At 69.0% G+C, this 230686-nt stretch carries 205 protein-coding genes, 8 tRNA genes, 2 pseudogenes and 1 riboswitch (2 of these 216 only partly in view); of the genes and pseudogenes, 74 read left to right on the top strand and 141 right to left on the bottom strand.

Features of this window, described 5'->3' with window-relative positions; genetic code table 11:
• The 9 genes from pglZ to IM25_RS16915 all read right to left on the bottom strand — a co-directional run.
• Positions 1 to 2437, bottom strand: partial view of a BREX-2 system phosphatase PglZ gene (gene pglZ, locus IM25_RS16955; protein WP_033096656.1) — the 5' portion only. 221 nt of this gene lie to the left of the window's left edge; 2437 of the gene's 2658 nt are visible here — the first part of the coding sequence; its start codon is at positions 2435 to 2437; its stop codon lies beyond the left edge, outside the window.
• Positions 2434 to 6135, bottom strand: a complete 3702-nt coding sequence (locus IM25_RS16950; RefSeq protein WP_033096655.1) for a DUF6079 family protein — start codon at positions 6133 to 6135, stop codon at positions 2434 to 2436. The genes pglZ and IM25_RS16950 overlap by 4 nt, the downstream gene beginning before the upstream one ends.
• Positions 6136 to 7318: 1183 nt before the next feature.
• Complete coding sequence (gene pglX / locus IM25_RS16945; protein WP_033096654.1) at positions 7319 to 10924, bottom strand: BREX-2 system adenine-specific DNA-methyltransferase PglX; 3606 nt, start codon at positions 10922 to 10924, stop codon at positions 7319 to 7321.
• On the bottom strand, positions 10924 to 15156 hold the full coding sequence (gene pglW / locus IM25_RS16940) for a BREX system serine/threonine kinase PglW (protein WP_065996544.1): 4233 nt from the start codon (positions 15154 to 15156) through the stop codon (positions 10924 to 10926). Before pglW ends, pglX begins: the two co-directional genes overlap by 1 nt.
• Positions 15157 to 15270: 114 nt before the next feature.
• On the bottom strand, positions 15271 to 16512 hold the full coding sequence (gene mshC, locus IM25_RS16935) for a cysteine--1-D-myo-inosityl 2-amino-2-deoxy-alpha-D-glucopyranoside ligase (RefSeq protein WP_033096653.1): 1242 nt from the start codon (positions 16510 to 16512) through the stop codon (positions 15271 to 15273).
• Positions 16513 to 16587: 75 nt separating this feature from the next.
• Positions 16588 to 17394, bottom strand: a complete 807-nt coding sequence (locus IM25_RS16930) for an SCO1664 family protein (RefSeq protein WP_033096652.1) — start codon at positions 17392 to 17394, stop codon at positions 16588 to 16590.
• A 4-nt stretch (positions 17395 to 17398) separates the two neighbouring features.
• Entirely contained in the window at positions 17399 to 17989 is a 591-nt protein-coding gene (locus tag IM25_RS16925; protein WP_006551966.1) for a DUF3090 domain-containing protein, read from the bottom strand.
• Between the two features lie 45 nt (positions 17990 to 18034).
• Entirely contained in the window at positions 18035 to 18763 is a 729-nt protein-coding gene (locus IM25_RS16920) for a histidine phosphatase family protein (RefSeq protein ID WP_033096651.1), read from the bottom strand.
• Between the two features lie 36 nt (positions 18764 to 18799).
• Positions 18800 to 19645: an undecaprenyl-diphosphate phosphatase gene (locus IM25_RS16915; protein ID WP_174556291.1), complete on the bottom strand. Its 846-nt coding sequence runs from the start codon at positions 19643 to 19645 to the stop codon at positions 18800 to 18802.
• A gap of 211 nt (positions 19646 to 19856) precedes the next feature.
• On the opposite strand from IM25_RS16915, the gene IM25_RS16910 reads away from it, so the two are divergent.
• The 8 genes from IM25_RS16910 to IM25_RS16875 all read left to right on the top strand — a co-directional run bounded on the left by IM25_RS16910 (position 19857) and on the right by IM25_RS16875 (position 27086).
• Positions 19857 to 20795, top strand: a complete 939-nt coding sequence (locus tag IM25_RS16910; protein WP_006551962.1) for an aldo/keto reductase — start codon at positions 19857 to 19859, stop codon at positions 20793 to 20795.
• A 95-nt stretch (positions 20796 to 20890) separates the two neighbouring features.
• Positions 20891 to 21556, top strand: coding sequence for a biliverdin-producing heme oxygenase (locus IM25_RS16905; protein ID WP_006551961.1), 666 nt, complete (start codon positions 20891 to 20893; stop codon positions 21554 to 21556).
• A 3-nt stretch (positions 21557 to 21559) separates the two neighbouring features.
• The gene (locus IM25_RS16900) at positions 21560 to 22585 is read left to right on the top strand and encodes a heme/hemin ABC transporter substrate-binding protein (protein ID WP_033096650.1); all 1026 of its coding nucleotides are present in this window, start codon (positions 21560 to 21562) and stop codon (positions 22583 to 22585) included.
• Positions 22586 to 22592: 7 nt separating this feature from the next.
• A complete protein-coding gene (locus IM25_RS16895) occupies positions 22593 to 23690 on the top strand; it encodes a FecCD family ABC transporter permease (protein ID WP_033096649.1) in 1098 nt (365 codons plus the stop codon).
• On the top strand, positions 23681 to 24553 hold the full coding sequence (locus IM25_RS16890; RefSeq protein ID WP_033096648.1) for a heme ABC transporter ATP-binding protein: 873 nt from the start codon (positions 23681 to 23683) through the stop codon (positions 24551 to 24553). Before IM25_RS16895 ends, IM25_RS16890 begins: the two co-directional genes overlap by 10 nt.
• A gap of 139 nt (positions 24554 to 24692) precedes the next feature.
• The gene (locus tag IM25_RS16885) at positions 24693 to 25715 is read left to right on the top strand and encodes a hypothetical protein (protein WP_065996182.1); all 1023 of its coding nucleotides are present in this window, start codon (positions 24693 to 24695) and stop codon (positions 25713 to 25715) included.
• Positions 25715 to 25969: a DUF5703 family protein gene (locus tag IM25_RS16880; protein ID WP_006551956.1), complete on the top strand. Its 255-nt coding sequence runs from the start codon at positions 25715 to 25717 to the stop codon at positions 25967 to 25969. The genes IM25_RS16885 and IM25_RS16880 overlap by 1 nt, the downstream gene beginning before the upstream one ends.
• Before the next feature lie 46 nt (positions 25970 to 26015).
• Positions 26016 to 27086, top strand: a complete 1071-nt coding sequence (locus tag IM25_RS16875; RefSeq protein WP_033096646.1) for a quinone-dependent dihydroorotate dehydrogenase — start codon at positions 26016 to 26018, stop codon at positions 27084 to 27086.
• A 57-nt stretch (positions 27087 to 27143) separates the two neighbouring features.
• Here the strand turns inward: IM25_RS16875 and IM25_RS16870 are convergent, their stop codons facing one another.
• Together IM25_RS16870 and IM25_RS16865 are read right to left on the bottom strand one after the other, a co-directional pair.
• Positions 27144 to 27686 carry a YbhB/YbcL family Raf kinase inhibitor-like protein gene (locus tag IM25_RS16870; protein WP_006551954.1) on the bottom strand — a complete coding sequence of 181 codons (543 nt, stop codon included), beginning with the start codon at positions 27684 to 27686 and terminating at the stop codon, positions 27144 to 27146.
• Positions 27687 to 27716: 30 nt separating this feature from the next.
• Positions 27717 to 29069: a M20/M25/M40 family metallo-hydrolase gene (locus IM25_RS16865; protein ID WP_033096645.1), complete on the bottom strand. Its 1353-nt coding sequence runs from the start codon at positions 29067 to 29069 to the stop codon at positions 27717 to 27719.
• 133 nt (positions 29070 to 29202) lie between these two features.
• Here IM25_RS16865 and IM25_RS16860 point away from each other — a divergent pair.
• Together IM25_RS16860 and IM25_RS16855 are read left to right on the top strand one after the other, a co-directional pair.
• Positions 29203 to 29288: transfer RNA gene (locus IM25_RS16860), tRNA-Leu, on the top strand.
• Positions 29289 to 29567: 279 nt separating this feature from the next.
• Positions 29568 to 29653: transfer RNA gene (locus tag IM25_RS16855), tRNA-Leu, on the top strand.
• Positions 29654 to 29728: 75 nt separating this feature from the next.
• On the opposite strand, the gene IM25_RS16850 is transcribed toward IM25_RS16855, so the two are convergent.
• The gene (locus IM25_RS16850; RefSeq protein WP_033096644.1) at positions 29729 to 29962 is read right to left on the bottom strand and encodes a PLDc N-terminal domain-containing protein; all 234 of its coding nucleotides are present in this window, start codon (positions 29960 to 29962) and stop codon (positions 29729 to 29731) included.
• Positions 29963 to 30048: 86 nt separating this feature from the next.
• Between IM25_RS16850 and IM25_RS16845 the strand changes: the two genes are divergently transcribed.
• From IM25_RS16845 to IM25_RS26950, 7 genes are all read left to right on the top strand, one after another.
• Positions 30049 to 31518, top strand: coding sequence for an SDR family oxidoreductase (locus tag IM25_RS16845; protein WP_006551546.1), 1470 nt, complete (start codon positions 30049 to 30051; stop codon positions 31516 to 31518).
• 109 nt (positions 31519 to 31627) lie between these two features.
• Positions 31628 to 31996, top strand: a complete 369-nt coding sequence (locus IM25_RS16840; RefSeq protein WP_006551545.1) for a universal stress protein — start codon at positions 31628 to 31630, stop codon at positions 31994 to 31996.
• 61 nt (positions 31997 to 32057) lie between these two features.
• On the top strand, positions 32058 to 32438 hold the full coding sequence (locus tag IM25_RS16835; protein WP_006551544.1) for a DUF2784 domain-containing protein: 381 nt from the start codon (positions 32058 to 32060) through the stop codon (positions 32436 to 32438).
• Positions 32439 to 32452: 14 nt separating this feature from the next.
• Entirely contained in the window at positions 32453 to 33688 is a 1236-nt protein-coding gene (locus IM25_RS16830) for a saccharopine dehydrogenase family protein (protein WP_033096643.1), read from the top strand.
• Positions 33689 to 33981: 293 nt separating this feature from the next.
• Complete coding sequence (locus IM25_RS16825) at positions 33982 to 35019, top strand: sulfite exporter TauE/SafE family protein (protein WP_006551542.1); 1038 nt, start codon at positions 33982 to 33984, stop codon at positions 35017 to 35019.
• A gap of 296 nt (positions 35020 to 35315) precedes the next feature.
• Positions 35316 to 35537: a hypothetical protein gene (locus tag IM25_RS26955; RefSeq protein WP_006551541.1), complete on the top strand. Its 222-nt coding sequence runs from the start codon at positions 35316 to 35318 to the stop codon at positions 35535 to 35537.
• 20 nt (positions 35538 to 35557) lie between these two features.
• Positions 35558 to 35869, top strand: coding sequence for a hypothetical protein (locus tag IM25_RS26950; protein WP_232333342.1), 312 nt, complete (start codon positions 35558 to 35560; stop codon positions 35867 to 35869).
• Between the two features lie 235 nt (positions 35870 to 36104).
• Here IM25_RS26950 and meaB read toward each other — a convergent pair whose 3' ends face one another.
• From meaB to IM25_RS16805, 3 genes are read right to left on the bottom strand one after another with little or no spacing between them, the layout of a single operon-like run.
• Positions 36105 to 37154, bottom strand: coding sequence for a methylmalonyl Co-A mutase-associated GTPase MeaB (gene meaB / locus IM25_RS16815; RefSeq protein ID WP_006551539.1), 1050 nt, complete (start codon positions 37152 to 37154; stop codon positions 36105 to 36107).
• Positions 37155 to 37161: 7 nt separating this feature from the next.
• Positions 37162 to 39408: a methylmalonyl-CoA mutase gene (gene scpA / locus IM25_RS16810; protein WP_065996181.1), complete on the bottom strand. Its 2247-nt coding sequence runs from the start codon at positions 39406 to 39408 to the stop codon at positions 37162 to 37164.
• Positions 39409 to 41274: a methylmalonyl-CoA mutase family protein gene (locus IM25_RS16805; RefSeq protein ID WP_065996180.1), complete on the bottom strand. Its 1866-nt coding sequence runs from the start codon at positions 41272 to 41274 to the stop codon at positions 39409 to 39411.
• A 278-nt stretch (positions 41275 to 41552) separates the two neighbouring features.
• On the opposite strand from IM25_RS16805, the gene IM25_RS16800 reads away from it, so the two are divergent.
• Positions 41553 to 42224: a TVP38/TMEM64 family protein gene (locus IM25_RS16800; RefSeq protein ID WP_006551536.1), complete on the top strand. Its 672-nt coding sequence runs from the start codon at positions 41553 to 41555 to the stop codon at positions 42222 to 42224.
• On the opposite strand, the gene IM25_RS16795 is transcribed toward IM25_RS16800, so the two are convergent.
• Positions 42203 to 42967, bottom strand: coding sequence for a thioesterase domain-containing protein (locus IM25_RS16795; RefSeq protein WP_039587176.1), 765 nt, complete (start codon positions 42965 to 42967; stop codon positions 42203 to 42205). The genes IM25_RS16800 and IM25_RS16795 overlap by 22 nt on opposite strands.
• A gap of 81 nt (positions 42968 to 43048) precedes the next feature.
• Between IM25_RS16795 and IM25_RS26945 the strand changes: the two genes are divergently transcribed.
• The 3 genes from IM25_RS26945 to IM25_RS16780 all read left to right on the top strand — a co-directional run bounded on the left by IM25_RS26945 (position 43049) and on the right by IM25_RS16780 (position 44436).
• Positions 43049 to 43261, top strand: coding sequence for a DUF6875 domain-containing protein (locus IM25_RS26945; RefSeq protein ID WP_335739971.1), 213 nt, complete (start codon positions 43049 to 43051; stop codon positions 43259 to 43261).
• A gap of 81 nt (positions 43262 to 43342) precedes the next feature.
• Positions 43343 to 43924 carry a SatD family protein gene (locus IM25_RS16785; RefSeq protein WP_033096639.1) on the top strand — a complete coding sequence of 194 codons (582 nt, stop codon included), beginning with the start codon at positions 43343 to 43345 and terminating at the stop codon, positions 43922 to 43924.
• The gene (locus tag IM25_RS16780) at positions 43921 to 44436 is read left to right on the top strand and encodes a hypothetical protein (RefSeq protein WP_033096638.1); all 516 of its coding nucleotides are present in this window, start codon (positions 43921 to 43923) and stop codon (positions 44434 to 44436) included. The genes IM25_RS16785 and IM25_RS16780 overlap by 4 nt, the downstream gene beginning before the upstream one ends.
• A gap of 17 nt (positions 44437 to 44453) precedes the next feature.
• Here the strand turns inward: IM25_RS16780 and IM25_RS16775 are convergent, their stop codons facing one another.
• Both IM25_RS16775 and IM25_RS16770 read right to left on the bottom strand, forming a co-directional pair.
• Complete coding sequence (locus tag IM25_RS16775; protein WP_006551530.1) at positions 44454 to 44663, bottom strand: DUF2945 domain-containing protein; 210 nt, start codon at positions 44661 to 44663, stop codon at positions 44454 to 44456.
• A gap of 77 nt (positions 44664 to 44740) precedes the next feature.
• Positions 44741 to 46066, bottom strand: coding sequence for a DUF2254 domain-containing protein (locus IM25_RS16770; RefSeq protein ID WP_198162498.1), 1326 nt, complete (start codon positions 46064 to 46066; stop codon positions 44741 to 44743).
• 132 nt (positions 46067 to 46198) lie between these two features.
• A riboswitch (glycine riboswitch) is annotated at positions 46199 to 46289 on the top strand.
• Between the two features lie 142 nt (positions 46290 to 46431).
• Here IM25_RS16770 and IM25_RS16765 point away from each other — a divergent pair.
• Entirely contained in the window at positions 46432 to 47439 is a 1008-nt protein-coding gene (locus IM25_RS16765; protein WP_065996179.1) for a DMT family transporter, read from the top strand.
• A 53-nt stretch (positions 47440 to 47492) separates the two neighbouring features.
• Here the strand turns inward: IM25_RS16765 and IM25_RS16760 are convergent, their stop codons facing one another.
• From IM25_RS16760 to IM25_RS16745, 3 genes are all read right to left on the bottom strand, one after another.
• Positions 47493 to 48734 carry an SPFH domain-containing protein gene (locus tag IM25_RS16760; protein WP_006551527.1) on the bottom strand — a complete coding sequence of 414 codons (1242 nt, stop codon included), beginning with the start codon at positions 48732 to 48734 and terminating at the stop codon, positions 47493 to 47495.
• A 2-nt stretch (positions 48735 to 48736) separates the two neighbouring features.
• Positions 48737 to 49177 carry an NfeD family protein gene (locus IM25_RS16755; RefSeq protein WP_033096636.1) on the bottom strand — a complete coding sequence of 147 codons (441 nt, stop codon included), beginning with the start codon at positions 49175 to 49177 and terminating at the stop codon, positions 48737 to 48739.
• A 631-nt stretch (positions 49178 to 49808) separates the two neighbouring features.
• Positions 49809 to 50642, bottom strand: a complete 834-nt coding sequence (locus tag IM25_RS16745; RefSeq protein ID WP_006551524.1) for a DUF3097 domain-containing protein — start codon at positions 50640 to 50642, stop codon at positions 49809 to 49811.
• An 82-nt stretch (positions 50643 to 50724) separates the two neighbouring features.
• Between IM25_RS16745 and IM25_RS16740 the strand changes: the two genes are divergently transcribed.
• On the top strand, positions 50725 to 51534 hold the full coding sequence (locus tag IM25_RS16740) for a hypothetical protein (protein WP_033096634.1): 810 nt from the start codon (positions 50725 to 50727) through the stop codon (positions 51532 to 51534).
• Positions 51535 to 51617: 83 nt separating this feature from the next.
• On the opposite strand, the gene IM25_RS16735 is transcribed toward IM25_RS16740, so the two are convergent.
• Positions 51618 to 52448 (bottom strand): class I SAM-dependent methyltransferase, encoded by an 831-nt coding sequence (locus IM25_RS16735; RefSeq protein WP_019289307.1) that lies wholly within the window; start codon positions 52446 to 52448, stop codon positions 51618 to 51620.
• 169 nt (positions 52449 to 52617) lie between these two features.
• On the opposite strand from IM25_RS16735, the gene IM25_RS16730 reads away from it, so the two are divergent.
• The gene (locus IM25_RS16730; protein ID WP_024100829.1) at positions 52618 to 53298 is read left to right on the top strand and encodes a winged helix-turn-helix transcriptional regulator; all 681 of its coding nucleotides are present in this window, start codon (positions 52618 to 52620) and stop codon (positions 53296 to 53298) included.
• A 13-nt stretch (positions 53299 to 53311) separates the two neighbouring features.
• Here the strand turns inward: IM25_RS16730 and IM25_RS16725 are convergent, their stop codons facing one another.
• From IM25_RS16725 to IM25_RS16690, 8 genes are all read right to left on the bottom strand, one after another.
• Positions 53312 to 54388: a ferrochelatase gene (locus tag IM25_RS16725; RefSeq protein WP_006551520.1), complete on the bottom strand. Its 1077-nt coding sequence runs from the start codon at positions 54386 to 54388 to the stop codon at positions 53312 to 53314.
• A 22-nt stretch (positions 54389 to 54410) separates the two neighbouring features.
• On the bottom strand, positions 54411 to 55217 hold the full coding sequence (inhA, locus tag IM25_RS16720; protein WP_006551519.1) for an NADH-dependent enoyl-ACP reductase InhA: 807 nt from the start codon (positions 55215 to 55217) through the stop codon (positions 54411 to 54413).
• A gap of 46 nt (positions 55218 to 55263) precedes the next feature.
• On the bottom strand, positions 55264 to 56013 hold the full coding sequence (fabG1, locus tag IM25_RS16715) for a 3-oxoacyl-ACP reductase FabG1 (RefSeq protein ID WP_006551518.1): 750 nt from the start codon (positions 56011 to 56013) through the stop codon (positions 55264 to 55266).
• 65 nt (positions 56014 to 56078) lie between these two features.
• On the bottom strand, positions 56079 to 57059 hold the full coding sequence (locus tag IM25_RS16710; protein WP_006551517.1) for a VWA domain-containing protein: 981 nt from the start codon (positions 57057 to 57059) through the stop codon (positions 56079 to 56081).
• Positions 57056 to 58015 carry a DUF58 domain-containing protein gene (locus IM25_RS16705; protein WP_033096633.1) on the bottom strand — a complete coding sequence of 320 codons (960 nt, stop codon included), beginning with the start codon at positions 58013 to 58015 and terminating at the stop codon, positions 57056 to 57058. The genes IM25_RS16710 and IM25_RS16705 overlap by 4 nt, the downstream gene beginning before the upstream one ends.
• Positions 58012 to 59292: an AAA family ATPase gene (locus IM25_RS16700; RefSeq protein ID WP_033096632.1), complete on the bottom strand. Its 1281-nt coding sequence runs from the start codon at positions 59290 to 59292 to the stop codon at positions 58012 to 58014. Before IM25_RS16700 ends, IM25_RS16705 begins: the two co-directional genes overlap by 4 nt.
• A 171-nt stretch (positions 59293 to 59463) precedes the next feature.
• Entirely contained in the window at positions 59464 to 61383 is a 1920-nt protein-coding gene (locus IM25_RS16695) for an NlpC/P60 family protein (protein WP_232333340.1), read from the bottom strand.
• A gap of 358 nt (positions 61384 to 61741) precedes the next feature.
• Positions 61742 to 62290: an Rv1476 family membrane protein gene (locus IM25_RS16690; RefSeq protein ID WP_024100824.1), complete on the bottom strand. Its 549-nt coding sequence runs from the start codon at positions 62288 to 62290 to the stop codon at positions 61742 to 61744.
• Positions 62291 to 62631: 341 nt separating this feature from the next.
• On the opposite strand from IM25_RS16690, the gene acnA reads away from it, so the two are divergent.
• Entirely contained in the window at positions 62632 to 65436 is a 2805-nt protein-coding gene (gene acnA / locus IM25_RS16685) for an aconitate hydratase AcnA (protein WP_033096630.1), read from the top strand.
• Positions 65437 to 65541: 105 nt separating this feature from the next.
• Positions 65542 to 66108, top strand: coding sequence for a TetR/AcrR family transcriptional regulator (locus tag IM25_RS16680; protein ID WP_006551512.1), 567 nt, complete (start codon positions 65542 to 65544; stop codon positions 66106 to 66108).
• A gap of 17 nt (positions 66109 to 66125) precedes the next feature.
• Here the strand turns inward: IM25_RS16680 and IM25_RS16675 are convergent, their stop codons facing one another.
• Positions 66126 to 66377 carry a helix-turn-helix domain-containing protein gene (locus IM25_RS16675; protein WP_026061044.1) on the bottom strand — a complete coding sequence of 84 codons (252 nt, stop codon included), beginning with the start codon at positions 66375 to 66377 and terminating at the stop codon, positions 66126 to 66128.
• Between the two features lie 120 nt (positions 66378 to 66497).
• Complete coding sequence (locus IM25_RS16670; protein WP_033096629.1) at positions 66498 to 68129, bottom strand: ABC-F family ATP-binding cassette domain-containing protein; 1632 nt, start codon at positions 68127 to 68129, stop codon at positions 66498 to 66500.
• Between the two features lie 167 nt (positions 68130 to 68296).
• Here IM25_RS16670 and IM25_RS16665 point away from each other — a divergent pair, with 167 nt between their 5' ends.
• Positions 68297 to 69412: a lycopene cyclase family protein gene (locus IM25_RS16665; protein ID WP_065996178.1), complete on the top strand. Its 1116-nt coding sequence runs from the start codon at positions 68297 to 68299 to the stop codon at positions 69410 to 69412.
• 97 nt (positions 69413 to 69509) lie between these two features.
• On the top strand, positions 69510 to 70502 hold the full coding sequence (gene ku, locus IM25_RS16660; RefSeq protein ID WP_033096627.1) for a non-homologous end joining protein Ku: 993 nt from the start codon (positions 69510 to 69512) through the stop codon (positions 70500 to 70502).
• A gap of 56 nt (positions 70503 to 70558) precedes the next feature.
• On the opposite strand, the gene IM25_RS16655 is transcribed toward ku, so the two are convergent.
• The 7 genes from IM25_RS16655 to IM25_RS16625 form a co-directional block, all read right to left on the bottom strand.
• Positions 70559 to 70978, bottom strand: a complete 420-nt coding sequence (locus IM25_RS16655; protein WP_006551506.1) for a metal-sulfur cluster assembly factor — start codon at positions 70976 to 70978, stop codon at positions 70559 to 70561.
• Complete coding sequence (gene sufU / locus IM25_RS16650; protein ID WP_033096626.1) at positions 70978 to 71469, bottom strand: Fe-S cluster assembly sulfur transfer protein SufU; 492 nt, start codon at positions 71467 to 71469, stop codon at positions 70978 to 70980. The genes IM25_RS16655 and sufU overlap by 1 nt, the downstream gene beginning before the upstream one ends.
• Positions 71470 to 71473: 4 nt before the next feature.
• A complete protein-coding gene (locus tag IM25_RS16645) occupies positions 71474 to 72727 on the bottom strand; it encodes a cysteine desulfurase (protein ID WP_033096625.1) in 1254 nt (417 codons plus the stop codon).
• A 4-nt stretch (positions 72728 to 72731) separates the two neighbouring features.
• Positions 72732 to 73520, bottom strand: a complete 789-nt coding sequence (sufC, locus tag IM25_RS16640; protein ID WP_016691727.1) for a Fe-S cluster assembly ATPase SufC — start codon at positions 73518 to 73520, stop codon at positions 72732 to 72734.
• Between the two features lie 51 nt (positions 73521 to 73571).
• A complete protein-coding gene (sufD, locus tag IM25_RS16635; RefSeq protein ID WP_033096624.1) occupies positions 73572 to 74783 on the bottom strand; it encodes a Fe-S cluster assembly protein SufD in 1212 nt (403 codons plus the stop codon).
• Entirely contained in the window at positions 74784 to 76229 is a 1446-nt protein-coding gene (gene sufB / locus IM25_RS16630; protein WP_024100815.1) for a Fe-S cluster assembly protein SufB, read from the bottom strand.
• A 115-nt stretch (positions 76230 to 76344) separates the two neighbouring features.
• Positions 76345 to 77163 (bottom strand): helix-turn-helix transcriptional regulator, encoded by an 819-nt coding sequence (locus tag IM25_RS16625; RefSeq protein ID WP_033096623.1) that lies wholly within the window; start codon positions 77161 to 77163, stop codon positions 76345 to 76347.
• Between the two features lie 73 nt (positions 77164 to 77236).
• On the opposite strand from IM25_RS16625, the gene mptB reads away from it, so the two are divergent.
• The 4 genes from mptB (at position 77237) to IM25_RS16605 (ending at position 81748) form a co-directional block, all read left to right on the top strand.
• The gene (gene mptB, locus IM25_RS16620; protein ID WP_373922191.1) at positions 77237 to 78964 is read left to right on the top strand and encodes a polyprenol phosphomannose-dependent alpha 1,6 mannosyltransferase MptB; all 1728 of its coding nucleotides are present in this window, start codon (positions 77237 to 77239) and stop codon (positions 78962 to 78964) included.
• Between the two features lie 11 nt (positions 78965 to 78975).
• Positions 78976 to 79920 carry an ABC transporter ATP-binding protein gene (locus tag IM25_RS16615; protein WP_065996543.1) on the top strand — a complete coding sequence of 315 codons (945 nt, stop codon included), beginning with the start codon at positions 78976 to 78978 and terminating at the stop codon, positions 79918 to 79920.
• Positions 79917 to 80714, top strand: a complete 798-nt coding sequence (locus IM25_RS16610) for an ABC transporter permease (RefSeq protein WP_006551497.1) — start codon at positions 79917 to 79919, stop codon at positions 80712 to 80714. The genes IM25_RS16615 and IM25_RS16610 overlap by 4 nt, the downstream gene beginning before the upstream one ends.
• 68 nt (positions 80715 to 80782) lie before the next feature.
• Positions 80783 to 81748 carry a COX15/CtaA family protein gene (locus tag IM25_RS16605; RefSeq protein WP_024100811.1) on the top strand — a complete coding sequence of 322 codons (966 nt, stop codon included), beginning with the start codon at positions 80783 to 80785 and terminating at the stop codon, positions 81746 to 81748.
• Positions 81749 to 81819: 71 nt separating this feature from the next.
• Here IM25_RS16605 and IM25_RS16600 read toward each other — a convergent pair whose 3' ends face one another.
• A complete protein-coding gene (locus IM25_RS16600; protein ID WP_006551494.1) occupies positions 81820 to 82161 on the bottom strand; it encodes a hypothetical protein in 342 nt (113 codons plus the stop codon).
• 23 nt (positions 82162 to 82184) lie between these two features.
• Here IM25_RS16600 and IM25_RS16595 point away from each other — a divergent pair, with 23 nt between their 5' ends.
• Positions 82185 to 83150 (top strand): quinone oxidoreductase family protein, encoded by a 966-nt coding sequence (locus IM25_RS16595; RefSeq protein ID WP_006551493.1) that lies wholly within the window; start codon positions 82185 to 82187, stop codon positions 83148 to 83150.
• 64 nt (positions 83151 to 83214) lie between these two features.
• Here the strand turns inward: IM25_RS16595 and IM25_RS16590 are convergent, their stop codons facing one another.
• Positions 83215 to 84192 (bottom strand): heme o synthase, encoded by a 978-nt coding sequence (locus IM25_RS16590; RefSeq protein ID WP_006551492.1) that lies wholly within the window; start codon positions 84190 to 84192, stop codon positions 83215 to 83217.
• A 212-nt stretch (positions 84193 to 84404) separates the two neighbouring features.
• Here IM25_RS16590 and tkt point away from each other — a divergent pair, with 212 nt between their 5' ends.
• Genes tkt through pgl form a run of 5 tightly spaced genes read left to right on the top strand, consistent with a single transcriptional unit; the run spans position 84405 to position 90860 of the window.
• Positions 84405 to 86507: a transketolase gene (gene tkt, locus IM25_RS16585; protein WP_006551491.1), complete on the top strand. Its 2103-nt coding sequence runs from the start codon at positions 84405 to 84407 to the stop codon at positions 86505 to 86507.
• 4 nt (positions 86508 to 86511) lie between these two features.
• Entirely contained in the window at positions 86512 to 87657 is a 1146-nt protein-coding gene (gene tal, locus IM25_RS16580; RefSeq protein WP_006551490.1) for a transaldolase, read from the top strand.
• Between the two features lie 2 nt (positions 87658 to 87659).
• Positions 87660 to 89201: a glucose-6-phosphate dehydrogenase gene (gene zwf / locus IM25_RS16575; protein ID WP_006551489.1), complete on the top strand. Its 1542-nt coding sequence runs from the start codon at positions 87660 to 87662 to the stop codon at positions 89199 to 89201.
• The gene (gene opcA / locus IM25_RS16570) at positions 89198 to 90106 is read left to right on the top strand and encodes a glucose-6-phosphate dehydrogenase assembly protein OpcA (RefSeq protein WP_024100808.1); all 909 of its coding nucleotides are present in this window, start codon (positions 89198 to 89200) and stop codon (positions 90104 to 90106) included. Before zwf ends, opcA begins: the two co-directional genes overlap by 4 nt.
• Complete coding sequence (gene pgl, locus IM25_RS16565) at positions 90099 to 90860, top strand: 6-phosphogluconolactonase (RefSeq protein WP_019289290.1); 762 nt, start codon at positions 90099 to 90101, stop codon at positions 90858 to 90860. The genes opcA and pgl overlap by 8 nt, the downstream gene beginning before the upstream one ends.
• A gap of 370 nt (positions 90861 to 91230) precedes the next feature.
• Here the strand turns inward: pgl and IM25_RS16560 are convergent, their stop codons facing one another.
• Both IM25_RS16560 and IM25_RS16555 read right to left on the bottom strand, forming a co-directional pair.
• Positions 91231 to 93000 carry a GMC family oxidoreductase N-terminal domain-containing protein gene (locus IM25_RS16560; RefSeq protein WP_033096622.1) on the bottom strand — a complete coding sequence of 590 codons (1770 nt, stop codon included), beginning with the start codon at positions 92998 to 93000 and terminating at the stop codon, positions 91231 to 91233.
• Complete coding sequence (locus tag IM25_RS16555) at positions 93001 to 93789, bottom strand: hypothetical protein (protein WP_231780697.1); 789 nt, start codon at positions 93787 to 93789, stop codon at positions 93001 to 93003.
• A gap of 780 nt (positions 93790 to 94569) precedes the next feature.
• Between IM25_RS16555 and IM25_RS16550 the strand changes: the two genes are divergently transcribed.
• Together IM25_RS16550 and IM25_RS27640 are read left to right on the top strand one after the other, a co-directional pair.
• Positions 94570 to 95058, top strand: a complete 489-nt coding sequence (locus IM25_RS16550; protein ID WP_019289288.1) for an SRPBCC domain-containing protein — start codon at positions 94570 to 94572, stop codon at positions 95056 to 95058.
• A 46-nt stretch (positions 95059 to 95104) separates the two neighbouring features.
• Entirely contained in the window at positions 95105 to 95260 is a 156-nt protein-coding gene (locus IM25_RS27640; protein ID WP_094980519.1) for a phospholipase effector Tle1 domain-containing protein, read from the top strand.
• A gap of 250 nt (positions 95261 to 95510) precedes the next feature.
• Here IM25_RS27640 and IM25_RS16545 read toward each other — a convergent pair whose 3' ends face one another.
• The 17 genes from IM25_RS16545 to rpe form a co-directional block, all read right to left on the bottom strand.
• On the bottom strand, positions 95511 to 96761 hold the full coding sequence (locus IM25_RS16545; RefSeq protein ID WP_033096620.1) for an RNA polymerase sigma factor: 1251 nt from the start codon (positions 96759 to 96761) through the stop codon (positions 95511 to 95513).
• 3 nt (positions 96762 to 96764) lie between these two features.
• On the bottom strand, positions 96765 to 97103 hold the full coding sequence (locus IM25_RS16540; protein ID WP_019289286.1) for a YciI family protein: 339 nt from the start codon (positions 97101 to 97103) through the stop codon (positions 96765 to 96767).
• An 88-nt stretch (positions 97104 to 97191) separates the two neighbouring features.
• Positions 97192 to 99954: a phosphoenolpyruvate carboxylase gene (ppc, locus tag IM25_RS16535; protein ID WP_065996177.1), complete on the bottom strand. Its 2763-nt coding sequence runs from the start codon at positions 99952 to 99954 to the stop codon at positions 97192 to 97194.
• Positions 99955 to 100018: 64 nt separating this feature from the next.
• Positions 100019 to 100252, bottom strand: a complete 234-nt coding sequence (gene secG, locus IM25_RS16530) for a preprotein translocase subunit SecG (protein ID WP_006551479.1) — start codon at positions 100250 to 100252, stop codon at positions 100019 to 100021.
• A 161-nt stretch (positions 100253 to 100413) separates the two neighbouring features.
• Positions 100414 to 101199: a triose-phosphate isomerase gene (gene tpiA / locus IM25_RS16525; protein WP_033096619.1), complete on the bottom strand. Its 786-nt coding sequence runs from the start codon at positions 101197 to 101199 to the stop codon at positions 100414 to 100416.
• Between the two features lie 5 nt (positions 101200 to 101204).
• A complete protein-coding gene (locus IM25_RS16520) occupies positions 101205 to 102416 on the bottom strand; it encodes a phosphoglycerate kinase (protein ID WP_006551477.1) in 1212 nt (403 codons plus the stop codon).
• A gap of 26 nt (positions 102417 to 102442) precedes the next feature.
• Positions 102443 to 103459, bottom strand: coding sequence for a type I glyceraldehyde-3-phosphate dehydrogenase (gap, locus tag IM25_RS16515; RefSeq protein WP_006551476.1), 1017 nt, complete (start codon positions 103457 to 103459; stop codon positions 102443 to 102445).
• A 123-nt stretch (positions 103460 to 103582) separates the two neighbouring features.
• A complete protein-coding gene (gene whiA, locus IM25_RS16510; protein WP_006551475.1) occupies positions 103583 to 104566 on the bottom strand; it encodes a DNA-binding protein WhiA in 984 nt (327 codons plus the stop codon).
• Positions 104557 to 105624 carry a gluconeogenesis factor YvcK family protein gene (locus IM25_RS16505; protein WP_065996176.1) on the bottom strand — a complete coding sequence of 356 codons (1068 nt, stop codon included), beginning with the start codon at positions 105622 to 105624 and terminating at the stop codon, positions 104557 to 104559. Before IM25_RS16505 ends, whiA begins: the two co-directional genes overlap by 10 nt.
• Positions 105621 to 106535 carry an RNase adapter RapZ gene (rapZ, locus tag IM25_RS16500; protein ID WP_006551473.1) on the bottom strand — a complete coding sequence of 305 codons (915 nt, stop codon included), beginning with the start codon at positions 106533 to 106535 and terminating at the stop codon, positions 105621 to 105623. Before rapZ ends, IM25_RS16505 begins: the two co-directional genes overlap by 4 nt.
• A 23-nt stretch (positions 106536 to 106558) precedes the next feature.
• Positions 106559 to 108772 (bottom strand): excinuclease ABC subunit UvrC, encoded by a 2214-nt coding sequence (gene uvrC / locus IM25_RS16495; RefSeq protein ID WP_033096617.1) that lies wholly within the window; start codon positions 108770 to 108772, stop codon positions 106559 to 106561.
• A gap of 9 nt (positions 108773 to 108781) precedes the next feature.
• A complete protein-coding gene (locus IM25_RS16490) occupies positions 108782 to 109309 on the bottom strand; it encodes a PH domain-containing protein (protein ID WP_033096616.1) in 528 nt (175 codons plus the stop codon).
• Positions 109306 to 109788 (bottom strand): 6,7-dimethyl-8-ribityllumazine synthase, encoded by a 483-nt coding sequence (gene ribH / locus IM25_RS16485; RefSeq protein WP_033096615.1) that lies wholly within the window; start codon positions 109786 to 109788, stop codon positions 109306 to 109308. Before ribH ends, IM25_RS16490 begins: the two co-directional genes overlap by 4 nt.
• Positions 109788 to 111038 carry a bifunctional 3,4-dihydroxy-2-butanone-4-phosphate synthase/GTP cyclohydrolase II gene (locus IM25_RS16480; protein WP_033096614.1) on the bottom strand — a complete coding sequence of 417 codons (1251 nt, stop codon included), beginning with the start codon at positions 111036 to 111038 and terminating at the stop codon, positions 109788 to 109790. The genes ribH and IM25_RS16480 overlap by 1 nt, the downstream gene beginning before the upstream one ends.
• Before the next feature lie 74 nt (positions 111039 to 111112).
• Positions 111113 to 111718 carry a riboflavin synthase gene (locus tag IM25_RS16475; RefSeq protein ID WP_024100797.1) on the bottom strand — a complete coding sequence of 202 codons (606 nt, stop codon included), beginning with the start codon at positions 111716 to 111718 and terminating at the stop codon, positions 111113 to 111115.
• The gene (gene ribD / locus IM25_RS16470; protein ID WP_230809443.1) at positions 111703 to 112803 is read right to left on the bottom strand and encodes a bifunctional diaminohydroxyphosphoribosylaminopyrimidine deaminase/5-amino-6-(5-phosphoribosylamino)uracil reductase RibD; all 1101 of its coding nucleotides are present in this window, start codon (positions 112801 to 112803) and stop codon (positions 111703 to 111705) included. Before ribD ends, IM25_RS16475 begins: the two co-directional genes overlap by 16 nt.
• Positions 112800 to 113483 (bottom strand): ribulose-phosphate 3-epimerase, encoded by a 684-nt coding sequence (gene rpe, locus IM25_RS16465; protein ID WP_006551466.1) that lies wholly within the window; start codon positions 113481 to 113483, stop codon positions 112800 to 112802. The genes ribD and rpe overlap by 4 nt, the downstream gene beginning before the upstream one ends.
• 162 nt (positions 113484 to 113645) lie before the next feature.
• On the opposite strand from rpe, the gene IM25_RS16460 reads away from it, so the two are divergent.
• Entirely contained in the window at positions 113646 to 114203 is a 558-nt protein-coding gene (locus tag IM25_RS16460; protein ID WP_033096613.1) for a VOC family protein, read from the top strand.
• Positions 114204 to 114234: 31 nt separating this feature from the next.
• Here the strand turns inward: IM25_RS16460 and IM25_RS16455 are convergent, their stop codons facing one another.
• The 9 genes from IM25_RS16455 to IM25_RS16415 form a co-directional block, all read right to left on the bottom strand.
• Positions 114235 to 115164 (bottom strand): 1-phosphofructokinase family hexose kinase, encoded by a 930-nt coding sequence (locus IM25_RS16455; protein ID WP_033096612.1) that lies wholly within the window; start codon positions 115162 to 115164, stop codon positions 114235 to 114237.
• Between the two features lie 45 nt (positions 115165 to 115209).
• Complete coding sequence (locus tag IM25_RS16450) at positions 115210 to 116445, bottom strand: glycerate kinase family protein (RefSeq protein ID WP_033096611.1); 1236 nt, start codon at positions 116443 to 116445, stop codon at positions 115210 to 115212.
• 62 nt (positions 116446 to 116507) lie between these two features.
• A complete protein-coding gene (locus IM25_RS16445; protein WP_033096610.1) occupies positions 116508 to 118010 on the bottom strand; it encodes an SLC13 family permease in 1503 nt (500 codons plus the stop codon).
• Positions 118007 to 118669, bottom strand: coding sequence for a response regulator transcription factor (locus tag IM25_RS16440; RefSeq protein WP_006551461.1), 663 nt, complete (start codon positions 118667 to 118669; stop codon positions 118007 to 118009). The genes IM25_RS16445 and IM25_RS16440 overlap by 4 nt, the downstream gene beginning before the upstream one ends.
• Positions 118666 to 120264, bottom strand: a complete 1599-nt coding sequence (locus tag IM25_RS16435) for a sensor histidine kinase (RefSeq protein ID WP_052039974.1) — start codon at positions 120262 to 120264, stop codon at positions 118666 to 118668. The genes IM25_RS16440 and IM25_RS16435 overlap by 4 nt, the downstream gene beginning before the upstream one ends.
• Positions 120254 to 120658, bottom strand: coding sequence for a hypothetical protein (locus IM25_RS16430; protein ID WP_232333339.1), 405 nt, complete (start codon positions 120656 to 120658; stop codon positions 120254 to 120256). Before IM25_RS16430 ends, IM25_RS16435 begins: the two co-directional genes overlap by 11 nt.
• A 104-nt stretch (positions 120659 to 120762) precedes the next feature.
• Positions 120763 to 122244, bottom strand: coding sequence for an RsmB/NOP family class I SAM-dependent RNA methyltransferase (locus IM25_RS16425; protein WP_033096608.1), 1482 nt, complete (start codon positions 122242 to 122244; stop codon positions 120763 to 120765).
• Positions 122241 to 123161 carry a methionyl-tRNA formyltransferase gene (gene fmt / locus IM25_RS16420; protein ID WP_065996175.1) on the bottom strand — a complete coding sequence of 307 codons (921 nt, stop codon included), beginning with the start codon at positions 123159 to 123161 and terminating at the stop codon, positions 122241 to 122243. The genes IM25_RS16425 and fmt overlap by 4 nt, the downstream gene beginning before the upstream one ends.
• A gap of 210 nt (positions 123162 to 123371) precedes the next feature.
• Positions 123372 to 124403 carry an esterase/lipase family protein gene (locus IM25_RS16415; RefSeq protein ID WP_006551456.1) on the bottom strand — a complete coding sequence of 344 codons (1032 nt, stop codon included), beginning with the start codon at positions 124401 to 124403 and terminating at the stop codon, positions 123372 to 123374.
• Positions 124404 to 124789: 386 nt separating this feature from the next.
• Between IM25_RS16415 and IM25_RS16410 the strand changes: the two genes are divergently transcribed.
• The gene (locus IM25_RS16410) at positions 124790 to 125296 is read left to right on the top strand and encodes a hemerythrin domain-containing protein (RefSeq protein ID WP_232333338.1); all 507 of its coding nucleotides are present in this window, start codon (positions 124790 to 124792) and stop codon (positions 125294 to 125296) included.
• A gap of 37 nt (positions 125297 to 125333) precedes the next feature.
• On the opposite strand, the gene IM25_RS16405 is transcribed toward IM25_RS16410, so the two are convergent.
• The 16 genes from IM25_RS16405 to IM25_RS16330 form a co-directional block, all read right to left on the bottom strand.
• On the bottom strand, positions 125334 to 127352 hold the full coding sequence (locus tag IM25_RS16405) for a primosomal protein N' (protein ID WP_033096606.1): 2019 nt from the start codon (positions 127350 to 127352) through the stop codon (positions 125334 to 125336).
• 17 nt (positions 127353 to 127369) lie between these two features.
• Positions 127370 to 128584, bottom strand: a complete 1215-nt coding sequence (gene metK / locus IM25_RS16400) for a methionine adenosyltransferase (protein ID WP_016691682.1) — start codon at positions 128582 to 128584, stop codon at positions 127370 to 127372.
• A 134-nt stretch (positions 128585 to 128718) separates the two neighbouring features.
• Positions 128719 to 130002: a bifunctional phosphopantothenoylcysteine decarboxylase/phosphopantothenate--cysteine ligase CoaBC gene (coaBC, locus tag IM25_RS16395; RefSeq protein WP_033096605.1), complete on the bottom strand. Its 1284-nt coding sequence runs from the start codon at positions 130000 to 130002 to the stop codon at positions 128719 to 128721.
• Complete coding sequence (gene rpoZ, locus IM25_RS16390) at positions 129999 to 130301, bottom strand: DNA-directed RNA polymerase subunit omega (RefSeq protein ID WP_006551452.1); 303 nt, start codon at positions 130299 to 130301, stop codon at positions 129999 to 130001. Before rpoZ ends, coaBC begins: the two co-directional genes overlap by 4 nt.
• 76 nt (positions 130302 to 130377) lie before the next feature.
• On the bottom strand, positions 130378 to 130929 hold the full coding sequence (gene gmk, locus IM25_RS16385; protein ID WP_033096604.1) for a guanylate kinase: 552 nt from the start codon (positions 130927 to 130929) through the stop codon (positions 130378 to 130380).
• 64 nt (positions 130930 to 130993) lie between these two features.
• The gene (mihF, locus tag IM25_RS16380) at positions 130994 to 131314 is read right to left on the bottom strand and encodes an integration host factor, actinobacterial type (RefSeq protein WP_006551450.1); all 321 of its coding nucleotides are present in this window, start codon (positions 131312 to 131314) and stop codon (positions 130994 to 130996) included.
• A gap of 429 nt (positions 131315 to 131743) precedes the next feature.
• Positions 131744 to 132586, bottom strand: coding sequence for an orotidine-5'-phosphate decarboxylase (pyrF, locus tag IM25_RS16375; protein ID WP_033096603.1), 843 nt, complete (start codon positions 132584 to 132586; stop codon positions 131744 to 131746).
• Positions 132583 to 135927, bottom strand: a complete 3345-nt coding sequence (carB, locus tag IM25_RS16370; protein WP_033096602.1) for a carbamoyl-phosphate synthase large subunit — start codon at positions 135925 to 135927, stop codon at positions 132583 to 132585. Before carB ends, pyrF begins: the two co-directional genes overlap by 4 nt.
• On the bottom strand, positions 135927 to 137111 hold the full coding sequence (carA, locus tag IM25_RS16365) for a glutamine-hydrolyzing carbamoyl-phosphate synthase small subunit (protein WP_033096601.1): 1185 nt from the start codon (positions 137109 to 137111) through the stop codon (positions 135927 to 135929). Before carA ends, carB begins: the two co-directional genes overlap by 1 nt.
• Before the next feature lie 117 nt (positions 137112 to 137228).
• Entirely contained in the window at positions 137229 to 137720 is a 492-nt protein-coding gene (locus IM25_RS16360) for a PH-like domain-containing protein (protein ID WP_033096600.1), read from the bottom strand.
• An 8-nt stretch (positions 137721 to 137728) separates the two neighbouring features.
• Complete coding sequence (locus IM25_RS16355; protein WP_033096599.1) at positions 137729 to 139042, bottom strand: dihydroorotase; 1314 nt, start codon at positions 139040 to 139042, stop codon at positions 137729 to 137731.
• A 44-nt stretch (positions 139043 to 139086) separates the two neighbouring features.
• Positions 139087 to 140028 (bottom strand): aspartate carbamoyltransferase catalytic subunit, encoded by a 942-nt coding sequence (locus IM25_RS16350; RefSeq protein ID WP_065996174.1) that lies wholly within the window; start codon positions 140026 to 140028, stop codon positions 139087 to 139089.
• Complete coding sequence (gene pyrR, locus IM25_RS16345; RefSeq protein ID WP_033096597.1) at positions 140025 to 140642, bottom strand: bifunctional pyr operon transcriptional regulator/uracil phosphoribosyltransferase PyrR; 618 nt, start codon at positions 140640 to 140642, stop codon at positions 140025 to 140027. Before pyrR ends, IM25_RS16350 begins: the two co-directional genes overlap by 4 nt.
• Positions 140643 to 140850: 208 nt before the next feature.
• Positions 140851 to 141360 (bottom strand): transcription antitermination factor NusB, encoded by a 510-nt coding sequence (gene nusB / locus IM25_RS16340; protein WP_033096596.1) that lies wholly within the window; start codon positions 141358 to 141360, stop codon positions 140851 to 140853.
• Positions 141361 to 141924, bottom strand: a complete 564-nt coding sequence (gene efp / locus IM25_RS16335) for an elongation factor P (protein WP_006551441.1) — start codon at positions 141922 to 141924, stop codon at positions 141361 to 141363.
• Positions 141925 to 141958: 34 nt separating this feature from the next.
• Positions 141959 to 143056, bottom strand: a complete 1098-nt coding sequence (locus IM25_RS16330; RefSeq protein ID WP_033096595.1) for a M24 family metallopeptidase — start codon at positions 143054 to 143056, stop codon at positions 141959 to 141961.
• Between the two features lie 75 nt (positions 143057 to 143131).
• Here IM25_RS16330 and IM25_RS16325 point away from each other — a divergent pair, with 75 nt between their 5' ends.
• Together IM25_RS16325 and IM25_RS16320 are read left to right on the top strand one after the other, a co-directional pair.
• Positions 143132 to 143728 (top strand): B-4DMT family transporter, encoded by a 597-nt coding sequence (locus IM25_RS16325; RefSeq protein WP_033096594.1) that lies wholly within the window; start codon positions 143132 to 143134, stop codon positions 143726 to 143728.
• Between the two features lie 118 nt (positions 143729 to 143846).
• On the top strand, positions 143847 to 144449 hold the full coding sequence (locus IM25_RS16320) for a TIGR03086 family metal-binding protein (protein ID WP_084295028.1): 603 nt from the start codon (positions 143847 to 143849) through the stop codon (positions 144447 to 144449).
• A 25-nt stretch (positions 144450 to 144474) separates the two neighbouring features.
• Here the strand turns inward: IM25_RS16320 and aroB are convergent, their stop codons facing one another.
• From aroB to IM25_RS16300, 4 genes are read right to left on the bottom strand one after another with little or no spacing between them, the layout of a single operon-like run.
• Entirely contained in the window at positions 144475 to 145584 is a 1110-nt protein-coding gene (gene aroB / locus IM25_RS16315; RefSeq protein WP_065996173.1) for a 3-dehydroquinate synthase, read from the bottom strand.
• The gene (locus IM25_RS16310; protein WP_033096592.1) at positions 145581 to 146147 is read right to left on the bottom strand and encodes a shikimate kinase; all 567 of its coding nucleotides are present in this window, start codon (positions 146145 to 146147) and stop codon (positions 145581 to 145583) included. The genes aroB and IM25_RS16310 overlap by 4 nt, the downstream gene beginning before the upstream one ends.
• A 4-nt stretch (positions 146148 to 146151) precedes the next feature.
• A complete protein-coding gene (gene aroC / locus IM25_RS16305; RefSeq protein WP_026061033.1) occupies positions 146152 to 147339 on the bottom strand; it encodes a chorismate synthase in 1188 nt (395 codons plus the stop codon).
• Between the two features lie 48 nt (positions 147340 to 147387).
• Positions 147388 to 148017, bottom strand: coding sequence for a prepilin peptidase (locus IM25_RS16300; RefSeq protein WP_033096591.1), 630 nt, complete (start codon positions 148015 to 148017; stop codon positions 147388 to 147390).
• Between the two features lie 152 nt (positions 148018 to 148169).
• Here IM25_RS16300 and IM25_RS16295 point away from each other — a divergent pair, with 152 nt between their 5' ends.
• Complete coding sequence (locus IM25_RS16295; RefSeq protein ID WP_019289268.1) at positions 148170 to 148550, top strand: DUF1622 domain-containing protein; 381 nt, start codon at positions 148170 to 148172, stop codon at positions 148548 to 148550.
• Here the strand turns inward: IM25_RS16295 and IM25_RS16290 are convergent.
• The 8 genes and pseudogenes from IM25_RS16290 to IM25_RS16255 form a co-directional block, all read right to left on the bottom strand.
• Complete coding sequence (locus IM25_RS16290; RefSeq protein WP_019289267.1) at positions 148543 to 149790, bottom strand: RNA polymerase sigma factor; 1248 nt, start codon at positions 149788 to 149790, stop codon at positions 148543 to 148545. The two genes, IM25_RS16295 and IM25_RS16290, sit on opposite strands and share 8 nt — an antisense overlap.
• Positions 149791 to 149803: 13 nt before the next feature.
• Positions 149804 to 150160: a YciI family protein gene (locus tag IM25_RS16285; RefSeq protein WP_033096590.1), complete on the bottom strand. Its 357-nt coding sequence runs from the start codon at positions 150158 to 150160 to the stop codon at positions 149804 to 149806.
• Positions 150161 to 150308: 148 nt separating this feature from the next.
• A pseudogene (locus tag IM25_RS16280) lies at positions 150309 to 150569 on the bottom strand (acetyl-CoA C-acetyltransferase); the annotation flags it as partial.
• Between the two features lie 32 nt (positions 150570 to 150601).
• Positions 150602 to 151456, bottom strand: a complete 855-nt coding sequence (locus IM25_RS16275) for a shikimate dehydrogenase (RefSeq protein ID WP_033096588.1) — start codon at positions 151454 to 151456, stop codon at positions 150602 to 150604.
• Positions 151446 to 153314 carry an endolytic transglycosylase MltG gene (locus tag IM25_RS16270; RefSeq protein ID WP_033096587.1) on the bottom strand — a complete coding sequence of 623 codons (1869 nt, stop codon included), beginning with the start codon at positions 153312 to 153314 and terminating at the stop codon, positions 151446 to 151448. The genes IM25_RS16275 and IM25_RS16270 overlap by 11 nt, the downstream gene beginning before the upstream one ends.
• Positions 153311 to 153829, bottom strand: a complete 519-nt coding sequence (gene ruvX / locus IM25_RS16265) for a Holliday junction resolvase RuvX (protein ID WP_006551427.1) — start codon at positions 153827 to 153829, stop codon at positions 153311 to 153313. Before ruvX ends, IM25_RS16270 begins: the two co-directional genes overlap by 4 nt.
• Positions 153830 to 153831: 2 nt before the next feature.
• Complete coding sequence (gene alaS, locus IM25_RS16260; RefSeq protein WP_033096586.1) at positions 153832 to 156498, bottom strand: alanine--tRNA ligase; 2667 nt, start codon at positions 156496 to 156498, stop codon at positions 153832 to 153834.
• 138 nt (positions 156499 to 156636) lie between these two features.
• Positions 156637 to 158049 carry a replication-associated recombination protein A gene (locus IM25_RS16255; RefSeq protein WP_033096585.1) on the bottom strand — a complete coding sequence of 471 codons (1413 nt, stop codon included), beginning with the start codon at positions 158047 to 158049 and terminating at the stop codon, positions 156637 to 156639.
• Between the two features lie 95 nt (positions 158050 to 158144).
• Between IM25_RS16255 and IM25_RS16250 the strand changes: the two genes are divergently transcribed.
• Positions 158145 to 159782 (top strand): alkaline phosphatase D family protein, encoded by a 1638-nt coding sequence (locus IM25_RS16250; RefSeq protein WP_033096584.1) that lies wholly within the window; start codon positions 158145 to 158147, stop codon positions 159780 to 159782.
• Positions 159783 to 159813: 31 nt separating this feature from the next.
• Here the strand turns inward: IM25_RS16250 and IM25_RS16245 are convergent, their stop codons facing one another.
• The 3 genes from IM25_RS16245 to aspS form a co-directional block, all read right to left on the bottom strand.
• A complete protein-coding gene (locus IM25_RS16245; protein ID WP_033096583.1) occupies positions 159814 to 160977 on the bottom strand; it encodes a kinase in 1164 nt (387 codons plus the stop codon).
• Positions 160978 to 161181: 204 nt separating this feature from the next.
• On the bottom strand, positions 161182 to 161451 hold the full coding sequence (locus tag IM25_RS16240; protein ID WP_006551422.1) for a DUF4235 domain-containing protein: 270 nt from the start codon (positions 161449 to 161451) through the stop codon (positions 161182 to 161184).
• Between the two features lie 181 nt (positions 161452 to 161632).
• Positions 161633 to 163420, bottom strand: coding sequence for an aspartate--tRNA ligase (gene aspS / locus IM25_RS16235; protein ID WP_065996172.1), 1788 nt, complete (start codon positions 163418 to 163420; stop codon positions 161633 to 161635).
• A gap of 139 nt (positions 163421 to 163559) precedes the next feature.
• On the opposite strand from aspS, the gene ypfJ reads away from it, so the two are divergent.
• Positions 163560 to 164477 (top strand): KPN_02809 family neutral zinc metallopeptidase, encoded by a 918-nt coding sequence (ypfJ, locus tag IM25_RS16230; protein WP_024100766.1) that lies wholly within the window; start codon positions 163560 to 163562, stop codon positions 164475 to 164477.
• Between the two features lie 43 nt (positions 164478 to 164520).
• Here the strand turns inward: ypfJ and IM25_RS16225 are convergent, their stop codons facing one another.
• Complete coding sequence (locus tag IM25_RS16225) at positions 164521 to 164820, bottom strand: protease inhibitor I42 family protein (RefSeq protein ID WP_006551419.1); 300 nt, start codon at positions 164818 to 164820, stop codon at positions 164521 to 164523.
• Positions 164821 to 164932: 112 nt separating this feature from the next.
• Here IM25_RS16225 and IM25_RS16220 point away from each other — a divergent pair, with 112 nt between their 5' ends.
• The gene (locus IM25_RS16220) at positions 164933 to 165436 is read left to right on the top strand and encodes a hypothetical protein (RefSeq protein ID WP_033096582.1); all 504 of its coding nucleotides are present in this window, start codon (positions 164933 to 164935) and stop codon (positions 165434 to 165436) included.
• 33 nt (positions 165437 to 165469) lie between these two features.
• A complete protein-coding gene (locus tag IM25_RS16215; protein WP_033096581.1) occupies positions 165470 to 166111 on the top strand; it encodes a hypothetical protein in 642 nt (213 codons plus the stop codon).
• A gap of 19 nt (positions 166112 to 166130) precedes the next feature.
• Here IM25_RS16215 and IM25_RS16210 read toward each other — a convergent pair whose 3' ends face one another.
• Positions 166131 to 166922, bottom strand: coding sequence for an SDR family NAD(P)-dependent oxidoreductase (locus tag IM25_RS16210; protein WP_033096580.1), 792 nt, complete (start codon positions 166920 to 166922; stop codon positions 166131 to 166133).
• 162 nt (positions 166923 to 167084) lie between these two features.
• On the opposite strand from IM25_RS16210, the gene IM25_RS16205 reads away from it, so the two are divergent.
• Positions 167085 to 168818, top strand: a complete 1734-nt coding sequence (locus tag IM25_RS16205; RefSeq protein WP_052039973.1) for a RecQ family ATP-dependent DNA helicase — start codon at positions 167085 to 167087, stop codon at positions 168816 to 168818.
• Between the two features lie 48 nt (positions 168819 to 168866).
• On the opposite strand, the gene IM25_RS16200 is transcribed toward IM25_RS16205, so the two are convergent.
• Both IM25_RS16200 and IM25_RS27380 read right to left on the bottom strand, forming a co-directional pair.
• Positions 168867 to 169301 carry a DUF4383 domain-containing protein gene (locus tag IM25_RS16200; protein WP_033096579.1) on the bottom strand — a complete coding sequence of 145 codons (435 nt, stop codon included), beginning with the start codon at positions 169299 to 169301 and terminating at the stop codon, positions 168867 to 168869.
• A 268-nt stretch (positions 169302 to 169569) separates the two neighbouring features.
• Positions 169570 to 169692 carry a hypothetical protein gene (locus IM25_RS27380; protein ID WP_016933989.1) on the bottom strand — a complete coding sequence of 41 codons (123 nt, stop codon included), beginning with the start codon at positions 169690 to 169692 and terminating at the stop codon, positions 169570 to 169572.
• Positions 169693 to 170115: 423 nt separating this feature from the next.
• Here IM25_RS27380 and IM25_RS16195 point away from each other — a divergent pair, with 423 nt between their 5' ends.
• The gene (locus tag IM25_RS16195; protein ID WP_065996171.1) at positions 170116 to 171483 is read left to right on the top strand and encodes a hemolysin family protein; all 1368 of its coding nucleotides are present in this window, start codon (positions 170116 to 170118) and stop codon (positions 171481 to 171483) included.
• On the top strand, positions 171476 to 172489 hold the full coding sequence (locus IM25_RS16190; RefSeq protein WP_170318499.1) for a hemolysin family protein: 1014 nt from the start codon (positions 171476 to 171478) through the stop codon (positions 172487 to 172489). Before IM25_RS16195 ends, IM25_RS16190 begins: the two co-directional genes overlap by 8 nt.
• 72 nt (positions 172490 to 172561) lie before the next feature.
• Here the strand turns inward: IM25_RS16190 and IM25_RS16185 are convergent, their stop codons facing one another.
• A complete protein-coding gene (locus IM25_RS16185; RefSeq protein ID WP_006551410.1) occupies positions 172562 to 173341 on the bottom strand; it encodes a pirin family protein in 780 nt (259 codons plus the stop codon).
• A complete protein-coding gene (locus IM25_RS16180) occupies positions 173338 to 174363 on the bottom strand; it encodes a pirin family protein (protein WP_033096578.1) in 1026 nt (341 codons plus the stop codon). The genes IM25_RS16185 and IM25_RS16180 overlap by 4 nt, the downstream gene beginning before the upstream one ends.
• A 93-nt stretch (positions 174364 to 174456) precedes the next feature.
• Here IM25_RS16180 and IM25_RS16175 point away from each other — a divergent pair, with 93 nt between their 5' ends.
• Together IM25_RS16175 and IM25_RS16170 are read left to right on the top strand one after the other, a co-directional pair.
• Entirely contained in the window at positions 174457 to 174921 is a 465-nt protein-coding gene (locus IM25_RS16175; protein ID WP_033096577.1) for a MarR family winged helix-turn-helix transcriptional regulator, read from the top strand.
• A gap of 108 nt (positions 174922 to 175029) precedes the next feature.
• Complete coding sequence (locus IM25_RS16170; protein ID WP_006551407.1) at positions 175030 to 175473, top strand: acyl-CoA thioesterase; 444 nt, start codon at positions 175030 to 175032, stop codon at positions 175471 to 175473.
• A gap of 20 nt (positions 175474 to 175493) precedes the next feature.
• Here IM25_RS16170 and IM25_RS16165 read toward each other — a convergent pair whose 3' ends face one another.
• Complete coding sequence (locus tag IM25_RS16165; protein WP_065996170.1) at positions 175494 to 176522, bottom strand: Rv2578c family radical SAM protein; 1029 nt, start codon at positions 176520 to 176522, stop codon at positions 175494 to 175496.
• Between the two features lie 197 nt (positions 176523 to 176719).
• On the opposite strand from IM25_RS16165, the gene IM25_RS16160 reads away from it, so the two are divergent.
• A complete protein-coding gene (locus tag IM25_RS16160) occupies positions 176720 to 177055 on the top strand; it encodes a type VII secretion target (RefSeq protein ID WP_006551405.1) in 336 nt (111 codons plus the stop codon).
• Complete coding sequence (locus tag IM25_RS16155) at positions 177055 to 178272, top strand: hypothetical protein (RefSeq protein ID WP_019289249.1); 1218 nt, start codon at positions 177055 to 177057, stop codon at positions 178270 to 178272. Before IM25_RS16160 ends, IM25_RS16155 begins: the two co-directional genes overlap by 1 nt.
• 27 nt (positions 178273 to 178299) lie before the next feature.
• Here the strand turns inward: IM25_RS16155 and IM25_RS16150 are convergent, their stop codons facing one another.
• The 3 genes from IM25_RS16150 to IM25_RS16140 form a co-directional block, all read right to left on the bottom strand.
• A complete protein-coding gene (locus IM25_RS16150) occupies positions 178300 to 178944 on the bottom strand; it encodes a hypothetical protein (protein ID WP_170318498.1) in 645 nt (214 codons plus the stop codon).
• Complete coding sequence (gene hisS / locus IM25_RS16145; RefSeq protein WP_006551401.1) at positions 178931 to 180205, bottom strand: histidine--tRNA ligase; 1275 nt, start codon at positions 180203 to 180205, stop codon at positions 178931 to 178933. The genes IM25_RS16150 and hisS overlap by 14 nt, the downstream gene beginning before the upstream one ends.
• A 63-nt stretch (positions 180206 to 180268) precedes the next feature.
• Complete coding sequence (locus IM25_RS16140; protein ID WP_198162581.1) at positions 180269 to 180952, bottom strand: MBL fold metallo-hydrolase; 684 nt, start codon at positions 180950 to 180952, stop codon at positions 180269 to 180271.
• A 149-nt stretch (positions 180953 to 181101) separates the two neighbouring features.
• Between IM25_RS16140 and IM25_RS16135 the strand changes: the two genes are divergently transcribed.
• Both IM25_RS16135 and IM25_RS16130 read left to right on the top strand, forming a co-directional pair.
• Positions 181102 to 181977 carry a peptidylprolyl isomerase gene (locus IM25_RS16135; RefSeq protein WP_006551399.1) on the top strand — a complete coding sequence of 292 codons (876 nt, stop codon included), beginning with the start codon at positions 181102 to 181104 and terminating at the stop codon, positions 181975 to 181977.
• Positions 181977 to 182759 carry a peptidylprolyl isomerase gene (locus IM25_RS16130; protein ID WP_033096575.1) on the top strand — a complete coding sequence of 261 codons (783 nt, stop codon included), beginning with the start codon at positions 181977 to 181979 and terminating at the stop codon, positions 182757 to 182759. Before IM25_RS16135 ends, IM25_RS16130 begins: the two co-directional genes overlap by 1 nt.
• A 91-nt stretch (positions 182760 to 182850) precedes the next feature.
• On the opposite strand, the gene IM25_RS16125 is transcribed toward IM25_RS16130, so the two are convergent.
• The 12 genes from IM25_RS16125 to IM25_RS16070 all read right to left on the bottom strand — a co-directional run bounded on the left by IM25_RS16125 (position 182851) and on the right by IM25_RS16070 (position 196129).
• Positions 182851 to 185163 carry a RelA/SpoT family protein gene (locus tag IM25_RS16125; protein ID WP_065996169.1) on the bottom strand — a complete coding sequence of 771 codons (2313 nt, stop codon included), beginning with the start codon at positions 185161 to 185163 and terminating at the stop codon, positions 182851 to 182853.
• A gap of 104 nt (positions 185164 to 185267) precedes the next feature.
• Positions 185268 to 185825, bottom strand: a complete 558-nt coding sequence (locus tag IM25_RS16120; RefSeq protein ID WP_006551396.1) for an adenine phosphoribosyltransferase — start codon at positions 185823 to 185825, stop codon at positions 185268 to 185270.
• Entirely contained in the window at positions 185822 to 187573 is a 1752-nt protein-coding gene (locus tag IM25_RS16115; protein ID WP_006551395.1) for an ABC transporter substrate-binding protein, read from the bottom strand. Before IM25_RS16115 ends, IM25_RS16120 begins: the two co-directional genes overlap by 4 nt.
• Before the next feature lies 1 nt (position 187574).
• Positions 187575 to 188777, bottom strand: a complete 1203-nt coding sequence (gene secF, locus IM25_RS16110) for a protein translocase subunit SecF (RefSeq protein WP_230809464.1) — start codon at positions 188775 to 188777, stop codon at positions 187575 to 187577.
• Positions 188778 to 188779: 2 nt separating this feature from the next.
• On the bottom strand, positions 188780 to 190576 hold the full coding sequence (secD, locus tag IM25_RS16105; RefSeq protein ID WP_024100747.1) for a protein translocase subunit SecD: 1797 nt from the start codon (positions 190574 to 190576) through the stop codon (positions 188780 to 188782).
• Positions 190577 to 190686: 110 nt separating this feature from the next.
• Positions 190687 to 191016, bottom strand: a complete 330-nt coding sequence (gene yajC / locus IM25_RS16100; protein WP_006551392.1) for a preprotein translocase subunit YajC — start codon at positions 191014 to 191016, stop codon at positions 190687 to 190689.
• 147 nt (positions 191017 to 191163) lie between these two features.
• Positions 191164 to 192261, bottom strand: a complete 1098-nt coding sequence (ruvB, locus tag IM25_RS16095) for a Holliday junction branch migration DNA helicase RuvB (RefSeq protein WP_230809613.1) — start codon at positions 192259 to 192261, stop codon at positions 191164 to 191166.
• A gap of 95 nt (positions 192262 to 192356) precedes the next feature.
• Positions 192357 to 192953, bottom strand: a complete 597-nt coding sequence (gene ruvA, locus IM25_RS16090) for a Holliday junction branch migration protein RuvA (RefSeq protein WP_006551390.1) — start codon at positions 192951 to 192953, stop codon at positions 192357 to 192359.
• Positions 192950 to 193528 (bottom strand): crossover junction endodeoxyribonuclease RuvC, encoded by a 579-nt coding sequence (ruvC, locus tag IM25_RS16085; protein WP_033096573.1) that lies wholly within the window; start codon positions 193526 to 193528, stop codon positions 192950 to 192952. Before ruvC ends, ruvA begins: the two co-directional genes overlap by 4 nt.
• Before the next feature lie 197 nt (positions 193529 to 193725).
• A complete protein-coding gene (locus tag IM25_RS16080) occupies positions 193726 to 194478 on the bottom strand; it encodes a YebC/PmpR family DNA-binding transcriptional regulator (RefSeq protein ID WP_006551388.1) in 753 nt (250 codons plus the stop codon).
• A gap of 105 nt (positions 194479 to 194583) precedes the next feature.
• The gene (gene pdxT / locus IM25_RS16075; RefSeq protein ID WP_051121558.1) at positions 194584 to 195222 is read right to left on the bottom strand and encodes a pyridoxal 5'-phosphate synthase glutaminase subunit PdxT; all 639 of its coding nucleotides are present in this window, start codon (positions 195220 to 195222) and stop codon (positions 194584 to 194586) included.
• 82 nt (positions 195223 to 195304) lie between these two features.
• On the bottom strand, positions 195305 to 196129 hold the full coding sequence (locus IM25_RS16070; protein WP_006551386.1) for an acyl-CoA thioesterase: 825 nt from the start codon (positions 196127 to 196129) through the stop codon (positions 195305 to 195307).
• A gap of 142 nt (positions 196130 to 196271) precedes the next feature.
• Between IM25_RS16070 and IM25_RS16065 the strand changes: the two genes are divergently transcribed.
• Positions 196272 to 197093: an alpha/beta fold hydrolase gene (locus IM25_RS16065; RefSeq protein WP_033096572.1), complete on the top strand. Its 822-nt coding sequence runs from the start codon at positions 196272 to 196274 to the stop codon at positions 197091 to 197093.
• Positions 197090 to 198286, top strand: coding sequence for a SpoIIE family protein phosphatase (locus tag IM25_RS16060; RefSeq protein ID WP_065996168.1), 1197 nt, complete (start codon positions 197090 to 197092; stop codon positions 198284 to 198286). The genes IM25_RS16065 and IM25_RS16060 overlap by 4 nt, the downstream gene beginning before the upstream one ends.
• A 5-nt stretch (positions 198287 to 198291) precedes the next feature.
• Here the strand turns inward: IM25_RS16060 and pdxS are convergent, their stop codons facing one another.
• From pdxS to IM25_RS16015, 9 genes are all read right to left on the bottom strand, one after another.
• Complete coding sequence (pdxS, locus tag IM25_RS16055; RefSeq protein ID WP_006551383.1) at positions 198292 to 199194, bottom strand: pyridoxal 5'-phosphate synthase lyase subunit PdxS; 903 nt, start codon at positions 199192 to 199194, stop codon at positions 198292 to 198294.
• Positions 199195 to 199444: 250 nt separating this feature from the next.
• Entirely contained in the window at positions 199445 to 200527 is a 1083-nt protein-coding gene (locus IM25_RS16050) for an NUDIX hydrolase (RefSeq protein WP_065996167.1), read from the bottom strand.
• Complete coding sequence (locus IM25_RS16045; protein ID WP_033096569.1) at positions 200524 to 201651, bottom strand: glycosyltransferase family 4 protein; 1128 nt, start codon at positions 201649 to 201651, stop codon at positions 200524 to 200526. Before IM25_RS16045 ends, IM25_RS16050 begins: the two co-directional genes overlap by 4 nt.
• Complete coding sequence (locus IM25_RS16040; RefSeq protein WP_006551380.1) at positions 201652 to 202554, bottom strand: phosphatidylinositol mannoside acyltransferase; 903 nt, start codon at positions 202552 to 202554, stop codon at positions 201652 to 201654. It lies immediately after the preceding gene.
• Positions 202551 to 203222, bottom strand: coding sequence for a phosphatidylinositol phosphate synthase (pgsA, locus tag IM25_RS16035; protein WP_006551379.1), 672 nt, complete (start codon positions 203220 to 203222; stop codon positions 202551 to 202553). The genes IM25_RS16040 and pgsA overlap by 4 nt, the downstream gene beginning before the upstream one ends.
• Before the next feature lie 151 nt (positions 203223 to 203373).
• Positions 203374 to 203895: an HIT family protein gene (locus IM25_RS16030; RefSeq protein WP_051121556.1), complete on the bottom strand. Its 522-nt coding sequence runs from the start codon at positions 203893 to 203895 to the stop codon at positions 203374 to 203376.
• Between the two features lie 59 nt (positions 203896 to 203954).
• Positions 203955 to 206033 (bottom strand): threonine--tRNA ligase, encoded by a 2079-nt coding sequence (gene thrS, locus IM25_RS16025; RefSeq protein WP_033096568.1) that lies wholly within the window; start codon positions 206031 to 206033, stop codon positions 203955 to 203957.
• A gap of 142 nt (positions 206034 to 206175) precedes the next feature.
• A complete protein-coding gene (locus IM25_RS16020) occupies positions 206176 to 206844 on the bottom strand; it encodes a DUF742 domain-containing protein (protein WP_033096567.1) in 669 nt (222 codons plus the stop codon).
• Positions 206845 to 207082: 238 nt separating this feature from the next.
• Positions 207083 to 207154: transfer RNA gene (locus IM25_RS16015), tRNA-Val, on the bottom strand.
• Between the two features lie 433 nt (positions 207155 to 207587).
• On the opposite strand from IM25_RS16015, the gene IM25_RS16010 reads away from it, so the two are divergent.
• The 5 genes from IM25_RS16010 (at position 207588) to IM25_RS15990 (ending at position 208050) form a co-directional block, all read left to right on the top strand.
• Positions 207588 to 207660: transfer RNA gene (locus tag IM25_RS16010), tRNA-Gly, on the top strand.
• Between the two features lie 25 nt (positions 207661 to 207685).
• Positions 207686 to 207756 (top strand) — tRNA-Cys (locus IM25_RS16005).
• 1 nt (position 207757) lies between these two features.
• Positions 207758 to 207832: transfer RNA gene (locus IM25_RS16000), tRNA-Val, on the top strand.
• 50 nt (positions 207833 to 207882) lie between these two features.
• Positions 207883 to 207958 (top strand) — tRNA-Gly (locus tag IM25_RS15995).
• 20 nt (positions 207959 to 207978) lie between these two features.
• Positions 207979 to 208050: transfer RNA gene (locus tag IM25_RS15990), tRNA-Val, on the top strand.
• A gap of 157 nt (positions 208051 to 208207) precedes the next feature.
• Here the strand turns inward: IM25_RS15990 and IM25_RS15985 are convergent.
• A complete protein-coding gene (locus IM25_RS15985; RefSeq protein WP_006551375.1) occupies positions 208208 to 208702 on the bottom strand; it encodes a 2-isopropylmalate synthase in 495 nt (164 codons plus the stop codon).
• Between the two features lie 400 nt (positions 208703 to 209102).
• Here IM25_RS15985 and IM25_RS15980 point away from each other — a divergent pair, with 400 nt between their 5' ends.
• Positions 209103 to 209672: a GNAT family N-acetyltransferase gene (locus IM25_RS15980; RefSeq protein ID WP_006551374.1), complete on the top strand. Its 570-nt coding sequence runs from the start codon at positions 209103 to 209105 to the stop codon at positions 209670 to 209672.
• A 52-nt stretch (positions 209673 to 209724) separates the two neighbouring features.
• Here the strand turns inward: IM25_RS15980 and zapE are convergent, their stop codons facing one another.
• Positions 209725 to 210738, bottom strand: coding sequence for a cell division protein ZapE (zapE, locus tag IM25_RS15975; RefSeq protein ID WP_006551373.1), 1014 nt, complete (start codon positions 210736 to 210738; stop codon positions 209725 to 209727).
• 165 nt (positions 210739 to 210903) lie between these two features.
• Here zapE and IM25_RS15970 point away from each other — a divergent pair, with 165 nt between their 5' ends.
• From IM25_RS15970 to msrB, 3 genes are all read left to right on the top strand, one after another.
• The gene (locus IM25_RS15970; RefSeq protein WP_033096718.1) at positions 210904 to 212463 is read left to right on the top strand and encodes an alpha/beta fold hydrolase; all 1560 of its coding nucleotides are present in this window, start codon (positions 210904 to 210906) and stop codon (positions 212461 to 212463) included.
• Positions 212464 to 212526: 63 nt separating this feature from the next.
• Complete coding sequence (locus IM25_RS15965; protein ID WP_019289230.1) at positions 212527 to 213762, top strand: glycosyltransferase family 87 protein; 1236 nt, start codon at positions 212527 to 212529, stop codon at positions 213760 to 213762.
• A gap of 56 nt (positions 213763 to 213818) precedes the next feature.
• The gene (gene msrB / locus IM25_RS15960; protein ID WP_033096717.1) at positions 213819 to 214247 is read left to right on the top strand and encodes a peptide-methionine (R)-S-oxide reductase MsrB; all 429 of its coding nucleotides are present in this window, start codon (positions 213819 to 213821) and stop codon (positions 214245 to 214247) included.
• On the opposite strand, the gene IM25_RS15955 is transcribed toward msrB, so the two are convergent.
• A complete protein-coding gene (locus tag IM25_RS15955; RefSeq protein WP_033096565.1) occupies positions 214210 to 214935 on the bottom strand; it encodes an HAD family hydrolase in 726 nt (241 codons plus the stop codon). The genes msrB and IM25_RS15955 overlap by 38 nt on opposite strands.
• Before the next feature lie 174 nt (positions 214936 to 215109).
• Between IM25_RS15955 and IM25_RS15950 the strand changes: the two genes are divergently transcribed.
• Complete coding sequence (locus IM25_RS15950) at positions 215110 to 216078, top strand: L-lactate dehydrogenase (protein ID WP_033096564.1); 969 nt, start codon at positions 215110 to 215112, stop codon at positions 216076 to 216078.
• Between the two features lie 4 nt (positions 216079 to 216082).
• On the opposite strand, the gene IM25_RS15945 is transcribed toward IM25_RS15950, so the two are convergent.
• From IM25_RS15945 to hemE, 4 genes are read right to left on the bottom strand one after another with little or no spacing between them, the layout of a single operon-like run.
• Positions 216083 to 218368 (bottom strand): molybdopterin-dependent oxidoreductase, encoded by a 2286-nt coding sequence (locus IM25_RS15945; RefSeq protein ID WP_033096716.1) that lies wholly within the window; start codon positions 218366 to 218368, stop codon positions 216083 to 216085.
• A 55-nt stretch (positions 218369 to 218423) separates the two neighbouring features.
• A complete protein-coding gene (gene hemQ / locus IM25_RS15940; RefSeq protein ID WP_024100734.1) occupies positions 218424 to 219119 on the bottom strand; it encodes a hydrogen peroxide-dependent heme synthase in 696 nt (231 codons plus the stop codon).
• A gap of 5 nt (positions 219120 to 219124) precedes the next feature.
• Complete coding sequence (locus IM25_RS15935; RefSeq protein WP_019289226.1) at positions 219125 to 220483, bottom strand: protoporphyrinogen oxidase; 1359 nt, start codon at positions 220481 to 220483, stop codon at positions 219125 to 219127.
• Entirely contained in the window at positions 220480 to 221577 is a 1098-nt protein-coding gene (hemE, locus tag IM25_RS15930; RefSeq protein WP_033096563.1) for a uroporphyrinogen decarboxylase, read from the bottom strand. The genes IM25_RS15935 and hemE overlap by 4 nt, the downstream gene beginning before the upstream one ends.
• A gap of 168 nt (positions 221578 to 221745) precedes the next feature.
• On the opposite strand from hemE, the gene IM25_RS15925 reads away from it, so the two are divergent.
• The 3 genes from IM25_RS15925 to IM25_RS15915 all read left to right on the top strand — a co-directional run bounded on the left by IM25_RS15925 (position 221746) and on the right by IM25_RS15915 (position 225184).
• Positions 221746 to 222321, top strand: coding sequence for a DUF3000 domain-containing protein (locus tag IM25_RS15925; protein ID WP_065996541.1), 576 nt, complete (start codon positions 221746 to 221748; stop codon positions 222319 to 222321).
• 51 nt (positions 222322 to 222372) lie between these two features.
• A complete protein-coding gene (locus IM25_RS15920; protein WP_033096562.1) occupies positions 222373 to 223815 on the top strand; it encodes a WS/DGAT/MGAT family O-acyltransferase in 1443 nt (480 codons plus the stop codon).
• A gap of 115 nt (positions 223816 to 223930) precedes the next feature.
• Positions 223931 to 225184, top strand: coding sequence for an HRDC domain-containing protein (locus tag IM25_RS15915; RefSeq protein WP_033096561.1), 1254 nt, complete (start codon positions 223931 to 223933; stop codon positions 225182 to 225184).
• Between the two features lie 123 nt (positions 225185 to 225307).
• Here the strand turns inward: IM25_RS15915 and IM25_RS26940 are convergent.
• Positions 225308 to 225523 (bottom strand): annotated as a pseudogene (locus IM25_RS26940) (oxygenase MpaB family protein); the annotation flags it as partial.
• 367 nt (positions 225524 to 225890) lie between these two features.
• Between IM25_RS26940 and IM25_RS15910 the strand changes: the two are divergent.
• Positions 225891 to 227288 (top strand): sugar porter family MFS transporter, encoded by a 1398-nt coding sequence (locus IM25_RS15910; RefSeq protein WP_024100730.1) that lies wholly within the window; start codon positions 225891 to 225893, stop codon positions 227286 to 227288.
• A 76-nt stretch (positions 227289 to 227364) separates the two neighbouring features.
• Here IM25_RS15910 and dxs read toward each other — a convergent pair whose 3' ends face one another.
• Complete coding sequence (dxs, locus tag IM25_RS15905; protein WP_084295027.1) at positions 227365 to 229308, bottom strand: 1-deoxy-D-xylulose-5-phosphate synthase; 1944 nt, start codon at positions 229306 to 229308, stop codon at positions 227365 to 227367.
• Positions 229309 to 229467: 159 nt separating this feature from the next.
• On the bottom strand, positions 229468 to 230686 hold the 3' portion of the coding sequence (locus tag IM25_RS15900) for an MDR family MFS transporter (protein WP_006551358.1). Its footprint extends 377 nt past the window's final position; only the last 1219 of its 1596 coding nucleotides appear in the window; its start codon lies off the right edge, out of view; the stop codon is at positions 229468 to 229470.

The following is a 230686-nucleotide window of genomic DNA, read 5'->3' as shown; positions in this document are numbered from 1 at the left end:
TCTGGTCGGGACGCACCACGATCCGGCCTGCCAGCCGGATCTGATCGGCAAAGACCGTGGTGGCGAGCACCTGATCCGCCACATCCCCACCGGCGTCTGCAACGACGGGTTCTTCGCTGTCGAAGAGGGTGGGTGCCGCATGCTTCGCTGCCGGTGTGGGGTGCACCTGGGGCGCATCGACCTGGACGGGACTGTGCCACCAGTGTGGCTCGACCGGACCGAGTGCGGTGAGCGTGTCGGGACGCACTCCGGTGTGCAGAGCGAGCACGGGCACCACCACCTCCGCGGGACTGGCCCCGCCGTGGTAACCGGCGTTGACGGGTCCGTAGCGGATGGTGTCGTCGACGGCGAGCACCACCGAACGACTGTCGGTGAGCACCCGCGGCCCTCGCACCACGATCTCGCCCTCGTCCACCCGGTCGAGGTCACCGTGCGCGCGCTGCCCGTACACGGTGACACGGTTGCGTTTGACGGAGGTGCGCCGCTCGATGATGTGCCCGTGGTCGGAGGTGATGATCACCGCGCGACCTGCTCGCTGCGCGGCCTGCAGCAGTGGGCGCAGGTGGGTGATGGTGTCGATGCCCCAGTCGGTTCCACCGGGGTCGGTGTGGTGGAGGGTGTCGTCGACGAAGTTCAGCACCGTAGCCACCAGCGGACGTCCGGTGGTGTCGGCGATGGCATTGGCGACGTCGGTGGCCAGATCCGCGCCGGCGGGCACGGTGTCGAGTGCCTTCTTGTGGAAGATCGGGTCGATGCGCCCCGGTGCCGCTTCCAGCTTCGCGTCCCGCAGGAGCTTGAGGAATCCGGTGCGTTCGGCAGCGTCGTCTCCTTCCCGCAGGTCACCGGCCAACAGTGAACAGCGGCTCCGTTGCGTGAGAGTGGGCAGGACAGCAAGTGCGCCCGTTCGCCGGGAGGATCCGAGGACACCCGCCTCCATCCAGCCGGATTCTGCTGCGGCCGCGGCAAGGTCCGTTGCGGCCGCGACCGACAACGCATCGACCACGATCAGCAGCGTGGGCGTCGACTTGGCCAGGGGCAGCACCACGGTGGGCAGTAACTGTTCGACGAGTACGCCGGTGGGGTGCGGCGTGTCGGCGAGGGCCGCTGCAAACCGACGATCGTGACCGCGGCGATGCGCGGCGACCAAGGCGATGACCTGGGTGATCGCCTCGGCGAGACGCCGATGATCCGAACCGCGATGCGCGGTCACGAGGGCGGCATCGACCCAGCCGTCGACGTCGACATATCGGCGGGTCAACGTGTCGAGCCCACCGTCGGTCGGGGTGTCCACGGCGAGCCACCGCAGCAACCGCACGGCGGCTTCGGCCGCTCGGCAGGAGGTGGAGGTGCGGGCGGACAGGTGTTGCAGCACCCGCTCCCATGCGCGTTCGACACCGTCGATGCCCTCATGTTTCGGTCCGCGGGCGGCGTCGCCGGGCAGGGCGTTCTCGATGGCCTTTGCCAGCTCGTCGAGGCGCGCGACGAGGCCCTGGGGAAGCAGTTCGGACCGCTCGGCGAGATGCTCGATGTTCAGCTCGCGCACATGTGCGGCGGCGGATTCGAGAACCGCGCGGCGTTCCCGTTCGACGAGGCTGCCGACGACCAGGCCCGAGGTGTCGTCGTACCACGCGGCGAGATCGTCGGCGCTGAGACTGTCGAGGCCGAAGCGCCCGAGAAATACTCCGAGCTTGAGATGAGTGGTGGGGTCGGAGAACAACCCCGCAATGAGACCGAGTGGCACAAGCTCGGTGATCCGCTGGGCTTTCAGTAGCGCCGCCACGGGTTTGCTGAGTCGCCCTGCTCGTTCGGCGAGCCATGCGGCGACCGCCTGCGTGACCTCGGTGCCTCCATCTGCGCGGAGCCGAGCGAGGTTGTCGGTCACGTCGGGACGACGGCTCCATTCGAGGATCGCCAGGGTGTCGATCTCGGTGGCGGGATCGTCGGTGATCGCGAGTACGCCGCGCGCGAGGGTGGACATCATGTGTGTGCGGGTGAGCACACCACCCGGCGCGGGGGTGATCGCGGCGGCGGGAATCGCCGCGAGCAATCCGAGAGCCAAGGCCCGGTCGTTGGGTACTCGGTAGAGGGCGGGTTCGATGGTGGTGGCCGCGAACGTCGAGCGCAGCGCGTCCCACGGGTCGGGACTGAGGAGCCGGCCGTCGATGAGGTGGGACAGCACCCCGTCACCGAGATCCTTGTCGTCGACGGGGGTGAGGATGACGAGCCACTGGTCGTCGACGCGGGATTCGAGGGCCTCCCACACGGCGAGAGTGGATGGGCACGGCACGACCGTCACCGGGGTTCCGCCGTGCTGGAAGGTACTGCCATCCCACGCAGGCGCGGCACGGAGACCGAGAACACCGCTCTTGTAGCGCTTTTCGACGGCTTTCGCGAGCTTGGCAGTGATGATCGGACGGGTGGCGGTAAGAGTGTTCATTCCACCCACCACTTCACATACAGGCGTTTTCCGTGCTCCGTGAAAGCGGCCTGCAACTGGGACGTAAGGGAGTTGAGGTCGTCGATGCCTTCGAGAGTCACTTCGTCAGGGTTGGTGCGAGAAGGCGTGATGCGATGCTTGGGAGGCTTCGGGGGAAGCGGCGGCTTGGGGGGTTGAGGCGTATTGTCCACCACCCACTCGACCACGCGGGTTTCCGTGCTGTTGAGCTGGTCGGCCAGGGAAACTCCCTGAGTGGTGATCAGCTCCTTCAGCTTCTTCACGATCACCCGCGCGGATTCGCCTCGCTCACCGTCGGCTTCGGCACCGGCGAGCAATGCTCCGACGAGTTTCCATTGGAAGCCTCGCAACGCTGCTGCGTCGTGCGCCGCTTCCGTCCGCATCCGACCGGCGGATTCCGCCGAGCCCGGCACAGGTTCGGTGGCGAGCAGGTCGATGAGCGCGACGTTACCGGGGGTGCCGGCCAGGGTGTCGAGGTAGTCGACGAGCGCCCGAGCGACGCTGATCCGGTCGGTGTCGGTGACGTCCAGTTTGAGGACTCGGTGGGCGTCGGCCAGCCGGTCGGCAAGCTGCCGGAGATCGGCGGTCTTCTCCCCCGCCCTGGCGCGTACCTGTTGCGCGAAGTCGGCGACGTTCGCACCCGTGAGGAAGGTGCGCGGCATCGTGTAACCGAGTAGGTAGCTGACCGTGGTGCGGGCGGCGTCCCACGCCGCCTGTTCGGGCAGTTCCTCGGCGCGCAGTTCGATGCTCTCGCGCATCCGTCCGAGCGGCGGCGCCGGGACGGGCGCGCCCGCCTCGAACCAGGCACGTTTCCGGAGCAGCGCCCACGCAGCCACGATCAGGTCGCGCGCTTCGGGCCGCAGTCCCCAGGCGGGACTTATCGAGTCGATGCGATGCTGCAGCACGCCGACGGTGACGCGGTCGGTGTCTGCGGCCGCTCGGTCGAGTTCGCCGGCCCAGTACGCGAAGGTGTCTTCACCGAACAGGAAGTGGTCTTCGGTGGCTTTGCCCACCTTCAGTGGCGCTGCGATGCGCTGCGCGACCTTGCGTTCGGCGCCGGCTGTGGGTACCCGGCCCTGGCGATCCGCGACGGCCTCTTCAACGAAACCGCGCACGATCTCGTAGTGACGAGTGGTGACCTCGTCGTCCGGGCTCGGGTATTGCGGATGGTTCGGATACAGCGCCGTGAATGCTTGGTCGATGACCTTGTCGAAGGCGTCCCGCAGGTTCACTGCGGTGGGTAGTTTCGGGCTGAAGTCCTTGCTGAGGGAGGTGAGGATCTCGGTGTGACCGGGGTCGTCGACGAAGTACTTCGGGTCGGCGGCTTCGATGCCGTAGGCCTGCTCGAGAAGCCGCTCGAAGGCATTCAGTGTTCCGCGGTAAAGGTTCTCGAGGATGCCTCGGGCCTGCGCCCGGTCGGCAGGCGAGAGGTGGTCGGTGTTCTCCTGCCAGCGATCCCCGGTGCCGCCGAACAGCCAGTCGAGCTTGACGAGCAGTGCGAGGTCTTGCCTGGCCTCGTCGGAGAAGAACTTCGGCAACCACACGATGGTGTGCCGGTCGCCGCCGGACAGGAGTCGGTCGATGCGGGCGATGTCGTCGGCCGCCGAGAATTCGCCCTCGTCGAAGGGGTAGTCGATGACGAGCCGCCAGGTGCCCGGCCGGTTGTCGAAGTTCTGTTCCGGCACGGACGAGGCGTCGCGGACGTTTCCGAACACCACATCGACCTCTCGACGGGAACCGCGCCAGATGACGGTGCGCGTGGCGCCGCCGGCGAGATCGTCCTGCCTGGTGTCGACGCCGAGCGCCTTGTGCACGAGAGTGCGGATGAGCACCTTGCGCTTGCCGGAGTTGTCTTCGCCGCGGATACGTTCGAGGACGGAGTTGTAGTCGACGTTGGAGAGTTGAACCCGAATGATCGGGTTGGCGCCCTCGGAGACGGTGATCTCGGGGATGTCCTTGGCCCATTCACGGACCACGCCCAGAACGACGCGGGCTTCGCCGCCCTTCATGCGGGTCTTGATCGAACCGTGGTTGAGGGCCGCGAGCCGGGAGGCGGTGATGTCGCGCAGCGCCGGGACCTTCGGGGCGATGGCCGACAGCAACAGGGTCTTGGCGATCCGGTCGTGAGCGCGGAATCCGGCGGGCACCGAGTCGGGGTCGGTGTCGAGTTGCTCCTGGGTCACTTGATGGCGGGTGAGCAGCAGGGGAAGCATCTTGTCGCGGTAGAGGGATTCTGCCGCCTTGAACAGGGTGGATGCCACACCATCGATCGGTTCTTCACCGTCGACGATAGGCCCGAAGGCGTCGCCGACAGGGATGAGGTCGGCGGTGGTGAGGGTGTCGCGGCGTTCGACGAGCATGCGCTGCATCACCTTCAGCGCGGTGCGGTCGCGCTGCATCACGGAGGCCAGTTCGCGCAGCGTGGACACCAGCGCGGGCGAGAACGGGTAGGTGAGCCGGAATTCCTGCTCGGAGGATCCGCGATGCTCCTCGGTGGTGTTCATCGAATCACGCAGCACGTCCCACACTTCGGGGCTGCGCGTGACGGTACGGAATGCCTCGTCGAGAGCCTGTTTGGCTTCGTCGTTCTTCGGTTGCAGCAGGCGGATGTTCGCGACTTCGGCGAGATTGTCGTTGCCGAGTTCGATGGTGCGGAACCGGCCCTGCTGGTATTGCAGTACACGATCGGATGCGTCCTGCTCGGCACCGGAGGCGCCGGCATCGGCGAGCCATTTGCGCAGGTCCATCTGCCGCGAGATAAAGGAGACCAGGGGAATCGGCCGCGGGTTTCCGGAGCCTTCGACGAGCTTGGTGATCTTCTGCGACTCGCGGCTGAAGATCTCGTTGTTGCGCACGTAGAAGATCAACCAGAGGATCAGTTCGTCGAGGAACAACACCACTGCGTCGTAGCCGAGTCCTCGGGCGTGCTCGGAAATGACGCTCAGGCCCCGATCCAGGTCGAGGTACTCGGCTTGCTCGAGGAACGACGAGAAGTAGTTGCGCACCAGCGCAGAGACGAGTTCCTTGCGCGACTCGCTCTCGGCACTTGCAGCAAGTCCGGCTTGGTAACGCTCGAGCGTCCAACTGTCGGAGACCAGTCCACCCCACGCGTCGTCTCCGCCTGCGCTGTCGCCACCGAGTCCGGCGAGGAACGGGCCGTCACCCATCTTCTCTCGCAGGTGCTCGGCATCGGCGAGAAGCGTGTCGGAGACGTGCAGCGCGGGCAGCGGCGCCTCTGGATGGAGACGTCGGATCTGGTCGATGTAGCCGCGGAAGATCGCCTCTTCCATCGACTTGGTGCCGAGGAAGTGATAGGTGAGGCTGAGGATCTTCTTACCGGCGATGTCGGCGTCGTATCGGTCGGTGAGGTCACGGAACCGTTCGGTGCGCAAGGCCGGGTGGTTGCCGAGCAGGGCATAGAGCACGGCCATGAAGTGCGATTTACCGGAGCCGAACGAACCGGCGAGGTAGGCGCCGCGCGAGGTCTTCCTGCGTATCGCGTCGGAGATCAGGGAAATCGCGGACGCGAAGTTGTCTTTGAGCGACTCGGTGAGCACGTACGCCTCGACCGTCGCGCGAATGTGCGCGTCGTTGTCGGTGCTGTCGGTCAAGCGCAGCACGTAGTCGTCGGCGCCGACGCGTTCAGGAATGTCGATGACGTCCCGCAGCAGAATGCTCACGCTTGCTCCGCCCCTCCTCATGGTCCTCGAAACAGCGACCGCGGTGAGGTCGCTGTGCAGTTCATCCTGCCAAAGGACGTCAACGTTACCGGTCACCCCCTACGCCGCGGAGCATCCCGGGACGATCCCCGCATTCTCGGAGAAGTGTGTGTAAGTCGAGCCTCGAGATCCGACATCTCACTGCTCCACGACACGAACGTGCGTTCGAGGTTGACGCTCTACACCGCGCGTGGGACCATCCCTGCACCGGCCTGGATACAGGTCGACCCCGGTTGGTGCGGGAACACCGAACCGGGGTCTGGGCACACGACAGATGGGACTGTCATGCACCGTAGGGTGGAGTCTATCCACACGCCCCCTGGGCGCAATTCTCGTGGTTCGGCCTTCGAGGCCGATCTCCTTCTTCTCTCCCCGCCGGGACCCTCACCGACGTCCTGACCCACGGAGCCTCTCGACCAATAGTCGAGAGGCTCGAGGTGTTTCGCTGCGACGTGTGCGTGGGCCGTTCCGGTAGCCGCGGCATGTCGGGCATTCGTCGCTCATCTCCCGAGGTCCGACGTCAGCGCAGATGACGCTGCGCGCAGGGGTGCCGTTCCCGTGCGTGAAACCGACTGGGCGCCAGTATCCTTCGTCTCCATTCTGGCGGTGGAGCACCCGATCGTGAGGGTCGACACGAACGACCGGGTCCAGCGTAAGCCGCACGTCATCTGCGACGTGGGGCCAGAAGCGTTGGCCGAGATGGTCTATCGGGGCATGGTGACCGGGCAGCGTTGGGGAAGGGGCCGAAGGCAATACAGGGACCCGTAGGGTCTCCGATCGGTCAGGCGCAGTCGCCCGCAGGGCGTCCGATTGTCGATCCCTTTTTCTCCTCATCGAGAACATCGGAAGAAGAATCGTTCGCGTGCCCACCGCTTCCGGTGACGTCGAGTTGACAACGGACGCGCCGACCCGTCGCCCGCCACACTGCAGTGGACTACCTGCATCGACGCAGCGAGTTGCCGAGCACACCCGACCGAACGTGCGCGTCTCCTTGAACGCCGCCTCCTTGCGCCCGACTCGCACGCCCACCAGGTCGGATACCTCCTACACGGCGCACACCGTACGTATCGCCGAACCGGACGTGTGCGGGCTATATGGAAGTCGGCGACCTGGTGGTCGAGTCGGACGCGCATCCCTGATCGGCTTACGCCGGGTCGGTCCCCTTCGCCGACTTCGCGGCTGTGCGACGACCTCGGGTAGGAGCTGGGGGCCGCCACGCGGCAAGATCCTCGGTTGTGACTCCGAGGTCTGCGCTGTGGGCGCGCAGAACTTCCTCGATGGTGTCGGCGACCGACTCACCATATTCAGGGTCGATCTCGCCGTGCCACTGTCGCACCCACGGCAACAGCTCGGCCAGGCCGGCCAGCATCGGAGTCAGCTTGTCGGGATTCGTCTGGTCCCAGCCGTCGGTCGCGATGCGTTCATCGATGAGGCCGGCGAGCGCGAGGGCCTGCTCGGCGTGATCCCACCCCGCCCAGCCGAGCAGCATCGACGGGTCAGTGTCGCGGTTCGCGTTCGGATACGCGATGAACCGTTCCTTCGGCACATCGAGCTTGCCGCGCCGCGACCAATACGAGGTCTTCAGGAAATCGGCGGGCTTGTACTTCGGCGGCACCGGAATGGGGGCGTCGAGCTTCTCCCCTGTATCCTCTCGCCGCTGCAGGTCCCACGTGTGTTCCCACGCTTCGCGCTTGATGAGACCGGATGGCTTGTACCGCAGCGCTGCCAGGTACGGGACACCCTCTTCATCGAGAAGCTTGGCCAAAGCCGCAGAGGTGGACACCTCATTGCTGCCGGCCCACAACCGCAGTACCTGACGGAAATCCTCGTCGCGGTCAAGCCGGTCGGCGAGTTGCGCAATGCTACGCGGAGTCGGATGGTCGCCTTCGAACCACAGATCGCGGTTCTCGACGCGATCCAACAGCCAGTCGCGCAACGCTTCGGTGACACGCTTGTCCCACGGCTCGGAAGCCCAGCGCCGCTTGTGCTCCGGCTTCTCCAACAAACGGATGCCCAGATTCGATTCGATCACGTCGAGGCGGCGCTGAATCAGGTCCCGGTAGTCGGAAGGCAGATGCGACGGAACTTCGGTGATCGGGGCGGAGCGGTGGCGCTCGAACCAGGCCGTGTGCTCGCCGGATTCGACGGCGCGCGCGAGAGCAATCTCGAACGCCCGCTCCCCCAGAGCAATTCCGGGCAGTTCCCCAGAATAGGTGAGGTCATCGTCGATGAGGCCGTACAGGCGGTAGCACTCCCAGTCGAGTTCCTCCTGGTGGGCGATCATCAGCGCGCGAATCCGCTCAGACTCGGTGCGCGCGTGTTCCAATGTGTCGGCATCTGGCGCCTCATCCGCGGCGATGGCATCCGGGGTATGCGCGGCAAGTTTCTGCGCAAGAGCATCGAGAGTGCGAGCCCGTTCCAAGGGGTAAGACGGCGGGAGCGGGAAGTCTTTGAGTGTAGTCCCAGTGAACTCAAAGAAGTTCTCCCACTGGTCCAGAGTCGTTCGGGCTCCACTGTTGTCGACCGTGCTGCCCTTGTTGTGGCTGTTCTGCTTGAGCCAGAAGCACGCCACCGAACTGTTCAACACCCCGAGCAGTCGCAGGTGGTCGTCCTCGCTCGCCCCCTCCGGCAATTTGATCACCGGCGCGGACTGCTTGAACACCTTGCCGCCGCGGTCCAGAACGAAATGGTTGTGCGTTGCGACGAAGGCGAAGGTGATGGAGAGGGGGGTGCTGAGTTTCGAGGCGTAGAGCTCCTGCCACTCGTACCACTTGAAGCCTCGCTCCACCATCGGGACTCCGAAGCGTTTTCGCTTGTTGATGACTACCCGAAACTGCTTAAGCCACAGCCCGAAAACGCCTAGGTCGTCGATCTCAACGACGTCAAGGCCCTCGTCATAGGTCCACCCTGCGGCTTGCGTGTCGCTGCCGATGGACCACTCGCGAACCTTGTCGCCTTCAACAAGCGTTCGCATTGACGACCATCCGAGGCGATGCCCGTCGCGCGCGCTAGGCATGATGAAGAGGTCATCTTCACCGGTTACGCCGGTTATCCCCACGCTCGTCGCGAGACCGCCAAGTACCGTTTTCCGTGCCTTTTCGACTGCTTCCAATAGCTCGACCGCACCACCGCCCGACAGACTCCACGGATGTTCGCGCAGCGCAGATCGCGGCAGATCTGCCACACTGATCCATCCGTTGTCGAAACCTGGGTCGTCGATGTGATCCACAATGGCTGACCACACGATTCCCCTGGCGGGATCATCGGGCCGACCAGGCTCGCCACGCACCCCAAGCACAGCCCGTACCGTCGGCGCCGCATTCTCGGTGCTCTTGTTGCGTCCTACCAGAATCACTGTCGGTGTGCCGTGTCCGGGAATGTACGCACCGGATGTGTCGATAACCTTCCTCAAGTCTTTGAACGCGAGGAATTTCTCGACGAGCTTTGTTCCAAACTCGCGTTTCATGAACGAGTTTGACGTGATCTGTCCGACCCAACCGGCAGGAACGGCGCCGTCCCTCTTGGCAAGTCGGAAGAACAGCTCCATGAACGGGACGGTGAGCACGTATTTTCCGTGGCAGGTGTCGTAGTGGAGCCGGTACAGGTCGCGCAATGCCGCATCCTTGATGCTGATGTAGGGCGGATTACCCACTACGACGTCATGCTCTCGGCGCAGAATCCGCTTGAGCGCGTCTGTGTCTTCGATCGACAGCGCGAACTCGGTCTGCCCGATGGAGAGAAGGTCGTCGCCCAAGGCTTCCTTGTCCGAACCCCACAATAACGAGTCGCCCGCCGCAAGGTTGAGTTCGATGTCGATGAGCTTCTCGATCGACTTGTCCCCACTCGCATCCAAGGCTGCAACCATCAGCCGGAACCGCGCGATCGCCACCGCGAACGGATTGATGTCCACCCCGAATACAGAGGCCAGTGCCTTCTGCACCAGCACGCGACGACCGAGTGCGGGAGCCTCGTTCTCCCAGCGCTCCAGCAACCGGTGGAACGCACCGAGCAGGAAGTGGCCGGACCCGCAGGTCGGGTCGATCACCGTGAACCCCTCTAACGGCCGCTCTTTCAGCGCCGGTTCGAGGGTCTGGTCGAGGATGAACTTCTCCACGAACTCCGGGGTCTGCAAAAGCGCATAGGTCTTCTTCGCGAACTCCGACAGATCCTGATAGACGTCGCCCAGGAAGCGGGTGTCGACACCGGCGAAGCTCCACAGCGGCTCACCGGATGTGTCCTTGTCCCACCAGAATTCGAGAAGACCGCGCGCCGCGTCACCCGAGGGCGCCACCTGGTGCATCGGCGAGTAGCTGTCGACCAGCCCGCGGGTGGCTTCCATCTTGGCGAAATGCGCGCTGATCGTTTCGAGCCACTCGCGGTCGGTGTGCTCGGGGAACTCCATGAAGTAGGCGCGCCGTGCGTCAAGGGCCTGCTGGCGCGCATCCGCGTCCGGGCCGCCGATCCACGCCTTCGAGACCAGTGCGTGGTCTTCGCAGTACCGCGCGAACACCGTCAGCAGCACCCACGCGACCGCGGCCTGCGTGATCCGTTCGTCGCGCCACGCCTGCCACGACGCGGCCGTCCGCTGGGCCTGCAGCGCGGCGGTGTACTCGGCGCGCCACCGTTGCTCCACCCCGGGCTGGCGGGTGTCGACGTCCGCGCCGTCGACGCGCGCACGCAGATCGTCCTCGAGGACGGTGACCTGCTTGCGCAGCGCCTTCACCAATTCGGTCGCGGAAAAGTCCGCCATCACACCTTCTCGCTCTCCACGATCCCGGTCTTCCAAACCGGATACACAACGAACTGTCCACCGGGTGAACCCAACTGGATCGGCTGGCCATCCACCAACGCGCCGCGCTGGCCACGCATCTGCGGCAACACCACCCATACCGGGCGGCGACGTGGTGCCGACAGGTCGGCCAGCCGGGCCAGTACGTCGAGGTAGCCGTACCGGGCCAGTGGCGACACCTCGGTGAGCACCAGCGGTCTCGGCTGCGCAGCGTCGCCGAATACTCGTTCTTCGAGGCCGGCGCAGACGCGCGGCATCACCTGCTCGAGCACCGCTCGCAGGCCCCGCGCATCCTTGCTTCCCGCCGCCGCAGCATCTGCGCTGCGCACGAGATCCCACGGCACACCCCGCTCGGACGAGAAGGTCCGCATCCCGTCGATGATCGCTCCGGTGACGTCGACGACCTCGCCCTCGTGCGCCTCGACGAGTTCTCGCGCGACGACCTGGTGGTCGCCGGGCCGATGAACGGGCACTCCGAACACCAGGAAGCCGTTCTCCGCCAAGGAGCGCGCGACGAGCGAGTTCCGTGACGCACCACCGTCGCCGGTCGTGGCGGACACGACAGGTCCGGCGGGCGGTCCGGTGTGAGTGGCGGTGCGGGTGTGCAGGGAGGTTTCGCTCGGCGGTGCGGCCTGCTCGTAGCGGTAGGCAGTGCCGTCCCAGGTGAGGCCGAGTCCGGCACGGTCAAGGTGTGCGTCGAGAGCGGGTCGGGCTGGGAGCCGGTCGAGCTCCGGGAATCGTGCGGCGACGCGCGCCCGGATCTCTGTCGGCGACAACGCCTCGGTCTGGGCGAGTCCGGCAAGGGCGATGCGCAGCGCGTCGGACGGGCCGAGGCTGCGGCTGTGCAGCTCACCGCGACCGGAGACGGCGGCGAACTTGGAGATTGCCGCCGCCAAGCGCACCAGACGCCCGTCCGGGGGCAGCGGCACCGGCACGTCCGGTCGGGCCGCGGCTGCGTAAGCGCGGGCGAACGCGCCGCGCAGCTCACGTGCCGCGGTGCCCATCGGGACCACCTGGGACATCGGGGTGGCGACCATGAGGTCGTCGGCGCGACGGCCCGCGGCTTCGGCTCCGGCGAGCAGAAGTTCGTCGTCGGCGACCAACGCGAGGCGTCCACCGTGGCGTCGGCGCACCCACCGCCGGGTTCCCTCGGCGGTTTCGTGCTCGGTGAGCCGATCCAGGGCGAGGCGCAATAGCCCGGCGGCGGCACGCTCCGCGAGACGCGGGGCCATGGCATCGGCGGCAGCGGCCGGGGCTTGGGGCAGCCGGGCGCGGATCTCGGCGGTGAGGGTGGAGATCGCTACTACCCCACCGGAATCGCGGAGGACCTGGTCGGCGACGTCGATGAGTTCGTCGAGCAGCTCCCGTGTCGCCGGGTTCTCCGCCCAGTCGGACTGCAGTTCCTTGAGAAGCTGGTTTCCTCGGGGTCCGCTCTTCTTCAACGCCGACGCCAGTTCGTTGCCGGACGCGAACGCATCGAGAGTGCCGGTGACACCGAGGAGCAGTTCCGCTGCACTGCGGCGGGGACTGGCCCTACCGGTGCCCACCGCCGATACCAACAGGGCGACGGCGTCGTCGAGGCCGAGCAGACCCTGCTGATCCTGGGGCTTTGCTGCGGATCGGCCGAGTTCTTTGACCCACGTGCGATGCCGGTCGCGGATCTCGGTGCGGGTGGCTTTTGCTTCCTTGGCGACCAGACGGTTGAGTCGGGTGGAATCGAGCACCAGCAACTCGCCGACCGTGGTGACCTGCGCCGCGGCAAGAGCAGACACGGCCCGTGCGCTCAGCCCGGCGGCAACAAGGGAGGTGCCGGCGACGACCTTGACTGCGCGAGTGGTCTTGTCTGCCTTCGCGGGAGCGGCGTCGAGGTCGGTGAACACCCGGCGCCAGTCGCGGAGCATTTCCTCGGCCGTGTCCGGGCGGGTCGCGACGTCGCGGGAGAGCGCCGAGGTGAAGTACGCGGTGAGACCTGCCGCGACGGGCGTCTCGAACATGGAGGGGGCGACGGTGACGTCGTCCTGCACGGTGGCCGGGTTCGCCTGTGGGTCCGGTCCGTACTGCGGGGCGCCGCCGGTGGCCATCTCGAACAGGACGACCGCGGCACCGTAGCGTTCGGCGGCGGTGTCGTACTGGTTGCGTCCACCGGTACCGAGGAACGGGTCGAGGTAGGGCGGGGTTCCGGCGTCGGTGTGGCGCAGATCGACCCCGGCCATCGAGAAGTCGAACAAGCGAAGGTGCGCGTCGGCTCGCGAGCTGGACTGGTGCACACCGAGATTCGACGGCTTGAGGTCGCGGTGCACCACCCCGGCACGCTCGAGGGCAACAAGCGCCTGCAGCAGATCGGTACCCCAGCGTTCGAGCAGATCGATCGACAACCGTCCGCCCTTGGCGGCCAACTCCTCCGCGAGGGTGGTGCGCCCCGCGTAGTGCACGACGAGAGCCGCGCGGCCGCCGACGTTCTCCTCGGACGCCAGCTGCACGATGCGCGGATCGTCGAGTTTGCCGAGCACCTGCGCCTCGGCATGGAGACGGGCGGCGGCCTCGTCGTCGCGGGCGACCTTGAGGACCCGCTCGTGATCGCCCGCCTTGCGGTCCACGACAAGGATGCCGACGGCGGTCGAGCCCGCCCCCAGGCGCCGCTTGTAGACGAAGCGGCCGTCGCCGAGTTCGTCGCCGGGTTTCGCGTCGAGCGGATCGGTTTCCCCCTCGGCGCGGAACAGCTCCGAGCGCACCGCCTCGAGTCGCTCGAGGAAGTCGGCGACAGAATAGATCCGTTCTGCGGGACGGGGGTCGGTGGCGTCGAGCACGAGTTGCCGCAGGATCGAAGGAACCTGCGGCAGTTCCACCGCCAGATCGAGACCGCCGTCGCGGCGCAATCGGTCGAGCAGTTCGCCACGCTCGGTTGCCGGTGACTGCCCGCCGGTGAGCAGGTAGAACGCGAGCGCGCCGAGTCCGAAGACGTCCATCCGGGCCGGATCGGCGGGGGTCACTCCCTCCGGAGCGGTGAACAGCCGAGCCTGGTCGCTCAGGCTGCCGGCCATCAGACTCAGCGGCCCCGCGGACAGGCGAGTGACCCCGGTTTCCGCGTTGGCGGGCAGCACACCGGCGGTGTCCCAGTCGGTCACCTGCGGCTGCGGGCCGGTCTTGCGGTCGCGGACCACGATCGCCCGTGGGTTGAGGGTGCGGTGCACCACGCGGTGCCGGTGCGCGTAGTGGACGATCTCGGCAATCTCGGTGAGCGCATCGAGTTGCCGCTCGAGCGTCATCTCGCCGTGGTGGTCCGCGAGCCACAAATCCAGGCGGACGTCGCTCTCGGATTTCGGGAACACCAGGCCGATGCCGAGTTCCTTGTCCTTGACCACGTCGACGGGCACCTGGAGGCCGTCGTGCTTGAGCCGCGACAACAGCTTGTACTCGTGCTCCACACCGCGCGCCCGGGCATGCTCCTCCGCGGACGTCGCCCCGGGCTTGGGCAGGTAGAAGCGGATGCGGGCGGCACGTTCCATGTCGACGTGATGGAAGGCGGGCCAATCCTGCCAGCCCTCGCCGTCGCCGAGCGGCTGATCGTCGATCACCCAAGAGCCGACTTCGCGCTGGCGGCGCGGTGCGAGACCGATGGCGGTCATCAGGTCGCGGATCAGCAGCGACTTCTCTTCGGACACCGGACCGTGCTTGGCCGGGGCGAGCAGCCGCTCGCTGATCCCCGGCAGCTGGCTGCGATCGCAATTTTCGTCGATGCCGTAAAGGTTGATCTTGGAACTGGTAGGGAGCGCGCACACGAAGTCCGGATGGTGCAGGTACACCAGTTCCTGCACGAACGGGATGATGCCCTTGAGGTTCTTCTGCCCGGTCTTCTCTGCCAACCTGTCCTTCAGCAGCGACGAGAAGTACTGTGCTTTCTTGCGCGCGAGCAGCAGCGGCGAGTCCTCGGAACGATGGTTCCCGCGACTCCACACGTGGTCGTTTCCGCGCAGAACGCCGCTGTAGTACTTGAGTTCGATCAGGTAGAGGGTGTCGCGGGCGAGAACCAGCAGATCCACTTCATGCCAGCGGCCACGGTTGTCCCGGAACTCGAAATTCGACCACGCCCGAAACGGTGGTGCGTCGGGAAGGATCTCCTTGATCCGTTCGAGCCCTTCGCGTTCGTGGTCGAACGGGGAAGGACTGACCTCGACCCAGCGGTCACTCTGCACCTGGTCCCGCACCTCTCGATCTCATCCGTCACCCTTGTATAGAGAGTCGCGTGTGCACATCTCGTCGTTACGCCTCGGCGTGTCGCGACGAGATGTGCACTCACGAACCGGGATTCAGCGCAGGTTCACACCGAGCAGCGCGTCGACGGCGTCGGCGAACAGGCCCGGTGCCGCAGCGTCGTCGCCGCCGCGCTCGACCGCGAAGCGCGCCCACCCGTCCAGTGCGTCGAGAGCCTTCGGGGTGTCGAGGTCGTCGGCGAGGTGCTGGCGCAGGCGCGCGACCGTGTCCTCGGCGGAGGAGGCCGACGGCAGCGCCGCCGCCTGCTTCCACAACGCCAGTCGCGCCTCGGCGGCGGCGAGGACCTCGGACGTCCACGGACGGTCGACGCGGTAGTGCCCCGACAACAGCCCGAGCCGGATGGAGGCGGGGTCGACGCCCTCACCGCGCAGCTTGGAGACGAACACCAGGTTGCCGCGCGACTTGGACATCTTCTCGCCGTCGAGGCCGATCATGCCGGTGTGCACGTAGTGCCGGGCGAAACGCCGGTCGCCGGTGACGGCTTCGGCGTGCGCGGCGGAGTACTCGTGGTGCGGGAAGATCAGGTCGCTGCCGCCGCCCTGCACGTCGAAGCCGGAGCCGATGCGGTTGAGGGCGATGGCCGCGCACTCGATGTGCCAGCCGGGGCGTCCGTCACCGAAGGGCGACGGCCAGGCCGGTTCGCCGGGACGCTCCGCGCGCCACAGCAGGGCGTCGAGCGGGTCGCGCTTGCCGGGGCGCTCCGGGTCGCCGCCGCGCTCGGCGAAGAACCGCATCATCGTGTCGTGGTCGTAGCCGGACTCGTAGCCGAACTGCTCGGTGGCGTCGGTCCGGAAGTAGACGTCGGGGTACTCGGCGTCGTCGACGATGTAGGCGGCACCGGAAGCGACGAGCTTCTCGACGAGTTCGACGACCTCGTTCACCGATTCGACGGCACCGATGTAGTCGCGCGGCGGCAGCACGCGCAGCGCCTCCATGTCCTCGCGGAACAGGGCCGTCTCGCGCATACCGAGGACGACCCAGTCCTCACCGTCGCGCTCGGCGCGTTCGAACAGCGGGTCGTCGACGTCGGTGACGTTCTGCACGTAGTGGACGTCGTGGCCGGCGTCGCGCCAGATGCGGTTGACCAGATCGAAGGTCAGGTAGGTGGCGGCGTGGCCGAGGTGCGTGGCGTCGTAGGGGGTGATGCCGCACACGTACATCGTCGCGGTGCCGCCCGGGGTGACCGGACGCACCGCTCGGTCCGCGGTGTCGAACAACCGCAGCGGAGGCCCCTGACCGGGGACGGACGGGATCGCGACGTCGGACCAAGATTGCATGACTACGAGCCTAATGGAGTCGCGGGAGTGCTCCGCGCGGGCACCCGGGCGTGCGGCAGGCGAACGGCCGCAGCCTCAGAAGGCGGGCCAGGGAATGCGCCGGTCGCCGCGCGGATGCGGCATCACGGGGTGTTCGAGCAAGCGGGTGATCCTGCGCTGCAGGGCACGCACCTCGGTGGCGGTGATGTGCTCGCACAGTTCCTCGGCGAACCCACCGTCGAACCGGCGCAGCAGCTTGTCGAGGTCGGCGAGGAGGACCGGGTCGACCGGGTCGCCGCTCCATCCCCACAGGACGGTGCGCAGCTTGTCGTCCTGGTGCAGGCAGATGCCGTGATCGACGCCGTAGACGTGTCCGTCGAGACCTTCGAGGACGTGGCCTCCCTTGCGGTCGGCGTTGTTGAGGACGACGTCGAGCACCGCCATGCGTTGCAGGCGCGGATCGTCGGCGTGGGCGAGCACCACCTCGGCGCCGTCCAGATCGCGGGCACGCAGGATCGGCAGCCACCCCTGCGCGACCGCACTGGCCGGGCACAGGTCCACCAGATCCAGGCGTTCCGTTCCGCCCTGCGCGGAGTCGACCGTGTCGATCCAGCGCTGCACCATGCCGGGACCGTACGGGCCGTCGCGCAGCACGGTGAGCGGGATGACGTCCCAGCCGAGTGCCTCGGAGATCAGGTACGAGGCGACCTCGCGTCCGGCGAGGGTGCCGTCGGGGAAGTCCCACAACGGCCGCTCCCCGCGGACGGGTTTGTAGACGCACCGAACCTCGGTGTCGCCGAGCTGCGCGTCGCACACGAGGGTCGCGTTGCTTGCGTGTGCGATCTGCCCGACGACGTCGAGGTCGCCGTCGGTCAGCACGCTCCGCACGTCCGGCGCCGTCACGCGGTCAGCTTTCTTCCTCGCCGAACCACGCGGCCGGATCGAATCCGGGGGTACGCAGGTAACCGTTGGTGCGGACGCAGATGTGTCCGTCGGCGCCGATCGGTTCGCCGCACAGCGGGCAGGGCGCGCGTCCGGCCGAGACGACGAGTTCGGAGCGGGCCGCGAATTCGCGGGCCTGCACCGGGGTGAGGAATACCCGCACCGCGTCGGGACCTTCCTCGGTGTCGTCGAGCACCACGGACTCGTCGAGTTCGGTGTCGGTGACCGCGAGCAGCTCCACCACCACCGATCCGGCGTCGGCGTCCCAGCCCAGACCCATGGTGCCGACCCGGAACTCGGCCTCGATCGGTGTCACCAACGGGCTGACGTCGACCTCGGGGTCGTCGGGGATCACGGTGCCGAAGCGGCGCTGTACCTCTTCGAGCAACAGCCCCATCCGGTCGGCCAGGATCTGCACCTGCTGCTTCTCCAGAAGCACGCTCACTACACGGGACTCGTGCACGGCCTGCAGGTAGAACACCCGGTCGCCCGGTTCACCGACAGTGCCGGCGATGAACCGATCAGGTGTTCGAAACACGTGTATCGCGCGGGCCATCACACCTCCTCGAGTCCCCACACTCTGCCATGACGGACACTGCCATTATCCGCGTGCCGTCTCCTGTCGGTGCCCCTGCGGTGGGTCGCCGGGTTCCTCGACCGCGCCGGGCACTTCGCCGCCGGGCACGGACTTGGGTTCGGACGGCCCGGCAAGCCCGGACAGGTCCGAACCGGTGTCGTTCACGCGCAGCACGAACGGCCGGGTGTCGGTGTAGCGGACGACGCTGATCGACGCCGGCTCGGCGACGATCCGCTGGAAGCTGTCGAGATGCGTCGCGAGCGCGTCGGCGAGGATCGACTTGATGACGTCGCCGTGGCTGCACGCGATCCACACGACGTCCTTGCCGTGCGCCTCGCGCAGACGCCGGTCGTGTTCGCGGATCGCAGCGACCGCGCGGGACTGCACCTGCGCGAGCCCTTCACCGTCCGGGAAGACCGCTGCGGAGGCGTGCTGCTGCACGACCGCCCACTGCGGTTCCTTGACCAGTTCCTTCAGTTCGCGTCCGGTCCACTGCCCGTAGTCGACCTCGGCGAGTCGCTCATCGACGACCGGTTCGAGTCCACGATCGGTCGCCAGCGGCTGCACTGTCTGCCGGCACCGCAGCAGCGGCGACCGCACGATCTCGGTGATCTCGAGCCCGGCCAACCGGGTGACGAGATTCTTCGCCTGGACGTGGCCGACCTCGTCGAGTTCGACACCGGGGGAACGACCGGCCAACACGTGCGAGGTGTTCGCCGTCGACCGTCCGTGCCGCAGCAGGATGACCGTCATGCGCCCAGCCTAGAGGTACCGCCTGTCGGCAGCCTCTCAGGTGGCGGAGACCACGCCGGTGGCGAGCAGTCCGAGCACGATCACGCCGAGGATCACGCGGTAGCCGACGAACCAGTACATCGAGTGGTTGACGACGAAGCGCAGCAACCAGGCGATCGCAGCGTAGCCGACCGCGAAGGCGATCACGGTCGCGACGAGCAGCTGCGCCCCCGAGGCATTGAGCCCCTCCCCGGCCGGTTCGAAGGCGTCCGGCAGGCTGAACAGACCGGAGGCGACGACGGCGGGGATGGCGAGCAGGAACGAGTATCGGGCGGCAGCCTCGCGGGTGAGCCCGAGGAACAGACCGGCGGAGATGGTGCCGCCGGAGCGGGACACGCCGGGGATCAGGGCCAGCGCCTGCGCCGAACCCATGATCAGCCCGTCCTTGAGGGTGAGCTGACTCACGTCGCGCCGCTGTTTGCCGAAGTACTCGGCAGCTGCGATGACGATCGAAAACACGATGAGCATGGTGGCGACGAGCCACAGATTGCGGGCGACGGTGCGGATGTCGTCTTTGAACAGCACGCCGAGGATGCCGATCGGGATGGTGCCGAGGATGACGTACCAGCCCATCTTGTAATCGTGGTCGGAGCGGTGCTCCTTGTGGAACAGGCCGCGGAACCAGGCCCGCAGGATCCGCCAGATGTCCCCGGCGAAGAACACCAGAACGGCGGCCTCGGTGCCCAACTGGGTGACTGCCGTGAAGGACGCGCCGGCGTCCTCTCCGAAGAAGATCTCCGAGACGATCCGCAGGTGGCCGGACGAGGAGATCGGCAGGAACTCCGTGAGGCCCTGCACGATGCCGAGGACGATCGTCTGCAGCCAGGTCATCGATTCGCCGATCATGCGGCGACCCCCGGCACGAAGGCTGCGGTGGGGACGGATCGGTGGTCGCGGATGCAGGGAGCAGTTCTCACTCGGCGAAGGGTACGTGGAACCCGACCGGTCGGCGCGCCGGACGCTGCCGCGCGCCTGTTGCGCATTAGGGTGCAGTACCAGGGTCGTGGCCGAGCGCGGCGACGTCCCGTCGTGTCGGGAGGAAACGCGGACGGTTATGGAATACAGGACAGTCGGTGCGAGCGGCCTGCGGGTTTCACGGCTCGGCCTGGGCACCTTGACGTGGGGTCGTGGAACGGACGGCGACGAGGCCGCAGCCCAGTTGTCGGCCTTCGTCGATGTGGGCGGCACGCTCGTCGACACCTCCCCCGCCTACGGGGACGGGGTCGCGCAACGGATCCTCGCCGAACTGCTCGACGACGTGGTGCCCCGCGACCAGCTGGTGTTGTCGGGCAGCTCCGGCATCGACACCACCACACTCGGTTCCGGCCGCGTGGACTGCTCCCGCTCGGGCCTGCTCAACCAGCTCGACGCGACCCTGCGTGAACTCGGCACCGACCACCTCGACGTGTGGCAGGTTGCGACGTGGGATCCGCACACCCCCGTCGACGAGGTGATGGACGCCCTCGAGTTCGCCGTCACCAGCGGGCGCGTGCGATACGTCGGGGTGCGCGGCTATCTCGGCTGGCAGCTCGCGACCGCCGCGGCCGCGGCCCGGCGCCCGGCGCCGCTGATCAGCACGCAGGTCGAGTACTCCCTGCTCGCCCGCGGCGTCGAGGACGAGTTGATCCCCGCCGCGGCCCACCACGGCGTGGGTGTGTTCGCGGCCGTGCCGCTCGCCGGCGGTGTGCTCACCGGTAAGTACCGGTCGGGGGTGCCGGCGGATTCGCGCGGCGCCGACGACGTGCACACCGAGGAAGTGCGCCGTTATCTCACCGAATCCGCGGTGCGCGTGGTCGACGCGGTCGCCACGGCCGCCGACGGGCTGGGCACCTCCCCGCTGGCCGTCGCGCTGGCGTGGGTGCGCGACCGACCGCACGTGGCCTCGACGCTCGTGGGTGCCCGGGATCTCGCGCAACTGACCGGAGTGCTGGTCGCCGAGGAGTTGGCGTTGCCGCCGGCGATCGCCGCGGCGCTCGACGACGTGAGCGCGTGATCTCCGCGACACCGCCCGCACCCTGCCCTTATCCGGAAGGTTAGGCTAGCCTGCCGAGTACATTCGGTACAGGCAATGTGAGGGGAGGTCGGTCGATGGCCACGACCGAAGTCGTCGGATTCGCCGAACGGATCCGGCTCGAGACCCAGCAGGCGCACAGTGACACCGAGAACTCGGTGTTCGTCTCGGAACTGCTCGGCGGCAAGCTGTCGACCGAGGCCCACGCCGCGCTCATCGCGCAGACCTGGTTCGTCTACGACAGCCTCGAGCGGATCGGCCGCAGCTACGCCGACGACCCGATCGCCGGTCCCTTCCTCAGCGACGAACTGCTCCGCACCGCCGCGCTCGAAGCCGACCTCGACTTCCTCGTCGGCTCCGACTGGCGCGACCGCATCACGCCGCTGCCCGCAACGGTCGCCTACGTCGACCGGCTCGTGCAGGTCGCGGCGGTGTCCCCGGAAGCCTTCCTCGCGCATCACTATCTGCGCTATCTCGGCGACCTGTCCGGCGGCCAGATCATCCGCCGCATGCTCGAACGCGCCTACGGCTACGAGCGCGACGGGTTGCGCTTCTACATCTTCGACGGGATCCCGAAGACCAAGCCGTTCAAGGACGCCTACCGCGCGAAGCTCGACGCCGCACCGCTCGACGGCGACCAGCAACAGACCGTCATCGACGAGGCGAACCTCGTGTACGGGCTCAACGGTGCCCTGTTCGCCGACCTCGCGCGCGATATCGACCGGTATCGGGTGCGTGCCTGACCGATGTTCCGTTCCCTCCTCCGCCTCCCGGTCGCGCTGATCGCAGTGCTGGGTGTCCTCCTCGTCGCCGCATGCAGCGCCCCCACCACCGACGGCACGACCGTCACCGACGTCGCGACCGGTCCGCGCACCGCCGTCGTCGATGCCGAACCCGAGCCGATCACCACCGACCCGGCACCCGCACTGCCGGCCACGGTGCGCGGCGTGGACGGGGTCGAGACCACGATCACCGACATCTCGCGGATCGTGGTGGCCGACCGCTCCGGCACCCTGGCGCAGACCGTGTACGCCCTCGGACTCGGCGACAAGCTCGTCGGCCGCTCCACCGCGTCCTTCCCCGCGATCCAGGACGTCCCCAACGTCACCCCCGGCGGGCACGGTCTCAACGCCGAGGCGATCCTCGCGTTGAACCCGACCGTCGTGCTCACCGACACCTCCATCGGTCCGCTGGCGGTGCAGGAACAGATCCGCGCGACCGGCGTGCCGGTGGTGTTCGTCGACCCTGAACGCTCCCTCGACACCGTCGCCGACGACATCGAGGCGGTCGCGGCCGCGCTCGGTGTGCCCGAGGCCGGCGCCGCGCTCGCGCAGCGGACGCTCGACGAGATCGCCGCGGCGAAGGACTCGATTCCCGCCGATCATCCCGAACCCACCGTCGCATTCCTCTATCTGCGCGGTTCGGCGATCAAGATGCTCGGCGGCCCCGGATCGGGGGCCGATGCGCTCGTCGCGGCCGCCGGTGGTCGCGACGCCGGCATCCTCGCCGGCCTGGACTCGCAGTTCGTGCCCATCACCAGTGAGGCGATGATCGCCTCGGCGCCCGACATCATCCTGGTGATGACGCACAGCCTCGACTCGGTGGGCGGGCCGGAGGGGCTCTCACAACTCCCGGGGGTCGCGCAGACCCCGGCCGGGAAGACGGGCACCATCGTGGACATGGACGATTCGACCCTCCTCAGCTTCGGTCCGCAGACCGGCAAGGTCCTGGCCGCTCTGGTGGAGGCGTTCTACCCGTCGGACCGGTCGTGATCACCGGATGCCCGTGAGCGGAGAAATCACCGAGGCCACCGGCCTTCCCGAGCGGGCACTGCGGAAGGCCGGACGGGGACGCACCACCGTCGTCCTCGTCGGTCTCGTCGTTGCCCTGCTCGCCCTGGCCGTCGCGTCGGCGTGCCTCGGACAGGTGCCCACGAGCCCGGCCGAGGTGGTCGGCAGTCTGCTGCACCGCATCGGGTTGGACCTCGGCCCGGTGCCCGCGCATCCCGCCGGGGAAGTGACCTTGTGGGAGGTGCGCTTCCCGCGCGTGGTGCTCGCGATGCTCGTCGGTGCCGCCCTCGGCTGTTCCGGGGCGCTGTTGCAGGGCATCTTCGCCAATCCCCTCGCCGAACCCGGCGTGATCGGTGTGTCCTCCGGCGCCGCCGTCGGCGCGTCCGCGGTGATCGTGCTCGGCGGCGCATTCACCACCGGCTGGGCGCTGGCCGGCGCCGCACTCGTCTCCGGTCTGATCACCACCGTGCTGGTCTATGTGCTGTCCCGATCGAACGGACGCACGGAAGTCGTCACGGTGATCCTCACCGGCGTCGCCGTCAACGCCGTCGCCGGCGGGCTCATCGCGTTCTTCACCTTCGTCGCCAGTCCCGCCGCCCGCGACCAGATCGTGTTCTGGCAGCTCGGCAGTCTCGGCGGAGCCACCTGGGACATCGTCGCGGTGGTCGCGCCGCTGACCCTGGCCGGTGTGCTCGTCGCGGTCCTGCTCGCCCCGAAACTCGACCTGCTGGCGCTCGGCGAGAGCGTCGCCCGGCATCTGGGTGTGGACGTCGAACGCGTGCGGCAATTGTCGATCCTGGCGGTCGCCGTGCTGGTCAGCGGCGCCACCGCCTTCACCGGCATCATCATGTTCGTCGGCCTGGTCGTGCCGCACCTGATGCGCCTGGCTCTCGGCCCCGCCCACCGGGTGCTTGTCGTGGCGAGTGTGCTCGCCGGCGCGGTCGTCCTGCTCGCCGCCGACCTGGGGGCGCGCACGCTGGTCGAGAACGCCGACCTGCCGCTCGGCATGATCACCGCCCTCATCGGTGGCCCGGTCTTCTTCCTGATGCTGCGCCGCACCCGCGCGAAGCAGGGTGGATGGGCATGAGGCTGCTTCCCCGCTCCCTCGGAACCCCGGACGCGGCCGTCCCGGCCCGCTCGGCACCGGGCACCGCGACGATGCGCGCGGTGGCTGTGCGACTGCGGCGCGGAGAGCGGGAGATCCTGCACGGCGTCGACTTCGAAGTGCGCACCGGTGAGGTCGTCGCGCTCGTCGGCCCCAACGGGGCGGGCAAGTCCACCCTGCTCGCGGCGTTGTCCGGCGACCATCCGATCAGCGGCGGCACCGTCGAGGTCGAGGGCCGTGCCCTCGAGCGGTGGTCGTCGATCGCCCTGGCGCGCCGCCGCGCCGTGCTACCGCAGCAGCACACCGTCGGTTTCCCGTTCACTGCCCGGCAGGTCGTGCGGATGGGACGGGCCGCGTGGGCGCGCACCCCCAGACAGGACGACGACGACCGCATCGTCGCCGAGGCGTTCGGGACCTGCGACGTCGCCCATCTGGCCGACCGGCCGTTCCCCGCGCTGTCCGGCGGTGAACGCGCCCGGGTGGCGCTCGCACGGGTGCTGGCCCAGGACACCGAGACACTGCTGCTCGACGAACCCACCGCGGCACTGGACCTCGGCCACCAGGAGGCGGTCATGCAGGTCGTGCGGGCCCGCGCCGACGACGGGCACGCCGTGGTCGTCGTGCTGCACGATCTCGGGCTGGCCGCCGCCTACGCCGACCGCGTCTGCGTGCTCGAACAGGGACGCATCGTCGCCGACGGCGCACCCGGCGACGTCCTCACCGAAGAGCTCCTCGGCCGCGTCTACCAGTACCCCGTGGCGATCGGCCGCCACCCCGAGACCGGCACCCCGCTCGTGTTGCCGCGACGTCCGAACCGCGACCGGTCCGCCTCGGCGCAGACCTGAGCAGCAGATCACATCCGGCCCGTCGGACGACCCACTGATTTCTTCCCCGCGACCGGCATCAGGAACACTGAAGGTCGGCGCGCCGGGCGCCGGAGCACGTCCGGCAGGTGCCAATCGAATCCGAGGACGAGGAGCAACGATGGGCAGAGCGGGGATCCGAGCGGTCACGATGGTGGGCGCGATTGCGATGGTCGTGCTGGCCGGCTGCTCGTCGGAGAGCACCCCGGACGTGCTGCAGACCATCGACCCCGCCACTCCTGCGGCCGCCCCCGAGGTCGGCCCGTCCCCTGCCGGCGACGTCCGTCCGCTCGACCTGCAGGTCGATGCGCTGGTCGTCGAACCGTCCACGGGTACCTTCGCCGCGCTCGTCGACGACGGAGCACGGGTCGCGTTGTTCGACGACACGGCGTTCGACGGTCCCGGGACGGAACCGCGCCTGGTGGGCTTGCCGTCGTCCGCCGCCACCGTCGTGACCGGCCCCGAGGGCAGTGTGCTCACCCCCGTGTCCGGGGCCGTGCTGCGCATCGACGTCGCCGAGGGCGCCATCACCGAGGTCCCGGTCGACGGCAATGCCACGTCGGCGGCCGTGCTGTCCGACGGCCGCTGGGCCGTGGGCACCGACAACGGCCGCGTGCTCGTCGTCGACCCCGAATCCGGCGAGGTGGCCACCACCGTCGGTGGCCTCGCCTCCGTCGACGCCCTCGCCGTCACCGGTGACGCCGTCGCGGCGCTCGACCGCCGGCAGACCTCCCTCACCGAGCTCGACCTCGCCGACGCCCATCTCGGGCCCGCGCTGCGTGCCGGCGAAGGTGCGACGCAGCTGACCACCGACCCCTTCGGACGCGTCGTGATCACCGACACCACCGGCGACGAACTGCTCGTCTACACCCTCGACGCGATCGTCCTGCGGCAGCGTTATCCCGTCGGGCCCGCCCCGTACGCTGTGACCTACGACGAGACGCGGGACCTGATCTGGGTGACTCTGACGGGCAGCAACGAGGTCGTGGGCTACGATCTTTCGACCGGGATCCCGCGAGAACGCCACCGCTTCGCAACGGTGCGGCAACCGAATTCGATCGCCGTCGATCCGGCCGATGCGGCACTGGTGATCGCGTCGGCAACCGGTGACGGACTGCAGCGGATCCCGATCGAAGGACAGTGATGGCGAACGAGCGACTCGGCCGGTTGACCCGGATGCCTGTCGGTTGGGACACCAGCAACGACGAATACGAATACGTGCCGCTCAAGCTGCCCCGGGACGTGTCCCGGGTGAGCGCGTCGATGCGTCTGGCGATCTCCGCCGAATTCCACGGCTGGGAACTCACCCGGGTGCGCCTGTATCCGGACGGGAGCCGGCGGGTGCTGCTGCGCCGCCGCAAGACCGCCCATCACGTCCCCGAACCCACCGTTGGTTGATAACAGATCCCGGACCGTCGTGGACCGGGCTTGCAGGGAGTAGTTCGTGTACCGCTATCTTCTTCGGCTCATGTTCCTGTTGCCGCCGGAACGAGCCCACCACCTCGCCTTCCTCGCGATGCGCTGGTCGACTCGCGTCGGGCCGCTGCGCGCCCTGGTGGCGAAGGTGCTCGTCACCGACGACCCCATCCTCCGCAACACCGTCTTCGGCGTGCAGTTCCCCACGCCGGTGGGCCTGGCGGCCGGTTTCGACAAGGACGCGACCGGTGTCGACGTGTGGGGTCCGCTCGGATTCGGGTTCGCCGAGATCGGCACCGTCACCGCCCAGGCACAGCCGGGCAATCCGCAGCCGCGACTGTTCCGCCTCCCCGAGGACCGGGCGATCGTGAACCGGATGGGATTCAACAACCACGGTGCCGGGGAGGCCGCCAATCGGCTCCGGCAACGCCGCCGCACCGTCCCCATCGGCGCGAACATCGGCAAGACGAAGGTCGTGCCGGCCGAGCAGGCCGCCGAGGACTACACCGAGAGCGCACGACTCCTCGGCCCGCTCGCCGACTTCGTGGTCGTCAACGTCTCCTCCCCCAACACCCCCGGCCTGCGGGATCTGCAGGCCGTCGAGTCGCTGCGCCCGATCCTCGCCGCGGTGCTGGACACCGTGACCGTGCCGGTGCTCGTGAAGATCGCCCCCGACCTGTCCGACGAGGACGTCGACGCGGTGGCCGACCTGGCACTCGAACTCGGGCTCGCCGGCATCGTCGCCACCAACACCACCATCCGCCGCGACGGATTGAACACCCCGCAGAGCCGCATCGAGGAGATCGGCGCGGGCGGCCTGTCGGGCGCCCCGGTCGCCGAGCGCTCCCTCGAAGTGCTGCGCCGGCTGCGCACGCGGGTCGGCGATCGCCTCACCCTGATCTCGGTGGGTGGCATCGAAACCACGGAGCAGGCGTTCGAGCGCATCCTCGCCGGCGCGTCGCTGGTCCAGGTTTACACCGGCTTCATCTACGGCGGTCCGTTCTGGGCGCGGCGCATCAACCGCGGTATCGCCCGCAAGCTGCGCGCGCACGGCTACCGCTCCATCGCCGACGCGGTGGGCGCCAGCACACGAGTGTGACCTGCAGCGGACGGGGGCCGGGTCGTACTCGACCCGGGCCCCGTCCGTCACGACCTGTCAGCGCACCTCGTAGGTGCCGGTCAGCAGACCGCGGGCGATGGCGTGCCCGAAGACGTTGAAGCCGAGGAAGGCCGGGCTCGACTCGGGCGTGACACCCTCGAGCGCCTCGACGTCGAGTGCGTGCACCGCGACGATGTAGCGATGGTGGCCGTGGCCGGCCGGCGGAGCGGCACCGATGAACCCGTGGGCTCCGCCGTCGTGGCGCAGCGTGACGGCCTGCTCCGGAAGAGCGTCCGAGTCGGCGCTACCCGCACCCGCCGGCAGCTCCGTGACCGAGGTGGGGATGTTCGCGACGGCCCAGTGCCAGAAACCCGACGCCGTGGGGGCGTCCGGATCGAACACCGTGACGACGAAGCTCTTCGTCTCGGCGGGGAAACCCGACCAGGACAGCTGCGGGGAGACGTCGCCGCCCCCGGGGATTCCGAACGCACCGCTGGCCTGCGGGAGTTTCCATTCCTCGCCCTCGGCGAAGTCCGCGCTGGTCACCTCGAAGGTGGGCAGCTCGGGCAGGAACTTGTACGGGTCGTAATCGAAAGCCATTCCGGTCCTTTCGTGACGGTTTCATGTGTTCTAGGCGTGCATGAGGAAGTGTTCCATGACCCGGGTGCCGAAGCGCAGTGCCTCGACGGGGACACGCTCGTCGACACCGTGGAACAGCGCGGCGAAGTCCAGATCGGGCGGCAACTGCAGCGGCGCGAAACCGAAGCAGCGGATGCCGAGCTTGGCGAACGCCTTGGCGTCGGTACCGGCCGAGAGCATGTACGGCACCGTCCGGCCGATCGGGTCGTGCGCGCGGATCGCCGCGTTCATCGCGTCGACGAGGTCGCCGTCGAAGGTGGTCTCGTACGGCTCGAGACCGGTGATCCACTCCCTGGTGACATTGGGCCCGATCAGCTCGTCGACAGTGCGTTCGAACTCGGCGAGCCGGCCCGGCAGGATACGGCAGTCGACGACGGCGTGCGCGGTGCGCGGGATGACATTGGCCTTGTACCCGGCGTCGAGCATCGTGGGGTTCGCGGTGTCGCGCAGGGTCGCGCCCACGATGCGGGCGATCGACCCGAGCTTGGCGAGCGCCCCCTCGAGATCGGGCGAGGCCGGGTCGAAGTCCAGCCCGGTCTCCTCGCTCACGGCGGAGAGGAACTCGGCCACGGAATCGTTGACGACCAGAGGGAAGGTGTGGGATCCGAGCCGGGCCACCGCGCGGGAGAGGACGGTGACGGCGTTGTCCTCGTGCAGGAAGGAGCCGTGCCCGGCGACACCCGTGGCGGTCAGGCGCATCCAGCGCATGCCCTTCTCGGCCGTCTCGACCATGTACAGGCGACGTTCGGTGCCGTCGGGACGCGGCACGGTCAGGGAGAACCCGCCGACCTCCCCCACGGCCTCGGTCACGCCCTCGAACAGCTCGGGCCGGTGCTCGACCAGCCACTGCGAACCGAACTTGCCTCCGGCCTCCTCGTCGGCGACGAACGCGAACACCAGATCGCGCGGGGGCACGATGTTCTCGACCTTGAAGTAGCGGGCGACGGCGATCATCATGCCGACCATGTCCTTCATGTCGACCGCGCCGCGTCCCCACACGTAACCGTTCTCGACGGCCCCGGAGAACGGGTGCACGCTCCAGTCCGCGGCCTCAGCCGGCACAACGTCGAGGTGGCCGTGGAGCATGAGGGCACCGCGGCTCGGGTCGGAGCCGGGCAGCCGCGCGAAGACGTTGCCGCGGCCCGGCGCTCCGGATTCGACGTAGGTCGTCTCGTAGCCGACCTCCTCGAGCACGGAGGCGACCCACTCGGCGCATTCGCGTTCGCCGCGGGTAGTGGTGGGTTCGCCGGTGTTCGAGGTGTCGAACCGGATGAGGCGGGAGACGAGGTCGACGACCTCCTCCTCCGCCCGGGACGGCTGGTGGGCGCTCGTGTCAATGGCCATGGCCGTATGTCTACCACCGCCCGTCCGCCATCTCGACAGTTCGGATCACCGCAGGTGGAGGTGGCGATTTGGGACCGTGGGCGTGGTGGGTTACTCTTTCACAGCGCCCACGACGAGTGGGCGCGAGCACCAAGTCCGAGTGGCGGAATGGCAGACGCGCTAGCTTGAGGTGCTAGTGTCCTATTAACGGACGTGGGGGTTCAAGTCCCCCCTCGGACACTCTGAGTCGAGACAGACGACGAAGGCCCCGAACATCATGTTCGGGGCCTTCGTCGTTGTCGGGAGAAGATCGAGCGGGCGACAACCGATACCGCATTCGTCATCCGCTGCGGCAACGTGCTGTAGCGGATGACGAACAAGCGAGCGGATCCACGCGAGGCGCGTCGAGTACCGCGAGCGCGCCTGAAGTGCCGTTTTGGGGATCGGACGCCCCATGCGCTACTGTTTCTTCAGCGCCCGCGGGAGCGGGTTCTACCGACATGCCCCGTGTGGGCGTCGGTCCGAGTGGCGGAATGGCAGACGCGCTAGCTTGAGGTGCTAGTGTCCTATTAACGGACGTGGGGGTTCAAGTCCCCCCTCGGACACTCCGAAACCCGAAGGCCCCGAACCGATATCGGTTCGGGGCCTTCGGTCCGTCCGGGGTCGGCGCGAGCAGACCCTCAGTCCCGGCGGCCCTTGCGGAAGTAACGGATCGGGCCGAAGAAGTTCACCGCGATGGTCAGCGCCCAGCGCAGCTTGCTGCCGTTGATCTTGTCGGCCGGTCGCCTCGCCAGATCGGCCCAGGCCGCGACGGCGAGCGACAACTGCACCACCGCGAGCAGGACCACCAGCACCTGCTGGGGGCGGCTCAGTTCGGCGAACTTCTTCTTGGACAAGGGGGAGCTCGGGCTCATCGTTCCTCCGGTACCTGCACGGGAATTCGGACACGATCATCCTGCCCGATACGATCGGGCGTACAGCAGCACACGGAAAAAGGCAGATGAACCCCCACAGCGACACCACCGCCGAACCCGCCACCGACGGCTTCACCCGCATCGACCCCGACGATCTGGCCACCTGTCTGCGGGTGCTCGACCAGGCAGCGGGTCTCGACGCCGAACATCCCGACGCGATCGCCGTGCAGCGGGCCGTGGGGCACATGTTCAAGAAGTTCAAGCGGCTGCGCCGCAACGAGGCCCGCAAGCAGCGCGTCGACGCCGACCGTCAGGTGCTGTCCGCGACCGCCACCGCCTCCCCCACCCGCATCGACGACGAGACCGCCGGACTCCCGCTGGCGTCGTCGACTCGCGGTGCAAGCGCGGGAACGCTGCTGCGTCCGCGGCACTGCTACATCTGCAAGGACAAGTACACCCGCGTCGACGCCTTCTATCACCAGTTGTGCCCGACGTGCGCCGAGGAGAACCACGCAAAACGCGACGCGCGCACCGATCTGCGGGGCCGTCGCGCCCTGCTCACCGGCGGTCGCGCCAAGATCGGCATGTACATCGCATTGCGGTTGCTGCGCGACGGCGCGCACACCACCGTCACCACGCGGTTCCCCAACGACGCGATCCGCCGCTTCACCGCGATGGAGGACAGCGGCGACTGGCTGCACCGGCTGCGCATCGTCGGCATCGACCTGCGTGATCCCGCCCAGGTGGTCGCCCTCGCCGACGATGTGGCCGCGCAGGGTCCGCTGGACATCCTCATCAACAACGCCGCGCAGACGGTGCGCCGCTCCCCCGGTGCCTACTCGGCGCTGGCCGAGGCGGAGGCCGATCCGCTGCCCGCCGGTCCGCGCCCCGAGGTCCTGACCTTCGGCAAGCCCTCGGACGCCCATCCGGCTGCTCTGGCCGGGTCGCTGCCGGCCGAGTTGTCGGCGCACTCGTTGACCTCGCTGGCACTGGTGGCCGGATCGGCGACACCCGAGCGGGTCGCGGCCGGCGTCGCCGTCGACGCCGGTGGCCTGCTGCCGGATCTCGTGCACACCAACAGCTGGGTCCAGACCGTCGGCGAGGTCGAGCCGCTGGAACTGCTCGAGGTGCAGCTGTGCAACTCGGTGGCGCCGTTCATCCTCGTCAACCGTCTGCGTCCGGCGCTCGCCGCGTCCCCGGCCCGCCGCAAGTACGTCGTGAACGTCTCCGCGATGGAAGGGCAGTTCGGGGGTCGCCGCTACAAGGGCGCCGGGCATCCGCACACCAACATGGCCAAGGCCGCGCTGAACATGCTCACCCGCACCAGCGCCGAGGAGATGCTCACCGACGGCATCCTCATGACCGCCGTCGACACCGGGTGGATCACCGACGAACGGCCGCACCACACCAAGATGCGGCTGGCCGAGGAGGGATTCCACGCCCCGCTCGATCTCGTCGACGGTGCCGCCCGTGTCTACGACCCGATCGTCCAGGGCGAGGCCGGCACGGACCTGTACGGATGCTTCCTCAAGGACTTCCGCCCGGCACCCTGGTGATCCGGACCCGGTGATTTGGGGAGACCGGTTCCACACCGTGGATCGTGGCCCACTCTCCGGGCCGCGGCGATAATGGATAACGTCCCCGCAGGCTCGCACGAGGAGAGTCATGACTGTCGCTGTCGTTCACGCCGATACCCCCGAAGGCCGGATCGCTCTGCAGGCCGCGGTGCGGGAGGCCGCCGACCGGCAGCAGTCGCTGGTGGTGCTCCACCCGCTTGACGAACCCGACGAGGTGGAAGGCGTGCGGGCACAGGTGAGCGAGGTGGCCGGTACCGACGGCTGGGAGTTGCTCTCGGCCGTCCACGACGGCGATCCGGTCGGCACGACCGTCGAACTGCTTGCGCGCAGCGGCGCCGAACGCGTGGTCATCGGCAGCCGCGGGCGCACCGCGACCGGCAAGTTCCTCGTCGAGCGGGCGGTGCAGCGGCTGATCACCGAGTCGTCGGTGCCGGTGCTCGTCATCAAGGCCGGCTGAGGCGCCGCCCGCCCTCCGGCAACCGCGTTCGTTCCGAGGCCGTTCGTTCTACCCTGGGCACATGGCGTTCCGGGTGGTCGCCGACCTCACGGCCTTCGTGCATCTGCTCTTCGTGCTCTACGTCGCGTTCGGTGGTTTCCTCGCGTGGCGGTGGCCCCGCACGATCGTCGCGCACGTCGTCGCGGTGGTGTGGGGAGCGGCCTCGGTGGCCGTGGGGTTCGACTGCCCGCTGACCGCGGTGGAGAACTGGGCACGCCGCGAGGCCGGCCAGGAAGGTCTGCCGCCGAGCGGATTCATCGATCACTACCTCACCGGGGTGATCTACCCGGAGTCCGCGCTCGGCGCGGTCCGCGCCCTCGCCGCGCTCGCCGTACTCATCTCGTGGGTGGTGCTGTGGCGCCGGATCCGTGTGACGAAGGTCGCCCCCGAGACTTACTCCTGAGTAGGGTGAGGGGCATGACTGTCTCCCGGGATCTCGACATCGTTATCTACGGCGCCACCGGCTTCGTCGGGCGCCTCACCGCCGCCTATCTCGCCGAGAACCTCCCCGACGGCGTCGCCGTCGGACTCGCAGGACGTTCACGCACCAAACTCGAGAAGCTCGCCGCCGACCTCGGAACCGACTGGCGGCTGATCGAGGCGAACGCCGACGATCCCGCCTCGCTGACCGCGCTCGCCGAGTCCACCCGCGTGGTGATCACGACCGTCGGTCCCTACGCCACGTACGGGCTGCCGCTCGTGCAGGCGTGCGCCGAGGCCGGCACCGACTACGTCGACCTCACCGGCGAGGTGCTCTTCCACCGCGAGAGCATCGACCGCTTCGACGACGTGGCCCGGCGCACCGGCGCCCGCATAGTCCACTCGTGCGGTTTCGACTCCGTCCCGTCCGACCTCGGCGTCCATGCGCTCTACCGCGCCGCGGAGGCCGACGGCAACCTGCCGCTCACCGACACGACCTTCGTGCTCGGCTCCTTCCGCGGCGGGGTGAGCGGCGGAACCATCGATTCGCTCCGGCAACAGCTCGACGCGGTCCGCAAGGATGCCGCCGCACGGAAGATCGCCGCGCGCCCGTACTCGCTGTCCCCCGATCGGGCTCGGGAACCCGATCTCGGTCGCCAGAACGACTTCGCGTTCGTCGACGGCAAATCCGTGGCGCCGGAGATTTCGGGGCGGCTCGCACCGTTCGTGATGGCCTCCTACAACACCCGCATCGTGCGACGCAGCAACGCGTTGCGCGACTGGGCCTACGGACGCCGGTTCCGCTACCGGGAGGTGATGAGTGTCGGCTCCTCACCGCTCTCCCCCGTCCTCGCCGGGCTCGTCGGACTCGGCACGGGAGCCCTCGCCGCCGGCCTGTCGTTCCCGCCCACGCGGTTCGTCCTCGACAAGCTCCTGCCCGCGCCCGGTGAGGGACCGTCGGAGGAGACCCGCGAGAACGGTTACTTCACGGTGGATCTGTACGCTTCGACCGAATCGGGAGCCCGCTACACCGCGCGGTTCTCCGCGCAGGGCGACCCAGGTTACAAGGCCACGGCCGTGATGCTCGGCGAGTCCGCCCTCTCGCTCGCCCTCGGCGGCGCGGCCCTGCACGCCGGTGGCGGTGTCCTCACCCCCGCGGTGGCCTTCGGGGACGTGCTGACCGAACGGCTCCGCACGGCCGGTTTCGAGATCTCCGCGCGCCGCCTCGGCTGACCTCGCCTCCGGCGCGCCCGATCGGCGCGCCGGGCCCGCCGAGTGTGGCTCCGTCGCTTCGACGGGCTATGCTCGACCGGACCGAACGATCCGCGCGCGGAACGAGACCTGAGGACGTGACCATGGCTGCGACGAGTACCGAGATGGCTCCGGCCGCTCGTCTCGCGCTCATGCCGTTCTGGCCGACCCGTCGCGGCGCCTGCTTCGATTGTCTGTGTTGCACCCGGGAGTGTTGCTGAGCGCTTCGCCGCTCGTCCAACTTTTCGGGTTCTTCCAGCTTTCGGAGCCAACGCATGTTCAATCTGCTCATCTTCACGCTCGTCGGTGTCGGCGCACAGCTCGTCGACGGCGCACTCGGCATGGCCTTCGGTGTCACCGCGACCACCCTGCTGCTGTTCAGCGGTGTCGGTCCGGCGCACGCGAGCGCCGCCGTGCACCTCGCCGAGGTCGGAACCACCCTCGTCTCCGGTGCCTCGCACTGGCGGTTCCGCAACATCGACTGGAAGGTCGTGCTGCGACTCGGTGTTCCCGGTGCCATCGGCGCCTTCCTCGGCGCGACCGTGCTGTCGGGACTGTCCACCGAGGCCGCCGAACCGGTGACCGCCGGAATCCTGCTGGCCATCGGCGTATACGTCGCGTTGCGCTTCTCGGTACGACCCCCTGCGGTCGCCCACGCCCGCACCTCCCCGCACACCGCGAAATTCCTGTCGCCTCTGGGCTTCTTCGGCGGCTTCATCGACGCGAGCGGCGGTGGCGGCTGGGGACCGATCACCACCAGCACCCTGCTCTCCCGCGGTAAGACGGCACCGCGCACCGTGATCGGTTCGGTGAGCGCGTCGGAGTTCCTCGTCGCGGTCGCGGCGAGCGTCGGCTTCCTGTTCGGGCTCGGCCACGACTCCCTCGGCAATCTCGTGATCGTCGCCGGTCTCGCGCTCGGCGGTGCCCTCGCGGCGCCGGTCGCGGCCTGGCTGGTCAGCCGCGTCCCTGCGACGCTGCTCGGTACCGGCGTCGGCGGTGTCATCGTGCTGACCAACGCGCACAAGCTCGCCAAGACTGTCGACCTCTCCGGCGCGGCGCTGGCGGTGCTCTACCTCGCCATCGTCGCTGCGTGGCTCACGCTGCTGATCGTGTCCTGGAAGCGTTCGCGCCTCACCCCCGCGGAGAAGAGCGGTTCGCTCGAACCGCTGGCGCAGCCGACACCGGCGGCACTGCTCGAAGGTACCGACGCGACGCCTCTCCCCGGGGCCCGTCCGGAGCCTCGGGAGGTGCCCGGACACAACGAAACTCGCCTGAACTCCACCACGTCACCACGGACTCCCGACGGGGCCTGATATCGCGGTTATGCCCGCGTGCGGTGGTGCTTCCCGATCCCGCCATCGAAGCGGCCGGCGGATTCGCGCACAGCATGCCGATCGACATGGCCCGGCACCGCCTTCACCGCGGCCGGCGTCGAACTCCCCCAGGCCTGCGTGTCGATCACCGTCGGCGGCCGCGATGCCGCGATGGTCCTCGATCCGGCAGTGCCGTGGCGGTCGCCAAGCAGCTTCTCGGGCTGTAACGCACGGTGTCGCAGCCCTCGACCGCCCGGGCAGAACCAAGATCACGTACAACTCGTACGGACGCTACGATGCGCCGTGGGAATCTGCCCCGATACGCCGTCGCATCCGCGACCCTCGCCGGCGCCCTGCTCCTCGGAGCGTGCTCCTCCGGCGACGACGCCACCTCCGACACCACCTTCGACGCCGACACCGTCAGCGAACCGACCGGCCTCGGCAGCGACATCCTCGCCCGCTTCGACTCGTGCGATGATGTCGCGCCCGCCGTCGCCCCCTACATCGAGCGGCACTGAGCCTGCGCTCCTCGAGCGGCGTGGACGAGTACAGCGTCTACTGCGTATGGGAGACCCCGGACAGCGTCACCAACCTCGACGAGATCCGGTCGGTGGAGATCGTCCTGCCACCGGGATCCGGCAACGTCCCGTCGGCGAGCGACCTCGAAACCGGCGGTCTCGAACTACTCCCCGACGCACGACGCGTAGATCGCCACCGGGACGACGAGAATCCCTGCCGCCGAAGCGCACACGGCGACCATGGCGAACACTGCGAAGGTGTAGAGACCGACCACCCATGGCGGGTCCGCAGCACGCTCGACCGCCGGTGCGGCCGCAACGCGACGATGTAGGTGAGCTGTCCCCCAACCATGAGACTCCCAGTGCCACAAGCGCGCCCACGACCAGCCGGTCGCGCGGTGCGGACGTGACGAGAACGAGTCCGAGCGCGAGCAGCGGCATGAGGAACCACTGCGAAACGTCGGTGAACGCCGAATCGGGCGCGAGAACCCGAAAACGAGATGAGCCGCCGCGACGATCGCGAACGCACCGAGAACGGTGACGGCGATCGTGCGGCGGCTCACGGGATCAGGAGTCCTCGCCGGACGTTCCGGGGTCGTGCACCCCGTCGAAGGCGTCGAGCAGGCGTTGCGCGGCGAGTGCGGCGGTCAGCGAACCGTCGCGCACCCCGGCCTCGACGTCCTTGCGGATCGCCCGCACGCGCGGGGAGGTCTCGAGACGACGCAACAGCTGGTCGTGCACCATCGTCCACGTCCAGTCCACCTGCTGACGGCGCCGGTTCTCGTCGAACATGCCCGCCTCGGTGAGCACTTTCTTGTGCTCGAGCACGGTATCCCAGAAGGTGTCCAGACCATTGCCGGTCATGCCGCTCATGGTGATCACCGGTGGCTTCCAGATCGCGTCGTGCGGATGCACCATGCGCATCGCGCCGGCGAGTTCGCGGGCGGCGACCCGCGCGTCGCGTTCGAACTCCCCGTCGGCCTTGTTGACGGCAACGAGGTCGGCGAGTTCGAGCACGCCCTTCTTGATGCCCTGCAGCTGGTCGCCGGTGCGGGCCAAGGTCAGGAAGCAGAAGGTGTCGACCATGTTCGCGACGGTCACCTCGGACTGTCCGACACCGACGGTCTCGACGAGGATCACATCGAAACCGGCAGCCTCGAGCAGCACCATCGTCTCGCGGGTGGCCTTCGCGACCCCGCCGAGCGTGCCGGCCGAGGGCGACGGGCGGATGTAGGCGTCCCGCTGCACCGCGAGCCGCGCCATCCGTGTCTTGTCGCCGAGGATCGAACCACCCGTGCGGGTCGACGACGGGTCGACGGCCAGCACCGCGACCCGATGCCCCTGCTCGAGCAGATGCATGCCGAGCGCGTCGATGAAGGTCGACTTGCCGACACCGGGCACACCGGTGATACCGACACGAATCGCGTTGCCCGCGTTGGGAAGCAGGCGCAGCAGCAACTGCTGCGCCCGCTCCCGATGGTCGTCGCGGGTCGACTCGACCAACGTGATGGCCCGCGCGAGGCCGGCCCGCTCGTTGGCGAGCACGGCCTCGGCGAGGGCGTCGACGTCGATCTGCCGTCGGCGGGTCTGCGCGGCGCCGACCGAGGAGTCGCTCATGCCGACGTCAGCCTCCGAGGTGGTGGCCGAGCTGCGCGGCGAGCTTGGTCAGCAGACCGGTCGCCGCATCCGCGATCACGGTGCCGGGCGGGAAGATCGCCGCCGCACCCGCCGCGTAGAGCTCGTCGAAGTCGCCCGGCGGGATGACACCACCGACGACGATCGTGATGTCCTCGCGGCCCACCTCGGCCAGCGCCTGCTTGAGGGCAGGGACCAGCGTCAGGTGACCCGCGGCCAACGACGACACGCCGACGACGTGCACGTCGTTGTCGGCCGCCTGCTGGGCGACCTCTTCGGGGGTCTGGAACAGCGGTCCCACGTCGACGTCGAATCCGAGGTCGGCGAAAGCCGTGGCGATCACCTTCTGGCCTCGGTCGTGACCGTCCTGGCCCATCTTCGCGACGAGGATGCGGGGGCGACGACCCTCCTCCTCGGCGAACTTCTCGACCAGTTCGGTTGCGGCGGTGATGTTGGTGGCCTTGCCGGCCTCGTCGCGGTACACGCCGCTGATCGTACGGATCTCGGCCTGGTGGCGGCCGTAGACCTTCTCCAGGGCGTCCGAGATCTCACCGACGGTGGCCTTCGCGCGGGCCGCGTCGATGGCCAGCGCGAGCAGGTTGTTGTCGAGACCCTGGCTCTGCGCACCGGCGGCGCGGGTGAGCGCGTCGAGGGCGGCGCGGGTGGCCTCCTCGTCCCGGTCGGCGCGCAGTTGCTCGAGCTTGGCCAGCTGCTCGGCCCGCACACGCGAGTTCTCGACCTTGAGGACCTCGATCTCGTGGTCCTCGGTCACCTGGTACTTGTTGACGCCGATGACGGGCTGACGACCGGAGTCGATGCGCGCCTGGGTGCGGGCGGCCGCCTCCTCGATGCGCAGCTTCGGGATGCCCTCCGAGATCGCCTGTGCCATACCGCCGGCGGCCTCGACCTCGGCGATGTGGGCGCGGGCCTTGTCGGCCAGCTCGTGGGTGAGCCACTCGACGTAGTGCGAGCCGCCCCACGGGTCGATGGGCCGCGTAGTGCCCGACTCCTGCTGCAGCAGCAGCTGGGTGTTGCGGGCGATGCGCGCCGAGAAGTCGGTGGGCAGTGCCAGCGCCTCGTCGAGCGCGTTGGTGTGCAGCGACTGGGTGTGGCCCTGGGTCGCGGCCATCGCCTCGACGCACGTGCGGGCGACGTTGTTGAAGACGTCCTGTGCGGTGAGCGACCAGCCGGAGGTCTGCGAGTGGGTGCGCAGCGATTTCGACTTCGGGTTCTTCGCCCCGAACTTCTCGACGAGCTCGCTCCACAGCAGGCGACCTGCGCGCAGCTTCGCGACCTCCATGAAGAAGTTCATGCCGATCGCCCAGAAGAACGACAGGCGCGGCGCGAACTTGTCGACGTCCATGCCGGCGTCGAGTCCGGCGCGGATGTACTCCATGCCGTCCGCGAGGGTGTACGCGAGCTCGAGGTCGGCCGTCGCGCCGGCTTCCTGGATGTGGTAGCCGGAGATCGAGATCGAGTTGAAGCGCGGCATCTTCGCCGAGGTGTACGCGAAGATGTCGGAGATGATCCGCATCGACGGCTTCGGCGGGGAGATGTAGGTGTTGCGGACCATGAACTCCTTCAGAATGTCGTTCTGGATGGTTCCGGCCAGCTGCTCGGGCTTGACGCCCTGCTCCTCCGCCGCCACGACGTACAGCGCCAGGATCGGCAGCACCGCGCCGTTCATGGTCATCGACACCGACACCTGCGACAGATCGATGCCGTCGAACAACTGACGCATGTCGAGGATCGAGTCGATCGCGACACCGGCCATACCGACGTCACCCTGTACACGCGGGTGATCGGAGTCGTAGCCGCGGTGCGTGGCCAGGTCGAAGGCCACCGACAGGCCCTTCTGACCGGCGGCGAGGTTGCGCCGGTAGAAGGCGTTGGACTCGGCGGCGGTGGAGAAGCCGGCGTACTGCCGGATGGTCCACGGCTGGTTCACGTACATCGTCGGGTACGGCCCGCGCACGAACGGGGCCAGACCCGGGTAGCTGCCGAGCGGGTAGCCCTCGGCGACGACGGCGTCGCGGTCGGCCTTGGTGTAGACCGGCTTGACGTCGATGCCCTCGGGCGTCGACCACACGACGTCTTCGGTGCTGTAGTTGTTCGCCTCGGCGACGGACTCGACGAGCGCGGCGGCCTGCTCCGCGGTGGGAGCGGTGGGCGCCGGCGCGGCCGGGTCCGTCAACGGGACGTCGGCGAAGCTGCCGATTTCGTGTTCGATGCTCACTTACGCTCCCAGAGTGTTCAGCAGGTCGGTGAGGGCGGCGACGGCGTCGATGCGCGCGGTGAGGAAGCCGTCCGGACGATCGTCCCCCTGCGCGTCCTTCACGGCCTTCTCGGGTCCGGCCAGCAGCACCGTCGTGATCCCCGCCGCACGCAGCGCAGAGGTGGCCGTACCGGCCTGCTCGCCGTAGCGGGTGTCGGTGCCGCACAGCACGGCGACGGACGTTCCGGTGTCGCCCACCAGGGACGACAGGTCGGCGTCGAGATCGAGCGGTCCGGGATTGACCGCTTCGATGCCACCGGCGGCGAGCAGGTTCGTCGCGAAGGTCGCCCGTACGTTGTGTTCGGCGATCGGCCCGAGCGGGGCGAGCAGCACCCGCGGGCGGGCACCGTGCGAGGCCAGGTAGGCATCCGAGCGGTCGCGCAGCGCCTCGAACGGTGCGGCGTACCGCGCGGCGGACGCGCCGGCCTCGGCGACACCGACCGGCAGCGGCTTCTCGGCCAGGTTCGGGAACTCGTTGACCCCGGTCACCGAGAACGTGCGGTGCGCGATGTCGGACTCGCGGCGGGCACGCGTCTGCGCGACACGCTCGGCGATCAGCCCTGCCTCGAGAGCGGCGCGGTAGCCACCGGCCGCCTCGATCTCCTGGAAGAAGCCCCATGCCTTCTCTGCGATCTGCGCGGTCAGTTCCTCGACGTACCAGGAACCGGCGGCGGGATCGAGAACGCGCCCGAGGTTGGACTCCTCGAGCAGCAGCAGCTGGGTGTTGCGGGCGATCCGGGCGGAGAACGCCTCGGACACCTCGAGCACACCGGCCGGCAGTGCGGAGTCGAACGGCAGGACCGTGACGGCGTCGGCGCCACCGACACCCGCGCCGAACGCAGCGAGGGTCGTGCGCAGCATGTTCACCCACGGATCGCGCTGGGCCATCATCGCCGCGGAGGTCACGGCGTGCTGCGGAGCGTTGCCGGCCTCGGGGGCACCGGCGACCTGGGCGACGCGCGCCCACACCTGACGACCCGCGCGGAACTTGGCGATGGTCTGGAACTGGTCGTCGGTCGCGGCGAGACGGAATTCGAGCTGACCGAGCGCGGCCGCAACGGGAACCCCGGCGTCGACGAGTGCTCGCACATAATCGAGGCCGGCGGCGATCGCGGCACCGAGTTCTTCGGCGTCGGACGAACCGGCGTTGTGGAAGGCGGTGCCGTCCACGGTGAGGGCACGCACCGCTTCGGTGCGGTCGGCGGCGGCCCGTGCCAGCTCGACGGCCTCGTCGAGAGATACGTCGGGACGCTCGGAGAACGCGCTCGTGAGCGGCGCTGCACCGAGGAAGATGCGCACGGCGGCGCGGTCCTCGATATCGGTGCGGTTGTCGAGCACGGAGTACACGGCGGTGGTCGCTGCGACCGCGTCGGCACCGGCGTCGAGACGGACCGGCGCGAGGTCGAGGAGCACACCGTTGAGCGCGGTGTCGAGCGCGTCCACGGGGACCGCGCCGGCGCCGAGACCGAGCCACACCGAGCTGACGCCGTTGTTCAGCGCGTCGAGGATGCGCTCGTTGACCGAGGCCGCGTCGGTGCCGGTGAACCGGACGTCGACGAGCCAGCCGGTGTTGACGTCGCGCGTGGACGAGCCGCCGCGGACGAACGGGAACTCACCGGGCAGCGGCGCTTCGTCGCGCTCGTCGCGGACGCCGTACAGCGGCGCGACGGTGACGTCGTCGTAGGTCGTGGTCTCGAGCAGACGCTGCGGCTCGGGTCCGAGTTCGGCCGGGTCGACACGTCGGGACTTGGCCAGCCCCCCCGCCACCGCGTCCTGCCACTGCGCATATGCGCGCGCGGCATCCTCGGCTTCTGCAGCTAATGACACGGGCGATTCCTCCTACTGCGGGTTTGCAGGCTTTGTACGGACGGCGTTGTCGGCCGGAGGTGGGCAACCTCGAAATGGGTAGGTTGCCTTCGGTGTGATGCTATCCCCGCACATCGCGCGATCGTTGTGGGGATCACCACAGTTTTTCTAGCGCTCGATAACGACGTCCTCGATCGGAACGTTATCGTGCCGCCTTCGTCACTCTGCTCGCGGGGATGCAAGAGACCGCCCGGCCGGTAGTGTGGACGCTCGTGACGAGGCTTGCCGCAGACCGCAGAGTGCTCGGCATCCTGGGCCTGGTGGCGGCTCTCGTCGTCGTAGCTCTCGTGGTGCCGCATCCGACGATCGCCCAGATCCGGGAGTGGTCGGAATCGGTGCACGGCCCGGCAATTGTCCTGGCGTTCTTCGCCGTCCACGCCCTGGTCACGATCGCCCCGATTCCGCGCACGGTGTTCACCCTCAGCGCCGGCGTGCTGTTCGGCAGTGCCGTCGGTATCGGCGTGACGGTCGCCGCCTCCACGGTCAGCGCCGTCCTGGCGTTCCTGCTCGTGCGGGCCGTCGGACGCAAGGCCGTGGAATCGCGCCTCACGCACCCGGCGGCGAAAGCGATCGATCTGCGGCTGGCACGCCGCGGATGGCTCGCGGTCGGCTCCCTGCGGCTGATCGCCGCCGCCCCGTTCTTCGTCGTGAACTGTTGCTGCGCCGTCTCGGCGGTCCGTCTCGTCCCCTACACACTCGCGACGGTCGTGGGCATCCTGCCGGGCACCGTGGCGGTCGTACTCCTCGGCGACGCCCTGACCGGGCAGACCGATCCGCGGCTGATGGTGATCACCGGGGTGTGCATCGCGCTCGGTCTCGCCGGGCTGTTGCTCGAGGCTCGACTCCCCGAGCCCGCCGGTTCGGCGCTCGACGCCGTCGTCGAGCCGGATCAGGATCCGGCGACGAGATAGTCGGCCAGAATCGGACCGAGGACGGCGAGCGCGGCCGGGGTCATCATCTCCAGATGGTCGCAGTCGATCGTGTGCTCGGTGATCGTGCCGGACACCCACGGCCGCCACAGGGCCGGTGACGCACCGTCGTCCGTGCCGAGCGATCGCGCCGCGGCGACGAACAGCAGGTCGCCGTCGAAACATCGCAGGTCGAGCGTCGGCGCGGCCCGATGGACGTGCGCATAGGCCGTGAGGATCCGCTCCAGGTCGGCGGTGGACAGTCCGGTCTCGTGCCCGAGACTGCGGTTCACCGCGTCGAGCAGCTGCTCGGAGGTCATCTCGTTCGGCGTCGCGTGGGGCAGTTCGATGCCCAGTCCCGCCAGCAGCTCCGCGTGGGTGTGGGCACGCCGCTCGCGTTCGAGCGGGTAGTAATCGAGGACGACCAGGTCGACGGTCTCCCCCGCGGCGCGCAGTTCGACACCCATGTGGTGGGCGATCAGCCCGCCCTGGGACCAGCCGAGCACGGTGTAGGGACCTTGCGGTTGCACGGCCCGCATCTCCTCGACGTAGCGGTGCGCCAGTTCGGCGGGCGTCGCGTCGAGGGGTCCGCCCGAGAGGTACGGCAGTTGCAGCCCGTACACCGGCCGATCCGGCAGGTGGCGCAGCAGTCCCGCGTACACCCAGGACAAGCCGATCGCGACCTCAGCGGCTTCGAGGTGATCGACGTCGTCCACACGGAATTCAAGTCGCGGTTCGTCGAACACGGTTTCATGCTCGGCCAGTTCTAGCCGGGCTGCACCCAGCCGGGTCTGTGGAATCACGACTTCCATCCACTCGACGCCCCGTTGCCGATGCTGGTCGCCCGCCACATGATGACGACCGATTTCCCGTTTCTCGTTGGTCGCCAGGAATGGCTGTGCGCCTACTTCAAGAAGTTCGCCCCGGCACTGCCGTCGACACTCCGCCTCACCATCGCGAAACGGATGAAGTACGACGGCGATGCGGTGGACGCGATCACCGCACATCATGAGCTGACGGGGAACGAGCCGGGCCGATAGGCTGTACGCGTCCCTGTCCCACATTCCGGTCGTCAAGCTTCAGGTCTTGATTATCGACAATCAAGCCCTCACACTTGACGCATGTTCGTCTTGACGGTCGACCAGCGGAGCAGCCGCCGAGACATCGACCGCGTGGCGGACCTCCTCACCGAACTGCAGGATGTTCCGCTGGTACGGCCCTTCGATCGCACCGCGGGCGACGAGGTCCAGGCCGTCGCGGACGATCCCGCCCTCGTCGTCGATCTCGTCCTCGACCTCCTCCGGAGGGAACGCTGGAGTATCGGGGTGGGAATCGGCCCGGTGGAGACCCCGCTCCCCGAACAGACACGCGCCGGCCGCGGACCCGCCTTCGAACACGCCCGCACCGCCGTCGAACGCGCCAAGAACGCCCCTGGGCAGGTCGCGGCCGAAGGCGACGACACCGAGGCCACCGCCGACGTCGACGCCGCGCTCACCCTGCTCGCCACCGTCGTCCTGCGCCGCACAGACCAGGGGCACGAGGCGGTCGACCTCGCTCGTCAGGGCCTGTCGCAGGCGCGGATCGCCGAGCGTCTCGGCATCAGCAAACAAGCGGTGTCCCAGCGCCTCGCCACCGCCGGGTGGCAGGCCGAACTGGCCGGACGCGAACTCGTGCGGCGACTCCTGGAAAGGGCCGACCGTTGACCGTCCTCTCACTGGTGTGCCTGGCCGTGGCTGCTCTCGGACCCGCACTCGCGCTGCGCCCGAGCATGCCGGTGTGGCCGGCCGCCTCGTTGAGCATTGCGGGTCTCGCCGGTTCAGCCCTCGCCGCCACCGCGACCACACCGGTTCAGGGAGTCGCGCTCGCGGCCACGCAGATTCTCACCGCCACGGCGGCGATCACCGGGGGCGGACCCGCGGTCCTCGTGGCGTTCCGGATCGCGCGCCGGCAACCCGATGCCGGTCCCGAGCCCACCCCTCCCCCGGGCCCGCTCCGCGGCGGACGCGTCATCGGCGTGCTCGAACGCGGAGCGGTCACCGCCTCGATCCTCGCCGGATGGCCTGAAGGGATCGCCGTCATCATGGCGGTGAAGGGTCTCGCCCGTTATCCCGAACTACGCGAACCGAACGCCTCCGAACAGTTCATCATCGGCACGTCCACCTCGGTGCTGTGGGCGGTCGCGGTGTGCGGAGTCGGGCAGGCGCTGATCACCTGACGCCGGGATCTCCACCGTCAGGTCTTCTTCAGCGCACTCCCCTTGTGCATCGCGACGTGATCGGTCTTGTCGCTCCGGATCTCGTACTGCGGCTCGTCCTCGCTGCACCGCCGCGTGCGCCCCTTGAACTCCACGTCCTCCGTGTGCTTCGCAATGATCACACCCTCGACGTATCCGGCTTCGGAGTTCCATCGGACATGGTCACCGACGGAGAAGTGGGTCGCCATGTCGTCGTCCTCCCGATCGGCTCGCTTCCTGTGGCAGTCGGATAACCGTCTCCCATCGGTCCTACACCCCAAGACGATCAGTCCGTCCGATGCTCCGCGGGATCCGCGGACCCCTCGGCGACGGCACGGAAACGTTCGAGGTCCTCCGGACGGAACTCGGGCCGGGCGACCACCGCGTCGACGAGCAGACGCAACTGGTGCTGCAAGGCCGGCACCGACCCGGTGCGCCCCTGCTCGGAGAGATGATCGATGAGCATGCGCAGCACCCGGGCGAGCGCCGTGGCCACGTGCAGCTGCGCCGAGCCGGCCTGCCGGATCTGTTCGAAGGCGTGCTCGATGTACTCGTCGGGCGACAGGATCCACGGACGCAGCAGAATCCGGCCGTCCGCACCCCCGATCGCCGGCACCGGACTGTCGGTGACCAGCAGGGTGCGCAGCAGACTGCCGAGCCGGAGCACCACCTCGGTGGCGGTCGTCGGGTCGTTGATCGCCTGGCTCAGTGCGCGCAGCGCGATGTCGACGAGTTGCCGCAGCGCGAAGTCCACGTCCTGTTGCATGGTGCGCGTGTTCGAGATCTCCACGGCCGCCTCGAGCCGCCGCAGGATCATTGCCCGTTCCGGCTTCGGATGGATCCGCAGCAGCGGTTCCCCGCAGTGAATGTACGCGCCGGGACGCGTCTCCATCCGCACGACCGAACCCGGCGGTACCACGGCGAGAACGAGCTCGGCCGGCGCCTGGGTCACCCAGCCGTCGCGCCGGGCGTACACCGTCGCCCCCTCGGTGAAATCCGGCTCCGGCACCCGGTCGACGTGGATCTCGCCGCGCGAACTCCGGCTCGTGTTCGAGATGACCTTCTCGGCCTCCGAGGCGATGCTGCGCACCACCTCCCCGACCTGCAGACCGTGGGCCACCCGGTTGAGATAGGCGATGATGAGCACCACGGTCGACACCGCGAGGACCACAGCGAGGGTGGTCGACAGTGTCGGGGCAGGTGCGGCGTCGTCCGCGCCGATGTGGCGCAGTGTCAGCACGCAGTAGACGAAGGTCGCCACCAGCACCCCGATCACCGTCTGGCTGGCCCGATCCCGGATGAAGGACCGCATCACCCGCGGCGAGAACTGGCTGCTGGCCAGCTGCAGGCTCACGACGGTCAACGAGAAGACGACACCGGCGGTGGTGATCGTGGCACCCGCCACGGTGCTCAGCAGCCAGATCGCGGCGTTGCTGTTCATCTTCATGCCCCACGCGAAGGGGCCGAAGACCCGATCGATGTAGCCGCTCACCTCCGCGAGCACGGCTCCGGCGACGACGACCAGCGCGGGCAGCGCGAACAGACTCTCCCGGAATCGGTATACGCCCGCGGCGATCCGCAACTGCATCCACGGTCTCGGCAGAGCACTCATGTCGACCAAGCTAACCATCCGCAATCCGTACCGCGGGCACTCGCAGCGAGCTGTGGGCACACGCACCGGATGTCCCCTACGGCACGGTTACGGCAAGTCCATGAGATACTCGACGGACAATTGAACAGCCACCGAACCGCGGCGGGAGAGTCCCGCACACAGCGGGCGCCGAAGGAGCAACCTCCCCGGGAATCTCTCAGGCCCCCCAGACCGCCACGGCGAGGCTCCTCTGGAAAGCAACTCTTCCGGGTTCACCGAAGGTGTAAGCGGCTCCGTCCGCGAAAGCTCTCAGGTCCGATGACAGAGCGGGGAACGACAACACCCGCTGGTGCTCGTTTCGTGCACCCTGGACCCGAGGTAGACGTGTGACCGTTTCCCTGGGCGCGCCCCTGCGCGCCGATCATGCGCTGCTCGAGCAGCGCCCCGAAGTTGCACCGACCGAGTCGCGTGGCCCTGTTCTCCCTCCCCCCCCCGCCCCGAAGTCGCCGCCGCGTACGAACCGGCGACTCGGGATCGCCGCGATCGTGCTGTCCGCGACCGCGATGGGCGCCGCAGGATTGTTCGGCCGCAAGGCCACTCCCGAAGGCGCGGTGCTCGGTGAAGCACTGACGCTCGGGCGGATGGCGGTCGGAGCGATCGGCATGCTCGTCCTGATCGCGCTGCCCCGCCGCCTCGGACAGTTGCGCCGGCCCCGCCTGTCCTGGTCGGTCGTCGGTGGCGGTGTGCTCCTCGGACTGTCCCTCGCGACCTATCTGTCCGCCACGGTGTTGACCGACCTGTCCCGTGCCGTGGTTCTCCATTACCTCGGCCCCGTCGTCGCGACGGCCCTCGCCCGGGTGTTCCTGAAGGAGAGGGTCGGTCGCCTCGACGCCCTGTCGATCGGCACGGCGTTCGCCGGCATGTTGCTCGCCGCCGGCCTGGTGGGCGGTGAATCGTCCGGGGGCGAGCACGAGACGCTGGGTACCGTGCTGGGCGCCGCCTCGGGAGTCTTCTACGGCGGGGCCCTGCTGTGCTACCGCTATCGCACCGACATGCCGTCCGACGTCCGGTCCCTGTGGAACTTCGTCTTCGGCGCCGTCGCGGCAGGTGGGATGGTCGCGGTGACCCGACCCGACATGTCGGGGATGACCGCGACGCACTGGTTGTGGGCCGGTGGATTCTTCGTCGTCTGCGGTCTGTTCGCGCTGGGGCTGCTCGTCGTCGCAGGCAAGCACCTCCGCGCTGCAGAACTGTCCGGCCTGTCCTACCTCGAAGTCGTGGTCGCGCTGACGATCGGCATGGTCACCTTCGGAGAGTCCGTGACCGTGCTCGCCGCCGCGGGCGCCGGTCTCATCGTGGTGGCGATGGCACTGCCGATGCTCGGCCGCCGATGACGAGTGGGAGGGCGCGCCGGTCGGCGCGCCCTCCCACTCGTCATCGGTTTCCGTTACTGCTGTTGCGGCGGCTCGGCCGGCTGCTCGGATGCGTCGTTCGTCATCCAGCGCTGCGCCGGCGGCGTTGCGGGCAACGCCGACTGTACTTCACCGGCACCCCTCTGCGTCCCCTCCGTGGCGAGACCCGTCCGCACTGCGGGGTCGACCGGCTTTCGCGCGACCGCCTCGGCTTCGGCGACGGCCTGGGCCACCTCGGGATCGCGCTTGGTCGCGAACCAATCCTCGACCTCGGCACTGTCGTCCTCGGGCCGTTGCAGTTCCTCGTCGACAGGACTCGGCTCGAAGCGGAAGACGCCGTCCTCGCCGGGCGCGCCGAGCGTCCGCGCGAATCCTTCGAGCGCCTTGCCGAAGTCGCTCGGCACCACCCACATCTTGTTCGCATCGCCCTGGGCCATCTGCGGCAGGGTCTGCAGGTACTGGTAGGCGAGCAGCTCCGGAGTGGGCTTGCCGGCCTTGATCGCGGCGAAGACCTTCTCGATGGACTTCGCCTCGCCCTGGGCCTCGAGGTAGCGCGCCGCGCGATCACCCTGCGCGCGCAGGATCCGCGACTGCCGGTCGGCCTCGGCTTCGAGGATTGCGGCCTGCTTCGCACCCTCGGCGGAGAGGATGCGCGACTGCTTGTCGCCCTCGGCGGTCTTGATCGCGGATTCACGGTGACCCTCGGCCGTGAGGATCATCGCGCGCTTCTCGCGGTCGGCCTTCATCTGCTTCTCCATCGATTCCTGGATCGACGGCGGCGGATCGATGCTCTTGAGTTCGACCCGGGCGACACGCAGGCCCCATCGGCCGGTCGCTTCGTCGAGCACACCGCGGAGCTGACCGTTGATGGAGTCGCGGGAGGTGAGCGTCTCCTCGAGGGTCATTCCGCCGACGACGTTGCGGAGCGTGGTGACGGTGAGCTGCTCGACCGCGGCGATGTAGTTGCTGATCTCGTAGACCGCCGCCTGCGGGTTCGTCACCTGGAAGTACACGACCGTGTCGATGCTCAGCGTCAGGTTGTCCTGGGTGATGACCGGCTGCGGCGGGAACGAGACGACACGTTCGCGTAGATCGACCTTCGCGCGGATGCGGTCGACGAAGGGCACCAGGAAGGTGAGCTGACCCGACGCCGTCCGGTAGTACCGGCCGAGACGTTCGATGACCGCGGCCTCCGCTTGCGGTACCAGCGATACCGATTTGGCCACGACCACCACGACCAGTGCCACCACTACGGCGAGCACGATCAGAGCTTCCATCCTCAGACACCCCTCCACACGACGGCAGTCGCGCCGTCTATCTGCATCACTGTCACTGTCGTTCCCGGCCCGTACACCTCGGTGGCGTCCAGCGGCCTGGCGGTCCACACCTCACCGTCGATCTTCACGCGCCCGGAATGCTCCCCCACCTGCTCGAGGACCAACGCGTGCTTGCCCGGGAGAGCGTCGATCCCGGTGGGCAGAGCGGGCGGCTGGGAGTACCGGCGCCTCAGCATCGGCCGGACACCGAGCAGCAGAACCAGCGAGGTCACGGCGAAAATCACCGCGTCGATCCAGACGGGCAGATCGGTCACCGCGGAGACACCGCCGGTGACGAGCGCTGCACCGCCGAGCATCAGCAGCGCGAAATCGCCCGTGAGCGCTTCGCCGGCCGCCAACGCCACTCCGGCGATCAACCAAATCAATGCGGCCACGATCACCATCGAACCACAAATCGGACATCCTGGCAGATGCCCTGGTGGAGGAAGCGGTCTTGGCCCTTCGTCCTCGAGGCTGCTTTCCGCAGGGAAGATCTCAGGTCGGTAATTCTATATTCTTCGGCTTTCCGTCCCGACCGGAATTTCACCCCGGCTTCATAAGTGGAGGCAGCCGAAACACATCCTTTTGCCGTTGGGAAATCGGTGATACCGTCCCCGAACTACCGGCATCACCCCCGCGCGTTCACTCCTCGTGGGAGCTCGATCAGCTCGTCAGGCGGTTCCACGCGGCCATCGACGACATCGAGGACCCGTACGAGCGCGCCGTCGAATGGATCGTCGAAGCGGTCCGCACCGTTCGCTACCACCCGGTCGCACGACGATTCGTCGACAACGAAGCCGCCCTCCCCCTCCACCGACAGCTGATGTCCGCATCCGTTCCCCAGGCTTCGCACCCGAGGAGTCCGGCAATGGAAGTCACTCCCGCACAGCGCGTTCGCGCAAACATCGAGGACGATGTACCCGTCGCCGACCGCACCTTCGTCCGGTCGCCGGCAGACCGCCGCATCCGGCCGATGTTCCTGTTCCGGGCGCTGTCGCTCCAGGACACCCACCCCACCGTCATGGTTGCGCTCGGTCAGCCCTCGTCGGGTTCGGTGACGAAGTCGACGAGGCGCTCCACGGCGCCGATGAGGTGCGATTCGAGATCGCGGAAGGAGTTCACGGCGTTGTAGACGCGCCGCCAGCCGTCCTGCGGCGTGCCCCAGCCGAGTTCACGGCAGACGCCGGTCTTCCAGTCCTGTCCGCGCGGAATGGAGGGCCAGGCGTCGATGCCCACGGCCTTCGGTTTCACGGCCTGCCACACGTCGATGTAGGGATGGCCGGTGACCATCACGTGCGGACCTAGATTCGCGGTGAGATGCTCCTCCTTGGACCCGGTGACGAGGTGGTCGGCGAGCACACCGACGCGTCGGCCCGAGCCGGGTTCGAACTCGGCCAGCCTGGCGCCGAGATTGTCGAGGCCCTCGAGTTGTTCGACGACCACGCCTTCGACCCGCAGGTCGTGCCCCCACACCCGTTCGACGAGGGCGGCGTCGTGCACGCCCTCCACCCAGATCCGGCTTCCCCGCGCCACGCGTGCGCGCAAACCCTCCACCCGGGTGGATCCCGAGGCGGATCTCGTCGGTGCGGAGGCGGGACGGATCTTCGGTTTGACGAGGGTGACGGGTGCTCCGTCGACCAGGAAGGCCGCGGGGCGCATCGCGAACAGACGGGTGCGTCCCTGCGCGTCCTCGAGCCGCACGAAGTCGCCGTCGTGGGTCTTCTCGATTCCCACGATCGCGCCGCACCAGCCGGATGCGGCGTCCTCGACGACGACGCCGCGCTCCGCTGCGAGTTCGGGAACGGCCTTCTTCTTGGTGCGGGCGTGACCGGCGTAGATGTCGCCGCCGTAGATATCGCGTGGGCTCACGCCAGTCCACCCTAGGACATTGCGCGGGACCGCTCGCGCTGCCACGCCGGACCGCCGTGCGCGGTCGCCGTATGCTTTCGGGGTGAGTTCTCCGAGCCTGACGCTGACCGTGTGGGCGGGGTCGTGGCTGTCCGGTCACGCCTCCCCCGACGATGTGATCGATGCGCTGCACGAGTGGGCGCCGATGCATCTCGTGGGTGCCCACGATGCGGCGACGGCCTCCGCGGCGGATCTGCCCGACAAGGGTGTCGCCGACGGTGCCGCCCTGCTGCTCACCCTGATCCGCCGCGTCGATTCCGCCGCCGGCGCCGGTCTGCATCTCGTCCTTCCCGCCCCGGGCGACGTCCGCGCGTTGCCTGCCGGTACGGCGTTCGCCTCCGCGGCGCTGGCTGCCGGTGAAGGCGTCGTCGTGGGAGCGCCCGGAACCCCGGGGCTGGGTCTGGTACCCGTGATCGAGGGTCCGGACGTCCTACGGTGGAACGTCTTCACGCTGCCGGCGGTACCCGAGATCGCGGTCGACGGTGGTCTCGGTGCGGCCGAGTTCGCGATCCGCGAGGCGGTTCGTGATGCCGCCTCCGCGTTGAGCGGAATCCCGACGGTGGGCACCGACGGGCGCCGCACCGATCCGCGGACGGAGATCGCCGAGAAGGTCGCCGAACTCGCGCGGCACCGCTATCCCCCGTCACTGCCCGCACGTGCCGTGCGCGTCCTCGACACCGCAGACCAGGTCGCGGCGATCCTCACCGTGGCCGGTCGCGGAGGGGGTCTGCGGGCCGGTTCGGTGTCCGCCGCCACCGGCCGCGAGGGCGCGCTGCAGCCGCTGTGGGCCGCGGTCCGCGAGGCCCGCACCGGTGCGGTCGCGGCGGCTCTGCGGGCCGAGCACCATCACTGACCGCGGCCCACAGTGCGCGTCAACTCCAGTGCGCGTCAACTCCAGTGCGCGTCAACTCCAGTGCGCGTCGACTCCAGTGCGCGTCAACTCCGTTGCGCGGTGACCAACAGGTACTCCCAATTCATCGCTCCCCCACCGAGATCGTGACGTTGGGCGAGTTCGAGCAGGTCGAGATCGAGAGCCGCGACCCGATCGTGGTCGTCCGCGATGTTGCGGTACACCGCGATGGTGGGGCCGTAGGCGGACTTGAAGAACTCGCGGAAGTCCTCCCCGGTCGCGAAGCGTTCGACGCGCAGGTTCTCGGTGCGTGCCTGCAGGTCGGTGACACGGTCGCCGATCAGCTCGCGCACGTGCACCTCGTCGCCCCACAGCGGCGGCGGCTGTGCACCCGGCGGGGGCGGTGGCGCATACGGTTTCATCGTCGCGAACATCTGCCCGATGAAGCCGGTGGGGGTCCAGCTCAGTAGCCCGATACGTCCGCCCGGGCGGGTCACCCGGAGCAGTTCGTCGGCCGCGGCCCGGTGGTGGGGCGCGAACATCACTCCCACGCAAGAGATCACGGCATCGAAGCTCGCATCGTCGAACGGGAGCGCTTCGGCATCGGCTTCCTGCCAGTCGAGCGTCGCACCTGCCGCTTCGGCGTCACGGCGGCCGACCTCGAACAGTTCCGGGGTCAGGTCGGTCGCGAGCACCGTCGCACCGGTGAGCGCGGCGGGGATCGACGCATTGCCCGATCCGGCGGCGATGTCCAGGACACGGTCGCCCGGACCGATTCCGGTCGCGGCCACGAGAGCGGGGCCGAGTTCGGCGATGACCTCGGTCGCCACCGCTGGATAGTTGCCGAGTGCCCACATCGCCCGGTGCTTGGCCTTCAGGGCGAGATCGGCGTCGTGTGTCGTGGAGATGTCGGTCATCAGAGGATTCCTCCTGTCGAGGGACCCGGCTTCGGCACCGTCTCGGAAGCGGCCCGGGTCACGAATCGACTGTAGGAACGCGGACGCGGTGTCCTCCAGTACACAATCTGTACTGCACCGCCGCTCATCCGTGCTGGTCGCGGCGGTCGGACCGGCCTACGATCCGATCATGGGCCCGCCCTACCACCAGTTCTGTCCCGTCGCCAAGGCGATGGAGTTGTTCGACGAGAGGTGGACGCTGCTCGTGGTGCGCGAACTCGTGCTCGGCAGCGAACGGTTCAACGACCTCCGACGCGGCCTGCCCCGCATGTCGCCGACGCTGTTGTCGAAGCGGATGCACCAGCTCACAGCGGCGGGCATCGTGCAGCGCCTCGAGGACGGAAACGACGTCCGATACGTGCTCACCCCGGCGGGACGCGATCTCGAGACCGTCGTCGACGCACTCGGTGCGTGGGGCACGCGGTGGACCGGGAAACTCGGCGAGGTCGACCTCGATCCGCGACTGCTGATGTGGGACATGCACCGGCACGTCGACCATGCGGCCCTGCCGGAATCCCGGGTGGTCGTGGAGTTCGTCTTCCCGACGGTCACTCACGCGTCGCGCCGGTGGTGGATGGTCATCACGCCGCACGACGTCGACGTGTGCGACGAGGACCCGGGATTCGAGGTCTCGATCCGGGTGACGACGGGACTGCGGGAGCTGACCGAGATCTGGCGTGGCGAAGCGACCTGGCCGGACGCGTTGCGCTCGGGCGCCGTAGTCGTCGACGGTCCGAGCGCCCTGCGCCGATCGCTGCCCCGCTGGTTCGACTCCCCTCTGGCCTCACCGGCCGGGCACTCCGCCCGGTGAGGCTCGGAGGCATCTATCCGTTCGCGGCGGGCCGGGACGGGCGTTTCGGCGGCTCACAGCACCCGACGGCGCACAGGCTCCCGTTGCACGCGGACCCGAGCAGCGGTTCGGTGCCGCAGCGACGGGCGGTGACCCCCTCCCGCTGTTCCTCGACGAGCTCGCGGACGAGTTGCGCGAAGCGCGGGTCGGTTCCGGCCGTCGCCGCACGAGAGAAGCCCATGCCCAGCTCAGCGGCCCGATCGCGAGCCTCGGTATCGAGATCCCACACGACCTCGAGATGATCGGAGACGAACCCGACCGGCACGACCACGACGGCTCGGACTCCCCGTTCGTGCAGCGCATCGATGTGGTCGACGATGTCGGGTTCGAGCCACGGCACCTGCGGCGGACCGGACCGCGACTGCCACACCAGGTCGTAGTCGCCCTCGCCGAGCGCCTCGGCCACCAACCGCGCCGCTTCGGCGACCTGCCGGCTGTAGAGACGGCCGCCCTCCTCCGGCGGACCACCGGTCGCGTCGAAGGAGGTCGGAACGGAGTGCGCGGTGAACACCACGCGCGCGGAATCGCGCACGTCGTCGGCGAGTTCGACGCGGGCCGCGCGCACGGCGTCGGTGACGGCATCGAGGAACAGCGGGTGGTCGTAGAAGTGCCGCAGCTTCGTCAGCTGCGGGGCGTCCTCGACGGCGTCCCGCGCCCGCGCGATGTCCTCGTGGTACTGCCGGCAACCCGAGTAGCCGCCCCAGGCGGAGGTCGCGAACACCAGGGCGTTACGGATCCCTTCGTCGCGCATCCGCGCGACGGTGTCCTCGACCATGGGATGCCAGTTGCGGTTGCCGAAATAGATCGGCAGATCGATACCGTGCACGTCGAACTCGGCGCGGACGGCGTCGATGATCGCCCGGTTCAAGGCGTTGATCGGCGAGACACCCCCGAAGTGCAGATAGTGCTGCGCGACCTCGTCGAGTCGTTCCGGCGGGATCCCTCGTCCGCGGGTGACGTTCTCGAGGAACGGCCGCACGTCGTCGGGTCCTTCCGGTCCGCCGAACGACAGCAGCATCAGCGCGTCGTACGCCCCGGGGGTGTTCGTCATGGGAGTGCCTTCCGTCGTACGGTCAGCTGCCGAAGCCGACCTGGGAGTGGAAACCACCGTCGACGTAGACGATGGATCCCGTTGTCCCGGGTAGCCAGTCGGACAGCACCGCACACACGGTCTTCGCCACGGGCGTCGGATCGTCGACGTCCCAGCCGATCGGGGACGCCGCCGACCACCCCTCGTTCAGACGGTTCATCTCCGCGCCCGGGCCGGTCGCGTCGCCCGCGATGGCCTTGGCCGCGAGCGTCTTGATCGGGCCGGCGGCGACGAGGTTCGAACGGATACCGCGCGGGCCGACTTCCTTGGCCACGTAGCGGTTCACCGACTCGAGCGTCGCCTTGGAGACACCCATCCAGTTGTAGAACGGCACGGCCCGGGACGGGTCGAAGTCCATTCCGACGATCGAACCGCCCTCGTTCATGACGGGTAGGACGGCCTTGGCGAGCGCGCCGTAGGAGTAGGCCGACACCTCGAGCGCCACCGCGACGTCCGTCCAGGGCGCGTCGAGGAACGGGCTGCCCAGGCAGGACCGGGGTGCGAAACCGATGGAGTGGACGACACCGTCGATCCCCTCCGGTGCGAGTTCGCGGATCTTGTCGGCGAGACCGTCGAGATCCTCCTGGTTCTGCACGTCGAGGCAGATCGCCGGCGGCACCGGCTGCGGGAGACGCTGCGCGATCCGGTCGATCAACCGGAGTCGCTCGAAGCCGGTGATGATCACCTTCGCGCCCTGTTCCTGCGCGGCCTTCGCGGTGTGAAAGGCGATCGAGGCATCGGTGATGATGCCGGTGACGAGAATGGTCTTGCCCTCGAGCAGTCCGCCCATGAGTGTGTCGGTCCTCCAGTGAGATTCGGATGTGGTCGCGAGACCGTCAGTGGCCCATGCCCATGCCGCCGTCGACCGGGATCACGGCGCCGGAGACGTAGGCGGAGTCGTCGGAGGCCAGGAAGCTGACGACGGCTGCGACGTCCTCGGGCTTGCCGAGTCGCTGCAGCGGGATGAACTTCTTCGCCGTGTCGCGCAGGTCGTCTGACAGATCCGCAGTCATGTCGGTCTCGATGAAACCGGGAGCGACGACGTTGGCCGTGATCGATCGCGAACCGAGTTCGCGGGTGACCGAACGGGCGAGCCCGATGACACCGGCCTTCGAGGACGCGTAGTTGATCTGACCGGCCTGACCGGCGAGGCCGACCACGGAGCCGAGGAAGATCATGCGGCCCCAACGGGCACGGAGCATCGCACGGTTGGCGCGCTTGGCGCACCGGAAGGCGCCGGTGAGGTTCGCGTCGATCACCGAGCTGAACTGGTCCTCGGTCATGCGCATCAGCAGGGTGTCGTCGGTGATGCCCGCATTCGCGACGAGCACCTCGACGGGACCCTGATGCTCCTCGACCTCCTTGAACGCGGCGTCGACCGAGTCGGTGTCGGTGACGTCGCACCGCACACCGAACAGGTCGTCGGGCGCGCCCGAACCGCGGTGGGTCACGGCGACCCTGTGGCCGTCCGCCTGCAGGCGACGGGCGACGGCGAGGCCGATCCCGCGGTTTCCACCGGTGACGAGGACGGATCGGGGGGTGGCACCCGCGCGCGTGGACGCTGCGGCACTATCTGCGTCAGTCATGCATTCCAACCTATCTGGTGGCCTGGCCGGGACGGAAAACGCTCCGTGAGCGTGCACAAGGTGGATCAGGGCAGCCGCTGGCGCAACACCATCGCCGCGCCGAGCCCCGCGATCACCGAGAGCGCTCCGAGCATGAGCCACGGACGGCTGGCGTCGCCGCGGGTCGTCTCGAAGCCGATCTGCTCCTCGAGCGTGTTGTAGGCGTCCTCGAGTTCTTCGAGGCTTGCCGCCGTGAAGAAGCTCCCGCCCGAGAGATTCGCGATCTCCTTGAGCGACGGATCGTCGACGGGCACGGGGATCCGATCATCCTCGATGGTGACGGTGCCCGTCTGGGTGCCGAACGAGATGGTCGAGACGGGGATTCCCTTCTCCGCCGCCTGCCGCGCCGCGGTGAAGCCCCCGCGGGGATCGTCGGGACTCTCGGGGACGGTCTGTTTGCCGTCGGACAGCAGCACGATCCGCGCGGGCGGCGCCTGGTCGCTGCCGCCGAGCACGGCGGCGAGCGTGTCGATCGACTGCATCGCCGTGAAGATCGCCTCGCCGGTCGCAGTGCGCTCGCTGAGCTGCAGGTTGTCGATCGCGGACTTGCTCGCCTCCCGGTTGGTGGTCGGCGAGACCAGGACCGAGGCGGTACCCGAGAACGCGACGAGACCGAGGTTGATGCCGGGCGTCAGGTCGTCGGCGAACTGCTTGGCCGCCTCCTGTGCGGCGGCGAGTCGTGTGGGCGCGACGTCCGTGGCCTCCATCGACAACGACACGTCGATGACAAGCACGACCGTGGCCCGGTTGCGCGGCACCCGCTGTTCGGCGGTCGGGCCGGCGAGCGCCACGGTGAGGAAGACGAGCCCGACGAGCAACAGTGCGACGGGAATGTGCCGAGCACGTCCCGGGCGGGCGGGCGCGACCTTCTCGAGCAGCTCGAGATTGGTGAAGCGCAGCGTGTTCGTCTGGCGCCGGCGCTGGACCAGCACGTATGCGCCGCCGAGGGCGGCGACGACGAACAACAGCAGCAGCCACCACGGTGAAGTGAAACCGGACAGGCTCATCGTCCCCCCTGCCGTGCGGGTGCGCCGAAGCTGTGCCGCCGGGCCGCGACGAATCGGACGACATCGCCGATCCAGTCACGGTCGGTGCGCAACGTCAGCACCGGTGCACCTGAACTGCGCAGCGCCTGGTGCACGGCCGCGCGATGCTCGACGGCGGCCTGCGCATAGTCGGCCCGCAGTTCGGGAGTAGTCGTGAATTCACGGGTGCGGCCCGTTTCCGGGTCGTGCAGCACCACGTCGCCCAGATCGGGCAGTTCGAGGTCGCGGCGATCGACGATCTCGACAGCGAGCAGTTCGTGCCGGCCGGACAGTGCCCGCAGGGAGCGCTCCCAGTCGAGAGGGCCGAGGAAATCGCTCACCACGACCGCCAGACCGCGGCGGCGCTGGGGACGTCGCAGCGACTCGACGAGCCCCCGGAGATCACCGCGGGTCCCGTCGGGTGCGTGCGGGGTTGTCGCGACGGTACGCAACAACGATTGGGCGTGCAGCCGCCCACCACGCGCGGGGACGCGGGCCGTCTCGTTGCCGGTGGAGATCACCGCGCCGATCCGATTCCCGCTGCCGGTGGTCAGATGCGCGAGCGCGGCCACCGCTGCGATCGCCAGGTCGCGCTTCTCACACATGCCGGTACCGAAGTCCAGGCTGGCCGAGAGGTCGACCGCGAGCCACGTCTCGAGTTCCCGGTCGGCGACGGTCTGCCGCACGTGCGGGTGCGTCGTGCGCGCGGTGACCGACCAGTCCATCTGCCGCACGTCGTCACCCGGCTGGTACTCGCGGGCGTCCCCCGGCTCGGAACCGGGGCCCGGGATCAGACCGAGATGGTCGCCGTGCAGGACGCCGTCGAGACGGCGCCGCACGGTGAGCTCGAGGGTGCGGAGCGCGGCGGTGAGCGCGGGATCGCGCAATTCACCGGTCCGGAACCGCGGTGGCGACCCGTCGTGAGGACGTGTGCTCACCGCGCGCCCGCACCTCCCTGCGGATCAGGTGCACCGATGGGCGCCTGCTGACCGGCAGCGGCCCGCGGATCGGCAGGGGCCGGGCCGGGGGTCGCGGTCGGCACGGGTGCGTTCGCCTGGGGCGCGACCTGCGGAAGACCCACGGTCTGCAGGATTCGGGTGATGATCTGGTCCGGGGAGACGTCGTCCGCGAGCGCGTCGTAGGACAGCACCAGGCGGTGGCGGAGCACATCGGGGATGACGTCGACGATGTCCTGCGGCACCACGTAGTCGCGACCGCGCACGAGCGCCAGGGCACGCGCCGAGGAGATGATGCCGAGCGTCGCGCGGGGCGAGGCGCCGTAGGCGATCCAGCCCTGCACGTCGTGCAGGCCGAGCTCGGCGGGCCGACGCGTCGCGAAGATGACCCTCACCACGTAGTCGACGAGCGCGTGGTGCACGAACACACGGCCGGCGATCTTCTGCAGGCGCAGGAGCTGCTCGTTGTCGAGCACCTGCTTCGGCTCGGGAGCGGCGACACCCATCCGGTAGACGATCTCGCGTTCCTCCTCCACCGACGGATAGTCGACGAGGACCTTGAACAGGAAACGGTCGCGCTGCGCTTCCGGCAGCGGATAAACGCCCTCGTTCTCGATGGGGTTCTGCGTCGCCATCACGAGGAACGGCTCGGGCATCGGGAAGGTCTTGCCACCGATCGTGACGTGGCGTTCGGCCATCACCTCGAGCAGCGCCGACTGCACCTTCGCCGGGGCGCGGTTGATCTCGTCGGCGAGCACGAAATTCGCAACGACCGGTCCGAGTTCTGTGTCGAACTCCTCGCGTCCCTGCCGGTAGATGCGGGTACCGACGAGGTCCGTCGGCACGAGGTCGGGAGTGAACTGCACGCGGGAGAACGACCCACCGACGACCTTCGCGAAGGTCTCGACGGCCAGCGTCTTCGCGACACCGGGAACGCCTTCGAGCAGCACGTGCCCGCGCGCGAGCACACCGACCAGCATCCGCTCGACCAGCAGGTCCTGGCCGACGATCACGCGCTTGACCTCGTAGATGGCCCGTTCGAGGAGACGGACGTCGTCGGCGGGGTCGTACGCCTTCGCAGGAGCGTCGCCGGGTTTCCGCATGTTCGCGCCGGACACCTGCGGAGCCGGACCGTTCGCACCGGCCGCCTTCGGCGCCGGCGCGGCACCCGCCGCAGCCTGGTTGTTCTTGCGTCCGTCGTTACCGCCCTGGTCGCCCGGCGTCGCCGAACCGGACGTCCCACCCTCGCGTGAGGTCACCAACAATCCACCGCTTTCGCCTACGTCGCTCCGCTGGAAACACCTGCTGCACCACTATTGCAGGTGACGGCTCGGTGTGTCGTCGCCCCTGCACCGACCGGGAGACGGCACCCGGAAACGACCGGATGGCACCCGCCCTCGGTGGTACGAGGGCCGCGGCAAACCTCGCCCTCACGACACCATGCGCACCACGTACGGTGTCATGCCGCCCCAGCGTACCGGCGAGATCTTCACGAACGATCCCGACTGCGGCGCCTCGAGCATCTGCCCGTCGCCGAGATACAGCGCGACGTGCTGGCTGGCGTTGGGCCCGTAGAAGATCATGTCGCCCCGTCTCATCTGCGACGACGGAACCTGGGTACCGGCCGTGTACTGGTAGCCGGTGTAGTGCGGGAGCGAGATGCCGATGCCCGCGAACGCGTAGATCATCAGTCCGGAGCAGTCGAAGCCGACCTTGGCGTAGTCGCCGTGGACATCGGCGACGCCGCCGTCGCGGATACCGCGGGTCGGGCCGTTCTCGTTGCCACCGCCCCACGCGTACGGGACGCCGATCTGGGACATCGCACGGTCGATGACGATCTCCACCGCAGCGGGACCGGTGACGGACGGACGCGACGGGATCCCGGGCGTCGAATTCGGTGTGGAGGGGCGGGAACCCGATCCCCCGGTCCCCGATCCGGGGGTCTCCACGACGGGGTCGCCCGGATCCGGGTTCTCCCAGTCGATCCCACCGTCGTCGCCGCTGTCCTCGTCTTCGTCCTCGTCGGGGATCGTGCCGCTGTCGGTGCCATCCGGGACGGATCCATCGTCGGTACCGTCTGGGACGGTTCCACCGTCGGTACCGTCTGGGACGGTTCCACCGTCGGTACCGTCTGGGACCGTGGCGTCGTCGGTGTAGTCCGGTGCAGCCGTGTCGGTGCCACTCGTATCGGTGCCACTCGTATCGGTGTCACTGCCCTCCGGCGCTCCGGATTCGGTGGTGACCTCACCCGGTGAGGCGACGTCGCTCTCGCCGGTCGACGGAGACTCCTCGATCAGCGTGTGGGGGCGACGGCCGTTGGCGAGTTCCGCCGCACGTTCCCGGGCTGCGGCGTCGGCGGCGACACGCTCGGCTGCCGCGGCTGCCGCGACCCGTGCCTCCTCGGCGGCCGCCGCGGCAGCTGCTTCCTCGGCTGCGCGGCGACGATCCCAGTCCTGGTACTGCGCGCGTTGCCCTTCCAGGCCCGCAACGTTCACGCGGGCCCGGTCGAGTTCGCTCTGCGCGTTCGCACGTTCCTGCTCGATGCGCGACTTCTCCGCGGCCTGCCGACCGAGTTCCGCTCGCGCGACGGCAATCGCGGCCTCGGCCTCGGCCCTGCGCTGCTCGGCGGCTTCCGCCGCCGCGTCGGCCTCGAGCTTGGCCGCGCGTGCCCGCGAGTGGGAGTTGGCCTCCTGGGCCCGGGCGCGCTGGAGCGCATCGAGCACCGCGGCGCGCCCGGCGGATAGCAACCGCATGACCTGGGCGCGGTCGAGCAGATCGTCGGGACCGTCGACGTCGAGGAAGGCCGCGAGGGAGACCGAGTTGGCGCCACGGGTGTAGCTGTCGCGGACGAACGCGTCGAAGTTCTTCTGGGCAGCGAAGATCCGGTCGGCGGCGTCGTCGAGTGCGCGGCGGGAATCCACGACCACCCGTTCGGCGAGATCCGCTGCGTCGCGCGCGCTCTGGAGATCGACGAGGGCGCGGTTGACGTCCTCGCGGCGGATGGCGACCTGCGCGTCGAGCTCGGCGAGCTGCTGATCCGCGCCGGCGATCCGGACGATCAGCTGCCCGACCCGGTCGATGTTGGCCGCGACGGCCGCACCAGCGCGGTCGATCTCGGCGTCCGAAGGGTTCGGCGGCGGGGGCGGTGCGGCGGACGCCGTCGTGGTCACGGTAAGGAGCACGGCTGTGACCAACCCCAAACCGGCGAGGAGCGTGCCGGCGCGCGTCCGCGGGGTGCGACCGGGCGTCGGACCGTCGGGTCGACGGCCTGCAGTGAGCGTCGTGGCGGTGCCGTCCGGCCCCGACCGTCGCGGAATCCCTCCGTGGATACCGAACCGTCTCACTTGCATCTCCCTCGGTCGCACCTGGTGGCCGAGACATCCGGCCGGACGACCCGAGGAAGGCAGGCAGCATCCGCTCGCCGTGGGTGCCCCACGGCTCACACGCTGCAGTCGTACACCGGCTGCGGACAGCGTCCCCACGAGCCGGGTTGTGACACACCTTCCCCAAGAGCGTCATGAAAACCGTACGACACCTCAGGGGTATGTCGCATGACAGTCACGAAGATCGGCCGGAAGAACTCCGAAAGAACACGGTGCGGACACCGAGGAACACCGTGAGGACACCGAACGATCTTCCCTGCCGGATTCCGTCACGGTCGGGGCGAGGACAACCCGGAGACGATCTCCGCGGTGACGGAAAGAGACCTCAGACGTCCTTGGCCGATGACGATCCGTTACCTCCGGCAACGGTCGCGTCACCGTCCGCGCGGCGGCGTTTGGCGAGCCAGGTCGCGCCGGCCGCAAGGGCGACCACTGCGACGATCAGCAGCGTCATCAGCGTCCAGGGCGGTGACGGCTCGAGCACCGAGTCGACGAAGTTGCGTGTGGAGACCACCGGATCGCCGGTGTAGGTGCGATCCTGGGCGGCCTCGAGAGTGACGCGGTCGAGATCCTCGCTGAATGTCCCGACCCATCCCGGACTGAGGACCAGCACCGTTCCGCCGTCCTCGGCGCCGACCTCCGTCGCGAGGTCGCGCAGCTGCGAATCCATACGGGGGTCCCGGTCGAGCACGACCACGCTGAGGTCGATCCCGTTCTCCTGCGCGCGCTGCACCTCGGCGACGAGGTCGTCGACGTACTGCGAGGGCGCCGCCACCTGGTCGTCGGCGAGATCGGCGAGCACTTTTTCGACCGAGACCCCGGCGGGAAGATCCGTGAGCGCAGGGCCCGGTATACGAAGCAGTGGCGCAGACATCTCTCTCCGGTGGTGCTGGGGCAGAAGCCGGGCGATACGGCGATCCGGCCGTGCGGAGACGACACGAAGAGCCACACCCGTGGGCAAGGCAGAACATTACGCGATCGCGCGACGGCGGCTCGAAGCACTCGTCGCGAGCAGGACCGATGCCGGCGGGACGCTTCGTCGACACGACGGACCCGACTTCGGTTCAATACAGGACAAGCGTACTGTTAGAATCGAGGGCGAGACGCCACGACTACTGCATCCGGGCCACGGGCCGCGGGCGGACGTCGTGTGCCTCGCTTCAGCCGTCGACACAGCCCCGTCGGCGGCCAGCCGAAACGACGAGTGGAGCTGACGTGAGCACCAGTAGTGATTCGTTCGGCGCCAAGGGTTCGCTGCAGGTCGGAGACAACTCCTACGAGATCTTCCGCCTGTCGGCCGTCCCCGGCACCGAGAAACTTCCTTACTCTTTGAAGGTCCTGGCCGAGAACCTGCTGCGCACCGAGGACGGTGCCAACATCACGACCGATCACATCCGGGCCATCGCCAACTGGGATCCCTCCGCCGACCCGAGCATCGAGATCCAGTTCACGCCCGCACGCGTGATCATGCAGGACTTCACGGGCGTCCCCTGTGTCGTCGACCTCGCCACCATGCGTGAGGCCGTGACCACCCTGGGCGGCGACCCGAACAAGGTCAACCCCCTCTCCCCCGCCGACATGGTCATCGATCACTCGGTGATCCTCGACTACTTCGGTCGCGCCGACGCCCTCGAGCGCAACGTCGACCTCGAGTACGAGCGCAACGGCGAGCGCTACCAGTTCCTGCGCTGGGGCCAGGGCGCCTTCGACGACTTCCGCGTCGTCCCCCCGGGCATGGGCATCGTCCACCAGGTCAACATCGAGTACCTCGCCCCGACCGTCATGGTCCGCAACGGGCAGGCCTACCCCGACACCTGCGTCGGCACCGACTCGCACACGACGATGGTCAACGGCCTCGGCGTGCTCGGCTGGGGCGTCGGCGGCATCGAGGCCGAGGCCGCGATGCTCGGCCAGCCGGTCTCCATGCTCATCCCGCGCGTGGTCGGCTTCAAGCTCACCGGTGAGATCCAGCCCGGCGTGACCGCGACCGACGTCGTGCTCACCGTCACCGACATGCTGCGCAAGCACGGCGTCGTCGGCAAGTTCGTCGAGTTCTACGGCGCCGGCGTGGCCGAGGTCCCCCTCGCCAACCGCGCGACCCTCGGCAACATGAGCCCCGAGTTCGGTTCGACCGCAGCGATCTTCCCGATCGACGGAGAGACCATCAACTACCTGCGCCTGACCGGCCGCAGCGACGAGCAGCTCGCTCTCGTCGAGGCGTACGCCAAGGAGCAGGGCCTGTGGCACGACCCGAACCGCGAGCCCGAGTTCTCCGAGTACCTCGAGCTCGACCTGTCGACGGTCGTCCCGTCGATCGCCGGCCCGAAGCGCCCGCAGGACCGCATCCTGCTGTCCGAGTCGAAGGTCGCCTTCCGCAAGGACATCCACAATTACGTGGAGGAGAACCTCCCGGCCGAGCACACCAAGCTCGACGAGGCCGTCGAGGAGACCTTCCCGGCGTCCGACCCGGCCGTGCTGTCCTTCGCGGACGACGGTGCCGTCGACGTCCACTCGGCCGCCAACGGTGCCCACGGACGTCCGTCGAAGCCGGTCAAGGTCGTCTCGGAGGAGCGCGGCGAGTTCGTCCTCGACCACGGCGCCGTCGTGGTGGCGGGCATCACCTCCTGCACCAACACCTCCAACCCGTCGGTCATGCTCGGCGCCGCGCTGCTCGCCCGCAACGCCGTCGAGAAGGGCCTGTCCACCAAGCCGTGGGTCAAGACCAACATGGCTCCGGGTTCGCAGGTCGTCAACGACTACTACGAGAAGGCCGGCCTGTGGCCGTACCTCGAGAAGCTCGGCTTCTACCTCGGTGGCTTCGGTTGCACCACGTGCATCGGTAACACCGGGCCGCTGCCCGAGGAGATCTCGAAGGCCGTCAACGACAACGACCTCTCGGTCACCGCGGTGCTCTCCGGCAACCGCAACTTCGAGGGTCGTATCTCCCCCGACGTGAAGATGAACTACCTGGCCTCGCCGCCGCTGGTCATCGCGTACGCGCTCGCGGGCACGATGGACTTCGACTTCGAGACCGACGCGCTGGGCAAGGACAAGGACGGCAACGACGTCTTCCTGAAGGACATCTGGCCTTCCGCCCAGGAGATCGACGACACCATCAAGTCGGCGATCAACCAGGACATGTTCCGCAAGTCCTACGCCGACGTCTTCAAGGGCGACGAGCGCTGGCAGAACCTCGAGACCCCCGAGGGCGACACCTTCGCGTGGGACGAGGACTCGACGTACGTCCGCAAGGCTCCGTACTTCGAGGGCATGACGATGGAGCCGGACGCGGTCAGCGACATCAAGGGCGCTCGCGTCCTCGCGCTGCTCGGCGATTCGGTCACCACCGACCACATCAGCCCGGCCGGTCCGATCAAGCCGGGTACCCCGGCCGCGCAGTACCTCGACGCCCACGGTGTCGAGCGCAAGGACTACAACTCGCTCGGTTCGCGTCGTGGCAACCACGAGGTCATGGTCCGCGGCACCTTCGCGAACATCCGTCTGCAGAACCAGCTGCTCGACGGGGTCTCCGGTGGTTACACCCGCGACTTCACCCAGGACGGTGCTCCGCAGGCGTTCATCTACGACGCCTCGCAGAACTACCAGAAGGCCGGCATCCCGCTGGTCGTCCTCGGTGGCAAGGAGTACGGTTCCGGCTCCTCGCGTGACTGGGCCGCCAAGGGCACCCGCCTGCTCGGCGTCAAGGCCGTCATCACCGAGTCCTTCGAGCGCATCCACCGCTCGAACCTCATCGGCATGGGCGTCATCCCGCTGCAGTTCCCGGCGGGCGAGTCGGCCGCGTCGCTGGGCCTGACCGGCACCGAGGTCTTCGACATCGAGGGCATCGAGAAGCTCAACGAGGGCGTCACGCCGAAGACCGTCAAGGTCACGGCGACCAAGGACAACGGCGAGAAGGTCACCTTCGACGCTGTCGTCCGCATCGACACCCCCGGTGAGGCGGACTACTACCGCAACGGCGGCATCCTGCAGTACGTGCTGCGGAACATGATCCGCGGCTGAGAGCAGTGCTCGTGACCCGATCGGTCACATCCGTGTGAAGCGGCGGGCCCGGGACGAGACTCGTCTCGGGCCCGCCGTCTCCATCGAGCCGAAAGGAAGTGGCGCGTGCCCAAGGTCAGTGAGGACCATCTCGCCGCGCGGCGCAGGCAGATCCTCGACGGTGCCCGTCGCTGCTTCGCCGAATACGGTTACGACGGCGCGACCGTGCGACTGCTCGAAGATGCCACGGGTCTGTCCCGTGGCGCGATCTTCCACCATTTCAAGGACAAGGACGGACTGTTCCTCGCCCTCGCCCAGGAGGATGCGAGACGGATGGCCGACGTCGCGGCCAACGAGGGTCTCGTGCAGGTCATGCGCGACATGCTGTCCTCCCCCGACCAGTTCGACTGGCTCGGGACGCGGCTCGAGATCACGCGCCGTCTCCGCACCGACCCCGAGTTCGCGAGGGCGTGGACGCAGCATTCGGCCGAACTCACCGAGGCCACCGTCGGACGCCTCGAACGGCAGCGGGAAGCGGGCCGGCTGCGCGACGACGTGCCGACGGAAGTCGTCCTGGGTTATCTAGACCTCGTGCTCGACGGACTCGTCGCCCGCCTCGCTTCTGGGCACACCGAACAGGACCTCGTCGCGGTTCTGGACCTCGTCGAGGAATCCGTGCGCCGGCGCGACTGATGCGCCGGATCCGTTCCTCACGCCTTCTCGTCGCTCGCTGCCGCCCGACGACGGTTCGGGCCGCCGCGGCCCCGCAGCCGCACCTGCGACTCCACGAGAACGTTGTGCACGAAACCGTAGGATCGACCGGTTTCCTGCGCGAGCCTCCGAATGCTCGCGCCTTCCTCGTAGCGGCGCTTCAGATCCTCCTGCAAGCGGTCCCGCGATTCCCCTGTAACTCGGGCTCCCTTCGCGTAGGTCGTCTCTCCACCACCGGAATTTCGCGCCATCGGATCCTCCCTGCGCCCTCGCCAAAGGTCCCTTTCCCAGGCTAGAGGACTGTCAGGTTGCGCGGACGCAGATCGGACCAGCGGGAGCGGATCGGGGGACGGATCCGACCGGAGGCCCGATCAGGCGAGCTGGATGAGCTCGAGGTATTCCTGGGACCAGTGGTCCTCGGTTCCGTCGGGAAGCAGGATCACACGTTCCGGGTCGAGGGCCTCGGCCGCACCCGGATCGTGGGTGACCAGCACGACGGCACCCTCATAGCTGCGCAGGGCGTCGAGCACCTGCTCGCGCGAGACGGGATCGAGGTTGTTGGTCGGCTCGTCGAGGAGCAGCACGTTCGCCGCGGACGAGACGAGCCCCGCCAGGGCGAGTCGCGTCTTCTCACCGCCGGAGAGCGTTCCGGCCGGCTGCTCGAGCTGCGGACCGGTGAACATGAACGCGCCGAGCAGTCCCCGCAGGTCCTGTTCGCCGGCGTCGGGAGCGGCGTGCCGGATGTTCTCCCATACCGTCGCCGAGTCGTCGATGGTGTCGTGCTCCTGCGCGAAGTAGCCGACCTTCAGGCCGTGACCCGGCACGAGTTCGCCGAGATCCGGCTGCTCCACACCGGCGAGCAGCCGCAGCAGCGTCGTCTTGCCGGCACCGTTGAGGCCGAGGACGACGACGCGGCTGCCCCGGTCGATCGCGAGGTCGACGCCGGTGAAGATCTCCAGGGAGCCGTAGACCTTGGTCAGCTCCTTGGCCATCAGCGGGGTCTTGCCGCACGCGGCCGGTGTGGGGAACCGGATCTTGGCCACCTTGTCGGCGACGCGCACGTCGTCGAGGTCGGCGAGCAGCTTCTCGGCGCGCTTGGCCATGTTCTGGGCGGCAGTGGCCTTGGTGGCCTTCGCTCCGAGCTTCGCGGCCTGCTTCTGCAGGGCGGACGCCTTCTTCTCGGCGTTCGCACGCTCGCGCCGGCGCCGCGCCTCGTCGGTGGCGCGTGCGTCGAGGTACTTCTTCCAGCCCATGTTGTAGACGTCGGCCTCGCCGCGCACCGCGTCGAGGAACCACACCTTGTTCACCACGTCGGCGAGCAGGTCGACGTCGTGGCTGATGACGATGAGCCCACCGTCGTGGTTCTGCAGGAAGCCGCGCAGCCAGGTGATCGAGTCGGCGTCCAGGTGGTTGGTCGGCTCGTCGAGCAGCAGCGTGGTGTCGGACTTCCCGCCGGAGCCGTCCGAGGCTGCGAACAGGATGCGGGCGAGTTCGACACGGCGGCGCTGACCACCCGACAGCGTGTGGAGGGGTTGGCCGAGGACCCGGTCGGGCAGGCCGAGGCTGTGGCAGATGCTCGCGGCCTCGGATTCGGCGACGTATCCGCCGAGCGTCGCGAAACGCTCTTCGAGCGAACCGTACTTGCGCACGGCACGGTCGCGGATCTTCTCGTCGACGGCCTCCGCCATGAGCGCCTGCTGCTTCTCCATGCTGCGGAGGATCTCGTCGAGACCTCGCGCCGAGAGCACCCGGTCCTTGGCGAGGACGTCGAGATTGCCCTCCTTGGGATCCTGCGGCAGGTAACCGATGTCTCCGGAGCGGATCACGGCGCCGGCGTAGGGTTCGCCTTCACCCGCGAGGATCCGCAGGGTCGTGGTCTTGCCGGCACCGTTACGTCCCACGAGGCCGATCCGGTCCCCGGCCTGCACCCGCAGCCCCGAGCCGGGGGCGGTGAGCAGCGTCCGCACGCCGGCGCGGACTTCGAGGTCGGTAGCGGTGATCACGCACGGGCTCCTAGAACGAAGGACGATGGATGGGTGCCATGGTGGCAAACAGCCGGGCACACGAACCACCCATTTTACAGTGACAGCATCTCTCTCCCACGGTGAGATGCACTACCCCTCGCCACGCGCGGTCGGGTTCTCCCCGTGCGCAACCTAGGCTGGCGCCCGTGACCCACCTTCCCTCCACCGACCTCGTCGTGGCCGGACTCGGCCCCGCCGGCCGTGCATTGGCGTTCCGTGCCGCCGCGGCCGGGTTGTCGGTGACGGCCGTCGACGTGCGTCCACAGCGTCGGTGGACCGCGACCTACGCGGCGTGGGCCGACGAACTGCCCGCCTGGCTGCCCGACGAGGTGGTGGCAGCACGCATCGACAGGCCCGCGGCGTGGACGACCGAGCCCCGGATCGTCGATCGTGCCTACCGGGTGCTGGACACGGCGTGCCTGCAGGACTTCCTCGCCCTCGACGCCGTCACGGTGGTCACGGGTCGGGTACGCGACGTCGATGCGGACGGCGTGGTCCTCGGCAACGGACGCCGGGTGACTGCCCGCTACGTCGTCGATGCCCGCGGGGGTCCGGCCGAACCGGAACGTGCCCAGCAGACGGCATTCGGGCTGATCGTCGACGATACGACCGCAGCTCCGGCACTCGACGGCCACGACGCCTGGTTCATGGACTGGCGCCGCGACAACGGCACGGGCCCCGACGACGTGCCGTCCTTCCTGTATGCGGTGCCGGTCGGCGACGGACGCACGATCCTCGAGGAGACCTGCCTCGTCGGTCGCCCGGCGCTCGGTCTCGGCGAACTCGAACGGCGCCTGCACATCCGCCTCGCGGCGCGAGGCGTGCGCACGATCGGCGACGAGCAGGTCGAACGGGTGCGCTTCGCCGTCGAGAGCGCACCGACGGCACCCGGGGTGATCGGCTTCGGCGCTCGCGGTGGTCTCATGCATCCGGCCACGGGATACGCGGTGGCCACCGCCCTGTCCACCGCGGATGCGGTGATCGACGCGGTGCGCCTCGGCGAGGACCCCCAGCGCGTCCTGTGGCCGGTGCGCGCCCGCTCGGTGGCGACCCTGCGGCAGATGGGACTGCGGGTCCTGCTGCGACTCGACGCACGCGGAGCGATCGAGTTCTTCGACGCGTTCTTCGCTTTGCCGGTCGAGCAGCAGCGCGCCTACCTGTCCGGTCGCGACGACGCGACTGGCGTGGCGGCCACGATGTGGCGGCTGTTCCGGGTGCTGCCGACGGGTGCGCGCGGAACCATTCTGCGTTCGCTCCGCTGATCCGCCGGGTGCGGCGTGTGGCGAAGGGCTCGGCGAACCGCCCGGTGAGTTTCGCAGCTTTCCAGCGTGCTCCCGAGGTGTCGATCATGATGGACACATGCGGTCGATCTGGAAAGGCTCACTCGCGTTCGGCCTCGTCAACGTGCCGGTGAAGGTGTACTCGGCGACCGAGTCGCACGACATCTCCTTCCACCAGGTGCACGCGAAGGACGGTGGACGGATCAAGTATCAGCGTGTGTGTACCGAGTGCGGGGAGGTCGTCCCCTACCAGGAGATCGACAAGGCGTACGACTCCGAGGACGGCGAGCGGGTCGTGCTCACCGACGAGGACTTCGAGAAACTCCCCGCCGCTGAGAAGCACGAGATTCCGGTGCTGCAGTTCGTGCCCACCGAGCAGATCGACCCGATCCTGTTCGAGAAGTCCTACTATCTCGAACCCGATTCGTCGTCGCCGAAGGCCTACGGCCTGCTCGCCGCGACTCTCGAGCAGAGCGACCGGACGGCGCTGGTGCATTTCACCCTTCGTCAGCGCACCCGGCTGGCGGCCTTGCGTACCCGTGACGGTCTGCTCATCCTGCAGACCCTGCTGTGGCCCGACGAGGTTCGCGCAGCCGAGTTCGAGTCGCTCGACGACATCGAGAAGCCGAAGCAACGCGAACTCGCGATGGCCGAGACCCTCGTCGAGTCGATGTCCGACGATTTCGATCCCACCGAGTTCACCGACGAGTACCAGGTGGAACTGCGCACGCTGATCGACGAGGCCCTCGCTCGCGGCGGCGAGAAGGTCTTCCAGGTCGCCGAACACGACACCGGCGAAGAGGACGCCGAGGTGCTCGACCTCGTGGCGGCCCTGCAGCGCAGCGTCGACGCGGCGGGCAAGAAGGTCCCGTCCGGTTCGTCCTCCGGCGGGAAGAAGTCCTCGAAGAATGACGAGGATGAAGACGAGGACGCGAAGAAGGCCCCCGCGAAGAAAACGGCGTCGAAGAGTTCGGCGGCCAAGAAGAGTCCCGCCAAGAAGAGCACGGCGAAGAAGAGTCCTGCCAAGAAGACGGCGGCCAAGAAGACCTCCGGCGAACGCAAAGGCGCCTGACCTCCGACGAGAAGTCGAAGATCAGGCGCCGAGGCTCGGAGCCGGAGACAGCCGGATCAGACGGTGAAACCGAGTGCGCGCAGCTGCTCGCGTCCGTCGTCGGTGATTTTGTCGGGACCCCACGGCGGCATCCACACCCAGTTGATGCGCAGCTCGTCGCAGAGGCCGCTGCGCACGAGTGCGCCCTTGGCCTGCTCCTCGATGACATCGGTGAGGGGGCACGCCGCCGAGGTGAGCGTCATATCCACGGTCACGGTCTCGTCGACCTCGGAGATCCCGTAGATGAGACCGAGATCGACGACGTTGATGCCGAGCTCGGGGTCGACGACGTCGCGCAGCGCTTCCTCGAGTTCGTCGAGGCGGCCCGGATCCAGCGGCGGGGCCGTGGCCGCGACCAGCGTCGAGGTCTCGTCCGCGCCGGCGTCGGCCGTCGGATTCTCGTCGGTGTTCACGGTGCCCGGTGCGGGTTCGGTCATCAGTTCTGTCCTCCGCTCGAAAGGGTGTGCGCGCCACTCGCCAGGTCGGCGGGGGCTGCGTCCACGGTCTGCGCGACCGCGTCCTTGAAGGCCATCCAGCCCAGCAACGCGCACTTCACGCGCGCCGGGTACTTCGCGACGCCGGCGAACGCGATGCCGTCGCCGATCAGGTCCTCGTCGCCTTCGACAGTGCCGCGACTGCCGACCATCTCGACGAACCCCTCGACGATCTTCAGTGCATCGCCGAGCGGAACGCCGATCACCTGGTCGGTGAGCACGGACGTCGACGCCTGGCTGATCGAGCAGCCCTGCCCGTCGTAGGAGACGTCGGCGACGGTGTCGCCGTCGATGTGCACGCGCAGGGTCACCTCGTCGCCGCAGGTCGGGTTGACGTGGTGCACTTCGGCGCCGAACGGTTCGCGCAGTCCGCGATTGTGCGGGTGCTTGTAGTGGTCCAGGATCACTTCCTGGTACATCTGCTCCATCCGCATCGGATCACGCCTCCCCGAAGAACTTCTGGGCGCGCCGGATCGCCGCGCCGAGTGCCTGCACCTCGTCCGCAGTGTTGTACACGGCGAACGACGCGCGGGCGGTCGCGGCCACCCCGAAGCGGCGGTGCAGCGGCCAGGCGCAGTGGTGTCCGACCCGGATCTCCACGCCCTCGTCGTCGAGGATCTGGCCGAGATCGTGGGCATGGATTCCGTCCACGACGAACGACACCGCCCCGCCCCGCTGTTCGGCGGTCGTGGGTCCGATGATGCGCACGCCGTCGATGCCGCCCAGCTCGGCGAGCGCAGCAACGGTCAGCTCGTGTTCGTGTGCAGCGACGGCGTCCATCCCGATGTCCTGCAGATAGCGCACGGCGGCACCGAGGCCGACGGCCTGCGAGACCATGGGCGAACCGGCCTCGAATCGCTGCGGCGGTGCGGCGAAGGTCGTGGCCTCCATCGTCACCGTCTCGATCATCGAGCCACCGGTGATGAACGGCGGCACGTCGGCGAGCAGGTCGCGGCGACCGTAGAGAACGCCGACGCCGGACGGACCGAACATCTTGTGTCCGGAGAACGCCGCGAAATCCACACCGAGGGCGCGGAAGTCGACGGCCATGTGCGGCACCGACTGGCACGCGTCGAGCACGACGATCGCGCCGACCTCCTTCGCGCGCCGCACGATCTCCTCGACGGGAGCGACCGCACCGGTCACGTTCGACTGGTGCGTGAACGCCACGACCTTCACAGCGTCGGTCAGCGTCAGCGAATCGAGATCGATGCGACCGTCGTCGGTGACCCCGTACCAGCGCAGGGTGGCACCCGTGCGCCGCGCGAGTTCCTGCCACGGAACGAGATTCGCGTGGTGCTCGAGCTCGGTGACGACGATCTCGTCACCGGGGCCGAGCCGGTGCGGGAACCGGTCGTCGGCGAAGGCGTACGCGACGAGGTTGAGCGACTCGGTGGCGTTCTTGGTGAACACCACCTCGTCGACGTCGACCCCGACGAAGGACGCGATGACGGCGCGGGCGTCCTCGTACGAGTCGGTCGCCTCCTCCGACAACGCATGCGCACCGCGGTGCACGGCCGCGTTCCGCGTCGCGAGGAACTCACGCTCGGCGTCGAGCACCTGTACCGGGCGCTGGGAGGTGGCCCCCGAGTCGAGGTAGACCAGGGGTTTGCCGTCGCGCACCGTGCGCGCGAGGATCGGGAAATCGGCCCTGATCCGGGCGATGTCCAAGGTCCGCACCGGCACCGTCATCCGATCACGCTCCTTGCGTTGCTGCCTGGGTGAAACGAACGTAGCCGTTGGTCTCGAGCTCGTCGGCGAGCTCCGGGCCACCGGACTCGACGACGCGGCCACCCACGAAGACGTGCACGAACTGCGGCTTGATGTAGCGCAGGATGCGGGTGTAGTGGGTGATGAGCAGGACGCCGCCGTTCTCGTTCTCCTGGTAGCGGTTCACGCCCTCGGAGACGACGCGCAGCGCGTCCACGTCGAGGCCGGAGTCGGTCTCGTCGAGGATGGCGATCTTCGGCTTGAGCAGACCCAGCTGCAGGATCTCGTGGCGCTTCTTCTCACCGCCGGAGAAGCCCTCGTTGACGCTGCGCTCGCCGAAGGCCGGATCGATGTCCAGCTCGGACATCGCCTGCTTGACCTCCTTGACCCAGTGGCGCAGCTTGGGGGCCTCGCCGCGCACGGCGGTCGCGGCGGTGCGGAGGAAGTTCGACATCGACACGCCGGGCACCTCGACCGGGTACTGCATGGCGAGGAACAGGCCGGCGCGGGCGCGCTCGTCGACGCTCATCTCGAGCACGTCCTCACCGTTGAGGGTGATGCTGCCCGAGGTGATCTCGTACTTGGGGTGGCCGGCGATCGCGTACGACAGGGTGGACTTGCCGGAGCCGTTGGGGCCCATGATGGCGTGCGTCTCACCCGAGCGGACCGTGAGGTTCACGCCCTTGAGGATGTCGATCGGCTCGGCGTTCTCGTCGGTCTGTGCGACGCGGACGTGCAGGTCCTTGATCTCGAGGACGTTCGAAGGTGTGGACATCGAAATGCGTTTCCTTAGTGGAGAGGTATCGGGAGTACGGGGAGACGGCCGTCAGGCGCCGACGGCGGCGAGTTCCGCCTCGATGGCGGCCTCGAGCCGTTCGCGGACCTCGGCGACCGTGATGCGCTCGAGCAGCTCGTGGAAGAAGCCGCGGACGACGAGGCGACGCGCTTCCTCCTCGGAGATACCGCGAGCACGCAGGTAGAACAGCTGCTCGTCGTCGAAGCGGCCGGTCGCCGACGCGTGTCCGGCACCGACGATCTCACCGGTCTCGATCTCGAGGTTCGGCACGGAGTCGGCGCGCGCACCGTCGGTGAGCACCAGGTTGCGGTTGAGCTCGAAGGTGTCGGTGCCCTCGGCCTCGGCGCGGATGAGCACGTCGCCGATCCACACGGTGTGCGCGTCGGGCTTGCCGGAGGCCGGATCGCCCTGCAGCGCACCCTTGTACACGACGTTCGACTTGCAGTTCGGCTGCGAGTGGTCGACGAGCAGGCGCTGCTCGAAGTGCTGGCCGGCGTCGGCGAAGTACAGGCCGAGCAGTTCGGCGTCGCCGCCGGGGCCGTCGTACTTGGTGGTCGCCGACACGCGCACGAGATCGCCGCCGAGCGCCACGGTGAAGTGGCGAAGCACGGCATCGCGGCCGACGCGAGCGTGGTGCGCGGCGACGTGTACGGCGTCGTCGGCCCAGTCCTGCACCGCGACGACCTTCAGCTGTGCGCTGTCGCCGAGCACGAACTCGATGTTCTCGGCGTAGGTGCCGCTGCCGCGCTGGTCGATGACGAGCGTGAGGTTGGCGAACGCCTCGAGCCGGATCTGCACGTGACCGTAGGCGACGGCGCCCTCACCCGGTCCCGTGATCGTCACGGTGACGGGCTCGGCGACCTCGACCTCGCGGCCGACGGTGAGGACGGTCGCGGTCTCGAACGACGAGTACGCCTGTGCTGCGATCCGGTCGAACGGCACACCGGCCTGTCCGAGTCGCGCGTCGTCGCGCGCCACGGTCTCGACCTGCACGCCGTCGACCGGGGTGACCTCGATGGTCGCGGTGCCGGTCGCGGGAGCGGTGCCGTCGTGCAGACCGCGCAGGCGGCGCAGCGGGGTGAACCGCCACACCTCGTCGCGACCCGACGGAATCTCGAAGGCGTTCACATCGAAGGACGTGAAGACCTCACCCTTGTTGATTGCCGGCACCCGGTTCTCGGCACGCACGGCATCCTGCACGCCCGTCGCTGTAGCCGGCGTGTTCTTCGCTTCCGCAGTCATTTAGCCGACTGCCCCTTCCATCTGCAGTTCGATCAAGCGGTTGAGTTCGAGGGCGTACTCCATCGGTAGTTCCTTGGCGATGGGCTCGACGAATCCGCGCACCACCATGGCCATGGCCTCGTCCTCGTCGAGTCCGCGGCTCATCAGGTAGAACAGCTGGTCGTCGCTCACCTTCGAGACGGTCGCCTCGTGACCCATCGTGACGTCGTCCTCACGGATGTCGACGTACGGGTAGGTGTCGGAACGGCTGATCTGGTCGACGAGCAGCGCGTCGCACTTGACGGTCGACTTCGAGCCGTGGGCGCCCTTGTTGACCTGCACGAGGCCGCGGTAGGAAGCACGTCCACCGCCGCGCGCCACCGACTTCGACACAATGGTCGAGGAGGTGTGCGGAGCCAGGTGCAGCATCTTCGCGCCGGTGTCCTGGTGCTGCCCCTCGCCGGCGAAGGCCACGGAGAGCACTTCACCGCGAGCGTGCTCGCCCATCATCCACACGGCCGGGTACTTCATCGTCACCTTGGAACCGATGTTGCCGTCGATCCATTCCATCGAGCCGCCGGCCTCGACCTTGGTGCGCTTGGTCACCAGGTTGTAGACGTTGTTCGACCAGTTCTGGATGGTCGTGTAGCGGCAGTGGCCGCCCTTCTTGACGATGATCTCGACGACCGCGGAGTGCAGCGAGTCGGACTTGTAGATCGGGGCGGTGCAGCCCTCGACGTAGTGCACCGAGGCGCCCTCGTCGACGATGATCAGGGTCCGCTCGAACTGGCCCATGTTCTCCGTGTTGATGCGGAAGTAGGCCTGCAGCGGAATGTCGACGTGCACACCCGGCGGGACGTAGATGAACGAGCCACCCGACCACACCGCGGTGTTCAGGGCGGAGAACTTGTTGTCGCCGGCCGGGATGACCGTGCCGAAGTACTCCTTGAACAGCTCGGGGTGCTCGCGCAGGCCCGAGTCGGTGTCGAGGAAGATCACGCCCTGGCTCTCGAGGTCCTCGCGGATCTGGTGGTAGACCACCTCGGACTCGTACTGGGCGGCGACACCGGCGATGAGGCGCTGCTTCTCCGCCTCCGGGATGCCCAGCCTGTCGTAGGTGTTCTTGATGTCCTCGGGGAGCTCGTCCCAGCTCGCGGCCTGCTTCTCCGTCGAGCGCACGAAGTACTTGATGTTGTCGAAGTCGATTCCGTCGAGGTTCGAGCCCCACACCGGCATCGGCTTCTTGTCGAAGGTGCGCAGCGCCTTGAGGCGGATGTCGAGCATCCACTCGGGCTCGTTCTTCTTGGCGGAGATGTCCCGCACGACCTCTTCGGACAGGCCGCGCTGCGCCGTGGCGCCCGCGGTGTCGGGGTCCGCCCAGCCGTATTCGTAGTGGCCGAGAGAATCGATCGTCTCTTCCTGCGTCAGCGGCGCGGTTCCGGACGTCTGATCCGATGCGACGGTCATGCGAGCTCCTTCCGGAGTCTGGTGGGCGTCGGCGCGGGCTGTGCGTCGACGGTCGACGGGTGGGTGGATGTCTTCCTGATGTGCCCTGGTTCGCGGAGCACTCGCGGTGGGATCGTCACGTAGGCGGCTCCGGACGGGGCGCGTCCGCTTTGGAGAGAACGGGCACGTGTGTCGTGCAGAAGGCGTCGCCGTTCGCGATCGTCGCCAGGCGTTGCACGTGGGTTCCGAGGATCCGCACGAAGGCCTCCTGCTCCGCCTCGCACAGTTCGGGGAACTGCTCCGCGACGTGCGAGACCGGGCAGTGGTGCTGGCAGATCTGCACGCCGGTGCCGACGCGGCGGGTCGAGGCGGCGAAACCGGAGGCGGTGAACGCTCCGGCGATCTCCTCGGCGACGCTCTCGACGTCGTCGAGGTTCTCGTCGGCGGGCGCGATGGTGCCGAGGATCGAGTCCACACGGCGGCGTGCGAAGTCCTCCACGGCAGCGTCGCCGCCGAGTTCGCGGAGGTGCCGCATGGCGGCGGTGGCGAGATCGTCGTAGGAGTGCCCGAGGCGGGCGCGTCCGACGGCGGTGAGCTGGAAGCGGCGGGCGGGGCGGCCACGACCGCGTCCTTGCCTGCGCGGCGGCGCGGCGGCCTGCGCCTCACCGGACTCGATGAGCGCGTCGAGATGGCGTCGCACGCCCGCGGCGCTGAGCCCCAGACGCTCGCCGATCTCCGGCGCGGTGATGGGACCTTCTTCGAGCAGCAGCTGCACGACGGCGGCGCGGGTCTGACCCTCCGGGATCTCGCGGCCCGTCGAAGCAGGATTCTTGCGGGTGTCCTCGACGCGCGACGCCGTCGCGGCAGGTGCGTGACCTGCGCGTTCTGCGGTGTCGGTGGTGTCGGACGGGTATTTCACAACACCAGTGTGACGGAATTCGGAAGCACGGTCCACCAAGGGTGCCCTTTGTTACACCTCGTGACGGAGCCGTCGGAGAGCACCCTCGCCGTCCCGTTACGCTTCTGACGTGCCGTCGACTCCTCCCCTGTCCGCCCCGCACACGACGTCTCCGTCGCCGGGCCGATCCGGGGTCCGCGAACGGCTGCACGTGTGGATCCGACGCGCTCTGGGCCTCGACGCCCCGGGACCACACGCCGATGTCTCGGTCGTCCTGCACGGCGACGAGATCGAAGGTCGCGGACTCGACGCGATCGAGAACGTCTACCTCCACCGCATCCGGCTGCTCGGCGCCACCGGTGCCGTCCTCATGGCAGTCGGGGCACTCGGCGCCGGCGCCCAGCCGGTCCTGCAGAACCCCGTGCAGGGCGTCCGCGCCCTCGGACTGGCGGCACGCATGCCGAGCGCCGCCCTCACGACGACCATGATCGGCACGGCGCTGGTGATCCTCGCCTGGTTGCTGCTCGGCCGGTTCGCGATCGGCCGGGGCGCACCGGACGGTCCCGTGCGCCGACTGTCCCGGTCGCAGCTCGACCGCACCTTGCTGCTGTGGATCCTTCCGCTGGTCGTCGCTCCGCCGATGTTCAGCAAGGACGTCTACTCGTATCTCGCGCAGAGCGAGATTGCCGCGCGCGGGCTCGATCCTTACGCGATCGGTCCGGCCGGCGCGCTGGGGGTCGACCACGTCCTGACCCGGACGGTGCCGAACATCTGGCGCGACACCTCGGCCCCCTACGGCCCGGCCTTCCTGTGGATCGGCGAGAAGATCACGTACCTCACGGGCGAGAACATCGTGGCCGGCATCTTCGTCCACCGGCTGCTCGCGCTCGTGGGTGTGGCCCTGATCGTGTGGGCGCTGCCGCGGCTCGCCCGCCGGTGCGGCGTCGCGTCGGTGAGCGCGTTGTGGCTCGGTGCCGCGAACCCGCTGTTGCTCTTCCACCTGGTCGCGGGCATCCACAACGAGGCCCTGATGCTCGGGCTCATGCTCGCCGGTGTCGAGCTCGCGCTGCGGGCCGTCCACCCGGACGACGAGGCCGCCTCGCGCCTGCGTCTCACGGGGTGGCTCGCGGCCGGCACCGCGCTGATCGCCCTGTCGTCGATGATCAAGGTGCCCTCGCTGCTCGCGCTCGGATTCGTCGGCATGGCCCTTGCCCGCAAGTGGGGTGGCGGCTTCCGCGCCGTGCTCGCCGCCGCCGCGATCCTCGGCATCGGGACCTGCGTCGTCATCGGCGCTGTGAGCTGGGGCAGCGGCCTGGGCTTCGGCTGGACGAAGACCCTGGGCACCGCCACGGAGGTCCGCAGCTGGATGTCGATCCCGACCCTGCTCGGCATGGGTACCGGCCTCGGCGGCGTGCTGCTCGGTCTCGGCGACCACACGACGGCCGTGCTGTCCATCACGCGCCCCATCGCAGCGCTGGTGGCCGCTTTCGTCACGATGCGCATGCTGCTCGCGGTGCTCATGGGACGGATCCATCCGGTCGGTGCGCTGGGGGTCTCGCTGGGCGCGATCGTGCTGCTCTTCCCGGTCGTGCAACCGTGGTACCTGCTGTGGGCGGTGATCCCGCTCGCGGCCTGGGCGACCCGCCCGGTCTTCCGGATCCCCACCATCGCGTTCTCGTCGGTTGTCGGCATGATCCTCATGCCCAACGGCAGCGAATACCAACCGTTCATCATCGTCCAGGCGTCGATCGCGACCATCGTCGTGGTCGGTCTGATCATCGTCGCCACACGCTCCCGGCTGCCGTGGCGGCTGCAGGAGCGCACACCACCGCGTCCGGCGGAAACCGCGGACGCCTAGGCTGGAACCCTGTGACCCCGAGTTCTCCCGCCGGTGCGGTACCGGCCGTGCGCCTGGACGGCGTCGTCAAGACCTACGGGGGCGTCACCGCCGTGAACGGTCTCGATCTGACCGTCGAACGCGCCCAGGTGCTCGCCCTCCTCGGCCCGAACGGCGCCGGTAAGACCACCACTGTGGAAATGTGCGAGGGGTTCGTCACTCCCGACGTGGGCACAGTCCGCGTCCTGGGGCTCGATCCCGTCGCCGATTCCGACGCCCTCCGCCCCCGGATCGGCGTGATGCTGCAGGGTGGCGGCGCCTATCCCGGTTCGCGGGCCGGTGAGATGCTCGACCTGGTGGCGGCGTACTCGGCGGATCCCCTCGACCCCGACTGGCTGCTCCAGCGCCTCGGGCTCACCGCCGCCCGCCGCACCCCCTACCGCCGATTGTCGGGCGGACAACAGCAACGCCTCGCGCTCGCATGCGCGCTGGTGGGGCGCCCCGAACTGGTGTTCCTCGACGAACCGACGGCGGGTCTCGACGCACAGGCCCGGCTGCTCGTCTGGGAACTGATCGACGCACTGCGCCGCGACGGTGTGAGCGTGCTGCTCACCACCCACCTCATGGACGAGGCGGAAGAGCTCGCCGACGAGATCGTCATCATCGATCACGGGCGGGTGGTCGCCGCAGGGACACCCGACGAAGTCACCCGCGACGGCGCCGAGGGCCAGCTGTGGCTGTCCGCGCCTCCGGGCCTCGACCTGAGTGCCCTGCAGTCCGCCCTGGCCGGCACCCACCGGATCCGGGAGGACAATCCCGGGCGGTATCTCGTCGAGGGCACGATCGAACCGTCCGTCGTCGCGGCGGCGGCGACCTGGTGCGCGAATCTGGGCGCACTGGCAACCGAGATCCGGGTGGATCAGCGCAGCCTCGAGGACGTCTTCCTCGAGTTGACCGGTCGGGAGTTGAGAGGGTGAGCGTGACCCACGATCGTCTGGCGAACAACCGGTTCGCGGAAGGGACCTTCACCCCGCGACCGCAGCCGAACTCGCCGTCGAAGATGCTCGCGGCGCAGACCGCCATGGAACTCAAGTTGCTGCTGCGCAACGGCGAGCAGCTCCTACTGACCATGTTCATTCCGATCACGCTGCTGATCGGCCTGTCGCTGCTACCGATCGGCGATCTCGGCGACTCGCGGGTCGACAGCGTGCTGCCAGCGGTGATGATGGTGGCCGTGATGTCGACGGCGTTCACCGGTCAGGCGATCGCCGTGGGCTTCGACCGCCGCTACGGCGCCCTCAAGCGGATCGGCGCGACCGCGCTGCCCAAGTGGGGAATCATCGCTGGCAAGAGCGCGGCGGTGGGCATCGTCGTCGTCCTGCAGGCCGTGTTGCTCGGTGCCATCGGGCTGGCCCTGGGCTGGCGCCCCTCCCCCGTCGACCTGCTCATCGGGGCGGTCGTCATCGCCTTGGGCACGGTGATGTTCGCGACACTGGGGCTGCTGCTCGGTGGAACCCTGCGCGCCGAGATCGTGCTCGCCCTCGCGAACATCGTGTGGTTCGTGCTGTTGGGCATCGGCAGCGTCGTGGTGCTCGGCGACGTGATCCCCGAAGCGGTGGTCCACCTGCTGCGGATCGTGCCGTCGGGGGCGTTGACGCTCGCGCTCGAGAACGCCACCTCGGGTGTGTTCGACTGGTTGTCGATCGTCTCGCTGCTCGTGTGGACGGTGATCGGCGGCACCGCCGCGGCGCGCTGGTTCCGCTTCACCTGAGTCGTGGGCGGCCCGATCGGGCACGACCCAACTACAGCGTGTAGTGGTTCACGCCGTACCATCGAACCGTGTTGTATCGCGGCTACCTGAGCCTTGTCGACCGTCTCCCCCTGCCGTCGCTGCGGACGCAGAAGATCATCGCGTTCCTCACGATTCTCACCCAGGGCGGCATCGCAGTGACCGGCTCGGTCGTCCGCGTCACCGCCTCCGGACTGGGTTGCCCGACCTGGCCGCAGTGCTTCCCCGGGTCGCTGGTCCCGGTGGGTGTGTCGAGCGGGGTGAACACCCTGCACCAGGTGGTCGAGTTCGGCAACCGGCTGCTGACCTTCGTGGTCGTGGCCGTCGCAGCCGCGATCGTCCTGGCCGTCACCCGTGCGCGGCGCCGCAAGGAGGTCATCGCCTGGGCGTGGTTGATGCCGGCAGGCACCGTGCTGCAGGCGATCATCGGCGGCATCACCGTCCTGGCCGGTCTCGCCTGGTGGACGGTCGCGATCCACCTGCTCGCATCGATGCTCATGGTGTGGCTGGCGACAGTGCTCTACGCGAAGGTGAGCGAGCCGGACGACGGCACGGTGGTGCAGGTATTGCCCCAGCCGCTGCGCCGGCTCACCGCCTTGTCGGGTGTCGCGCTCGCCGTGGTCCTCGTGCTCGGCACGATGGTCACCGGCGCCGGCCCGCACGCCGGAGACAAGAGCGTCGACAGACCCGTCCCGCGCCTCGCGCTCGACATCACCAATCTCGTCCACCTGCACGCCGAAGCGCTCATCGGCTATCTCGCGCTGCTGATCGGCCTCACCTTCGCCGTCTACGCGGTCCATGCACCCCGAGCCGTCACGCTGCGTCTGAAGGTCGTCCTGGCCCTGGTGGTCGCACAGGCCGGCATCGGCCTCGTCCAGTTCTGGACGGACGTGCCTGCCGTGCTGGTCGTCTTCCACGTCGCCGGCGCCGGACTGTGCACGGCGGCGACCGCCGCGGTCTGGGCGGCCGGACGGACGCGCACGACCGCACCGGATCGCGAGCCCGTTCCGGCCTGACCGTTCGACGACGCGGCCCCTCCCCGGACTTCCGGGAAGGGGCCGCGTGTCGTCGTACGGATGTCGGGCGGTCAGCGCTCGTTGCGGGCCTTGGGGAACTTCGTCTGACGTGCCACCCAACCGGCCATCTTCGCCCAGTGACCCTTCTGCGGGTTGGCGATGCTGGTGACCTCGCGGTCCCACTCGGAGACGGTGACGTCGGGGATCTCCTCGACGATGGCGCGCGCCGTCGGGAGGTCCTTCGCGACGCGGTCGCCGAGGGTGCCGTCGGCGGCGACCACGGTGATCCGGACGCCGGACAGACCGATCGGCTGCAGCACGGCCTTCCCGGAACCTCCGTGCTCGGCGACGAAGCTGCGGATGGACGAGACGATGTCGGCCGGTGCGGCCACGACCTGTGTTTCGACGCTCATGTCTGCAGAATACTGTGAGCGCTATGCACGCAATCGAAGTGGCACAGCACGGAGGCCCCGACGTCCTCGTCCCCGTCGAACGACCCGACCCCTCGCCCGGACCGGGTGAGCTGCTGGTTCGCACCGACGCGATCGGCGTCAACTTCATCGACACCTACTTCCGCACCGGCCTCTACGGCACGGAGCTGCCGTACATCCCGGGCTCGGAGGGCACGGGCACGGTCGTCGCCCTCGGCGAGGGTGTGCGGGACACGGCGGTAGGCGACCGAGTGTCGTGGTGCGAGGCACCCGGCTCGTACGCCGAACTGGTCCGCGTCCGCGAGCAGGTCGCCGTGCCGGTCCCGGACTCGGTGCCGGCCGAGCAGGCCGCCTCGGTCCTCCTGCAGGGCATGACCGCGCACTACCTGCTGAACTCCGTCCACCCGGCACAGCCCGGCGAGACGGTGCTCGTCCACGCAGGTGCCGGTGGTGTGGGGCTGATCCTGACGCAACTCGCCGTCGCGAAGGGCGTGCGGGTGATCACCACCGTGTCCTCCGACGAGAAGGAGGCCCTGTCGCGGGAGGCCGGCGCCGCGGAGGTGCTGCGCTACGGCGACGACCTCGCCGAGAAGGTGCGCGAGCTCACCGACGGCGAGGGGGTGGCCGCAGCCTACGACGGTGTCGGTGCCGCGACCTTCGAGGCGTCGCTCGCGTCCGTCCGTGTGCGCGGCACGGTCGCGCTGTTCGGTGCCGCGAGCGGACCCGTCCCGCCCTTCGACCTGCAGCGGCTGAACCCGGCGGGTTCGCTGTTCGTCACGCGGCCCACCCTCGTGCACTACACCCGAGACCGCGAGGAGCTGCTGTGGCGGGCGGGCGACGTGCTCGCGGCGCTCGCCGACGGGTCGCTGAAGCTCCGCGTGGGAGCGAGCTATCCCCTCGCCGAGGCCGCCCGCGCCCACGCCGATCTCGAAGGACGCCGGACCACCGGATCGATCGTCCTGATCCCGTGATCTCCGGACCCGGCACGACGAACGCCCCGGCCGCTCGGCCGGGGCGTTCGTCGTGAAGCGTGGATCAGAAGTACGAGCCGATCGTCGGCAGTGCGAGCACGGAGTCGATCGCCAGGCCCAGGCACACCACCGCGAGGTAGTTGTTGGACTGGAGGAACAGCTTGAGCGGCTTGACCGACGCCCCGCCGCGCACACTGTTGAACAGCTGGTGCGCAACGATCAGGAACCAGGCGCCCGCGAGCAGCGCGACGGCCGCGTAGATCACACCGGCGGCCGGGACGATCACCAGCGTCGCGATCACGGTCGCCCAGGTGTAGAGCACGATCTGCTTCGTGACGTGCTGCTCGGTGGCGATGACCGGCAACATCGGCACGCCGGCTGCCTTGTAGTCCTCCTTGTAACGCATCGCGAGCGCCCAGGTGTGCGGCGGCGTCCAGAAGAAGATGACCAGGAACAACACGATGGGTTCCCAGCTCAGCGAACCCGTCACGGCGGCCCAGCCGACCATCACGGGCATACATCCGGCAGCCCCGCCCCAGACCACGTTCTGCCAGGTCCGGCGTTTGAGCACCATCGTGTACACGAGCACGTAGAACGCGATCGTCGCCACGACCAGCAGTCCGGCCAACAGGTTGGCGCGCCACCACAACCACGCGAAGGACGCGATGCCGAGCAGCATGCCGAAGACGAGGGCGTTGCGTGTCGGCACCGTCTGCCGGGCGAGCGGACGCAACGCCGTGCGTTTCATCACCTTGTCGATGTCGGCGTCGACGACGCAGTTGAGCGAGTTGGCGCTCGCCGCACCCATCCAGCCGCCGAACAGGGTGCTCAGGATGAGCACGATGTCGACGTTGCCGCGGTCGGCGAACAGCATCGCGGGAATGGTCGCGACCAGCAGGAGTTCGATCACCCGCGGCTTGGTCAACGCTATGTAGGCGAGGACGGTGCCGGAGATCCGGCCCCACGCGGTGTCGGGGCGCGGGGCGCTCGGCGCTTCGGGGGCGCCGAAGCCGTGTCCTCCCGGCCGTCGCCCTGCCCGCACACTGTCTCCTTGTCCCACGCGGATCCGCACCTTCGTTTCGCCCGTTCACGGTCGCCCGGTTCCGGACGCTCCTCTACTACGAACGATGGTAGACCGGACCGTTGCCCGGACCGAATCGACCCGTTCGGAGCAGCGCATTAGTCTGAAGTAGCGCGCGGGCCGACTTCCACCCGCCGGGACCCCGTACACCCATGTCAGGAGACTTCAAGCTCGTGTCGATCACAGACGAGATCCGCACCCTCACCCAGCCTGCGCATCCTGCCGACTGGACCGACCTGGACACCAAGGCCGTCGACACCGCGCGCGTGCTCGCCGCCGACGCCGTGCAGAAGGTCGGAAACGGGCATCCCGGTACCGCGATGAGCCTCGCTCCCCTCGCGTACACCCTTTTCCAGCGTGTGATGCGCCACGATCCGACCGACCCCGAGTGGGTCGGCCGCGACCGCTTCGTGCTCTCGTGCGGACATTCGAGCCTGACGCTGTACACCCAGCTGTACCTGTCCGGCTACGGACTCGAGCTCGCCGACCTCGAAGCGCTGCGCACGTGGGGTTCGCTCACCCCGGGCCACCCCGAGTACGGCCACACCGCCGGCGTCGAGATGACCACCGGCCCACTGGGTCAGGGTCTGGCCTCCGCCGTGGGCATGGCGATGGCCGCCCGCCGCGAGCGCGGTCTGTTCGATCCCGAGGCGCCCGCCGGCTCGAGCCCGTTCGACCACTACGTCTATGTGATCGCGTCCGACGGCGACATCGAGGAGGGCGTGACCTCCGAGGCGTCCTCGCTCGCCGGTGTCCAGCAGCTCGGCAACCTGATCGTCTTCTACGACGACAACAAGATCTCCATCGAGCACGACACCGCGATCGCTCTCGGTGAGGACGTCTCCAAGCGCTACGAGGCATACGGCTGGCACGTGCAGACCGTCGAGGGCGGCGAGAACGTCACCGCCCTGCTCGAGGCCGTCGAGGCCGCGAAGGCGGTCACCGACCGTCCGTCCTTCATCTCCGTCCGCACGATCATCGGCTACCCGGCGCCGACGAAGATGAACAGCGGCGACGCGCACGGTGCCGCGCTCGGCGTCGACGAGGTCGCCGAGATCAAGAAGATCCTCGGCTTCGACCCCGAGAAGAACTTCGACGTCGACCCGGCCGTGATCGAGCACGCCCGGCAGGTCGTGACGCGCGGCACCGAGGCACGCGCCGCATGGCAGGCCGACTTCGACGCGTGGGCCGCCCGCGAGCCGCAGCGCAAGGAACTGTTCGACCGCCTGCACGCCGGTGAGTTCCCGGAGGGCTGGGTCGACGCACTGCCGACCTACGAGCCCACCGAGAGCGGTCCCGCGACCCGCTCGGCGTCCGGCAAGGCCCTCGCCGCGCTCGGACCGGTACTGCCCGAGCTGTGGGGCGGTTCCGCCGACCTCGCCGGCAGCAACAACACGACGATTCCCGGTTCCGACTCCTTCGGTCCCGAGTCGATCTCCACGAAGGACTGGAACGCGCAGCCCTACGGACGCACCCTGCACTTCGGCGTCCGCGAACACGCGATGGGATCGATCCTCAACGGCATCGCCCTGCACGGCCCGACCCGCCCCTACGGCGGCACCTTCCTCGTCTTCTCCGACTACATGCGGCCCGCGGTGCGTCTCGCGGCCCTCATGCAGACCCCGGCGATCTACGTGTGGACGCACGATTCGATCGGTCTCGGTGAGGACGGCCCGACGCACCAGCCGATCGAGCACCTCGCGGCGCTGCGCGCGATCCCGAATCTCGCCGTGATCCGCCCGGCCGACGCCAACGAGACGTCGTTCGCGTGGAAGGCCGCGCTGGAGAACCGCACCGGCCCGACCGCTCTGGCGCTGACCCGTCAGAACGTGCCGGTGCTCGAGGGCACGCGGGAGAAGGCCGCCGAGGGTGTCGCCCGCGGTGCCTACATCCTGGCCGAGGCCTCGTCGGGCACCCCGGAGGTCGTGATCCTCGCGACCGGTTCCGAGGTCCAGCTCGCCGTTGCCGCCCGCGAGACCCTCGAGGCCGACGGTGTGCCCACCCGCGTCGTCTCCGTGCCGGTGCTCGACCGGTTCCTCGAGCAGGACCAGGCCTACCGCGACGAGGTGCTGCCCCCGTCGGTGCGCGCCCGCGTGTCCGTCGAGGCCGGTCTCGCGATGCCGTGGTACCGCCTCATCGGCGACGCCGGTGAGCCGGTCTCGCTCGAGCACTACGGCGCCTCCGCCGATTACAAGACCCTGTACCGCGAGTTCGGCATCACTGCCGAGGCCGTCGTCGACGCCGCGCGTCGCTCGCTGACCCGAGTGAAGGGATGATCCGATGACCCAGCAGACCTCCACGCAGAACGCTGCGCTGGCCGAACTGTCCGCCCAGGGTGTCTCGGTGTGGCTGGACGACCTGTCCCGCGACCTCATCGACTCCGGCAAGCTCGCCGAGCTCGTCGCGACCCGCAGTGTCGTGGGTGTGACGACCAACCCGTCGATCTTCCAAGCCGCCCTGTCGAAGGGCCATGCCTACGACGCGCAGATCCGCGATCTCGCCGCCGCCGGTGCCGACGCCACCGAGGCGATCCGCACCGTCACCACCGACGACGTGCGCGCGGCCTGCGACGTCCTCGCGCCGGTGTTCGAGGCCACGGACGGCCTCGACGGACGGGTGTCGATCGAGGTCGACCCGCGTCTGGCGCACAAGACGGACGAGACCGTCCAGCAGGCCCTCGAGCTGTGGCGCATCGTCGACCGCCCGAACCTGTTCATCAAGATCCCGGCGACGATGGCGGGTCTGCCGGCCATCGCCCGGGTGATCGGTGAGGGTGTCAGCGTCAACGTCACGCTGATCTTCTCGGTCGAGCGCTACGAGCGGGTCATCGAGGCCTACCTCGACGGCCTGACCGCGGCGAAGGCCTCCGGTCACGACCTGTCGAAGATCCGCTCGGTCGCGTCGTTCTTCGTCTCGCGTGTCGACACCGAGATCGACCCGCGCCTCGAGGAGATCGGCACCGACCGGGCGCTGGCTCTGCGTGGCAAGGCCGGTCTCGCCAACGCGCGGCTCGCGTACGGCGCGTACCAGCGCGCGTTCGAGGGCGGGACGCGGTTCGAGCAGCTCGCCGAGGCGGGTGCCGTTCCCCAGCGTGCGTTGTGGGCGTCGACGGGTGTGAAGAACCCCGATTACCCCGACACCCTCTACGTCACCGAGTTGGTCGCGCCGAACACCGTGAACACGATGCCGGAGAAGACCCTCGAGGCCGTCGCCGACCACGGTGAGGTCACGGGCGACACCGTCACCCGCAACATCGCCTCCTCCCAGCAGGTCTTCGACGCGCTGGCATCGGTCGGTGTGGATCTTCCCGACGTCTTCCGCAAGCTCGAGGACGAGGGTGTGGAGAAGTTCGTCGTGGCGTGGAAGGACCTGCTCGCGGCGACGGCGGAACAGCTCGCGGCTCACGCGCCGGGCGCGGAGGGCTGAACGTGCCCGAATCCGGTGCGGCGGAGTGGGTGAATCCGCTCCGGGACAACAGAGATCGCAGACTGCCCCGTATCGCCGGCCCGTGCGCGCTGGTGATCTTCGGCGTGACCGGCGATCTGGCCCGGCGCAAGTTGATGCCCGCCGTCTACGATCTCGCCAACCGCGGCCTCCTGCCGCCCGGATTCGCGCTCGTCGGTTTCGCCCGGAGGGATTGGGCCGACGAGGACTTCGGTCAGGTGGTCCACGACGCGGTGCGTGAGCATTCGCGTACCCCCTTTCGCGAGGAGGTCTGGCAGCGCCTCGCGGAGGGGATCCGCTTCGTGCAGGGCACCTTCGACGACGATGCGGCGTTCGCGGAGCTCGCGACGACCCTCGAGAAGCTCGACCGCGAACGCGGTACGGGTGGCAACCACGCGTTCTACCTGTCGGTTCCCCCGGACGCCTTCCCCGTGGTGTGCGGGCAGCTGTCGCGTTCGGGTCTGGCCGCGGAACGCGGCGGCTCGTGGAGCCGCGTCGTGATCGAGAAGCCGTTCGGGCACGACCTCGAGAGTGCGCGCGAGCTCAATTCGGTTGTCGGTGAGGTGTTCTCCGAGGAATCCGTCTTCCGCATCGATCACTATCTCGGCAAGGAGACGGTCCAGAACATCCTCGCGTTGCGTTTCGCGAACCAGATGTTCGAGCCGGTGTGGAACGCGCACTACGTCGACCACGTGCAGATCACGATGGCCGAGGACATCGGCCTCGGTGGTCGCGCCGGCTACTACGACGGCATCGGCGCGGCCCGCGACGTCATCCAGAACCATCTCCTGCAGCTGCTCGCCTTCACCGCGATGGAGGAACCGGTGAGCTTCGCGGCGTCGGAGCTGCACGCGGAGAAGATCAAGGTGCTGTCGGCGACCCGGCCGGCGGAGCCGTTCGACGAGACCACCGCGCGCGGCCAGTACGCATCCGGCTGGCAGGGCGGCGAGAAGGTCGTCGGACTGCTCGAGGAGAAGGGTTTCGCGGCGGATTCGACCACCGAGACGTACGCGGCCATCACCCTCGAGGTCGACACCCGCCGCTGGGCGGGTGTGCCCTTCTACCTGCGCACCGGCAAGCGCCTCGGCCGCCGCGTCACCGAGATCGCGGTGGTCTTCAAGCGGGCCCCGCACCTGCCGTTCGACAAGACCATGACCGAGGAGCTCGGTCAGAACGCGTTGGTGATCCGCGTGCAGCCCGACGAGGGCATCACGATGCGCTTCGGGTCGAAGGTGCCCGGCTCCGAGATGGAGGTCCGGGACGTGAACATGGACTTCAGTTACGGCCAGGCATTCACGGTCTCCTCCCCCGAGGCCTACGAGCGCCTGATCCTCGACGTGCTCCTCGGCGTCCCGTCACTGTTCCCGGTGGACGAGGAAGTCGAATTGTCCTGGAAGATCCTCGATCCGGTGCTCGAGCACTGGGCGGCGAACGGGCGACCGGAACCCTATGAGTCCGGCACCTGGGGTCCGCAATCGGCCGACGAGATGCTGCGGCGTACCGGCCGGGAATGGAGGCGTCCGTGAGGCTCCAGTTGCGCAACACCTCCGCGAATGCCATCAGTCGCAAGCTGGTGGAGCTGCGACGGTCGAGTGGAATGGTCACGCAGGGCCGTGTTCTCACGTTTATCGTGTGCGCCGGCGACGCGCGAGGCCTCGACGCCGCGATCACGGCCGCCACCGAGGCGTCGAAGGAACATCCCTGCCGCGTCATCGTCGTCGGTCGCGGACGACAGGACGGTCCGTCGCGGCTCGACGCGGAGATCCGGGTCGCCGGTGAAGCGGGTGCCTCCGAGGCATTGATCCTCGCCCTGCACGGCGAACTCGGTGAACATCAGGAATCGGTCGTGGTGCCTTTCCTCCTTCCGGACACCCCCGTCGTCGCGTGGTGGCCCAACCAGGCCCCCGCGGTCCCGGCCGAGGACCCGGTGGGTCGTCTCGCCGTCCGCCGCATCACCGACGTGACCAACTCCGACGACCCGCGTGCCGATCTCGCGACCCGCCTGTCCGGTTACCGGCCGGGCGACACGGATCTGGCCTGGGCCCGCATCACCTACTGGCGGGCGCTGCTGGTCTCGGCACTCGATCAGCCGCCCTACGAGCCAGTGCTCTCGGCACGCGTGTCGGGGCTGCGGACCGAACCGGCCGTCGATCTGATCGCGGGGTGGCTCGCGAGCCGTCTCGACTGCCCCGTCGAGCGATCCGTCGGCGAGCTGAGGGTGGAACTGCGCACGGCGTCGCAGACGATCGCCCTGGAACGCCCGCAGGAAGGTCGCGTGGCGACCCTCGAACGCACCCACAAGCCCGATTCGCTGATCAGCCTGGCGCGCCGGAACTCGGCCGAATGTCTCGCCGAGGAACTGCGTCGCCTCGATCCCGACGAAGTCTACGAAGCCGCGTTGTCGGCCCTGCCGAAGGTGGATTATGTCTGACACGGCCCGCACTCCGTCCGAGATCCGGCGTTTCGCCGACGCCGACGAGGTCGCCCGCGCCGCGGCGTCCGCCTTCGTCGATGCCGTCGTCGCCGCGCAGCGCGAGCGGGTGCAGGCCCACGTCGTGCTCACCGGCGGCGGTACCGGTATCGCGATGCTCGAGCACGTGCGTCGCGACCAGGGCGCCATCGACTGGTCGGCGGTGAACGTCTACTTCGGCGACGAGCGTTTCCTGCCGCCCGGCGATCCGGATCGCAACGAGGTGCAGGCCCGTGGGGCTCTGCTCGACCACGTGCCGATCGACCCGGCACGCATCCACACCATGCCGGCGCTCGGCGAGGACGGGTGCAGCACACCGGAGGACTCGGCCCAGCGGTACGCCGAACTCCTCGCGGCGCACTCCCCCGACGGCACCGTGCCGGTCTTCGACGTGCACCTGCTCGGCATGGGCGGTGAGGGGCACATCAATTCGCTGTTCCCCCACACCGACGCGGTGCGCGAGTCGGAGCGTTTCGTGGTGGGTGTCGACGACTCCCCGAAGCCGCCGCCGGCCCGGGTGACGCTGACGCTGCCCGCCGTGCAGCGGGCGCGGCAGGTCTGGTTGCTGGTCACCGGTGCCGCCAAGGCGGAGGCCGTCGCGGCGGCCGTGGGCGGTGCCGCACCGGAGGACTTCCCGTCCGCGGGCGCCCACGGCACCGAACGCACCGTGTGGTTCCTCGATCCGGCTGCCGCAGAGCAACTCCCGGCGCAGTGACCGGGCGGAGCGTCGGGAGTCCGACGCCGTGATCGGCGATCCGGCCGTCATGCGCCCGCGCCGTCGAAGTCGGGATCGTCGGCGTCGTCCGTCTCCACACGGCGCCCCTCCGAAGTACCGGCGGTGTCGCCGTCGTCGACACCGGTTCGCACACACCGCATCCGATTCATCGATCGCGGACCTGCCGTCGAGCGCAGTGCGCGCAACGGTGATCGGCCCGGGACACATCGCACCGTTCGTGGGTCCATGCCGGTGAGCTCCTCCCGTCGTGGACCGTTGTCGTCACGGCCCTCTGTCTCGTTCGACGCGCCGGGACGCCCGACGGTTCCACTCGGGACGAAATCGGCCGGTCCGATCCGGGATCGAGCGGTCAGATACCCCGTTCGATCACCGCGGCGGTGACGCGGTCGTCGATCGACGACACCGGGTTCTCCCGTGCCACCCAGGGGTCACCGTCGAAGTACTTCGCGAAGATCTTCTCGGCCGTGCGGGTGGCGATCGCCTGCGTCGTCAACGTCGGGTTCGGGCCTCCGAGACTGTTGGCGAGCGCCGAGTTGTCGGCGACGAACAGTCTCTTCACCCACCGGGCCTCCGCGTCGGCGTCGAGCACCGAATCCCGGTCGCTCACTCCCATCCGCATGCTCGACTGCGAGTGCAGGATCAGCGGTGGCCAGTCGCAGCGATGCACCCTCTTCGCGCCCGCCGCTCTCATCAACTCGACGGCCTTGCGGGTCGCGTGGTCACGATTGCGGCGGGTACGCGCCGAGCGCCGACGATGCTGCACGGTCACCCGCGGCGCCAGACCTGCTTCGTCCGGGTACAGGATCGGCGAAAGCGTCACGCGGTTGTCCGGTTCGACGTCGTCGTCCGAGATGACGAGCGCCGCGAGGACCCGGTCGGCGTCGGCCATCGTATCGAGCAGGTCGCGTCCGACGAGCCTCCCCACGCTGTCGGCCCCCGCGGAATCGACGACGCCTCCGGCACGTCCGTACCCGTGGATGCCGGAGTCGCTGAAGTTCAGCGCGTACGCGATCAATGCCGGGGGCAGGCCGACCTGCTCGATCCCGCCGTAGCCGGGCAGATCGACGCGCGCGTTGGAACCCGGGCCGCGCGTCTGCCCGGTGTACTCGTCGAAGACGCCGAAGACCGCGTCCATGTGGTGGTCGGTGAGGCCGCGGCCGACCCAGCCGTTCGGATTCGGCAGCGCCGAGTTCAGCCACAATCGTGGGCTCTCGATGCACCCGGCCGCCAGCACCACCACCGGGGCGGTCGCTTCGTGCTCGTCCTCTCCCGTCGTGAACCGCACTCCGCGCGCCACGGTCTCCCCGTTCACCTCCTCGACGAGGATCTCGAAGACCACTGCATCGGCGATCAGGGTGACGGCACGCCCCTGGGGGGACCACGCGTCCGCGGTGAGCATCATCGGCACGTACGAATTGTCGGTGGAGCGTCTGGCCTTGAGATTCCGCGGCGCCCCCAGCGGCAGATAGCAGCCCTGATAGCAGTGCCCGCACATCGTGCAGCCCCGCGCTTCGGGATGGTGCAGACGCGCACGGTCGCGGGTGCGGCCGGCGGTACCACCGGGTTGGAGGATCGCGTTCTGCTGTGCGCGGTGGGCGGCCACGGTGGTATCGAGCGAGGTCTGGTGTGGCAGACCCATGGCCGCTGCTCCCCGCAGGAACAACTGCTCCTTGGCGCCCATCGGGGCAGTCTGCACCGGCAGCGTGGCCTCCACCCACTCGTAGTAGGGACGCAGTTCGTCGTATCCGAAGGGGAACAGGTGCGCCGTGTCGTACATGTCGCGGTCGGCGCCGTCGTATCCGGAGAATACGCCGGGTGCCGCCCGCGGCGAGTTGCCGAAGAAGTGGAGCGTGGTGCCACCGACGCCGGATACCTGCCACACGAACGAATTCTGAGGCAGATCTCGGAGCCACGGCGTGCCCGAGCGGTCTCCCGGTCCGTGGCGGAACAGCCCGGTGATCGGATTGTTGAGGTCGTCCTCGAAATGGGTCCACTCGTTCTCCGGGTCGGCGAAGCGGGGACCTGCTTCGAGAACGAGCACGTCGAGCCCGCGCGCCGCGAGTTCCTTGGCCACGACGGGTCCGCCACCCCCGGCGCCGATGACGATGACGTCGGTCATCTATCCCTCCACCTCGTCGATTTCGCCGTAGTAGCCCAGGAACTCGTCCCACCCGTCACTCGGCCCTGCATAGCGGCTCAACTCCCAGCCGACCGGCCGCCCCGTGAGCTCGCGCCGAGTACGGTTGTACGCGGAGACCTCCGAGAACGCCGCGAAGGCCGCCAGCGTGGGAATCGCGTTGACCACGAATTTCAGCACCAGACCTTCGAAACGCGGGTCGGTGTCGAGCCATTCGAAGACCTGCGCCTTCGCGGCATGACTCAGGTTCGCGAACGGCGCTGCGAACGGACCACTCACCGAACGCGGGTCGGCGGTGACACCGAAAGTGTTGAGCAGCACCGCGATCGCCGCGGCGCCGGGCAGGTTGCCCGCCTCGGGTCCGAGCAGCGGCATCGGCGAGGCCTGGTCCAGGGTTCGCTCGAGGGATTCCGCGGTGCCGGCGGTGACGCCGCCGGGCCGGTCGGTCCACACGCCCTGTTGGTGCGAGTACGGGTCGTTGCCGGGTGCGACGAACGCGAGCACCCCGTTGATCGTGTCGCGTACGGGCGGCGTCTCGTTCAGCGGACTCGCGTCGGCTTCGCTCGCGAGCACCCCTGCGGTGCCGATCAACGCCGCCATCGTCGCGGCCGTCCCGGCGAGAAAACGCCGCCTGTTCCAGTACCCGTGCTGCGGGTCGTCCACGTCGCCCCCTCGTCGTTGCCGTGGTGCAGCGTACGAGATGTCGTGGAACGATTGCGGAATGTCGTCCGGATCGTCCGGCGGGTCGCACGGACCGGTGGAGCGATCCACGGAAATCGGGTAGCTCGCTACCCGTGCCGTCCGCGCACGGGGCGTGCAGGATTCGAACACGGCCGATCGGTGCGACGGGGTGGGAATCATGTTGCAGAAGAAGAGGGAGAGCAACCGGTTCGCGTCCGTCCTGGAGACACTCCGAGGCCGGGACGATGCTCCTGCTGATCGTCCCGGCGACGAGCGGCGCGCCGGCGTTCTTGCGCCGGCCTCGGACACGGAACCTTCCGGACTGCGCAATGCGACGCCTTCGCGATTGCACATCACCGACGCGGACGGCCGGACGCTCGCGTGCGCACCGCTCGAACGTCGCGTACCGACCGACCCGGAGCGGCAGTGGCCCTGGGAGGCGCTGATCCGCCACGATAGGTCGTCCCCTCCGCGCCACAGCGGAGACACATCTCGGCGGCACCGAGGCTCGTTCCCGCCGCCGTCTGCACACTGTCACGTTGGGGTGCATGCTCGTGACCAGCGTGGCGGTGCCGGTGGCGGCTTTCGCCACTGGCTGGTGAGGATCGCGGAGGCTCCCGTCGTCGGTGAACCGGTATCCGTGAGGACCGAAGTGCCGGACAACGACCTCCACGACTGCCGCCATCCGAGTTCGAGGATCTCGTCCCTGTACCGACGGTTCCCCCCGCCGTGCCGGATCGGGACGATCCTGTGAACGGATTCGAGCAGCGCACTACACAGCGGGAGGACCCATCGCGGTGAAACGGACCGCACCGGCAGCCGGATGCAGGACAATTTCGATAAGGCGAGCGCCCATCGAGAGGAGCCGTGATGAGCACGCCGAGGACGATCACAGGCGAAGTGAGCCCGGAGCGCGATTGCCCGAGCGACTCGTCGCTGGTGCGGTTGATCTACCACCGCAACTTCCTGCTCCCGATCGGTGAGGTCTGGGCGGCACTCACCGATTCGGAGAAGCTGGGCCGTTGGTACGGCACGTACATCGGCGACCCCGCTACGGGCCGTGTGCTCCTGACCATGACGGACGACCACGATTCGGCCACCACCTACGTCGACATCCTCCGGTGTTCTCCCCCCGAGGGATTCGCCGTCGACGTGGACGGGTGGCAGCTCGAGGTGGTGCTGCGTCAGGTCGGGAAGGTCACCACCCTCGAGTTCACACACCGGCACGTCCCGCGCTCGGAGGCCGGAGAGATCGGGCCGGGGTGGCAGTACTACCTCGACCGCCTCGACGCAGCACTGGCCGGCACCCGCCCGCCGTTGTGGGACGACTACCTCGACCTGGTCGACGAATACCGCTGACCGGCGCCTTTCGCTGCAGTGATCCGCCCGACGAGCACCACCGGAAATCTCCATCGACGAGTACCGCAGGCCGTACAAGGTGGACGAGGTCGCCAACGACCGGATCGAGGAGGTCTGGTTCACGGGCGTCCACTCCGACGTCGGCGGTGGATTCGAGGACTGCCGGAACAGACGAGCGCGACGGCGACGCCGACCCGGATGAGCCGCATCTGGTGGCTCATCGGGCGAGGAACTCGTGAGATCCTCGGCGGGGCACGATCGCCCGAAGGACTGAAGATCCACGAGAGCGTCGAGCTCCGGGAGGACGGTCTGGCGACCCGGCTACGGAATCCGCACTGGGTCGATCCGGAGTGGTACACGCCGAAGCGCTACGACCTCGAGGTATCCGGCCATACGAACCGCCCGACCGCGCCGCTCCGCCCCCATCGGAGGTCTCGGCGCACCGGGGTCGGTCACAACTCCCGTGAACGCGACAGCTCCGCCGACCTCGCCCTGAGGTGGCGCCGCTCGGGTTCGGTACCGGCGAGCTCGAGCGCCCGCCGATACGCTTCGGCCGCTTCACCTTTCCGGCCGACCCGAGCCAGCAACTCGGCTCGTGCCACCACGTACGGTCCGTAGTCGCGGATACTCGGCTCGTCGGCGAGTCCGTCGAGGAGTTCGAGTCCGGCCGCGGGCCCGTCGCGCATCGCGACCGCCACGGCGCGGTTCAGTGCGACGATCGGTGACGGGCTCAGGGCGGTCAGTACGTCGTAGAGGGCGATGATTTGCGGCCAGTCGGTGCTGTCGACGTCGCTCGCCTCGTCGTGCAACGCGGCTATCGCGGCCTGCACCCCGTACGGGCCGGGTGGTCGTCCGGTGAGTGCGGCGACCACCAGTGCGCTGCCCTCCTCGATCATCGCGCGGTCCCATCGGGTGCGGTCCTGCACGTCGAGCAGCATGACGGCGCCGGTCGGGTCGGTGCGTGCGTCCCGGCGGGCATGGACGAGCAGCATCAGCGCGAGCAACCCGCTCACCTCCCGTTCCGTCCGCATCAGACGGTGCAGGATGCGGGTGAGGCGGACCGCCTCCTCTGCGAGGGCGAGGCGTTGCAGATGTTCACCGCTGCTCGCGGCATAGCCCTCGGTGAAGATCGAGTACAGCGCCGCGAGCACCACCGGCAGGCGCTCCGGCAGCTCGTCCGGTCCGGGTACCCGGAACGGGATGCGGGCACCGCGGATCTTCTTCTTGGCCCGCACGATCCGCTGGGCCATCGTCGGCGACGGGACGAGGAAGGCCCGCGCGACCTCGTTCGTCGTGAGACCACCGAGGCAGCGCAGGATCAGCGCGACGCGGTCGTCCGCCGCGAGGGCGGGGTGGGCGCACGTGAAGAACAGTTCGAGGCGGTCGTCCGTCAGTTCTCCGGCATCGGGCGGTTCGTACGACGCGCGACGTTCGGTGTCGACGGCGAGTTCCGCCAGTCGCGTCGCATACACGCGGTCGCGGCGCACCCGATCCAGCGCTCGGCGCCTGGCCGTGGTGAGCAGCCAAGCGCCCGGACGCTCGGGCACACCGTCGACCGGCCAGTGCACGAGCGCCGCCTCGAGTGCCTCCGATGCGACCTCCTCGGCGAGGTCGAGGTCGCCGAAGCGATGGACGAGCGCGGCGAGGAGCCGGCCGTGTTCCTCGCGGAACACCGACTCGACGGCCGAGGCCGGCTCCCCCATCGCTCAGTCCCCGAAGTCGGCGATCGGCCGCACGACGACCGTGCCGCCGTCCCGCGATCCGGGACAGCGTGCCGCCCAGTCGAGTGCCTCGTCGAGGCTGCCGACGTCGATGACGTCGTATCCGCCGAGCACCTCGCGGCTCTCGCCGAACGGTCCGTCGGTCACCGTGCGTCGTCCGTCCGCGTCGACCTGCACGGTCGTCGCGGTGACGAGATCCTGCAGGGCGTGCCCGGACACGAGGACACCCGCGTCGCGCATCGCCTTCTCGTAGTCCTGCCAGTCCTCGACGGTGCAGGTGGCTTCGTCGGTCGTGGATGCGTAGATCAACAGCATGTACTTCATGGCGGTCGCTCCCGTCTGTGTGGTGTTCGTCCTACACCATCACGACGAACGGACACCTGCCGGATCGACGCCCGACGAGAAATTTTTTCTAACCGCTGTTGCGCAACGCCGTGGCGAGACCGTTCATCGTGATCTGGATACCGCGCCGGACACGGTCGGTGTCCTCACCGGCACGGAACCGGCGCAGCAACTCGACCTGCAGGTGGTTGAGCGGTTCGAGATACGGGAACCGGTTGTGCAGCGACCGCTCGAGCGCCGGATTATCCGCGACGAGCGAGTCGTAGCCCGTGATCTGCCGGTAGGCGTCGACTGTACGGGCGTGCTCGTCGACGATGCTGCCGAACACCCGCTCGCGCAGTTCGGTGTCCTCGACGAGTTCGGAGTACCGGGCGGCCAGGCCGAGATCGGACTTGGCGAGCACCTGCGCCATGTTCGACAGCACCGAACGGAAGAACGGCCAGCGACGGTAGAGATCCTGCAGGGTCGCCAACCGGTCCGGATCACCGGCCACCCAGTCCTGCACAGCCGTTCCCGTGCCGTACCAGCCGGGGAGCATCACGCGGCTCTGGGTCCACGAGAGCACCCACGGGATGGCCCGCAGGTCGCTGATCGCCTTCGTCTGCTTACGGGAGGCGGGACGGCTGCCGATGTTGAGGGCACCGATCTCCGAGACCGGCGTCGCGGTGGTGAAGTACTCGACGAATCCCGGTGTCTCGTGCACGAGCCGGCTGTACGCGGCGCGAGCGAGGTCGGCAAGTTCGTCGAGGATGCGGTAGGCCTCCGGCGCGTCCTTCCCGAGGCCTTCCACATCGAGCAGGCTCGACTCGAGGGTCGCCGAGACGAGCGCCTCGAGGTTGCGGCGGGCGAGCACCGGTTCGCGGTACTTCGCGGCGATGACCTCGCCCTGCTCGGTCAGACGCAACGAGCCCTGGACCGCGCCGGGAGGTTGGGCCAGGATGGCGTCGTAACTCGGTCCGCCACCGCGACCGACGGTGCCGCCGCGACCGTGGAACAGGCGCAGCCGGATCCCGGCGGTGCGCGCCGCCTCGACGAGATCGAGTTCCGCGCGGTAGAGCGCCCAGTTGGCGGTGAGATAACCGCCATCCTTGTTGGAATCGGAGTAGCCGAGCATGATCTCCTGCAGTCCGTCGTGTCCGTCGACGAGGCTGCGGAACTCGGGCACGGCGAGGGCGGCGGTCAGCGTGGCGGCACCGCCGCGCAGGTCGTCGATCGTCTCGAACAGCGGGATGACCTGCACCGTGCTGCGCGGATAGCCGCGGTCGAGGTCGAGCAGCCCGACCTCCTTGAGCAGGACCTCGACCTCGAGCAGGTCGGACACCGAGGTGCACATGCTGATGATGTAGTGCTCGATGGCGGCCGGTCCGATGCGACGGACCACGTCGGCGGCAGCACGCAGGATGCCCAGTTCCTTGGCTGTCTCGTCCGACAGGTGGGCGTCGGGGGTGGTGAGCGGGCGGCGGATCCGCAACTCCGCGGTGAGCAGCGCGACCTTGTCGTCCTCCGGCAGGTCGCGGTAGCGGTCGGTCACTCCCGCCCAGGAGAGCAGTTCGGCGACGACGTTCTCGTGGACCTCGGAATTCTGACGCAGGTCGAGTGGCGCGAGGTGGAAGCCGAAGACCTCGACGGCGCTGCGCAGGTGCGCGAGTCGATCGTCGGCGATCACGGTCGCTCCGCCGGCGCGCAGCGAGGCGTCGACGATGTTCAGGTCGGTGTGCAGGCGGGCCGGGGTGGCATAGGGCTCGCACGGGATACGCACCGTGTGGGGCAGATCCACGCCGGGCAGCAGCCTGTCCGCGGTGGCGGTGAGGCGAGCGCGGATACCGTGTACCGCCCGTCGGTACGGCTCGTCGCTGTGGGCGGGATTGTCGTCGCCCGAGTCGTCGGCGAGCTTCTTCAGGGCGCTGCTGATGGTCGCGGTGCGTTCGGACATCGACAGTTCGCGTTCGAGCGCGGCGAGTTCGGTGAGGTGATGTCGCAGCGCGGTCTCACAGGCGCGATTCGCGGCCGTGGTGACGACCTCGCCGTCGACGTTGGGGTTGCCGTCGCGGTCGCCGCCGATCCAGGTTCCCGGCCGGACCAGCGGTTCGGTGAGCACCGCCGCGTCGGGCCAGCGTCGCCGGAGTTCGCGTCGCACTTCGGCGTTGAGGGCGGGAACGACGTCGAACAGTGCGAGGTCGTAGTAGCGCAGACCGTTGTCGACCTCGTCGATGATCCTCAGGCGCGCGAGCCGGATGAGCGCGGTGTCCCAGAGGGTCAGGATGTGCCGGTACAGGGCGCGGTCGATCTCCTCGAGCGCGGCGGGTTCGTCGGTCCTCTCCCGGCGCCGCATGAGTTCGGTGACGGCGGTCTGGACGTCGAAGACGGTGCGTCGGCGGGGCTCGGTGGGATGAGCGGTGATGACGGGGGCGACGAGAGCCGACGCGAGCGCGTCGGTCACGGTGTCGGCATCGAGGCCCGGACCGGCGGCGTCGAGCTTGGCGTAGGTGGCGGCGAGGCTGCTGTCCTGCGGTGGGTCGCCTGCGCGCACGTGCAGGGCTCGACGTCGTTCGCGGTGCAGATCCTCGGCGAGATTGGCGAGCAGACCGAAATGGCTGAACGCCCGGGCGACGGGAATCAGGTCGTCGGTGGCGACGCCGGCGAAGCGTTCGGCGAGTTCGGTGCGGTCGATCTCGGAGCGCCGGATCCGGAAACTCTCTACCCGGGCCGATTCGACCAGGTCGAAGGTCTCGGGTCCTGCCTGCTCACGGATGACGTTGCCGAGGATGCCGCCGAGCAGGCGGATGTCCTCGCGGAGGGGTTCGGTAGCAGAGGCAGGCACAGTGTCCGTCATACGGCCAGTATCTGTGCCCGGCGGCCGGGGCGCGACCGCGGCAGCGTCCGTGCACGTGCGGGGATCAGCTGAACTTGATCTGCAGTCCGATGCCGAGGATCGAGATCACCCAGATGATGCCGGTGAAGACGGTGAGACGGTCGAGGTTCTTCTCCGCCACCGTCGAGCCCGAGAGATTGGACTGGACTCCGCCACCGAACAGGCTGGACAGACCACCGCCCTTACCGCGGTGCAGCAGCACCAGCAGGATGAGCAACAGGCTCGTGACGATCAGGAGGATGTCCAGGAACAGTTCCATGTCGGTGTTCGATGTCCTTCGGATGGTGGGCGACGTCGGCGTCAGCTTACCCGCTCGTCCTGTGGGGACGCTGCGGGTGTGCCGGGGACGCCGGGTGGGCGAAATGCGGGCGGGGTGCAGCATCTCGTCGAGATCCTGCACCCCGCCCGATGCCGGTCGCTCTAGAGGAGCGGACCGCCTGCGGCGATCGCCGACAGCTGAGCGAATTCGTCGGCCTTGAGGGAGGCGCCTCCCACGAGGCCGCCGTCGACGTCGGTCTGAGCGATGAGCTCACCGACGTTCTTGGCGTTGACCGACCCGCCGTACAGGACTCGGACCGATGCCGCGACCTCGGGCGAGGCCAGTTCGGCGAGGGTACTGCGCACCGCGGCGCACACCTCCTGCGCGTCGGCCGCCGAAGCAACCTTGCCCGTGCCGATGGCCCAGACCGGCTCGTACGCGACGACGATCTTTGCGATCTCGTCGGCGGACAGGCCGGCGAGCGAGTTCTTCAACTGCTCGACGTTGTACTCGACGTGGTTGCCGGCTTCGCGGACGTCGAGTCCTTCACCGATGCACACGATCGGAGTGAGACCGTGCCGCAGCGCGGCCTTGGTCTTGTCGCGGACGATCTCGTCGGTCTCACCGTGCAGGGTGCGACGCTCGGAGTGCCCGACGATCACGTAGGTGCAGCCGAGCTTCGCGAGCATCGCGCCGGAGATCTCGCCGGTGTAGGCGCCGGAGTCGTGGACCGAGATGTCCTGGGCTCCGTAGGTGATGCCGAGCTTGTCGCCCTCGACGAGGGTCTGCACCGAGCGGATGCCGGTGAACGGCGGGATGACCGTCACGTCGACCTTCTCGAGGTACTTCTCGGGAAGGGTGAACGCGATCTTCTGCACCAGGGCGATGGCCTCGAGGTGGTTGAGGTTCATCTTCCAGTTGCCCGCGATGAGCGGTGTCCGTGCCATGACCGTCAGCCCTCCAGAACTGCGATGCCGGGCAGTTCCTTGCCCTCGAGGTACTCGAGGGAGGCGCCACCACCGGTGGAGATGTGGGAGAAGCGGTCCTCACCGAGTCCGAGCGACCGCACGGCCGCAGCGGAGTCGCCGCCACCGACGACGCTGAACGCGCCCTTGCCGGTGGCCTCGATGATCGCTTCCGCTACACCCTTCGTGCCCGCCGCGAAGTTCTCGAACTCGAACACGCCCATCGGGCCGTTCCAGAACACCGTCTTCGCCGAGCCGAGGAGCGAGGCGAAGCGCCGCACGGACTCCGGTCCGATGTCGAGGCCCATCCATCCGTCGGGGATGGAGTCGGCCGCGACGGTCTGCGACTGTGCGTCGGCCGCGAACTTGTCGGCCACCACCACGTCCTGAGGGATGTGGATGACGTCGCCGAAGCGTTCGAGCAGTTGCTTGCAGGTGTCGATCATCGACTCCTCGAGCAGCGACGTGCCGACCGAGTAGCCCTGTGCCGCAAGGAAGGTGAAGCACATGCCGCCACCGATTACGAGCGTGTCGACCTTGGGTGCGAGCGCCTCGATGACCCCGAGCTTGTCGGAGACCTTCGAGCCGCCGAGCACCACGGCGTACGGACGCTCGGTGTCGGTGGTGAGCTTGGCGAGCACGTCGACCTCGGCCGCGACGAGACCACCCGCGTAGTGCGGGAGCAGCGTCGCGACGTCGTAGACCGACGCCTGCTTGCGGTGCACGACACCGAAGCCGTCGGAGACGAATGCGCCGTCGTCGCCGACGAGCTCGACGAGCTCACGGGCGAAGGCGAGCCGCTCGGCATCGTCCTTGCTGGTCTCGCGAGCGTCGAAGCGGACGTTCTCGAGCAGGAGGATGTCGCCGTCGGTCAGCCCTTCGGAACGCGCCAGCGCATCCTGGCCGACGACGTCGGAGGCGAGCTGGACGTTGCGGTCGAGCACCTCACCGAGTTTCGCTGCGACGGGCGCGAGCGAGTACTTCGGATCCGGCTCGCCCTTGGGGCGGCCGAGGTGCGCGGTCACGACGACCTTGGCCCCGGCCTCCGCGAGCGTGCGGATGGTGGGCGCGGACGCGAGGATGCGGCCGGCGTCGGTGATCGTGTCGCCGTCGAGCGGGACGTTGAGGTCGGAGCGCACGAGTACGCCCCGACCCTCCACACCTGCGTCGAGCAGATCCTCGAGGGTCTGAACTGCCACTGTTCAAATGTCCTGTTCTACGAGTTTCAAAGAGACTTGCCGACGAGACCGACGAGGTCGGCAAGACGATTCGAGTAGCCCCACTCGTTGTCGTACCACGAGACGACCTTGACCTGCTCGTCGATGACCTTGGTCAGAGGCGCGTCGAAGATCGACGAGTGCGGGTCGGTGACGATGTCCGAGGACACGATCGGATCGGTGTTGTACTTCAGGATGCCCTTCAGCGGACCCTCCGCGGCAGCCTTCAGTGCGGCGTTGACCTCATCGGCGGTGGCCTTCTTGGTGAGGGTCGCGGTGAGGTCGGTGACCGAGCCGGTCGGGACCGGGACGCGCAGCGCGTAGCCGTCGAGCTTGCCGAGCAGCTCGGGGAGCACGAGGCCGATGGCCTTGGCGGCGCCTGTGCCGGTGGGGACGATGTTCAGGGCGGCAGCGCGGGCGCGACGCAGATCCTTGTGCGGTCCATCCTGCAGGTTCTGGTCCTGGGTGTACGCGTGGATCGTGGTCATCAGGCCCTTCTCGATGCCGAACTCGTCGTTCAGCACCTTGGCGAGGGGGCCGAGGCAGTTCGTGGTGCACGAGGCGTTGGAGATGATGTTCTGCGTGCCGTCGTACTTGTCGTGGTTGACGCCCATGACGATGGTGATGTCCTCGTCGGTGGCAGGCGCCGAGATGATGACCTTCTTGGCGCCGGCGTCGATGTGCCCCTTCGCCTTGGCGGCGTTGGTGAAGATGCCGGTGGACTCGACGACGACGTCGACACCGAGGTCGCCCCACGGAAGAGCGGAGGGGCCCTCCTTGATCGAGAGGGCCTTGATCTTCCGATCGCCGACGACGATGTCGTCGCCCTCGACATGCACGTCCTTGTCGAGGCGCCCCAGGATCGAGTCGTACTTCAGGAGCGTCGCGAGGGTGTCGTTGTCGGTGAGGTCGTTGACGGCAACGATCTCGATGTCGGTGGTGCCGAGTGCCTTCTGTGCCTCGACCGCCCGGAAGAAGTTGCGCCCGATGCGTCCGAATCCGTTCACGCCTACGCGGACAGTCACAATGAAGCTCCTTTGCCCAGTATTCCGATGGTCGTACTTGTGTGACCTTCACCCTAGTGGGGTTCGGTCGTACTGTGGGGAGCCGCCCGGCCGTGGCGCGAACTCCCTTGCAAGCCTGCCCCGCTATGCCTCGTCCAGCAACTCAGCGGTGACGGCCGACTCCGTATCGGGGATCCCGAGTTCCTTCGCGCGACGATCCGCCATCGACAGCAGGCGGCGGATCCGTCCCGCGACGGCGTCCTTGGTCATCGGCGGATCGGCGAGCTGGCCGAGCTCCTCGAGGGACGCCTGACGGTGCTGCACGCGCAGCGCGCCGGCGGCAGCGAGGTGGTCGGGCACGTCGGCGCCGAGGATCGCCAGCGCCCGCTCGACCCGCGCGGCGGCCGCCACGGCGGCGCGTGCGGACCGGCGCAGATTGGCGTCGTCGAAGTTGGCGAGGCGGTTCGCGGTCGCCCGCACCTCCCGGCGCATGCGGCGCTCCTCCCAGACCAGCCGGGTGTCCTGCGCGCCCATGTGGGTGAGCAGCGCGCCGATGGCCTCGCCGTCGCGGATCACCACCCGGTCGGCGCCGCGCACCTCACGCGCCTTGGCAGTGACGCCGAGCCGGCGGGCGGCGCCGACGAGCGCGAGGGCGGCCTCCGGGCCGGGGCAGCTCACCTCGAGCGCCGAGGAACGGCCCGGTTCGGTGAGCGAGCCGTGCGCGAGAAACGCCCCGCGCCACGCCGCGGCGGAGTCGGAGACGCTGCCGCCGACCACCTGTGCCGGCAGTCCGCGCACCGGTCGTCCGCGACCGTCGAGCAGACCGGTGCGGCGGGCCAGCGCCTCACCGTCCTTCCCGACACGGACGATGTACCGGGAGCTCTTGCGCAGACCACCCGCACCGAGCACCTGAATCTCCGCGGGATAGCTGTAGAGCTCGAAGATCTCGCGGCGGAGGCGACGTGCGATCGATCCGAGGTCGACCTCGGCCTCGACGACCACTCGCCCGGCGACGATGTGCAATCCCCCGGCGAAGCGCAGGAGGGCGGACACCTCGGCCTTGCGGTTGCTGATCCTGGTGACCGACAACCTGCTCAGCTCGTCCTTGACCTCCGCTGTCATTGCCACGAGACGCTCTCCCTCCCACCCCCGCGTGTGGCACGGACTCCACCGCGCGAGGACAGACATGTTTCCAGTGCCCCCGCCAACTTGGCGGGGTCGTGTCGATGCGTACCGGTCTCGGCGACATCGACGAACGAGACGTCCGCTCCGAATCGGGCCGCGGACCGGCTCAGGTGCTCGCGCTCGCGTCCTTCCGGTACCGAGGCAGCATCCACGACGACCTGGTCGACACGGAAATCGGGGGCGTGCTGGGCGAGAACGTGCAGGTGGCGTTCCGCGGAGAAGCCTGCGGTCTCCCCCGGTTCCGCCGCGAGGTTGAGCACGAGGACCTTGAGCGCCGTCGTGTGGACCAGCGCCTCGTGCAGGTCCGGGACGAGCACGTGCGGGATGACGCTCGAGAACCAGGATCCCGGGCCGAGCACCACGAGATCGGCCTCGCACACCGCGTCGAGCGCGGGCGGGCAGGCCGGCGGATCGGCGGGAATCAGCCGGACCCGGCGCACCTTGCCCGGGGTGGTCGCCACCGCGACCTGCCCCCGGATGCAGCGGCTCACCCGCGGGGCGGATTCGAGTCCCGACACGTCGGCCTCGATGTCGAGCGGGATCGGCGACATGGGCAGCACACGGCCGCGCACGTCGAGGACGCGGGCGAGCATGTCGAGGGCGGTGACGGTGTCGCCCGCGACCTCGGCGAGCCCGGCGAGGATCAAGTTGCCGACCGAGTGCCCGGCGAGGGCGCCCGTGCCCCCGAAGCGGTGTTGGACGGTCTCGGTCCACACCCGGACCTCGTCGTCGCGGCCGGCGAGCGCTGCGAGCGCCATGCGCAGGTCGCCGGGTGGGACGACGCCGAGTTCGGCGCGCAGCCGTCCCGAGGACCCTCCGTCATCGGCGACGGTCACCACGGCGGTGACCCGGTCGGTGAGGCGCCGGACGGCACTGAGCGTCGCGTACAGGCCGTGTCCGCCACCGAGAGCAGTGATCGCGGGGCCGGGCACCGCCCCGGAGCTCGGAGCGCTCTCGGAGTACGGCGTGCTGTCGGAGTCGGGAGTCTCGGCGGCGTTCACTCGCGCCCCAGATCCCGGTGCACCACGTTCACCGTCAGATCCGGTGCCTGCTCGAGGCGTGCAGCGAGGGCCTCGGCCATCGCCACGCTCCGGTGTTTCCCTCCGGTGCAGCCCACTGCAATCGTCATGTAGCGCTTCCCCTCCCGACGGTAACCGGCGGTCGTCAGATCGAGCAGCCGGTGATAGGTGGCGAGATAGTCCTCGGCACCGTCGCGGGAGAGTACATAGTCGCGCACCGCCGCGTCCTGCCCGGTGTGCGGCCGCAATTCGGCGATCCAGTGGGGGTTCGGCAGGAACCGCACGTCGCACACGACGTCGGAGTCCATGGGCAGGCCGTACTTGAAGCCGAACGACTCCACGGTCACCCGGATGGTGTCGGATGTGGCGTCGCCGAAGGCCGCCTCGATCTTGCGACGCAGATCGGGCCCGGACAGCGCGGACGTGTCGATGACGAGGTCGGCCGCGGCCTTCACGGGAGCGAGCTGCTCGCGTTCGACGGCGATGCCGTCGGTGAGCGTGCGATCGGCCGTGTCGGACTGCAGCGGATGACTGCGGCGTACCTGCTCGAACCGCCGGACGAGCACCGAGTCGGCCGCTTCGAGGAACAGCACCCGGGTGTTGACCGGGCGGGCCGCCAGATCGGTGACGACGCGTTCGAGGTCGCCGGTGAACAACCGGCTGCGCACGTCCATCACCACGGCGAGACGTTGCAGCGGAGGTTCGGCCTGCACCGCGAGATCGATCATCGACAGCACCAACTGGGGCGGGAGGTTCTCCGCGACGTACCACCCGAGATCCTCGAGGGCGGTCGCCGCAGTACTCAGTCCGGCTCCGGACAGTCCGGTGACGACGATGACCTCGGCCTGCGCCGGCCGTTCACCGTCGACACCCTGTTCCGAACCGTCCGCCATCCCCGGGATCCGACCCACTTCGGTCACTGTTCCGACTCCGCTCGTACTCCCGACACGCCGACGGAGCCATCATCGCCTACGGGCGTGTCGCCCGCATCCGCGGCCGTCGGGTCACCCGCAGGTGCCGCAGCCGGATCGCTCGCATCCGCGACGGTCGGGGCGCCGGTGTCGTGCGGCGACTCAGCCGGAGCCGGTACGTCGCCCCGCAGCGCCTCGAGGACGGCTTTCGCCGTGGCCTGCCCGATCCCGGGCACCGCGGTGATCTCCTCGACGCTCGCCTCGCGTAGCCGCGCGACCGACCCGAAGTGGGTGACGAGCGCCTTGCGTCGGGTGTCACCGAGACCACGAACCCCGTCGAGAGCGGAGGCGGTCATGCGCTTGGACCGCTTGCTGCGGTGGTAGGTGATCGCGAAACGGTGTGCCTCGTCGCGGATACGCTGCAGCAGGTACAGCGACTCGCTGGTGCGCGGAAGGATCACCGGGTCCTCCTCCCCCGGCACCCACACCTCCTCGAGACGCTTCGCGAGCCCGACGACCGCGACATCCGTGATACCGAGTTCGTCGAGGACCTCGGCCGCGGCCGCGACCTGCGGCGCACCACCGTCGACGACGAACAGGTTCGGCGGGTAGGCGAACCTGCGCGGACGGCCCGTCGCCGGGTCCAGTGCTGCTTCGGGCGCGAGGTCCCCGCCGTCGCCACCCTCCGGAACGGATCCGTCCGAATCGGCCTGTCGGGCGAGGTCGCGGTTGTGGCGGAGGAAACGCCGGCGGGTGACCTCGGCGATCGAGGCGACGTCGTCGGAGTGCCCGTCGCCCGCGGCGTGCTTGATGGCGTAGTGCCGGTAGTCGGACTTGCGGGGCAGTCCGTCCTCGAAGACGACCAGCGATGCGACGACGTCGGTGCCCTGCACGTGGCTGATGTCGACACACTCGATACGCAGCGGCGCCGAGTCGAGGTCGAGGACGTCCTGGATACCCTGCAACGCCGCCGATCGGGCATTGAAGTCGCCCGCGCGCCGCAGCTTGTGCTGGGCAAGTGCTTCCTTGGCGTTGCGTTCGACCGTGTCGGCCAGTGCCTTCTTGTCGCCGCGCTGCGGGATGCGCAGACGCACGGGACCGCCGCGCAGACGCCCGAGCCAGCGGCTCATCTCGTCCGGGTCGGGCGGCAGGGCGGGGACGAGCACCTCGCGCGGCACGGCACTGGTGGCGTCCGCGTCGTCGGTGCCGAGCGCGGCCTCCTCGCCGTAGAACTGGGTGAGGAACTGTTCGACGAGCAGCGAGAGTTCTTCGGCGTCGTCGGTCCCCTCGGCGGCCTCGACGCCTTCGACGTCGCGGTCCTCGGGACGGTCGAGCACGTCGCCGGACTTCTCGACGACCCAGCCGCGTTGACCCCGCACGCGACCGCCGCGCACGTGAAAGACCTGGACGGCCACCTCGAGGTCGTCGCCGGCGAACGCCACGAGGTCGGCGTCGGTACCGTCGCCGAGCACGACGGCCTGCTTCTCGAGTGCCTTGCGCAGTGCCCCGAGATCGTCGCGCAGGCGGGCTGCGGTCTCGAAGTCGAGTTCCTCCGCGGCGGCCTGCATCCGCTTCTCGACATCGCGGACGAGTTTGTCGGTGCGACCGGCGAGGAAGTCGCAGAAGTCCTCGACGATGCGGCGGTGTTCGTCGGCGGAGACGCGTCCGACACACGGCGCGGAGCATTTGTCGATGTAGCCGAGCAGGCACGGGCGGCCGATCTGCGCGTGCCGCTTGAAGACCCCGGCCGAGCACGTGCGCGACGGGAACACCCGCAGCAACAGGTCGAGGGTCTCGCGGATCGCCCAGGCATGCGAGTAGGGACCGAAATAGCGCACGCCCTTGCGGCGCGGCCCCCGGTAGACGAACAGACGGGGGTATTCCTCGTTCAACGTGACCGCGAGCATCGGGTACGTCTTGTCGTCGCGGTAGCGGACGTTGAACCGCGGATCGAACTCCTTGATCCAGTTGTACTCGAGTTGGAGTGCCTCGACCTCGGTGCGCACCACCGTCCACTCGACCCGGCCCGCGGTGGTGACCATCTGACGGGTGCGCGGATGCAGCGAGGCGATGTCGGCGAAGTACGAGTTCAGGCGGGACCGGAGATTCTTCGCCTTGCCGACGTAGACGACCCGGCCGTGCGGGTCGCGGAACTTGTAGACCCCCGGCTCCGTGGGAATGGAACCGGGGGCTGGGCGATATGTCGAGGGGTCGGGCACAGGTCCAGGCTAGTCGTCGCCCCTGACGGCTCCGCCGTCGTCGTTGCGCCTGACGGCTCCGCCGTCGTCGTTGTCGCTGACGGCTCCGCCGGTGTAGCGGGACTCCAGTTCGCGGAAACGCTCGAGCGCGTCCACGGCGCGTTCCCCGTCGCGCGCCTGGATGGCGACGACGGGCACGTACTCGTCGAACGGCAGTTCGAGGCGGGCCCAGGGGGCGCCCTGGTCGAAGAACAGCCCGCGCACGTCGGTCCACGGGATGTGTCGTTCGGCGACCACGTTGCGGACGGAGACGCCGTCGGCACCCGCCCGCAGCCGTGGGCGGGTGAACAGCAGGACGCCTCCGGTGAGCACGACACCGATGGCGAGGATCGCGATCTGGTCGACGACCCGCAGGTGCACGCCGGTGTCGCCGCCCCCGCGGAGCACGAGCGCCGCGAAGATGTGGATGGCCATGACGACGACCGCCGCCACGACGACCCAGCGCCGCATCTTCTCCGGGCGTACCTCGAGATCCCAGCCGGTCTCGTCGCGGGTCAACGCGCCGCCTTCCGCAGCCGCCGCAGGGTCACGGCGGTGTCGAGCGCGGCCGCGCAGGCCTGGCCGCCCTTGTCTTCCGCGGAGCCGGGCAGACCGGCGCGGTCGCGGGCCTGCTGTTCGGTGTCGGTGGTGAGAACACCGTTGCCCACGGGGGTGCCCTCGTCGAGCGCGATCCGGGTGAGGCCGTAGGTCACGGCGTCGCACACGTACTCGAAGTGCGGTGTGCCGCCGCGGATCACCACGCCGAGCGCGACGACCGCGTCGTGGGTGCGGGCGAGCTGCTGCGCGACGACGGGAAGCTCGATCGCTCCGGCGACCCGCTCGAGGGTGACGTCGGTGACACCCGCCTGCTCGGCGACACGCTGTGCGCCTGCGATGAGGGCGTCGGAGATCACGGTGTGCCAGCTGCCGGCGACAATCGCGAGGCTCAGCCCTGCGGCGTCGGCGAGCTGCAGGTCGGGCAGGCCTTCGCCGCTCATCAGGCGTCTCCCTCGTCGAACTCGTCGAGACCGATCAGGTCGTGGCCCATGCGATCGCGCTTCGTGCGCAGGTACGAGATGTTCTCGCGGTTCGCGCGCAACGGCATCGGGACACGTTCGGTGATCTGCAGGCCGTAGCCGTCGAGACCGACGCGCTTGGCCGGGTTGTTGGTCAGCAGCCGCATCGACGAGATACCGAGGTCGACGAGGATCTGAGCGCCGATGCCGTAGTCGCGGGCGTCGGCGGGCAGGCCGAGTTGCAGGTTGGCGTCGACGGTATCGGAGCCGGAGTCCTGCAGCTGGTAAGCCTGCAGCTTGTGCATCAGGCCGATGCCGCGTCCCTCGTGGCCACGCATGTAGAGCACGACGCCGCGGCCTTCCTCGGCCACCATCTCGAGGGCGGCGTCGAGCTGCGGACCGCAGTCGCAGCGCAGCGACCCGAAGACGTCGCCGGTCAGGCATTCGGAGTGCACACGCACGAGCACGTCGGAGCCGTCGTCGTCCGGGCCGGCGATGTCGCCGCGGACGAGCGCGACGTGTTCGACGTCGTCGTAGATGCTCTGGTAGCCGACGGCCGTGAAGTCGCCGTGCCGGGTGGGGATGCGGGCCTCGGCGACGCGCACGACGTGCTTCTCGTGCTTGCGGCGCCATGCGATGAGATCCGCGATCGAGATCAGGGCGAGTTCGTGTTCGTCGGCGAAGACCCGCAGTTCGTCGGTGCGCGCCATCTCGCCTTCGTCCTTCTGCGAGACGATCTCGCAGATGACGCCGGCCGGTCGCAGGTCGGCCATGCGCGCGAGGTCGACGGCGGCCTCGGTGTGCCCGGGCCGGCGCAGGACGCCGCCCTCCTTGGCGCGCAGCGGCACCACGTGACCGGGACGCGTGAAGTCCTGGGCGGTGGAGTTCGGGTCGGCGAGCAGCCGCATGGTGGCGGCGCGGTCGGACGCGGAGATACCTGTGCCGATGCCTTCCCTCGCGTCGACGGTGACCGTGTAGGCGGTGCCGTGCTTGTCCTGGTTGACGCTGTACATGGGAGGCAGACCGAGACGGTCGCAGTCCTCGCCGTCCAGAGGCACGCACAGGTACCCGGACGTGTAGCGGACCATGAACGCCACGAGTTCCGGCGTTGCCTTCTCCGCGGCGAAGATGAGGTCGCCCTCGTTTTCACGGTCTTCGTCGTCGACCACGACGACCGCCTTACCGGCGGCGATGTCGGCGACCGCGCGCTCGATGGTGTCGAACCTCGTCACTTCCCTGGACTCCAACTCTCGTATCCGGACGACTCGTGCTCCGCGTCCACTGTCGATCTCCACAGTACGACGCGTCAGCGCGCGTTCTGCAGGCGCTCCACGTACTTGGCGATCACGTCGACCTCGAGGTTGACGAGGGTGCCCGGCTCGGCGGTGCCGAGCGTCGTCAGCGACAGCGTGGTCGGAATGAGCGAGATCTCGAACCACTCCTGTCCGCGTTCCCCTCCGAGACCCGAGACCGTCAACGAGACACCGTCGACGGTGATCGATCCCTTTTCGACCACGTAGCGGGAGATTTCGGCCGGGAGCGAGATGCGCACCACAGTCCAGTTCTCCGAGGGTGTGCGGGAGACGACGGCTCCGGTGGCGTCGACGTGGCCCTGCACGAGGTGGCCGCCGAGGCGACTGTTCAGCGCGGCGGCGCGTTCGAGGTTGACGGAGCTGCCGAGCGTGAGCTGTCCGAGCGACGACCGGTTCAGCGTCTCCTGCATTACATCGGCGGTGAAGGACCCGCCGTCGAGGACGTCGACGACCGTCAGGCACACCCCGTTGACCGCGATCGAATCGCCGTGCTCGGCGTCGGAGGTGACCAGCGGTCCGCGCACGGTGAAGCGTGCCGAGTCGGCGAGGTCCTCCTTCGCGACGATCTCACCGAGTTCCTCGACTATGCCGGTGAACATGTTCCGCTCCTTAGCTCCCGATCCGCGACCGGGTCCGATTCGGTTGTCCCGGTCCGGGACGAGTGTCGGTTGTCCCGGTCCGGGACGAGTGTCAACAGAATGTCCGAGCCGACGGTCTCGACCCGTTCCCGGCGGAACCGTAGCGCGTCGGAGATCGTGCCCACCCCGGCGTCCTCGACGGCGGCCTCGCCGGCTCCGAGCACGACGGGCGCCAGGTATGCCTGGATGCGGTCGACGCAGCCCGCTGCGAGGAAGGCGCCCGCGAGCCGGGGGCCGCCTTCGAGCAGCACGTCGGGTCGGTCGCCGAGCGCGTCGAGCACCTCCCCGATGTCGTGGGTGCGCAACACCAGCGTCGGCGCCGCGTCATCGAGAACTCTTGCGGAGGTGGGGATCTCACGCATACCGATAACGACCCTCAGCGGCTGGTGCGGCGCGAGTTCGCCGTCGGGCAGACGGGCGGTCAACCACGGGTCGTCGGTGAGGACGGTGCCGGTTCCGACGATGATGGCGTCGAGCCGGCTGCGCTGGTCGTGCACGCGCGCACGCGACTCGGGACCGGAGATCCACTTGCTCGTGCCGTCGGCGGCCGCGCTGCGACCGTCCATCGACGCGGCGTACTTCCACGTCACGTGCGGCCGGCCGGTGTGTTGCCGGTGCAGCCATGCCCGCAGCGGGCCGCGGGCGACGGTCTCGGCACCGAGACCGGGATGCACCGTGATGCCCGCGGCGCGGAGGGTGTCGGCGCCGCCCCCGGCGACGGGATTCGGATCGGCGACGGAGTAGTACACCGTCGCGATCCCCGCCTCGATGAGGGCCTGCGCGCACGGGCCGGTGCGGCCGGTGTGGTTGCACGGTTCGAGGGTGACGACGGCGGTTCCGCCGCGCGCGCGTTCGCCCGCGGCCTCGAGTGCCCGGACCTCCGCGTGTGGACCGCCGGGTGGTGCGGTGGCCCCGACACCTGCCACCGCGCCGTCCGCGTCGAGGATCACCGCTCCGACAGGCGGGTTGGGGCTGGTCGTGCCCCGCACGGCCTCCGAGGCGTCGAGCGCGAACTGGAGGGCTTCGGCGATCTCGGGTGCGGTCACGGCGCGAGCGTCAGGTGCGGGGACGCAGCCCCGGCCTGCGCCCGCAGTTTGCGGACCGCCTCACCGGGATCGGCGGCGCCGTAGACGGCGGACCCGGCGACGAAGCAGTCCACACCGGCTTCCGCGGCGGCCTCGATGGTGTCGGTGTTGATGCCACCGTCGATCTCGACGAGCAGACGCAGTTCACCCGAGTCGACCAGGCGACGCACCTGACGGGCCTTGTCGAGGACGTCCGGGATGAAGGACTGACCACCGAAGCCCGGCTCGACACTCATCACGAGCAGCGTGTCGAACTCCTTCAGGATCCCGAGATAGGGCTCGATGGGGGTGCCGGGCTTGACGGACAGCCCGGCCTTGCCGCCGGCCGCGCGGATGTCGCGGGCCACGGCGACCGGGTCGTCGGTCGCCTCCGCGTGGAAGGTGACGTTGTGGGCACCGGCTTCGGCGTAGGGCGGAGCCCATCGACCGGGGTTCTCGATCATCAGGTGACAGTCGAGCGGGATGTCGGTCGCCTTCAACAGCGACTCGACGACCGGGAGACCGAGCGTCAGGTTCGGAACGAAATGGGCGTCCATGACGTCGACGTGGAGCCAGTCGGCACCGGCGACGGCCTGCGCCTCGTCGGCGAGACGAGCGAAATCCGCGGACAGGATGGACGGAGCGATCATCGGGTGGGCCACAACCGACGAGTCTAGTCGGCGCCCTCCACCGGGTCGGACCTGCGTCGCACGCGCCGCACGCAGCCGAACCCGGCCGGAATCTCCGATCTCGGGCGCATTGGTGCCACCAGGTGGCCGCAATACCCGGAAGGCTGGCAGTCACCTACGAACCCAAGGATCATCGTGACCGATCTCCATCACCGCGAATCCTTCCCTCCCCGTCCGGACGGATCGAACACCGTCGACACCTTCCTGATCTCCGACGGAGCAACCGAACTCGTCGACTTCCTCGTCGCCGTCTTCGAGGCCGAGGAGGTGCCCGAAGCGCGCACCCTCGACCACGACGGGCTCCTCCTCCACTCGGAGGTGCGGGTCGGCGACTCCGTGCTCGTGGTCGCCGACCGGAAACCGGACTGGCCCTTCACCCCCGCCTTCGTACGGGTCCACGTGCACGACGTCGATGCCGTCCTCGAACGCGCCACGCAGCACGGCGCGGCGATCGTCACACGGCCTACGGACTTCTTCGGCGATGTCCTCGCCCGGTTCTCGGATCCGTCCGGCAATCTCTGGTGGATCCAGCGGCACGATCCCGGCACCGACACATCCGCGTGGACGGACGATGCGGCAGCGGACGAGTCGGCGGACTGGTCGCACATCGCGAGTCCGGAACTCGGGTACATCCACTCGACACTCACCGAAGCCGTTCGTACCCTGCGGGATCCACGGTCTCGCGCGGTGTGACCGGCGGTCGCCGGACCGGCGCCGCGGGTCGTCAGACCAGGAGGGCGAGGGCGTCGAAACGATCGATGTCCTCGCGGTGGCAGACGTGGCTTCCGGCGGTGAGCAGTGCCGCGGTGCCGCAGGCGATCCCGAGAGCAAGCGCGTCCCGCAACGATCGTTCCTGCAGCAGTCCGACGACGAGTCCGGCGACCATGCTGTCGCCGGCGCCGACGGCGCTGCGCACCTTGGCCGCCAGGGCCGGCACCCGCACGGCCTCGTCGGCGGTCACCATGATCGCCCCGTCTGCGCCGAGCGAGACGACCACGATCTCCGTGACACCGGAGGTGACGAGTTCGCGCGCGGCCGCGATCTGCTCGTCGTCGGTGGCCAGCTCCCGCCCGGTCCACTCGCACAACTCGTCCAGGCTCGGTTTGACGAGGTAGACACCCGAATCGATGCTGGTCAGCGCATCGCCCGACGAGTCGAGGACGAACCGCGCGCCGGCCTCGTGCGCCGCCGCCGCGATGCGTCGGACGAAGGTGCCGGGTACACCGGGCGGGAAGCTGCCGCTCGCCACCACGTACTTCGCGCCTTCGGCGACCTTCTCGAGTGTCGCGAGGCAGCGTTCCTGCTCCTCGTCCGTCAGCTCGGGACCGGGTGTGACGAAACGGTATTCCTGACCGCTGCGACGGTCGATCGCCGTGAAGCACTCTCGGGTGGACCCGGTGATCGGGACGATGTGTTCCTCGACGTCGTCGTCGTCGAGCAGACCGCTCATCTGTTCACCTCGCGCACCACCGGCCGGATAGACGGCGGCGGCCGAGGCACCGAGCACGCGCGCGACCTTCGCGACGTTCACTCCTCCCCCGCCGGCGTCGTAGAACGGTTCGTCGCAGCGGAGCTTGCGGGTGGGCACCACCGCGTCGGTGAAGGTCGTGACGTCGAGTGCCGGGTTCATGGTCAGGGTGACGATCTCGGGCATGACCGGAACCCTATTCGGCCCCGGCCGGCCGCGCGCGGAACTGCATCACGCCGCCGCCCGGTGCTTGCGCTTCTTCGCCCGGCCCTTGCTGCGACTCGCCACGGCGGAGCCGAGCATCAGCAGACGCATGGACCGCGCGGCGGCGTCGACGAGCAGGTCGTGACCGTTGGCGACGGCGTCCTCGAGGCGCATCGGGACGGGGATGATCGACGCGATCGCGCCGATTCCGACGTCGTGGACGTCGCGCGCCCCCTCGCCGAGCGACCCGGCGATGGCGAGCACCGGCACCCCGGCGCGCTGGGCGCGGCGGGCGACCTCCGCGGGCACCTTGCCGCGCGGGGTCTGGACGTCGATGCTGCCCTCGGCGGTGATGATCAGATCGGCGCGCGCGATCAGGGAGTCTAGATCGATACCGGACAGGCCGCTGTCGAGCAGCACGTCGAACCGGGAGGCGATCCGGGCGCCGATGCCCGCGGCCAGACCGGCACCGAGGCCGCCTGAGGCGCCGGTGCCCGCCCCGAACCGCACATCCAGCCCGTGTGCCCGCCCGTCCCGTTCGAGCACCTTCGCCCAGCGCTCCAGAGCGGCGGACAGCTCCTCGACCTGCGCGGGTGTCGCGCCCTTCTGCGGGCCGAAGACCCGAGCGACACCGGTCGGCCCACACAGGACGTTGTGGACGTTGCAGGCCAGGACGATCTCGGTGTCGGCGAGCGCCGGGTGCAGATCGTCGAGATCGAGACGCGCGGCGCGCGCGAGGTGCCGTCCCCCGTCGGGCAGTTCGTGGCTGTCGGCGTCGAGGATCCGGGCGCCGAGTGCTCGCAGTGCCCCGGCTCCGCCGTCGCTGGTGCCCGAGTCGCCGCAGCCGATGACGATGCGGCGGATGCCGTCGTCGAGTGCCGCGGCAACGAGTTCACCGACCCCGCGGGTGGTGGTGGCACCGGGATCACGGCGATCGGTGGGCACGAGACGAAGGCCGGCGGCCGAGGCCATCTCGACGACCGCCGTCCCGCGGGTGACACCACCGAGACGCGCCCAGCTCGCCCGCACCGGCTCGCCGACGGGACCGGTCACGGTGACCGGGACGAGCGTGCCGCCGGTGGCCTCGGCAAGGATCTCGGCGGTGCCCTCCCCACCGTCCGGAACAGGCACGAGGTCGACGGCGGCGCACGGCAGAGCCCGGCGGACTCCCGCACCGATCGCAGCGGCGACGCTGCGCGCATCGAGACTCTCCTTGAAACCGCTGGGTGCGACGAGCACGCGATGAGGAACCTTCAAAGCCATGACGACTCCGATCGTGAAACGGGACAGACCGTGGAACGGGACAACGGGGGAGGGAACAGGGATCAGACGAACAGCGACAGGCCGAGCAGCGGCCAGACGAACCACGCGAACAACAGGACCAGCGCGGCGAGGAGCGGGCCGAGCCGCGCTGCCAGGCGCAACAGGTCGGAGGTCGAGTAGGTGGATGTGCCGGGCACGTCCGCGAACAGCGTCACGGGCTTGGCCGACGACGGCAGGGTGTGGCAGAAGCCTGCGGCGGCCGTCGAGACGAAGGCCGCGGCGAGCGGATCGACACCTGCGCTCGGGGCGAGTGCCACCACGACGGGAACGAGAACGGCGGAACGGGCCGAGCGCGACTGGATGACCAGGTGCGCCGCAGCGGAGATCACGACCACGACGACCACGAACAACGGACCGGCATCCTCTCCGCGCGAGGTGAGCGGGCCGAAAGCCGTCGATGCGAGCCAGTCCGCCGCGCCGCTCGTCGTCAGCGCGGTACCGATCGACAGCGTTGCCGCCATGAACAGCAGCAGAGGCCACGGCACGGTCTTCAGCGCAGGCGCGAGACGCACGGAGCCGTACCGCGGGGAGGTCGCGACGAGCGCACCGAGCAGCGCCACCACCGCCGGGTGGATGCCGTGTACGGGTTCGGTGCACCACAGCACCATCACCACGACCAGCAGAAGGGCGGCGCGGGATTCGGCGACGGAGAGCGGCCCGCAGACCGGGGTGTCGGCCTGCGCGCCGATGTCGGCGGCGGTGACGGTGAGGCGTCCGCGCCGATCGTCGGTGGAGGTGAACAGCAGCAGCACCAGTTCGGCGGCGGCGTGCGACGAGACGATCGCCAGCGGCAGGCCGAGGATCATCCAGGTCGCGAAGTCGAATCCGGTGCCGGTCGCCGTGACGAGGATCTGCGAGGTGATCAGGTGCGCACCGGCGCCGAGCAGCGACGCCACCGCCGACAGCAGGATCACCGTGGGGAAGAGCAACGCGAGTGCCCGCACCAGTCGTGGCCGGTCTGCGAGGACCGTCGCGAGCGCGACGAACACCGGGAGCACCAGTGCGGCGCGACCGGAGGTCGACGGGACCGCGAACGCGGTGACGATCAGCGCGGCCGTCACCAGGTGCACGAGCGCCCGCGGGCTGTGCGCCCCCGTCACCAGGAAGGCCGCGCCCCGCGTCGCCAAACCCGAGGACGCGACACCGGAGGCGATCACGAAAGCGGACAACAGGAGCCACACGACGTCGTCGCCGAGGGTCGCGAACAGTGCCTCCGCGTCGATGACCCCGACGACCGTGAGGGCCGCGGCAGCGCCGAGCGCCACATAGGTGTCGTCGATCCTCGTGAACACCCACAGCCAGACGGCCACGACGAACACGATCATGGTGACGGCGGCCGGAGGCGTCAGGTCGGGGTCGGTGCGCGTGAGATACACGAGGAGACCGACGGTGCCGGCGAGTATCCCGACCGCGACGATCCGGCCGGGCGTCGGGGCGGTGTGTCTGCGCGGCGGACGCTGCTGTGGCGCAACGGAGCTCGGCGGGACGGTGGCGTGGAAGGTCATCGCAACCGGTACCCCGCTCCGCGGATCGTCTCGACCCGGTCTCCCCCGATCTTGTTGCGCAGTGCGCGCACGTAGACGTCGACGACGTTGGACGCGGGATCGAAGTCGTATCCCCACACGTGCCCGAGGATCTGTTCGCGGGAGAGCACCTGCCCGCGGTGACGCAGGAAGACCTCGAACAGGGCGAACTCGCGGCTGGTGAGATCGGCGCTCTCCCCTGCGATCTCGGCGCGTCGGGCCCGCAGGTCCAGAGCCATGTCGCCGTCGCGGATCACCGCTGCCGGATCGGCAGCCGAGCTGCTGTCGCCGATGCGCAACCGGATGCGGGCGAGCAGTTCGGCGAACTGGAACGGTTTGCTCACATAGTCGTTGGCACCGCCCTCGAGCCCCGCGACGGTATCGGTGACGCTGTCTCGCGCGGTCAGCACGATCACGGGGGTCCGCACACCTTCACCGCGCAACCTCTCGAGGACGGTGAAGCCGTCCATGCGGGGCAACCCGATGTCGAGGATCACCAGATCGAAGGCGCCACTGCGAGCGAGCATCAGGGCGGTCTCGCCGTCGGTGGCGTCGGTGGTGGTGTATCCCGCTGCGCGCAGCCCCTTCTCGAGGAAGGCGGTGATGCGGGTGTCGTCTTCGGCGATGAGGATTCTGCTCACTGCGATGCGGTCCTTCGAGTCTCGGCTGTACCGGGGGAACCGGTCGTGCCGGTCGTGCCGGTCGTGCCGGTGGTTCCTGCAGGGTCTCGTAGGGGGAGGTCGATGCCGAAGGTCGCGCCGTGCCCGACCGCGCTCTCGACCCAAGCCGAGCCGTGGTGCGCGTCGGCGATGGCGCGGACGATGGCGAGTCCGAGACCTGCCCCGCCTCGTTCGGCGGCGGGTCCGTGCCGGTCACCGGGGACGGTGCGTCCGCGGCGGAAGCGTTCGAAGATGCGTGCCGCGTCGTCCGGAGCGACCCCGGGTCCGGTGTCCCGGACCCAGATCCGGAGGTGCTCGGTGCCGTTGTGCTCGACGAAGACGGATCCGAGCTGGATGACGTCCCCAGGGTGGGTGTGCGTGACGGCATTGGTCGCGTACTGCAGCACGGCCTGGGTGACGCGTTGGGCGTCGATGTCGGCCATGCCCTCGGCGATCTCCATGAGCTGCCAGTCGCGGGTGCCGAGCATCTGCGCCTTGGCCTCGACGTCGAGCATGAGGTCGGTGACGTCGACCGGTCGTCGCTGCACGAAGTCGGGGCGCTCGGCCTTGGCGAGGACGAGCAGGTCGGTGACGATCCGCGCCATCCGGTCGAGTTCGTCCTCGACGAGCCGGATCGTCTCCTCGCGCGTCGCGTCGTCGGCGTGACCGAGATCCATGAGTTCGAGGTGCCCGCGGATCACGGTGATCGGTGTCCGCAGTTCGTGGCCGGCGTCGTCGACGAACTGCTGCTGCGTGGTGTAGGCCTGTTCGAGGCGGTCGAGCATCGAGTTGAAGGTCTGTGCCAGTGCGGCGATGTCGTCGCGTCCGTGCACGGGCACCCGACTCGTCAGATCCTTCTCGCCGATGGCGGCGGCCACCTCGCGCACCTGGCGGATCGGGGCGAGGATCTGTCCCGCGACCAGCCAGCCGATGATCGCCGTGAGACCGAGGCCGCCGATCGCGACCAGTCCGATGGTGCGGGCGGTGTCGGCGACCTTCGCGCGCTGCTCGGCGGTGAACACGGCGACGATCAGCGCGCCCCGGTCGTCGCCGGAGGTGACGTCGGCGCGGGCCCAGCGCATCTGTCCACCGTCCACCTCGTGGACGCCCGAGCCGGTGGGGGCGTTGAGGATGCGCTCGAACATCACACCGTCCTCGGTGAGGTTCGCCGGCAGGTCGGGCCGGTCCACCGCGATACGGCGGTCGAAGAGCAGCGAACCGTCGACGACGCCGACGATCACCTCGCCCTCCGAGGTGTGCTGGCGGTTGAGATAGACCTCGAGCATCCGCTCCACGGAGGTGAACGGGAACGTCGTGGTGGGGTCGACGCCCTCGGCGGCGAATGCCCGGAATTCGTCGATCTCCTGCGTGATGTCGGCATTCGCATCTCGGTCGACGTGGTTGAGGAGCAGCACCCGCGCGGTGACGACGACGGCGACGAGCGCGACGGCCGTGGTCAGCAGGATCCAGCTGAGGATGCGCCACCGGGCAGGGAGAGCGGATCCGCGACCGGGGTGAGGGATGCGGAGGTGACCGGCGCGCTCCGTCCCGGCCGGCTTCCCGGACTCAGTCGTCATCGTCGTCCCAGTCGTCGTCCCCACTGTCGTCGCCGTCGTCGTCCCAGTCGTCGTCCCACTCGACCTGAGGGGTCGGCAGGGGCTGACGCGCGACGTCGGACCAGCCCGGATCGGGAACCGGGGCCGGCACGACGGCAGGCGGGAATGTCTGCGTGCCGGGGACCGACGGTGCGGACGCCGACTCCTGCTCGGGTTCGGGTCGTACCTCGGGCGCCTCGGCCCCGGGGGACGGCGCCGCGGGCTCGGTCGTGGTCGGCACGACGGAGACGGTGACCGATGCATCACCGATCTCGGGGGAGCCCGCCGGTCGTGTCAGGGCCTGGCTCCCCCACGCGAGGGCCGCCGGGATCAGCAGCAGCGCTGCGATCACGAGCATGCGTTTCATCACCGGCATGGAGAACAGCATCCTGCACCGGAGTGAATCGATCGTGAAGACCGGATGAGAAGACTTTCATCTTCCCGGCGCCGGACACGACGATCCGTGTCCGGCGGTCGCGATCAGCGCTCGGGTTTACGCAGCGCAGCCATGAACATGGCGTCGGTGCCGTGGCGGTGCGGCCAGAGCTGGACTCCCGGCCCCTCCCCGACCTGCGGCACGCCGGGGACGAGTTCGCGGGTGTCGAGCTGTTCGACACCGTGGCGGCGCACCGCGTCGGACACGACGGCGACGGTCTCCAAGACGTGCGGTGAACACGTCGAGTAGAGCACCACACCACCGGGACGCAGCAGTCCGATCGCCGATGCGAGCAGTTCCTTCTGCAGCCGCACGAGTTCGGCGACGTCGCCGGGTTGCCGTCGCCACCGCGCCTCGGGACGCCGACGCAACGCGCCGAGACCCGTGCAGGGTGCGTCCACGAGGATCCGGTCGTAGCCCGGTTCGAGTCCGGGCTCGCGCCCGTCGGCGATGTGCACGGTCACCGGCAGGTCGCGGGCGGTCTTGCGGACGAGTTCCGCGCGGTGGTCGACCGGTTCGACCGCGTCGACGGCGAACCCGTCGATCGCGGCGATGGCGCCGAGCAGCGCCGCCTTTCCGCCCGGTCCCGCGCACAGGTCGAGCCAGCGACCCCGGTCCTCGCCGACGAGGGGTGCGAGGGTGAGGGCACGTGCGACGAGCTGGCTGCCTTCGTCCTGGACTGCGGCCATGCCTTCCCGGACGGGTTCGAGGCGGCCGGGGTCGCCGTGCTCGAGGTGCACCGCATAGGGCGACCACGGTCCGAGCTCACCGCCGGTGACGAGCGCGAGTTCCTCCGCGGTGATAACCCCGGGCCGGGCGACGAGGTGGACGATCGGGCGCGCGTCGTCGGCGGCGAGGACGTCGGCGAGTTCGGAGGCATCCGATCCGAGCGCGTGGGCGAACGCTTGCGCGATCCACAGGGGGTGCGCGTATCGGAAGGCCAGGTGACCCACCGGGTCGCGGTCCGGGTCGGGGGCGAGCAGCGTGATCCACTCCTCCTCCGAACGCTCACCCACACGACGAAGCACCGCGTTGACGAAACCTGCTCGGCCCGATCCGAATTCGGCCCGGACGAGGTCGACGCTCGTGGCGACAGCGGCGTGCGGGGCCACGCGCGTGCGCAGCAACTGGTAGGCACCCAGACGCAGTACGTCGAGCAGCGCGCCGTCGATCTCGTCGACGGGACGGTTCGCGGCGTCGGCGATCACGGCGTCCAGCAGGCCTCGCGCGCGGGCCGCGCCGTAGGTGAGCTCGGTGGCCAGGGCGGCGTCGCGCGCGTCGAGATGCCGCTCCCGGAGCAGCGACGGGAGAACGAGATTGGCGTAGGCGTCCCGTTCGCGCACGGCGCGCAGCACGTCCCGCGCGGCGACACGTGCGGGGTCGGCGGGAGGCTTCCACGGTCGGGGGGCGTGTTCGGACGCCGGATTGCGGTTCGGCTTCCCACCGCCGCTGCGACCCCCGCGACCTGCGGGGTTCCGTCCTCCGGCATTGCGCTTGCCCCGCGGGGGCCTGCCGGATTCGCTCATCGCGCACGCACCTTCGGGTCGAGACGGGCGCCGCGCGCCCAGTCCGTGGCTGTCATCGCCTTCTTCCCGGGCGGTTGCACCGTCCCGAGCCGGACGGCAGTGGTAGCGGTACCGACGAGCACGCCGTCCTTGCGGATGTCGAGCTCACCGGGTTCGAGGGTCTCGTCGGTCACCGTCACGGGACCGATCTTCACGCGCAGGTCGCCGATCATCGTCCACGCACCCGGAGCGGGCGTGACGGCGCGAATTCGCCGGTCGACGACGTGTGCGGGGAGTGTCCACTGCACCTGGGCGGCCTCGACGGTGACCTTGGGCGCGTGCGAGACACCGTCGGCCGGCTGCGGTGCGGGCGTGAGGATGCCGTCTTCGAGGCCGTCGAGGGTGGATTCGAGCAGCGTCGCACCGACCTCGGCGAGGCGGCCGAGCAGGTCGCCGGCGGTGTCGGTGGGACGGATCGTCTCGGTGACGACGCCGTAGACCGGACCGGTGTCGAGGCCGGCCTCGAGCCGGAAGGTGCTCGCTCCGGTGATCTCGTCACCGGCAGCGATCGCCGCCTGCACGGGCGCCGCGCCGCGCCAGGCGGGCAGCAGCGAGAAATGGAGGTTCACCCATCCGTGCACAGGGATGTCCAGGACGTCCTGCGGGATCAGGGCGCCGTAGGCCACCACGGGGCAGCAGTCGGGTGCGAGTTCGGTCAGTCGCGCGACGAACTCGGGGTCGCGCGGCGAGCGCGGCGTGAGGACCTCGATGCCGTGTTCGTCGGCGATCTGCCCCACGGCGGATCGCACGACCTTCCGGCCGCGACCGGCGGTGGTGTCGGGGCGGGGGACCACCGCGACGACCTCGTGGCGTGACTCGATGAGGCGGAGCAGCGACGGGACGGCGGGTTCCGGTGTTCCCGCGAAGACCACGCGCATGTCAGAGCACCGCCGAGCAGGAGGTGGGGTGCGCTGCGTGTGGACTGTGCGGGGATGTCACGGATGCTGCTCCAGTTTTCGACGGCGATGACCTCTCACAGTCTAGGGAGTCGACGTCGTGCGACCTGCATCACCGCGCCGGGCGGTCACCTCGAGGAGGCCGGCACCGGAGAGCATGGAGCTCAGGCGTCGGAGCCCGAGCGCCCGCGCTCAGGTGTTGGACTGGAGGATCAGTTCGGGGATACCGGTGCCGAGCGCGACGGTGGTGCACTCCCCGATCGCGTACCGGTCGGGGTCGAGCGCGTGCCGCGCGAGCTGCAGCGAGAAGGGGTCATAGACCATGTTGAAGTGGCCGGTCAGATCTTGCGGGCACAGCTCCTGGATCACGTGATTGACGGCGCCCTCACCATGGAGTGCGACATTGCCGGCGGGCTGGATGACCTCGTCGACCTCGCTACCGATGGTCGTGTAGCGCACGCCGGGCACGGTGTCGGTGGGTGTGTTGAGTTCGGTGAGCAGTTCCGACCCCTGAAGCTGCTGCACGAGGGCGACGGAGAACTCGCCCTCGACGATGTCGGTCGCTCCGGGCAGCGCGGCGACGGCGGCCCCGATGCCGTAGAAGGTGCCTCCGTAGCTCGGCGACGCGATCCCCACCCACCGGTCGACGACCTCGCCACCCCCGAGTTCGTTGATGTAGTAGCGGGCCACCGTGGCTCCCTGTGAGTAGCCGACGACGTCGACCTCCTCCGCACCGGTCGCGTCGAGGACCTCGGTGACGAACTCACCGAACTGTGCTGCGGAGACGCGGATGTCGCCCGTGCCGTAATCCTCGGCACCGTCGGCGAACCCGTAGTTCAGGGCGAATACGCACCAGCCTGACGCGGCGAGCAGCGGCGAGAGCGCAGCGAAGTCGGAGTAGGCGTTGGAATCGGTGCCGTGCGCGAGCACCACCGGATGAGGGCGCTCCTCGGACGGCACGCACGCGAAGTCGTTGCTACCGGCGGGGGCGACATCGGGGTTGTTCTCGGCGTATTCGGCCGCTTCGGCGTGCCCGGTGGCCACCGGTCCCGCCGGGACGGGCACGCTGCTGTACGACCCTTCCCCGAGACCGAGGATCGGTCCGTCGTCGGACGGGAGCGGCTGCGCCGCCGCTGCGCCCACAGTCAGTGCCGCTGCACCCACAGTCAGCATCGCGACGACACACGCTCCGACGACACCACCGACACTCCGCCCGGCACCCATTCGTCCGCCCTCTCCTCCTGCGCCTCCCCGGCACCTACGGAAGTAGATCGGTCACAATCACCGGCTCCGTTACTGTGACAAATAATATCCCCGGCAACGCGTGTCGCTGTCGTCCGTATGTACGGCAGCAGCCGGCGGGACTTGCTCTCGGTCCACGCCGGATCGACACTGGGAACAGCCTCCGTCGACGGACACTCCACCGATCCCGACGGATCCGCCGATACCCGAATCATGGGAATCGCGCACTCCGCCCTCCGCCGCGCCCCTCCTCCGCATCGAGGTCGCCACCTCGACGAAGACATGGCAGCAGACCCACCGAGTGGCTCTCGCCCACCACGTGTTGTGGATGATGGATTTCCTTCACCATCACCACTGGTCCGAGGACCGTGGGCTCTATCCCCGTGGTGCAGTGCAATCCCGACGCGGCACCGCTCGTGGAGAGGATGAACGCCGACCACCGCACCATCGAGCCTGCGATCGCCCCAGTCGAGGAGGCGGCACGCGATCTCCGCGCCGACCGCCCCGGCTCCGGCGAAGCACTCGGTGCAGCACTGTCCCGCTTGTCCGAGGTTCTGCTCCCCCATCTCGAACGTGAGGAGCGGGAGATGATGCCGCTGGTCCCGACCAGCATCACCGACGCGCAGTGGCGCGCGTGGGACCAGGAGTTCAGTATCGAGCCGAAGGGGATGCAGCAGCTCGGCAAGGAAGGGAACTGGCTCATCGACGGTCTCGACGGCTCCTCGCGCGATCACGTCGTGCACCTCGTGCCGCCCGTACCGCGTTTCGTCCTGCTGCGCATCCTGGGCATTCGACATCGCCACGACTTCGCGGCGCTGTGGAAGGGTACGGACGCCGCATCCATTCCGTCGCAACCGATTCCGAAAGCGGCCTAGGCCGGCAGCGGAGATCCGCGCCCCCTCCGCGGCCGGGTCAGCCGATACGCGGCGGATCCACCTGAACCCGCAGCGGACCGTCCGCGCGACGCGCCGTGCGGGTGGCCTGGGCGTCGCGCAGGGCGCGACCGAGTGCGCGACCGCGCTCGCGTGCGACCCGCACGATCATCCGGTGCACGTCCTCCGGTTCGGGTCCCTCGGATCCGAACGGCAGTCGTTGCCCCGGCGGGAGCGGCACGGGCCCGAGCACCTCGGCTCCATCGGGCAGGTGTGTGGCCTCGAGCAGTTCGGCGACCGCCGCGGACGACCCGTCGATCGCGGCCATGTGGACCGCGGGCGGGAAACCGACCTCGGCTCGTTCGGAGACCTCGGACTGGGCGTGTCCCACGGGATCCCAACGCACGAGCGCCTGCACGGTGGGGATCCCGGAATCGGCGACGACCACGACCTGTCCTCCGTCGGCGAACGACCGTACGAGCGCCGATGCGGTGAGCCAGCGGCGCATCGTCTCCTCGGTGGCGCGCAGATCGGCACGGCCGAGCAGGGCCCACCCGTCCAGGAGCAGCGCCGCCCCGTAACCGCCCTCGGCGACGGGTTCGGCGCCCACGGTGGAGACGACGAGCGACGCCGAACCGGGCACGGTGTGCTTGACGTCGTTGCCGCCGGAGGTCACGACCGGCACGCCCGGAAAGGCGCGGCCCAGTTCTTCGGCGGTGCGGGCCGCCCCGACCACCACGGCCCGCAACGAGCGCGCGCCGCACGCGTGGCAGCGGTGACGCGCATCGGCGACACCGCACCAGCGGCATGCCGGGATCGCGGCACCGTCGGGACCGGCCGCCGTGGGCAGTGCGAGCGGGCCGTTGCAGTGCCGGCAGCGGGCGGGTGCCCGGCACTTTCCGCACGCGAGCGCGGGCACGTATCCGCGCCGCGGTACCTGCACGAGCACCGGGCGGTCGACCGCGAGAGCGGATCGGGCGGCGGCGAACGCGATGGCAGGCAGTCGCGCGGCACGCGCGGCCGGATCCCGTGCGAGTGCGTGGTCGCTGTCGGCGAGGGCCGTGACCTTCGGCGCGCACGCCCGTACGACGTCGCGGGGTGCCACGAGATCGTGTGCCCAGCCGGCCTCGACGAGCGCCTGGGTCTCCGCGGTGCGGGCGTGCCCGGCGATCACGATGGCGGCACCGACCGCGTGGGCGCGCAGAGCAGCCACTTCGCGGGCGTGCGGATACGGGGACCGTGGTTCGCAGTGCAGGTCGTCGCCGTCGTCCCACACCACGAGGAGCCCGAGATCGGGGGTCGGGGCGAAGACGGCGGCCCGGGTCCCGACGACGATGCGCGCGGATCCGCGCAGCGCCGCAAGCCAGCGTCGATACCGTTCGGCCGGTCCGAGGCCGGCGGCGAGGCCGACGACGTGATCGGCCCCGGCGACGTCTGCACACGCCTTCACGAGACGGTCGAGGTCACGCTGGTCGGGAACGACGAGCACGGCCGCCTTCCCCGAGGCGAGGGTCAGTGCGGCGAGTTCGGCGAGCCGTCGGGGCCAATCCTCACCGGGCAGCGCCTGCCAGGACGCGCGCGGGGCGCGGCCGCCGCCGAGCGCTTCGAGGAAGTTCTCGCCGTGCCGGTACCGGCCCCACGCGGCAGGATCGATCTCCGGAACAGGCGGAGGTTCCGGTGGGCGCGACGCCTCGGCTTCGACACGTGCGTGTCGCGGAGGTACCGCCAGACGCAGCACGTCGGCCCGGGTCCCGGCATAGCGGGTCGCGACTTCCTCTGCCAGAGCAGCGATCTCGGGCGTGAGGACCTGCTCGGACGAGACGACGCGGTCGAGTCGGCCGAGCTTGCCGGTGTGATCGCTCGTCGCGGCGCGTGCGAGCAGGAAACCGTCGACGAGACGTCCGGCGAAGCGGACGCGGACGCGGACGCCCGGACGGGCGTCCGCGTCCAGGTCGCGCGGGATCAGGTAGTCGAACTCCCGGTCGAGGTGCGGAACCGGTAGCAGCGGGAGAACCCGCGCAACCGGATCGACCTCGGCGGCGTCGAAATCAGCAGCCACCCGGGCCCGATCGGAATCTACAGACCGGCGGCCGCGCGCAGCTTGTCGGCGCGGTCGGTGTTCTCCCACGGCAGGTCGATGTCGGTACGGCCGAAGTGGCCGTACGCAGCGGTCTGCGCGTAGATCGGGCGCAGCAGGTCGAGGTCACGGATGATCGCTCCCGGGCGCAGGTCGAAGACCTCGCCGATGGCCTGCTGGATGCGGGCCGGGTCGGTCTTCTCGGTGCCGAAGGTCTCGACGAACAGACCCACCGGAGCAGCCTTGCCGATCGCGTAGGCGACCTGCACCTCGATGCGGTCGGCGAGACCGGCGGCGACGGCGGTCTTGGCGACCCAGCGCATCGCGTAGGCGGCCGAACGGTCGACCTTCGACGGATCCTTGCCGGAGAACGCGCCACCACCGTGGCGGGCCATGCCGCCGTAGGTGTCGACGATGATCTTGCGGCCGGTGAGGCCGGCGTCGCCCATCGGGCCGCCGAGGACGAACGATCCGGACGGGTTGACCAGCAGACGCACATCGGCCGTGTCGAGATCGGCCAGGTTCGGGTCGGCGAGTACCGCGTCGACGACGTGGGTGCGCAGATCCGGCGTGAGCAGGTTGTTCAGATCGATGTCGGCGGCGTGCTGCGTCGAGATGACGATCGTGTCGAGCCGGACGGGCTTGTCGCCGTCGTACTCGATGGTGACCTGGGTCTTGCCGTCGGGACGCAGGTACGGCAGAACCCCCGACTTGCGGACCTCGGTGAGCCGGCGCGACAGGCGATGTGCGAGGGAGATCGGCAGCGGCATGAGTTCGGGCGTATCGGAGCAGGCGTAGCCGAACATCAGGCCTTGGTCGCCGGCGCCCTGGCGGGCGACCTCGTCGTCGGTGAGCACACCGCTGCGCGCCTCGTGCGAGACGTCGACGCCGCCGGCGATCTCGGGCGACTGCGCGCCGATCGCGATGTTGACACCGCAGGAGTTGCCGTCGAAGCCCTTCGACGACGAGTCGTAGCCGATCTCGAGCACCCGATCGCGAACGATCTTGGGGATGTCGGCGTATGCCGAGGTGGTGACCTCACCGACCACGTGCACCTGGCCCGTGGTGACGAGGGTTTCCACCGCTACCCGGGCACGAGGATCCTCGGTGAGGAGCGCGTCGAGAACCGAGTCGCTGATCGCGTCACAGATCTTGTCCGGATGCCCTTCGGTCACGGACTCACTGGTGAAAAGACGACCGCCGGTCTTGCTCACGAAACTCCCTCTCGACTGTGCGCCAGGCGCTGGACGGACAAACCGTATGGAGCATGCGCTCCCCGATCGGGTCGGCAGGACCCGATCGCAGTGCCGACGCTACTGCTCCGCAGGCGTCGGCGCGAGTATTGAAATCACCCGATTCTGCTGCGTTCCGCCAGCAGAGGTCCCAGCGCGTCGAGCACGCGGCTGGCCATGAGGGCCTTCGACCCGTGGGCGAGGGCGGTTTCCGAACCGTCCGCGGACAGCAACCAGCCGTTGTTGTCGTCGACCTCGAAGGCCTTACCTTCGCCGACGGCATTGACGACGAGGAGATCGCATCCCTTGCGGGCGAGCTTCTCGCGGGCGTAGGTGAGCACGTCTCCGTGTTCGTCGCCGGTCTCCGCTGCGAACCCGACGATGACCGTCTCGACGGACAGACCGCCTTCGGCACGCGCCCGGACGAGACCGGCGAGGATGTCGTCGTTCTTCGTCAGCGCGATGGAATCGGGTTCGCCCTCGCCTTTCTTGATCTTGCTGGTCGCGAAGGTGAAGGGCCGGAAATCGGCAACGGCCGCGGACATGATGACCGCGTCGGCACCCGAGGCGTGCTTGGCGACGGCGTCCTGCATCTGAGCGGCCGTCTGGACGCGCACGACATCGACCGCGGCCGGGTCGTCGAGACCCGAGACGCTGCCGGCGACGAGCGTGACGTCGGCGCCGCGCTGAGCGGCGAGACGGGCGAGCGCGTAGCCCTGCTTGCCGGACGACCGGTTCCCGAGGAAGCGCACCGGGTCGAGGGGCTCACGGGTACCGCCGGCGGACACGACGATGCGGCGACCGGCGAGGTCGCGGGGCAGCGCGTCGGCCCGCTCGAGCAGCAGCGAGGCCAGATTGAAGATCTCGTCGGGTTCGGGCATGCGCCCGGCACCGGTGTCCTTGCCCGTCAGCCGACCCGAGGCCGGTTCGACGACCACGGCACCGCGGCGACGCAGCGTCGCGACGTTGTCGACGGTCGCGGGATGCTCCCACATCTCGGTGTGCATCGCGGGCACGAACATCACGGGGCACCGCGCGGTGAGCAGGGTGGCCGTGAGGAGGTCGTCGGCGCGACCCGCGACCGCCCGCGCCATGAGGTCGGCGGTGGCCGGAGCGACGACGACGAGGTCGGCCTCCTGGCCGAGCCGGACGTGCTGCACCTGCGGCACCTCGGCGAACACACCGGTCTGCACGGGATTGCCTGAGAGCGCCTCGAAGGTGGCGCGCCCGACGAATTCGAGGGCGGACTCCGTCGGGACGACCCGCACGTGGTGTCCGCTCTCGGTGAAGGCCCGGATCAGTGCGCAGGACTTGTAGGCGGCGATGCCACCGGCGACACCGACGACGATGCGGCGGCGCTGCACGGATCCGGCCTCGCCGCTCGAAGCGGGGTTGCTCACTCGCCTTCGGTGTGCTCGAGCAGATCCGAGTGGATCTCGCGCAGGGCGATCGACAGCGGCTTCTCCTGCAGACCCGGCTCCACGAGGGGGCCGACGTACTCGAGGATGCCGTCGCCGAGTTGGTTGTAGTAGTCGTTGATCTGGCGTGCCCGCTTGGCGGCGTAGATCACCAGCGCGTACTTCGAGGAGGCGCGCTCGAGCAGCTCGTCGATAGGCGGGTTGGTGATACCCGTGGGGGTGTCGTAGACCGGAAGGGTGTTGCCCTCGAGGTCGGTCGCGGCTGCCTGGATGCTGCTCACTCGGTGTTCTCCTGAGATGTCGCGGGATGGGAGGGCGCCGGAACCGGCAGCCGGACGCGCTCGAGGCGCGGACGGATCAGTCGGCTCCGGGTCCAACCAACAAGGATACCAATTCATCGCAAGCCCGGTCGACATCGTCGTTGATGATCACGACATCGAACTCGTCCTGCGCGGCCAGTTCGCTGCGGGCGGTATCGAGCCTGCGAGCGACGACCTCGTCGGTTTCGGTGCCTCGGCCGGTGAGGCGCTCGACGAGCACCTCCCAACTGGGCGGGGCGAGAAACACGAGGACTGCGTCCTGCATCGCTGCACGGACGGCCCGCGCTCCCGCGAGGTCGACCTCCACGAGCACCGGATGCCCCTCGGCGAGTGCGTCGAGCACCGGTTTGGCCGGAGTACCCGATCGCTGCAGGCCGCCATGGATGTCGGCCCATTCGAGCAGTTCACCGGCTTCGATCATCCGGTCGAACTCGGCGCGGCCGACGAAGTGGTAGTCCACCCCGTCCACCTCACCCGGTCGCGGGTCCCGGGTGGTGGCCGAGACACTGAAGTGCAGATCCGGGATCCGGCTCCGCAGAAGGCGTACGACGGTCGACTTACCCACCGCGGAGGGTCCGGCCAGTACCACCAGCCGGCCCCTCCGCGTTGCGGGTGCGCTGTCCGTCACGGGTCGTGCGTCAGCTACCACGTGCTCAGGCGTCGAAATCGAACCTGGCGAGCAGGGCCTTGCGCTGACGGTCGCCGAGGCCGCGCAGACGGCGGGTCGGGGCGATCTCCAGCTCGGTCATGATTTCCTGCGCCTTGACCTTGCCGACCTTCGGCAGGGCCTCGAGCAGCGCCGACACCTTCATCTTGCCGAGGATCTCGTCGTTCTCGGCGTCCTTGAGCACCTGCTTGAGGTCGGTGCCGCCGCGCTTGAGGCGCTCCTTGAGCTCAGCCCGGGCACGACGGGCAGCAGCCGCCTTCTCCAGAGCAGCGGCGCGCTGCTCATCGGTCAGCTGGGGAAGGGCCACGGTTCCTCCGTCTCATCGTTGGCTTTCGAGTCTTCACCGCTGTAACCAGCGGCGATAGCGACCGTACTCACGACCACCGACGAATGCGAACCCACCCCCCGGCGATCCGCTCGAAAATCCGTGCGGTAGTGCACGCCGTTCCCGCAGTGGACCCCACACCCCCCGATCGGCGTCCAGGCATCGCCACGAACTGCCCCAACAGAGAAAAACCCCAGGTCACCGGTAATCTGCTGCGACGGAGGGGGACGCATCGGGTCGGGCGGCTCCCCTACTCACCGGCCCACTGTTCCGGCGCCTCGGCGGGCCGAGAAATTTTTTTCCCATTCCGCGTGTCGCGCCACTCCGAGCGCAGGTCAGAGTGCATACGAGCGGTATGTACGACTCGTGCCCGGACCGCGCGTGGCGATCCGGGCACGAGAGTCGAACGTCTCAGTCCGTCAGGAAGGCGAAGCCGTCCAGCGTGCGGGTGACGGCGGCCCGCAGGTCGGCGACGGACGGGCCGGCCCGCAGCACGTCGCGTGAGACGTTGGGCACGACCGCGCGCAGGTGGTCGCCTGCGAGTCGTCGCACGTCGTCGGCGGTGCCGCCCTGGGCCCCCACTCCGGGCATCAGGATGGGCCCGTGAAGGTCGGACAGGTCCGGCGCCTCGGTGAGGGTCGCACCGACCACCACACCCACGGAGCCGAGCCCTGCGGCCCCGTCCGTGGGGGCAGCGCTGTTGCGAGCAGCGCACTCGTCCACCACGGCCTGCGCGACGGTGCGCCCGTCGTCGAGCCGCGCGCGTTGGAACTGGGCACCTTCGGGATTGGAGGTCGCCGCGAGCACGAACACCCCGCGGCCCGTTCCGGCGGCCAGATCGAGCGCCGGAGCGAGCGAACCGAACCCCAGGTACGGGGAGACGGTCACCGCGTCCGAGCACAGCGGAGAGCCGTCCGACAGCCAGGTGCGCGCATAGGCGTCCATCGTGGAGCCGATGTCGCCGCGCTTGGCGTCCGCGAGGACGAGCACCCCCGCATCCCCCAGGTCGGCGATGGTGCGTTCGAGCACCGCGAGACCGGCGGAGCCGTAGGCCTCGAAGAACGCCACCTGCGGCTTGACGACCGCGACGGTGTCGCCGAAGGCCTCGACGCACAGTTCACTGAACCGGGCCAGGCCGTCGACGTCGTCGCCGAGCCCCCACGCAGTGAGGAGCCCCGGGTGCGGGTCGATGCCCACGCACAGCGGCCCGCGGCGCCCGAGAGCGTCCGCGAGTCGCTGCCCGAAGGGTGTCACGCCTGTTCGGCGGGTACGCCGCGCAACCGCGCGTGCATCCGCTGGATCGAGCTGACTCCGATCTCACCGCGCAGTGCCGCCTCGATACCCTGCACGGCCGCGGAGGCACCCTGCACCGTGGTGACGCACGGGATGTTCGCGGCGACCGCCGCGCTGCGGATCTCGTAGCCGTCCACACGCGGACCGGCGTTGCCCCAGGGGGTGTTGATGACCATGTCCACGTCTCCGGCGCGGATGCGGTCGACGACGTCGAGTGCGCCTTCCGGCTTGTCCTCGCCGGAGACCTTGTGGACCTGCTCGCAGGGAACACCGTTGCGGCGCAGCACTTCTGCCGTTCCCACGGTAGCCATGATGTGGAAGCCCAGGTCGGCGAGGTGCTTGACCGGGAAGATCATCGACCGCTTGTCCTTGTTCGCGAGCGAGACGAAGACCGTGCCCGAGGTCGGCAGGGAGCCGTAGGCGGCGGTCTGGCTCTTCGCGAACGCGGTTCCGAAGTCGTCGTCGAGGCCCATGACCTCACCGGTGGACTTCATCTCCGGGCTGAGCAGGGTGTCGATGCCCGTGCCGTCGGCACGCCGGAACCGGTTGAAGGGCAGCACCGCTTCCTTCACCGCGACCGGTGCGTCGAGCGGGATGTCGCTGCCGTCGCCCTCGGCCGGGAGGATGCCCGCGGCACGCAGCTCGGCGATGGACTCGCCGAGCATCACCCGGGCGCAGGCCTTGGCGAGCTGCACCGCGGTGGCCTTGGAGACGAACGGCACCGTGCGGGAGGCCCGGGGGTTCGCCTCGAGGACGTAGAGGATGTCGTCCTTGAGCGCGTACTGGACGTTGAGCAGGCCCTTGACGCCGATGCCCTTCGCGAGCGCGGCCGTCGAGCGGCGGACGTTCTCGATGTCGGCGCGGCCCAGAGTGATCGGCGGCAGCGCACAGGCCGAGTCGCCGGAGTGGATGCCGGCCTCCTCGATGTGCTCCATGATTCCGCCGATGTACACGTCGGTGCCGTCGCACAGCGCGTCGACATCGATCTCGACGGCGTCGTCGAGGAAGCGGTCGACGAGCACGGGGCGGTCGTCGGAGATCTCGGTGGCGTTGGAGATGTAGGTCTCGAGCGCCTTCTCGTCGTAGACGATCTCCATGCCGCGACCACCGAGCACGTAGGACGGGCGCACCAGCACCGGGTATCCGATGCCGGCGGCGATCTCGCGCGCACCCTCGAAGGTGGTGGCCGTGCCGTACTTCGCGGCCGGCAGGTCGGCCTCGTCGAGCACGCGACCGAACTCGCCGCGGTCCTCCGCGAGGTCGATGGCCTCGGGCGAGGTACCGACGATCGGCACCCCGGCGGCCTTCAGTCGACGCGCCAGGCCGAGCGGGGTCTGGCCGCCCAGCTGGACGATGACGCCGGCGACGGTGCCGGACTCGCACTCGGCGCGGTAGACCTCGAGGACGTCCTCGAAGGTCAGCGGCTCGAAGTACAGGCGATCGGCGGTGTCGTAGTCGGTCGAGACCGTCTCGGGGTTGCAGTTGACCATCACGGTCTCGTAACCGGCCTCCGACAGCGTCAGCGCGGCGTGGACGCACGAGTAGTCGAACTCGATGCCCTGGCCGATGCGGTTCGGGCCGGAACCGAGGATGAGCACCTTGGGCTTGTCGCGCTGCTCGACGACCTCGGTCTCGGCCGCGGGGTCGAGCTCGTAGGTCGAGTAGTGGTACGGCGTCTTCGCCTCGAACTCGGCCGCGCAGGTGTCCACGGTCTTGTAGACCGGGTGGACGCCCAGCTCCTGACGGAGGGCACGGACATCGTCCTCGGAGGCGAACTGTGCCGGGCGCAGCGCCGCGATCTGCCGGTCGGAGAAACCGTGGTGCTTCGCATAGCGCAGCTCGGTGGCACCGAACTGCTCGGCCGTGCGGACGTCCTCGCCCAGCTCGACGATGTACGCGAACTGCTCGAGGAACCACGGGTCGATCTTCGTGGCGTCGAAGAGCTGCTCGACGGTCGCACCGAGCTCGAGCGCCCGGGCGATCCGGTAGAACCGGCCGTCCGTGGGAGTGCGGATCTCTTCGAGGATCTCCTCGAGGGTGCCCTCGATCTCGGGGCCCGTCCAGAAGCCCGCGGACTTCGTCTCGAGCGAGCGCAGCACCTTGCCGAAGGCCTCGGTGAAGTTGCGGCCGATCGACATGGCCTCACCGACCGACTTCATGGTGGTGGTGAGAGTGCCGTCGGCACCGGGGAACTTCTCGAACGCGAACCGCGGGGCCTTGACCACGACGTAGTCGAGGCTCGGTTCGAAGCAGGCCGGGGTCTCCTTGGTGATGTCGTTGACGATCTCGTCGAGCGTGTAGCCGATGGCGAGCTTGGCGGCCATCTTCGCGATCGGGTAGCCGGTGGCCTTCGACGCGAGCGCCGACGACCGCGACACGCGCGGGTTCATCTCGATGACGACGAGCCGGCCGTCGCGCGGATCCATCGCGAACTGGATGTTGCAGCCGCCGGTGTCGACACCGACCTCGCGCAGGATGGCGATCGAGAGGTCGCGCATCTTCTGGTACTCGCGGTCGGTGAGCGTCATCGCGGGGGCGACGGTCACCGAGTCGCCGGTGTGCACACCGACCGGGTCGACGTTCTCGATCGAGCAGACGATGACGACGTTGTCGGCACCGTCGCGCATGAGTTCGAGCTCGTATTCCTTCCAGCCGAGGATGGATTCCTCGATGAGCACGTTCGCGGTGGGCGAGGCCGCGAGACCACCGCCGGCGATGCGCTCAAGGTCGGCGTCGTCGTAGGCCATGCCGGAGCCGAGGCCACCCATCGTGAAGGACGGTCGCACCACGACGGGGAAGCCGAGTTCGGCGACGGTCGCACGGACCTCGTCCATCGTGTAGCAGACGGCCGAGCGAGCGGATTCGCCACCGCACTTGGCGACGATGTCCTTGAACTTCTGCCGGTCCTCGCCGCGCTGGATCGCGTCGAAGTCGGCGCCGATGAGTTCGACGCCGTACTTGTCGAGGATGCCGCGCTCGGACAGCGCGACGGCGGTGTTGAGGGCGGTCTGGCCGCCGAGGGTCGCGAGCACCGCGTCGATCGGGGTGCCGTTGGCCTGCTCGGTCGCGATGACCTTCTCGACGTAGTCGGCGGTGATCGGCTCGATGTAGGTCGCATCGGCGAACTCGGGGTCGGTCATGATCGTGGCCGGGTTCGAGTTGACCAGGGAGACGCGCAGGCCCTCCTCGCGGAGCACCCGGCACGCCTGGGTGCCCGAGTAGTCGAACTCGCAGGCCTGTCCGATGACGATCGGGCCGGACCCGATGACCAGGACGTGGGAGAGGTCGGTACGGCGTGGCATCAGTTCTTCTCTCCCTCGAGCATGCGGGTGAAACGATCGAACAGGTAGGCGGCGTCGTGCGGTCCGGCCGCCGCTTCGGGGTGGTACTGCACGGAGAAGGCACGGCCGTCGAGGAGCTTGACGCCCTCGACCGCACCGTCGTTGGCGCAGGTGTGGCTGACGACTGCGCGACCGAACGGGGTGTCGAACTCCTGGCCGGCCTCGCCTTCGAGCGCGAACCCGTGGTTCTGCGCGGTGATCGCGATGCGACCGGTCTCGTGCTCGACCACCGGGATGTTGATGCCGCGGTGACCGAACTTCATCTTGTAGGTGCCCAGGCCGAGCGCGCGGCCGAGGATCTGGTTGCCGAAGCAGATGCCGAACAGGGGCAGTCCCTGGCCGAGCACCTCCTTGGTCAGGTGCACCGCGCCGTCGGCGGTCGCCGGGTCGCCCGGGCCGTTGGACAGGAAGACGCCGTCGGCCTTCAGGTCGAGGATGTCGTGCAGCGTCGCGGTGGACGGCAGCACGTGCACCCGGATGCCGCGCTGGGCGAACATGCGCGGGGTGTTGGTCTTGATGCCGAGGTCGATGGCCGCGACGGTGAAGCGGGCGTCCCCGTCGGTCGGTTCGACGACGTAACCGGAGGTGGTGCTCACCTCGCCGGCGAGGTCGGCGCCGAGCATCGAGGGCTGGCTCTTCACCCGGTCGAGCAGGACGTCGATGTCGAGGTCGTCACCCTTCCAGGCGAGGGCGTCGCCGGAGAAGATGCCGGCGCGCATCGAACCGCGGGTGCGCAGGTGCCGCACGAGTGCGCGGGTGTCGATACCCGCGAGACCCACGATGTTCTGCCGCTCGAGTTCGTCCTGCAGCGAGCCGGTGGCGCGCCAGCTCGACACGCGACGCGAGGGGTCGCGGACGATGAAGCCGGCCACCCAGATCTTGGACTCGGTGTGGTCGCCGGTGGGGCCGACGGACTCGTTGTCCTCGTGGTTCCAGCCGGTGTTGCCGATCTGCGGGGCCGTGGCCACCACGATCTGCCGGTGGTAGCTGGGGTCGGTGAGGGTCTCCTGGTAGCCGGTCATGCCCGTGCTGAAGACGGCCTCGCCGAGGGTCTGTCCGACCGCACCGAAGGGGATGCCGCGGAAGACCCGTCCGTCCTCGAGGACCAGCACAGCCGTGCCGCCGCCGAATGTTCTGCCGCTCATGCGTTGTCTCCGTTCTTATCGACCGCACCAGAGCCGGCCGCACGGGCTGAGATCTCGCGTGTCGTGATCGTCGTGTTGTTCGTCGTGATCGTCATCGTCGTTGTGATCGTCACCGTCTCAAGATTTTTCGTCCGACCCGTTCGTCCAGAGCGGGTAGATCGACTTGTCGTCACCGCGGAAGCCGGTGTCGACCTCCGTGCCCGAGGGCAGCTGCCAGCGGATGACCAGCACCCCGTCCTTGGACATGACCTTGCCCGCCAGACCGCGTTCGGTGCGGATCGCGCGGATCGAGTCCTGCGGGATCCAGATCGGGGACGCACCGTCGCGTTCGAGCAGGGCACCGGATCGGTATCGGGTCAGTTCCGCGTTGGCGCGGTGGCCGAGATCGCCGACCGCGATGCGGTCCTGCCAGCTCGGCGCGAGCGTGCTGCCGACGTACAGACCGGTGGTCGGTTCGACGAGCCGCTCCCCCAGCTCAGCCGGCACGGTCGGCAGTTCGCCGACCGCGTCCTGCTGACGTCGGGCACGTGCCTTCCAGCCCTTCCACATCAGCAGCACGAGCACGACCCAGAGCGCGAGGAAACCGACGGTGATGAAGAAGCGATCCATGTCGGTTCCTACCTTTCGGTCGAGCGCGGGAACACCGCACCGTCGCGGGCGGTGATCCGTCCGCGCAACACGGTGGTGGTGACCCGGCCCGGCAGGGTCATGTCCTCGTAGGGCGTGTTGTGGGAGATGCTCGCGAGGTCGGGACCGTGCACCGTCCACTCGGTATCCGGGTCGACGAGCACGATGTTCGCGGGTTCGCCTACCTCGAGGGGCCGGCCCTGATCGTCGAGGCCCACGATCTCCGCGGGACGCTCGCTCATGACCTTCGCGACGCCGCGCCAGTCCAGCAGGCCCGGCCGGACCATCGTCTCGATCACGACGGACAACGCCGTCTCGAGCCCGAGCATTCCCGGACGTGCCTGTGAGAACTCGCAGCACTTGTCCTGTTCGGCGTGCGGGGCGTGGTCGGTGGCCACACAGTCGATGGTCCCGTCCGCGAGGCCGCGTCGCAGTGCTTCGACGTCGCTCCGCTCCCGCAGGGGCGGGTTGACCCGGTTGATGCCGTCGTAGCTCTCGAGACGCGAGTCGTCGAGGAGCAGGTGGTGCGGCGTGACTTCGGCGCTGATCGCGATGCCCTGCGAGCGTGCCCACCGGACGAGCTCGACGGTGCCGGCCGTCGACGCGTGGCAGATGTGCACGCGGGCTCCGGCGTCGCGGGCGAGCAGCGCGTCGCGGGCGACGATGGACTCCTCGGCGGCACGGGGCCAGCCGGCCAGGCCGAGCCGCGCCGCGGTCGGTCCTTCGTGCGCGACGGCACCGACGGTCAGCCGCGGCTCCTCGGCGTGCTGGGCGATGAGCACCCCGAGCGAGGCGGAGTACTCGAGCGCTCGACGCATGAGCAGCGGGTCGTAGACGCACTTGCCGTCGTCGGAGAACATCCGCACGCCACCGACACCGGTGGCCATCGTGCCCATCTCGGCGAGCTGCTTGCCCTCGAGTCCGACGGTGACCGCACCCACGGGGTGGACGTCGACAAGCCCGACCTCGCGGCCGCGGCGCCACACGTGGTCGGTGACGACCACCGAGTCGGCGACCGGATCGGTATTGGCCATCGCGAACACCGCGGTGTACCCGCCGCGCGCCGCGGCGGCCGAGCCCGAATCGACGGTCTCGGTGTCCTCGCGGCCCGGTTCGCGCAGATGCGTATGCAGGTCGACGAAGCCCGGGAGCATGATCTGCCCGGTGCCGTCGACGATCTCCGCGTCGTCGCCGGCCTCGAGGTCGGTTCCGACGGCGAGGATCTGCTCGTCGCCGAGCAGCACGTCGACCGGGTCGCCCTCGCCGTAGAGGCGGACGTTGCGGATGAGCACCTGCGGCGTCACCTGTGTGTCTCCTGTTCCTGTGTCTCCCGGGTGGGAAGTGTGGGTCACGACAGGTTCCCTTCCGTCCCCACGAGCAGGCGGAAGAGCACCGCCATCCGCACGTGGACACCGTTGCTCACCTGCTGCAGCACCGCGCTCTGCGGGGCGTCTGCGACGGGGAAACCGATCTCCATGCCGCGGAGCATCGGGCCGGGATGCAGGATCACGGCGTGCTCCGGCAGCAATGCCGCGCGCTTGGCGTTGAGTCCGTATCGAATCGAGTACTCGCGGGCGGACGGGAAGACCCCGCCGTTCATGCGCTCGGCCTGCACCCGCAGCATCATGACCGCGTCGAGGGTGGGAAGTTCGGCTTCGAGCGAATCGGCGACCGTCACCGGCCAGGTCTCCACCCCCACCGGCAGCAGGGTGCGGGGAGCGACGAGTACGACCTCGGCGCCGAGCATGCTCAGCAGCAGCGCGTTCGACCGGGCGACACGGCTGTGCAGCACGTCGCCGACGATGCCGATCCGGCGGCCTTCGAGCGAACCGAGACGCTGGCGCAGGGTGAGCGCGTCGAGCAATGCCTGGGTGGGATGTTCGTGGGTGCCGTCACCGGCGTTGACGACGGCCGGTCCGGAGCCGGATTCGTTGGTCCACTGCGCGATCCGGTGCGCGGCACCGGAGGCGGAGTGACGGACCACCAGCGCGTCGGCGCCGGCGGCGTGCAGGGTCAGCGCGGTGTCGCGCAGCGATTCGCCCTTCTTCACCGACGAACTGGACGCCGAGACGTTGATGACGTCGGCGCTCATCCACTTGCCGGCGACCTCGAAGGACACGCGGGTGCGGGTGGAGTTCTCGTAGAAGACGGTCATGATGGTGCGGCCGCGCAGTGTGGGGAGTTTGCGCACCTCACGCCCGAGCAGTGCCTGCTCGAACCGCTCGGCCTCATCGAGAAGCCCCGTCGCGGAGTCCTTCGTCAGATCCGCGATGGTGAGCAGGTGTTTCACTGGGACTTGCCTCCGGAGATCTCGACGGCGTCGCGCCCGTCGTGTTCGGTCAGCAGTACGCGGACGTCCTCGCTGCGCGCGGTGGGGACGTTCTTGCCGACGTAGTCGGCCCGCAGCGGCAGTTCGCGGTGGCCGCGGTCGACGAGGACCGCAAGTTGCACCGCGCGGGGTCGTCCGAGATCGCGCAGGGCGTCGAGCGCGGCGCGGACGGAGCGTCCCGAGAACAGGACGTCGTCGACGAGGACGACGAGGGTGTTGTCGACGCCGCCCTCGGGCACCGAGGTGCGCTCCAGCGGGCGGTGCGGCTTCGTGCGGAGATCGTCGCGGTAGAGCGTGATGTCGAGCGAGCCGACCGGGACACGCACACCTGCGAATTCCTCGATGCGGTCGGCGAGGCGCTGGGCGAGGGTGATCCCGCGGGTGGGGATGCCCAGGAGCACGAGACGCGGCGCGTCCTCGGGGGTGTCGAGAGCGGTCTTCTCGATGATCTGGTGCGCGATGCGCGAGATCGTCCGGTGGACGTCGGCAGCGGAGAGCAGCTCACGCACCGGCACGCCGGTACCGGAAGACGTAGTGGGGGTAGAAGCTGTGGACCCGTCCTCGGACACGGCCATGCAGCGACCTCCTTCTCCGCCTCACTGGACGGATCGTTAAAGGATGCCTGACAGTTGTCGAGCCTATCAGCGTCGACGTCCGCCCCGGCACCGATGACGGGTGAAGCGCAACACACGCCCGGATGCGTGAGCGGGCCCGGCGGGAAGACTCCCACCGGGCCCGCTCACGGTGCCTCGTGTCGTCGCTCACCCGAGAAGGGTGACGAACTCAGGACTCGTCCGAGCCCTGGTCCTGCGACTCCTGCGCCGGCCGGACGAGGGTGGCAGCGGCTGCTGCACGCACCTGGTCGGCGACAGTGACGATCTGACCGAGCACCCCGTTGACGAAGGCCGGCGAATCGTCGGTGGACAGCTGCTTCGCCAGCTCGACCGCCTCGTCGACGGCCACCACCGGCGGCACGTCGGTCGCGTGGAAGAGCTCCCACACCGCGATGCGCAGGATCGCGCGGTCGACGGCGGGAAGGCGGTCCAGCGTCCATTCGTGCAGGTGATCGGCGATCACCCGGTCGGTCTCGTCGAGGTTGTCGGCGACACCGCGGATGATGGTCTGCGCGTATGCCGGCACCGGCGCGACCTGATCGTCGTCGATCGCGAGTTCGACGCGATCGGCAGCGAGGTCGACGGGGTGCACGTCGCGGGCCTCCGCCTCGAAGAGCAGGTCCACGGCGCGCTTGCGGGCCTTGTGGCGGGCCCCGAGCTTCTTCTGGTTACCGGACACTCAGGAATTCACTCGCCCGAGGTAGCTGCCGTCGCGGGAATCGACTTTGAGCTTGTCGCCGGTGTTGATGAACAGCGGGACCTGGATCTCGGCGCCGGTCTCGAGGGTCGCGGGCTTGGTGCCGCCGGTGGAGCGGTCGCCCTGCAGGCCCGGATCGGTGTGCTGGACGACGAGTTCGACCGTGACCGGGAGCTCGACGAACAGCGGGACGTCCTCGTGCGTGGCGACCTGCACGGGCATGTTCTCGAGGAGGAAGTTGGCGCTGTCGCCGAGCAGCTCGGGCGAGATGGTGATCTGGTCGTAGGTCTCGCCGTCCATGAAGACGTAGTCGGTGCCGTCGTTGTAGAGGTAGGTCATGTCGCGGCGATCGACGGTGGCGGTCTCGACCTTGACACCGGCATTCCAGGTCTTGTCGACGGTCTTGCCCGACGTCACATTCTTGAGCTTCGTGCGCACGAAAGCGGGGCCCTTGCCCGGCTTGACGTGCTGGAACTCGATGATCTGCCAGAGCTGTCCGTCGATTTTCAGAACGAGGCCGTTCTTGAAGTCACTGGTATCAGCCACTTGGTTCGTGTCTCCTAGGGTCGAGGAACCGCCCTCAAACGACGGTCAATGTCTTGTCGGTGAGCGTGAGCAACTCCGGAGTATGCTCCCGCACCACGAGCGTGTCTTCGATCCGCACGCCTCCGCGCCCCGAGAAGTACACACCCGGCTCGACGGTCACCGCCGCACCGGCGACAAGTGTACCGGTCGCCGCGGCGCCGATTCCGGGCGCTTCGTGGATCTCGAGGCCGACTCCGTGGCCGAGCCCGTGCAGGAACAGGTCGGCGTAGCCGGCCTCGGCGATCACGGTGCGCGCGGCGGCGTCCACCGCGGCGCAGTCGACACCGGGCGCGAGCGCTTCGCGTCCGGCCTGCTGCGCGCGCAGGACCAGCTCGTACAGGTCGCGCTGCCAGTCCGCGACACGGCTCAGCACGTAGGTGCGCGTCATGTCGGAGTGGTAGCCGCCGATCTGCGCCCCGAAGTCGAGCTTCACGAAGTGGCCCTCCGCGAGGATCGCGCCGGTCGGGCGATGGTGCGGGATCGCCGAATTGGCGCCGGCGGCGACGATCGTCTCGAAGGAGATGCCGTCGGCGCCGTGCTCGAACATGCGCCATTCGAGGTCGCGGGCGACCTCCTTCTCGGTTCGCCCGGGACGCAGCCCGCCCGCCGCGATCAGGTCCGCCAGTGCGCGATCGGCCGCACCGCACGCCTCGCGCAACAGGCCGATCTCGTGTTCGTCCTTCACGGCCCGCAGTTGTTCGACGAGCCCGGGAGCGGGAACGAAGCGGACGGACACGCCGAGCTCGTCCCACCGCGACCGTTCGTCGACCGTGACGACGTGACTCTCGAATCCCCAATGCGCAGAACCTGTTCCGAACTCGGTGACGAGGTGCGCGGCCGACGACCGGGCGATCACGGCCCGCAGGTCGGGGACCTGCTCCCCCACCTGCGTGACGTAGCGGCCGTCGGTGCAGATGACGGTGCGTGTCTCGTCCTCGTCGTCCTCGGTGGAGACGATCAGCGCCGCGTTGGATCCCGTGAAGCCCGTGAGGTACCGGATACCGGTCAGATCGGTCACCAGCAGCGCATCGAGTTCGCGTTCGGCGAGCAGCGCACGCAGCGCTCGACGGCGGGAGGCGTGGTCGGCAGACATATCGCTCAACCTACCGCGATCACGGCTGTGGGACGGGACACACTGTCGGCTTCGCCACCCGTTACGCTGAGGTACATGAAACCCTGGTTGCTCCGCGGACTCGGGCTCGCCCTGGTCCACGTGGTCGTGCGCGTCCTGCTCGGTGCCGCTCTCATCCAGTGGCCGTTGCAGGGATCGGTACTGCGCTGGCTGGGCTTCGCCGTGGTGGTCGTCGCAGCGTTCGTCTGGGCCGGTCTCGACGGCATCCGCGACCACCGCGCCCATCCCGACGCCGACGAGGGCGACGACCTGACGATGCGCTGGCTCGCCGCCGGTGCGATCACCGGCCTGGTCGGCGGGGTCCTCACCTGGCTCGTCGACACCGTCACCCCGATGCCGGTGGGTGTGACGTCCCTGTTCTTCGAGATCACCTCCGGTGCCGCGTTCACCGTGCTTCTGGTATTCCTGCCGGCGATGGCGGCGGTGACGCTGGGCCGGTTCTTCGCGCGCCGGAACGAGCGCAAAGCCGCCCGCGACGACGACTGGTCGGTCCACCGCGATCACCACGCGCCCGCAGGCGTCGGAGCGGCCGCGGGTTCCGCTCCCGCGAACTCCGCGCAGCAGACCGATCCCGCCTGGCGCAGCGACGACTCGCCCACCGAGGTGTTCCCGAGGGTCGATCCGAAACAGTGAGACCCGAGTAGTGAGACCCACAGCAGTGAGACCACCCGCCGCCGCACATCCGGGGGCGGGTGCTCAGTTTTCCGAGTTGTGACGGTCAGTAGAGGTAGCCGACCCCGAGGAGCCGACCATGACCGACATCACCGAGACGCTCGACCTGACTCCCGCGACCCGCCGGATGGAGCGCATCCTGGCGGGGATCGACGACGCCCAGTTGCCGGGGCCCACACCGTGTTCCGAGACCTCCGTCGGTGCGCTCGTCGACCACGTGCTGGGCCTGTCCCTTGCGTTCACGGCCGCGGCCCGCAAGGACATCGGCCCGTTCACCGACACTCCCCCGCAACTCACGAGCGAACTGCCGCCGGACTGGCGGCGTCTCGTTCCCGACCGGCTCCGCGACCTCCGCGGAGCGTGGAGCGATCGCGCCGCCTGGGAGGGCATGACGCGCGCAGGCGGCCTCGACCTGCCCGCGCCGGTCGCCGGACTCGTCACGCTCGACGAACTCGTCGTGCACGGCTGGGATCTCGCCGTGGCCACGGGACAGCAGTACTCCTGCGAGCCCGACGAGATCGCCGCGTGTATCGCATTCGCGGAGAGCATCACCGACGAGGAACGCGTCGCCGACGGGGGCGGGCTGTTCGGTCCGGCCGTGCGGGTGGGCGACGACGCCCCGCCGCTGGAACGCCTGATCGGACTCACCGGGCGCGACCCATCGTGGAGACCGCCCGCATAGAACCAGGCGGTCGACCAGGCGGCGGTCAGAGCAGTACGGTTCCCGCGTCGGCCTTGCCCTGACGCGCGACCTCGGAGTAGGCCGCCGCGAGCAGGGTCGGGTCGGGTCCCTCGAGCCTGCCGGGCTTCGCGAGCCCGTCGAGGACGACGAACCGGAGCATGCCGGCGCGGTTCTTCTTGTCGGTCTGCATGCCCTTGAGCAGGTCGGCGAAGGCATCGGGATCGTAGGTGGTGGGCAGGCCGACGGATTCGAGGATCGCGCGGTGCCGGTCGGCGGTGGCGTCGTCGAGACGCCCGGCGAGCCGGCCGAGTTCGGCAGCGAAGACCAGGCCCACCGATACGGCGGCGCCGTGCCGCCAGCGGTACCGCTCGCGGCGCTCGATGGCGTGGCCGAGGGTGTGGCCGTAGTTGAGGATCTCGCGCAGGCTCGACTCCTTGAGGTCGGCCGCGACCACCTTCGCCTTGACCTCGACCGATCGACGGATCAGCTCGGGCAGCACCGTCCCGGCGGGATCGAGCGCGGCCTCGGGGGTCTCCTCGATCAGGTCGAGGATCACCGGATCGGCGATGAAGCCGGTCTTGATCACCTCGGCGAGTCCGGCCACGATCTCGTTGCGCGGCACCGTCTCGAGGGTCGCAAGGTCGACGAAGACCGCCGAGGGCTCGTGGAACGAACCGACGAGGTTCTTGCCCGCCTCGGTGTTGATGCCGGTCTTGCCGCCCACCGCGGCGTCGACCATCGCCAACAGCGTGGTGGGGATGTGGTAGACCCGCACGCCGCGCATCCACGTCGCGGCCACGAAGCCTGCGAGGTCGGTGGCGGCACCGCCGCCGAGGCTGATGACGGCGTCCGAACGGGTCAGGCCGATGCGGCCGAGCACCTCCCAGCAGAATCCGGCGACGGCCAGTTCCTTGCCGTCCTCGGCGTCGGGGATCTCGATGCGGTGGGCGTCGATGCCGCTCTCGGCGAGCGCCTCCCGCACGGCCTCGGCCGTCGCGGTGAGCGTCGGCTGGTGGAAGATCGCGACGGTCCGCGTGCCGGACAGTTCTTCGACGACGTCGCCGAGCAGTCCCCGGCCGATGATCACCGGATAGGGCTGGGCGGTCTCGACGTCGATGCGTACCGGTTCGGTCACGGTGTGGGGCTCCGATCCTCGCTGATGGTCTGGCTGGTCGCGGCGTCCGCCGCTTCGAGTTTGGCGAGCACCTGCTGGACGACCCGCCCGGGGCTGCGGCCGTCGGTGCGCACCCGGATGGTCGCCGCCTGGCGGTACAGCGGGCGGCGGCGACGCATGAGGTCGCGGTACTTCTGGGCCGGATCACCGCCGGCCAGCAACGGCCTGGTTCCGGCGGCGCCGACCGCGCCGGTGCGACGCAGTCCTTCCGCCACGCTGATCTCGAGATAGACGACGGTGTGTCCGGCCAGTCGCGCGCGGGTGCGCTCCGAGAGGATCGCTCCCCCGCCCAGGGACACCACACCGTCGTGGGTGTCGAGGGCGCGCGCGACGACCTCCTCCTCGACCTCCCGGAAGGCCGGTTCGCCGTCCTGGGAGAAGATCTCGGGGATGGTCCGGCCGGTCACACGCTCGATCTCGGCGTCGGTGTCGAGCAACGGCAGGTCGAGTGCATTCGCGACCCGACGACCGATCGTCGACTTGCCCGCTCCCGGCGGGCCGATGAGTACCACGCGAGGCGACATGAGATCACCGCGGCGGCCGCGCCGCGATGCCCTTCAGGTAGTGGTCGATGTTGCTCACGGTCTCGGCGAGCGAGTCGCCACCGAACTTCTCGAGGGCGGCCTGCGCGACGACGAGGGCGACCATCGCCTCGGCGACGACCCCCGCCGCGGGCACCGCGCACACGTCGGAACGCTGGTGGATCGCGACGGCCTCGTCGCCGGTGGTCATGTCGACCGTCGACAGGGCGCGCGGCACGGTCGAGATCGGCTTCATCGCCGCCCGCACGCGCAGGGCCTCACCATTGGTCATGCCGCCTTCGATGCCACCGGCACGGTTGCTCGAGCGGAGCACACCGTCGGGACCGGGCTTCATCTCGTCGTGGGCGGCGCTGCCGCGTCGGCGCGCGGTCTCGAAACCGTCGCCGACCTCGACACCCTTGATGGCCTGGATTCCCATGAGGGCCGCGGCCAGTCGCGCGTCGAGGCGATCGGCACCGCTGACGAACGAACCGAGGCCCACGGGCAGCCCGTGCACCACGACCTCGACGATGCCGCCGAGGGTGTCGCCGTCGCGCTTCGCGGCCTCGATCTCGGCGATCATGGATTCCTCGGCGGCCTTGTCGTAGGCGCGCACGGGGCTCGCGTCGATCGCGGCGAGATCGTCGGCACCGGGTTCGGGGCCGACATAGGGATCGGATGCGCCGATGGAGATGACGTGCGAGACGACCTCGGCGCCGAACGCCTGGCGCAGGAAGTTCCGGGCGACGGTGCCGGCCGCCACGCGTGCTGCGGTCTCCCGGGCGCTGGCGCGCTCGAGGACGGGACGCGCGTCGTCGAAGCCGTACTTGAGCATGCCCGCGAAGTCGGCGTGGCCGGGGCGGGGACGGGTCAGCGGCGCGTTGCGCGCCTGGCCTTCGAGTAGTTCGGCATCGACCGGGTCGGCGGCCATGATGGTTTCCCACTTGGGCCATTCGGTGTTGCCGATCTCGATCGCGATCGGGCCGCCCAGGGTGCGTCCGTGCCGGACGCCACCGATCACGGTGACCTTGTCGGCCTCGAACTTCATGCGTGCGCCGCGGCCGTAGCCCAGTCGCCGTCGCGCAAGTTGCTCCGAGATGTCGTTCGACGTCACCTCGACTCCGGCGACCATCCCCTCGAGCATCGCGACGAGGGCGGGACCATGGGATTCTCCAGCAGTTATCCAACGCAGCACAGGTCCATCCTTCCATGTTCGTCCGCCGACTCGACATGCCGCCCCTGGTCAACCCGTCGAGATCGCCGCCAGTGCCGCGGCGGCGCACATCGACGGTCCGTGCGGAAGCACGCGCGGAGCGGCATGCGCTTCCCCGCAGCGGGCCTCCCGGAGTCGCAGAATCAGGGCCGCACCTGCGGTGAGGACGGGTGGGAGCAGTGCACCGAGGAGCACTGCCGAGGGGCCGGCGAGTCCGGTGACGGCACCGAGTCCGAGGGCGAGTTTGACGTCGCCCGCACCCACCGACCGCGGCACCGCGAGGTGGGTGATCAACAACGGTGCCGCGAGCAGAAGTGCACCGGCGAACGCCGCCCGGCCGTGCCCCGTCGCCGCGGCCACGCCGAGGATCGTGCCCGCTCCCCCGAGCGTCAGCACGTTCGGCAGACGCCGCACGAGCAGGTCCACGGTGCTCAGGCACACGCACCACCATCCGAACATCGCTGCTCCGACGACCGCCGCGCCCGTGGTGATCGAGACCGCGACGAGTGCGGCTGCCGCGCATGCCGCCTCGCACGAACCCGGCAGCGGCCGACGACCGGCCGTTCTTCCCGCCACCACGCGCACGATCGCTCCCACGCCCACGCCGAGAACCACCATCGCGAGCTCACCCACCGTCTCCCCTGCCACGACCCGGAGCATCCCCCATCCACACTCGCCGGCAGGGCGTTCGCGCGGTGTCCGGCCCGGTCCTGTGGACAGGCACGTCTCCTGTGGACAAAGCCGCACAGTGCGGCGATCGTCCTGCGAGGATTGCCGGAGTCTGTCGGTTCCGGTCGGAAGGTTCTGGTCGAATGGAGATTTCGTCGCTGCTCGAACACGTGGGCACGGCCATCGACGTCGTCGGAGTCGGCGTCATGGTGATCGGCGCATTGGCGGCGACGTGGATCGCGGCGACCGCGCGGCGGCGCGGACCGGGTTCGGAGATCTACGAGCCGTACCGGCGCAATCTCGGCCGGTCGATCCTGCTCGGCCTCGAATTCCTGGTCGCCGCCGACATCATCAAGACCGTCGCCGTCACGCCGACCTTCACATCGGTGGGTGTGCTGGCGGTCATCGTGCTCATCCGCACCTTCCTGAGCTGGTCGCTGCAGCTGGAGATCGACGGCCGGTGGCCGTGGCAGCGTTCGGTTCCCGACGCCGAGACGACGACCGGCACGACGCCGGCTACCTGAGCGCGTCCCGGACCTCGTCCCGCCGGCGCAGCAGATGCGCGCGCTCGATGGCGTTCTCCGTCCGCGCCGCGGCGGTGGCGTATGTCTCACTCGCCTCGGTGAGCCGGCCGAGGCGGGCGAGCAGGTCGGCCCGGACTGCGTGGAAGACGTGATACCGCTCGAGGTCGAGGTGGTCGACGATCCCGAGAGCCGCTGCGGGGCCCTCCACTTCGGCGAGTGCGACAGCCCGGTGCAGCGCGACGACCGGTGTGGGGTCCGCGGCGAACAGCAGGTCGTAGAGCGCGACGATCTGCGCCCAATCGGTGTCCTCGAAGGTGGGCGCGTCCGCGTGCACTGCGGCGATCGCGGCCTGGATCTGATAGGGCCCAGGCCTGTTCCAGCGCAGGGTGCGCCGCACGAGTGCCTGCCCTTCGGCGATCAGCGCGCGGTCCCACCGCGAGCGGTCCTGGTCTGCGAGCAGGACGAGTTCGCCGCCGGGTCCCGTACGCGCCGAGCGCCGGGATTCACCGAGGAGCATCAGGGCGAGAAGTCCCGTGGTCTCGGGATCGTCGGGAACGAGCCCGGCCAGCACACGCGCCAGCCGCACCGCCTCCGAACACAGGTCCGTGTCGACGAGTTCGGGTCCGGCGCTCGTCGTGTGGCCCTCCGTGTACACGAGATAAAGCACGGAACGCACCGCGTCGAGACGTTCGGGAAACTCGTCCGGGGACGGGATGCGGAACGGGATGCGCGCGTCGCGGACCTTCCCCTTGGCTCGGGAGATCCGTTGCCCCATAGTCGTTTCCGGCACGAGGAAGGCTCGGGCGATCTGCGCGGTGGTCAGCCCGCCGAGCAGCCGCAGTGTCAGCGCGACCCGCGACGCAGGCGCGAGCGCCGGGTGACAACAGGTGAAGATCAGACGGAGGCGATCGTCGGGGATCTCGGGCGGGACGACCGCTCCGGAGTCGAACGCGTCGTCGGATGTCGGGTAGAGCAGGTCCGCCTCGGCGTGCTTGACCGGACGTGCGGCCTCCCGCCGTGCCCTGTCGATCGCCCGGCGACGGGCGGTGGTGATGATCCACCCGGCCGGGCTCGGCGGGATCCCCTCCCCGGGCCACCGTTCGACGGCGATCGAGAAGGCGTCCTGCACCGCGTCCTCGGCGGCGTCGAGGTCGCCGAGGACGCGGGTGAGCACGGCGATCGCCCTGCCGTATTCCTCACGGAAGGCACGTGCGATGTCGGCGGTGGACGGCCCGGTCATCGAGCTTCGCACGTCATCCGGCGCAGGAGCCGAACGCCAGGGGCCGCACCTCGATGGGCAGTGTGGTGGCGTCGGCAAGACCGCGCGCCCACCTCAGCGCCTCGTCGAGGTCGGGCACGTCGATGACGTCGAAGCCACCGAGATGCTCCTTGCCCTCGATGTACGGACCGTCGGTCGTCGCCGTGCACCCCTCGTCCGTGCGCACGACCGTCGCCGTATCCGGAGGGTGAAGGCCGCCGGAGAACAGCCAGACCCCTGCCTCCCGGATCTCGTTCTGCCACGCCGCGACCTTCTTCATGATCGGTTCGAGGAACTCCGGTGACGGCGGTTCACCGTCGGGCTGGTAGATGCTCAGCAGGTACTGCGCCATGGCGGGGTCCTTCCCCTCGGCGGCCGGCGGCTCCGGCCTCTCACCCTCTATACGAACGGTAGGGCGCCGATTCGACACCTGCGCGGAGAAATCCGCTGCCCACCCGCTCAGGCATCGCAGGTGGACAGCGGACGGTGTCGGGTGCGGCCTACTGCGCGACGAGTTCGACGATGGTGGCGTTGGCCTGGCCACCGCCCTCGCACATCGTCTGCAGGCCGTACCGGAGGTTAGTGCGGCGCATGTGGAAGATCATGTCGGTGAGGATGCGGGCACCGGAACCCCCGAGCGGGTGACCGAGAGCGATCGCACCACCGTTGGGGTTGAGCTTGTCCTCGGGTGCGCCGATCTCCCTCTGCCACGCCATGGGCACCGGAGCGAACGCCTCGTCGACCTCGAAGACGCCGATGTCCTGGTGGGGCCGCGCCCCGTCGGACCGGGTTCTCAGGCCGGGTGCGGAGAGTTCAGGTCGAGCCCGACGGCGTGCGCCATCTCCGCACGCGGCGCGGGCAGACCCGTGAACTGCTCGACCTGCCCGAAGGCCTGGTTCAACAGCATGTGCAGACCGCTGACGACGCGGACACCACGCGCCTCGGCCGCTGCCGCGAGCGGCGTGGGCCAGGGGTCGTAGATCGCGTCGAGGATGCACGGGGCGTGTGCGAGAGCTTCTGTGTACGGCGCTACCGCGGGTGCGGGCACGGTGCTCACGAGCGCACCGGCCTCGGCGCAGACCCGGGCGAGTTCGGGTGCGTCGAACGACAACCATCGGGCCTCGATGTCGTCGTCGAGACAATCGAACGTCGCGCGGGCCTTCTCCTCGGACCGCGCGACCACGCTCACCGAGCGCACACCGAGGTCGGTGAGCCCGACGAGCGCCGGTCGCGCGGTACCACCCGAGCCCACGACGACCGCCGACGCGCCGGACAGATCACCGACGCCGGCCGAGCGCAGTGCTCCGGACACGCCGTCGACGTCGGTGCAGTCGGCACGCCACCCGTTCTCGATGCGCACGAGGGTGTTCGCCGAGCCGATCCTCACGGCCCGCTCGGTGCGTTCGGTGGCGAACTCGAGAGCCGCGAACTTACCGGGCATCGTGACGGACAGACCCACCCATTCCTCACCGAGCGAGGACACGAGGCCCGGCAGCTGCTCACCGGTGCATTCGATGCGTTCGTAGGTCCACTCGGTCAGCCCGAGTGCCCGGTACGCCGCGAGATGCAACAAGGGCGACTTCGAGTGCGCGATGGGTTTCCCGAGGACCGCGGCCCTCCGGACACCTCCGTTCGGATCAGCGGCCACTGTCGAGGATCCCGCTCGCGAGTGCCAGTTCGGTGTTCTGCAGGTGCTCCTCGTAGGAGTTCGCGAAGAGCGTGGTGCCCTTGTCGTCGATCGTCACGAAGTAGATCCATTCCCCCGGTTCGGGGTTCTCCATCGCCTGCAGCGCGCCGATGCTCGGTGACGAGATGGGCGTCGCCGGCAGACCCACCATGGCGTAGGTGTTCCAGGGGGTCACCCGCGCGCGGTCGGCGTCGGTGGTCGCGAGTTCGGTCTCGTCGAGCTCGTAGTTGACGGTCGAGTCGAACTGGAGCATCTGGTCGATCTCGAGGCGGTTGAGGATCACCCGTGCGACCTTCGCGAAATCCTGTGGCAGGGCCTCGCGTTCGACGAGCGATGCGGAGATGAGCATCTCGTACGGGGTCAGGCCGACGCGCGCGGCCGCGTCGGTGATCCCCGTCGCGTCGTAGCTCGCAGCGCTTTCCGACACGAGACGGGCGAGGATCTCGACGGGTTCGGCCGTCGGATCGAAATCCCAGCTGCCCGCGGCGATGAGGCCTTCGAGCTGCCGCCTGCGGTCGGGCACGTTCGCCACCGCGTCGCGCGCCCATTCCGGAACGCCGAGTGCCTGCAGGTCCGGGGTGGCACCGGCCGCGTCGAGTTCCTCGTAGGTGACGCAGTTCTCGGCGGCCGGATCGCCGTGGCAGCTCGCCTCCGCGATGAGTGTGTAGATGCCCTTGCGGACGGCACCGGTGTTGACGTCGCGGATGTCGTGGAGCTGACGTCCCTCGGAGATCACGAGTGCACCGACCCGGTTGGCCGGGTCGACGAGGGCGGCGACGGCATCGACGGCCGGGATGTTGGTGGCCACCTGGTAGAAGCCGGGCTGCAGCGAATTCATCCCCGAGTTCTGCACGGCCGCTTCGTAGAAGGCGGCGGAACTCGCGACGACACCCTTGTCGACGAACTCGCTGCCGATCTCCCCGGCGGTCTCGCCCGGGTTGACCTGGACGACGACGGCGGGCCCGGGAGGTCCGGTGAAGTCCGGCGGAAGGTTCGTGCCGAGGAACCGGTCGTAGGCGAGATAGCCGCCACCCACGACGACGAGCAGGAGCACCGCGGCGGCGAGCGCGCCTACGACACGTCCGCGCTTCTTACGCCCGCTCGCCTTCGGATCACGGCGTGCGGCGCGTTCCGAACCACCGACCGCGAGGGGGACCGCACGCTGCTCGGCGGTAATCTCCTCCGCTGCGACCGCGTCGTCGGCGGGGTCGTCGTCACGGCTCGCGTCGCGTGCGGCGTAGGAGTATCCGCCCGGGTACTCTTCGTCGAGATGTCCCCCGTCGGGGTGATCGGCCGGAGCGTGTCCGCGATCGGCGCCGATGGACCCCTCGTACTCGTACCCGGATCCTGCGTAGCCCCCGTCGCCGTAGCCCTGCTCGGCATAGCCCTGCTCGCCGTAACCCTGTTCGGCGTGACCGGGCGGCGGGCCATCGAATACACCCGGCTCGAAGTTCAGGACCGTGGTCTCGTGATCGTCGGGATCGGGTCGACGGGCCTCCGGGTGCCCACTCGGGACGCCCTCGTATCCACCACCGCCGTACGGATCACGGCCGTGGGAGTCGTTGCCGTACGGGTCGTGCCCGTATGCATCGTGACCTCGAGGGTCGGATGCGTACGGATCGTCGTACCGGTAACGCGGGTCTGATCGATACGGATCCTCGGATCCGGATCGATACGGATTCTCGGATCCGGATCGATACGGATTCTCGGATCTGGTGCGATCCACTGGAGGTTCCGTGTACCCACCGGCGTAGGGATCCGCGAACAGATCCTGCCGTGCGTTCTCCGAATGGTCGTCGTGTCGTCCGTGCCGGCTCACCGGCTGTCCCCCGCGTCACGCCCCGACTCGTTCACTACCGAACTCCGCTCGTCCAACCAACCCTGCAAGATGGCCACGGCGGCAGCCTGGTCGATGACCGGCCGCGCACCTCGCGCACTCACCCCGCTCTCGCGGAGGGCGCGCGCCGCAGTGACCGTCGTGAATCGTTCGTCGGCCAGGCGCACGGGAACGTCGGGTAGGGCACGGCGAAGTCGACGCGCGAAATCGCTCGCCAGTTTCGCAGCCTTGCCGGGCTCACCGCGCAGTGTCTGCGGCAGCCCGACGATAACCTCAACGGCCTCGTATTCCCTAACGATCTCGACGATGCGCCGGATATCGGGTGCGTCGGGTCCGCGTTCCTTGGACCGCGGCACCGTCTCGACCGGGGTGGCGAGGATCCCGTCGGGGTCGCTGGAGGCGACCCCGATCCGGACGCTGCCGACGTCGACTGCGATGCGGCGACCACGGCCGGGATCGTCCACTCCGGGACGATCGGGGCGCAGCGGTTCGGCCACGCTCAGCCGGCCAGCTCGCTCAGACGGGCACGGAAAGCATCGAGTGCGGCCGGGATACCGGCCGGATCCGCCCCTGCGCCCTGAGCCATGTCGGGCTTGCCGCCCCCGCGACCACCGATCGCGGGACCGAAGCTCGCGACGAGGTCGCCTGCCTTGATGCCCTTCTCCTGCGCAGCCTTGGTGGTGGCCACGACGAAGGGCACCTTGCCGCCGGCGTTGCCGAGCAGCAGCACCACGGCGGGCTCGGTGCCGAGCCGGCCACGGACGTCGGATGCGAGTGTGCGCAGGTCGTTGCCGGCGACATCCTCCGGGGCGGCCTCGGCCACGACGAGCACGTCACCGACGCGCTGCGCCTTGCTCGCGTACGTTCCGGCTGCGGCGGCGACGTTCGCGGCGCGGGTCTTCTCGAGTTCCTTCTCGGCGGCCTTGAGCCGATCGAGCAGGGCCTCGACACGTCCGGGCACCTCCTCGGAGGGAACCCTCAGGGTCGAGGACAGGCCCGCGAGCAGCGCGCGTTCCTTCGCCAGGTGGCGGTACGAGTCGAGACCGACGTACGCCTCGACGCGGCGGATGCCGGAACCGACGGACTGCTCACCGAGGAGCGTGACGGTGCCGACGTGCGAGGAGTGCTGCACATGCGTGCCGCCGCACAGCTCCATCGAGAACGGGCCGCCGATCTCGACGACGCGGACCTCGTCGCCGTAGTTCTCGCCGAACAGGGCCATCGCGCCCATCTTCTTTGCCTTGTCGAGGTCGGTGACGAAGGTGTTGACGGGATAGTTCGCCGCGACGGCCTCGTTGGTGACGGCCTCGATGTCCTGCTTCTGCTGCTCGGACAGGGCGCCGGGCCACGAGAAGTCGAAGCGCAGGTAGCCGGGCTTGTTGAGCGAACCGGCCTGCACGGCGTTGGGGCCGAGCACCTCGCGCAGCGCGGCGTGGACCAGGTGGGTGCCGGAGTGGCCCTGGGTGGCGCCCTTGCGCCACTCGGGATCGACCTGCACGAGGACGGCGTCGCCTTCGACGACCTGGCCCTCGAGCACCGTGACCTTGTGGGTCCACAGTTGCTTGGCGATCTTCTGGACGTCGTCGACCTTGATCTTCAGGCCCGGGCCGGTGATGCTGCCGATGTCGGCGATCTGGCCGCCGGACTCCGCGTAGAGGGGGCTGCGATCGAGGATCAGCTCGACCTGCTGGCCCGCGCCCGCCGCGTGCAGGCGCTCGCCACCGGTGATGACGGCGAGCACGTGCGCCTCGGTCACCAGCTCGCTGAAACCGGTGAACTCGGTGGGACCGCGGTCGAGGAGTTCCTTGTAGACGGTCAGGTCGGCGTGGGCGTGCTTGCGGGCCCGGGCGTCGTCCTTGGCGCGCTGGCGCTGCTCGGCCATGAGCGATCGGAAGCCCTCCTCGTCGACGGTCAGGCCCGCCTCGGCCGCCATCTCGAGGGTGAGGTCGATCGGGAACCCGTAGGTGTCGTGGAGGGTGAACGCCTCCGTGCCACCGAGCACATTCCTACCCTGCGACTTCACGGTCTCTACAGCGCCTTCGAACAGCTTGCTGCCGGTACCGAGGGTCTTGAGGAAGGCCGTCTCCTCGCCCACCGCGACGGTCTCGATGCGCGAGAAGTCGGTGTCGAATTCGGGATAGGACGGGGCCATGGTGTCGCGCACGACCGCCATGAACTCTCGCATGGTGGGCTTGTCGGCGCCGAGCAAACGCGCCGAGCGCACGATGCGGCGGAGCAGGCGGCGCAGCACGTAGCCGCGGCCGTCGTTGCCGGGGTTGACGCCGTCGACGATGAGCATCGCCGCGGTGCGGGCGTGGTCGGCGATCACGCGGAAGCGCACGTCGTCGTCGTGCTTCGCGCCGTAGACGGCGCCGGTGAGTTCGGCGGCCTTGTCGATCACGGGGCGCAGCAGGTCGGTCTCGTAGACGTTCTCGACGCCCTGGAGCAGGAAGGCGACGCGTTCGACACCCATGCCGGTGTCGATGTTCTTCTTCGGCAGTGGGCCGAGGATCGGGTAGTCGTCCTTGGCACCACCCTCACCGCGCTCGTTCTGCATGAACACGAGATTCCAGATCTCGATGTAGCGGTCCTCGTCGGCCTCGGGGCCGCCTTCGACGCCGTAGGCGGGGCCGCGGTCGTAGAAGATCTCGGAGCACGGACCGCACGGCCCGGGGATGCCCATCGACCAGTAGTTGTCCTTCATGCCGCGACGCTGGATGCGTTCCTCGGGCACGCCGACCTTGTCGTGCCAGATCGAGAACGCTTCGTCGTCGTCGAGATAGACCGTCGCCCACAGCTTCTCGGGGTCGATTCCGTAGCCGCCGTCCTCGACGGATCCGGTGAGCAGCGACCACGCGAAGGTGATGGCCTCTTCCTTGAAGTAGTCGCCGAACGAGAAGTTGCCGGCCATCTGGAAGAAGGTGTTGTGGCGGGTGGTCTTGCCGACCTCCTCGATGTCGAGGGTGCGCACACACTTCTGCACCGACGTGGCGCGGGTGTAGGGCGGGGTCTGCTGCCCGAGGAAGTAGGGCACGAACGGGACCATGCCGGCGTTGACGAACAGCAGGTTGGGATCGGCGAGGATCAGCGACGCGCTGGGCACCTCGGTGTGTCCCGCCTTCACGAAGTGATCGAGAAAGCGCCTGCGGATCTCGTGGGTCTGCACGTCGATGGTCCTTTGTGGTCTGGCGATGGTGTGAACTTCCCGGGACGGGCGGTCGACCCTGTCGATCGGCCGTTCTTCAGCTTATCGCGCCGCCGAAAGCGGCCGCGGTACGGCGCCGTGAGTACTCGGCGGAGGGCGTCACCGCTCACCGCGCACGATGCGGCGCAGCTTGGGCAGGCGGGCCGAAAGCTCCCGTTCCACACCGCGACCGGTCGGCTCGTAATAGTCGACGCCGACCAGCTCGTCCGGGGCGTACTGCTGCGCGAGCACGCCGTCCGGGTGCGCGTGCGGGAACTTGTAGCCGATCGCGTTGCCGAGCTTCTGCGCGCCCTGATAGTGACCGTCGCGCAGGTGGGCGGGCACCGGACCGGCCTTGCCCGCCTTCACGTCGGCGATCGCGGTGCCGAGCGCGGCGGTCACCGAGCCCGACTTGGGGGCGGTGGCGATGTGGATGGTGGCCTGGGCGAGCGCGAGCTGGGCTTCGGGCATCCCGACCTGCTGCACGACCTGCGCTGCGGCGACCGCCGTCTGCAGAGCGGTGGGGTCGGCCATGCCCACCTCCTCGCTGGCCTGGATCATCAGGCGACGGGCGATGAAGCGCGGGTCCTCCCCCGCGACGATCATCCGTGCCAGATAGTGCAGGGCCGCGTCGACGTCGGAGCCGCGCAGCGACTTGATGAAGGCGCTCGCGACGTCGAAGTGCTGGTCGCCGTCGCGGTCGTAGCGCACGGCGGCCTCGTCGATGCTCGACTCCACGGTCGCGAGGTCGATGACGGCCGCGTCGCCACCGGAGACGGCGAGCGCGGTGTCGGCGGAGGCCTCGAGCGCCGTGAGGGCACGGCGGGCGTCGCCCCCGGCGAGCCGGACGAGGTGGTCGAGAGCATCGTCGTCGATCTCGACCGCACCCGCGAGTCCACGGACGTCGGTGCGCGCACGTTCGAGCAGTGCCCGAATGTCGTCGGGCCCGAGCGGCTGCAACTGCAGCACGAGCGAGCGCGACAGCAGCGGGGCGACCACGGAGAACGACGGGTTCTCGGTCGTCGCCGCGACCAGCAGCACGATGCGGTTCTCGACCGCGGCGAGCAGCGCGTCCTGCTGGGTCTTCGAGAAGCGGTGGACCTCGTCGATGAACAGCACGGTCTGTTCGCCGTGGGTGAGGCGCCGGCGTGCCAGGTCGATGACGGCACGCACGTCCTTGACGCCCGCCGACAGGGCGGACAGCGCTTCGAACCGGCGTCCGGTGGCTCCGGAGATCAGCGAGGCCAGGGTCGTCTTCCCGGTACCGGGCGGACCGTAGAGCACGACGGAGGCCGCACCCGATCCCTCGACGAGCCGCCGCAGCGGTGCTCCCGGTTCGAGCAGGTGTTGTTGCCCGACCACCTCGTCGAGACTCGCCGGTCGCATGCGCGCAGCGAGGGGCGCGTTCGCGCCGCCGGCCGCGACGGGTTGCCGGCGGACCTGCGGTTCGTCCTCGGGTTCCGGTTCGCGTGGCGCCTCGAACAGGGCGTCCGGTTCGGCAGACGGGTCGTTCGCCCCGAAAAGATCACTCACGCATCCGACGCTACAAGCTCGCGCCGACGCCCGGTCGACGGCGGTGTTCGTCGTTCGCGTGGACGGATGACCGACCGTGTGGTCGGATCTTGGTCGTGGCCACGACACCGTCCGCCGAACATGTGTCCCGTCGCGCCGTGCTCCGGTCGTCGATCCTCGCCGCAGGTGCGGCGGCCTTCGCCTCGACCACTCAGCACGCGCAGGCATCCCCCGCCGTCTTCGCGCACGGCGTCGCGTCGGGAGATCCGTTGCCCGACGCGGTGATCCTGTGGACGCGGGTGACACCCTCGCCGGAGGCGACACCCGGCTCGGGTGCGGGACCGGACGTCCCGGTCACCTGGGAACTCGCCCGCAGCAACAGCTTCGACACGCTGGTCGCGAGTGGGACGGTGACAGCGAGTTCCGTCTCCGACCACACGGTCAAGGTCGACGCCCGCGGGCTCGTACCGGGCACGACCTACTTCTATCGATTCCGCGCCGGCGGTGCCGTCTCCCCGACCGGCAGGACGTTCACCGCGCCCTCGCCCGACGCTGCGGTCGCACGCCTGCGCTTCGGGGTCGTGTCGTGCGCCGACTGGGAGGGCGGTTTCTTCTCCTCCTACCGCCACCTCGCCGCACGCGACGATCTCGACGCCGTGGTGCACCTCGGCGACTATCTGTACGAGTACGCGGCCGGGAAGTTCCCCGTCGCCGGTGGGCGGGGCGTCCGGACGCACGAGCCCGCCCACGAGATCGTGAGTCTCGCCGACTACCGCATCCGGCACGCGCAGTACAAGACCGATCCGAACCTGCAGGCGCTGCACGCGAAGGTGCCGTGGATCGTGATCTGGGACGACCACGAGGCGGCGAACGACGCGTGGGCGGGTGGGGCGGAGAACCACGATCCGCTCGTCGAGGGCGACTGGGCCTCTCGCAAGGCCGCATCGGTGCAGGCCTACGACGAGTGGATGCCGGTGCGTCCGAACGGCGGCCGACTCTACCGGCGCCTGCGGTACGGACGGCTCGCCGAACTGTCGATGCTGGATCTGCGGAGCTACCGTTCCCAGCAAGTCCTCGCAGTCGGACGGCAGGTCGACGATCCGGGGCGCACGATGACCGGCCGGGACCAGATGGAATGGCTCACCGCCGGGCTGGCGACCTCCCCCACACGATGGCAGTTGATCGGCAATTCGGTGATGTTCTCGCCGATCGTGTTACCACCGCTCGATCCGCGGACCACCGGAGCACTGACCGAACTCGTCGGAGTGCCGGCCGGCGGACTGCCCTTCAACACCGATCAGTGGGACGGCTACACCGCCGACCGTCGACGGTTGATGGACACCATCACGGCGGCGGGACTGCGCAACGTCGTCTTCCTCACGGGCGACATCCACACCTCCTGGGCGATGGACGTCCCGATGGACGCTGCCGACTATCCGGGTGCGGGCACCGTCGCCACGGAGTTCGTGGTTCCGTCGGTGACGTCGGCGAACATCGACGAGTTGCTCGGTGTGCCTCCGCGGAGCCTGTCGCCCGCGCTGGAGGCGACGGCGACCGCGGCCAACCGGCACGTGCAGTTCGTCGAACTCGATTCGCACGGTTACGGGGTACTCGACGTGACTCCCGATGCGACGCAGATGGAGTGGTTCTTCATCGGCGACCGCACGGATCCGAACACGGACGCGCGCCGCGCCGCGGGATACCGGGTGGCCGACGGCGCGACGAGGATCGAACCCGCCGCTCCGCTGGTGTAGACGCCGGTCGGCACCTGGCGGATCGGTCGCTCTAGCCGGCGGCGCGGTCCTCGAGGTGGGCGAGCACGTCGCGGGCGTGCGCGGCGACGTCGTCGTGGCCTGTCGCGGTGGCGAACTCGGCGAGCAGCGACCAACGGGCGCGGAGCGCGGGGATGCGCGGCACAGACAGTCCGTGTTCGCGTACCGAGGCGATCCGGGCATGGTCCTCGGGCAGGAACAGGTGCGTGCTCAGCCAGATGCACGCGAGCAGTGCGTCGAGCAGCCGCTCCTCGAGCACCTCGTCGTAGGCCAGCTGCGGCCACATGGCGACGACCTCGGCGCGCCACGCGTCGGCCATCGCACGGATGCGATCGACGGACAGCGGCACCGAGCACAGGCACAGCGGGAAGGAACTGAGGGCGTACGCGATGTCCAGGGTCGCGTCGCGGAAGCCGCCCCATTCGTAGTCGAGGAACTGCACACCCTCGTCGCCGACCACGATGTTGTCGGGGCACAGGTCGGACGGGCTGAAGGCCCGGAACCGCCCGCCGGTGAACAGCTTGGACGCCCGCTCGGCACGCTCGCGTACCGACTCGGGCACCGACAGGCCGAAGTCGGCCTCGAGGAGCTCGGGCACACCCCGCACGGCATCGAGGGCCTGCTGGGACACGGCGTCGGCGACCCGCGCGACGTCGGCGCGACGCAGCAGCGCCGCGAAGTCCTCCTCGCGGCCGACGGTCGCCGCATGCATGCGTCCGAGTGCCTGAGCCAGGGCCATCAGGGTGTTCCCGGCGGCCTCGGAACTGTTGCGGAGCACCTCCGACAGGGTGGTCGCGTCGCCGAGGTCGCTGAGGACCAGCAGGCGGGCGTCGAAGTCGTAGGCGAGCAGTTCGGCACCCGGACGGTGATCCTTCGCGAGGGCCGTCGTGAACTGGTAGGAGACCGCCTCGCGGAGGAAGGCGATCTGCTCGTCCGTCTCGGAACCGCGGAAGTCGACGTGGCCGGTGCCACGCGAGGGCGGTACCTGCTTGAGGACGAGAGTGCGCGGGAGCGAGAACGGATTGGCGGCCACTCGTACCCGTACGACCATCGAGCGGCCACTGCCCCCGAGATCCACCGGATCGGTCAGGGTCACCGTGGCGCCGGTACGGCGGGTGAGCAGCGCTTCGGCGGCGTGAACCACCTCGGACACGGGGTCTGCCAATGTTGCGGTCATCACTGCCCAATCTACAGGTTCTCGGTCACGACGAGGTCCTCCACAATGCTCGGATCGAGCAGGACCTTCTTCACCCGTGCCCGGCCCACCAGGTCGCTTTTGTCTGCTTTGCGAGGGGAAATCGCTGTTCATCCGGGTGTGTCCCCGTCCGCGCCCCGGCCGCTCCGCTCCTCGGACGCCGATCACGATCGGGACACGTCACGATCATTCCGGTGAAACGTGTGTCACCTTCTGAAAACCACGGGCGGTGCCACGATCTACCGCAGCCTTCACGACACCGAAGATCAGACCCTGGAGGGCGGCCGCGATCAGCACGTCCCGGGTGCGCTGCGACAGATCCTGCGGTTCGGGCCGTTCGTCACTGCCGCCGACCTTCTTCCACACTTGATTGAAGACGGCTCCGGCGAGGATGCCTCCTCCCACACTGGCTGCGAGAGCGAGCGGCTTGTAGAAGATCACGCGTGCGTCGGCCATGGATACCTCCTCGATCCGTCGCCCCCGTTGGCGCCGGACCGACGGAGTACCCGGGCAGGATCCTCACAAACCTCATCGGGCCCACGAACCTCACTCGGGAGCACCACCGGACGGCACACACGACGGCGCGGTGCCCCCGTCCGGAGACGGGCGACACCGCGCCATCGACAGCTACGGGTGATCAGGCCTTGTCGGCGCCCTCGGTCTCGGGTTCGGGCACGAAGTCGATGCCTGTCTCCTTGCGCTGCTCCGGCGTGATCGGGCCGGGTGCATCGGTCAGCGGATCGACACCGCCACCGGACTTGGGGAACGCGATGACCTCGCGGATCGAGTCCATCCCGGCGAGCAGCGCGGTGATGCGGTCCCAGCCGAAGGCGATGCCGCCGTGCGGGGGCGCGCCGTACTTGAACGCCTCGAGCAGGAAGCCGAACTTCTCGTTCGCTTCCTCCTCCGAGATGCCCATCACCTTGAACACCCGCTCCTGGATGTCGGGGCGGTGGATACGGATCGAGCCGCCACCGATCTCGTTGCCGTTGCAGACGATGTCGTAGGCGTACGCCAGCGCCGAACCCGGATCGGTATCGAAGGTGTCGATGTACTCGGGCTTGGGCGAGGTGAACGCGTGGTGCACCGCGGTCCACGCCGAATGACCGAGGGCCACATCACCGCTCGCGGTCGCGTCGGCCGCCGGCTCGAACAGCGGGGCGTCGACCACCCACACGAACGCCCATGCGTTCGGATCGATCAGATCGAGCTTGCGGGCGATCTCGTCGCGGGCGGCGCCGAGCAGTGCACGCATCTGCTTGGTGGGACCGGCGGCGAAGAAGATGCAGTCGCCGGGGTTCGCGCCCACGTGCGCGGCGAGACCCTCGCGTTCGGCGTCGGTGAGGTTCTTGGCGACCGGACCGCTCAACGTGCCGTCCTCACCGACGAGCACGTAGGCGAGACCCTTGGCACCGCGCTGCTTGGCCCACTCCTGCCATGCGTCGAGCTGACGACGCGGCTGGCTCGCGCCACCGGGCATGACGACGGCACCGACGTACTCGGCCTGGAAGACGCGGAAGGTGGTGTCCTTGAAGAACTCCTTGCACTCCACGAGTTCGATGCCGAAACGCAGATCCGGCTTGTCGGTGCCGAAACGGCGCATGGCCTCGGCGTAGGTCATCCGCGGGATCGGGGTCTCGAGTTCGTAGCCCACCAGGCGCCACAACGCGTGCAGCACCTCCTCGGCGAGGAGGATCACGTCGTCCTGATTGACGAACGCCATCTCGATGTCGAGCTGGGTGAACTCGGGCTGACGGTCGGCGCGGAAGTCCTCGTCGCGGTAGCAGCGGGCGATCTGGTAGTAGCGCTCGATGCCACCGACCATGAGCAGCTGCTTGAACAGCTGCGGGGACTGCGGCAGAGCGTAGAAGTTACCGGGCTGCAGGCGGGCCGGGACCAGGAAGTCGCGCGCACCCTCCGGCGTGGAGCGGGTGAGGGTCGGGGTCTCGACCTCCACGAACTCGTGGTGGGCGAGCACCGCGCGGGCAGCAGCGTTGACCTTGCTGCGCAGACGGATGGTCTTGCCCGGCTTCTCGCGACGCAGATCCAGGTAGCGGTACTTCAGGCGCGCTTCCTCGCCGACCTGATCGTCGAGCTGGAACGGCAGCGGGGCGGCCTCGTTGAGAACCACGAGCTCGGAGGCGTCGACCTCGATCGCACCGGTCGGGATCTCGAAGTTCTGGTTGCCCTCGGGGCGGACCTCCACCTTGCCGGTGATCCGGACGCAGTACTCCGCGCGGAGCCGGTGCGCCTGCTCGAGGACGCCGGCGCTGCGGAAGACCACCTGCGAGACACCCGAGGCGTCGCGCAGGTCGATGAAGATGCCCCCGCCGTGATCGCGTCGCCGGGCAACCCAACCGGTGAGGGTGACTGTCTGCTCGGCGTGCTCGGCTCGCAACGAGCCGGCGAGATGGGTGCGCAGCACGGAATTCCTTTCGAAACGATCAGCGACGGGTTCGTCGGCTGTAATCCTACGAAAGACACGATCGGCCCGAGCGCACCCGTACCGAATAGTTCGTGCCAAGCTTGTCCGAATCCGACGAACACAGGAGAAAGCGGCGGCGATGACGTTCAGAGAAGGTGCACGCATGGATGCGGGCCGTGTCCGTACCGGCGGCGGTGGGCGTGGCGGAAAGCTCGCTCTCGGTGGCGGGGCCGGCGGCCTGATCGTCATCATCCTGGCGCTGCTGTTCGGCGGCGATCCGTCCTCGCTGCTCGGCTCGGGAATGCCCGACACCTCCGGCGATCCGCAAGCCGAGAGCGCACTCGAACAGTGCGAGGTCGGTGGCAGCGCCGCGAACGAGAACGTCGACTGCCGGGTGCTCTACACCGTCGGGTCGCTCGACTCGGTGTGGGAGCAGCAGTTCGCGACACAGACCGGCGTGGCCTATGTGCAGCCGGAGGTCGAGATCTTCACCTCGGCCACGTCCACCGGTTGCGGCAACGCCACCAGCGACATCGGGCCCTTCTACTGCCCGGCGGACCGGACCGCCTACTTCGACACCAGCTTCTTCGACGAACTCGAGACACGGTTCGGCGCCAGTGGAGGTCCGCTCGCGCAGGAATACGTCGTCGCCCACGAGTTCGGGCACCACCTGCAGAACCAGCTCGGCGATCTCGGTCGCGCACAGGCCGACCCGCGCGGCCCCGAATCCGGCGCTGTCCGTACGGAACTGCAGGCCGACTGCTACGCCGGGGTGTGGGCCTACCATGCCGACAAGCTGCCCGAGCCGACCACCGGAGAGCCCTTCCTCGTGCCGCTCACCGACACCGACATCCGCGACGCACTGTCGGCCGCGTCGGCCGTCGGCGACGACCGGATCCAGCGGGCCGCCACCGGCCGGGTGAACCCGGAGGGATGGACTCACGGGTCGTCCGAGCAGCGTCAGGCCTGGTTCCTGGCCGGATACCGCACCGGCCGGGTCGACGCGTGTGACACCTACTCGGCACGCGATCTCGACAACCCGCCGGCACTGCGCTGAGTTCCGCGGTGTCGTGAACCGCAGAGCGAGCGCCGGGACGCCGTCACGCGACGGTGACGGTCATGTTCGCGCGGTCGGCGACCAGGTCGGCATGCTTCCGCATGCGCAGCGAGATGGGCCAGGTACCGGCGCGGCGCGCCTTGAAACAGAAGACCCGCTCGCCGGTCCCTCCCGGCAACGGGTTTTTCGACGGCAGGAATCGGATGTCGCGAAGGACGAGTCCCTCTCCGACCCTCGACGTCGACCAGCAGTAGTCCCGGGAGGTGTTCTCAGGGAGATGCAGTTCGATCGTGTCCCCGACACCGACCGTGACATCCTTCGGACCAGTGGCGATGTGCTTCATGACCTCAGGATAGCCCGCGAATGTGATTTTCCTCACTCTCGTGACCATGGCGCTAGCACACCCGTCGCGACCGCGATGTGTGATGGGACACAAAACGGGGCATTCGTTCTGCATGCACGAAGAACGAGCCGGAATCACACGCAGCGACGCGGTGATGGGAGGACGCCTTCTCGCTCTCGCACACGAGAACGGCTACAGCGAACTGGCCGAAGAGGTCGCGGCGCTGGTGTCGAGCCCCGGTTCGGACCCGCCGTCACAGATCACTCCCCCGCTCTACGGGAACGTGCTGAGGTGGACGGTCTCGACGATCGCCGACGTCGTCGTCGACAAGATCGGCCCGCAGGTGCGTGGCGACGAGAGCTTCGAACTGACCATCCGGACCGAGAGCGGCCGTCACGTCCGGCCGGAGGAACTCCCGCAGCCGGAGAGCACCGTGATGAAAGCGGTCGTCGACGCGCTCGCCGGCGACTCGGTCGCGGCCCGCAGCGAACTCGACGAAGTGGTCTTCGCCATGGACTGGGCGTCGCAGATGGAAGCGCTGGTCGAGGCGGTGCTCTGGCTCGACCGGCTTCTCGACACCCCGGTACCGGACGGGAACGACACACCGCCCTGGTGACCCCCATACGCGGATGGGCGTGAACGGCGAGCGATGCCCGCCTTCACTCCCCTGACCCCCGAGATACTCACGGCCTCCGTCGCCGATCGCGCCGAGGCGCTCACCGGAAGCGTGTGCATCGCCGTGAGCGCACCGGACGCGGCAGACCCGGTGGAATTCGCACAGCGTGTCGCGACGGAACTGAGAACGCGGGGCCGCGCAGCGGACGTCGTCGATCTCCACGATTTCGTCCGGCCCGCATCGCTCCGGCTCGAGCACGGACGGACCGATCCGTACAGCTACCGCCACGACTGGTTCGACTACGCCGCGGTCGACCGAGAGGTGCTGCGCGCGGTACACGAACATCGACGATGGCTTCCGCGGCTGTGGGACGAACGCACCGACCGTTCGGCGCGCGAGCGCCCGCGTCGAGCGGCGGAGGACCAGATCCTCGTCGTCGCCGGCCCTATGCTTCTCGGCCGTGGTCTCGACTTCGATGTCACCGTCGTCCTGACGATGTCCCGGGGCGCGCTCGAAAGGCGCACGCACCCCGAGGATCACTGGACGATCGACGCGGTGCTCGAACATGACGCGGTGCTCGAACATGCAGTGCTCGAACATGCAGGAGCGGACGCGGACGTCCTGGTGCGCTACGACCACCCCACCCGCCCGGCAGTGCGGACGCGATCCGACTGAGCGGTCCTGCCGTCGCGGATCATCGCCCCGATCGAGGCTTGGCCAGGACCCGGTGAACCGCCGAGGTCACCGCGTCGGGCGCCACCGTGCCGAAGACCGCCATGGATTTCGCGAGCACGGAGCCGGGCACCACAGTCGCCTCGCCGCGCATCAGAGCGGCATAACCGTCGCGCGCGACGTGCGCAGGATCGTCCTTGGGCGCCTTCCCGAGGATCGTGTCGAGCATCCCGGCACGTGCGAAAAAGTGGGTGTCGGTGGCACCGGGGAGCATCGCGGTGAGCGTGACCCCGCTACCGTCGAGTTCCTTGCGGACGCCGTCGGTGAAGGACTGCACGAAGGCCTTGGACGCGTTGTACACGGCCTGGTAGGGGCCGGGCATCTTCGACACCACCGACGAGGTGACGAGCATCCGGCCCGAGCCCGCCCGCAGCATGTCGTTCAGCAGCAGGTGCGCCAGATGCACCGTCGAGCGCACGTTGACATCGACGATCGAGAGGACGTCCCCGAGCTCTGCGTCGACGAACGCCCCGCCGATCCCGACACCGGCGTTGAGCGCAGCCGCCGCCGGGACGCGACCTCCGGCCGTCGCAGCCTCGTGGACCGCCCGGACCCCTTCCGGAGTCCTCAGATCCGCGTGGACCGACACCACCTCCGCGCCGGACGTCCGCAGGTCAGCGGCGACCTCGTCCAGAGTGTCCGATCTCGCCGCGAGCACGAGGTCGTATCCGTCGGCCGCGAACAGGGCCGCCAACTCCCGGCCTATGCCTCGCGATGCTCCGGTCACCAGAGCGAGAGGTCGAGCGTCGTTCATATCTCCTCCTCGGCACGTCTGGCTCGCGGATACCCACACCCCGCCGGGTCGACACGGCGCCGGGATCTCGCAACCGTTTGGGGCGGGCACGTCCTCGGGTATGCGGAGGGCACCCTGCGCGCGCAGTCCCTTCCGAGTTCTGGAGTCCACTTGCAGCACAAGATGTATCGGTCGTCGTCCGACATTGCATCGGAGGATGCACGCGAGGAACTCTGCGCCGCCGCGCAGAAGGTGTTCGGCTGGGACACGCTGCGTCCCGAACAACTGGACGCGATGGTTCCGCTGCTGGGCGGACGCGACGTCCTCGCCGTGATGGCCACCGGGTCCGGGAAGTCCGCGATCTATCAGGTGCCCTCGCTGCTGCTACCGGGGGTAACGGTCGTCGTCTCGCCCTTGATCGCGCTCCAGAACGATCAGATCGCCGGTCTGGACCACTCGGAGGCACCCGAGGCGGTCGCGATCAATTCGCGCCAGCGCGAGTCGGAGAACGAGGCGAACTGGCGGGCCGTGCTCGAACACGATGCCGACTACGTCTTCCTCGCCCCCGAGCAGCTCGCCAAGGACGAGGTCCTGGAGCGTCTGAGAAGCGTGGAGGTCTCGCTCCTCGTCGTCGACGAAGCGCACTGTGTCGCCATGTGGGGCCATGACTTCAGGCCGGAATATCTACGCCTGGGAGACGTGGCCGAGGCCCTGGGCCGGCCACCCGTCGTCGCGCTCACCGCAACCGCCTCACCCCCGGTCCGCGAGGACATCGTCGAGGCGTTGCGCATGCGGGATCCGCTCGTCGTCGCCGGTGGTTTCGACCGCCCGAATCTCGACATCGAGGTGCGCAGGCACACTGACGACGGCGAGAAGCGGCGCGCCGTCGTCGAGGCCGTGGCGTCCCTGCCCGGTCCCGGCATTCTGTACGCCGCGACCCGCAAGGACACCGAGCGATACGCCGAGACCCTGCGTGAACGCGGGATCGACGCGTGCCCGTATCACGCCGGGATGCGCGCGGCCGAGCGCGGGGACGTTCACCTCGGATTCCTCGACGGTCGCTGCGATGTCGTGGTGGCGACCTCCGCCTTCGGTATGGGCATCGACAAGCCGGACGTGCGTTTCGTCGTGCACGCCTCGATACCGGACTCGGTCGATTCCTACTACCAGCAGATCGGGCGCGCCGGACGCGACGGGGAGCCGGCCACCGTCCTGATGTTCTACCGTCCCGAGGATTTGTCGCTCGCGACCTTCTTCACCACCCACAACCCCGACGAGGAGCTGATCGGCCGGGTGTTCTCGGCGGTCCGCTCCGCGTCGCCGATGAGGCTCGGACGGCTGCGTACCGAGCTCGACGTGCGGGGGCGGAGACTGGCCAACGCGGTGAACCTGCTCGAACGGTGCGGAGCGCTCGTCTCCGGCCGGCGTGGACTCTCCGCCGCCGACATCCCCCGACGGAAGGCGGTCGAGCACGCACGCGAGACGGCCGCGTCGGGCGAACGACTGGACCGATCGCGGGTCGAGATGATGCGGGGCTACGCCGAGACTCGCGGTTGCCGCCGCCGGTTCCTGCTCGGGTACTTCGGCGAGACGCTGTCCGACCCCTGCGGCCGGTGCGACACCTGCCGGGACGGCGCGTCCGACGAGGTTGCGACGGTATCCGTGCTTCGGGGCGCCGATACTGCCCCGGCGTACTGCGAGACGTCCGTGTTCGCCCCGAACACGCATGTCGTGCATGCCGAGTGGGGACCGGGAGTGGTGATGACCTGCGAGCACGATCGCGTCACCGTCCTGTTCGACAGCGAGGGTTATCGGACACTGTCGCTCGATGCAGTCGCCGAGTCGGGGGTGCTGAAGGTCGACGACCCCGCACCGGCAGAGCCCGTACCTGCCCATGCCGAAGAACCCGTGGCGTGAGGGGCCACGGGTTCTCCGGATCCCGTCATCACGACGGGTGAGTACGGATCAGGGGCGAACCGTGCCGGGGGTGGTCCGCGTGCGTGTCAGGAGCACACCGAGCGCGATCATGCCCACGCCCAGGACGAAGTGCAGCCAGTCGTCCGCGGAGTTCACCGGCACGAAGTTGGCGCCGCTGTCCTTGTCGATGATCAGGCCGTAGATCCAGAGCACCAGGTAGATCCCACCGCCGATGATCAGGAAACTGCGGGCGGTTGCCACGGCCCGGGCCGCAGCGAGCCCCAGGACACCGAACAACAGGTGCACGATGTTGTGCAGGATGGAGACCTGGAAGATCCCCAGGAGCATGGCTTCGGAATGATGGCCTGCGCCCGAGAGTTGATCGTAGTCCGACGTGACCCCCGGGATGAAGCCGAGGATGCCCACCAGGAGGAAGACAGCGCCCACCACGAGCGCCGCAGTCTGCACCGGTGTTGCCGTCATCGAGCCACGGCCGGGGCTTGGGGTTCGAGATGTCATGTTCCGCGTCCTCTCACCGAACGTCCGTTCGGGTCGAGTGGTCCGAATTACATTCCCCGGTTAGCCGTGACCGAACGAACCCAAACGTCGGTTTCCGTGTTCGAGGATGGAGGTCGAGAACGGCGGCCGAGGGCGGGGACGGCACTCCACCCTCTGGCCGGACGGACACGACCGTGTCCGGACACGACGAAGGCCCGCGGGATCAACCCGCGGGCCTTCGAGTCTGCGAGGCTCAGGCCTGGCTGCTGCCGAACGCATCGCCGGCCGCATCAGCAGAACCGGTGAAGAAGTTCAGCACGTCGAACAGGTCGGACAGGTTACCGAAGAGGTCGACAAGGAACTCGAGTGCAGGCACGGGCTTCTCCCATCAATGGAACGACATCGAAGTTGTGACGACTCGCGTCGACACGCGATCCAATTGTTACCTGCATTCGACAGCTGCGCAGCGCGAAGAATTGTAATCCGGAACACAAATCGGCCCTAGCAGGGGAAATATGGAAAGTTCGGTGAAAATCGGCCCGATATGTCGTATTATTCGGGGAGTTTCCAGGCCGGACAATACGGCCTATTCGGGGAAGACTCCCATATTACAAGATCGCCTTGTGACCATATCTCCACCCCGCGGGGGGAACTTCCGCCGGTGCCCGTTCGTCCTATCCTGTGAGTACACCTGCCCGCCCGACCCCGAGGGAGTCATGAAACGCCCCAAGCGAAAACCTCGAAGACCCGTCCCGCCCAGATATGACGCTCTGCTCGTCACCCGAGCCCGGTCCCCGAAGTGCTGACCGCCCTCGGAATCGCGGCCGGCATTCTTGTCGTTCTCGCCATCACCGCACTGACCGGCTACTTCGTCGCGCAGGAATTCGCGTACATGGCCGTCGACCGCTCCCGCCTGAAGGCCCGCGCCGAAGGCGGTGACTCGGCTGCGGCCCGCGCACTGGCGGTCACCCGCCGCACCTCCTTCATGCTTTCGGGCGCTCAGCTCGGCATCACCGTCACCGGCCTGCTCGTCGGCTACGTCGCGGAACCGCTGATCGGTAGCGGTCTCGGCGAACTGCTCGGCGGGGTGGGTATCCCCACCGCGGTGGGTGTCGCCGTCGGCACCGTGCTGGCCGTGCTCTTCTCGACGGTGGTCCAGATGGTCTTCGGTGAACTGGTACCGAAGAACCTCGCCATTGCCCGTCCCGAACCGGTCGCACGCCGCCTCGCCCTGTCGACGAGCGCCTATCTCGCCGTCTTCGGATGGCTGATCAAACTCTTCGACGCGTCGTCGAATCTCCTGCTACGCGCATTGCGCATCGAGCCGGTACACGACGTCGAGCACTCCGCGACACCACGCGACCTCGAACACATCGTGGCCGCGTCGCGCGAGACCGGCGAACTTCCGCCGGAATTGTCCACCCTCCTCGACCGGATCCTCGAGTTCCCGACCCGGACCGCCGAACACGCGATGATCCCGCGGTCGCGGGTCGACGTCGTCGAACTGGACGAGCCGGTCGCCACCATCCTCGACAAGATGAGCGAGGGGCACACCCGATACCCCGTGGTGGGCACCTCGTCCGACGATCTGCGCGGTGTCGTGCACCTGCACGACCTCCTCGGCCTCGACACCCCGACGGGCACGGCCGCGGGGGGCTGCCGCCCCCCCGTGATCGTGCCGGCCACGCTGGCACTGCCGGAGGTTCTCACCGAACTGGCCCGGGCCGAGGACGAGATGGCACTGGTGATCGACGAGTACGGCGGGTTCGCCGGCGTCGTCACCCTCGAGGACATCGCGGAGGAACTGGTCGGCGAGATCGCCGACGAGCACGATTCTGCGATGGCCGCCGAGGTCATCCGCCCCGAGGGCGACGGCTGGATCGTCCGCGGCGACGCACACATCGACGAGGTGGCCCGCACCCTCGACCACGAACTGCCCGAGGGCGACTACGAGACGCTCGCCGGCTTGGTCATCACCGAGTTCGGTGGCCTCCCCGAGGTGGGTGACACCGTCCGGATCACACTGGATCCGGATCCCGCCGAACTGCTGAACGGGGACGGCCCGATCCACAGGACCCTGGTGGCCGAGGTACGCGACATCGACAAGCACGTGCCGTCGTCCGTGCGCGTGACCGTTCTGACGGACGAGGTGACCGGCAATGAGTAATCCTGTGGTCGTCGCGGTGGTGACGATCGGCCTGATCGCCGCCAGCGCGTTCTTCGTCGCGGTCGAGTTCGCGCTCATCGCGGCGCGACGACACCGACTCGAGGACGCAGCGACGTCGAGCCGCTCGGCGCGGGCCGCCCTGCGCAGCGCGTCCGAACTGTCGGTGCTCCTCGCGGGATCCCAGCTCGGTATCACGGTGTGCACGCTCGCACTCGGTGCGACGACGAAACCCGCAGTGCACCACTGGCTCACGCCGTTGTTCGAGAACTGGGGCGCGCCGCTGTGGCTCGCGGACGTGGCCGGCTTCGTCCTTGCGCTGATCATCGTGACGTTCCTGCACCTCGTCGTCGGCGAGATGGCACCGAAGTCGTGGGCGATCGCCCACCCGGAGAAGTCCGCCACGATGCTGGCGCTGCCGATGCGCGCGTTCATGTGGGTGACCCGGCCGTTGATCGTCCGGTTGAATCATATGGCGAACTGGTGTCTGCGAAAGGTCGGTGTGGACCCGGTGGATCAGGTCGCCGAAGGTCAGGATCCCGATGCGCTGCGGCACCTGGTCGAGCACTCGGCCACCGTCGGCACGCTCGACGAGCGCTATCACGGGCACCTGAGCAGCGCGCTGGAGCTCGAGACGCTCACGCTCGGCGAGATCGTCACGCCGCAGGCCGAGCCGAGCAGCGTGAAGCCGACCTCGACGGCCGTCGAGATCCGTGAGACGGCCCATCGCACCGGGCACCTCCGGCTGCTCGTGCGCGACAACGGCCACGTGGACGGTGTCGTGCACGTGCGCGACAGCCTCCAGGCCGCACCCGGAACCACGGCGACCGAACTGATGCGCCCCGCGCTGACGATCGACGCCGCGACGCCGGTCTACGAGGCGCTGACGACGATGCGGGAGACCAGGAACCATCTGGTCACCGTCACCGAGAACGGACGGATCGTCGGATTGATCACCCTCTCGGACGTCCTGGCCCGGCTACTGCCGATGAGCGGCGCCACGAGCTGACGTACCGACGTCAGGCCCGTCCCGGATCTCCGGGACGGGCCTGACGTCGTTTCCTGCCCCGGCCGGGACCGTTCAGGAGTGTCCGAGTGCGGCGTGCATCTCCCAGACGATGATCTCGGCGCCGGTGGCTGTGGTGAGCTGTCGGCCGCCACCTCCGGCGATCCGCGCTGCGTCTCCTTGAGCGAGAGGTCCGGCTCCCTCGAGTGCGGCTTCGCCCCGGGCGACGAAGAGGTGCACGAAGGGTGCGTCCGGCAGCGTCACGGGGCGATCCGGACGCATCCGCGCGACGTGCATGGCGGCATATCTGTTGCGGATGCGGATGGCGGAATGGTCGGCGTAGGCGTCCATTCCGGATGCGACCGGCACGAGTCCGCCGGAGAGCAGTTCGTCGTCGATCTCGAGTTGTTCGTAGCCCGGCTCGATCCCGGCTTCGTCCGGCAGCACCCACATCTGCACGAACCGCACCGGTTCGTCGTGCTCGGCGGCATACGACGCAGTGGCACCGGGATGACGCCACGAGTCGTTCTTCTCGGAGTGGAGGATCCCCGAGCCCGCGCTCATGCGCTGCGCGAGACCCGGGTAGATCACCCCGGAATGCCCCGTCGAGTCCTGATGCACGAGCGATCCGCGGAGCACCCAGGTGACGATCTCCATGTCGCGGTGCGGGTGAGTGTCGAAACCGCTTCCCGGACGGACGATGTCGTCGTTGTTGACCATCAGCATCCCGAAATGCGTGTTGTCGGGATCGTAGTGGTGGCCGAACGAGAAGGAGTGCCTCGAATCGAGCCAGTCGATCTTCGTGTGGAGGCGGTCGTCCGCGCGGCGGACGTCGAGAATCGGTGCGGTGCTCATGCGGGGTCCTGTGTCGGGCAGTTCGGATCTGCGGTGGGCGGATTGCGGCGGGGGCGGATACGCGCCTGGGGCAGGGGCGGCGCCGGGAGACGCTCGACCCTCCCGGTGTAGCCGGAGACGCGGCCGAACCGATCGCACCCGCGTTCCCAGGCGTCCCGGTAGGCGACGATCTCGTCGTGGTCGCGGCCGACGAAGTTCCACCACATCACGATCTCCTCGCCGAGGGGTGTTCCGCCGAGGAGGACGATACGTGCGGGTTCGTCGGTGGCGTTGGTCAGTTCGAGGGCCGGCACGCCGGTTCCGGTGTAGCCGAGGGCGGCTCGCGTGAGCACGGTGCCGAACAGCGCGACCGTACCGGTGTCGACGAGCACCCCGTGCTCGAACGACGGGTCGACGTCGAGGGTGATGCTCGCCGCGGGGTCCAGGACGATCTCTGCGCCGAGCAGCGGGGTGTACGTCGTCACGGGCGACTCCTCGCCGGCGAGCGAACCGAGGAAGACCTTGACCTCTGCACCGGGCACCCGAACGACCGGCGGCACGTGGTGCTGGAAGTCGCGGGGCGCATCGCGATGTGCGTCGGGCAGGGCCACCCACAACTGCACGCCGTGCAGTGTCGTGGCCGCGGAGGTGGAGACCTCGGAGTGACAGATTCCGTGGCCTCCGGTCATGAGGTTCAACTCCCCCGGCCGGACCATCGCGTGCACGCCGTGACTGTCGCGGTGTTCGATCTCGCCGGTGAACAGCCACGACACCGTCTGCAGACCGGTGTGGGGGTGCGGTGCGACGTCCATGCCGCCGGTGCGGGAGACGTCGTCGGGGCCGTAATGGTCGACGAAGCACCACGCGCCGATCAGCGAACGCTGCCGTTGCGGAAGCGTACGGCGCACGGGCATGGCCCGGGGGCCACCGAGCGGGACCTCACGCGAGGTGATGATCTCCACGCGGGGGCGGAGCGGGTCGCGGATGGGGAGGTCCTCCGTCCGGCAGCGGATCTCCTCGGGACGGGTGTCGGTGTTGCTCATGCCGCTCGACTCCTCTCGGTGGTCCGTCGGTCGACCCTATCCATTGTGTCACATTTGATTGCGCAGTCAACTAACACGGGTACACTGGGGATCATGGGAGACGTGAAGTGGCTCAGCGACGACGAACAGCGCCTGTGGCGCGCCTATCTGGATGCGACGCGCCTGCTGTTCCAGAATCTCGACAAGCAACTACTGCGGGACTCCGACATCTCCTTCACCGACTTCGAGATCCTGGTCCTGCTGTCCGAGGCACCCGACCGCCGGATGCGCATGCGCGACCTCGCGGACGCGAGCACCACGACCCGCAGCGGCATCACCCGCGCCGTCTCCCGCATGGAGAACGCGGGGTGGGTGCGGCGCGTGGAGTGCGAATCCGACCGACGCGGCGCGTGGGCCGAACTCACGGACGTCGGCTACGCGAGACTCGCCGAGGCGGGTCCCGGCCACGTCGGGGCGGTCCGCGAGAACATGTTCGACCTGCTCTCCCCCGCCGACATCGCCCCCATGACCGAGGTCTTCGCCCGCATGCGCGATCGCATGATCGACGGCAGACGGTAGGCCTCCGCCCCGAAGCGAACTCCGCCCGCACCTCCGGAGCGGGACGTCGATCGGATCACGGATATGTTGACCGGGTCACAGCCACGACCTCCGAAGGCGGTACCTCCCATGCGGCACGACCCGCGACGCACCTCGCTCGACCTGTATCCGTTGCAGCGCACGATCACGCCCCTGTTCGGCGACACCGACGCGCTCGGACACATCAACAACGTCTCGATCGCCCGCTACTTCGAGCAGGCCCGCGTCCTCGTCATGGAAGCCGTGTCGTCGACCTTGGGCGATACCTACCCCTTCGAGCGTGCGGTACTCGCGAAGATCGAGATCAACTTCCTGGCCGAGGTGTTCTATCCGCACGACATCGTCATCGCCACCGGTGTCCACCGCATCGGGACATCGTCGGTGGTGATCGGCTCGGCCCTGTTCCAGCACGGCCGGTGCGTCGCGCTCGCCGACTCGGTGGACGTCGGCACCGCCGCCGAAGGCGGCTCGCAACCGATCTCCGAAGCATCGCGCGTGGCGTTCGAGAAGGTCCGGCTCGCATACGACGACTGACGCGCCGCCCACGAACCGCCTCAGAACAGGGTGAGCGCCGCCTCGGGTTCGGGGACGCGTTCGTCGGCGCGCAGCGCACCCCTCTCCTCACGCCGAGCGGACGCCCGGACCCCGAGGCGGTGACGTTCGAGCAGGGGCGCGACCCGCTCGTCCAACCACTGCGAGTACTCCGGAGCAACGTACGCGCCCCGTCCGTAGAGGCGGCGATAGCGTCTCATGAGGGCAGGATGCTCCTGCGCGAGCCACGACAGGAACCACCCGCGGGTCGAGCCGCGCAGGTGCAGCGGTATTACGGTGACCCCCGACGCGCCGGCGGCGGCGAGGGAGCCGAACAGCGTGTCGAGGTGCTGTCGCGAGTCGGTGAGGAAGGGCAGCACCGGAGCGACCATGACGTGGCACGACAATCCGGCGTCGACGACCGCCTTCACGAGATCGAGACGGGCCTTCGGTGACGGCGTGCCCGGTTCGATGTGCGCGGCCAGTTCGGGATCGCCGATCGGGAGCGACACCGCGACCGACACATCGACCTGACCGGCCGCCAGCGACAGCAGCGGAAGATCGCGGCGCAGCAGCGTGCCCTTCGTGAGAATGGAGAAGGGGGTGCCGGATTCGGCGAACGCCCGGATGACTCCGGGCATCAGCCGGTAGCGCCCCTCTGCCCGTTGGTAGGGATCGGTGTTGGTACCGAGCGCCACGTGTTCCCGGGTCCAGGATCGTCGCGCGAGTTCGCGGCGCAGGACGGCGGCGACGTTGGTCTTGACGACCAGTTGCGAGTCGAAGTCGTGCCCGCCGTCGAGATCGAGGTACTCGTGCGTGGGCCGGGCGAAGCAGTACCGGCAGGCATGGGGGCAGCCCCGGAACGTGTTGACGGTGTACCGGAACGGCAACCGGGAGGCCTCCGGCGTCCTGTTCAGCGCGCTCTTGCACAGCACCTCATGGAAGGTGACTCCCTCGAACTCCGGCGTGCGGACACTACGGACGAGACCGGCCCGTTCGAGGCCCGGCAGAGCTCCGTCGTCCGCATCCACAGTCTGACCCGCCCACCTCATACCCCCAGTCGAACATGTGTGCTATTCGCTGTCAACAGATCGTTCGGCATCGTGGTCGATCGGACGGAGCGCACTCGCGGTGCAACGAATACATCGGCATCCCCATCCGTTCATCCACAGGCGGCCGAGGGTCCGGTGGCTCGCCCGGTGCGCTCGAGTTACAGTGCTCGCCACACTGATCTTCGATGGGGGGTTCGATGAGCGGTCTGTTTCCCGGTGCCGGAATCCGGGTGGTGCCCGATGGTATTCGAGCGTTCGGGGCCACGAATCTTCGTGCGGCCGAGCAGGTAGCGCAGGCGGGGACGTTCGATCTGCAGGCCAACATCTCCGCGTTGAGTCCGGCTCTGGGACTCATCGGCGGAGAGTTCCTCGCGGTGTTCGCCGCGGCCCAATCCGAGCACACCAGTGCCGTCGCGCAACTGTCGTGGGCCTACGCGTCCAACGGCATCGCAGCACACGAGGCGGCCACCGGTTACGAAACGACCGACACCGGAACGGCTTCGGCGCTGGCCGACGCTGCCGGAGGACTGTGATGCAGGGATCGGTCATCGACACCGCAACACCCGCAGCGTCACCGACCGTTCTCGACGCTCTCCGCGCGTCGCCGATCGGACCGGTCCTCGACGCACCGCTGCCGGTACTTCCGGAACCCGTTCTTCCCGAGCCGGGTCTGCCCGTCCTCGAGGCGAATTCGATCGTCGAGCTGCTCGAATCGATTCCGGTACCGGTGCTGCCCGATCTCGAGACGATCGTGCGGCCGCTCACCGAACTCTGCTCGATGTTCGGCACCGGTATCCTCGACTCGCTCGATCCGTCGGCGATCCTGCAGCAGGGGTCGCGTCTGCTCGAGACCGCCACGATGCTCGGACGCAGTGCGCTGCACGCACTTCCGGAGTCGTGGGAGGGAGCAACGGCCGACGAGGCCGCAGGTCACGGTGTGCGCGCGCAGCAGTCGGCCCTCGAACTGGCCGACCGCGGCGACCGGATCGGCGACGTCACCCGCGCCGCCACGGCGACCGTCGAACGCGGCAACATCGAATTGACCGGCATCGCACAGTCGTTCGTGACCACGGCGATGGCGGCCGCACCGGCTCTCGCGACGCCGCCGGGCCAGGCCGCCCTGTTGGCGTCCGCCGCGCAGCATCTCCAGGCTGCCCTGGCCGTCGTTGCGCGTACCCGGGGCGAGCTGACGGTCCACACCGCCGCGATGACGGCGCTGACCACGCCGATTCCCGTGCCCGCGCCGGTGGCCGTGACCGGGGTGCAGGAGATGCGCACGGTCGCCACGGCCGCAACCGATGTCGCGTCGAGTGTCGCAGCGCCGTTCACGGCCGCCGCGCACGCCGCGACCACTCCCACCGCCTACGCGGCGACCGCGCCCACCGCACACGCGGCGGTTCCGACCGTCGGTGCGGCGGTCGCGGGATCGGCCGGAACGGTGTCGGCCGGAGTGGTCACCGGTCACGGCACCGCGGGGGCCGCGTTCGGAACTGCGGGTGTGCCTGCCGCCGCTCCGATTCCGACCGCCCCGGGCTCGGGCGGGAGTGCGCAGGCCACGACCGGCGCGAGCGCGATGGGAAGGGCACCCTCGACCGGTGGGATGGTCCCCGCGACGTCCGCTCGCGGGTCCGACGACGAGGAGCACCGCTCCCCCACCCGTCTGCTGAGTGCCGCCGCGGAGGGCACCGAGGTCGTCGGCGAACTGCCGTTGGTCGTCCCCGCCGTGATCGGTTCGCACGACGACCGCTGAGCATTACTCGTCGATCGGACGAGCCTGTCAGTCGACGAGGGAGGCGACCTCGTGGTCGGTCAGCGTCGTCTGCGGCACCCGGCCGGCGCCGCGCGCGAGTTCGATCGCCCGGTAGAGCGGGCGTTCGCCGAGCGCGGCGTCGCGGGCCTCGGCCCGCAACTGTTCGACGAGCACCGACGAGATCGCCGCCGCCGGAGCGATCTCGCTGGTGGCGAGCGCATCCGCGAGCTTTCGCAGGGCCAGCACGTCGAGTTCGCGACCGCCGCCGTTGGCGTACAGGGCGAGCGGGACCGACACGAGATTGTGCTCACCGTCGTTGACGCGCACGACGGCCTGCGATACCCCGCCCACCCGGACGATCAGTTCGACACCGGCGAGTCGCGCGAGATCGACACTGCGCGACCGGAACGCCCCCGACAGCGTGACGACGGTGCCGCGCAGCAGCAGGTGCCGACGCGTGGCCAGGAACGCACCGACGGCCGGCGGCACCGCGAAGACGGCCCCGACGAGCAGCGCGACCCATCCGGGCGCGACGATCCAGACCAGAACGCCGAGGACGACGCCGACGGCGAGCGCGAGCAGCGCGATCCTGCGGGCGCGTGGCCGGAGCAGCCGGGACGGGATCAGATCGAGCGGGACGGCGGCACCGTCCCGGTCGTCATGCGCCGGCAACGACCTCACCCACACGGGCGACGACGTCCGTGAGTGCAACGCTGTGCTGCTCGCCGTTGCGCAGATCCTTGACGACGACCTCACCTGCCTCGAGTTCGCGGTCACCGAGCACGAGCGCGACGACGGCACCGGACTTGTCGGCCGCCTTCATGGCGCCCTTGAGGCCGCGCCCACCGTATGCGAGGTCGACGCGGACACCCGCGGCGCGCAGTTTGTGCGCGATGGGCACGAGGGCGACCTTGGCGGCGTCGCCCATCGGCACCCCGTACACCTCGCACCGCGCGGGGCTGCCGGCGGTCTTGCCCTCGGCGGCGAGCGCGAGAACCGTGCGGTCGACGCCGATCCCGAAACCGATGCCCGAGAGCGGCTGGCCGCCGAGCTGTTCCATGAGCCCGTCGTAGCGGCCACCACCACCGATGCCGGACTGGGCGCCGAGCCCGTCGTGGACGAACTCGAAGGTGGTCTTCGTGTAGTAGTCGAGGCCGCGCACCATGCGCGGATTGACGACGTACGGGACGCCGATCGCGTCGAGGTGGGCGAGTACCTCGTCGAAGTGTGCGCGAGCGGTGTCCGAGAGATGGTCGAGCATCAGCGGCGCGTCGGCGGTCATCTCGCGGACCTCGGGGCGCTTGTCGTCGAGCACGCGCAGCGGGTTGATCTCGGCGCGGCGGCGCGTCTCCTCGTCGAGCGGGAGCGCGAACAGGAACTGCTGCAGCTTCTCCCGGTACTGCGGACGGCAGGTCTCGTCGCCGAGGGACGTGATCTCGAGGCGGAATCCGTCGAGTCCGAGCGACCGGAATCCTGCGTCGGCAACCGCGATGACCTCGGCGTCGAGCGCGGGATCGTCGATGCCGATCGCCTCGACGCCGACCTGCTGGAGCTGACGGTAGCGGCCCGCCTGGGGGCGCTCGTAGCGGAAGAACGGCCCGGAATAGGACAACTTCACGGGGAGCTGACCGCGGTCGAGACCGTGCTCGATCACCGCGCGCATCACGCCCGCGGTGCCCTCGGGACGCAGCGTGACCGAGCGCTCACCGCGATCGGCGAAGGTGTACATCTCCTTCGTGACGACGTCGGTGGACTCGCCGACGCCGCGAGCGAACAGGCCGGTGTCCTCGAAGATGGGCAGCTCGACGTGCCCGTACCCCGCCAGGCGTGCGGCACGGGTCAGACCGTCCCGTACCGCCACGAACTCCGCCGACTGCGGGGGAACGTAATCGGGCACACCCTTCGGCGCCGAAAACGTGGAGGCCTTGCTCACTGGTACTGCCTTCTCTCGGGATTCTCTCGGTTGGTCACCGGACGGATCGCGGTGTTCGTGCCGTCAGCGGGATTCTGCCAGGCCGGTGAGGAAGGGATTCGACTCCCGCTCCTGCCCGATCGTGCTCGCTCCGCCGTGTCCGGGGAGGATGTTGGTGCCGTCGTCGAGCACGAGCAGCTTGCGCGCGATCGAGTCGAGCAGTTGCGCGTGGTCGCCGCCGGGCAGGTCGGTGCGGCCGATCGACCCCTGGAACAGGGTGTCGCCGGTGAGCGCGACGTTCAGGGCGGCCCCGTCCGGGGTGGTGGTGCGCGTGCGCAGGACGACCGAGCCGCGGGTGTGTCCGGGCGTGTGGTCGACGACGAACTCGATTCCGGCGTGTTCGATCTCGTCTCCGTCGCCGAACTCCACGACCTGCTGCGGTTCGACGAACTCGACGCCGTCGAGGAAGGGGGCGAGGCTCGACCCCATGCCCTGCAGCGGATCGGTGAGCATCATCCGGTCGTCGGGGTGGATGTAGACGGGGATCCGGTACCGGTCGGCCACCGGCTGCGCCGACCACATGTGGTCGAGGTGACCGTGCGTGAGCAGCACCGCCCGGGGCGTGAGATCGGATCCGGTGAGGAACTCCACGAGCGGCTCGGCGGCGTCCTGGCCGGGATCGACGATGACGCACTCCTTCGCGTTGTCCTGCGCGAGGATGTAGCAGTTGGTCTGGAACATCCCGGCAGGGAATCCGGTCACGAGCACGAGCATCGCTCCTACGGGTGGAAGCCTTCGAGGTCTCCTACAGACTATGCGTTGCGCCCTGCCCGCGGGTTGCCGGTCCCGGGTGGCAGACTCGGGTCTGCTTCGAAGTCGGTTGGACCACATCGATCGTTCACGGGAGGACTACTGCAGTGCCGAGCAACGCACAACGGCGCCAGGCCGCGAAACGCAAACTCGAACGGCAGCTCGAGCGTCGAGCCGAACGCGAGCGCAAGCGGCGCCGCATGACGATCGCGCTGTCCGCGCTCGGAGTGATCGTGGTCGTCGGCGCCGGTGTTGCTCTGTGGGCGGTCGACCGGGGCGACGACACGGCCACCGAGGCGGCGTCGAACGACACCTCGGGTTCGGAAATGGAGTACGCCGCGCTCCCCGACGGCCGGTCCGAGCCGTTGCCCGAGACGGTGAGCTGCTCCTACACCGCGGACGGCCGCGAACCGTCGAAGCCGGCAGAGCCGCCGCGCACCGAGGGCATCCGCACCACCGGTGAGGGCAACACGGACATCAGCGTCAGCATGGAGACGAGCCAGGGGAACATCGGCCTGATCCTGCACAACGACGATTCGCCGTGCACCGTCAACAGTTTCCTGTCGCTGGCCTCGCAGAACTACTTCGACGACACGCCCTGCCACCGGCTGACCACCTCGCCGTCCCTGCAGGTCCTGCAGTGCGGCGACCCGTCGGGTAGCGGGTCGGGCGGTCCGGGATACCAGTTCGCCAACGAGTTCCCCACCGATCAGTTCGCCGCCGACGATCCCGCCGCGCAGGAACCGATGACCTATCCGCGCGGCACCCTCGCGATGGCCAACGCCGGCCCGGACACCAATGGCAGCCAGTTCTTCCTGGTGTACGGCGACTCGGTGCTGCCCCCGCAGTACACCGTCTTCGGCACGATCGACGAGACCGGTCTCGCGACCCTCGACAAGATCGCCGCGGCCGGCGTCGCAGGCGGAGCCGCCGACGGTGCCCCCGCGCTGGAGACCACCCTCACGTCGGTCAGGATGGACTGATGATCCGATTGCGCACCACCCTCGCCGCCGGCGCCGGGCTCGCACTCCTCCTCACGGGGTGCTCCGACGATTCGTCCACCGATACCGCCGCGAACTCGTCGGCACCGGCGTCCGCCGCCGACCGGCAGTCCCCCGCCTACACGGGCGAACTACCGGAGCGACCCAGCGGCACCGACTCCGTCTCGTGCACCTACGACGCCTCGGGTGACGCCGCACGCGACGTGACCGCCCCCGCCTCGGACGACGTCTCCGCCACCGGCGCTGCTGCCGCGCAGATCACCACCAGCGTCGGCGTCATCGGCGTCGAACTCGACCGTGCCGCGGCCCCCTGCACGGTCAACAGCTTCGTGTCCCTCGCGGAGCAGGGCTACTTCGACGACACCCCCTGCCACCGGCTGGTGACCTCACCGGGTCTGCAGGTGCTGCAGTGCGGCGACCCGACGGGCACCGGCACGGGCGGGCCGGGGTACGGCTTCGACACCGAGTACCCGGAGAACGTGTACGCACCCGGCGACGCCCAGCTGCGCCAACCGGTGATCTACCCGCGCGGCACGGTCGCGATGGCCAACACCGGTCGTCCCGGCAGCAACGGCAGCCAGTTCTTCCTGGTCTACGAGGATTCGCAGCTTCCCCCCACCTACACGGTCTTCGGGACGGTCGACGAGGCCGGACTCGCCGTGATCGAGGAGGTCGCGGCGGAGGGCGACGACGGATCGATGGCGGCCGGCGGCGGTGCCCCCAACCGCGCGGTGCAGATCGAGTCGGTGACCGTCGGGTCCTGACACCCCCGTTCGCACGGAACGTACGGACGTCCCGTCCCGGAGATTCCGGGGCGGGACGTCGTCGTCCGGCGCGAGACCGAGACGGATTCGGTCAGGCTGCCGAGGTCACCCGGTACACGTCGTAGACGCCCTCGACGTTGCGGACGACGTTGAGCACGTGCCCGAGATGTTTCGGGTCGCCCATCTCGAAGGTGAACCGGCTCACCGCGACCCGATCGCCCGTGGTCGTCACGGAGGCCGACAGGATGTTGACCTTCTCGTCGGCGAGTGCCTTCGTCACGTCGGACAGCAGACGGTGCCGGTCGAGAGCTTCGATCTGGATCGCGACGAGGAACACCGACGACGGCGAGGGCGCCCACTGCACCTCGATGATGCGCTCCGACTGCTCCCGCAGCGACCCGGCGTTGGTGCAGTCGGTGCGGTGCACGCTCACCGCTCCGGTGCGGGTCACGAAGCCCATGATCTCGTCGCCGGGGACGGGCGTGCAGCACTTGGCGAGCTTCGAGACCGTGCCCGGTGCGCCCGGCACGAGGACACCGGAGTCGCCGCTGTTCCGCGAGCGGGTCGGGATGGTCGACGGTGTGGACCGCTCGGCCAGTTCCTCTTCGACGCCACCGACGCCACCAAGCAGCGCGACCAGCCGTTGCACGACGTGGTGCGCCGAGACGTGGTGCTCACCGACCGCGGTGTACAGCGCCGAGACGTCGGCGTACCGCAGTTCCTTGGCGACCGTGACCATCAGGTCGGCGTTCATCAGGCGCTGCAGCGGCAGACCGACGCGACGGACCTCCTTCGCGATGGCGTCCTTGCCGGATTCGAGGGCCTCCTCGCGACGTTCCTTGGCGAACCACTGCCGGATCTTCGCCTTGGCGCGGGGTGAGACGACGAACGACTGCCAGTCGCGGCTCGGGCCGGCGTTGGGGGCCTTGGAGGTGAAGACCTCCACGACCTCGCCGTTCTCGAGCTTGCGTTCGAGGGCGACGAGGCGGCCGTTGACGCGGGCTCCGATGCAGCGGTGCCCGACCTCGGTGTGCACGGCGTACGCGAAGTCCACGGGCGTCGAGCCGGAAGGCAGCGTGATCACGTCGCCCTTGGGCGTGAAGACGAAGATCTCCTTGACCGCCAGGTCGTAACGGAGCGATTCGAGGAACTCCCCCGGGTCGGCCGCTTCCCGCTGCCAGTCGAGGAGCTGCCGCATCCAGGCCATGTCGTCGAGCTCGGCGACATCACCCGAGTGGCGTCCCTTGGTCTCCTTGTACCGCCAGTGCGCGGCGATGCCGAATTCTGCGGTGCGGTGCATCTCGTGCGTGCGGATCTGCACCTCGAGCGGCTTGCCCTCGGGACCGATGACGGTGGTGTGCAGCGACTGGTAGACGCCGTAGCGGGGCTGGGCGATGTAGTCCTTGAACCGTCCCGCCATGGGCTGCCACAGCGAGTGCACGACACCGACGGCCGCGTAGCAGTCGCGGATCTCGTTGCACAGGATGCGCACGCCGACCAGGTCGTGGATGTCGTCGAAGTCGCGGCCCTTGACGATCATCTTCTGGTAGATCGACCAGTAGTGCTTGGGCCGGCCCTCGACGACCGCGTCGATCCGCGACGCGGAGAGTGTCCGTCCGATCTCGTCACGGACGGTGGCCAGGTAGGTGTCGCGCGACGGTGCGCGGGTCGCGACGAGCCGGACGATCTCCTCGTACTTCTTCGGATGAAGGATCGCGAAGGCGAGGTCCTCGAGCTCCCACTTGACCGTCGCCATCCCGAGGCGGTGGGCCAGCGGGGCGATGACCTCGAGGGTCTCGCGTGCCTTGCGGGCCTGCTTCTCGGGAGGCAGGAAGCGCATGGTCCGCATGTTGTGCAGACGGTCGGCGACCTTGATGACGAGCACCCGGGGGTCGCGCGCCATCGCGATGATCATCTTGCGGATGGTCTCGCCCTCGGCGGCCGAACCGAGCACGACCTTGTCGAGTTTGGTGACGCCGTCGACGAGATGCGCGACCTCTTCACCGAACTCGGCGGTGAGCTGCTCGAGCGTATACCCGGTGTCCTCGACGGTGTCGTGGAGCAGTGCCGCGACGAGGGTCGTGGTGTCCATGCCGAGTTCGGCGAGGATCGTGGCGACCGCCAGCGGGTGGGTGATGTAGGGATCGCCGGACTTGCGCTTCTGGCTGGCGTGCCGTTCCTCCGCGACGTCGTAGGCCCGCTGCAGCTGCGAGAGGTCGGCCTTCGGGTACAGCTCGCGGTGGATGGTGACCAGCGGCTCGAGGACCGGCTTGAGGCTCGTGCCCCGCTGACCGGTGATGCGTCGCGCCAGGCGCGCGCGTACCCGCCTCGACGCGGAGGTCGATGCCGGTGTGGGGGTCGGGTTCTGACCGGAATTGTGGGACCGATCGAGATTCTGGGTCATGCCTCAACCTCCCGTCGCGGCTGCGAACCCGGTTCGTCACCGATGCGCATGTCCGGACCGTACGGGCCCGGCGGGTTCACCGGCACCTGTGGCAACTCTATCCCTCAGATCCGCATGAGAGACGTCAGCGGGTACTTCTGCAGTCGCGTCCGGCCGCCGAGGGCTTCGATCTCGGTGACGACGGTGATCCCGACGACCTCGGCGCCGACGCGTTCGAGCAGTTCGACGGTGGCGGCGAGGGTTCCGCCGGTCGCAAGGACGTCGTCGACGACGAGCACCTTGCGGCCCTGCAGGGCCATCCAGTCGCCCGGGATCTCGATCGCGGCGGTGCCGTATTCGAGGCTGTATTCACAGGTCTGGACGGGCGGCGGGAGTTTGCCCGCCTTGCGGACGGCGAGCACGCCCACCCCCAGGGTGCGGGCGATGCCGCCGCCGAGGAGGAAGCCGCGCGCATCGATACCGGCGACGAGTTCGGCGTCGGGTGCCGCGGAGGCCAGCGCCGCGATCACGGCCGAGAAGGACGGTCCGTCGGCGAAGACGGGCGTCAGGTCGGCGAAACGGACACCCGCGGTCGGGAAATCGTCGACCCATCGGGTGTGTTCGGCCACGGCCACGGCAGCTTCTTCGACGAGCCGCGTATCGCCGATCCGTTGAGCGCTCATCCTCCGAGTATCCACCGGTCCATGTTCCAGCCCGCACCCGCGGTCGTCGGGTTGGGCACCCCGGCATGCATTCCCGCCGCGAACCCGATCGTGCGGGGCTGCGCGAACAGGGGCAGGGTGGGAACGTCGCCCCACAGGATGCGTTCGGCCTCGGTCGCGAGTCCCGCGATGGCCGCGTTGTCCTTCGCCACGAGCAGGCCGTCGAGCAGTTCGTCGACGCGGCCGATCGAATAACCGCCGACGTTGCTGCCGGCCCCGGAGTGCAGTGCGTCGCGGGCGTGCTCCATGTCGGCGGCGCCACCGGCACCGGCGGCCGTGGCCGTCCCGACGAGGATCGCGTCGACCTCCCCCGCCGTAAGCTGCGACGGCGTGAAGGTGTCGGAGCCGGCGTCGACGATCTCGATGCCCGCCTCGCGGCAGGATTCGCCGATCAACTCGACGGTGCGCGCGCGGCGCTCGTCCGGTCCGAGATAGCCGATGCGGACCTGCATGCGGTCCTGACCGGAGGCCTCACGTTCGGAACGCGCGGCGTCGATGTCGACCTCGGCGTAGCCTTCGGCGGTCGGCACGGTCTGCGGGTACAGCGGCGAGTCGGGCGCCAGGAGCCGCGAGGTGATCGGGCCCGTGACGCCGTTCGACTCGTCGGACACGCCGAGTTCGTCGAACAGCTGTGTGCGAGGCGTGCACAGGGCGACGGCGCGGCGCGCCGCCGGGTCCTGGAAGACACCGCTCGTGGCGAACACCAGTTGTTCGAGGTTGCGTGAGACGACGGTGGAGACGTCGGCGCCGTCGCCGAGGTTGCTGTGGCCGACGGATCCCTCGGCCACGTCGACGACGTGGATGCGGCCGTCCTCCGCGGCCGCGGACGTGTCGGTGCCGCGCGGCCAGACGACGATGCGGTCGGTGCCCGGGGCGTTCCCCCACCACCGCTCGTTCGCGACGAGCGTCAGGCCGTCCTCGGCGGTGTACGACTCGAGGCGGTACGGGCCCGCGGACGGGAACAGCGCCGGATCGATCTCACCCGGGGTGAGGGTCCAGCCGGTGTTCCAGAACTCCGCGATGCGCCGGACGGCCTCGGTGTCGTTCGCCGTGATCGCTCCGACCAGGTCGGACACACCCGACCTTCCTGCCGCCACGTGGGCCGGCATCAGCTCGGTGGCCCCGAACAGCGCCTTCCAGTTCGTGTCCTCGCGGCCGGGTCGGAAGACGACGGTGGCCTCCTTCGACCCGGGCTGACAGTCGACCCGGTCGATGTCGGCGTAACCACCACGATGGGCAGCGTCGAACAGCGGGACCTGCTCGCCGGACTCGTCGGGAGCGGTGAAGCGTCCGCTCGACGCAGCCCAGGCCAGGACGAGGTCGTCGCAGGACATGGGCACACCGTCGGAGTAGACCGCGTCCGGCGACAGGCGGTACTGCACGGTGAGCCCCTCACCGGGCACGACCGAGGCAGTGCCGATGTCGGTGTCCGCGATCACCCGGCCCTGCGGACCGACGTAGCCGAAGCCCGGCAGCACCCGGGCGAACGCCTGGCGCGCGCCCGAGGCCGCACCGTCGACGGTGTTCGCGTTGTAGGTCGTCACCGTGTTGTCGATCGCGTACCCGATCGAGTGCACCGGTTCCTCGTCCGTGCCGCACGCGACGGTGGAGAACGCGAGTGTCGAGGCCACCGCCGCGCACGCGAGGAGCGTGCCGCGGCGCCTCGGCGACCGCCTCGTCGTCGGGTCGTTCCGCTCGCTCACCGCCATGTCAGGACCTTCTCTTGCCGCGCTTTCCGGTGGGTCGTGCCCCGGGGGCAGGGCCGCGACGGACCGTCGCCCGGTCGGGCAGGGGTCCGGCGCCCTGCACCGTCGGCACCACCTTTGCGTCGACCGCGTCGGCCGACTGTGATCCGGCCGTCGTCCCGGCCTTCGCCGCGCGGGCGGCGGCCTCCTCCCGCTTGGCGAGCACCTTGCGGGTGTGCTTCGCGACCGGACCACGCCATTCCTCGAGCGTAACCAGCAACGGGGTCGCGAAGAAGATCGACGAGAAGGTACCGACGACGATGCCGACCAACTGGACGAGGGCGAGGTCCTTGAGCGTGCCCACACCGAGGAGCCACACCGCGATGACCATCAGCGCCAGCACCGGCAACACCGAGATGATCGTGGTGTTGATCGAGCGCATGAGCGTCTGGTTGACGGCGAGGTTGGCCTGCTCGGCGTAGGTGCGGCGGTGCAGGTGCAGGATGCCGCGGGTGTTCTCCTCGACCTTGTCGAAGACGACGACCGTGTCGTAGAGCGAGAAACCGAGGATCGTGAGCAGACCGATGACGGTCGCAGGACTGACCTCGAAGCCGACGAGGGCGTAGACACCCGCTGTCACGATGATGTCGAAGAACAGGGCGGTGATCGCTGCGATCGCCATGTTCCGCTGGTATCGGATCGTGATGTAGATGCTGACGATGACGAGGAAGACCACCAGCGCGATGAGCGCCTTGTTGGTGATCTGGCTTCCCCACGTCTCGCTGACGTCGGCGACGCTGATCGAGTTGCGGGACGGCTCACCGTCCGGCCCGGCGGGCTGGAACTCCTCGAACAGCGCGGTCTGCAACTCGGCGACCTGCTCGCCGTCGAGGGTCTCCGACCGGATCTGGACGGTCGCTCCGTCGCCGGCGCCGACAGTCTGCACCGCCTCGGGTTCGAAGCCGATGGTGTCGCTGAAGACGGTCTCGACTTCCTCGACGGAGACGCCCGGCACGGCCGGCATCTGGATGCGGGTGCCGCCCTCGAAGTCGATACCCCAGCTGAATCCGCGCAGCAGCATGCTGAGCAGGGCGATCAACACGATCACCGCGGTGACGATGTACCACCGCTTGCGGCGTCCGACGATCTCGAAGGCGCCCGTGCCGGTGTACAGACGGGACAGTCGGCTGTGCTGCGGCGCGGCCGTCGTCGTGGTCGTGTCGGTCATCGTCACGCCTCCTTCGCAGCGGTCGCGGCGACGAGACGACGCTCGTCGGCCACCTGCTGGATCGCGCCCAGACCGTTCACGCTCGGCTTGGACCAGAACTTCGACTTCGAGGCCAGGAACACCAGCGGCCAGGTCACCAGGAACACGACGACGACGTCGAGGATCGTGGTGAGGCCGAGGGTGAACGCGAAGCCGCGGACCTGACCGACGGCCAGGACGTAGAGCACGGCGGCGGCGATGAAGCTGACCGCGTTACCGGAGAGAATCGTGCGGCGGGCCCGTGCCCAGCCGCGCGGCACCGCGGAACGGAAACTCCGCCCCTCGCGGATCTCGTCCTTGATCCGTTCGAAGAACACGACGAACGAGTCGGCGGTCATGCCGATACCGATGATCAGACCGGCGACGCCGGCGAGGTCGAGCGTGAACCCGATGTATCTGCCGAGCAGCACCATGACCGCGTAGACCGCCATTCCCGAGAGAACGAGCGACAGCGCGGTGAGCAGTCCGAGCATCCGGTAGTACGCGAGGCAGAACAGGAGCACCAGCGCCAGACCCACCGCACCGGCGATCAGCCCGGCCTCGAGCGAAGCCAGACCCAGAGTGGCGGAGACGGTCTCGGCTTCGGATGCCACGAACGACAGCGGCAACGACCCGTACTTGAGGGTGTTCGCCAGCTCTGCGGCCTGCGTATTCGTGAACTGGCCGGTGATCGAGGTGGCGCTGCCGGCGGGGGTGGCGCCCTGGATCACGGGCGCGCTGACGACCTTCGAGTCGAGCACGAAGGCGGCCTGCTGACCGATGTTCGCGGCGGTGAACTGCGCCCACGTATTGCTGCCCTCGCTGTCGAAGGTCAGGCTGACCTCGTAGCGCGACTGCTGCTGATTGAAACCGGAGGTCGCGTCCTCGATCTGCTGGCCGTCGATGATGCTCGGGCCCAGCAGGTAGATCGCGGTGCCGTCGGTCGAGCACGCGACCAGCGGAAGCGCCGGGTCGTCGTTGCCGGCGAGCGGGTCGGCCGCGGAGCAGTCGAGGGCGAGAGCCGCCGCCTGCTGCACGGCGGGGTCCTCGCTCTGACGGGTGGCCTTGGCCGTGGCGATGTCTGCAGCCGCCTGTTCCTGCGGCGTGAGCGAGCCGTCGTTCTCGGGAGCCTCGGGGGCTCCGGAGGGCTCGGCCGGAGCCTGGGGCGCCTCGACGGGGGCCTCGGGCGTCTCGGCCGGTGCCGGGGCATCGGTGGGCGCGGTGGGATCCTGCGCCGGGAACGGACGTCCCTGCGGTTCGGGTGCGTCGGCGGGCGGAGCCTGGTCGGCCGGCGCGGGTTCACCGGGTGCCGGTTCGGCAGGGGCCGGTTCTGCGGGCAGCCCGCCCTCGGGGGTACCGGCACCGGGCTGCTCGGCGAGATCCTCGGCGGTCATGTTCGCGTCGATCGGTCCCCCGATCACCGGCCTGATGTACAGCCGGGCGGTCTGGCCCAGCGTCCTGGCCTGGGCGCTGTCCTCACCCGGGACGGTGATCACGAGGTTGTCGCCCTCGACGATCACCTCCGAACCCGACACACCGAGCCCGTTGACGCGGGTCTCGATGATCTGCTGGGCCTGGCGGAGGCTGTCCGGACTCGGGCTGCTCCCGTCGGGGGTTCGCGCGGTGAGGGTGACGCGGGTGCCACCCTGCAGGTCGATGCCCAGCTTCGGGGTGGGCGACTTGTCCCCGGTGAAGAAGACCAGTGCATACAACGCGGCGAGAATCACCCCGAACAGGGCGAGAGCGCGCACGGGATGCACCGATCCGTTGGAAGGTGCCACGGTCTGTCAGTCTCCTCGATGCGAGTGAGTGGTGGTCGGGTGCAGTCGCGCGGCGCTCGGCACCGGCACCGGAGACTCCGGTGCCGAAACCGTGCGTCGCGAATCGGCTGTCAGTATTCGGTCGGACGTCCCTCCGGCGGGTTCGCATCGTCGTCCTTGCGGAGCAGATCCGGATCCTGCGGGGTCTCGGTCTCGACGCGCTCCCGGATGACCAGACGCGACCAGGTCGTGACGACACCCGGCGCGATCTCGAGATCGACGGTGTCGTCGGCGAGGGCGGCCACCGTGGCGTGCAGACCCGCGGTGGTCATCACGCGGTCGCCGATGCGCAGGGAGTCCTGCAGCGCCGTCACCTTCTGCATCTCCTTCTTCTGACGCCGCACGCCCAGAAAGGTCGGGACGAGCAGTGCCAGGATCAGGAGAGGGAAGAGCAGTTCCATCGTTGAAGTCAGTCCTCGGTCGTTGTCGGTGGGTGGTGACGCGAGCGACACCAGCGGCTCGTGGTGGCGCATGCGGCACCACGACGTCGGGATCGGCCTCCACGGACCGACGCAGTAGACCAGTGTGCCATTCCCCGGGCGAGGGCCCTACCTCCGTACGTCCGGATCGTCCGGGTCGGACGGATCGACACCGCCCTCGAGGGTCGTGTCCGGGTCGTCCTCGAACAGCTCGAGCTGTGGTTCGCGCGCACGCACCTCGATGCCCCCGGTGGCGGCCTCCGGCGGCGGGGTGAGGCCGAGCTGCAACCAAGCGGCCTGCGTGGCCACACGTCCGCGCGGAGTGCGCGCGACCATGCCGGCACGGACCAGGAACGGCTCGCACACCTCCTCGACGGTGGCGGGCTCCTCCCCCACGGCCACCGCGAGTGTCGACACGCCGACCGGGCCACCACCGAAACTGCGGACGAGTGCGCCGAGAACGGCGCGATCGAGACGATCGAGACCGATCGGGTCGACGTCGTACACCTCGAGCGCGGCCTGGGCCACGGCCCGGGTCACGACACCGTCGGCGCGCACGTCGGCGTAGTCGCGGACGCGGCGCAGCAACCGGTTGGCGATACGCGGCGTGCCGCGGGAGCGACCGGCGATCTCCGCGGCGGCGTCGTCGCGGAGAGCGATCCCGAGGATCGATGCGGAGCGGTGCAGGATGCGCTGCAGCTCGGGGGGCTCGTAGAAGTCCATGTGCGCAGTGAAACCGAACCGGTCGCGCAGCGGGCCGGTGAGGGCACCGGAACGGGTGGTCGCGCCGACGAGGGTGAAGGGTGCGACCTCGAGCGGGATGGACGTCGCGCCGGGCCCCTTGCCCACCACGACGTCGACGCGGAAGTCCTCCATCGCCAGATACAGCATCTCCTCCGCCGGTCGGGCGATGCGGTGGATCTCGTCGATGAACAGCACGTCGCCCTCCGCGAGGTTCGACAGCATCGCAGCGAGATCACCGGCGCGTTCGAGCGCGGGACCGGAGGTCAGTCTCAGTGACGTGCCGAGTTCGGCGGCGATGATCATCGCCATCGACGTCTTGCCGAGACCGGGCGGACCGGACAGGAGGATGTGATCGGGAGTGCCGCCGCGCAGCTTCGCTCCTCGCAGAACGAGCTGCAGCTGTTCGCGGACCCGCGGTTGCCCGATGAAGTCGTCGAGACTGGTCGGGCGCAGACTGGTCTCGATGTCGCTGTCGGAGGGCAGATGCTCCGCCGTGACCGGCGACCGCTCGCGGTCGGCCGATGCAGCATCGAATTCGCGGGCCGCTCCTGCGGCCTCGAACTCACGGTACTCGTCGGTCACCGCGACCTACCCAGCAGCTTGAGCGCCGAGCGCAGTGCCGTCGAGACGTCGGCGCCCGGCTCCTCGGCAAGGACCTTGTCGGCGGCCGGTTCGGCCTGACGCGGCGTGAATCCGAGGCCGACCAGCGCCTCGACGATCTGGTCGCGCAGCGGCGAGGCACCGGCCGCGACAGGCGACGATCCCGTGGCGCCGAAGGCCGCGACCTTGTCGCGCAGTTCGACGATCATGCGTTCGGCGCCACGCTTGCCGATCCCGGGTACCCGCGTCAGCGCTGCGGTGTTGCCGTCGGCGAGAGCCGCCCGCAGCGCATCGGGTTCGAGGACGGCGAGCGTGGCCATGGCGAGCCGGGGGCCGACGCCGCTGACCGTCTGCAGCAGGCCGAACAGTTCGCGCGCCTCGGCGTCCACGAAGCCGTACAGCGTCATGGAGTCCTCGCGCACGATCATCGCGGTGGCGAGTCTGGCCTGCTCGCCGCGCCGGAGACCGGCGAGGGTCGCAGGTGTGGTGTTGATCCGATAGCCGATCCCCCCCGCCTCGATCACCACGTGGTCGAGGGCTATGTCGAGTACCTCGCCGTGTACCGAGGCGATCACCGGCTACCTGCCTTCCGTGCGGCCGACTGTTCGCGCAGCCGCTCCTCGTAGCGTTTCTTCTGCTGGGCGGCCGCAGCTTCGGCGGCCGCGAGTCTGGCGATCAGCGGGGCCCGCCAACAGTGTGCGACGGCCAGCGCGAGCGCGTCGGCGGCGTCGGCGGGCTTCGGCGCGGCGTCGAGCTTGAGGATGCGGGTGATCATCGTGGTCACCTGCTTCTTGTCGGCCGTGCCACTGCCGGTGACCGCGGCCTTCACCTCGCTCGGCGTGTGGAACATGACCGGGATCGAGCGACGCGCCGCAGCCAGGGCGACGACGCCGCCGGCCTGCGCGGTGCCCATCGCGGTGCGCACGTTGTGCTGGGAGAACACGCGCTCGATCGCGACGACGTCGGGCTTGTAGCGGTCCATCCACTCCTCGACCGAGTCGGAGACCTTGAGGAGCCGGTGCTCGAGGTCGAGTTCGGGCGAGGTGCGGATGACACCGACGGCGACGGGGATCACGTCGCGTCCGCGTCCCGTGTCGACCATCCCCAGACCACATCGGGTCAGACCGGGGTCGACACCCATCACGCGCACCCGACTCACCTCTCGACACCCGAATACGGCCGGGTTTCCGACGCCTTCGACGGACCCGACCTTGCTTCGCACGATTGCGAACGCCTGTTCGAGAGCATAGCGGCCGGGATCGGGTGCCGGGAGACCGACACGCGACCCCGGCCGCTGTGACAAGTACGACGAGCGTCGCTCGTGGACGACTACGACGAGAGCGTCGCTCAGGCGTCGAGTTCGGCGAGGACGTCGTCGGAGATGTCGACGTTCGTGTAGACGTTCTGCACGTCGTCGCAGTCTTCGAGCGCGTCGACCAGCTTCATGACCTTGCGTGCACCCTCGGCGTCGACCGGCACCTCGACGGACGCCCGGAAATCGGGGTCGGCCGAGTCGTAGTCGATGCCGGCGTCGACGAGAGCCGTACGCACGGCGATCAGGTCGGACGCCTCGGAGACGATCTCGAAGGAGTCGCCGAGATCGTTGATCTCCTCGGCACCCGCTTCGAGGACGACCTCGAGGATCTCGTCCTCGGAGCGGCCGTTCTTCTCGAGCACGACGACGCCCTTGCGGGTGAACAGGTAGGCGACCGAACCCGGATCGGCCATGTTGCCGCCGTTGCGGGTCATCGCCGTGCGGACCTCGCCCGCGGCGCGGTTGCGGTTGTCGGTCAGACACTCGATGAGCAGCGCGACACCGTTGGGGCCGTAGCCCTCGTAGGTGATGGTCTGCCAGTCGGCACCGCCGGCTTCCTCACCGCCGCCACGCTTGCGGGCACGCTCGATGTTGTCGTTCGGGACCGAGCTCTTCTTCGCCTTCTGGATGGCGTCGAACAGGGTCGGGTTACCCGCCGGGTCGCCACCACCGGTCCGAGCCGCCACCTCGATGTTCTTGATGAGCTTCGCGAACATCTTGCCGCGCTTGGCATCGATGACCGCCTTCTTGTGCTTGGTGGTGGCCCATTTGGAGTGGCCGCTCATTCGCTTCGAGCCCCTTCCGGAGAAGTGTGGTCGGCGTCAACCGACAGGTCGGAGAGTCGATTCTACTCGCTCCCGGTGTGGGCCACCGGCACGGTGGCCGTGTCGTCATGTCGCCGAGGCCGTCGGGCGCACCCGAGGTCGGGTCGCCGAGCGCACGGTCTCCACGAACAGCCGGTGCACGCGATGGTCACCGGTGATCTCGGGGTGGAAGGACGTCGCGATCACAGCGCCCTGCCGCACTGCGACCACCCGGCCCGCCGCCGGCCCGTCCGGAACCGTGGCCAGGACCTCCACGTCGGGCCCGATCTCCTCCACCCACGGGGCTCGGATGAACACCGCGCGCACCGGCCCGTCGCCGAGACCCGTCATCGGCAGGTCGGTCTCGAACGAGTCGACCTGCCGGCCGAAGGCGTTGCGGCGCACCACGATGTCGAGGGCGTCGAGGTGTTCGGCGTCCTCGGTGGTGTCGAGCACCCGGGAGGCGAGCAGGATCATGCCGGCACACGAACCGTAGGCGGGCAGCCCGGCCTCCAACCGGGCCCGCAGCGGTTCGAGCAGATCGAACACACGCAGCAGACGGCTGACCGTAGTGGATTCGCCTCCCGGAAGGACGATGCCGTCGACCTCGTCGAGTTCGCGTTCGCGACGCACCGCGATCGTCCGCGCGCCTGCCTCCTCGAGAGCGCTGCGATGTTCGCGGACGTCGCCCTGCAATGCCAGGACGCCGATCGTGGGAGAGGAAATGGTCACCGTTGCCTGCCTGTCCGTTCGGGGTCGCCGATGCGCAGGCACTTTGTAGGGACGTCTTCGTCGGGGACGCCCTCGTTCAGGACTCGCGCAGGTACCGCGTGAGTCCTTCCTGCACCACCGCCGCGACCATGTTGCCGTTGCGATCGAAGATCCGCCCCTGGGTCAGTGCGCGCCCCAGCCCGGCGGAGGGTGACGTCTGGTCGTAAAGCAGCCAGTCGTCGGCGCGGAACGGCCGCAGGAACCACATCGCGTGGTCCAGCGATGCACCCTGCGTCCGTTCGTCGTCGTGGCCGACACTCGCCGAGCCGAGCAACGTCATGTCGCTCATGTACGCGAGCGTGCACACGTGGAAGACCGGGTCGTCGGGGAGGATCTCGCGGGACTTGAACCACAGCTGCTGCTGTGCAGCCATCCTGCTCGACGAGTCCATCCGGTCGCGGGGAACGAACCGGAAGTCCCATTCGGCCCATTCCTTCTTCGCCCACAGCAGGGTCGCGTCGTCGACCACAGTCTCCGGATCGGGCAGTTCCTCCGGAGCCGGCACCCGCGGAATCGTGTCCTGGTGCTCGATCCCCTCGTCGCGTACGTGGAACGACGCCGACATCGTGAAGATCGCCTTGCCGTCCTGGACGGCCGTCACGCGCCGGGTGCAGAAGGAGCGGCCGTCGCGGATCCGGTCGACGAGGTAGACGATCTGCATCGTCGGGTTCCCCGGCCGGAGGAAGTAGCCGTGCAGCGAGTGGACCCCGAATGCGGGATCGACAGTGCGGACCGCCGACACGAGCGCCTGACCGGCCACCTGACCACCGAACGTCCGCGGCAGCAACGTCTCCGTCGCTATGCCCCGGAAGATGTCGTTCTCGATCTGTTCGAGCGCCAGGATCTGCTCGATCTTCGCCATGGGAACTCCTTCTGTGCACCGTACGCAAGAAGGCTAGCTGCACGGAGGTGTGCCGAACGCCGTGTCCCCGGAAGGTGGCGAGAGAACCGGGATCGCTATCGAGTAGCGAATATGACACCCTCGGGAGAACGGAGGGGGTGCAATGCGACAAGTCACCGATATGGTGCGCAGGAACAGCGTGACGATCACGGGCAACCGACAGGGCCCGGTGGTCGTCCTCGCGCACGGTTTCGGCTGCGACCAGCACCTGTGGCGCCTGATGATCCCGCTGCTCGAACCCGACTTCACCGTGGTGCGGTTCGACCACGTCGGCTCCGGGCGTTCCGATGCGACCGCCTGGGACTCCCAGCGCTACTCGCGGATGGAGACCTACGCCGAGGACGTCGTGGACCTGTGCCGGAGCCTGGATCTCGGGCAGGTGCTCTTCGTCGGCCACTCGGTGAGCGCATCGATCGGTGTCCTCGCGGCGGCCGCTGCCCCGGAGGTCTTCTCCGGTCTCGTGCTGCTCGCGCCGTCCCCGCGCTTCATCGACGATCCGGCCAGCGGATACCGAGGTGGGTTCAGCACCGACGACATCGACGAGCTGCTCGAATCCCTCGAGGCGAACTATCTGGGCTGGACCGAGTCGATGGCGCCGGTCATCATGGGCAATCCCGAGCGACCGGAGCTCGGCGACGAACTCGCCGAGATCTTCTGCCGCACGGATCCCGAGGTGGCGCGCGTCTTCGCCCGGGTGACCTTCCTGTCCGACAACCGCTCCGACCTGGCCGCGGTGTCGGTGCCCACGCTCGTCGCCCAGTGCGCCCACGATGCGATCGCTCCGCGCGAGGTCGGTGCCTTCGTTCACGAGCAGATCCCCGGGAGCGAACTCGTGACCCTGAACGCGACCGGCCACTGCCCGCAGCTCAGCGCACCCGAAGAGACAGCAGCCGCGATCGCGGCGTTCGCGCGCCGATCGGGGTGACGGCGACGACCGATCGAACCCTCGATCCCCGTATCCGACACGGCGATGCGCTGTACGACAACGCGCCGTGCGGATTCCTGACGACGCTCCCGGACGGCCGGATCACGGAGATCAACCGGACCTTGACGGACTGGCTCGGGGTCACGAGCGACGAACTGGTCGGCAAGCGGTACTTCTCGGACCTTCTCAGCGTGGGCGGCCGCATCTACCACGAGACCCACTACGCGCCGCTCCTCCTCATGCACGGACAGATCAACGGGATCGCCCTCGAACTCGTCCGTGCCGACCGGACCCGGCTGCCGGTCCTGGCCGCCTCGGTGGTCGAGCCGGACGCCGAGGGCAGGCCCACGCTGATCCGCACGATGCTGTTCGATGCCCGCGAGCGCCGCGCCTACGAGACGGAACTGCTCCGTGCCCGTCGCGAGGCCGAACTCGAGCGTGAGCGGCTCCGCACGATCAACGCCACACTCCAGGCGACCCTTCTTCCGCCGAGCCTGCCCGCGGTACCGGGACTCGAGGTCGACGCGTACTACCACATCGCGTCCCCCGACGAGGTCGGCGGCGACTTCTACGACCTGTTCCCCGCGCGCGCCGGCACGTGGGGGCTGTTCCTCGGCGATGTGTGCGGAAAGGGCGCTCGCGCAGCGGCGGTGACGTCGATCGTCCGCTACACGCTGCGCGCCGCGGCGGTCTACGAGACGGTCCCGTCCGCGGCGCTCAGGACGCTCAACACCACCCTGCTCGACGAACGCGACAGCGAAACGCGAGCCCCCTTCTGCACGCTCACCTTCGGCACGGTCGCGCCCGATCCGGACACCGGACGGGTCGACATCCGTCTCGCCTCGGGTGGGCATCCGCCGCCGCTCCTCGTGCGCGCGAACGGCAACGTCGACTATCTCCCCACGATCGGCGGACAGCTGATCGGAATGCTGCCCACGCCGCGGCTCGTCGAGCACACCTTCGCGCTGCGCCCCGGCGACACGCTGCTGCTGTACACCGACGGGGTGACCGAGGCCCTCGTCTCCGGTGAGACCCGTGAACGCTTCGGGGAGGACCGGCTCCTCGAGCACGTCCGCGCATCGAAACCGACGAGCGCGGCGGAAGCGGTCGGGGCCGTCCGCGAGGCGCTCGCGACGCTCGGGGCGGGCGTGCAGGACGACGTCGCCCTGCTCGCCCTGCACGCGCCCCGGTAGAACGATCACCAGCCGCGTTCGGCGAGCCGGTGGGGCTGAGGGATCTCGTCGACGTTGATACCGACCATCGCCTCGCCGAGGCCCCGCGAGACCTTCGCGAGCACGTCGGGATCGTCGTGGAAGGTGGTGGCCTTGACGATCGCGGCCGCACGCTGGGCGGGGTTGCCCGACTTGAAGATTCCGGATCCGACGAACACGCCCTCGGCCCCGAGCTGCATCATCATCGCGGCGTCGGCGGGGGTGGCGATGCCACCGGCGGTGAAGAGGGTGACGGGCAGCTTGCCGGCGCGGGCGACCTCGACGACGAGGTCGTAGGGGGCCTGCAATTCCTTGGCGGCGACGTAGAGCTCGTCCTCGGGAAGCGAGCTCAGGCGCCGGATCTCCTGGCGGATCCGGCGCATGTGGGTCGTGGCGTTCGAGACGTCGCCGGTGCCGGCCTCGCCCTTGGAGCGGATCATCGCCGCGCCTTCGTTGATACGGCGCAGTGCCTCACCGAGATTCGTTGCGCCGCACACGAACGGCACGGTGAACGCGAACTTGTCGATGTGGTTCTCGTAGTCGGCGGGGGTGAGCACCTCCGACTCGTCGATGTAGTCGACCCCGAGGGCCTGCAGGACCTGCGCTTCGACGAAGTGGCCGATGCGCGCCTTGGCCATGACGGGGATCGAGACGGCCTCGATGATGCCGTCGATCATGTCGGGATCGCTCATGCGCGACACGCCGCCCTGCGCGCGGATGTCGGCGGGCACGCGTTCGAGGGCCATGACCGCCACCGCGCCGGCGTCCTCGGCGATCTTCGCCTGTTCGGGGGTCACCACGTCCATGATCACCCCGCCCTTGAGCATCTCGGCCATGCCACGCTTGACGCGGGCGGTACCGGTGACGGGGGCGGTGTCGGGGCTGGTCACGATGGGAGTCCTCCTCGGTGGACGGATCGGCGAAAGCTGCCGGCGCACGGGCGACGGGCAGCGGAACCGAGCCTAGGGGCGCAGCCGAGCCGGTCCTATAGCCAGTTCGGAGCAACTGGACTGCCGCACACCGGTCCACTCCTCGGACGGGCACTGAAGATCCCGCGCATTCCCCAAAGGAACCGTCCAGTTTCGCGAACTGGATCTCTACGTGAGAGGCCCTGCGGCCGGACCGAAAGGGTTCAAAATTTCACCGGATCGCGCGGATCTCGGGCTCCAGCCGCCGCGTCGCGACCTGCCTCGCCTCATCGAGGAGCTCGGGCAGATCGTGCGGGTAGACCGGGTTCCCGGACCGCACCAGCGCCTGCAGTTCGTCGTCGTCGAACCAGCGATGGTCGAGGCGCATGCTCCGTTCGAGATCGGTGAAGCCGTCTGCAGCGGGTTCGAAGGACGGCACCCGCACCGAGAAGAACAGCTCCTCCGAGTGCAGGACCTCACCGTTGAACGGGAAGACGGCCACGCGCCGCCACATCGGCCCGCACAGGAGGTCGCGCTCGACCCGCAGACCGGTCTCCTCGGCGAGCTCCCGGAGCGCGGCCGTCGCCAGGTCCTCGCCGGGTTCGACGGCGCCACCGATCGTGAACCAGAAGTGCCGCTCGGGCACCGCGGGGTCGTGTCCGCGCAGCAGCAGGACCCGGCCGTCCTCGTCGAGCACCACGACGCGAGCCGACGTTCGTGCCCGATCCGGCACCGGGGTGGTCCGCGAAGCGGGAGCAGTGGCCGCGCCTGAGGAAGGGGACGTGCCGGGAACGGCCGGAGGCGCGGTGGCGACCGCACCCGCCCGCTCGGCAATCTCGAAATAGGTGGGCAGCGGCGCGGTTCCCCCGAGGTGCAACCAGCGGACCGGCCGTCGGGTGCGCAACGCCAGGGTGTCGCGCACCGCGTCGTTGTGGAAACGACGGGCGATGAGCCCCCGCGCCTCCGCGTCGGCGAGCTCGGCCACGAGTTGGGGGCGCAGCCGGCCGGTCTCGAGCCGTGCCAAGGAGGCCGACAACGCGTTCTCGGCCTCCTCGCGCCGGGCGCGGTCCGCACGTTCGGCAGTATCGGCGAGCAGGGCGAGAGTGCGTCCCTCCGGGACCGGGATCGACGCCACGATGCTCCGCACGACCGCCGCGCGACGCGCCAGGGCCGCATCGAGTGCCTGCCAGGACAGATCCGAGCGCACATGGAGGCGGTCGAGTCGGTTGGCGGTGGAATAGGCCCACACACTGATCGCCACGACCACGGCGGCGATCAGCGACAGGACGAGGATCGTCACCGCGCTGACGGTCACGACCGGACCTCCCGCACCGGGCCGGCACCGACGGTGACGGTCTCGTAGACCCGCAGGATCTGATCTGCGACCACCGGCCAGTCGTACGCTTCGACCACCGTGGATCCGAAGTCGACCAATGCCTGCCGGCGGTCGTCGTCGTCGAGGACCTCGAGGAGTCCACGCGCGAGCGCATCGGCATCGGCGACCGGGACGAGGACCCCGGCCTGCCCGTCGCGCAGTACCCGGCGGAAGGCGTCGAGCTGGGAGGCGACGACCGCCGTCCCCGCGGCCATGGCCTCGACGAGCACGATGCCGAAGCTCTCACCACCGAGGTTCGGCGCGCAGTACACGTCGGCGCTGCGCATCGCGGACGCCTTCTCGTCGTCGTCGACCTGCCCGAGCAGCCGCAAGTGCCGGAAGTAGCGTCCCGCTTCCTTCCGCAAGCGGTCCTCGTCACCGCGCCCGACCACGAGGATCTCGATGTCGGGATGTCGGGCGACGAGCGCCGGCAACGCGCCGAGCAGGATCTCAATGCCCTTGCGGGGTTCGTCGTACCGGCCGAGGAAGAGCACCGTGCGGCCCGCTCGCGGGTAGCCCGGCAGCAGCGGGGCGTGCCGGAAGAACGGCACGTCCACACCGTTGGGGATCTCGACCGCATCGGCACCGAGAGAGGTGACCTGCCACCGCCGGGCCAGCTCGGACACCGCGATCCGGCCGCTGATCTTCTCGAGATAGGGCTGCAGGACACCCTGGAAGGTGCTGAGCACCAGCGATTTCGTCGTCGACGTGTGGAAGGTCGCGACGATCGGTCCTTCCGCCACCTTGAGCGCGAGCATCGACAGGCTCGGCGCGTTCGGTTCGTGGATGTGGAGGACGTCGAAATCGTTGTCGTTGATCCAGCGGCGGACCCGGGCATAGGAGACCGGACCGAAACTCAGGCGCGCGACGGACCCGTTGTACGGGATCGCGACGGCGCGACCGGCGGAGACGACGAAGTCGGGCAGGGGCGTCGTCTCCGACGCGGGTGCCAGCACACTCACCTCGTGCCCGCGGCCGATGAGGACCTCCGCGAGATCCACGACGTGTGCCTGTACTCCACCGGGAACGTCGAAGGAGTACGGGCAGACCATCCCGATCCTCACCTACGCCTCCATCCGGGCGCGGCGAGCCTCCGACAAGTCGTCGAGCCACAACGGCTGCAGCATGTGCCAGTCCTCGGGGTGGGCGGCGATGTTGGCGGCGAACCGGTCGGCGAGGGCCTGTGTGGCAGCGTCGATCCCGACACTCACGTCGAGCTCCGGATCCACGCGGAACCCCCAGCCGTCCTCGGTGAACCAGCAGTGCACCGGCAACAGTGCCGCACCGGTGTCGATGGCCAGTTTCGCCGGTCCGGCGGGCATGCGGGTGGGTTCGCCGAAGAAGGTGACCGGCACTCCCTTGCGGGCGAGGTCGCGTTCGCCGAGCAGGCACACGATCCGGTTGTCGCGCAACCGCGCGGCAAGCTCCCCGAACGGCGGCGTCTCCCCGCCGCTCGAGGGGAAGATCTCGAAACCGAGACCCTCGCGGTAGTCCACGAAACGGCGGTAGAGGGACTCCGGACGCAGGCGCTCGGCGACCGTGGTCAATCCGCCGAAGTAGCGGACGCACCACACGCCGGCGAGATCCCAGTTCCCACTGTGGGGCAGCGCCAGGATCGCGCCGCGACCGGCGGCGAGCGCCGCCTCGATGTGCTCACGGCCCTCGATGGACGAATCGATCGACTTCGCGGTCGCGTCGAGATCCATCGATGGCAGGCGGAACGCCTCGCGCCAGTAGCGCGCGTAGGACCGGACCGACCGGCGGATCAGATCGTCGGGCACCTCGTGCGGCTGCACCCCGAGCACCCGCGCGAGGTTGCGGCGCAGTTGCTGCGGTCCGCCGCCACGGCGCGCCGCATGGTCGGCGCCGGCGTCGAACAACCGTCGCGCGACGCCGTCGGGCAGTGCCCGGACCAGGCGCCAGCCACCCGCGTACGCGAGATCGGACGCCTTCTCGCCGACACTCACTGTGCTCCCCCGTCGTCCCGGGTCTCCGTCGTCCCCCCGGCCGGGGGCGTGATGGGAAGCAGTTCGCGCGCACCCGCGGAGTTGCGGACGGCGAGCACCCGCTGGAAGACGGTGATCACCGATCCGACGACGAGCAGCCACATGGCGATGTGGATCGCCCAGTCGAGTCCGAGGCCGGTGAGACCGGCGCCGACGAGCACGATCACGAGCCGGTCGGGTCGTTCGATCAGACCGCCGTCGGCGGACAGTCCACTCGCTTCGGCCCGCGCCTTCGCGTACGAGATGACCTGCGAGGTCACCAGACAGAGCAGGGTGGCGACGAACAGCGGACGGCTCTGCTCGTGGTAGACGGCCCACCACGCGAGACCGGCGAAGATCGCGCCGTCGGCGACCCGGTCGCAGGTCGCGTCGAGAACCGCGCCGAAGCGCGTTCCGCCACCGCGGGCCCGGGCCATGGCTCCGTCGAGCATGTCGAACATGACGAACAGCCAGATGACCATCGCACCCCAGAACAGGTGTCCCATGGGGAACAGGGTCACGGCGGCGGCGATCGTGGCGACGGTGCCGACGACTGTGACGGCGTCCGGAGTCAGGCCGGTACGGATCAGCGCCTTGCCGAGCGGCGCGGTGACCTTCGACACCGACGCACGCCCGAAGAAGCTCAGCATCCCGCGACCCCTGTCTTCCTGTCCGACCGTTGTGTCCGGAATCCGATCCTGCCACGAGTAGGGCCGGGAATGCGCAGTCGGCCCGCAGCGGATCGACACGCGAACGGCACCACGGCCGTACGATGCGATCGCGACGACTCGGGGAAGGCTGTCACTCGTCCCATGCCGAGGCGAGCAGTGCACGGGTGTCGCGCAGCAACTGCACCATGACCTTCGACCCACCGAGGACGGTGATGAAGTTGGCGTCGCCGCCCCAGCGCGGCACGACGTGCAGGTGGAGATGCTCGGCCAGCGAGCCTCCCGCCGCGGCACCGAGGTTGAGGCCGACGTTGAAGCCGTGCGGACGCGAGACGCGCTTGATGACGCGGAGCGCCCGCTGCGCGAACTGCATGAGTTCGGCGCTCTCCTCGGGCGTCAGGTCCTCGAGGTTGGCCACCCGGCGATACGGTACGACCATCAGGTGCCCCGGATTGTACGGGTACAGGTTGAGCACCGCGTACACCGTTTCGCCGCGAGCGACGACGAGACCTTCCTCGTCGGACATCTTCGGGATATCGGTAAAGGGTTCGTACGGCTCGTCGCGACCTCGCGGGGACTCGGTGATGTACGACATCCGGTGCGGCGACCACAGGCGCTGCAGGTGGTCGGACTCCCCCACACCGCGATCGACCATCGACGCGGGACTGTCGTCGGTCGCGGGGATGTCGGCCGGCCCCGGAGTGCGATCGCCCGTCACGACGGGCTGCCTTCCCCACCGGAACCGACGAGCTCGGCGGTGGGCGAGGCGTTCTCGCGGCGACGGACCCATTCGGTCACGATCCGCACGGCCTCGTCGACCGGCACGCCGTTGACCTGCGTGCCGTCGCGGAAACGGAAACTGACCGCGCCCGCCGCGACGTCGCGCTCACCGGCGAGCAGCATGAACGGCACCTTCTGCGTGGTGTGGGTGCGGATCTTCTTCTGCATACGGTCGTCGGAGACGTCGACCTCGGCCCGGATCCCCTGAGCCTTCAGCTTGCCCACGACGTCGAACAAGTGGTCCTCGAAGTCCGCGGCCACAGGAATGCCCACGACCTGGACGGGCGAGAGCCACGCCGGGAAGGCACCGGCGTAGTGCTCGGTGAGCACGCCGAAGAACCTCTCGATCGACCCGAAGAGCGCCCGGTGGATCATGACGGGCCGGTGTTTCGCCCCGTCGGTGCCGGTGTACTCGAGCTCGAATCGCTCCGGCAGATTGAAGTCGAGCTGGATCGTCGACATCTGCCAGCTGCGGCCCAGGGCGTCCTTGACCTGCACCGAGATTTTCGGACCGTAGAAGGCCGCACCGCCCGGATCCGGGACGAGGTGCAGACCCGAGGCCTCGGCGACCTCACGCAGGGTGTCGGTCGCGACGTCCCACAGCTCGTCGCTGCCGACGAACTTCTTGGGATTCTTCGTCGACAGTTCGAGGTAGTAGTCGTCGAGCCCGTAATCCTTCAGCAGGTCGAGGATGAACTTCAGGACGCTGGTGAGCTCGTCGCGCATCTGCTCCGGGGTGCAGAAGATGTGCGCGTCGTCCTGCGTCATGCCGCGCACACGGGTGAGCCCGTGGATCACACCGGACTTCTCGTAGCGGTAGACGGATCCGAACTCGAACATGCGAAGCGGCAGCTCGCGGTACGAGCGGCCTCGCGACCGGAAGATCAGGTCGTGCATCGGGCAGTTCATCGGCTTGAGGTAGTAGTCCTGACCCGGCTTGCGAACCGTGCCGTCCTCGTTGAGCTCCTCGTCGACGTGCATCGCCGGGAACATGCCGTCGCGGTACCAGTCGAGGTGACCGGAGACCTCGTAGAGGTGGCCCTTGGTGATGTGCGGCGAGTACACGAACTCGTAGCCGGCCTCGACGTGCCGCTGACGCGAGTAGTTCTCCATCTCCTGGCGGATGATGCCGCCCTTCGGATGGAAGACCGGCAGTCCCGAGCCGAGCTCGTCGGGAAACGAGAACAGGTCGAGTTCGGTGCCGAGCTTGCGGTGGTCGCGGCGCTCGGCCTCGGCGAGGAGTTCGAGGTGCGCGTCGAGCGCCTCGGTGGACTCCCAGGCCGTGCCGTAGATGCGCTGCAGGCCGGCGTTGTCCTGGTCGCCGCGCCAGTAGGCCGCGGAACTGCGCGTGAGCTTGAACGCCGGGATGAACTTGGTGGTGGGCACGTGCGGGCCGCGGCACAGGTCCTTCCAGACGAGCTCACCCGTGCGGGGGTTGAGGTTGTCGTAGATGGTCAGTTCCTTGCCGCCGACCTCCATCACCTCGGGGTCCGGCTCGAAGTCACTGCTTCCTGCCTTGTCGTCGATGAGTTCGAGTTTGAACGGTTCGTCCTTCAATTCCTCGCGGGCGTCCTCGAGGCTGTCGACGACGCGACGCGAGAAGCGCTGGGCATCCTTGACGATCTTCTTCATCCGCTTCTCGAGCTTCGCGAGATCTTCGGGCGTGAAGGGACGCTCGACCTGGAAGTCGTAGTAGAAGCCGTCGCGGATGGGCGGGCCGATGCCGAGCTTCGCCTCCGGGAACTCCTGCTGCACGGCCTGTGCGAGCACGTGGGCGGCCGAGTGGCGGATGACGCTGCGACCGTCCTCGGTGTCGGCGCCGACGGCCTCGACCTCGACGTCCGATTCCGGCGTCCACGAAAGATCGTGCAGCGTGCCTTCCGAGTCGCGGACGACCACGATCGTCTCGGGTCCCTTGGTGGGCAGACCCGCGTCACGGACCGCCGCGCCCGCAGTGGTCCCCGCGGGCACCCGGACGATCGTGGCTGGTTTCGCGGATGCGGGCGTGGTCACTGTGACGGACTCCTCGGCTCGATGCCTGATACGTGGTCGTCGCCGGACGCGTGCTGCGGTCGACGATCGCAAGCACACGGCAACTTCATCATGCTATCGACATCCGCCCGGGCAGCGAACACAGGGAGCCGAGCGGAGAAACTCAGAGGTGGTTGAGACCCGTCAGCACCCGTTCGAGCAGTTCGACGTTCGGTCCCACCTTGTCGGCCGTGCGGTGCACGGTGATCTCGCCGGTCGCCGCGAGATCCCCGACGAGCACGCGCGCGACACCGAGCGGGATCTGCGCGAGGGCCGCGATCTCCATGATCGATCTCGGCTGGGCGCACAACGCCAGCACGAGGCGATGCTCGTCCATCGCCGGACCGGACTCACTGCCCATCGCGGAGGGGACGGCCGACACGAGCACTTCGAGAGGCAGCTCCACCTCGGCTCGGGTGCGTCCCCCGCTCCGCACGAACGGGCGCACGAACGACGACGTCTCTGGCTGGTTCATGTCCTCGATTCCCACACTGGTCCCGGTGCCCGCATTCCGGCCGGCCGGCTGCGCTGCACCGCCCGACAACACTCTGTCGACCGGCTGCGCTGTGTCGACCGGCTGCGCTGTGTCGACCGGCTGCGCTGTGTCGACCGGCTGCGCTGCGGGACGGTACATCTCGGCTGCCGTGACCTCGTCCACGACGGGGCCCGGCTCGCGGTGATTCCGTACCGGCACGGCGTGATCCGCCGGCCGCCGACGTCGACGGGACCGACCGGATCCGAATCTCGCTCCGGTCGCCCCCACGACCGGCCATTCGCTGTCCGCAACGCTCATCCGGACGTGCCCTCCTCGACGACCACGATCCTGCCATCACTACGCGCACTTCGGCCACAAGCACCACAGCTGTGCCCACACGACACGCGTGGTCGGGCCCGAGGGGGCCGTTGCGGTTCGAAGGAAACAAGCGCTCGCGGGCGACCACCCGACCGGGCGCCACGCACGCTCAACGATTTCATCAAGGTACGAAAAAAGGCACCCCTGCGGGGGTGCCTTTCGTCACTGCCGATCTCGGTGGTCCCGGCTGGGATCGAACCAGCGACCTCCCCGGTGTGAACGGGACGCTCTTCCACTGAGCCACGGGACCGGGCCGCTCCGCAGCGGCTCGAACGAGATGGAACACTAACACGCTCCCGCCATGAAGACGAATCGCCTGGTCCCAGCGTTTCGACGCGGATGTTCCGTGTAGCGCGTTCGGGTGGCGCCTCTCGCGCGCGTACGCGAGCGGGCAGGAGACCGTGCTCGTAGAGACGAGAAGGCGCACCCGGAGCCTCGGGACGTGGACGGCCCTCAACTCGGGAGGACCGGGGAACGCAAGTGTCGGCCGGAGCGACACGAGCGGGGGACGCGGGCTCGGCCTCCGAAGCCCTATTCGTCGCCTCCCGCAGGGGTCATCAGCCCGTCACCTTCGCGAAATCTGCCGGTTTTCTGCCGTTGACCTGCGGATTTGTGCGTTTCGTAGATGCTCGGCTACTGTTTTGAACCGCACCACGGAGAGCACGACGCCGAACGGTGCGAATGCGGATGTAGCGCAGCTGGTAGCGCATCACCTTGCCAAGGTGAGGGTCGCGGGTTCGAATCCCGTCATCCGCTCGAGAGGTTGGACTCGACCTTTTACGGTGGAGTGGCCGAGTGGTGAGGCAACGGCCTGCAAAGCCGTGCACACGGGTTCGATTCCCGTCTCCACCTCGCGCGATTAGCTCAGCGGGAGAGCGCTTCCCTGACACGGAAGAGGTCACTGGTTCAATCCCAGTATCGCGCACCAGGTTCGACCAGCACGTGGGCCGAGCCGGTTCACCGAAAGAACGTGCACATGCGGATGTAGCGCAGCTGGTAGCGCATCACCTTGCCAAGGTGAGGGTCGCGGGTTCGAATCCCGTCATCCGCTCCATTCCGGCGATCACCATGCCGGCGCGATTAGCTCAGCGGGAGAGCGCTTCCCTGACACGGAAGAGGTCACTGGTTCAATCCCAGTATCGCGCACAGAAGATGAAGGCTCCCTTCGAATTTCGAAGGGAGCCTTCATTCGTTCGTGGAGACGCATTCGTTCGTGGAGACCGCCGATCGTCCGGGCCACCCGGTGAGAATCCGGCAACGGGTGATCCGGTGCGGAGGTATTCCCCCGCACCGGACCGGCGCGTCACGCGCCGAGCGTGTTGATCCCCGCGATCATCGCCCGCAGCGACGACTCGTTGCCGGTCTCGCCCGTGCCCATCACCCAGGTCGTGCGCTCGCCGGAGCGGCACAGCAGGAAGGTCGCGGACATCTCACCGAGGTCGTGGCGGTGGAACGACAGGATCTCGATGTTCAGCCCGAGGTCGTACAGCATCGCGGTCATCGCGGCGATCGGTCCGCAGGTCGTGGCGGATGCCGTATGGATCGTGTCGCCGATCGCGATCGTCGCCTCGAAGGCGCTGCGTCCCGCACCCAGGGCCGTCGCGGTCCAGCCACCGAGGCGGACCGGGCCGTGCTGCGCACCGTAGGTGGATTCGAACTCCGTCCAACTCATGCCGGAGGCTTCCTCGCGCAATCCCCGAGGAAGGCCGCGTCCGTAGCGGGCGAAGAACGGATCGGCATCAGGGGTGCCAGAGGGGAACATCGGAGCGAAACCCGAGAAGGAGGTGAAGGCGTTCATCGTTCGTAGTGGTCTTCCACGAGAAGGAAGGACCGACGCGTAGCTCAACGACCCGCAGCGAGGGGTCGGTCCGAATCAGACCCCGCTACGGCGGTGAACTACGAGTACGCGCTTCATAGCCGCGACGGTACAACGCACCGACATTTCGTGCAAGTCGCATCCACGGGACCGTGTGACGCAACCGTGACCACGGTCGCTGGAACCTGAGGGATCCCTCATGTAGCGTGGATGTTGCCATCCCCCCGATGGTGTCGACCCCCAGCCATGCCCCCCCATCCAAGGCTGGGGTTCAGCCATATCCGGACCCTTCTCCGTCTCGCGTCCGGGCTCGTGTCTCCGTCTCGCATCGACACGCGGGGCCCCTGCCGTATCGTCCCGTCCGAGTGCTTCACTGGTGTGCATGTCCATGCCACCACTCGAAGAAGCAGTCTCCGTCGACGAGGCGGGCATCTGGGACGCCGAGGCGATCGCTCAGGTCGCCGCCGCGACCTTCCCGCTCGCCTGCCCTCAGGACGCCGCCGAGGACGACATCGCCGACTTCATCGAGCGCACCCTCAGCGCGGAGAAGTTCGCCGAGTACCTGTCCTCCCCCGAACGCATCGTTCTCGAGGCGCGCGCGGGTGAGGAGATCGTCGGTTATCTGATGGCAGTGGACGCCGCTCCCGAGGATCCGGCGATCGACGCGATGATCACGGCGCGGCCGGCGATCGAGATCAGCAAGCTGTACGTGATGCCGGGCCATCACGGTTCCGGAATCTCTGCGGCGCTCATGGATGCGATCGTCGCGCGGGCCCACACACTCGGGCGTGTGGGCCTGTGGCTCGGCGTCAACCAGGAGAACACCCGCGCCCGGCGCTTCTACGAGAAGCAGGGCTTCGAGGTGGTGGGCACGCGCACGTTCGTCGTGGGGGCGCAGACGCACGACGATTTCGTCATGCAGCGCACCCTCCGAAGGGATGCCGGCCGGTGAGCCGGTGATGGGGTGAAGGTCGACCCGGCGCGCATGAGCGCCGGGTATCCGATCAGCCCGCGGCAACCTCGAATCGGGACAGCGCCAGCAGACGGGACGTCGCGCGCAGGTACTTCTTGCGGTAGCCGCCCGCGAGCATCTCGGGCGTGAAGATCTCGTCGAGCTTGGCGCCGGAGACCGTCACGGGGATGCTCGCGTCGTACATGCGGTCGGCGAGGACCACCAGACGTAGGGCCACCGACTGGTCCTTCGCCGGGTGCACACCCTCGAGGAAGACGGCGGGGACACCCTCGACGAGCTTGCCGTAACGGGACGGGTGCAGCGTGCTCAGGTGCGCGCACAGCTCGTCGAAGTCGTCGAGCGTCGCACCCGGGATCGCGTCGGCGCGCTCGGTGAGCTCTGCCGAGTCGACCGGATCGGGTGCAGGCGGCAGGTCGCGGTGACGGTAGTCGGGGCCGTCGACGCGGATGGTCTCGAAGATCGACGCGAGCTTCTTGATCTCGCGCAGGAAGTCCTGTGCCGCGAACCGTCCCTCACCCAGCTGGCCGGGGAGCGTGTTGGAGGTCGCGACGATCGAGACGCCGCGGGCCGACAGTTCGGTCAGCAGGCGCGAGACGAGCATGGTGTCGCCCGGATCGTCGAGTTCGAACTCGTCGATGCACAGCACGCTGTGGTTCGACAGCTCCTCGACGGCCTTGTTGAACCCGAGGGCGCCGACGACGTGGGTGAGCTCGACGAACGTGCCGAAGGCCTTGGGCGCGGGTGCGCTGTGGAAGATCGAGGCGAGCAGGTGGGTCTTGCCCACGCCGAAGCCGCCGTCGAGGTAGAGGCCGGCCCCCTGCGGCTGGGAGCGGCGGCCGAACAGGCCGCGCTTGCCGCCGCGGATCTTCCCGATCTTGCCGACGAACTCCGCAGCGGTCGTCACCGCGGCCGCCTGGCTCGGCTCGTTCGGATCCGGAATGTACGACTCGAAGCTCACCTCGTCGAACATCGCGGGGGGCACCATCTGCGCCACCAACTGGTCTGCAGGCACCACCGGATTGCGGTCGACGAGACGTTCGTGCATCAGCCCAGGGTACGACCGCATCATGCTCGGATCCTCACTCGAATCCGGAATGCGACCTACTTCACACGGCGTTCACCTCGGCGTCATGCACCGGGAGGACACTTCGGATCGGCCGCTCGACCACCGGTTGCGCGCGGCCGCCGGTGAACCTGGCAGGCTGTGCGCATGCGCAGATCGGGAGTGATCGCCGCGATGTTGATCACGGTTGCCGCGGCGTCGACCGCGTGCGGAGCAGGACCGTCGATACGTCCCGACGTCGCCGTGGTGCGCGACGATCCCGGTGTCGCCGTCGACGGGACCCCGCAGGACGAGACCGAGGTACCCGAACTTCCGGTGCCGTCGGCCGAACCGGCGTGGCGGAACTGCACGGACGAGACGCTCTCCTCGTTCGACGCACCGCCGGGTGCCCAGGGCCTCGTTCTCGAGTGCGCGGAGGTCGTCGCCCCGATCGATGCGGCCGGCACCGTGACGGGCACCTTCCCGCTGGCAGTCATGCGCGCACGACTGCCCGACACCCCCACCGACGTGGCGCCGCTGGTTCTCACGACCGGCGCCGACGTCGCGTCGACGCGCGCACTGACCGCCATGGCGACCGGCGCGATGTCGGGTGCACTGGCGATGCGTCCGATCGTCGCGGTGGATCGGCGCGGGATCGGCAACTCGCTCGCGATCGACTGCATCTTTCCTGCTGATCGTCGCGGTCTCGGCGATCTCGGACAATTCGGCCGCACCGGCGATGCACCCGAACGCGTCGCCGATCTGGGTCGTCAGGCGACCGTCTCGTGCACCGACTACCTGCAGCCGCAGCAGCTGATGTTCGGCGCATCACACGCCGCCGACGACATCGAACGCCTCCGGCAGGCATGGGGCGTGGACCGGATCGGTCTCCTCGGGGTGGGGAACGGTGCGACGGTCGCGCTCGCCTACGCCGCCGCCTATCCGGGCGCGGTCGGCCGTCTCGTCCTCGACTCCCCCGCCGCGGCCACCGCCGACGCCGAACTCATGGCCGAGTCGCAGGCCCGCGGCGCGGAGGCCGCCGTCGATGCCTTCGCCCGGCAGTGCACCGCCCTCGACTGCGCCCTGGGCGACGATCCGCGCGCGGCGATCGAGGATCTGCACGAGCAGGCCACCGAGGGTGAACTCGCGCCGGTCTCGGCCAATTCCTTCCTCACGGCGCTGACGGGTGTCCTCGGCACGCCGCGCGCCGATCTGCAGGCCCGCGTCCGTGAGGTGGCGGACGTCCTCGCAGCCGCGCGGGACGGCGATGTCATGCCGCTCATCGAACTGGTCGGTGTGGCCGAGGAGAGGCTCTCGACGGACGGTCAGTTCGTCGCCCGGTGCAGCGACGGACAGCGCTGGCCGACCCCGACCCACGCGGGCGATCTCGCCCGGAGTTGGTCCACCCTTTATCCGCTGTACGGCGCGGATCTGGCGACGGGCCTGACGGCATGTGCGGCGTGGCCGAGCCTGCCTCCCCCGCCGCTGCCGGCGGCGCTCGACGTGCCCGTGCTCGTCTCCTCGGGGGCCGCGGACCCGGTCGTGGGCAATGCCGGCGTGGAGTCGGTGACCGGTGTGCTCACCGCAGGCGGTATCGCCTGGGCGTCACTGTCGTGGCAGGGTGCCGGTTACTCGGCGGTCCTGCACTCGGGATGCGTGCAGGCGCGGGTGGAGACCTATCTGTCCGACGGAGAACTTCCACCCAACGGGAGCCTGTGCCCCGCGTGACATTCCCCGGTCGGGGGCAGGGCGTGTGCACGGGTCCGCAGGCCCGCGGTGTACCGTGCCGTAGTGTTCCTCAGAAGTCTCGAACCCCGGACCGCACGCACGACCGCCGAGGTGGTCAAGGCTGTGGTGTGGCCCCTTGCCGTACTGACGGTTCTGCACCGGGTCGTGATCAAAGCGGTCAACGGGTTCCGGACGGACGACTTCACCCCGGTCTACAACGCCGCGCTGGCCTTCCTCAACCGCCGGCCGGTGTACACCGCCGAGTTCCAGTGGGTCGATCCCCACTACCTCTATCCGCCTTCCGGCACGTTGTTGATCGCCCCGATCGCGGTGATCGACCCCGAGCGGTCGCGGTGGTTGTTCATCCTCGCCAATGCGATCGCGATCCTCGTCGCGCTCTACCTGTTGCTGCGCATGTTCGGTCTGCGACTCGATTCGCCGATCGCGCCGGTGCTGGTCTTCGCCGCGTTCGCGTCCGAGACGGTGACGAACACGCTCGTCTTCACGAACATCAACGGTCTCGTCCTGCTCGGCGAGATCGCGTTCCTGACGCTGCTGCTCAAACGACGTGATCTGTGGGCGGGGGCTGCGCTCGGCCTGACCTTCGCCGTCAAACCGATCCTCGCTCCCCTGCTGTTGCTCCCGCTCGTGCGCGGACAGTGGAAGGTCTTCATCACCGCCGCGGGTGTCCCGATCGCGCTGACGATCATCGCGTGGCCCCTGTCGGTCGACGCGTGGCAGTTCGTCGAGCACACCGTGCCGTACCTGCTCGAGTCCCGCGACTACTTCAACAGCGCGATCGTCGGCAACGGCATGTACTACGGGCTCCCGGCCTGGCTGATCTTCGGTCTGCGGGCGGTGCTCGCGGTGATGGTCGCGGTGTCGGTGTGGTTGCTCTACCGCTACTGCCGCCACGACGAGGTGTTCTTCGTGTGCACCGCCGGCGGTGTGTTGCTCGCGGCTTCGTTCCTGCTCGGATCGCTCGGCCAGATGTACTACTCGATGATGCTGTTCCCTCTGCTGATGACGGTGCTGCTGCCGAACTCCGTGATGCGGAACTGGCCCGCCTGGCTCGCCGTGTACGGCTTCCTGAGCTACGACTCGTGGCTGTCGAACCGGTGGGTGGAGGCCGGGCGCGCGGCGGAGTACATGAAGACAACCTTCGGCTGGTCGCTGCTGCTCATCGTCGTCTTCGCCGTCCTGCTCGACCGTTACCTCGTCGCGAAGCGCGAAGGGCGCCTGGCGGACGGCATCGAGCCGTCGCACCTGCTCGAGGAGAAGCAGCCCGCACGGACGTGATCGTCCGTGCCGGTGCAGACGTGACGCGCGCGCCGAGCGCGGTTAGCGTGGAGATCATGACGTCTGCTCCTCGATCCGAACCCGCACCCAAGGTCGTCCACACCGACGAGGAATGGCGCGCGAAGCTCACTCCCGCCGAATTCGCCGTGTTGCGTCAGGCCGGCACCGAGCGTCCCTTCGTCGGCGAGTACACCGACACCGAGACCGAGGGCATCTACGAATGCCGCGCGTGCGGTGCCGAACTGTTCCGCAGCACCGAGAAGTTCCACTCCCACTGCGGGTGGCCGTCGTTCTTCGACCCCGCCGACTCCGACGCCGTGATCCTGCGCGAGGACAACTCGCTGGGCATGCGGCGCATCGAGGTGGTGTGCGCGACGTGCCACAGCCATCTCGGGCACGTCTTCGAGGGCGAGGGTTACCCGACGCCCACCGACAAGCGGTACTGCATCAACTCGATCTCCCTGCGCCTGGTTCGGTCGGAGTGATCCCGGCCGCGGCCAGCGCGGTCCACAGTGCGTCCTGCCGCTCGGTGGTCGGTGTCGGTTCGACGAGTTCGAACGCGCATCCGATCGACCGGGCGGCACCGTCCGCCTTCTCGCTGTCGCCGATCATCAGCGTCCGTCGCGGGTCGACACCGAGTCTGTCGACGGCGTGGCGGAAGATCTCCGGTTCGGGCTTGACGGCGCCCACCTCGAAGGACAGCGCGAACACCGACACGAGGTCGTCGATACCGAGCCGCGCGAAGGCCGGCCGCAGGTCGAAGGCGATGTTGCTCACCACGCCGACGGCGATCCCGTCTCCAGCGAGCGCCTCGATGACGGGGACGGTGTCGGGATAGACGGTCCAGCAGTCGGGGTCGGTCACCTTCTCGTAGAGCGCCTGTGCCTGTTCGGGATCGGCCACGCCCGATCTGCGCAGCACCGTCAGGTAGGCCTCGCGGTGCCAGCGCGGTTCGCGGTCGCGGTTGGTCCACGCATGGTGCTCGTCGGCGTCCATCTCGACGGGCTGCCCGACGGGTTGTGTCAGCCGCCGCATGAGTTCGGCCTGCCGGTGCACGTCGAAGGGTCTGCCCTCGTGGTCGGTGACGTCCGCGAGCCAGCTCTCGTCCTCCTCGAGCCGGAACAGGGTGCCGGAGAAGTCGAACAGGACGGCATCGAAGGGGGTCTCGGCCATGTCCCGAGGCTAACGGCTGAGCGACAGTGGCAGGTCGGCTCGGCTAGATCTCCTCGAGCAGTCGCATCGCCGCCATCGCGGCGGGCCGGCCGCTCGCAGGGAACGTCCCGATGCGGACCGAGTCATGTGGCGCGAGGCTACTGACCGAGGGGCCGGTTTGCCACAATGTCTCGCATGGCTGAGACGGGTACGAGAATCCGGCGACACACGAAGCTGTCCGTCGTCGGCGCCGGGAGCGTCGGTACCGCGGTGGCGTATGCATGTCTACTCAGAGGTTCGGCAGACGCGATCGCGCTGTTCGACACGAACTCCGCGAAGGTGCGCGCGGAGGTCCTGGACCTGAACCACGGCACGCAGTTCGCGCCGTCGTGCCGGATCGAGGGCAGCGACGACATCGCGGTCACCGCCGGTTCCGATCTGATCGTCGTGACCGCGGGGGCCAAGCAGCATCCCGGCCAGTCGCGTCTGGATCTCGCGGCGGCGAACGTCGCCCTGACACGGGACCTGACTCCCGGCCTGCTGTCCGTCTCCCCCGATGCAGTGATCGTCTTCGTCAGTAATCCGGTCGACATCGTCACCCGCGCCGCGATCGCGGCGACCGGCGTCTCGGACGGCCGGATCTTCGGGTCGGGCACGGTGCTCGATTCCGGCCGGCTGCGGTATCTGCTCGCCCACCACGCCGACGTCGCGGTCGAGAACGTTCACGCGTTCGTCGTGGGGGAACACGGCGACTCGGAGGTCGCCCTGTGGTCGAGTGCGACGATCGGCGGCGTGCCGGTGGAGTCCTTCGCCGTCGACGGACGACCCGTCTTCGGACCGGACACCCGCGCCGAACTCTTCGAGGAGGTCGTGCGCAGCGCCTACGAGATCATCCGCGGCAAGGGCGCCACGAATCTCGCGATCGGACTGTCGAGTGCCCGCATCGTGGAGGCCGTGCTGCGGAACCAGCGCCGGGTGCTCGCGGTGTCGACGCTGCAAACCGGGCGGCACGGCCTGCAGGACGTCTGCCTCTCGCTTCCCACCGTCGTCGACGCGCGCGGCGCGCACACCGTGCTCGATGTGCCGTTGTCGTCGGAGGAGGAAGCGGGGCTGGCCGCCTCCGCGGCCACCCTGCGTGAGGTCCAGTCGTCACTCGGCCTGTGACCGCTCAGCGCTGCCGGACGACCGGCGGATCGTAGGCCCGGATGGGCGGCAACTCGCCGTCGAACCGCTCGACGTCGACGAGCACGTGCTGCCCCGTGCATCCGTGCGACAGCGACGACGTGCCGACGTCGGGGGTGAGCACGTTCGCGTTCCCGTGCACGCACATCGATCCGGGATCGGACGGATCCAGCGGGTCGTACCAGGCTCCCGTCGCGAGCTGGACGACGTTCGGCAGCAGACCGTCGTCGAGGACCACCCCGGCGAGGCACGAACCACGATCGTTGAAGACGCGGACGATGTCGCCGGCTTCCAGACCTCGCGCGGCAGCGTCGTCGGGACGCATCCGGATCGGTTCACGGCCACGGATCTTCGACGCCTGGCTCACCGGGCCGTGATCGAGCTGCCCGTGCAGGCGCGTGGCCGGCTGATTGGCGATCAGGTGCAGTGGGAACCGTTCGACCCGCGGGGAGCCGAGCCATTCGTCGGGTTCGTACCAGGTGGGGTGCCCGGCGCAGTCGTCGTAGCCGAACGAGTCGATATCGGCGGAGAAGATCTCGAGCAGTCCGCTGGGAGTCCGCAGCGGGTTCGCCGCGGGATCGGACCGGAAGTCCTCGAAGAGGGTCAGATCGTCCTCGGTCCGCATCCGGACCGGTCCGCCGTACCAGAAGTCGTCGAAGGGCGGCGGGTCCTCGGTGCGCCGGTCGTCGGCGAGGACGAAACCGCGCCACTGCTCGTAGAGGTGTTCGAGCCACTCCCGGGAGGTCCGGCCCTCGGTGAACTGCTCGCCGAAGCCGAGGCGGTGGGCGAGAGCGGTGCAGGTGTCGTAGTCGTCGCGGGCGTCGGCGAAGCGTGGGACGGCAGCCTGCATCGCGACGAGCAGCGGATCGTTGCGCGTGCACGTCAGGTCGTCGCGCTCGAGCGCCGTGGTCGACGGCACGACGATGTCGGCGTGCTTGGCCATCGGCGTCCAGTACGGGTCGTGGACGACGATCGTGTCGGGCCGCTGCAGGGCGCGGCGGAGCCGGCCGATGTCCTGGTGGTGGTGGAAGGGATTGCCACCCGCCCAGTACACGAGCCGGATGTCCGGGAAGGTCAGGCGACGGCCGTCGTAGTCGAACTGCTCCCCCGGTCGCAACAGCAGGTCGGAGATCGCGGCGACGGGGATGAAGTCCTCGACGTCGTTGTTGCCCTGGAACAGGGTGGGCAGCGGATACGGGACGGGCGCGAGACCGGGTTCGTTCATCGAACCGTAGCCGTGGCCGAAACCGCCCCCGGGAACGCCGAGTTGGCCGAGCATCGCGGCGAGGGTCACGCCCGCCCAGGGCGCCTGCTCGCCGTGCCGCACGCGTTGCAGCGACCATGTGACCGACACCAGGGTGCGGCCACGGGCCATGCGTCGCGCGAGGTCGACGAGGGTTCCGGCCGGGATGCCCGACAGTCCGGCGGCCCACTCGGGGGTCTTCGGGACGCCGTCGGTGCGGCCGAGCAGGTACTCCTCGAAGCGGTCGTAACCGGTGCAGTAGCGGTCGAGGAACTCACGGTCGGCCAGACCCTCGGTGGCCAGGACATAACCGAGGGCGAGCATGATCGCGACGTCGGTGCCCGGCCGGGGCGCGAGCCACTCGTGCTCACCGTGCACGTCGCTGCGGATCGGGCTGAACGAGACGATCCGTCCGCCGCGGGCCCGCATCCGGTCGAGGGCGTCGCGGGTGGGGTGATCGCTCGTGCCGCCGTCGTTGACGGCGGTGTTCTTCAGCGGGATCCCGCCGAAGCACACCATCAGATCGGTCTCGCGGGCGATGACCTCCCAGGAGGTCGAGCGCGCGAACAGTTTCCAGTGGGTGCCTACGACGTGCGGCATGATCACGCCGGTCGCGCCGAGCGAGTAGGAGTGCACCGAGCGGGTGTAGCCGCCGAACATCTTCAGGAAGCGGTGCACCTGGCTCTGTGCGTGGTGGAACCGGCCCGGGGCGGACCAGCCGTAGGAGCCGCCGAAGATCGCCCGGTTGCCGTGCCGGTCCTTTACGCGCTGCAGTTCGCCCGCGAGGATCTCGGTGAGTTCGTCCCACGAGACCGCGACGTACTCGTCGTCGCCGCGTCGTGTGCTCGGTCCCGGTCCGTTCTCGAGCCAGCCGCGACGGACGGCCGGACCGGCGATGCGAGCACGGTGCCGCACCGATCCGGGGATGTTCCCGAGGATCGGTGAGGGGTCGCGGTCCCCGGCGTAGGGCCGCACGGCGACGACCTCGCCGTCGCGTGCCTGCGCCGAGAACATCCCCCAGTGCGCCATCTGGGAGAACAGACGACCTTCTCCCTGGGGTGGCACCGCGCTCGTCGAGGTCACGTCAGGGCAGCGACGCGACGAGGGCTTCGACGTCGACCCGCGGTCCGGTGAAGAAGGGGGTCTCCTCCCGGACGTGCAGGCGCGCGTCGGTGGCACGCAGGTCGCGCATGAGATCGACGATGCGGTGCAGTTCCGGCGCCTCGAAGGCGAGGATCCACTCGTAGTCGCCGAGCGCGAAGGCCGGAACGGTGTTGGCGCGGACATCGGGGTAGCCGCGGGCCGCCATGCCGTGGTCGGCGAGCATCTTGCGACGCTGCTCGTCGGGCAGGAGGTACCACTCGTAGGACCGCACGAAGGGGTACACGCACACGTAGTTGCCCGGCTCCTCCCCCGCGATGAAGGCGGGCAGGTGGCTCTTGTTGAACTCCGCGGGTCGGTGCAGTGCGGTGTTCGACCAGACCGGGGTGCTCGCGCGGCCGAGGATCGTGGTGCGCCGGAAGTCGGCGTACAGCTTCTGCAGATCCTCGATGTGCTCGGCGTGCGTCCAGATCATGAAATCGGCGTCCGCGCGGGTGCCGGCCACATCGTAGATACCGCGCACGATCACGTCGGTGTCGTCGAAGCGGGCGAAGAACGCTTTCGCGTCCTCGATCGCCGCGGCGCGGTCGTCGCCGAGGACGCCGGGCCGGACCTGGAAGACCGACCACATCGTGTAACGGAGGGTGGAATTGAGCTTGTCGTAGTCGAGACGTGCCATGACGTTCATCCTTCCATTCGTGCAGTCAGGCGTGCGGCTGCAGCCGTGCCTGTTGCGACACATGCGGGTACACCCACACCGTGCAGCATCGCGCCGGCGACCTCGAGTCCGTCGATCCCTGCGATCTCGGCCTCGAAGGCGGCGACGATCTCGCCGTGGTGTTCGCGGTACTGCGGCAGCCCGCCGTGCCACCGCTGCACGAAGGCGGCCACCGGTTCGGCGTCGACTCCGGTGACGGTCGCGAGATCCGCGCGGGCCAGCGCAATCAGGTCGGCCTCGGACGCGTCGACGAGCGCGTCGTCGCCGAACCGTCCGAACGACGCACGCGCGAGTGCGACGGGACGTTCGGCGAGGTGCGGCCACTTGCGGCTCGACAGCGTGAAGGCCTTCGCCGACAGTTCCTCCCCCGTCGCGACGAGGATCCCGGAGTTCTGCGGCAGGCCGGCGTCGTGCGGCAACGCGAGCGCGACCACCACCGACGAGGCGAGCGGGATCTGCGCGACGCACTGCGCGGCGGATCGGACACTGTCGGAGAGCAGCCGGGCGGCGTCCGGGGCGGGCACGGCGAGCACCACACCGTCGACCTCGCCGAGCGGATCGACCGACCACCGGCCACCGCTGCGCTTCAGTCCGGATGCGGCTGTGCCGTAGAGGAACTCGGCGTCGGCCTCACGGACGAGGGCTTGGATCAGCACGCCGTAGCCCTCGCGCAGCGTCCCGAAGACCGGGGCGTCCGACTTCGGGGGCAGAGCGCGGGCGACGGCGTCGCTCAGGCTCGTCGCGCCGGCGTCGAGGGCCGCGGCGAGCGTCGGGACGGTGGCACGGACACCCGCGGTGTCGGACAGCCCCGAGTACACCCCACCGAGCAGCGGGTCGACGCTGCGCTGCACCACCTGCTCACCGAAGCGTGATCGGACGAGATCCGCGACGGAGACGTCGGAGTCCCGGTCCCAGTGGAACGGCACTGTGGGTTCGGCGGCAATGCGCGCCAGGGTCTCGTCGTCGACGAGCCCCTCCACGGCCTGCGCCGAGGCGGGGATGCCCATGAGCGTGCCCGCCGGCAGCGGATGCAGTCGCGCGTCGGCGTACAGGAGCGGACGGGCAGCCGAGGGGTGGACGATGTGGGCGCTCAGGCCGAGTTCCTCGACGAGCGCGACCACCTCGGGTCGGCGTGCGATGAACGCCTCGGCGCCGACGTCGACAGGATCACCCGCGAGCGGGACCGTGCGGAGCTTGCCGCCGAGCCGCGACGATCGCTCGAGCACGACGATGCGGGCGGCGGCGCCGAGCGAACGACGCAGCCGATACGCGGCGACGAGCCCGCTGATCCCACCGCCGACGACCGCGACCGTCGGCGGGGTCACAGCGAATGCACCAGCTCGACCACTCGGGTGATGGCATCGGGATCGGTGTCGGGCAGCACGCCGTGACCGAGATTGAAGATGTGTCCGATGGCGCCGGCCTCGAGAGCACGGTCGGCCTCGGCGACTATGCGGCGTACCTCGCGTTCGACGACCTCCCGGCCCGCGAACAGAATCGCGGGGTCGAGGTTGCCCTGCAGGGCCTTGCCGGGGCCGACGCGGGTCGCGGCGACGTCGAGCGGGATGCGCCAGTCGACGCCGACCACGTCGGCGCCCGCCTCACCCATGGCGCCGAGGAGCTCACCGGTGCCGACACCGAAGTGGATGCGCGGCACCCCCGCACCGGCGATCTCGGCGAAGACACGCTCGGAGTGCGGCAGGACGTACTCGCGGTAGTCGGCGAGCGAGAGGGCGCCCGCCCACGAGTCGAAGAGCTGGACGGCGTCGACACCGGCGCCGATCTGCGCGCGCAGGAAGCCGATAGCGACATCGGTGAGCTTGCCGAGGAGCGCGTGCCAGGTCTTCGGGTCGGCGTGCATGAGCGCCTTGGTGTGCTCGTGGTTGCGGCTGGGTCCGCCCTCGACGAGATAGGACGCCAAGGTGAAGGGCGCCCCCGCGAAGCCGATGAGCGGGGTGTCGCCGAGTTCGCGGGTCAGCAGACCGACCGCGCGGGCGACCGCCCCGACCTCCTCGGCCTCGAGGGACGGCAGCGCGGCGACATCGGCGGCGGTACGGACGGGGTTCGCGACGACCGGGCCCGTCCCGGCGACGATGTCGAGGTCGATACCTGCCGCCTTGAGCGGGACGACGATGTCGGAGAACAGGATGGCAGCGTCGACCTTGTGCCGCCGCACCGGCTGCATCGTGATCTCGCAGACCAGTTCGGGGTCGAAGCACGATTCGAGCATGCCGATCCCGGCCCGGATCTCCCGGTACTCGGGCAGGGAGCGCCCGGCCTGGCGCATGAACCACACGGGCCGGTGGGCCGGCTTCTCACCGCGCGCGGCCGCCAGCAGGGGCGCATGGGGCAGGATCCTCCGCGCGGGGTACTCCGCGGGCACCGCAGATCCGACGTTCGTGTTCTCCAAGCCGGTCATCGATCCTCGTTCTTCGGGCACTGCGCGCCGTCGCGCAGGGCAGCGTCTGCCGGGTCGCACACAGGACGTGTGGTCCGGACCCGCTGCCCATGCTGCCACGACCGCGCCGCCCACCGGAATCGGCGCGCCTCCCGCGTGCGGTGCGTCACCGGCACTAACCTCCGCTCGGTGACCACCTCGCCCGCCGAGCCGGCCCGCTTCCGTTCCGCAGTCGATGCGATGAACGCGGCCACCGTGCGCCCGGAGATCGAGGTCGGGCCGATCCGACCCCCGCAACGGCTCCCCCCCCACAGCTATGCACTGGGCGCCGAGGTCCTGCACGACGAGACGGACCGGGTGCCCGAGCAATCCGAGGGCGACGCGTTCGGCCGTCTCATCCTGCTCTACGACCCCGACGGCGACGAGGCGTGGCACGGGACCACCCGGCTCGTCTCGTACATCCAGGCCGACGTCGACGAGAGCCTGGCAGCGGACTCGCTGCTGCCGGAGGTCGCGTGGAGTTGGCTCGTCGACGCCCTCGCCGCGCACGGTGAACCGCTCACGGCGCTGGGCGGCACGGTGACCGCGACGACCTCCGTGCGGTTCGGGGACATCGCGGGCCCGGGACGCGCCCACCAACTGGAACTGCGCGCGTCGTGGACTCCGCAGTCCGACATGCTGACCCTGCACGTGGAGGCGTTCTGCGACGTCCTCGCATATGCCGCGGGTCTGCCTCCGGCGGGGGTCGCGCGACTCCAGCGGTGAAAACCTGCGCAATCCGACCGGATTTCTAGAACCTGTTCTACTCTTGATTCCATGCAGCGTCTCAGCGGGCTCGATGCCGGTTTCCTCTACCTCGAGACCCCCAGTCAGCTCCTCCACATCTGCGGGCTGATCGTGCTGGATCCGTCCACCGTCCCGGGCGGCTACGACTACGTGAGACTGCGCAACGAACTCGAAGCGCGCCTCACCGCCGTACCCCAGTTCCGGATGAAGCTCGCCGACAGCAGGTTCAACCTCGACCATCCGGTCTGGGTCGACGACCACGACTTCGACCTCGACCGGCACGTCCACCACGTCGGCGTGCCCGCCCCGGGCGGCCGGACCGAGCTCGCGGAGCTGTGCGGACACATCGCCGCGCAACCCCTGGATCGCTCCCGGCCACTATGGGAGATGTGGTTCGTCGACGGTCTCGACGACGGCAGGATCGCCGTCATCGCGAAAATGCATCACGCCGGAGTGGACGGGGTCTCCGGTGCCGCACTCGTCGCGCAGCTGTGCAGCCTCGACCCGGCCGATCCCCGGCCCGAACCGGTGCAGTGGGGTGCCGGCGACGCGAACGATCTCGCCATCGCGATCGCCGGAGCCCTCAACGTCGCCCGCCGGCCTCTCCACCTGCTGCGGATCCTTCCCGGCGCGGTCACATCGCTGACCTCCTGGATCGCCCGCGCCCGACGCGGCGACGCCATGCCCGCGCCGTTCACGGCGCCGCGCACCCCGTTCAACTCCACCATCACCGGACACCGCACCGTCGGCTTCGCCGAGCTGAACCTCGACGACGTGAAGCTGGTGAAGAACGTCTTCGGCGTCACCGTCAACGACGTGGTGATGGCGGTGTGCGCCGGCGCGCTACGCCGATATCTGGAGCGGCGCAGCGAGCTGCCCGACTCCCCGCTCATCGGGATGATCCCGGTCTCGGTCCACGGCAGGTCGGATCGGCCGGGACGCAACCAGGTCTCGGCGATGTTCGCCGACCTCCACACACACATCGCCGACCCCGCAGAGCGGCTGCGGGCACTCTCGGAAGCGAACGCGGTGGCCAAGGAACACAACGCCGACCTCGGCGCGAACCTGCTGCAGGACTGGTCCCAGTTCCTCGGCGCGGCCGTGTTCGCCCCCGCGATGCGCGCCTACGCCGGACTGCGGCTCGCCGACCGGCACCCGGTGATCCACAACCTCGTTATCTCCAACGTGCCCGGACCTCCCGTGCCGCTGTACTTCCTGGGCGCCCGCATGACGGCGATGTACCCCTTCGGCCCGATCTTCCACGGCGCAGCGCTCAACATCACGGTGCTCTCCCTCGACGGCAGGCTCGACATCGGTCTGATCTCGTGTCCCGATCTCGTCCCCGACCTGTGGAAACTCGTCGACGACTTCTCCCCCGCCCTCGAGGACCTCATCCTCGCGGCCGGCGCGGAGAACGACGACATCCTCACATCGGATGTGGAGCGCGACGATGTCGTCTCGCAGGAGAGGTGACGGTGTTCTGAGGGGAGTTCGCGAGGCGTCGAGCGGGTCCGTGCGTGTCCACCGATCGGACGTTCCGGACAGGAACGGAATTGCACACGGGGACGACACCGCTAGAGTCACGCCCATGCCGGCACAGAACGACGAGGACGAGCAGAAGAGCACGAGCGTGACCACGGTGCCGCTCCTCGAACCCCGCGACGGCGTCCCGAATGTCGTCACCACGGCGCGCGGGGTCGCCGACGCGGCAGCGATGCTCGCGCAGGGACACGGCCCGCTCGCCGTCGACGCCGAACGCGCATCGGGCTACCGCTACTCCGGGCGCGCCTATCTCGTACAGCTCCGTCGTGACGGCGCCGGCACGGTGCTGCTCGATCCCATTCCCACGCGGGACGACCTCGCTCCCCTGACCGAGGTGATCAACGACCTCGAATGGGTCCTGCATTCCGCCGACCAGGATCTCCCCGGCCTGGCCGAACTCGGACTCCGTCCGGCGAAGTTGTACGACACCGAACTCGCCGGTCGTCTCGCCGGATTCCCCCGCGTCGGTCTCGCCGCGATCGTGGCCGAGACCCTCGGCCTCGAACTGCGCAAGGGCCACGGTGCGGCGGACTGGTCGACGCGACCGCTTCCCGACTCGTGGCTCAACTACGCCGCGCTCGACGTCGAACCGCTCGTCGAACTCCGCGACGCGATGGCGCGCGAACTCGAGCGGCAGAACAAGACCGAGTGGGCCGCTCAGGAATTCGAGCACATCCGGCTCGCGGGGCCGCCCGCTCCGAAGCCCGATCGGTGGCGGCGCACGTCCAAGATCCACGCGATCAAGGACCGACGCCGCCTGGCGATCGTCCGGGAACTGTGGACCACCCGCGACGAGATCGCCGCCCGGCGTGACATCGCCCCGGGGCGCATCCTTCCCGACTCCGCGATCATCGCCGCCGCGGAGGCGAATCCCACGAGCGTCGAACAGTTGCAGGAGCTTCCGGTTTTCGGCGGTCCGCGGCAGCGGCGTTCCTCCCGTGCGTGGTTCAACGCGATCGAGCGGGCCCGTGCACTGCCGGAGGACCGGCTCCCACCTCTCACGCCGCCCCTGACCGGGCCTCCCCCGGCCGGCCGGTGGTCGCGTCACCACCCTGAGGAGGCCGCACGTCTCGCCCTCGCGCGCGGCGAACTCACCGCTCTGAGCGAGGAAGTCGCCGTTCCCGTCGAGAACCTGATCAGTCCCGAACTCGTTCGGCGCCTGTGCTGGGACTGGGACGTCTCCGACGGGGCCGACGTCGAGGAGTACATCGACGGCCGCTTCGCCGAGGGCGGGGCACGGCCGTGGCAGCGCGCGCTGACCGTGCCGCGACTCGCGAAGGCCCTGACGGCGGAGAACTGATCTCCGCCGTCTGCTCTGCGTGCCATCTACTTCCGGCGGCTGCCGCGTCCTGGACATCACATCAAGGCCGAAGAACCGCTCGTACACGTCGCGGCCGCCGTGGAACATCACCGCGGCGATCCACAACTGGAGCCTCGGATCGAAGGCGTTGTATCCGTCGGAGCGGACCGGTGCGTGGGCGCGGTCGACGAAACCCACCACCCTGCGCCGTTCCTCGTCGTCGCCGAACGCCACGAGGAAGATGTACGCGCTCGTGTTCCGGAAACGTGTGACGGGATCGATGAGCGCCCTGCTGTGTTCCACCACCCCGTGCTCTACCGGAGGCAGAGCGATCTCCATGAGGAACCTCCGGGTGAGGTCGGCGGGAACGCCGCTTCACCCACCACACCCCGTACGGTCGCGTCCGGTCGTCGCCGAGCCATGGAACGGGACTGTATTTCCAGATCGCACGGTGTCAAGCGGAGGTCCTCACCGCTTGGTGAAGGTCGCAGACAGAGCGACGGCGCGGAGAGAATATTTCTTAACTTCTTACCCACTCGGAGGCGTCGCCACACTCCATGCCGCGTTCGAAGTCCGCCTTGTGGGCGAGTTCTCGCCGGAAACGTCGAGTCGGCCGTTCACCCCGGCGTAATGTTCCCCTGAAGAAAACACACTGTGTCCAACCCTTTTCCCGCTCTCGCGGCCAGTCCGATCCAGGAGTTCCTCGGTGACCCAACCATCGACCGCACACGCCGCGAAAGTCATCGCCGTGACCGTCGCGGCGGCCGTGGGCGGTTTCCTGTTCGGCTTCGACAGCTCGGTCATCAACGGCGCCGTCGACTCCATCCAGGACAACTTCGCGCTCAGTTCGTTCGTGACCGGTTTCGCCGTCGCCATCGCCCTGCTCGGCTGTGCCGTCGGCGCGTGGTTCGCCGGACGCCTCGCCGACAGTTGGGGCCGCAAGCGGGTGATGCTCCTCGGCTCCGCCCTGTTCGTCATCTCGTCGATCGGGTCCGGTCTGGCCTTCAGCGTTCCCGATCTCATGCTGTGGCGTGTGCTCGGCGGCCTCGGCATCGGTATCGCGTCGGTCATCGCACCGACCTACATCTCCGAGATCGCACCCGCTCGCTACCGTGGCGCCCTCGCATCACTGCAGCAGCTCGCCATCACTCTCGGCATCTTCGCGGCCCTGCTGTCCGACGCGGTGCTGCAGAACGCCGCCGGTGGAGCGTCGAACGAGCTGTGGTGGAATCTCGAGGCCTGGCGGTGGATGTTCCTCGTCGGCGTCGCGCCTGCCGTCCTCTACGGTGTACTGGCGCTGACGATCCCGGAGTCCCCCCGCTATCTCGTCGGCAAGGACATGGACGAAGAGGCTGCGGCCGTCCTGGCCAACGTCACGGGCGAGCTCCGGCCCGACGAGCGTGTCCGCGAGATCCGGTTGACGCTGCGACGCGAGTCGAAGGCGTCCTTCGGCGACATCCGCGGCCCGGTCTTCGGTCTGCAGCCGCTGGTGTGGGTCGGCATCACGATGGCCGTCTTCCAGCAGTTCGTCGGTATCAACGCGATCTTCTACTACTCGACGACACTGTGGAAGTCGGTGGGCTTCACCGAGAACCAGTCGTTCACGACCTCGGTGATCACCGCCGTGATCAACGTGGTCATGACGTTCGTCGCGATCCTGTTCGTCGACAAGATCGGTCGCCGTCCGCTGTTGATGACCGGTTCGATCGGCATGTTCGTCAGCCTGCTGCTCGCCGCGATCGCCTTCTCGCAGGCGGTCGGCAGCGGTGAGGACGTCGAACTTCCGGCACCGTGGGGTGCGCTCGCCCTCGTCGGCGCGAACGCCTTCGTGATCTTCTTCGCCGCCACCTGGGGTCCGATCATGTGGGTGATGCTCGGCGAGATGTTCCCGAACCGCATGCGCGCGGTGGCCCTCGGTATCAGCACCGCCGCCAACTGGATCGCGAATTTCACGGTGACACTGGCGTTCCCACCACTCACCTCCGCGGTCGGCCTGTGGTTCCTGTACGGACTGTTCGCGTTCTTCGCCCTGCTGTCGTTCTTCTTCGTCAAGGCCAAGATCCCCGAGACCAAGGGCATGGAACTCGAGGAGATGCAGAGCTAACCGATACAGACGCCAGGGGCGGTATCCGGATCACCGGATACCGCCCCTGGCGTTTGCTCACCTGCGTCGGTCGGACTCAGCCCGCTTCGCGGTCGGACTGCTCGACCGCCGACGGTCGCGATCGCTCCTCGGGTTCGCTGTCGAGGCCGGCGACCCAGCCGGTGACCTGAGGCGCCACGTCCTGGGCAGTCAGACCGAGTTCGGCGTGGATCTCGTTGCGGGAGGCGTGATCGAGGAACTTCTGCGGCACCCCGAGATCGCGGGCGGGCACGTCGACGCCGTTGCGGCGCAACGCGGCGGAGACCGCCGAGCCGACACCACCGTGGAGGCCGCTGTCCTCGATTGTGACGACGATCCGGAAGCCGCGTGCGAGGTCGACCACCGCGTCGGGCACGGGGAACACCCATCGCGGGTCGACGACCGCGGCGTCGATGCCCTGCCTGGAAAGACGATCGGCGACGTCGAGCGCGAGACCGGCGAAGGCGCCGACCGCGACGATCAGTGCGTCGCCGCACCGCGACGGCGGCATCCGCAGCACGTCGACCGTGCCGTCGAGACGCTCGATCGCCGGGATGTCTTCTCCCACCGAGCCTTTGGGGAACCGGAGGACGGTCGGGCCGTCGGAGACGTCGAGCGCCTCACCGAGTTCCTCTCGCAGCGTCGCCCCGTCGCGCGGAGCGGCGACCCGGATGCCGGGAACGATTCCCAGCAGGGACAGATCCCACATGCCGTTGTGACTGGCCCCGTCGGAACCCGTGACGCCCGCCCGGTCGAGCACCACGGTGACCGGCTGCCGAAGCAGTGCGACGTCCATGAGCAACTGGTCGAAGGCGCGGTTGAGGAAGGTCGAGTAGACGGCGACGACGGGATGCATTCCGCCGAGCGCGAGACCCGCCGCCGACGTCACCGCGTGCTGTTCGGCAATGCCGACGTCGAAGGTGCGCTCGGGGAACCGTTCGCCGAACTTGGCGAGGCCGGTCGGTCCGGGCATCGCGGCGGTGATCGCCACGACGTCCTCCCGCTTCTCCCCCAGCGCGATGAGTTCGTCGGAGAAGACCGACGTCCAGTCGGGAGCGGAGGCGGACTTCGCCCGGCCCGTGCGCGGATCCATCACGCCGGTGGCGTGCATCTGATCGGCGAGGTGGTTCTCGGCGGGCGCGTAGCCCGCTCCCTTGCGGGTGACGGCGTGGACGAGGACCGGACCGCCGTACGCCTTCGCGCGACGCAGCGCCGATTCCATCGCCTGCTCGTCGTGCCCGTCGACCGGGCCGAGATACTTGATGCCCAGATCGGTGAAGAGCACCTGCGGGCTGACCGCGTCCTTCACACCGGCCTTCATGCCGTGCAGCACCGAGTAGGCCGCCGAGCCGATCCAGGGGATCCGCTTGACGATGCGCCGACTGTTGTCGAGCACCTTCTCGTAGCCGGGCTTGAGGCGCAGCGCCGCGAGGTGCTCGGCGAGACCGCCGATCGTGGGCGCGTAGGAGCGGCCGTTGTCGTTGACGACGATCACCATCGAACGGTTCTGCCCGGCGGCGATGTTGTTGAGCGCCTCCCAGCACATACCGCCGGTCAGCGCGCCGTCGCCCACCACGGCCACCACGGTCCGATCGGACTGTCCGGACAGCGAATAGGCCTTGGCGAGTCCGTCGGCGTACGACAGGGCCGCCGAGGCGTGCGACGACTCGATCCAGTCGTGTTCACTCTCCGCGCGGCACGGGTAGCCGGACAACCCGCCTTTCTGCCGGAGACCGTCGAACTCGTCGCGACGACCGGTGAGGATCTTGTGGACGTAGGCCTGGTGACCGGTGTCGAAGAGGATCGGATCGCGTGGCGAATCGAACACCCGGTGCAGAGCGATGGTCAGCTCGACGACGCCGAGATTGGGACCGAGGTGACCGCCGGTCGCCGCGACCTTCTCGACCAGGAATTCCCGGATCTCCCCCGCGAGCTCGGTGAGCTCCACAGGAGAGAGTCGACGTAGATCGTCGGGCGACTGGATGCGGGACAGAACACCCAACTGGAACAGCTCCCTCCGGCTCGTGCCTCACGCTCGTCGCGCGAGTGATTTCCTCAGTCTACGGAGCGCGGGAACGGAGCGTCTCCCGCCACCGCCTCGCTTCCGCGTGATCTCCTGGTCACCGGCGGACGGATCGCCCGCCGGTGAGCGAGGTCACCCTCACGAGGAGATGTCGGCGCGATCGGCCGGCGACTTCTCCTCGACGAGGTCGATGGTGGTGCGCAACGCCTGGTTCGGGATCAGCACCACTGCCACCAGGGTAACGACCGCGAACGCCGCCGCCACGAGGAAGAGGGTCGCCGTCGCGTCGCCGTAGGCGGCACGGATGACTTCGGCCACCGGCTCGGGCAGCTGGGAGAAGTCGAGGCTTCCACCCGATCCGCCGCCGGAGGTGTCCACACCGAGCTTCGCGAGACCGTCGGCGGAGATCGTCGCGACACGGGACGCGAGGATCGAACCGAGCACCGACACACCGATCGCGCCACCGAAGGTGCGGAAGAAGGCGACCGAGCTGCTTGCGGCGCCGATGTTGCGCACGCTCACGGTGTTCTGCACGGCGAGGACGAGGTTCTGCATCAGCATGCCGGTGCCCAGACCCACGATCGCGATGTACACGCTGATCAGCGTGAGCGAGGTGAGGTGGTCGACCGTGCCGAGCAGGCCGAAACCGACCATCTGCAGGATCGCGCCGCCGATCAGGAAGCCCTTCCACTTGCCGAAGCGCGTGATGAGCCCACCGGAGAGCATCGACGAGACGAGCGTGCCGGCGACCATCGGGATGGTGAGCAGACCGGCGACCGTCGGGCTGTAGGCCCGCGAGGTCTGGAAGTACTGGCCGAGGAAGGTGGTGGCGCCGAACAGACCGATACCGACGGCCACGGACGCGATGATCGCGAGACCGGTGGTGCGTTCGGTGACGATCTTCAGCGGGATGATCGGATCGGCGACCTTCGTCTCGACGATCAACGTCGCGACGAGCAGGACGATGCCGGCACCGACGTACAGGGCGGACTCGACCGAGATCCACTCGTAGTAGCCGGCCTTGCCGGCGAAGGACACCCAGACGAGCAGGACGCTCACCGCGGCGGTGATGAGCGTGGCGCCGAACCAGTCGATGCTCACGTTCTCCTTGCGGACGGTCGTGACATGCAGCGTGCGCTGCAGCAGGATCAGCGCGACAACGGCGATCGGAACGCAGACGTAGAAGCACCAGCGCCAGCCGAGGAGGTCGACGATGACACCACCGAGCACGGGTCCACCCGACATGGCGACGGCCATGACGGCGCCCATGTAGCCGGAGTACCGGCCACGCTGGCGGGGCGGGATGATGCTGCCGATGATCGCGACGACGAGAGCGGTCAGACCACCCATGCCGATG

The organism is Rhodococcus sp. p52 (assembly GCF_000763325.2).
Taxonomy (GTDB): Bacteria; Actinomycetota; Actinomycetes; order Mycobacteriales; family Mycobacteriaceae; genus Rhodococcus; species Rhodococcus pyridinivorans.
Note: the sequence above shows the minus strand (reverse complement) of the source record. Positions and strands in the feature narration are given on the sequence as shown.

Coding starts and splice junctions, on each gene's coding strand:
- pglX (WP_033096654.1), bottom strand. CDS start 10,924: ATGGCGGACTTTTCCGCGACCGAATTGGTGAAGGCGCTGCGCAAGCAG.
- mshC (WP_033096653.1), bottom strand. CDS start 16,512: ATGCAATCTTGGTCCGACGTCGCGATCCCGTCCGTCCCCGGTCAGGGG.
- IM25_RS16925 (WP_006551966.1), bottom strand. CDS start 17,989: ATGGCCCGCGCGATACACGTGTTTCGAACACCTGATCGGTTCATCGCC.
- IM25_RS16920 (WP_033096651.1), bottom strand. CDS start 18,763: ATGACGGTCATCCTGCTGCGGCACGGACGGTCGACGGCGAACACCTCG.
- IM25_RS16910 (WP_006551962.1), top strand. CDS start 19,857: ATGGAATACAGGACAGTCGGTGCGAGCGGCCTGCGGGTTTCACGGCTC.
- IM25_RS16905 (WP_006551961.1), top strand. CDS start 20,891: ATGGCCACGACCGAAGTCGTCGGATTCGCCGAACGGATCCGGCTCGAG.
- IM25_RS16900 (WP_033096650.1), top strand. CDS start 21,560: ATGTTCCGTTCCCTCCTCCGCCTCCCGGTCGCGCTGATCGCAGTGCTG.
- IM25_RS16895 (WP_033096649.1), top strand. CDS start 22,593: ATGCCCGTGAGCGGAGAAATCACCGAGGCCACCGGCCTTCCCGAGCGG.
- IM25_RS16890 (WP_033096648.1), top strand. CDS start 23,681: ATGGGCATGAGGCTGCTTCCCCGCTCCCTCGGAACCCCGGACGCGGCC.
- IM25_RS16885 (WP_065996182.1), top strand. CDS start 24,693: ATGGGCAGAGCGGGGATCCGAGCGGTCACGATGGTGGGCGCGATTGCG.
- IM25_RS16880 (WP_006551956.1), top strand. CDS start 25,715: ATGGCGAACGAGCGACTCGGCCGGTTGACCCGGATGCCTGTCGGTTGG.
- IM25_RS16870 (WP_006551954.1), bottom strand. CDS start 27,686: ATGGCTTTCGATTACGACCCGTACAAGTTCCTGCCCGAGCTGCCCACC.
- IM25_RS16865 (WP_033096645.1), bottom strand. CDS start 29,069: ATGGCCATTGACACGAGCGCCCACCAGCCGTCCCGGGCGGAGGAGGAG.
- IM25_RS16850 (WP_033096644.1), bottom strand. CDS start 29,962: ATGAGCCCGAGCTCCCCCTTGTCCAAGAAGAAGTTCGCCGAACTGAGC.
- IM25_RS16845 (WP_006551546.1), top strand. CDS start 30,049: ATGAACCCCCACAGCGACACCACCGCCGAACCCGCCACCGACGGCTTC.
- IM25_RS16840 (WP_006551545.1), top strand. CDS start 31,628: ATGACTGTCGCTGTCGTTCACGCCGATACCCCCGAAGGCCGGATCGCT.
- IM25_RS16835 (WP_006551544.1), top strand. CDS start 32,058: ATGGCGTTCCGGGTGGTCGCCGACCTCACGGCCTTCGTGCATCTGCTC.
- IM25_RS16830 (WP_033096643.1), top strand. CDS start 32,453: ATGACTGTCTCCCGGGATCTCGACATCGTTATCTACGGCGCCACCGGC.
- IM25_RS16825 (WP_006551542.1), top strand. CDS start 33,982: ATGTTCAATCTGCTCATCTTCACGCTCGTCGGTGTCGGCGCACAGCTC.
- IM25_RS26955 (WP_006551541.1), top strand. CDS start 35,316: ATGCGCCGTGGGAATCTGCCCCGATACGCCGTCGCATCCGCGACCCTC.
- meaB (WP_006551539.1), bottom strand. CDS start 37,154: ATGAGCGACTCCTCGGTCGGCGCCGCGCAGACCCGCCGACGGCAGATC.
- IM25_RS16785 (WP_033096639.1), top strand. CDS start 43,343: ATGTTCGTCTTGACGGTCGACCAGCGGAGCAGCCGCCGAGACATCGAC.
- IM25_RS16775 (WP_006551530.1), bottom strand. CDS start 44,663: ATGGCGACCCACTTCTCCGTCGGTGACCATGTCCGATGGAACTCCGAA.
- IM25_RS16770 (WP_198162498.1), bottom strand. CDS start 46,066: ATGAGTGCTCTGCCGAGACCGTGGATGCAGTTGCGGATCGCCGCGGGC.
- IM25_RS16760 (WP_006551527.1), bottom strand. CDS start 48,734: ATGGAAGCTCTGATCGTGCTCGCCGTAGTGGTGGCACTGGTCGTGGTG.
- IM25_RS16755 (WP_033096636.1), bottom strand. CDS start 49,177: ATGGTGATCGTGGCCGCATTGATTTGGTTGATCGCCGGAGTGGCGTTG.
- IM25_RS16735 (WP_019289307.1), bottom strand. CDS start 52,448: ATGACCGACATCTCCACGACACACGACGCCGATCTCGCCCTGAAGGCC.
- IM25_RS16730 (WP_024100829.1), top strand. CDS start 52,618: ATGGGCCCGCCCTACCACCAGTTCTGTCCCGTCGCCAAGGCGATGGAG.
- IM25_RS16725 (WP_006551520.1), bottom strand. CDS start 54,388: ATGACGAACACCCCCGGGGCGTACGACGCGCTGATGCTGCTGTCGTTC.
- inhA (WP_006551519.1), bottom strand. CDS start 55,217: ATGGGCGGACTGCTCGAGGGCAAGACCATTCTCGTCACCGGCATCATC.
- fabG1 (WP_006551518.1), bottom strand. CDS start 56,013: ATGACTGACGCAGATAGTGCCGCAGCGTCCACGCGCGCGGGTGCCACC.
- IM25_RS16710 (WP_006551517.1), bottom strand. CDS start 57,059: ATGAGCCTGTCCGGTTTCACTTCACCGTGGTGGCTGCTGCTGTTGTTC.
- IM25_RS16695 (WP_232333340.1), bottom strand. CDS start 61,383: ATGCAAGTGAGACGGTTCGGTATCCACGGAGGGATTCCGCGACGGTCG.
- IM25_RS16690 (WP_024100824.1), bottom strand. CDS start 62,290: ATGTCTGCGCCACTGCTTCGTATACCGGGCCCTGCGCTCACGGATCTT.
- IM25_RS16675 (WP_026061044.1), bottom strand. CDS start 66,377: ATGGCGCGAAATTCCGGTGGTGGAGAGACGACCTACGCGAAGGGAGCC.
- ku (WP_033096627.1), top strand. CDS start 69,510: ATGCGGTCGATCTGGAAAGGCTCACTCGCGTTCGGCCTCGTCAACGTG.
- IM25_RS16655 (WP_006551506.1), bottom strand. CDS start 70,978: ATGACCGAACCCGCACCGGGCACCGTGAACACCGACGAGAATCCGACG.
- sufU (WP_033096626.1), bottom strand. CDS start 71,469: ATGCGGATGGAGCAGATGTACCAGGAAGTGATCCTGGACCACTACAAG.
- IM25_RS16645 (WP_033096625.1), bottom strand. CDS start 72,727: ATGACGGTGCCGGTGCGGACCTTGGACATCGCCCGGATCAGGGCCGAT.
- sufC (WP_016691727.1), bottom strand. CDS start 73,520: ATGTCCACACCTTCGAACGTCCTCGAGATCAAGGACCTGCACGTCCGC.
- sufD (WP_033096624.1), bottom strand. CDS start 74,783: ATGACTGCGGAAGCGAAGAACACGCCGGCTACAGCGACGGGCGTGCAG.
- sufB (WP_024100815.1), bottom strand. CDS start 76,229: ATGACCGTCGCATCGGATCAGACGTCCGGAACCGCGCCGCTGACGCAG.
- IM25_RS16600 (WP_006551494.1), bottom strand. CDS start 82,161: ATGAGCGTCGAAACACAGGTCGTGGCCGCACCGGCCGACATCGTCTCG.
- IM25_RS16595 (WP_006551493.1), top strand. CDS start 82,185: ATGCACGCAATCGAAGTGGCACAGCACGGAGGCCCCGACGTCCTCGTC.
- tal (WP_006551490.1), top strand. CDS start 86,512: ATGACCCAGCAGACCTCCACGCAGAACGCTGCGCTGGCCGAACTGTCC.
- pgl (WP_019289290.1), top strand. CDS start 90,099: ATGTCTGACACGGCCCGCACTCCGTCCGAGATCCGGCGTTTCGCCGAC.
- IM25_RS16560 (WP_033096622.1), bottom strand. CDS start 93,000: ATGACCGACGTCATCGTCATCGGCGCCGGGGGTGGCGGACCCGTCGTG.
- IM25_RS16550 (WP_019289288.1), top strand. CDS start 94,570: ATGAGCACGCCGAGGACGATCACAGGCGAAGTGAGCCCGGAGCGCGAT.
- IM25_RS16545 (WP_033096620.1), bottom strand. CDS start 96,761: ATGGGGGAGCCGGCCTCGGCCGTCGAGTCGGTGTTCCGCGAGGAACAC.
- IM25_RS16540 (WP_019289286.1), bottom strand. CDS start 97,103: ATGAAGTACATGCTGTTGATCTACGCATCCACGACCGACGAAGCCACC.
- ppc (WP_065996177.1), bottom strand. CDS start 99,954: ATGACGGACACTGTGCCTGCCTCTGCTACCGAACCCCTCCGCGAGGAC.
- secG (WP_006551479.1), bottom strand. CDS start 100,252: ATGGAACTGTTCCTGGACATCCTCCTGATCGTCACGAGCCTGTTGCTC.
- tpiA (WP_033096619.1), bottom strand. CDS start 101,199: ATGGCACGGACACCGCTCATCGCGGGCAACTGGAAGATGAACCTCAAC.
- rapZ (WP_006551473.1), bottom strand. CDS start 106,535: ATGGCGGACGGTTCGGAACAGGGTGTCGACGGTGAACGGCCGGCGCAG.
- ribH (WP_033096615.1), bottom strand. CDS start 109,788: ATGAGCGGCGAAGGCCTGCCCGACCTGCAGCTCGCCGACGCCGCAGGG.
- IM25_RS16475 (WP_024100797.1), bottom strand. CDS start 111,718: ATGTTCACCGGCATAGTCGAGGAACTCGGTGAGATCGTCGCGAAGGAG.
- IM25_RS16455 (WP_033096612.1), bottom strand. CDS start 115,164: ATGCCCGAGATCGTCACCCTGACCATGAACCCGGCACTCGACGTCACG.
- IM25_RS16450 (WP_033096611.1), bottom strand. CDS start 116,445: ATGGCTTTGAAGGTTCCTCATCGCGTGCTCGTCGCACCCAGCGGTTTC.
- IM25_RS16445 (WP_033096610.1), bottom strand. CDS start 118,010: ATGACCTTCCACGCCACCGTCCCGCCGAGCTCCGTTGCGCCACAGCAG.
- IM25_RS16435 (WP_052039974.1), bottom strand. CDS start 120,264: ATGACGACTGAGTCCGGGAAGCCGGCCGGGACGGAGCGCGCCGGTCAC.
- IM25_RS16430 (WP_232333339.1), bottom strand. CDS start 120,658: ATGCCGGTGATGAAACGCATGCTCGTGATCGCAGCGCTGCTGCTGATC.
- IM25_RS16425 (WP_033096608.1), bottom strand. CDS start 122,244: ATGAGCGAATCCGGCAGGCCCCCGCGGGGCAAGCGCAATGCCGGAGGA.
- fmt (WP_065996175.1), bottom strand. CDS start 123,161: ATGCGCGTGGTCTTCGCGGGAACACCGGAACCCGCCGTCCCGTCGCTG.
- IM25_RS16415 (WP_006551456.1), bottom strand. CDS start 124,403: ATGGGTGCCGGGCGGAGTGTCGGTGGTGTCGTCGGAGCGTGTGTCGTC.
- carB (WP_033096602.1), bottom strand. CDS start 135,927: ATGCCACGCCGTACCGACCTCTCCCACGTCCTGGTCATCGGGTCCGGC.
- carA (WP_033096601.1), bottom strand. CDS start 137,111: ATGAGCGGCAGAACATTCGGCGGCGGCACGGCTGTGCTGGTCCTCGAG.
- IM25_RS16360 (WP_033096600.1), bottom strand. CDS start 137,720: ATGGATCGCTTCTTCATCACCGTCGGTTTCCTCGCGCTCTGGGTCGTG.
- pyrR (WP_033096597.1), bottom strand. CDS start 140,642: ATGGCCGTGTCCGAGGACGGGTCCACAGCTTCTACCCCCACTACGTCT.
- IM25_RS16330 (WP_033096595.1), bottom strand. CDS start 143,056: ATGTCTGCCGACCACGCCTCCCGCCGTCGAGCGCTGCGTGCGCTGCTC.
- IM25_RS16325 (WP_033096594.1), top strand. CDS start 143,132: ATGAAACCCTGGTTGCTCCGCGGACTCGGGCTCGCCCTGGTCCACGTG.
- IM25_RS16320 (WP_084295028.1), top strand. CDS start 143,847: ATGACCGACATCACCGAGACGCTCGACCTGACTCCCGCGACCCGCCGG.
- IM25_RS16310 (WP_033096592.1), bottom strand. CDS start 146,147: ATGTCGCCTCGCGTGGTACTCATCGGCCCGCCGGGAGCGGGCAAGTCG.
- IM25_RS16300 (WP_033096591.1), bottom strand. CDS start 148,017: ATGCTCCGGGTCGTGGCAGGGGAGACGGTGGGTGAGCTCGCGATGGTG.
- IM25_RS16295 (WP_019289268.1), top strand. CDS start 148,170: ATGGAGATTTCGTCGCTGCTCGAACACGTGGGCACGGCCATCGACGTC.
- IM25_RS16290 (WP_019289267.1), bottom strand. CDS start 149,790: ATGACCGGGCCGTCCACCGCCGACATCGCACGTGCCTTCCGTGAGGAA.
- IM25_RS16285 (WP_033096590.1), bottom strand. CDS start 150,160: ATGGCGCAGTACCTGCTGAGCATCTACCAGCCCGACGGTGAACCGCCG.
- IM25_RS16245 (WP_033096583.1), bottom strand. CDS start 160,977: ATGACCGCAACATTGGCAGACCCCGTGTCCGAGGTGGTTCACGCCGCC.
- IM25_RS16240 (WP_006551422.1), bottom strand. CDS start 161,451: ATGGCCGACGCACGCGTGATCTTCTACAAGCCGCTCGCTCTCGCAGCC.
- ypfJ (WP_024100766.1), top strand. CDS start 163,560: ATGACGTTCAGAGAAGGTGCACGCATGGATGCGGGCCGTGTCCGTACC.
- IM25_RS16225 (WP_006551419.1), bottom strand. CDS start 164,820: ATGAAGCACATCGCCACTGGTCCGAAGGATGTCACGGTCGGTGTCGGG.
- IM25_RS16220 (WP_033096582.1), top strand. CDS start 164,933: ATGCACGAAGAACGAGCCGGAATCACACGCAGCGACGCGGTGATGGGA.
- IM25_RS16215 (WP_033096581.1), top strand. CDS start 165,470: ATGCCCGCCTTCACTCCCCTGACCCCCGAGATACTCACGGCCTCCGTC.
- IM25_RS16210 (WP_033096580.1), bottom strand. CDS start 166,922: ATGAACGACGCTCGACCTCTCGCTCTGGTGACCGGAGCATCGCGAGGC.
- IM25_RS16205 (WP_052039973.1), top strand. CDS start 167,085: ATGTATCGGTCGTCGTCCGACATTGCATCGGAGGATGCACGCGAGGAA.
- IM25_RS16200 (WP_033096579.1), bottom strand. CDS start 169,301: ATGACGGCAACACCGGTGCAGACTGCGGCGCTCGTGGTGGGCGCTGTC.
- IM25_RS16190 (WP_170318499.1), top strand. CDS start 171,476: ATGAGTAATCCTGTGGTCGTCGCGGTGGTGACGATCGGCCTGATCGCC.
- IM25_RS16185 (WP_006551410.1), bottom strand. CDS start 173,341: ATGAGCACCGCACCGATTCTCGACGTCCGCCGCGCGGACGACCGCCTC.
- IM25_RS16180 (WP_033096578.1), bottom strand. CDS start 174,363: ATGAGCAACACCGACACCCGTCCCGAGGAGATCCGCTGCCGGACGGAG.
- IM25_RS16175 (WP_033096577.1), top strand. CDS start 174,457: ATGGGAGACGTGAAGTGGCTCAGCGACGACGAACAGCGCCTGTGGCGC.
- IM25_RS16170 (WP_006551407.1), top strand. CDS start 175,030: ATGCGGCACGACCCGCGACGCACCTCGCTCGACCTGTATCCGTTGCAG.
- IM25_RS16165 (WP_065996170.1), bottom strand. CDS start 176,522: ATGAGGTGGGCGGGTCAGACTGTGGATGCGGACGACGGAGCTCTGCCG.
- IM25_RS16160 (WP_006551405.1), top strand. CDS start 176,720: ATGAGCGGTCTGTTTCCCGGTGCCGGAATCCGGGTGGTGCCCGATGGT.
- IM25_RS16155 (WP_019289249.1), top strand. CDS start 177,055: ATGCAGGGATCGGTCATCGACACCGCAACACCCGCAGCGTCACCGACC.
- IM25_RS16130 (WP_033096575.1), top strand. CDS start 181,977: ATGATCCGATTGCGCACCACCCTCGCCGCCGGCGCCGGGCTCGCACTC.
- IM25_RS16125 (WP_065996169.1), bottom strand. CDS start 185,163: ATGACCCAGAATCTCGATCGGTCCCACAATTCCGGTCAGAACCCGACC.
- IM25_RS16120 (WP_006551396.1), bottom strand. CDS start 185,825: ATGAGCGCTCAACGGATCGGCGATACGCGGCTCGTCGAAGAAGCTGCC.
- IM25_RS16115 (WP_006551395.1), bottom strand. CDS start 187,573: ATGGCGGTGAGCGAGCGGAACGACCCGACGACGAGGCGGTCGCCGAGG.
- secF (WP_230809464.1), bottom strand. CDS start 188,777: ATGACCGACACGACCACGACGACGGCCGCGCCGCAGCACAGCCGACTG.
- yajC (WP_006551392.1), bottom strand. CDS start 191,016: ATGGAACTGCTCTTCCCTCTCCTGATCCTGGCACTGCTCGTCCCGACC.
- IM25_RS16080 (WP_006551388.1), bottom strand. CDS start 194,478: ATGAGCGGCCACTCCAAATGGGCCACCACCAAGCACAAGAAGGCGGTC.
- IM25_RS16070 (WP_006551386.1), bottom strand. CDS start 196,129: ATGGCGAAGATCGAGCAGATCCTGGCGCTCGAACAGATCGAGAACGAC.
- IM25_RS16065 (WP_033096572.1), top strand. CDS start 196,272: ATGCGACAAGTCACCGATATGGTGCGCAGGAACAGCGTGACGATCACG.
- pgsA (WP_006551379.1), bottom strand. CDS start 203,222: ATGCTGAGCTTCTTCGGGCGTGCGTCGGTGTCGAAGGTCACCGCGCCG.
- IM25_RS16030 (WP_051121556.1), bottom strand. CDS start 203,895: ATGGTCGATCGCGGTGTGGGGGAGTCCGACCACCTGCAGCGCCTGTGG.
- IM25_RS16020 (WP_033096567.1), bottom strand. CDS start 206,844: ATGAGCGTTGCGGACAGCGAATGGCCGGTCGTGGGGGCGACCGGAGCG.
- IM25_RS15985 (WP_006551375.1), bottom strand. CDS start 208,702: ATGAACGCCTTCACCTCCTTCTCGGGTTTCGCTCCGATGTTCCCCTCT.
- IM25_RS15980 (WP_006551374.1), top strand. CDS start 209,103: ATGTCCATGCCACCACTCGAAGAAGCAGTCTCCGTCGACGAGGCGGGC.
- zapE (WP_006551373.1), bottom strand. CDS start 210,738: ATGCACGAACGTCTCGTCGACCGCAATCCGGTGGTGCCTGCAGACCAG.
- IM25_RS15970 (WP_033096718.1), top strand. CDS start 210,904: ATGCGCAGATCGGGAGTGATCGCCGCGATGTTGATCACGGTTGCCGCG.
- msrB (WP_033096717.1), top strand. CDS start 213,819: ATGACGTCTGCTCCTCGATCCGAACCCGCACCCAAGGTCGTCCACACC.
- IM25_RS15955 (WP_033096565.1), bottom strand. CDS start 214,935: ATGGCCGAGACCCCCTTCGATGCCGTCCTGTTCGACTTCTCCGGCACC.
- IM25_RS15950 (WP_033096564.1), top strand. CDS start 215,110: ATGGCTGAGACGGGTACGAGAATCCGGCGACACACGAAGCTGTCCGTC.
- IM25_RS15945 (WP_033096716.1), bottom strand. CDS start 218,368: ATGGCGCACTGGGGGATGTTCTCGGCGCAGGCACGCGACGGCGAGGTC.
- hemQ (WP_024100734.1), bottom strand. CDS start 219,119: ATGGCACGTCTCGACTACGACAAGCTCAATTCCACCCTCCGTTACACG.
- hemE (WP_033096563.1), bottom strand. CDS start 221,577: ATGACCGGCTTGGAGAACACGAACGTCGGATCTGCGGTGCCCGCGGAG.
- IM25_RS15920 (WP_033096562.1), top strand. CDS start 222,373: ATGCAGCGTCTCAGCGGGCTCGATGCCGGTTTCCTCTACCTCGAGACC.
- IM25_RS15915 (WP_033096561.1), top strand. CDS start 223,931: ATGCCGGCACAGAACGACGAGGACGAGCAGAAGAGCACGAGCGTGACC.